Origin of the sequence: Bradyrhizobium daqingense (assembly GCF_021044685.1) — a bacterium.
In the GTDB taxonomy this organism is placed as follows: domain Bacteria; phylum Pseudomonadota; class Alphaproteobacteria; order Rhizobiales; family Xanthobacteraceae; genus Bradyrhizobium; species Bradyrhizobium daqingense.
In genome coordinates this window covers 6185416-6409011 of sequence record NZ_CP088014.1, presented here as the reverse complement: position 1 = coordinate 6409011, position 223596 = coordinate 6185416, and the positions used below count along the sequence as shown (strand labels likewise).

Below are 223596 nucleotides of genomic sequence, written 5' to 3'. Positions count from 1 at the left end.
ACCACGGGCACGCCAAAACTGGTGCGGCACACACATACCAACCAAGTCTATCAGGCCTGGGCGCTCAATCTGCTGCTGAAGGCGAAACCAGGCGGCAATCTGCTGTTCGGCATGCCGCTGTTTCACGTCGGGGGCTCGTTGACGCAAGTGCTGCTGACGCTGTCGAGCGGCGGGTCGCTGGTCGTGCTGTCGCCGAGCGGCTGGCGCAATCCGAATGCGGTGAAGAACATCTGGCAGCTCGTCGAGCGCTTCAGGCCCGAGGCGCTGTCGAGCGTGCCGACGGTGCTCGCCGCCACGCTCGCGGTGCCGCCGGGCAATGCGGACATCTCCAGCCTGAAATATGCGGCCGGCGGCGGCTCGGCGATTCCCGTCGCCGTGGGCTCGGCGATCCAGGACAAGCTGAAGCTGCCGGTGGTCGAGGTCTACGGCATGACCGAGACGTCGAGCGTGCATACGCTGGCCTATCCGTCGCGGCCGATCCGGCTCGGCTCGGTCGGCCTTCCCATGCCTTACGCGCGCGTACGCGTCGTGCAGCTCGATGCCGATGGCCGCCTGATCCGCGACTGTGCGCCCGACGAAATCGGTGTCGTCATCATGGCCGGGCCCGGCGTCTTCGGCGGTTATCTCAACGACGAGCACAATAAGGGCGCTTTCGTCGACGAGATCTGGGTCAATTCCGGCGATCTCGGCCGGCTCGACGCCGACGGCTATCTCTGGATCACCGGCCGCGCCAAGGATCTCGTGATCCGCGGCGGCCACAACATCGATCCGGCGCCGATCGAGGAGATCATGTTCGGACATCCCGCCGTCGGCTTCGCCGCGGTGGTCGGCCAGCCCGATGCCTATGCCGGCGAATTGCCGGTGGGGTATGTGCAATTGAAGCCGGGTGCGACCGTCGAGTCGGGCGAGCTCGAAGCCTGGGTGCGCGAGCGCACGCCCGAGCGCGCCGCCGTTCCGGTGCAGGTCATCCCGATCAATCCGATGCCCGTGACGGGCGTCGGCAAGGTGTTCAAGCCGCAGCTGCGCTGGGACGCGGCGGAGCGCGTGTTCACCAAGGTGCTGGCGCCGCTGGTCGAGCGCGGCATCGATTGCAAGGTCAAGGTCGGCGCGCATGGCAGCCACGGATCGATCGCGACCGTGACGCTTGCCGGCCTGCCGGCGGATCAGCGCGAGGTGATTGCGGGCGAGGTCCACGCGCTGCTTGCACCGTTCGTGATGCGCCACGAGGTGGTTTTCGCCCAACCGGCATCGTCGAGCTTGTAGGGCCGATGGGGCCGCGCACAGCGTGGCCCTATCGCTACGGAATGGGTGACGGCTGCTGCTACCCGCGGATTGCCGCATTGGCCTGCTCAGCCGCGCCCGTCATCGCATCCTTTGCCGGTTTCGCCCCGTTGACCACTTCATTGACGCCGATCATGAAGGCGTCGAGGATCAGTTTCGATTGCGGATGGAAAAGAATTGCCTTGGCCCGATGGACATCCGCATTTTGCAGATTGGTCAGCGCTGCTTCGGCGGCCTCCGCGCCGAATGCCGCCTTGAAGCCTTCGCTGGACCACGCCGACACGCGTGTGGTGGCCAGCCCCGCTGCGGCGGTCTGGAGCGATGTCGGCTTGCTTGTCGCCCAGAGCAGGAACAGGAAAGCTGCCCGCTTGTGTCGTGATTTGGAATTGATGCAGGCCTGCCAGTGTGACATGAAGGGAACGGGCGCGCGACCGGCAAGATGCGGGAAAGCTGCATACCCAGCGTGCTTCGCCACACGGCTCTTTGCTGGATTGGAGATGTCGGTCGCGAAGTTGCTGCTGTCGATTGCCATCGCGGTCCTGCCCTGCAGGAAATCATCCAGCACGTGGTACCATTCATAGCTGCCAGCGCCGAAAGGTCCGGCCTGGCTCAGCATCTGTCCGTACATCTCGACAGCCGCGATAGCCTCCGGACTGGCGAAAGCGGCCTTGTTGTCCTTGACCAGGGCTCCGCCATACGAGAACACGAAGGCCAAGGCCGGTGGACAGGAATTGAAGCTGGCCTGGGCCCGCATGGCGATCCCGGACATCTCGCCGGTCTTGGCCGCCTTGGCCGTCGCAAGCAGCTCTTCGAATGTCCGGGGTACCGGCAGGTTCCTGGCCGCCAGCGCATCCTTGTTGATGAACAAGGTCATCGCCTCCGAGGTGATCGGGACGCCGTAGCGTTCGCCATCGGACCACAGCGGGAAGCCGCGTGCTGTCTTGAGCAAGTCATCCTCGTGATACCAGGCCAGATCGGTCAGCGACCTGTTGGAATAATAGCTGCCCAATGGCTCGAGCCATCCTGCCGAGATGCCTTGACCATAGGTCGTGAACATGAAGACGTCGGGCGTGCTGCTGCCACGCGCGAGTCTGATCGGCAGAGCGCCCATGAACGTGGTTTCCGACTGGAAATCGGCGTCTACCGTGATGCCTGTGAGCCTGGTGAACTCCGGCAGCAGCGGAGTGATCGCATTCGACCAGGGATGGATCGCACCCGCGAGCGTGATCGTCTGCCCTGCAAACTGCTTCCAGTCGATCGACGCATTTGCGTAAGCCGCAGCGGTATCCTGGGCAAGGCTCCAGCGCGGCAGCGCGGTCAGAGCCGGCAGGACTGCGCCGGCCGCCAGTCCCTTGACGAAACTGCGTCGGCTCGCCGGACTGCGACGGTCCGATGAGTTTTCGTCCCGCGCCATTTTGATGCTCCTTGAACAACCAAGGGCATTCAACCATAGCACGCGCGCGGGACCGTATCCCTGCGACATTGCAGCCTTGGCCACCGCCGTCGCCCGATGAATGCCGGGTTCCTGGCCTGCCTATCCGTGCTATTGTCCTATCATGCTCTGGCGTCGGCAGCAGAACAGGCGCGGTCACACGAGTATCGGAGACCACGGCCAATGTCCGCCCTCGTTCGGATATTGCCTTTGCGATGGCTTGCTCGTCCGTTGGTTCTGGCGGTCGGGGCGCTTCTGACGCTGTTTGCCGCGACTGCAATTCTCGGCCTGCAATATTGGCAAGAGCGGCAATCGACGCATCAGTTGGTCGGACATAGCCGCCAGGTCCTCGAAACACTTGATCGTCTGCGGGCAATCATCGCGAAACTGGAGGCCGAGCGGCGCGGGTATCTGATGACCCTCGACCCGACCTATCTCAAGGCCTACGGCGTTTCCGACGAAGGTGTGCGGCGAGAGGCGCAGGCGCTGCAGGCGCTGGTCGCGGACGATCCGTTGCTGAGTCTGCGCGCTCAACATCTGACGCTGATCGTCTCGGCCAAGCTGCGCGAGATCGACGAAATGGTGAAGACAGCCGGAACGTCCGGGCTGCCAGCACTGGCCATGATTCGCGGCATGGATGAGATCCGTTCGCAAATCGACCAGATGGTGGATCACGAGCGCTTTCGGCTTGCCGGCCGGGAGGCGCACGCGGAGGCGTTCGAGCAACGCTGGAGTTGGCTGATCGCCAGCGACGTCGTCCTCGTCGTCGGTCTGGCCGCTGCGGCGCTGGCGCTGGCGCGGCTCGAAACAAAACGGCGAAGAAAAACGACCGAGGAGAACATAAAGCTCCAGAGTGATCTTGCAGCGCGAGATATCAAGATCCGGCACCTGTTCGATGCCAACATCATCGGCATCATCATCTGGGAAGTCGAGGGGCGCATTTTCGAAGCCAATGATGCGTTCCTGCGTATCGTGGGATACGACCGGGAGGATCTCGTTGCCGGGCGCCTGCACCGGACGGACCTTACGCCGCCGGAATGGCGCGACCGCGACTTGCAAACCGTGGCGGAATTGAAGCGGGTCGGGACGGCCCAGGCATTCGAGAAGGAGTATGTGCGGAAGGACGGAAGCCGTGTGCCCGTGCTGATCGGCGGGACCATGTTCGGAGAAGGTGGCGACCAAGGTGTCGGCTTCGTCCTTGATCTGACTGCTCTCAAGCGGGCGGAGGCCGAGTCTCGCGAACACGAGCGGCGCTACCGTGAAGCCCTGATCGAGCTCGCGCACGCCAATCGCGTCACCACGATGGGGCAACTCACCGCTTCGATCGCGCATGAAGTCAACCAGCCGATTGCGGCGATCGTGGCGAGTGCCGAGGCCGGGGTGAACTGGCTGGAGGCTCAACCGCCCAATCTGGAGCGGGTTCGACAGACGTTCGGCTTGATCGCCGGCGACGGCATGCGGGCCGGCGCCATCATCGGCCGGATCCGGGCGCTCATCAGGAAGGCGCCCCCGCAAAAGGAGTATATGGAGATCAACCAGGCGGTGCTCGAGGTCATCGCGCTGACACGCAGCGAAGCGTTCAAGAACGGCGTCTCGGTGCGAACGCAACTTGCCGAAGACTTGCCGCCCATTCAGGCTGATCGGGTCCAGCTTCAGCAAGTAATGCTCAACCTGATCGTCAATGCGGTCGAGGCGATGGCCTCGGTCGGCGAGGGGGGACGCGAAATGCTGATCAGCACCGGCCGGGATGCATCGAACGGCGTGCACGTCACCTTGCGAGATTCCGGTCCGGGACTGGACCCGAAGAATGCAGAGCGCCTGTTCGAAGCCTTCTACACCACCAAGCCCACAGGCATGGGGATGGGCCTCGCCATTTGCCGCTCGATCATCGAGACGCATGGCGGCCGGATGTGGGCCAGCGCAAACGAGCCTCGGGGCGCCGTCTTCGAGTTCACCTTGCCTCTCGCCTCAGACGAGACCGCGGGCCTCCTGAGGGCGGGTGAGCCGCCGGCTCTACGCTCTGCAACCCGATGACTGGTCCCGCACGACAAGCGGTCTACCAGGGGGGCGTGATGCAGCACGCGGCAGTGCATGGGTCGAGCCGGATCGGCTCAACCCAATGTCGCGCTGCCGGATCTCAGCGCCAGCGAGATGCGGCGCATGTTGCGCGAGTTTGCCGGCAGGACGGGCGATGCGGAAGCGCGAGGTGGTTGCGAGCGAGGTGCACGCGCCGCTTGCACCGTTCATGATGTGCCACGAGGTGGTGCAGACGTCACGGGCCCGACAGACGGGTTTGCTTCGGCCGGAAGGCAGGTGACGCTTCGCCGCATTATCCTTACCCCCGTTAGATCGGGTTATGTGACAGGTATCACATAGGAAGAGTTAGCAATCGGCCACGCTAGCGAATAGTCTCAGGGAATTGCATCCGGGGGGACGCAAGTGATTCCGTTTCGGCTATTTGCTTTGTTGATATTGACGATGGGTCTTGTCTGCGGTCCGGCGCATGCCGACCGGCGGGTGGCGCTCGTGATCGGCAATTCCGCTTACAAGAGCGCGCCGAAGCTCAACAATCCCGTCAACGACGCCACCCTGGTCGGCGGCATGTTCAAGAAGGCCGGCTTCGATTCCGTGGATGTGAGGCTGGATCTCAGCGCCAGCGAGATGCGGCGCATGCTGCGCGAGTTCGCCGGCAGGTCGCGTGATGCGGAGATGGCGGTGATCTATTACGCCGGTCACGGCATCGAGCTCGACGGCAACAATTATCTCATCCCGACCGACGCGACGCTGGAGACCGACGGCGATGTGCTCGACGAGACCATTCCGGTTGAGCGGGCACTATTCGCGGTCGAGCCGGCCAAGCAGCTGCGGCTGATCATCCTGGACGCGTGCCGCGACAATCCGTTCGCGAAAACGATGAAGCGCACGTTGGCCTCACGCGCGATCGGGCGGGGCCTTGCCAAGGTCGAGCCGACCAGCCCCAACACCATGATCGCCTTCGCGGCAAAAGCCGGATCGACCGCGTCCGACGGGGACTCTCGAAACAGCCCGTTTGCCGCCGCGCTGGTCGAGCACCTGCCAAAGCCGGGCCTCGACCTGCGCAAGGCCTTCGGCTTCGTGCGCGACGACGTGCTCAAGACGACCGGCTATAAGCAGGAACCTTATGTCTATGGTTCGCTCGGCGGCAACGACGTGCCCCTGGTCGCCATCAAGCCGGCTGCGACCGGTCCGCAGGCGAACCCGCAGGAAGCCGTTCGCAGGGACTACGAGCTTGCGCTGCAGCTCGCCACGCGCGACGGCTGGGAAGCCTTTCTGGCGGCCTATCCGGACGGCTTCTATGCCAACCTTGCCAAGGGGCAGCTGAACAAGATCGGCGCCGAAGAGATCCGCGCTGCGGCCGAGCAGAAGTCCAAGGCAGCCGAGCAGGAGAAGGCAAGGCTGATGGCCGAGCGCGCCCAGAAGGCCGAGCAGGAGAAGGCGGCCGCGGCGGCCAAGGCCGCTGAGGAGGCGCGGATCGTCGCGGAGAAACAGAAGCAGATCGAGCAGGCGAGAGCGGAAGCGGCCGAGCAGCAGCGGAAGATTGCAGAGGCGACCGCAGCGAAGGCCTTGGCCGAGAAGCAGGCGGCGGAGAAGGCCAAGGCTGAGCTTGCCGCAAAGCAGGCAGCGGAGAAAGCAGAGCAAGCTGCGGCAAAGCCCGCCGCCGATCGGCAGATGCCCGAAGTCGAGAACCAGAAAGTGGCCGCGCTCACGCCTGGGCCGACGCCCACATTATCGGCGGCCGAGCTTTCCAAATCCGTACAGAGCGAATTGCGCCGCGTCGGTTGCTTGAGCTCGTCTGCGGAGAGCGAGTGGAGTTCGACCGCGCAGCGCTCGCTGACGCTGTTCAACAAATATGCCGGCACCAAGTTCGACGTAAAGCTCGCCAGCGTCGATGCGCTCGATGCGTTGAAGGCAAAGCCCGGCCGGGTCTGCCCGCTGGTGTGCAATTTCGGCTTCAAGGCCGACGGCGATCAATGCGTCAAGATCACCTGCCGCACCGGCTATCGCGTCGGTGACGACAATGAATGCGAGAAGATTCCGGAGAAGAAGCCGGTGGCGACGCGCGAGGATTCGCGGAGGCGCGATGCTGACCGGAGGGCAACCGAAGCGGCGCCGCCCAAGCCCGAGGCGAGTGGGCAGATCATTTGCAGTTCGACCGGCTGCCGCCCGGTGCAAAAAGGATGTCGGCTCGTCAGCGGGGTCATCCCTGGCAGGGTCAGTTCGAACACAGCCACCGGAGGCTCTTACGAGGTGTGCAACTAGCCTTCCTGACCGATGGATTCCATGCAGTGCATCAAGGCCCACAGCTCATGTGCGTGAGTATTGTTCGATCTTTCTGCGTTTTGATCGTCGCAACTTTCGTGACTTGCGCGCCGGCGCAGGCCCAGAAGCGCGTCGCGCTCGTCATCGGCAATTCCGCCTACAAGAGCGTGCCGAAGCTTGCCAATCCCGCGAACGATGCCGGCTTGATCGGCGGCATGCTGAAGAAAGCCGGCTTCGACACAGTCGATGTTCGGCAGGATCTGAGCGCCCCCGAAATGCGCAAGGCGCTGCGCGAATTCGGCACCAGGACGCGGGATGCCGATGTCGCGGTCATCTACTACGCCGGCCACGGCATGGAGGTCGACGGCACCAACTATCTGATTCCGACCGACGCCGCGCTGGAGACCGACACTGACGTCTACGACGAGGCGTTGCCGATCGATCGCGTGCTGGTGAGCATCGAGCCAGCCAAGCAGCTTCGGCTGGTTATCCTCGATGCCTGCCGCGACAATCCCTTCGCCAAGACGATGAAGCGAACGGTAGCTTCGCGCGCGATCGGACGCGGGCTTGCCAAGGTCGAGCCGACCACTCCGAACACGATGATCGCGTTCGCGGCCAAGGCCGGCTCGACGGCGTCGGACGGCGGCGACTCCCGGAACAGCCCGTTTGCGGTGGCGTTGAGCGACCATCTGCCGAAACCGGGGCTCGATCTGCGCAAGGCGTTCGGTTTCGTGCGGGACGACGTGCTTAAGAGCACGGGCAACAAGCAGGAGCCCTTCGTGTATGGTTCGCTGGGCGGCGATGACATGCCGCTCGTTCCCGCCAAGCCCGTTGCGACCGGTCCGCAAGCCAACCCGCAGTCCGAGCTCAGGCGAGATTATGAACTTGCGCTCCAGCTCGGTACGCGGGACGGTTGGGAAGCGTTCCTGGCACAGTATCCCGAGGGCTTCTATGCGAATCTCGCTAAGGGCCAGTTGAACAAGATCGCCGCTGAAGAGACGCGCGCTGCGGCCGAACAAAAGGCCAAGGCGGCCGAGCACGAGAAGGCGAGGCTGATTGCCGAGCGTGCCCAGAAGGCCGAGCAGGAGAAGGCGGCCGCGGCGGCCAAGGCGGCCGAAGAGGCACGGATCGCCGCCGAGAAGCAGAAGCAGATCGAGCAGGCGAAGGCCGAGGCGGCCGAGCAGCAGCGCAAGATTGCCGAGGCGGCCGCAGCGAAAGCATTGGCCGAGAAGCAGGCGGCGGAGAAGGCCAAGGCGGAGCTCGCTGCAAAGCAGGCGGCAGAGAAGGCGGAGCAGGTCGCAAAGCCCGCCGCTGATCGGCAACTGCCCGAAGTCGAGAACCAGAAAGTGGCCGCGCTCTCGCCTGGGCCCATATCGACATTGTCCGCGGCCGAGCTTTCCAAATCAGTACAGAGCGAATTGCGCCGCGTTGGTTGCCTGACCGCGTCTGCGGAAAGCGAATGGACGTCGGCCGCGCAGCGCTCGCTGACGCTGTTCAATAAATATGCCGGCACCCAGCTCGACGTGAGGCTCGCGAGTGTGGATGCGCTCGACGCGCTGAAGGCAAAGCCCGGGCGGGTTTGCCCGCTGGTCTGCAATTTCGGCTTCAAGGCCGACGGCGATCAATGCGTGAAGATCACGTGCCGTTCAGGCTATCGGGTCGGCGACGACAACGAATGCGAGAAGATCCCGGAGAAGAAGCCGGTGGCGACACGCGAGGATTCGCGGAGGCGGGACACGGATCGCAAAGAAGCGGAATCAGCGGCACCGAAGTCGCAGGCTTCCGGACAGATGATCTGCAACCACGCGGGATGCAGGCCGATCGCCAAGGGATGCCGGCTCGGAATGGCCAATCATCCGGCCACACCTTCGGTCAAGATACCGGCCGAGATATGCAATTGAACCGGCACGGCTGCATGCAAAGTCCGCCCATCCTTGGCGCAAGAGCGAAGCGGACAGGCGGGATGCTTGGCGCCGGTAGTCGGCGGCAGGCCATCCCGGGCCTCGCTAGGCTCCCCCACTGCACCAACCGGATGCCGTCCTAGCCCGCCGGCATCCTTGTTTCGACCAGGCGCACCCAATACGACGCGCCGTGGCCCAGAATGTTGTCGTTGAAGACGTAGGCGGGGTGGTGGCATTCGTTGCCGTCGCCCATGCCGACCAGCACCATCGCGCCGGGACGCGCCTCCAGCATGAAGGAGAAGTCCTCGGCGCCCATCATCGGGATGAACTTGTCGTTGACGCGGTCAGCGCCGACGATGTCGCGAGCGACGTCGGCGGCCAGGCCGGCCTCGCGGGCATGGTTCATCGTCACCGGATACATCCGCGTGTACTTGACCTCGGCCGAGCCGCCATAGGCGCGGGCGACGCTGTCGGCGACCTCGCCGATGCGGCGCTCGACGAGGTCGCGCACCTCGGGGTCTAGCGTACGCACGGTGCCGGCGAGCTCGGCGATCTCCGGGATGATGTTGAAGGCTGTGCCGGAGTGGAATTGCGTGATCGAGATCACCGCGGATTTCAGCGGATCGACGTTGCGCGCCACGATCGATTGCAGTGCATTGACGATCTGTGAGCCGATCAGCACGCTGTCGACCGATTTGTGCGGGCCGGCGCCGGCATGGCCGCCCTTGCCGTGGACCGTGATCTGGATGTTGTCGGAGGAGGCGAGCATCGCGCCGGGCGTGGTGGCGAAATGGCCTTCGGGCAGGTTCGGCATGTTGTGCATGCCGTAGACCTCCTGGATGTTCCAGCGCGTCATCAGCCCGTCCTCGACCATGGCCTTGCCGCCGCCACCGCCTTCCTCGGCGGGCTGGAAGATCACGACCGCGGTGCCGTCGAAATTGCGCGTCTCGGTCAGGTACTTTGCGGCGCCAAGCAACATCGCGGTGTGACCGTCGTGGCCGCAGGCGTGCATCTTGCCGGGGACTTTCGAGGCGTAGGGCACGCCCGAGGTTTCCATGATCGGCAGCGCGTCCATGTCGGCGCGGAGGCCAATGGTCTTGCCGGAGGCCGACTTGCGGCCGCGGATCACGCCGACGACGCCGGTGCGGCCGATGCCCGTCACCACCTCGTCGCAGCCGAACGCGCGAAGCTTGTCGGCAACGATGCCGGCGGTGCGGTGCACGTCGTATTGCAGCTCCGGGTTCTCATGGAAGTCATGGCGCCAGGCGGCCATTTCGTCGGAGAGGGCGGCAACGCGGTTGACGATGGGCATGATGGCTCCGTGTCTGGTGTAGTAGCCCGGATGAGCGAAGCGACATCCGGGAATTCCTGCGATTTGAGCTCCCGGGTATCGCTGCGCTCACCCGGGCTACGGACGCGCGCTCAGTTCTCGCCGAACACGCGCTTGAAGATCGTATCGACGTGCTTGAGATGATAGCCGAGGTCGAACTGCTCCTCGATCTCGGCGTCCGAGAGATACTTCTTCACCTCGGCATCGTTCTTGAGGAGCTGAAGGAAATCGCCTTCGCCGCGCCACACCGGCATGGCGTTGCGCTGCACGAGCTTATAGGAATCCTCGCGGCTGGCGCCCTTCTGAGTCAGTGCCAGCAGCACGCGCTGCGAATGCACGAGCCCGCCGAGGCGGTCGAGATTCTTCTGCATGTTGGCGGGGTACACCAGGAGCTTGTCGATCAGGCCGGCGAGGCGCACCAAGGCGAAGTCGAGCGTCACGGTCGCGTCGGGACCCATCATGCGCTCGGCCGAGGAGTGCGAGATGTCGCGCTCGTGCCAGAGCACGACGTTCTCCAGCGCCGGCGTCACATAGGCGCGGACCATGCGGGACAGGCCGGTGAGATTCTCCGACAGCACCGGGTTTCGCTTATGTGGCATCGCGGACGAGCCCTTCTGGCCCTCCGAGAAGAACTCCTCGGCCTCCAGTACCTCAGTGCGTTGCATGTGGCGGATCTCCACCGCGATACGCTCGATCGAGGAGGCGATCACGCCGAGGGTCGAGAAGTACATGGCGTGGCGGTCGCGCGGGATCACCTGCGTCGAGATCGGCTCCGGCACGAGGCCCATGGCCTTGGCGACATGCTCCTCGACGCGCGGGTCGATCTGCGCGAACGTGCCGACCGCGCCGGAGATGGCGCAGGTCGCGACTTCTTTCCGTGCCGCGATCAGGCGCTCCTTGGCGCGCGTGAACTCGGCATAGGCATAAGCGAGCTTGAGGCCGAAGGTCACCGGCTCGGCATGGATGCCGTGGCTGCGGCCGATGGTCGGCGTCATCTTGTGCTCGAAAGCGCGCTTCTTCAGCGCCGCCAGCACCTTGTCGAGGTCGGCGAGCAAGAGGTCGGCGGCGCGGGTGAGCTGGATGTTGAGGCAGGTGTCGAGCACGTCGGAGGAGGTCATGCCCTGGTGCACGAAACGCGCTTCGGGGCCAACGATCTCGGCGAGGTGGGTGAGGAAGGCGATGACGTCGTGCTTGGTCTCACGCTCGATCTCGTCGATCCGGGCGACGTCGAATGTCGCATCCTTGGCCTTGGCCCACACCGTCTTGGCGGCCTCCTTGGGGATGGTCCCGAGGTCGGCCAGGGCATCCGCCGCATGCGCCTCGATCTCGAACCAGATCTTGAACCGGGTCTGCGGCTCCCAGATCGAGGCCATTTCCGGGCGGGTATAGCGGGGGATCATCTGACGGCTCCAAAGAGGTGGGCGAACGCCCCCAAGAAGGACGCTGGGGGCGTGGGCTCCGGCCAAAATGCTTTTTACGCCGCGATTTAGCAGAGCGGGGAGGGGGAAACAAACGATCCGGCCAGCGAAAAGGGGGTGCGCGCGGCTAATCCACCGGTGGGACCCGGAGAGGGGGGGCCGGGAACAAAAACTAGCTATCAATCACGGATCATTGACTGACAGATATTGAAATCTGTCAGCGAGACATGTATATCCGTTCTCGGACGCTCCGATTGGGCGTCCCGCGACAAGCCCCGGGGAGCCTGACATCCGAACCAAGTTCGGATCGGAGGGCGAATTGAAGAGCGGGGACCGCGGACGAATGGAGACTTAGACAATGACGACCGAAATCCTCAATTTCACCGGCGTGATTGGGCATTGGCTCAATTTGCTGGTCGCGCGCCAGATCGCGGCGCAAGCTGCAAAACTGCCTCATTAAGGCATAGGCTTTCCGAAACGACCGGCCAGGGCGCTTCGGAAGCAGCCCTAGTGCCGGAGTAAGCGGGCCCTGAACGGGAACATGGTGCTGGCATGAATGAAGCCGTTGTCTTGACGCCGGAGCGGATCCTCGAAGTCACCGAGGACGTGCTCAGGCGTTTCGGGCTCGCCAAGGCCACCGTGGTTGACGTTGCTCGTGCGCTCGATGTGAGCCACGGCAGCGTCTACCGCCATTTCCCGAGCAAGGCCTCGCTGCGCGAGGCCGTTGCCAAGCGCTGGCTCGACCGCATCGACGCGCCGTTGCGCGCGATCGCGGAGGAGCACGGCCCGGCGCCTGACAGGCTCGACCGCTGGCTGCGCACGCTGTTCGCCGCCAAGCGCTCGCGCGTGCTCGACGACCCCGAGATGTTCGAGACCTATCTGACGCTGGCGCGCGAGGCCTGCGCTGCCGTCAAATGCCACAAGGACACCCTGACCGACCAGATCTCGGCGATCCTGACAGATGGAATCAAACAAGGTGCGTTCGCGGTGGATGACGTGAAGGACACCGCGCGCGCCATCTTCGATGCGACTGTCCGCTTCCATCACCCGGCCCATGCCGACGAATGGAAGGATGCCGATCTCCCTGCGCGCGTCGACGCGACGCTGGCGCTGTTGCTGCGCGGTTTGAAGGCGGGATAGTTTTCACCGCGTATCAGTTAAGTCCGCGCCTTGTGAAGGACGGCGCCATTGTGAGCCGATGCCAAGGACGTCGCGCGTCTGCGCGCATGGAAACTCGGTTCGGACGCTGGGACGACCGGGGGGCTTTCCGGATAGGCATTGACCGCGATTTCGACGGCGTCCTTTGACCGCTTGCGCAGGCGATAGAAGGTCAGCTCCTGCTCGAGCATGGGGCAGCGGAAGTGCACGACGGCGGTATCCGGCAGACGGCAGAGTTCGTCGATAAGCTCGCCTACTGTGATGATCGGGGGATGGTCGACAGCGTTGTGATGACCCTTACTCATGACCTGTGACTCCTTGACTGCCGTACTAACCGGAACCGGATGCACTCTGTTCCAATGTCCTTCAGCCGATTGAAAAGCTTCGGGCACCACCGCAGTGCGGCAGCTTTGCTGCTAGATTCTCGTGAGCCCGCACGTCGCTGCCAGCCGTACGAGTTGCGCGTCCGTGCGCGCCCCGGTCTTCGACTTGATCAGATAGTGGTAGTTCTGGACCGTTTTCACACTGAGATTGAGATGCGCTGCGATCTGCTCGGTGGTGGCGCCGCCGGCGAACTGGCGCAGGATCTCGATCTCGCGTTCGCCCAGCTGATCCAGCGCTGAACCGGTCGGCGACAGGCTGTCCTCGGCCAGAATATGCGCGATATCGTCGCTCATGGCGCGCTCGCCGCGCGCCACGCTGCGAATGGCCCGCACCACGGCGGACGGCTCGCTGCTCTTGGTGACGAAACCGGAGGCGCCGGCGCCGAAGGCGGCTTTCACCAGCACGGCTTCGTTGTGCATGGTGAAGACGAGAATGCGCGCCCGCGGATTGCGCGCACGGATGTTGCGGATCGCCTCCAGGCCGCTCGCGCCGGGCATCGAGATATCGAGCACCACGACATCGGGATCATGCGCCTTGAAGGCAGTGTAGGCGTCCGCGGCGTTGTCGGCCTCCGCCACGACGCGAAGGTCGCCCTGGCTTTCCAGCACGCGCCGGTAGCCTTGCCGCACGATCGGGTGGTCGTCGACCAGCAGCACGGAGATGCCTGTTGCCGCGACATCGTTCACGTCGGCCTCATGCAGCGAGCGGGATGGTGGCGGCGACGCTGAGGCCGCGCTTCGCGGGCAGGATCGACAGCGATCCGCCAGCGGCCGCAACGCGCTCGCGGATGCCGGTGAGGCCGAATCCGGCCGATTGCGCGACGCGCTCCGCATCGCCACCGCCGTCGTCCTCGATCCGGATCAGCAGCGCGTCATCATCGCCGGCACGCCGTTCGATCCTGAGCGAGATCTCGCGGGCCGAGCCGTGGCGGAGCGCGTTGGTCAGGCATTCCTGCGCCACGCGATAGGCGGTGGTGGCGGCCGGACCGCTGATGTCGGTGAGGTCGCCCCTGAGGTCGAGCTGGATCGTCGGCCGCGCCGCGCTCTGAGAGCGCCAGCTGTGGACGAGGTTGACGAGGCTCGCCTCGAGCCCGAGCTCCTCGGGTAGAGGATGGCGCAGTCGCTTCAGCGCATCACGCAGCGAGGCCATCAAATGATGGGTAGCTTGCGAGATCATGCGCGCATCCTGCGCGATGCCGCTATCCCTGTCCTTCGCGCTCGCGGTCTCGATGGTGTTGGCGAAGGCGAGGATGGCGGAGAGATTCTGTCCGAACTCGTCGTGCAACTCGCGGGCGAGCGCACGGCGCTCGTCCTCGCGGATTTCGATCAGGCGCCGTGTCAGTGCCGCGCGCTGCTCGGTCGCTTCTTCCAGCCGTCCGCCGAGCGCATCGACGGCGTTGCCGATCATGGCAAGCTCCATCGAACGGAAGCGCGGCAGCTGGGTGCGATACTGGCCGCGCGCCATGCGCTGCAACGCCGTGACGATGGTGCGCGCCGGCGCCAGCGCATGCGCGATCGCGAGCGACGCCAGCAAGGCAATGGCCGCCGCCATCAGCAGCGCGACGTCGATGACGTTGAGGATGTACTCCCAGGCGAGCGAGACCGCAGCTGCGGCGTCCGGTGTCGCAACCACCGTGCCGGCGGCCGCCGCACGCGGGCTGACCGGCCGCACCGCCTCGGCGTGGCTGCCGAGGAAGGTCGGCACGACAGCTGCGAACCAGCGCGGCGGCGTCGCGCCGAGCCCCTCGCTCTGGCCGCAGAGCGGCTTCTCGAATGCCGCGGCGGGTTGGAACTCGACGCAGACGCCGGGCGAGATCAGCTTCATCGTCTCCAGCGTACGCCAGTCCGGAACCGGCAAGAGATGCTCGCGGGCTCTGCTGCTGCGCAACAAGAGTTCGCGCCAGTACAATGCCTGTAGCGCCTGTGCGACCCGCTGCGCGGAGGCCGCGGTTGCCCTGTCGACGCTTCGGTAGGCGTCGATCGTGGCCCAAATCGTCGCGGCTCCCAGGCACAGGACCACGATGAGCAGCAGACGGGCGACGAGCTGAAGCACGAGGCGCATGCGATCACCCCCAACGTTTGGTAAGCTCAGCCTAACAACGCCGCCGCGCCTTGCCAATTGCAGGGTGGGGCACGATGGCAGCTCGGGCAAATTTCCCAAGCCGGATTGGGCATGGCTCTTTGGACCGGGCGCGGCGGCTTTGATCTAATCGGCCAATGATCCCTACAGGCCGATCGTCGCCAGCCAGGAGCAATGCAACATGAGTTCGATGACGATTGGACCGATCTCGAAGCAGGCTGCCGACCCGTCCGAGCGCAGCGCGCTGTTGTTCTGGATGATCTTCACCGGGCTCTCGATCTTTGCCGTCGTGCTGCTGTGGCGATTCGGTTTGATCCATCTGATGCTGAGCTCGGATCGGACCTACATTTCGGCCGTTATCGCCGTGCTCTATGTCCTTACCTGCGGCCACTGCTTTCTGCGCACGCGGGCGATCGCGCGCGAGGGCGCGGCGGCGCGGCGCTGCCGCGCGGTGCTTTCGGCCGCCGGCGGCAGCAAAGCCCTCGATGCGAGCGGGACCGCGCTGCCGCGTGGCCTCGTGCGCGATCACATCGAGAGCCTGGTGACCAAGGCCGCCGCGCAGGACTACCGGCCGGTCGACCAGACGCTGCTGCTGCGGACGCTGGCCGACCGCCTGCGCGGCTCCAACGGGTTCGGCGCCTTCGTCTCGGACACGCTGATGAAGCTCGGCCTGCTCGGCACCATCATTGGCTTCATCATCATGCTGGCACCGATCGCGGGCCTGGATGCCGCCGACAAGGTGGCGATGCGCTCCTCGATGGGGTTGATGAGCGACGGCATGGCGATCGCGATGTACACGACGCTCGCCGGCCTCGTCGGTTCGATCTTGATCCGCATTCAGTATTACATGCTGGACGCCGCGACGCAGCAGGTGTTCTCGGATGCGGTGGTGCTGACCGAGACCTATGTGACGCCGGTGCTTGAGCGCAAAGGCGCCGGGACGCCGTCATGATGGATGATTTCGGTCTCTATCCGCGCGAGGAGCCGTTCGATCCGCTTGGCGTGATGCTGTTCAAGGCGCTCCAGGTGATCGCGTTCCTATTCTTTCTGGCGCTGCTCGCGGTGTCGCCGGACGCCAAGGAGGGCAAGATCGACTCCAAGGCCGAATTCCTGATCACACTGGATTGGCCGGACAATCACCCGGACGATCTCGACCTGTTCGTGCAGGACCCCGCCGGCAACATTGCCTGGTACCGCCACCGCGAGGCCGGCTTTCTCACCCTCGACCGCGATGACCGTGGCGGCGCCAACAACTTCATCATCGTCGCCGGCAAGAAGATCGCCTCGCCCATCCGCGAGGAGATCGTCACCGTGCGTGGCATCCTCGCCGGCGAGTATGTCGTCAATGTCTCGCATTTCGTTGCGACGACCGGTGAGCCTGTCACGGCCAGTGTGAAGGTGCAGAAGCTCAATCCGACCGCGCAGGTGGTGTTCGACAACAAGTTTACGCTCGACCACACCGGCGACGAGAAGACCGCGGTGCGGTTCAAGATCGATCCCGAGGGCAAGGTCGTCAATGTGGACCAGCGGCCGAAATCGCTGCTGGAGACGTTCCGCAGCAGCTGGCGCAACGGGGGCGATCTCGATCCGAGGACCGGGGTGAGCAAGAACACTGCGAGGATCCGCCGTGACTAGCCTTCAGACGGTCATCCTCACCTTGTCGGTCGCCTATGCCGTGATTGGAGCGCTGCTGCTGGTCGTGCTCGTCTATGGCCGGCTGCACTGGTCGCTGAAGGCGACGGCCGTCGTCATCACCAGCGCCTTCTACATCGTCAGCTTCACCGAGATGCGCGGGCTTTTGGGCTGGGCGAGCGACGGCCGCATGCCGGCCGCTTTCAAGCTGCTCCAGGCCCGCATCGTCGAGCCGCATTCCCTGCAAGGCGATCCCGGCTCGATCTATCTGTGGGTCGAGGCGCTCGACGAGGACAATCGCCCGAGCGGCATTCCCCGGGCGTTCCGGGTGCCTTACGACGACAGGCTGGCGGATAAGACCCATGCGGCGCAGAACGAGATCGCTGCTGGACATCCGCAAGGCGGCCGCGCCGCCGATTTCGGTGGCGGCGACGGCAGCCTGATCGACATGGTGCGGGAATATGTGACGCCGAAGACCATCCTGGAGACCACCGGCGGCGATTCCTCGACCGGCGAATTCACCGCTCCACCGGCCGGCGCGGAAGGTGCCGTGTTCACCCCGTTGCCGCCCCCACGGATGCCGCCTAAGGACGAGCAATAGGTGCTCCTTGACGTCCCTCAATTTGGCCTTATCGCGTTCCGATAAGGTTTTGAGGGTGGAGGGTGCGTGCTCCTAGCTGTCTTCTCGGATATCCACGGCAACCGGCAGGCATTCGAGGCGTGCCTGAAGCTGGCCCGCGCGAAGGGCGCGGAGCGCTTCATCTTGCTTGGTGACTTCGTCGGCTATGGCGCCGATCCGGAATGGGTCGTGGACACCGCGATGGAACTCGTTGCCGGTGGCGCCGTGGCCGTGCGCGGCAATCACGACCAGGCCCTGAACTCCTCGGCCGAGACCATGAATGCGGAGGCACAGGTCGCGATCGAATGGACCCGCGGCCGTCTCGACACCGCGCAGCGGCGGTTCCTGGCCGAACTGCCGATGCTGGTTGAAGGGGATGGTCTTCTCTTCGTGCATTCGGAAGCTTCCAGCCCGCAGCGCTGGCACTATGTCCGCTCGACGACCGATGCCGCCAAAAGCCTGATCGCGACAAAGGCCCATGTCACCTTCTGCGGCCACATCCACCGGCCGGCGCTCTATTCGATGTCGGTGACGGCGAAGATGACGAGCTTCGTGCCGAAGACCGATGTCTCCGTGCAGCTTCTGCGCGGCCGGCAATGGCTGGCCGTGGCCGGTTCGGTCGGCCAGCCCCGCGACGGCGATCCGTCGGCGTCCTTCGTGCTGTATGACACGATCTCCTGCCAGATCACCTATTGCCGCGCGCCTTACGACGTCGCCACCGCAGCAGGCCGGATCCGCGACAACGGCCTGCCGCACTGGCTGGCTGACCGCCTGTCGCAGGGGCGCTGACGACGATGCCCAAACCTTTGGTCAAATCAGGCGCGGAGATCGACGGCTACACCATCGGCGAATGCGTTCATGCCGGCGGTATGGCGACGCTCTGGACCGTCACCCATCCCGGCATCGACGTGCCGCTGCTGATGAAGATCCCGCGGGTGTCGGAGGGCGAGGATCCCGCCGCGATCGTCTCCTTCGAGATGGAGATGATGATCCTGCCGCGGCTCGCCGGACCGCACGTGCCGGCCTGTTTCGGCACCGGCGATTTCGCCCACCAAGCCTATGTGGTGATCGAGCGCATCGTCGGCACCACGCTGTACAAGCGACTGCCGGACCTGCCGCTGCCTTACGACGAGGCGCGGCAGCTCGTGGCGAAGATCGCGACCGCGCTCGCCGACCTGCATCGGCAGAACGTGATCCATCACGACGTCAAGCCGAGCAGCATCATGTTCCGCGACAGCGGCGAGGCGGTGCTGATCGACTACGGCCTGTCGCATCACGATCATCTGCCTGATTTGTTGCAGGAGGAGTTTCGCCTGCCTTACGGCACCGCGCCCTACATGGCGCCGGAACGACTGCTGGGGGTGCGTGACGATCCGCGCAGCGATCTGTTCTCGCTCGGCGTGCTCCTGTATTTCTTCACCACGGGCGAGCGTCCCTTCGGCGAGGGTGAAACCTTGCGCGCGATGCGGCGCCGGTTGTGGCGCGATCCCTATCCACCGCGGGCCTTGCGTGCCGATTATCCGCCCTGGCTCCAGGAGGTGGTGCTGCGGTGCCTGGAGATCGAGCCGGTGTGGCGTTACCCGACCGCTGCCCAGCTGGCATTCGATCTCACCCATCCGGATCAGGTCAAGCTCACCGCGCGCGCCGAGCGGCTGAAGCGCGACTCCCTCAGCGTCGCGTGGCGGCGCCGCTTCAACCAGGGCGTCCTGGCGCCGCGCGCGAAATCGGATGTCGCCGCGCAGATCGCGTCGAGCCCAATTCTTGCGGTCGCGCTCGATACAATGGAAGGCGCACCGGAGCTGAACGAGGCGCTGCGCGTGACGACCGAGCGCATTCTCGCCACGTTGCCCTCGGCGCGGCTCGCCTGCCTCAACGTGCTCAAGCTCAACCGCATCGCGATCGACAGGACCCTCGACGAGCAGGGCTCCAACAAGCACATCGACCGCCTGGTGGCGCTCCGGCATTGGGCGACGCCGCTCAAGCTGGACGAGAGCCGGCTGTCGGTTCATGTGCTGGAGGCCGTCGATCCTGCCACCGCGCTACTGGAATTCGCCGAGATGAACTCGGTCGACCATCTCATCATCGGGGCGCGGCAAAGTTCTTTCAGGCGTACTTGGCTCGGCAGTGTCTCGGCCAAGGTGGCTGCAGAGGCGACCTGCACCGTCACCGTCGTGCGCCCGCCGCGGATGGCGGTGGATGCGGCGAGGGCAGGCTCCGGCGTGGTTTGGGGCTAGGAAAATCACGCCGCGTGGGCGGCGTGGCCGGTGCGCTTGCGGCGGATGGGCCAGGAGAATTGCGGGCCGGCCTCGCCGTGATCGGGGCTGCCGCCGAAATACTGGATGATCTCGCGGCACGGCTCGCAATTGAACAGGTTACGCGATGCGGACGCCTTGGTCATTTCCTTCAGGCAGTTCGGGCAGTGCGGCTTCATGGTGGCGGGTCCGGAAGAGGAAGTCTCAGTGTCGGCACTGCGAGAACGAATGATCGAAGTCGGCATTGTCGGGCCCGGCATCGTCGTCCGGTGCGCCGTCAGCGCGCTCGAGGCGGCCGAAGAAGAAATCCAGGTTCGGATGCGGCCGACGCGGGATCCGGCATCTGCGCTTCGGCTGGCGCTTCACGAGTGCGATCTGCATGGCGCTCAGCCCCGGCGATGACGAAGGGGGATGATGCGGGCAGGAGCCGCGGCCTTCACCGGTCGCATCGCGTAGAGGCCGCGAGCGGCGATCGCCACGTTGAAACCGAACCACAACGCTACGCCAGTCCAAACCAGGGTCGTCGTCATGATGTGCTCCCGTCAAAAGCAGGCAGGAGCCACTTGCGGTGATTTGCGCGAATCAGTGAAGTCCGGATGAGTACGGATTCGCGTTGCAATCTTAGGCATTGCGCGCCGCAACACCCGCAATAGCCGCGGGATTTTCTCCAGCTCGTCTACACGGTTTGATCCAGCTCAGATCGCTTCGCCGCGCGCGCCTGCGGCCGCGTTGCGGATCGCCGCGATGTTGGTATTGTAGGCCTCCTGCGTGCCGCCCCTGAAGACGGACGTGCCGGCGACGAAGGCGTTGGCACCGGCTGCCGCGAGTGCGCCGGCAACGTCGGGACCGACACCGCCATCGACCTCGATGTCGATCGGGCGTCCCGCAAGCATCGTGCGGATGTCGCGGATCTTGCCGATCGCGGAGGGAATGAAGGCCTGGCCGCCGAAGCCGGGATTGACCGACATCACCAGCACGAGGTCGACGAGATCGAGCACGTACTCGAGCGTACTGATCGGCGTTGCCGGATTGAGCGAGACGCCGGCCTTTTTGCCGAGCGCGCGGATGGCCTGGAGCGAACGGTGCAGATGGGGGCCCGCCTCCGCATGCACGGTGATGTGGTCGCAGCCGGCTTTCGCGAAGGCCTCGAGATAGGGGTCGCAGGGCGAGATCATCAGATGTGCGTCGAAGATCTTCTTCGTATGCGGGCGCATCGCCTTGATGACGTCGGGGCCGTAGGAGATGTTCGGAACGAAGTGCCCGTCCATCACGTCGAGATGGATCCAGTCGGCGCCCGCGGCATCCACCGCACGCACCTCCTCGCCGAGCCTGGAGAAATCCGAGGCCAGGATCGAGGGCGCGATGGCGAGGGGACGGGGAGCGAAGGCTTGGGTCATGGCGCGTTGTCCGGTGGCAGCCGAAAGAGGAATGGCCTCGCTAACATGGGCTCCTGCGGCGGGCAATGCAGGGGGAGGCGGCTTCCTGTGGGCGGAAATTTCTGCCGAGACCGGCACGAATTGCCGGTGTTTCCGGGCCGTGCCAAGCGCTGCAAAGGCGGATTTCATTGGATTTTTCACGCTGGCACGACGCTTGCTGACGTCATCTCCAGAGCATTGGCCGCGGCATGCCGCGTCGGTTGGAGTTGTGCAATGTTGTTCGCCCTTGGTGCGGTCTCGAGTGCGCTCGACGCGATCCAGTCGCTGACGAACTCGAAGTCCTCATCGGCAACGCAGAAGGCCGCCTCGGCGCAGAAGACCGAATCTTCGCAAGGCGCGACCAACGCGTTCGCGGTCGACAGTGCGGGCAGCATGACGACCTTGTTGGTCGGCTCAAGCACTCCTCCACAGATATCGCCGCAGACCATGAGTGCGCTGATCGCAGCGCAGAGCCAATCGACCGACGGCGCGAGCAGCGCGGTCAACTCGACCTCTTCGAATTCCGTGTCCGCGACCTCGAAGGGCCGCGAGGCTGCGCTGAAGGATTTGTTCTCCCAGATCGATGCGGACGGCGACGGCAAGATCACCAAGTCCGAGTTCGAGGAGGCGCTCGGTGCCGGCGGCACCAATTTGGCGCAGGCCGACGACGTGTTCTCGAAGATGGATGCGAACTCAGACGACAGCATCAGTCTCGGTGAAATGAACAAGGCGCTGACCGGCGGCCGTCATGGGCACCATACGCAGGGCGCTGACGGCTCGGGTGACGCCTCGGGCGGGGGATCGGGCTCGAAGGCGAGCGGCGGGTCGACCTCGACGACGACGACCAATGCGGACGGCTCGACCACCACCACCGTCACCTATGCCGACGGTTTCAAGATGTCGACGACAGTGCCGGGCGCGTCCAGCTCTTCAAATGCCAATGGTGGCGGCAATTCGCCTTATGACTGGTTCGGACAGATGATGCAGCGCCAGGCGCAGGCTGCGTCCGCGTCCACCGCGTCCTCGATGTCGATGAGCGTGTGAGCTGGCTCCAGGCTAGCCTGCGTATTCGTGCGTGATGTCACGATAGGCATAGCGGTCGCGGATTTCCCGGTTGAAGAACGACCCCTTGGAGAACGCGTCCCTGAATGCAGCCGCGACCTCGGCTGGAACGTCCTCGTAGACATATAGGCGCCCGCTGACGAAGGTCACCTTCAGCTCGCGCGTCTCGGGCGCATAGCGAAAGGAGCGGATCACTGACGACGGCATGACGGTGCACCTTGGCCCCGCCGGGATAACGCCTTGTCGGCCGTTTCGTTGCTATCCGAACCGGTCCTTCCACGCCGGCAGCGCACCGGGGAACGGCAGGGCGCTCGCGCCGTAAACGCCGCGGGCGATCGCGCGCGCGACCACGTTGGCTGCGACCGTGCCGAGCTCGGTCAGGCCGGCCAGCGGCTCGATCGGTTTGTCGCAGGTCGCGGCGGCGAACAGCACGTCGCCGTCGGTCGGTGCATGCACCGGATAGATCGCGCGGGCAAAGCCGGTATGCGCGATCATCGCCAGCCGCTTGGCCTGGGGCTTGGTCAGCACCGCGTCGGTGACGACGGCGCCGATGGTGGTGTTTTCGCGGGCGTTTACCGCAGGACCGCCCTTGATGCGCATGCGGAGCATGTCGTCGGTGAACTTGTCCGGCAGGCCGCGCCCGCCGAACTCGCCGTTCACTTCGAATGGCGCGGCCCAGAACCATGGTCCGTCGCCGACGGTGACGCTGCCGACCGCGTTGACGGCGACGATCGCAGCGACCTTCACGCCGCTTGGCGTCACCGCCGAGGCCGAGCCGAGGCCGCCTTTGAACGTCGCGGTGGTGGCCCCCAGGCCGGCGCCGACGCTGCCTAGCGCGAAGTCGCTGCCTGCGGCGGCTGCCGCGGCATAGCCGAGGTCGCGATAGGGCGAGAAGCGTCCCCAGGCCTTGTCGCCGCCGTTGAGGAGATCGAACAGGATCGCGCCCGGCACGATCGGAATCAGGGCCTCGCGCACCCGGTGGCCGCGGCCCTGCTCGGCGAGCCAGGCCTGCACGCCGCCGCCGGTATCGAGGCCGAAGGCAGAGCCGCCCGACAGCGCGATCGCGTCGACGCGTTCGACGGTGTTGGCGAGATCGAGCAGCGCGTCCTCGCGCGTGCCCGGTCCGCCGCCGCGGACGTCGATCGCGGCGACCGCCGGAGAATCGAAGATGATCGCGGTCGTGCCCGAGGCGACTTTCGCATCTTCGGCATGGCCGACACGGACGCCGGCGATGTCGGTGAGGAGATTCTTCAAGCTGGCCTCGCGGGCTGTAAGGGAGTTCACCTCTGCGATAGCGCAGAGGTCTGGCAGGCTCAACCCGCGAGCGCCGTCCTGAGCATCTTGGCGAGCTCGGATTTGCGATAGGGCTTGGCCAGCAGCAATACGCCGGAATCGAGCCGGCCGTGATGGACGATGGCATTCTCGGTGTAGCCCGAGGTGAACAACGTCTTGAGGTCGGGGCGGCGCCGGGCCGCTTCGTCGGCAAGCTGCCGGCCGTTCATGTTGCCCGGCATGATGATGTCGGTGAAGAGCAGGTCGATGGTCTTGTCGCTGTCGAGGATGGCGAGGGCCTCCGCGCCGTTGGCGGCCTGGAGCGCAGTATAGCCGAGGCTCTTGACCTGCGTCACAACATATTGCCGCACCAAGGCGTCGTCCTCGACGATCAGGATTTTCTCGTTGCCGCCGGTGATGGGCGCGTTCTGGAGCGCCTCGTACTCGGTCTCCTGCACCCCGGTCGAGCGCGGCAGGTAGATCTTCACGCTCGTGCCGTGGCCGACCTCGCTGTAGATCTTGACGTGGCCGCCCGACTGCTTGACGAAGCCGAACACCATGCTCAAGCCGAGGCCAGTGCCCTTGCCGACCTCCTTGGTGGTGAAGAACGGATCAAAGACCCGATCGATCAGGTCCGGTGGGATTCCGCTGCCGGTGTCGCTGACCGCGATCATCACGTAGTTGCCCGCGACCATGTCGGGATTCATGCTGGCGTAGCCGTCGTCGAGGAAGATGTTGCGGGTCTCCAGCACCAGGGTGCCACCGTCGGGCATGGCGTCGCGCGCATTCAGCGCTAGATTGAGGATGGCGGTGGAGAGCTGACCTGGGTCGACCAGTGTCGGCCAGGCATCCTCGGTGAGCTGAGGCATGATCGTGATCTGCTCGCCCAGCGTCGGATGCAACAGCTTGGCGGCTTCGAGCACCAGCGCGTTGACGTCGATCTCGCGCGGCTGGAGCGGCTGCTTGCGGGCGAAGGCGAGCAGGTGCTTGGTCAGTTGTGCGCCGCGCTCGGCGGCATCGTCGATCAGTTTGGTGATGGCGGCGAGCTCGGGCCGGTCGGCGACGGCGTCGCTGAGAATGCCGATCGTGCCCGTGATCACGGTCAGCACGTTGTTGAAGTCGTGGGCGACGCCTCCGGTCAATTGGCCGATCGAATCCATCTTCTGGACCTGACGGAGCTGCGCCTCGGCGGCCTGCTTGTCGGTGAGGTCGCGGCCGATGAAGAAATGGCGCTTCACCGGCTCCGACCAGGTGCCCATCCAGTTCAGCGTGACCTCGTGACCGTCGTAGTGGTAGTAGCGCGCCTCGAAGCTGCGCTTGACCGCGCCGCGGCGAGCAGCCCGCATCTCGGTCCGCGTATTATCGAGATCGTCGGGATGAATGAACTCGGTCGCGCTGTGCCCGACCATGTCCTCGGGACTGTAACCGAGGATGTTCTTCACGCTCGGGCTGACCTGGATGAAATTGCCGTAGCCATCGGTGACCAGGATCAGGTCCTGCGAGGTCTCGAAGATGCGCTGGCGCTCTTCGGTCTCGCGGCGCAGCTTCTCTCTCGCCTGCTTTTCTTCGGTGATATCATGGGCGATCTTGGAGGCGCCGATGACCTCGCCGTGATCCGTGCGCAGGGGCGAAATATTCAGGACGACGTCGAGTGGACGTCCGTCCTTTCGGGTGCGGATCGTCTCGTACTGGGCGATCGATTCGTTGCTGGCGATTCGGTTGAGAATGCTCCTGACCTCGCCCTTGCGATCGGGCGGTACAATGATGTCGATTGGTTTGCCGACGGCCTCCGCGGCGGAATAGCCGAACAGCTGTTCGGCGGCCTTGTTCCAGCTGGTGATGACACCGTCGAGCGTTTTCGTGATGATGGCATCGTTGGAGGACTCGACCACCGCACCATACAGGGCGAGACGCTTGCCGTAATAGTCCCGCTCCGAAGCCGATTGCTCGCGCAAACTGCCGACGAGGCGTACCGTGTGCGCCTGAAGGCGCACGTTCTCGACGAGAAGCACCGCGAGCACGAAGGTCGCCGCGGCGAGGCCGTAGAGTCGGCCGGCATAGAAGCCGAGGTCGAAGCGTGCGACGTTGATGATCGCCGACAGCGCAATGTCGAACAGCCAGGCGCACATGACCACCATGAGCCAGATGTCGATCACCGAATGCGGCTTGCGGAACCAGAGCGAAACAAGCGCAGCAAAGCTCAGCGACCACACGAAGGACACGACGCCGATCATGGTCGGGGTGTAGTGACCATCGCGCAACAGGACCGGAAGCAGATCGTGTCCGGCGGTGACGATCCAGCCGAAGACGGCAATCGCGGCGATGACGCCGAGCACGCTGGCATAGATCGCGCTGCTGGTCGCCATCCGAACCCGGGCGCCCCCGTCTTTCTCCTTCAGCCAGGCATAGCCCAGCACCAAGAGCGGAAAGCCGGCGTGCCAGATCATGTAGAGCCAGACGGTCGTCTGGCGGCCCGCGCCGAACATCCCGGTCGGTGTGAAAAGCCCGGGGAAGGTGAGGGCGTGGAGCAGGGCGGCCGCGGCGGTGAAAAGATAGCCGGTCGCGAGCCACAGCAGCGCGCGGGTCCGCAAGACCGCAAATTGTGACAACAGCAACACTGCCGTGACGACGTCGCTCACGGCGAGCGCGGATTGATAGCTCGCGACGAACGCCGGGACTGGCAGTAGCGGGATACCTGCAAAGGGCGCAGCCAACGCGAACAGGATCGAGGAAATGCCAACGACCGTCAGGGCCGCGGCGCGGTCGGTCGAGGTGGCCGGCAGGGTGGAAAGAAATGTGCTTCGGTCGATCGTTGCGGGCACGTCCACCTCTTGCAGGTCGATCTTGGGCGGGATTTTCGGCAAGGTTTTGGACAGGCTCTTGAGCATTCAGCTCGTCTCGTTCCGCCAGGTATAGGCTTATGGTAGCGGGTTCTAGGCGCGGGTTGTGAACGGAACCGGTTTCGACTCAACCGACGGTTACAGCTTACTTAATCTCGGTGGGTGCGCGGAATAGGGATCGGGTAAGGAGCGCTTTACGTGGCGGTGTCATAATGCCCCTCCGCTGTTTCGAGTTCCAGGCCTTGAATCGGAGGATTCTGATCTGGATACCGGGAGTTGTTCCCAATGCCTCGCGTTCTCATCATCGACGACCAGAAGGACGTGCGCGCGATGATCGCAATGGTACTCCGGGTCAATCGGTTCGAAGCCGTGGAGGCCGAGAGTGGTGCGGCCGGGCTGAAAACCTTTGCGGAAGGTTCCTTTGACGCGGCGATCGTCGACATCTTCCTCGGCGACACCAGCGGCGTCGATGTCATCGCGGGTCTGCGCGAACGGGCGCCGGCGCTTCCCGTCATCGCGGTCTCCGGGATGACCGCGCTCGACTTCATGGAGCAATCTCCGCACCTCGCCAACGTCGCCTGCCTGCAAAAGCCGTTTCGGCCGAACGATCTCCTGCAAGCCCTGCGGAAGGCCCAGGCAGCGGCGGGCGGCGAGCTGTCCGAAACCGTCTGATCCTGTCGCAAGACAAAACGCCCCGGGGGTAAGCCGGGGCGTGATGATGATTGAGAGGATTGAGGACAAGACCGGTGGCTAGGTGCCGCTGCCACTGATCTCGGTGTAACCGCCCTTCGCGTCCCACTTGTAGACGACGTAGTCGATCTGCTTGATGTCGCCCTTGGCGTCATACTCGATCGGGCCGATCACGGTGTCCCACTTGCCGGCCTTCACCGCCTCCATGACCTTCTTGGCGTCTGTGGTGCCGGCCTTCTTCGCGGCCTGCGACCAGACCTGCATCGCCGCGTAGGTGTAGAGCGTGTAGCCTTCGGGATCGATGCCCTTGGCCTTGAAGGCCTCGACGATCTTCTTCGCCGTCGGCTTGTTGCGCGGATCGGGACCGAAGGTAAACAGCGTGCCTTCGCCCGCCGGACCGGTGATGGAGGCGTACTCCTTGTCGGCGAGCGCGTCGCCGGCCATCAGCACGGTCTTGAGGCCCTGGTCGCGCATCTGACGCAGGATCAGGCCGCTTTCCTGATGATAGCCGCCGACATAGACGAGGTCGATGTTGTCACGCTTCAGGCGCGAGACGATCGCGTTGAAGTCCTTGTCGCCCTTGTTGTAGGACTCATACATCTTCTCGGTGATGCCGGCCTTGTTGAGCGCCTTCTTGGTCTCGTCGGCAAGACCCTTGCCGTAGGTGGTCTTGTCGTTGAGGATCGCGATGTTCTTGCCCTTGTAGTTCTTGGCAATGTACTGCGCCGCGATCAGGCCCTGCTGGTCGTCACGGCCGCAGACGCGGGCCACGTTCCAGAGCTTGCGCTCGGTGAACAGCGGATTGGTCGAGGCCGGCGTGATCTGGAGCACGTTGCCGTCGGCATAGGCTTCGGAGGCGGGGATCGACGACGACGAGCAATAGTGCCCGGCCACGAACGGGATTTTCGCGCCGGCGATCTTCTCGGCGATCGAGCGCGCCTGCTTCGGATCGCAGGCGTCGTCCTCGACGGAGAGCGCCAGCTTCTTGCCATTGACCCCGCCGGCGGCGTTGATGTCGGTCACGGCCATCTCGGCGCCGTTCTTCATCTGGCGGCCGAAGGCGGACTCGCCGCCGGTCATCGGGCCTGCGACTGCGACGGTGACATCCTGCGCGAATGCCGCGCTCGACAGCGCGAGCGATGCGCCGAATGCCAGACCGATGAGCTTCAGTGATTTCATGAGATACCTCGCGGGTGGTCGCCTGTGGAAGTTGCCGGGGCACGCCCGGTCCAAACCGGCGCCATTCTTGAATGAAATCGCCGAGAAGTCACCGGCAAAATACGGGCAGCGGCGGAGATATCTCGCCACATTCGGCCGCACGTCATTCGACTTGGTGGCCTTTGGCGGGCCTCAGCCGTGCCGGCCGCCTTCCAGGTAGGCGGCGCGAATCTCTGGGCGCTGCAACAACTCGGCCCCGGTCCCGGCCAGCGTGATCAGGCCATTGACCATGACATAACCGCGATGGGCGAGCTTGAGTGCGTGGTTGGCGTTCTGCTCCACGATCAGGACGGTCAGGCCGTCCTGCCGGTTCAGGGTGCGGATCGCATCGAAAATCTGGCGCGCGATCAGCGGTGCAAGGCCGAGCGAAGGCTCGTCGAGCAGGAGCAGCCGGGGACGGCTCATCAGCGCGCGGCCGATCGCCAGCATCTGCTGTTCGCCGCCGGACAGGGTTCCGCCGCGCTGGGCGTAGCGTTCCTTCAGCCGCGGAAACAGCGTGAACACGCGCTGCAGCGTGGCTTCGCGTTCGCTCTCCGTGCATTCGGTGGCGTCCGCCCCCATCTGCAGGTTTTCCGCCACGCTCATGCGCGGGAAGATGCGGCGGCCTTCCGGCGATTGCGCAATGCGCAAATGCGCGATCTCGTGGGTGGGGACGTCGGTGATGTCGCGGCCCTCGTAAACGATGTGGCCGGCGCGGGCGCGCGGCTTGCCGAAAATCGTCATCATCAGGGTCGATTTGCCGGCGCCATTGGCGCCGATCAGCGCGACGATCTCGCCAGCGTTGATCTCGACGTCGACGCCTTTCAGCGCCTCGATCTTGCCGTAGGCGGCGCGAAGACCGCGGATCGCGAGCAGGGGCGACGTCACGACCCGCTCTCCATCACGGCCGCGGCCTCGTCTTCGTCGGCGCCGAGATAGGCGGCTATCACCTTGGGATCGTCGCGGACCTGGCGCGGCGTGCCTTCCGCGATCTTGACGCCGTGGTCCATCACCACGATGTGGTCGGAAATTTCCATGACCACGGACATGTCGTGCTCGATCAGCAGGATCGAGGTGCCGAGTTCGTCGCGGATCGACAGCAACAGCTCGCTCAGGGCCGCGCTCTCGCGGGCATTGAGACCGGCGGCAGGCTCGTCCAGGCACAGCAGCGCGGGCTCGGTGCACATGGCGCGTGCGATTTCCAGCCGGCGCTGGTCGCCATAGGCGAAATTGCCGGCGGCATCGTCGGCGCGCTCGAGCAGATTGACCCGCTTCAACCAGTCGGTGGCGAGATCGATCGCGCGCTTTTCGGCGTCGCGGTACGCCGGTGCTCCGATGAGGCCGAGGAAGGTGAAGCCGGAGGCGCGCATAAGTGCGTTGTGCTGCGCCACCATCAGGTTTTCCAGCGCGGTCATGCCCGGAAACAGGCGGATGTTCTGGAACGTGCGCGCGACCCTGGCCTGCTTGGCGATGCGGAAGTCGTTGAGCCGATCCAGCGCGATCACCCCGCCGTCGTCGTGGGTCAGGCTGATGCTGCCGCCGCTCGGCTTGTAGAAGCCGGTGATGCAGTTGAAGACCGTGGTCTTGCCGGCGCCGTTCGGCCCGATCAGCGCAGTGATCTTCTTCCGCTCGGCCGCGAACGACAGGTCCTGCACGGCGACGATGCCGCCGAAGCGCATGGTGAGCCGGTGGACGCTGAGAATTTTGTCGCCGCTCATCCGTGCCCTTCCTTGACGAGGTCGGAGGAGATCGCCTTTGCCTTGGTCAGATACACAGTCGGCGCACGATGGCCGATCAGGCCGCGCGGCCGCCAGATCATGATCAGCACCATCGACATGCCGAACACCAGCATGCGGTAATTCTCCAGGCCGCGGAACAGCTCGAAGCCGCCGATCATGGCGAGAGCTGCGAGCGCGACGCCGAGCTGCGAGCCCATGCCGCCGAGCACGACGATGGCGAGGACCAGCGCCGATTCCTGGAAGGTGAAGGATTCCGGGCTGATGAAGCCCTGGCGCGTGGCGAAGAACGCGCCGGCGAAGCCACCGAACATGGCGCCGGTCGCGAACGCCGTGAGCTTGGTGGTCGTGGTGTTGATGCCGAGCGCGCGGCAGGCGACCTCGTCCTCGCGCAAGGCTTCCCAGGCCCGGCCGATCGGCAGGCGGCGCAGACGGATCGTCACCCAGTTGGTGAGCAGCGCGAGCGCCAGGATCAGGTAGAACAGGAAGACGATGCGGTGGGTCGCCGAATACTCGATGCCGAGCCTGAAGGCTAGCCCCTCATCGCTCCTGTCGAGCGGGATGCCGAAGAAGGACGGGCGCGGAATGCCGCTGACGCCGTTGGGCCCGCCCGTGAGCTCCTGCCAGTTGATGATGACGAGGCGGATGATCTCGCCGAAGGCCAGCGTCACGATGGCAAGGTAATCGCCGCGCAGGCGCAGCACGGGAAAGCCGAGCAGCACGCCCCAGAACGCGGCGAGGATGCCGGCGAGCGGCAGGCAAATCCAGAACGACCAGCCGAAATTGGTGGCGAGCAGGCCGTAGGAATAGGCGCCGACGGCATAGAACGCGACATAGCCGAGGTCGAGCAGGCCGGCGAGGCCGACCACGACGTTCAATCCCCAGCCCAGCATGACGTAGGTGAGCACGAGGATCGCGAGGTCGAGGATGTAGCGCTGGTTATAGAAGATCACAGGCACCAGCAGGGTGAAGATCAGCAGCGCCGGCGCGAGGTAGCGGCCGATGAAGGACACGCCGCTCTGCACCGCCGGCGGCACCAGTCTCTCGGTGCCGGTCGGGCCGATCCATTGTCTGAGCAGCTCGATCACGATCGAGCCGCCGAACACGATCGCGACGAGGGACGCAAGCTCCCCGAAGCGCGTCCAATAGGTGAGCTGGCCGGACGAGCCCGCCTCGGTGCGAACGCCGACCATTAGGGAGAACAGCACCAGCGCGATCAGCGCGTTGATGACGGCCGTCTTCAGGAGGGAGGCGATGCCCGTTGTGGATTTGACCGTCTTGGTCGAGGAAGCTGTCACGCGGCGGTCCGTCAGACTTTTTCGACTTCGGGGCGACCGAGAAGGCCGGTCGGCATGAAGATCAGCACGACGATCAGGATCGAGAACGCCGCGACGTCCTTGTACTCGACCGAGAAATAGGCCGACCAGAACGTCTCGATCAGGCCGATCGCCAGCCCGCCGAGCATGGCGCCCGGCAGCGAGCCGATGCCGCCGAGCACGGCTGCGGTGAAGGCCTTGATGCCGGCGACGAAGCCCATGAAGAAATCGACCAGGCCATAGTAGAGCAGGTACATCAGGCCGGCGACCGCGGCGAGCGCGGCCCCGATCACGAAGGTCATGGAGATGGTGCGGTCGACGTCGACGCCGAGCAGCGCCGCCATGGTCTGGTCCTGCTCGCAAGCGCGCATGTCGCGTCCGAGGCGGGTGCTCGACACCAGCCAGGTGAAGAGCGCGAGCAGCACGATAGTGGTGATGACCACCATGATCTGAATATTGGAGAGTTGAATCACGAAGCCGTCCGGGCTCTCGTGCAGGGTGTAACCGCCGGTGATGAAGGGCGGGATCGGCTTGACGCGGGCGCCCTGCGCGACCTGCGAGTAATTGGTCAGCACAAAGGACATGCCGATCGCCGACAGCATCGGGGCGAGGCGGAAGGAATGGCGCAGCGGCCGGTAGGCGATGCGCTCGATGGTCCAGCCATAGAGCGCGGTGATCGCCATCGAGACCAGGAGCACGATCAGCAGGATCAGGGGGATTGCGGTCAGGCCGAACGAGATCAGGATCAGGAAGGTGATGAGGGCGATGAAGCCGCCGATCATGAAGACGTCGCCATGAGCGAAGTTGATCATGCCGACGATGCCGTAGACCATCGTGTAGCCGATTGCGATCAGGCCGTAGATGGAGCCGAGCACGAGGCCGTTGATGAGCTGCTGGGCGAAATAATCCATGGCTGCCGTTACCACACCTGACGCGGCTCAAAGGGAGCTCTTGAGAAAGAGTTCTTGGGCCCCGGCAGCCCTTGAGCGTTCTTCCGGTTTTGTAACAGGAGGGAACTGGCGGCCGCAACTGGCCAAGCCTTGGCACAAAGGCTTGTACAGGAATCATTTCGCACTCGGGTTCCAGCAATGGAAGGAACCGGGTTCCGGCGGCAACCAATCTGGAGGCCGGCCGTTATCTTCCCTCTGACGTCCAACAAGGGAGTTTCCCCGAAATGACGAAGCAGCAGAACCAGAATCCGGGCCAGCAGAGTCAGAACCCCGGCCAGCGTAATCCGCAGCAGCAGGGTGGCGGCCAGAAACCTGGACAGCAGCAGCAGGACCCGATGCGCCAGGGCGATCGTCCCGGCCAGCAGCAGGGTGGCCAGCGCGATCAGGACTAGCGAGTTTGGGAACCCAGTGTGAGGAAAGGCCCCGCCGAAAGGCGGGGCCTTTTCCTTTATGGAAGAGTTATTCCGGGGCGGCGCGAAGAGCCGAACCCCGAATCTCGAGATTCCGGGTCTGGTGCTGGCGCACCATCCCGGAATGACGGCGCGGAAGGGGCAGTTAAGGTAAACAAAGGGTTTAAATTGCCGCCACAGTCTGATGCGAGTTAGCTCCCCGAGGCCGCTCTCGGTTGAAGGCGGTCGGCCAACAGGCGGGAAGCGGCATGTTCAGGAATTGGCGAATCGGTTCGGTCGACGGCGCGCTGCTGGCGGCCTATTTCATTCCGGTCTGGACCCTCGTCGCCTTCAACATCATCGTGGCACCGGTGCACGGCCTTTACGAGCGGCCGAGCGTCGCCGTCGCGCTGTTCATGAGCGACCATCTCGAGATGGCGGGTATGGACACGGTGCGCGCCGCTTGGCTGCTGGCGCTCGGACGGCTGACGGTGGTGGCGTTCTTCGCGATTTATCTCGTGCTGCTCTGCATCCCCCGCACGCGGAAGAATGGCGGCAGCGACGAGGCGCTTGGCATTGCGCTGGCGATCGGCAGCCTGATCTCGTTTGCCAGCATGGTGATGGCCTCGAAGGTCGGCGAGATGGCCGCGCTTCGCCTGCATGCCACCGAGCTCCTGCTGCTGCTCGGTGCCGCCATCGTGCTCGTGATCGAGAAGCCGGAGGCAGCGCCAAAGACTGTCGAGAGCGCCGCTCCCCTAGCTCTTGAGCAGGCCGAGCTCCTGCACAATCGCTGAGGCTTCCTTGACGGCGTGATTGACCGCCGGCACGCCGCAATAGATCGCCTGCTGCAGCAGGATTTCCTTGATATCGTCGGGCGTGAAGCCGCCCTCGGCGAGCGCTGCGCGTACATGCAGGCGGAATTCGTCCCATTGCCCGAGCGCGACCATGGTGCCGATCACCAGCACCCGCCGCGTGCGCTCGTCGAAATGCGGCCGCGTCCAGATCTCGCCCCAGGCGTAACGGGTGATCATGTCCTGAAAATCGGTGTTGAAGGCGTTGCGGTTGGCGATCGACTTGTCGACCCAGGCATTGCCCAGCACCTTTCGGCGCACGTTCATGCCGGCATCGCGGCGCTTCTGGTCGTCCATTGTCTTTCCTCCTCTCCGTCATTGCGAGCGCAGCGAAGCAATCCAGAGTGTCTCCGCGGAGGGATTTCTGGATTGCTTCGTCGCTACGCTCCTCGCAATGACGGCCTTGTGTGACTAGCGCTGCGTCAAGAATCCCACCACCGCGTCCGTGAACGCATGCGGCTGTTCGACGTTGGAAATGTGGGCGGCGTCGATGATGGTCATGCTGGCGCCGGGAATGCTCGAGCGGATCAGTTCGCCCGCCGAGATCGGGGTTGCCACGTCGTGGCGGCCGGCGATCACCAGCGTCGGGCTCTTGATCTTGGGCAGTAGCGCACGCTGGTCCAGCGTCGATAGCGCCTCGCAGCAGGCGAGATAACCCTCGACGGGGGAGGCGAGCAGCATCGACTTCATCTTCGCGGTGATCTCAGGCTCGCGCTCGCGGAAATCCTGCGTCAGCCAGCCTGCGATCACGGCATCGGCGACCGCCGCGATTCCGCCCTTCTTCACGGCGTCGATGCGCTCCAGCCATTTGGTCGGTTCGGCATAATAGCAGGAGGTGTTGGCGAGGATGAGCTTGCCGAAGCGCTCCGGCGCGTTGGCGCCCAGCCATTGCCCGACCATGCCGCCCATCGACAGGCCGCACCAATGCACCTTCTCGATGTTGAGATCGTCGAGGATCGCGAGCACGTCGCGGCCAAAGCGCTCCATCGTGTAGGGACCGGGCGGGACGCTCGACTTGCCGTGGCCGCGGCGGTCATAGCGGATGACGCGGAACACCTGCGTCAGCGCCTTCATCTGCGGCTCCCACATCTGAAGCGTACAGCCGAGCGAATTGGAGAGCATCAAGGTCGGTCCGCCGTCGCGGCCCTCGACGGAGACGTTGAGCAGGCATCCGTCGGCATCGATCGTGGGCATCGGTCGTTCCTCATTGTCTTGATTGGGCCGGCTAACGCCGCCCGGTCAGGAGGGCGGACAATTCGCGCCAACGCCACTCCATTTCTTCTTTCATCTGCTTATCATAGTCAGGGTCTTCCGATCGTATATCGATGTCGTCGGCAAAGTTGACCAACCTGCTCCATGATCTAGCGGCGGCTTCACCGACATTGGCGTCCTGTACGTCGAATTTAAGCGTTCGAGCGTATTCAACATCAATGGTCTCACCTGACGCGGCGCGCTGCAATGCTTGGATTAGCGGGTCGATGCCTGCTGCCATTGATCAACTCCGCGAGCGAATGCTCGATGTAAGTCGAGGTCGCATTGGTCCATCAGGCTTCGTCGAGGCTGTCCAGCAGCCGGTCGATCAGGGCCTGGGAAGCCCCTTGATAGGCCATCGGCTCGAACAATGCCGCAATTTTTTCCGGCGCCAGATGCGACGTGACGAGCGAATCGGCCGACAGGACCTCGCGCAGATGTTTCTTCTCGGCGACGGCGCGCTTGCTGGCGGCTTCGATGAGATGATGGGCATCGCTCTTGCCGATTGTCTCGGCCAGCGCAAAGGTGACCGCCTCCGCCATGATCAACCCGTGCGTCGCATCGAGATTGCTGCGCATGCGGGCGGTATCGATTTCGAGGCCCTCGGCGATATCGACGATGGCGGCCAGCGCCCCCGAGGTGACCAGCATCAATTGCGGCAGCGTCGGCCATTCAGCGTGCCACGGGCCGGCACTGCGCTCATGATCCTGCACCTGCGCGGCCAAAATCGTGGCAGCGAGCTGCGGGGCCATGGTCGCTGCCCCCAGCGCACTAGCGGCGGCAACCGGGTTGCGCTTGTGCGGCATGGTCGAGGAGCCGCCGCGGCCTTCGCCGGCGGGCTCGAACGCTTCGGCGACGTCGGTCTGCATCAGCAGCGATACGTCGCGCGCGATCTTGCCGCAGCTGCCGGCGAGGATCGCGAAGCTTGAAGCGGCCTCCGCAATGCGGTCGCGATGGGTGTGCCAGGGGGCTTCGGGCAGCGGCAGGTTTAGCTCCTGCGCCAGCCGCTCGGCGACTGTGAGCCCCTTATCTCCGAGCGCGGCGAGCGTACCGGCGGCGCCGCCGAATTGCAGCGCGAGGCCCTCGCGGGAGAGCCGCCTGAGGCGGCAGCGGGCGCGTGCAAGGCTTGCGGCGTATTCAGCGGCCTTCAGGCCGAACGGCATCGGCAGCGCGTGCTGGAGCCAGGTTCGCGCCACCATCGCGGTGGCGCGATGGGCGCGCGCCAATGCGGCAAACCCCTTGATGGCGCGGCTGAGGTCGGCATCCAGGACCCCGATGCCGGCGCGCAGCGTGAGCATGGTCGCGGTGTCGATGACGTCCTGACTGGTCGCGCCCCAATGCACGTAGCGCGCAGCCTCCGCATCGGCCTTGCCGACATTGGCGGTCAACGCTTTGACCAGGGGAATCGCGAGATTGCCCGACCGCGTTGCAGCCTCGGCCAGGGCGGCCATGTCAAAGGCATCAGCCCTGCAGGCGGACGCGATTGGCCCCACCGCGGACGAGGGGATCACACCTGTGGCGGCCTCGGCGCGGGCCAGAGCTGCCTCGAAATCGAGCATGTTCTGCAGGGTCGAACGATCGTCGCAGGCCGCGCGCATGGCCGCGCTCGACAGCATCGGGGCAAGCAGGGGGGAGAGCGATGTACTCATGTCACGCGGGACCTAACCACCATGCCCGGCCTGTGCCAATCCCAAACCATTGACGCAAGTATTTTGCAGTTGCGAATATGCATTGCACGTGACCGGGGGGCGCCCTTTCCTTTATGGCCTCCGTGCGTTACTTGAACAGCATTATAGTTATGCGATCCGGGAGGCACCCATGGCCATGACGATGAACGGCGAAGTCCAACTTGCGGCGCCGCGCGAGGCCGTGTGGGACAAGCTCAATGATCCCGAAGTTTTGAAGGCCTGCATTCCCGGCTGCGAGGAGCTGGAGAAGACCGACGACGGCGGCTTTCGCGCGACCGCGAAAATGAAGGTCGGCCCGGTGTCCGCGCGCTTCAAGGGCAAGGTCACGCTGTCCGATCTCGACCCGCCCAACGGCTACAAGATCTCTGGTGAAGGCGAGGGCGGGGTGGCCGGCTTCGCCAAGGGCGGCGCAGCCGTCAGGCTCGCGGAGAAGGACGGCGGCACGCTGCTCTCCTACGACGTCGAGGCACAGATCGGCGGCAAGTTGGCGCAGCTCGGTCAGCGCCTCATCAACGGCGCGGCCAAAAAGCTGGCCGACGAATTTTTTGCGAACTTCGCCAAGGCGGTACAGGGCTGAAGGCTATCGCCTTTCGGCATGGCGCCTTGCGCCGGGGGTGATGTTGCCCCCGGGCATATTGGCCCATATGATGGGTTGGAATAACTATAAGAACCGCTTCGACGGGACCCGTTGGGGCGCTGATAGAGAGTGCTTATGGCAAAAATCTCCCTCATCGTGAACGGCAATCCAGTCACGGCCAATGTCGATCCCCGCACCCTCCTGGTGCAGTTCCTGCGCGAGAATCTGCGGCTGACCGGCACGCATGTCGGCTGCGACACCTCGCAGTGCGGCGCCTGCGTCGTGCATCTCGACGGCAAGGCGGTGAAGTCCTGCACCACGCTCGCGGTGATGGCCGACGGCCACGAGGTCAAGACGATCGAGGGACTGGCTGCCGACGGTGCGCCGCTGCATCCGATGCAGGAAGCCTTCCGCGAGCATCATGGCCTTCAGTGCGGCTTCTGCACGCCCGGCATGATCATGACCGCGATCGACATCGTGCATCGCAAGGGTCATGAGCTCGACGACCACACCATCCGCGAAGAGCTGGAAGGCAATCTCTGCCGCTGCACCGGCTACCAGAACATCGTCACTTCGATCTCCGCCGGCGCCAAGGCGATGGCGAAATCCGATCTCGCGTAAACCGCGCACGCATTCCGCGATCAGGACACCCCCATGTACGAATTCAAATATCATCGCCCCGGCACCGTGCGGCAGGCGGCCAATCTGCTGGTGAAGAACGAGGACGCCAAGGTGATCGCCGGCGGCCACACGCTGATTCCCGTCATGAAGCAGCGCCTCGCCAGCCCGCCGCATCTCGTGGACCTCTCTCACATCGAGGGGCTCAACACGATCGAGATGAAGGGCCGCTCGCTGGTGATCGGCGCCACTGCCAGGCACGCCGAGGTCGCGACCTCCGCCGTCGTCGGTGAAGCGATCCCGGCGCTGGCAAATCTCGCGAGCCAGATCGGCGACCCCGCCGTGCGTCACAAGGGTACGATCGGCGGCTCGCTCGCCAACAACGATCCGACCGCGGATTATCCGGCCGCCGTGCTCGCCTTGGGCGCCACCATCGTCACCAACAAGCGCCGCCTCAAGGCGGAAGAATTTTTCCAGGGCCTGTTCTCGACCGCGCTCGAAGCCGACGAGATCATCACCAAGGTTATGTTCCCGCTGCCGAAGAAGGCGGCCTACATCAAATTCCGCAACCAGGCCTCGCGCTACGCCTTGGTCGGCGTGTTCGTGGCGCGGCGTCCGTCGGACGTGCGGGTCGCCGTCACCGGTGCGGGCTCCGAAGGCGTGTTCCGCGTCGAGGCGTTCGAGGAGGCCTTGAAGAAGCGCTTCGCCGCGAAAGCGATCGAAGGCATCGATGTGCCGGCGGACGGGCTCAACAGCGACATCCACGGCAGCGCTGAATACCGCGCGCATCTCATCGGGGTGCTGACGCGCCGCGCCCTCGATGCCGCCAATGCCAAGGAGTGAGTGAACCTCACGCTTCGGCCAAACTTGTCCCGGTAGGGGCGTAGCGAGACTGGCTTTTTCATGACTTCAGCGGCCACTTCTTCCGGTGCTGTGCCGGCATCGGTCGACGCGATGCTCGAACTGCTCACATCGCGTGGCTATCTCGCCGAGCGGTCGCTGGCGACGGTGACCTATCTGTCGCTGCGCATGGGCCGGCCGCTGTTCCTGGAAGGTGAAGCCGGCGTCGGCAAGACCGAGATCGCCAAGGTGCTCTCGGCGGCGCTGGGTCGGAAGCTGATCCGCCTCCAGTGCTATGAAGGCCTCGATGTCTCCTCCGCGGTCTACGAGTGGAACAGCGCCGCGCAGATGATCGCGATCCGGATGGCGGAAGCCGCCGGTGACACCGATCGTGACCAGCTCTCGAGCGACATCTTTGCCGACCGCTACATGATCAAGCGGCCGCTGCTGCAGGCGCTGGAGCCCGATGTCGCCGGTCCGCCGGTGCTCTTGATCGACGAGCTCGACCGCGCCGACGAGGCGTTCGAGGCATACCTGCTCGAAATTCTCAGCGACTTCCAGGTGACCATCCCCGAATTCGGCACGGTGAAAGCGCCGAGCCCGCCGATCGTCATCATCACCTCTAACCGCACCCGCGAGATCCACGACGCGCTGAAGCGGCGCTGTCTTTATCACTGGGTCGACTATCCCGCAGCCGAGCGCGAGCTCGCGATCGTCAAGACGCGCGTGCCCGGTATTTCCGTCAAGCTGTCGCAGCAGGTCGTGCGCTTCGTCCAGGCGTTGCGCAACCAGGACTTCTACAAATCGCCGGGTGTCGCCGAGACCATCGACTGGGCCACCGCCCTGTCGGAGCTGGACGCCCGCTCGCTCACCCCGCAAGTGGTCGGCGACACCTTGGGCGCGCTGCTCAAATACCAGGACGACATCACCCGGATGCAGGGCGACACCTTGCAGAAGGTGCTGAAGGACGCGACGAGCGACAATTAGTTTGGTCGTTCCGGGGCGATGCATAGCATCGAATCCGGAACCTCGAGATTCTCAGGTGCGCAATTGCGCACCATAGTTCACGCTTCGCGTGCCCCAGAATGACGCCAAGGGCGACACACCATGGCCATCAACCACCTTGCCCCCGAGCAGACCGAGCAATTCGCCGACAACATCGTCGGCTTCGCCCGCGCGCTGCGCGCGGCCGGCATGCCGGTCGGCCCAGGCGCCGTCATCGACGCCATGAGCGCGTTGCAGGTGATCGACATCGGCAGCCGCGCCGACGTCTTCACGACGCTGGAGGCGATCTTCGTCAAGCGGCATGAGCATGCGCTGATCTTCAAGCAGGCTTTCAACCTGTTCTTCCGCGCCTCCGAGGAGTGGAAGCATATGCTGGATTCCGTGCCGCTGCCGGAGCAGGCGAGAAAGAAGCCGCAGGCAGGCTCCCGCCGTGTTCAGGAGGCGATGTCGCAGCCGCGCATGACGGAGACTCCGCAGCACCAGGAGCAAGATCTGCGCCTGTCGGTCTCCGACAAGGAGATCCTTCAGAAGAAGGATTTCGCGCAGATGAGCGCGGCGGAGATCGCGGAGGTCTTGCGGGCCATCGAGAAGATGCACCTGCCGCAGGCCGAGCTCCTGACGCGCCGGCATCGGCCCGATCCGCACGGCCTTCGGCTCGACCTGCGCCGGACGCTGCGTGCCTCCTTGCGCACCGGCGGCGACATCATCGACATCCACCGCCTCGGGCGGATCGAGAAGCCGGCGCCTATCGTGGCGCTGCTCGATATCTCGGGCTCGATGAGCGAGTACACCCGCCTGTTCCTGCATTTCCTGCATGCCATCACCGATGCCCGCAAGCGCGTCTCGGTGTTCCTGTTCGGCACCCGCCTCACCAACGTCACGCGCGCCTTGCGCCAGCGCGACCCCGACGAAGCGCTCGCGAGCTGCTCGGCGGCGGTGGAGGACTGGGCCGGCGGCACGCGGATCTCGGCCTCGCTGCACAACTTCAACAAATTGTGGGCGCGGCGCGTGCTGAGCCAGGGCGCCATCGTGCTCCTGATCTCAGACGGGTTGGAGCGCGAGGCCGATTCCAAGCTGGCCTTCGAGATGGACCGGCTGCACCGGTCCTGCCGGCGGCTGATCTGGCTGAACCCGTTGCTCCGGTTCGGCGGTTTCGAGGCCAAGGCGCAAGGTATCAAAATGATGCTGCCGCACGTTGACGAATTCCGGCCGGTACATAATTTGAGTTCGATCCAGGAGCTGATCACAACGCTCTCCCGGCCGCTGCCGCCGCATCACCGCAGCCTGATCCGCTCCGCAGCTTGAGAGGCACCCCATGCTCGATCGCGACGAGGATATCCTGAAGGCGGCGGAAGACTGGCAGAAGGCCGGCCGTGGCGTCGCGCTGGCGACCGTGGTGGAGACCTGGGGCTCGGCCCCGCGCCCGGCGGGCTCGAGCCTCGTCATCAATGACGAGGGCACGTTCCTGGGATCCGTTTCCGGCGGCTGCGTCGAAGGCGCCGTCGTTACCGAGGCCATGGACGTGATCGAGAGCGGCAAGCCCAAGATGCTGGAATTCGGCGTCGCCGACGAGACTGCCTGGAATGTCGGCCTGTCCTGCGGCGGCACCATCCGCGTCTTCGTCGAGAAGGTCGGTTAGCCGTGAAGCTCGCGATCCTGCACGAACTCAATTCCGAGCGCGCCGCGCGCCGGCCCGTGATCCTGGTGACGGACACCGAGAGCGGCGAGCAGCGCCTGGTGAAGGCCGCAGACTTTGCCAAGGATCCGCTGCGGGCCGAGCTGGAAAAGCAGCTGCGCATGGGCAAGAGCGCCAATGTCGAGGCCGGCGGCAAGAAGCTGTTCCTCAACGTCTACGCGCCGACCGCAAAGCTCGTGATCGTCGGTGCGGTCCATATCAGCCAGGCCTTGGCGCCGCTGGCGCGCTCGCTCGGCTATGACGTTACCGTGGTCGATCCCCGCACGGCCTTTGCCAGCCCAGAGCGCTTTCCCGACATTCCGCTGATCGCGGAGTGGCCCGATACTGCGCTGCCGCCGCTCAATGTCGATGCCTACACCGCCTTCGTCGCGGTGACGCACGATCCCAAGATCGACGATCCCGCGCTGCTGCACGCCTTCGAGCGCAATTGCTTCTACATCGGCGCGCTCGGCTCGCGGAAGACTCATGCCAAGCGCGGCGACCGGCTGCGGGCGCAGGGCGCCAAGGACAGCGACATCGCGCGCATCCATGCGCCCATCGGGCTTGCGATCGGCGCAGTCTCGCCGTCCGAGATCGCGGTGGCAATCATGGCCGAGATCACCGCGGTGCTTCGGCTGCCGCCGAAGGAGAAAGAAGAAGCGGCATGAAGTTCGGACCGGCGAGCCCCAAGGATGCGATTGGCGGGGTGACCGTCCACACCCTGCGCCAGGGACCGCTGGTGCTGAAGAAGGGCACGACGATCGGTCCTGCCGAGGTCGAGGCGCTGGAGCGTGCCGGGATCAAGGACATCGTCGTGGTGCGGATGGAGGACGGCGACGTCTCCGAGGACGTTGCGGCCGCCAGCATCGCGCTCGCGATCGGCGGCGACGGCATCCATGTCGAGCGCGCCTTCACCGGCCGCGCCAATCTGTTCGCCGCGCGCGCTGGCGTGCTGGTGATCGACCGCGCGGCGGTCGACCGCATCAACAATATCGACGAGGCCATCACCTTTGCCACGCTTTCGGCCTACAAGCCGGTGGTCGAGGGCGAGATGGTCGGCACCGTCAAGATCATCCCGTTCGGCGTCGAAGGACGCTTGCGCGATGCTGCGGTGAAGGCCGCCGGCAAGGACGTGCTGAAGGTCGCCCCTTACGTCATCACGCGTGTTGGCGTGGTCTCGACACTGCTGCCGGGCCTGTCATCCAAGGTGATCGACAAGACGCTGCGGGTCACCGCCGAGCGGCTCGCGCCGGCGGGCGCCGGCATCATCGCCGAGCGGCGCGTCCCGCATGAAGAGCAGGCGCTGTCGGCCGCGATCAAGGAGTTGCTCGCGCTCGGCGCGGAGCTCGTGATCGTGTTCGGGGCATCCGCGATCGCCGACCGCCGCGACGTCATTCCGGCTGCCGTCACCGGCATCGGCGGAGAGATCGAACATTTCGGCATGCCGGTCGATCCCGGCAATCTGCTTCTGATCGCCCGGGCAGGCAATGTGCCGCTCTTGGGCGCGCCGGGCTGTGCGCGCTCGCCGGTCGAGAACGGCTTTGACTGGGTTCTGATGCGGCTGCTCGCCGGCATCCAGGTCACGCGGTCCGAGCTGATGGGCATGGGCGTCGGCGGCCTGCTGATGGAGATCGTGACGCGGCCGCAGCCGCGCGCCAAGCCGGAGACCGAAGGCAACAGCCAGGTCGCCGCCATCGTGCTGGCGGCCGGCCGCTCCACCCGAATGGGCGGGCCGAACAAGCTGCTCGCCGAGTTCGGCGGCAAGAAGCTGGTGCGGATCGCCACTGAGCAGGCCCTGGCCTCGAAGGCGTCCGAGGTGATCGTCGTCACCGGCCACCAAGGCGAGCTGGTCGAGCAGGCGCTGCAAGGCCTGAAGGTCAAATTCGTCCGCAATCCGGATTTCGCCGGAGGCATCGCGAGCTCGGTCAAGGCAGGCATCGCCGCGGTGCCGGAGACCTGCGACGGCGCCGTGGTGTGCCTCGGCGACATGCCGCTGATCGATGCCGGCCTGATCGACCGCCTCATCGATGGTTTTGCACCGGACCGCGGCAACCTCATCGTCGTGCCCGTCAGTGAAGGCCGCCGTGGCAACCCGGTGTTGTGGTCGCGCCGTTTCTTCAAGGAATTGATGGCGCTCGACGGCGACGTCGGCGCAAGGCATTTGATCGCCAAGCATGCCGAGGCGGTCGCCGAAGTGCCCGTCGACGGCGAGAGCGCCTTCCTCGACATCGACACGCCGCAGGCGCTGGAAGCGGCGAGACGCGGGTAGGCTGCGTGGGCGGATTAGCCCAAGGCGTAATCCATCGCTGTGTTTCTCCGCGGAAACGAAAGAGGTGGATTACGCTTCGCCAATCACCCGAGGATGTCGCTAGAGACCACCGATCAATTTGAACGCCAGCTTTGGCGTTGGTCCCGAAAGGTCGTGGACCAGTGTGGCCGACATGGCGTCGCTTTCGCAGATGTAAGCGTGGCTGAGCGCATAGGTCCGGCCAGACAGCGTGAAGGCCAGCTTGATCGCGCCGCAGATGCGCTCGGTGTCGCTTCGCTGCGAGGGGCGGACTTCCCTGAAGAGGTCGTGCAGATTTGTTCCGACCACCAGCGGCACTTTCCCGCAGACGTCACAGCCGTTCGGAAGTTGCTTGGTCAGTTCAGCCACGTCGTTGGGGGCACTGACAAACGTTTCGGACAGCAGAATCGTCGGTGAGAGCCTGAAAAGGCGCGTCTGCAACAGGCGGATGTCCGGTGCGAGCTTGAGCTCCCTGGCTTTCTTGATGTGCCCGCCAATTCTTTGAACGATAGCCGGATCCTGAATTTCCTCGAGTCTGAGCTCGTTGATGGCGTCCGTCGGAGCCAGGACCGCGATCATGAATGCGTCCTTCGGCGGCTTGCTTGCAACCTGCAGCCGCGTGCTCGTTGCGATGCCGTTCTGGAATTCCTGGTTCTTGTTCGAGAACGTCTCCTTCGTCTCGGCCACGCTTTTCCAGCCCTTGGCGATCAACGTCACCTGCGTTCCCTTTCGGACGGTCCCATATACGCAGACGGAAGATGGTCCCCGCGCCGGGCAGAGATAGGCGTCTCGAAACAGTCCTTGCTGGTCTGCGGAGCAAGCGGTTGTCGCCGAGAGCATGGCGAGCATGACAAGCGGCAGATGTTTGATCACGATCAGGCCTCCCCTGGTCGCGGCGGGCGTCGGGTCGAGCGCGCGCAACGACACGAGATAGATATCCCCTCGTTGCCTGCCGATTTCAACCACCCGTTCACCATCTGGAAACGACCGGGCCTTAGAGTCGACCGGACTGCCTTGGGGGGAGGGGTTTTTCCATGGCTTCGAACGTCGTCGCGCGCCGTTGCGCGATGTTTTGCTTTGCGCTGTCCATCTGTGTCACCGGCGCCCGCTATATCACCGAAGCCCACGCCGCCGGCGCCATCGCGGTCGGCAAATGCGGCGCCTATGGCCAGGCCTATGATTACGGGGCCGAGCACGAGGCGCGTGCCGCGGCACAGAAGCAATGCAAGGGCGATTGCACGACCGTGACGATGAAGCGCGCCTGCGCCGCGATGTCGGTCGATCTCACCAATCCGTGCGGCGCCTATGGCTACGCCGTCAAGCCGAAGATCTCGGCCTCGCTCAATGCCGCCACGCGCGAATGCTACAAATATGGCGGCAAGGAATGCGTGATCCGCGCCTGGGCCTGCGACGCGAAGGGCTGATTGCTCTTGCTGTCGTGATGGGGCAATGCGTAGCATCGCCTGGAAATGACAGTGGAAGAAACGAATGCAGTTCGACACCAAGATCGCCGTCGTGATCCGGACCGATCTTCAAGTCTGGCAGAAGCTCAACGTCGCCTCCTTTCTCACCAGCGGCATCGCCGCGGCCTTTCCGGAATGCATCGGCGAGGCCTATGAGGACGCCTCTGGCACGACATATCATGCGCTGATCGGCCAGCCGATCCTGATCTACGGCGCCGATGCTCCCGCATTGTCGCGCGCGCTGGATCGCGCGCTCACCCGCAACGTCAAGCCGGCGGTCTACACCGAGGACATGTTCAAGACGACGCACGACGCCGCCAACCGCGAGGCGGTGCGGGCCGTGGCGCGCACTGATCTCAATCTCGTCGGTATCGCAATGCGGGCCGAGCGGAAGATGATCGACAAGATCGTCGATGGCCTGAAGTTCCATGGCTAGCGGTCGCGCCCGACAGCTTCCACATCATCATTCCGAGCGAAACAAAGCAATCCAGAATCTTTCCGCGGAGGTGTTCTGGATTGCTTCGTGGCTTCGCCCCTCGCAATGACGGAGTGGGTGGCTACCCGGGCGGCATGCCGTCGAACTTCAGCAGGCTGGGATCGAGGCGATCCCAGTCATGGCCGCGCGCGGCGAAGGTGACGGCTTGCGGCTGGTAGCGCGTGGGTTCGTCGAGGCTTGCGGCGCGGATGGTGAAGACGTCGGGCTGCGCCGCGAAGGTCAAGTAGACGGCCACGCCGCATTGGATGCAGAAGCCGCGCGTCTTCACGTTGCCGTTGTCGGCGACCATGTCCCAATGCTTGGCGTCGCCCGTCAGGGTGACGCCGGCGCGCGCGAACGTCGCGTAGGAGCCGTGACCACTTCCGCTCTCGCGCTGGCAGTCCCGGCACTGGCAGTGATTGCTGAACAGGGGCTCGCCGGCGATCGAATAGCGGATCGCGCCGCAGGCGCAGCCGCCGGTAAAGGGCTTGTCCATCGCCAGGCCTCCTTACTTGTCTTCGCCCGAGACGGCATCGAGCCGCTGCAGCACCTTGACCCAGCCATCGCTCATGTTGCGATAGGCGGTGTCGTTCTTCGGCGTCACGAAGCCCGAATGCACCACACGCACGCGGGTGCCGGCCTCAACCGGCGTAAGCGACCAGGTGACGACGGTGTCGAGCGCCGAGCCATAGCCGGTGTTGCTCTCGTCGCCGCCCTTCCAGGCATAGGAAAAGCGCCGGTTCGGGGCGACCTCCAACACGCGGCAATGGATGGTGCCGTCCCAAGCGCCGGCCGGATTGGTCTTGAACGTGAACCTGTTGCCTTCGACGGCTTCGAAACCGGTCGGCGGCATCAGCCATCGCGCGATCAGCTGGGCGCTGGTCAACGCCTTCCAGATGACCTCGACCGCATGAGGGAAAACCTCGTCGATGACGATGTCCTTGGTCTCAACATTGGAAGCAACTGCACTCACGGGTCGATCTCCTTCAAGAGGTCACGCAGATTCTGGAAGCGCTCGCGCCAGAACACGCCGTAATGGTCCATCCAGGTGACCAGGGGCTCGAGCCCTTGCGGCGCGGCGCGGTAGTAGACGTTGCGGCCCTCGGCACGCTCGGCGACGAGGCCGGCCTGCTTGAGCGATTTCAGGTGCTGCGAGATCGCGCCCTGGGTCACGCCGCTGCCGCGCGTGAGCTCGGCGACGCTGATCTCCTTGCTCTCGAACACACGCTCGAACACGGCGCGGCGGGTCGGATCGGCAAGGGCGCGCATCACGATGGTGATGGAATTGGGGACGGCGTCGATCACGTGTTTTCATTAGCTCATACTAATTAATTAGTCAATGCTAATTTATCATTGCCTCTAGCCGCCGTCTGCAAGGTTGACATTGACTGACTAGTCAGTCATAAATTGATCATGACAAAGAAGCCGACCAAAGCCGCCAGTTCGTCCGCAGATCGCGCCAAGGGGAGGGCCGACGCGACTCAGGGCATCGACGACGCGGCGCCTGCCTCGAACCGCGCCCTGCGTGCCCAGGAGCGGCGTGCAGCGATCGTTGAGGCGGCGATGGAGGAGTTCATCGCGCGCGGCTTCGCCGCGACGCGGCTCGACGACATCGCCAAGCGGGCGGGCGTCGCCAAGGGCACGATCTACCTGCATTTCAAGGACAAGGAATCGATGTTCGAGGAGCTGGTGCGCATCGTCATCGTGCCGGTCGTGGCACGGCTGAATGCGCTACCGCCGCCGACCGGAACGGTGCGCGAGCTCGTCGAGGCCTTTGCCGGCAACTTCCTGAAAGAGGTCATCGGCACGAGGCGCGGCGATCTGGTGCGCCTGATCGTGGCGGAGGGACCGCGCTTTCCCTCCGTCGCCGATTTCTACTATCGCGAGGTCGTTTCGCGCGGGATCGCGGGCATGCGCGCGCTGATCGAACTCGGCATCGCCCGCGGCGAGATTCGTGAGAAGGACCTCGCGCGTTTTCCCCAGATCCTGGTCGCGCCGGCGATGATTGCGGTGATCTGGCAGAGCCTGTTTGCACGGCACGCGCCGCTCGACGCGCAGGAGATGCTGCGCGTCCATCTCGATTTGATCTTTGGCGAACGGAGGACGACATGACGTCGTCACAGGCATTTTTCAGTCTTGCATTGAGCATCGTGCTTGCGACTGGGCTGGCCGGCTGCAAGGAAAAGCGTGATCCCGGCTTCCAGGGCTGGGTCGAGGCCGACATGATCTTCGTCAGCCCGGACGAAGCGGGCCGGGTGACCAAGCTCAATGTCCGCGAGGGCGACGAGGTCAAGGTCGGCGATCACCTCTACTCCGTCGATGACGATCTCCAGCTGGCCGATCTCAACCAGAACAAGGCGACGCTGGCGAATGCGCAGCAGACCTACGATCGCGCGGCATCGCTGAGCAAGACCGGCTCGGGCACCCAAGCCAATCTCGATTCCGCCGTGTCCGGCTTGCGCGTCGCCGAAGCGCGGGTTGCGACGTCGGAGACGCGGATGGCGCGCCGCCGGGGCTTTGCGCCGGTCGCCGGCACCATCCAGCAGATCTATTTCCGCGAGGGCGAGATGGTCGCGGCGCAGCGGCCGGTGCTCTCGATCATGCCGCCCGGCAACATGAAGCTGCGCTTCTTCGTGCGGGAAACCGAACTTCCCAAGCTTGCGATCGGCGACACGGTGCGCGTGTCCTGCGACAATTGCGCGGCGGATCTCACTGCCAAGGTCTATTTCATGGCGACGTCGGCCGAGTACACCCCGCCGGTGATCTATAGTCTCGACGAGCGCAACAAGCTCGTCTATCTGATCCAGGCGCGGCCGTCGCGCCCCGACGCCTTGCGGGTCGGGCAGCCGATCGACATCCATCTCAATCCGAAGACACCGGTGGCGGACAAGCGATGAGTGGCGGCAACGGCATCGCGATCGACGTCAAGGGCCTGACCAAGTCGTTCGGAGGCCGCGAGGTCGTGCATGATCTGTCGATGCAGGTGAAGCGCGGCTCGATCTACGGTTTTCTCGGCCCTAACGGTTCGGGCAAGACGACGACCATTCGTATCCTCTGCGGCCTGCTCACGCCCGACAGCGGCGAAGGCACGTGCCTCGGCTACGACATCCGCCGGGATGCCGAGAAGATCAAGCGTCAGGTCGGCTACATGACCCAGCGCTTCAGCCTGTATCAGGATCTCTCGGTGCGCGAGAACCTCGAATTCGTCGCGCGGCTCTATGGCCTCGCTGACGCGCGCGGGGCGGCGCGCGACATGATCAAGCGGCTCGGGCTCTCCGGCCGCGAGGAGCAGCTCGCCGGCGAGCTCTCTGGCGGATGGAAGCAGCGCCTGGCGTTGGGTGCCTGCACGCTGCCGAGTCCGCAGCTCCTGCTGCTGGACGAGCCGACGGCCGGCGTCGATCCCAAGGCGCGGCGCGACTTCTGGAACGAGATCCATGCGCTCGCTGCCGAAGGCCTCACCGTGCTGGTCTCGACCCACTACATGGACGAGGCCGAGCGCTGTCACGAGATCGCCTACATCGCCTATGGCCATCTCCTGACGAACGGCACGGTGGAGCAGGTGATCGCGAATTCTGCGCTCACGACCTACACCGTCACAGGCGAGACCCTGAATGAGCTCGCCGCCGCACTCACGGGCAAGCCCGGCATCGACATGGTGGCGCCGTTCGGCACCTCGCTGCACGTGTCGGGGCGCGACGTCGAAGCGCTCGAAGCCGGCATCGGGCCATGGCGCGAGAAAAGCGGTCTGCACTGGCAGAAGTCGTCGCCGTCGCTCGAAGACGTGTTCATCGAGCTGATGAGCCGCTCCAAGGACAATTTCCAATGAGCGCCGTAGACCATCCCGCGCCACGACGCGAAGTCCGGGAACGTTTCGGCTTCCTGCGGCGCTGCTATGCGATGCTGGTCAAGGAGTTCATCCAGCTGAAGCGCGATCGCGTCTCGTTTGCGATGATCGTGATGTTGCCGGTGATGCAGCTCATGCTGTTCGGCTATGCCATCAACACCACGCCGCGCCATCTGCCGAGCGCGGTGCTGCTTCAGGAGGACTCCGATCTCGCCCGCTCGATCCTGAAGGCGCTGGAGAACACCGCCTATTTCCGCTTCCTCTATGAAGTGCACGACGTCGACGATTTCGATAATCTCCTGAAATCCGGCAAGGTGCTGTTCGGCGTCGAGATCCCGCGCGGCTTCGAGCGCGCGGTGCGGCGCGGTGACAAGCCGGCGCTGCTGGTCGCCGCCGATGCCACCGATCCGGTTGCGGCGAGCTCGGCGATCGGTTCGCTCGGCATGGTGGTGCAGACCGCGCTCAAGCATGATCTCTACATCGGTGATCCCCCGGAGATGCCGTTCGAGATCCGCGCCCATGCCCGCTACAACCCGGCCGCGGACTCCAGCCTCAACATCGTGCCGGGCCTCGTCGGCACCATCCTCACCATGACCATGCTGATCTTCACGGCGCTGTCCGTGACGCGCGAGGTCGAGCGCGGCACCATGGAGAGCCTGCTTTCGATGCCGATCAAGCCGATCGAGGTGATGTTCGGCAAGATCGTGCCCTACGTCCTGGTCGGCTTCCTCCAGGCTTTCCTCATCATCGGCATCGGTGTCGGCCTGTTCGGTGTGCCCCTGCTCGGCAACCTGTTTCTGCTGGCCCTGCTTTCGACGCTGTTCATCACCACCAATCTGTCGATCGGCTACACCATCTCGACCCTGGTACAGAACCAGCTCCAGGCGATGCAGATGTCCATGATGTTCTTCCTGCCGAGCATCCTGCTCTCCGGCTTCATGTTTCCGTTCGCGGGCATGCCGGCCTGGGCGCAATATCTCGGCGAAGCCCTGCCGCTGACCCATTATCTGCGCATCGTCCGCGCCATCATGCTGAAGGGCGCGACCATGGAGAACCTGCGCTTCGACACGCTGGCGCTGGCGGCCCTGATGCTGCTCGCCATGACCATCGCCGTGACGCGCTTCCGCCGCACGCTGGATTGAGGCAAACTGGTCTCGGTGTCATTCCGGGGCGATGCGTTAGCATCGAGCCCGGAATCTCGAGATTCCGGGTTCGCGACTATGTCGCGCCCCGGAATGACAAGGGGGCGGAATGGTCAGGTTTGCCAGCAGGAAGACGCGGCAGCATGCCGCGCTGTCGGACGATTTCGAGCGCGAGCTGACGCGGGAGGTGCTGCGCACCGAGCTGTTGCGTGTGCGCGCGCTGATCATGACGGGCTGCGTCATGATGTTGTTCCTCACGGCCATCTACCTGATCGATCCCGCCGTGGTGAACCGGGTCTGGCGCGGAACGGAAGGGATCATCGCGGTCTACGGCCTTCTGGCCGGCTTCATCCTGTTCGAGGTCTGGGTCCATTCCCAGATCAGGAAAAACCTCCGTCTCGATCGCGACCTGCCGGTGATCAGGCGCTATATCGGTACGCTGATCGAGACGTCGCTGCCGACGGTGATTCTCCTTCTGCAAATCCGGACCATGGGCGCGCCCCAGGCGCTCGGCTTCGCCGTACCGCTGATGTACTTCATCTTCGTCATCCTCTCGACCCTGCGGCTAGACTTCTGGCTCTCTGCCTTCACCGGTTTCGTCGCCGCAGCCGGGCTCCTGACCGTCGCCCTGTATTACAATTCGGCAGACGAGGCCGACGAACCGTTGGTCTATTTCCACGCCGTGCGCAGTATCGTCATCCTGATCTGCGGCGTGCTGGCGGGTGCCGTCGGGGCGCAACTGCGGCGGCAGTTTGCCGCCAGCATTGCGGCGGCCACCGCGCGCGACCGGGTGACCAATCTGTTCGGTCAGCACGTTTCGCCGCAAGTGGTGGAGCGGCTGATGGCGGAGGGATCCAGCACCGGGGGCGACGTCCGCCGCGTCGCCGTGATGTTCGTTGATTTCCGCGGATTCACCGCCGGTGCACAATCGCGTACGCCGCAAGAGGTGGTCGATCGGCTCGACGGCGCTTTCGCGGTGCTGGTCGACATTCTCGACCGCCACGGCGGCATCGTGAACAAGTTTCTCGGGGACGGCTTCCTCGCGTTGTTCGGCGCGCCGCTGGAAGCTGCCGACGCCGCGCACCGCGCGGTCGCCGCCGGCCGCGAGATGCTGTCCGCGATGGATCGCATCAACGCGCAGACCAGCTGGCCGCTGCGCATCGGCATCGGCATCCATTTCGGCGAGGTCGTCGCAGGCAATATCGGCTCGCCCCGGCGCAAGGAATACACGGTCATCGGCGACACCGTGAACTTCGCCTCGCGGCTGGAGGCGCTGAACAAGGAGTTCGGCTCGCAGCTCCTGATCTCCGCAACCGTGCGCGAAGTGCTGGGCGACGACGGCAGCGACGCCATCGCGCTCGGCGAAGTCGCGGTACGCGGCTATGAGCGGCCGGTCGCGGTGTTTCAGTTGGGCTAGCGCGTCACGCATATCACGCTGACGTCTGCTCTCCACTTCTCAAATCGATTGCTCCGATTGCTCCGAATTTTGGGGCATGACGAGCGATGTTGCCGGCTTGTAGAGTGCGGGCGATGCGGCCGGTCGCGGTCGCGACTTGCATGAGGAAGAGACGATGCAGCGCCGCTACGTCACCGTCGACGTGTTCACCGACCGCGCTTTCGGCGGCAACCCGCTCGCCGTGGTGCTCGATGCCGGCGGGCTCACGACCGCGCAAATGCAGTCGATCGCGACCGAGTTCAACTATTCCGAGACCACCTTCGTGCTGCCGCCGCGCAATCCCGGTGACGACGCAGAGGTCCGCATCTTCACACCCGTGAGGGAGCTTCCCTTTGCCGGCCATCCCAATGTCGGCACGGCCTTCGTGCTGGCCCGGCGCGGCAATGAGCCCTGGCCGCGATTGTTGTTCGAGGAGAAAGCGGGTGTCGTGCCGGTCGAGATATGGCGCGAGCAGGGCAAGGTCGTTGGGGCTGAGTTGACGGCACCACAGCCATTGGCGCGTCTTGCAAAGCTGTCCGCCGCCGAGCTCGCCGCATGCCTGTCGTTGACCGCGGACGATGTCAGGACGGATCGCCATGCGCCGCAGGTCGTCGGCGTCGGAACGCCGTTTGTGGTTGCGGAATTGCATTCGCGCGATGGCCTGCGGCGGGCGAAGCCCGATGCTGCCGCGTTCGGACGGATTCTGCCACGCGACGGCGCGTTCTCGGTCTATTTCTACACACGTGACATTCCGGCGGCGGAAGCGGGCTGCGATCTCATGGCGCGGATGTTCATGCGCGGCACCGGCGGGTTCACTGAGGATCCCGCCACCGGCAGCGCAACGGTCGCTGCGGCCGCACTGCTCGCCGATCTCGATCCGCTTCGCGACGGCGAGCTGAAGCTCACCGTCGGCCAGGGCTTTGACATGGGCCGGCCGAGCATCCTGCAGACGACCGTGGAGAAGGAGGGCGGTGCACTGCTGGACGCCTATGTCGGCGGAAATTGCGTGCAGATGATGGAGGGGACGTTTGAGCTAGCGGGAGAGGGGTAGGGGATCTGTCGTCATGCCCGGGCTTGTCCCGGGCATCCACGTTTTGGCCGCGGGCGAAGAAGTTCGTGAACGGCCGGGACAAGCCCGGCCATGACGGCTACACCTGCCGCCCCGCCAGATTCTTCACCGCAACGCCGTCGCGCTCCTCGATGATCTCCGCGATCATCTGGCGGTGGCAGTGGGTGTGGTCGCGCTCGTAGCAGAGCAGGCACACCGGCCCGGCCTTCTTCACCAGCGCCGAGAGCTCGTCCATCGCTTCCCGCGCCTCGGGCGTCTTCAGATGCTTGGAGAAAATCTTCTCCAGCGCATCAAATTGGCCGCTGCGTGCCGCGAGCCGGCCTTCCTTGGGCGTGCCGAGCGCGGAGAGATGGACATAGGCGATGCCGCGCTCATCGAGGCCTGCCGACAGCTGCTTCTTGGAAAAGCCGGGCCGACGCGAGGACGTCACCGCGCGCACGTCGACCACGAGCTTGACGCCGGCCTGTTCGAGCTCGTCCAGCACCGCCTTGGGCGGTGTCTGCTCATAACCGATGGTGAAGAGTTTCTTCGCCTTCGCCATGGACCACCCTCAGCTCACCCGCGCGATCAGCTCCATCGCGCCGTGCGGTGCGCGCACCTTGCCCTCATGGATGACATAAGCGAACACGTCGCGCGGCTCCTTCCTCGGCTTGGTCTTGTCAACCTTCGGTAGGTCGTCGGGCTCGCTGCCGGTAGCCCAGGCCTGAAAGCGCTCGGCCCAGGCGTCCAGCTGCTTCGGCGGGTAGCAGGTCTTGATCTCGTCATTGCCCTTCTGGAGTCTTGCATAGACGAAGTCGCCGGCGACGTCGGCGATCGCCGGGTATTTGCCGTGCTCGGCGAACACGACCGGCGTCTCGAATTCGCGGATCAGGGCCACGAAATCGGGCGTGCAGAAACTGTCATGCCGCACCTCCACGACATGGCGCAGCGCGCGCCCATCGAGCTTGCGCGGCAACAGCTCCAGAAACTTGCCGAAATCGGCACCATCGAACTTCTTCGTCGGCGCGAACTGCCAGAGCACGGGCCCGAGATGGTCACCGAGCTCCAGTACGCCGGAATCGTAGAACCGCTTGATGGAATCGCCGGCCTCGGCGAGCACGCGGCGGTTGGTGGCAAAGCGGGGGCCCTTCACCGAGAACACGAAACCCTCGGGTACTTCGCTCGCCCATTTGCGGAAGCTCTCCGGCTTCTGCGAGCCGTAATAGGTGCCGTTGATCTCGATCGACGTCAGCTTCGAGGCGGCGTAGGACAGCTCCTTCGCCTGCGTCAGCTTCTCCGGATAGAACACGCCACGCCAAGGCTCGAAGGTCCAGCCGCCGATACCGATGAAGATGTTGCCGGATTTTTTGGACGCGGTTTTTGTTTTGGGCACGGAAGGATCTCGCATCGACGGGGAGGGACCTCATCCTAATCAAACCAGTTGTGATTGGCCAGTTGGCCGGTCCCGTCTAAGCTCGCCCCCAGGACCCGCGACAAAGGAGAACAAGATGCGGATGCTGTTGGTGGGAGCGGCGCTCGTGGTGATGACATCTGCTGCCATGATGGCTTCCGCTTTGGCGGATGACGACGACACGAAGAGCGCGCAGAAGCTCGCCCAGCAAGGCCGCGACGATTACTGGCATTGCCTGGCGCGGGAATATTCGCGGGACTCCAACAAGGGCCTGTCGGAACAGGATTTCGGTCGCTCGGTTGCGGGGGCATGTCCGTCGGAGCGGCAATACTACCGGGTGGCGCTGCTTGATTATCTCACCACGCAATATCCAAGCATCGATTCCGGCGCCCATCTCGCCACTGCGAACAGGGCGGTTGAGGCGGCGCAGAAGGACATCGTGACCGCCTACGTCAAGCATCGGACGCCGGCGAAATAGGGAATGGGGAAGCGAGTAGCGAATAGAGCCAGAAAATCTGCCTTCTATTCGCTACTCACCATTCGTCATTCGCCCCCGGCCCTTCCGGCTGCGCGCTCATCCATGGTATCACTGGGCGCATCTGGAACAGGGATGGGTCGATGTCGTCTGAGTCGGTGGGGGGCATTCTGGGCGCGATCGCCGCGGCGATCGTGTTGGCGGTCGCCGTCGTGTTCGGTCCGATCGGACAGTACGGAAAGCCGCCCAAGCCGGCGAAGGTCGAGCCAGCCCCTGCGGCGGCGCCCGCCGCACCGGTCGCGCCAGCGCCGCGAGGGCCGGTGATCCGGGAAGTCCCCAACCAATAAGGCTGGAAAAATCGGGTTCTGGGTCCCCTTGCGGAGCGGATTCGTCGTTCCTATCTAGGTTCTAACGGCGACGTTGAGCGAAAACTCCGGCGCTGGGACGACCTTGGAATAGCTTGGGCTTGTGCCGGATGTACGCGCGGCCCGCCGTTCCGGGGTCGTTGGCATTTTGGGGCCTGCTTTGGCCATTCCCCACAGAAACCCCGGCTTGGCAGCGCAGGACGCGGCGGATATACGCTGCCGTCATGAATGAAGCGATCAGACCGGGCGCCGACAACCCGCAGCAGGCCCAAAATCAGGCTCAAGAGGGGCCGGAACTGTCGGTCATCGTCCCGACTTTCAACGAGCGCGACAACGTCATGGTGTTGTACCGGCGGCTGGAGGCGACGCTCGCCAACATCGCCTGGGAAGTCGTATTCGTCGACGACAATTCGCCCGACGGCACCTGGGACGTCGTGCGCACGCTGTCGCAGCGCGACAGCCGCGTGCGCTGCGTCCGCCGCATCGGCCGCCGCGGCCTTTCGGGGGCCTGCATCGAGGGCATCCTCGCCTCGAGCGCGCCCTATGTCGCCGTGATCGACGCCGACCTCCAGCACGACGAGACGCAACTGCCGAAGATGCTGTTGCTGCTCGCGAGCGACCAGGCTGACCTCGTGGTCGGCAGCCGCTATATCGAGGGCTACAAGAGCGAAGGCTTCAACAAGCAGCGCGCCGGCGCCAGCGCGCTCGCAACCGAGTTCGCAAGGAAGATGCTGCGGGTCGAGATCGCCGATCCCATGAGCGGCTTCTTCATGATCCGCCGCGATCGTTTCGAAGAGCTCGCGCCGAAGCTGTCCGTGCACGGCTTCAAGATCCTGCTCGACGTCGTCGCCTCCGCGCACGGCAGCTTGCGGGCGGTCGAGATACCCTACACGTTCGGCGCCCGCCAGCATGGCGAGAGCAAGCTCGACTCCATGGTCGCGCTCGATTTCCTCGGCCTCGTGCTGGCCAAGCTCTCCAACGACGTTGTCTCCCTGCGATTCATCCTGTTCGCGATGGTCGGCGGCATCGGCCTCGTGGTGCATCTGGCCACGCTGTTCATCGCCCTTCAGCTGTTCAAGGCGCCGTTCGCGGAAGCGCAGGCCGCCGGCGCCATCGTGGCCATGACCAGCAATTTCATCCTCAACAACTTCCTGACCTATCGCGACCAGCGGCTGAAGGGCTTCGCGCTGCTGCGTGGCCTGATCGCCTTCTACATCGTGTGCAGCGTCGGCCTGCTCGCCAATGTCGGCGTCGCCTTCTCGGTCTACGACCAGGAGCCGATCTGGTGGCTGGCCGGCATGGCCGGCGCGCTGATGGGCGTGGTTTGGAACTACGCGATGTCCGGACTGTTCGTCTGGCGCAAGAAATAGCGCGATATGGGCGGAGCTGACGCGCGGATCGTCCGCAACACCGTGCTGGTGATCCTCGCGCTGGTGCTGCTGCGGCTGGTCGCGGCCGCGTTCACGCCGATCACCTTCGACGAAGCCTATTACTGGATGTGGTCGAAGAACCTGGCGGGCGGTTACTACGATCACCCGCCGATGGTGGCTTATGTGATCCGCGCCGGCACCATGATTGCCGGCGACACAGAGCTCGGCGTTCGCCTCGTCTCGATCCTGCTGGCGCTGCCGATGACCTATGCGGTCTATCGCTCCGCCGCGATCCTGTTCGGCGGGGTGCGGATCGCTGCCACCAGCGCCATTTTGCTCAACGTGACCATGATGGCGTCGGTCGGCACGCTGATCGTGACGCCCGATGCGCCGCTGCTGGTTGCCTCCAGCTTCGTGCTGTTCTTCCTTGCGAAGGTGCTGGAGACCGGACGCGGGCTCTGGTGGCTTGCAGTCGGCGCAGCCGTCGGTGCGGCGCTGCTGTCGAAATACACTGCGATGTTCTTCGGGCTGGCGATCCTGATCTGGCTCGCGGTCGTGCCGAAGGTACGGCGCTGGTTCCTCTCGCCCTGGCCTTATCTCGGCGGTCTCGTTGCGTTGGCGCTGTTCTCGCCGGTGATCCTCTGGAATGCAGATCATCAATGGGTCTCGTTCGCAAAACAGCTCGGCCGCGCCAAGATCGAGGACTTCCGCCCCGTCTTCATCGCCGAGCTGGTTCCGACCCAAATCGCGTTTGCGACCCCGCTCGTCTTCGTCTTGGGCGCGATGGGGCTGCATGCGCTGACGTGGCACCGGGCCGGCGCGCTAGCCTCGCGCGTGCTGATCGAGACGATGTTCTGGACCATCGTCGCCTATTTCGTCTGGCATTCGCTGCATGCGCGCGTCGAGGCCAACTGGTTTGCGCCGGTCTATCCGCCTTTCGTGGTTGCCGCAGCGGCCGCCGCGAACCTCGTGCAGTGGCGGCCACGCCAGCGGCGCCTGGCCGATTTCTGCCTGCGCTGGGCAGCGCCGGTGGGCATCGTGTTGTTTGCCGCGCTGATCGTGCAGGCCAATACCGGCTGGCTGTCCGGCTATCGCCGCGATGCCACCGTGCGCAGCGTCGGCGTCGGCTGGCGCGAGCTTGCGGCTGAGATCGAAGCGGTCCGCGCGCGCAGTGGCGCGACCTGTGTGCTCGCACAGGATTACGGCACCACGGGTTGGCTCGCCTTCTATCTGCCGCGCGCCACCTGCGTCGTGCAGCAGACCCAGCGCATCCGCTGGGTCAACATGCCCGAGCCCGATCCCAAGCTGCTCGCCGGCAAGCTGCTCTATGTCGACGAGCTGCGCGCAGAGGGGCATCCCGCTCTCACCGGTCTCTTCGCGCAGGTGACGCAGGTCGCGCAATTGCAGCGCAAGCGCGGCCCGCTCGTGGTCGAGACCTACGGCATCGATCTGCTCGAAGGCGCCAAGGGCGACGTGCTCGACCGCTCGCCGCCGCCGGAGGCGAGGTAAGGCCTCAGTCGACCGCTTCTGCCTTGGTGTGATCTTGCACTGGCCCATCCCGGTCCCGCCAGAACCAGACGGTCACGACGCCGGAGCGGCCGCGGACCTGGGTGAGGAGGGGCCCCGTCAGGACGCCGTCGGGCGCGCCGTGGAAATCGGCGGCATCCAGCAGCGTATTGCTCAGTGCGAGCCGCGCGTCGTTCCGCGCGGCGACCTCCATCAGCCGGCTGGCGACATTGACGGTATCGCCCGTCGCCGTGATGTGCTGGTGGCTCTCGCCGAGGCGGGAGGCGACGATCTCGCCGCAATGTGCGCCGATCTTGAATCCGAGCTGATCGCCGATGGCCGGCGGCAGCGAGGCGATCCAGCGCTCGACGCCGCGATGCAGCTCGATCGCACATGTCAGCGCGCGCGCCGCGTCGTCGGGCATGGTGCGAGGCAGGCCGAACAGGATCATGGCGCCGTCGCCGAGGAAGCCGGTGATCATGCCGCCGCAATCGACTGCGGTCTTGTCGATCTGCGCGTGAAACGCCTTCAGGATCTCCTGGAGCGCATCCGGATCGATCCGTTCGCTCAGCGCCGTGAAGCCGGAGAGATCGATGAAGACGACGGCGGCGTTTTGGCGAACGGGCTTGGACAGAAAATGAGGATCCCGCGCCAGCCATTCCTGCACCGCCGGTGCCTGCAAGCGCGCCAGCGACCTGCTCTTCGCGGCGAGATATTGCGCGCGGCGGCCTCCCGCCCACAACTGCGCGCTGGCGAAGATCGCGACCGGCGGCACCGTCGCTGCAAGCGTCGTCGCAGCGTTCAGCCAGACGCCATGCGTGAATGCGAATCCGTTGAGCCCGGCCCAGGCGATCATCACCGCAGCCGCCGCCATTATGCCGAGCGCGCTGCGCCGCCAGGCGAGCAGGCCGACCAGCAGCATCGGCAACAGGATCGCGGCAAATGCGTCGGCGATACGGACCCTGCGATCGCGCAGGATGCCGTCGCCGGCGACGAGATGGGTGATCGCGGTCGAGATCACCTCGACGCCGGGCATCAGGGAATCGAACGGCGTCGGGTAGAAGTCGCCGCCACCGGCGACCGCGGCGCCGATCACGACAATCCGGTCCTCGATCGCGGCGCGGCTGAGCGTGCCGTCGAAGATGCTCTGCGCGCTGACGGTGCGGATGGTGCGGCGCGGGCCGTAATAGGTGATCGGCAGCGCGAAGTCGCGGTCGGTCGGCACGGTGCGGTCGCCGAGCATGAGATGATCGGGGGCCACCGTCAGCGGTTGGTCGAGCGCGCGCGCTGCGACGCGCAACGGGAATGACAGCTCGACCTTGTCACGGGTGCGGAACAGCATCGGCACCGCGAGCGGCGAGCCCGACTGTCCCGTCGCGACGTTGACGACGCCGACCTCGGCATGGTCGGCGAATGACGGCAGCGGCAGCAGGAAGCGCTCGGCCTGGGGCAGCGCGGCAAGGGGCCCGTCGCTGCTCGGCTCCACGGTCTCGCTGGCAGACGGGAAGATCGCCGCGGCGGCGAGCACCATGGGCCCGGTGGCGAGCGTGTTGGCCAGCGTCGCATCTCCGATCGCTGCGCTGCGGTCGACCAGCAGCAGATCGATCGCGACGACCTTCGGCTTGAATTGCACGATGGTGTCGACCACGCGCGCAAGATCGGCGCGCGGCAGCGGATAGCTGCCGCCGCGCTTCACCACGGTGTCGTCGATCGCGACGATGGTGACGAGATCGGGCGGATGCTGCACGCCCCGGATCTGGGTCCGCCAATCCGTCAGCGTCGCTTCGAGACGGTCGAGAAAGCGCAGATGACCGTTGGCATGCGCAGCATAGATGCCCGCGGCCCACAGCGCGGTGAGAAGGAGTGCCACCAGGAGCTGAACGCGTCGGCTACGCATATGGTCGTGTTGCAATCCTCTGTCGTCCAAATCTCGTTAGACCGGGCCTTGTTGGACACGGCCCAATTGTCCAAGCCTTATTATCCAAGCCTTATTGTCCGAGCCTCGCCATGAGCGCGTCGACGCGCGGCTGGCCCCATGTCTTGACGGTCAACGGGCCGGTTGCCTCCACGTCGACGCCTTCGCCCGGTCCGAGCACGACACCGCGTCCACGGGACCTGCGGGTCACGCCGACACGGCCGTCGGCGACGAACACGGAGGTCTTGACGTCAGCGACGTCGACCGCCCATTTCGTGCCGCGCACGGCGGCGATCGCCCGCGGGGTCAGCACCTTGAAGGGATTGCCGCCGGGCTTCTTGGGCACCTCGATGAGCAGAGCTTTGCTGCTCAACTCCACGGAGTCTATATGTCCGTCGCGGTTGGCGTCTTTAAGTTCAAACCTGGCGCCGTTTTCCGTAACAATCGTAATGCCATTGTTGCAGCGCCAGACTTGCGTGCCTGCGGCTGACGGCGAGGCGGTGCAGCCCGCATTGGCAGCGGGCTGTGCACACGCTAGTCCGATCAACAACAATGACCACGCTGCGGTCAAAAGCCCGGTGCGCGAAAAGCCTCTCATGCCAGCCTCCGTTTGCGTGCGCGGCACATTTCAAGGCGGGGCGATACGGTACCGTATCACACGCAGAGGCTGCCGAGAAGTGCCGAGGTAGGAGCTACTTTCTCGTGGCGGCGATTTCCAGACCGGCACGTTCAACTTTCGATCACGGCGCCGTGCCGCGTGCCGCTCGACGCCGGATCTGTGATGTAGGACGAACTCGGCCGCTCCACCGGCAGCAGCGCAGCGGTTGGAGAGGACAGCGCTCACACCAGCCCCGCGCAACGCTTCCCCGCTATCCTGCGGGCATCAAAGACCACGAAAACGACTTGATTGGATGGCCTTGGAGATGCGGTGGAGAGGGGTCGCAGAACGCGCCGATCCGCGCGAGAATTATAGTTAACAGATCCGACTAAGTCCGTAATTCTGCGGGCTTTTTTCTCAAAATGAGACAGCGTTAACGAGCTGCCCCATATCCGCCCGAACTTAATCTGCATTTAACTAAAAGTCGCCTTAATGACGCTCCGACCCTCTGCGAGATGCTGTTCCCGGATCGTGACCAGCGGCACTTTGAAGGGGGACCGAGTGACACCGTCCTGGACGCAAGGCGAATGAGTACGAGTATCGCTGCGCAGAGTAACGCGGCACGGAAGTCCAAGAAATTCTCCAAGAATTATTCGCGGAAATCCTCCCGAACAATGACCGCCACCAATTGGCTCGGCGCCGCGGCGATCGGCTGCGTCGTGATGGGCGCCGGCTGGACCATTTACTCCAACGTCTTCGGCGCCAGCGTCTATCCGACCGTCGGCAACAGCGGCTACGACGATCCGGTCATCAAGCGCGCGCCCAGGGTCGCGCTGCGCGAGGCGGGTGAGGCGGTCAAGGAAGCCTTCGCACTCCTGCCGGACCGGTTGCAGGTCGCCGCACCGATCTCGCGCGAGATGTTCAACGATCGCTTCGCCGCGGCTGCGACCCAAGGCGTGCCGTCGAACGCCGCCAGCGCCGCGCCCGCGACCCAGGTGGCCGCGGCCAGCGAGGCGCCGAAGCAGAGCGTGATTGCGAAGGTCGCCGAAGCGCTCAAACCGTCCGCGCCGGCCAAAATCGCTGACAAGTCGACTGACAAGGCCGCAGACAAGGCCAAGCGCGCACCGGATGCGCAGTTGCAACTGGCCTCGGCCGATCCAGCCCAGATCGTGCCCGCGCCCGAAGCGAAGCCGAAGTCGTTTGCCGATCGCGCCAAGGCCGCGGTGATGTCGATCACCGCTCCGCGCCAGTCGATGGTCGAAAAACTCTGGGGCAAGCGTGAGCCGTCCGGCGGGCTCCTGGCCTATGCCTCGGCCGATGCCAGCATCACCGCTGCCATCGCGCCCAAGGAGCAGAACCCGATGTTTGGCGGCGCGCCGCCTTATGAGCGCGACACCGCGGTCTACGACATCAGGGCCAAGATGGTGTATCTGCCCGACGGCACCAGGCTCGAGGCGCATTCCGGTCTCGGCTCCAACCGCGACGATCCGGACTCCCGCCGTCTACGCATGCGCGGCGTGACACCGCCCCACATCTACACGCTGAAGCCGCGTGAGGCGCTGTTCCACGGCGTGCCGGCGCTGCGCCTGACGCCGATCGGCGGTGAAAGCGCGATTTACGGCCGCGACGGCCTGCTCGCCCACACCTACATGCTCGGACCGAACGGGGATTCCAACGGCTGCGTGTCGTTCAAGGACTACTACGCGTTCCTCGACGCCTACCGCAACAAGGGCATCCGCAAGCTCGCGGTGCTGGAGCGGGTGGAGTGATCTCGCCCAATTCGCGATAACTAAGAGGGCCGCACGCAGCGGCCCTTTTCTTTTCGCGTTGCGCTGCGCTTCAGCCCGGCCAACACTGCCCGCCGCCGTCGATCCTCAGCACCTGGCCGGAGACGAAGGCGCCCATGGGGCCGGCAAAGAACTCGACGACCCGCGCGACCTCGTCGACGGTCGCGATACGGTCGAGCGTACCGCTTTCGACCATCCGGTTCGGGTCCACCGCGCGCGTGCCGAGGAAGCGGCCGGTGCGGGTATCGCCGGGCGCGATGCAGTTGACGGCGATGTCGTAGGGACGGAGCTGGTCGGCGAGGCATCGCGTGTAATGGGTCACGCCGGCCTTCGACACCGCATAGATCGAGCCCTGGGTGCGTCCCTTGAAGGCAGCGACCGAGCCCAGCGTAACGATGCGGCCGGATCGCCGCTCCATCATGCCCTTGGCGACCGCCTGGCAGGTCAGGATGGTCGAGAGCAGATTGCGCTCCAGCACGGCGCGCACATCGGCCTCCTTGATGTTCACCGCGTCGTTCGGATCGGGCTTGCCGCCGGCGGCTGCGATGTCGCCGCCGGCATTGTGCACGAGAATGTCGATCGGACCGAGCACGCCTTCGGTCTCGGCAATCACGCGCGCGATGTCATTGCCTCGGGTGAGATCGCCAAGCACACGCTGGCTGCGGCCGCCGAATTCCTGGGCCATCTCCGCGGCCACCGCCGTGAGCGTCGTGCCCTCGCCATATTCGGCGGGCCCGTTCTCACGCATGCCATGAATGGCGACGTCGGCGCCGAGTGCGGCGAGCTTCTCGGCAAAGGCGCGGCCGAGCCCGCGCCCCGCGCCGGTCACCAGCGCGACCTTGCCCGCAAGTATTTTTGTTCCGTCACGTGGCGCCATGGTCTTTTCCTGTTGAGGCTGTTCGGCACGATCATGGCACGATCAGCGCTCGACGAAAACAAGCCACAACTTGCGCGCCACGTCGTCCGAGTCCAGATTACGCGTTCACGCCAGCGCGTCGCCGCGCGCGATGATCGCGAAGCGGTCCGAGAGCTCGGCCAGCGCGACCTCGTGGATGGTCCGGGCGTCCAGTGCGCCGCCGCGTCCATCGGGCAGATCACGGGTGGCGCAGCTATCCGCATCGATGGTCGTGCGAAAGCCGAGATCGAGAGCAGCACGCGCGGTGGAGCTGACGCACATATGCGTCATGAAGCCGCCCAGCACGATGTTCTTGCGTCCGCTCGCGGCGAGTTGCGCCTGCAAATTGGTGCCGGCGAAGGCGTTCGGCAGCTCGTTCTCGATCACGAGCTCATTCGCGAGGGGGCTGAGCTCGGCGACGATGGCGCCGCGATCGGCGGAGCGATCGAACAGGCCGCCTTGCTTGCCGCGATGGGCGACGTGGATGATCGCAGATCCGCGCTCGCGCGCTCGGGCCAGCAGCGCGGCCGCCCGCGCAATTGCAGGCTTGGCATCGGGCAGGGCGAGGGGGCCCGCCAGATATTCGTTCTGGATGTCGATCAGCACCAGCGCGGCGTCGGCAAGAGCCGGCGGGGTGAAGTCGGCACCGGAGGCGCGATGTCTGGCTGCTCGTGCAGAACCATCTCAAACGCGATGCCGCGACCCGCGTGACGATCGACTGGGTGCGGGCAAGTTTCCAGCAGATGTCGCGTACCTGTCGTGATCTGTTATGAACGCGTTGCCGGGCCCGTGCGACAAAAATCAGAGCTAGGATTGCACGCGCGCAAGAGTTGCGTAATCTCTTGACGACACGGACTTGACCAGGGCAGCTGCATGACCATTCTTCAGGACACGATCCGGCCGGCACGGTCGTCGGCGCAATCGCGGGAATGGAAGGCGATCCTCATCCTGATCCTGCTGATCCCGGTGCTGTGGTCGCCGCCGTTCCTGTTTCGCTTCTTCCTGTACCAGCCGTTCAACATCCCCTCCGGTTCGATGTCGCCGACGCTGATGGTCGGTGACTACGTATTCGTTTCGAAAAGTGCCTATGGCTATGGCCGTTATTCCTTTCCCTTCGCGTCGTCCTGGATCTCGGGCCGCGTCTTTGCCGCCGAGCCCGAACATGGCGACATCGTCGTGTTCCGGACCGCGAAGGATGGCTCTGCCGACTACGTCAAGCGTGTGATCGGGCTGCCCGGCGACCGCATCCAGATGCGGCAGGGACAGCTTTTCCTCAATGAGAGACCGGTGACGCGCGTCGCGCTCGAATACGGGCTGGCCGGCACTGCCTGCGGTTCAGATGGCAGCATCAAGGTCAAGCGCTGGCGCGAGACGCTGCCGAGCGGCACGTCCTATGTGACCTACGACTGCATCGACAACGGCTTCCTCGACAACACCAATGTCTTCACGGTGCCGCCTGGCCACTTCTTCGTGCTCGGCGACAACCGCGACAATTCCACTGACAGCCGGATGTCGTCGTTCGGCTTCATCCCGATGGACAATCTCGTCGGCAAGGTGACGCGGATCTTCTGGTCGCTCGACGAAGACGGCGAGCCGCACATGGAGCGGCTGGGGAAGGTGGAGTGAAGTGCGGCCGTCCAAGCCCAGTCATTCCGGGCTCGCGCCCAAGAGGGGCGCGCCCCGGAATGACGAGCGGAGAGCGTTTGCCCCAAAACAAAAACCCCGGCATCGCTGCCGGGGTTTCGTAGTCCCTGAGATGGCTGGACCTTAGAAGTCCATGCCGCCCATGCCGCCGCCGGGGGGCATCGCGGGGCCGGCGCCGCCCTTCTTGGGCAGCTCGGCGACCATGGCTTCCGTGGTGATCAGCAGAGCTGCAACCGAGGCTGCGTTCTGGATCGCGGTCCGGACCACCTTGGTCGGGTCGATGATGCCCTTCTTGACGAGGTCGGCATATTCGCCGGTCTGGGAGTCGAAGCCGTAATTGTAGGCCTTGTTCTCCAGGATCTTGCCGACGATCACCGAGCCGTCTTCACCGGCGTTGATCGCGATCTGGCGAGCGGGCGCCGACAGCGCCTTGCGCACGATCTCGACGCCGGTCTTCTGGTCGTCGTTCTTGGTGCGAAGGCCCTTGAGCTGCTCGGAGGCACGGAGCAGGGCGACGCCGCCGCCCGGGACGATGCCTTCCTCGACAGCCGCGCGGGTCGCATGCATCGCGTCATCAACGCGATCCTTGCGCTCCTTCACCTCGACCTCGGTCGCGCCGCCGACGCGGATCACCGCGACGCCGCCCGCGAGCTTGGCGAGACGCTCCTGGAGCTTCTCACGGTCGTAGTCCGAGGTGGTCTCCTCGATCTGCGCCTTGATCTGGGCCACGCGCGCCTCGATGTCGGCCTTCTTGCCGGCGCCGTTGACGATCGTGGTGTTCTCCTTGTCGATCATCACCTTCTTGGCGCGACCGAGCATGTTGAGCGTGACGTTCTCGAGCTTGATGCCGAGATCTTCCGAGATCGCCTGGCCGCCGGTCAGGATCGCGATGTCCTGCAGCATGGCCTTGCGGCGATCACCGAAGCCCGGAGCCTTGACGGCCGCGACCTTCAGGCCGCCGCGGAGGCGGTTCACGACCAGGGTCGCGAGCGCTTCACCTTCGACGTCCTCGGCGACGATGACCAGCGGCTTGCCGGTCTGCACCACGGCCTCGAGCAGCGGCAGCAGCTCGTTCAGCGAGGAGAGCTTCTTCTCGTTGATGAGGATGTAGGCGTCGTCCATCTCAACGCGCATCTTGTCGGCGTTGGTGACGAAGTAGGGCGAGATGTAGCCGCGGTCGAACTGCATGCCCTCGACGACGTCGAGCTCGGTCTCGAGCGACTTGGCTTCCTCGACGGTGATGACACCCTCGTTGCCGACCTTCTTCATGGCGTCGGAGAGGAACTTGCCGATCTCCTGGTCGCCGTTGGCCGAGATGGTGCCGACCTGGGCGATCTCGTCGTTCGAGGTGACCTTCTTGGAGTTCTTCTGGAGGTCCGCAACGACGGCCTCGACCGCGAGGTCGATACCGCGCTTGAGGTCCATCGGGTTCATGCCGGCAGCGACCGACTTGGCGCCTTCCTTCACGATCGCCTGGGCAAGCACGGTGGCGGTGGTGGTGCCGTCGCCGGCCGCGTCAGCGGACTTGGAGGCGACTTCGCGCACCATCTGCGCGCCCATGTTCTCGAACTTGTCGTCGAGTTCGATCTCCTTGGCGACGGTGACGCCGTCCTTGGTGATGCGGGGAGCGCCGAACGACTTGTCGAGCACGACGTTGCGGCCCTTCGGACCGAGCGTGACCTTCACCGCGTTGGCGAGAACATCGACGCCGCGCAGCATCTTGTCGCGCGCTTCAACCGAGAATTTGACTTCTTTGGCTGCCATCTGGAATTTTCCTTGAGATGTTTGACTGGAGGGAGGAGAGGGGCTCTTAAGCCGCCTTCTTCTTGGACTCGGTGACCTCGAGAACGCCCATCACGTCGCTCTCCTTCATGATCAGCAGGTCCTGGCCGTCGATCTTGACCTCGGTGCCGGACCACTTGCCGAACAGCACGCGGTCGCCGATCTTCAGGTCGATCGGGATCAGCTTGCCAGCTTCGTCGCGGCCACCGGGACCGACGGCGACGACTTCGCCCTGGGAGGGCTTTTCCTTGGCAGTGTCGGGAATGATGATGCCGCCAGCGGTCTTCTCTTCTGCGTCGATGCGCTTGACCACGACGCGGTCGTGAAGCGGACGGAATTTCATGCAGTCCTCCTAAGCATTTGCTCGGGTTGAGATTTCAAGATTGTTAGCAATCGATGCCCGTGAGTGCTAGCACGGGCGAGCCTGAAATAGGACAGGAATTTTGCGGGGGCAAGGGCTTCTAGCAGAAAAATCAGCACCCGGAAGCACGGACTGCCAGAATCTATTTCCTAGCGTTAACCGAGACCGCGCCCGTATTAGCACGGTGCTACATCTGCTGCTAACGCGTTGAATTTCAACAGCTTGTTAAACTTTTGGGCTTGAGATGGGTTGTCAGTTTGCGTCACATTTCTCTCATGTGAGCGCATCAGGACCGGGTGGCTCTTAGGGCACACCGACCAAGCCGCCCCTCGATGCGCTCCTGCAAAGGAGGTTTGGCATGGGACTGCGGAGTGGGGGCGTTTCCGAGGACTTCCGGAAACAGATGCTGGGTTACGGGCTGACGACGGCGCAAATCCTCTATCGCATGCCGGATCATCCCTCGCTGCTCCAGACCTACGTCTGGCAGAATTACGACATGTTTCCGAAATTTCCGGCGCTGAAGGATTTCCTGGCGTTCTGGCAGGAAAAGCTCGACGGTCCGCTCCATTCAGTCACTGTGGCGCATTCCAAGCTGATCAAGCCGACCGAGCTGCGCGCTGTGGACGGCGTGTTCCGGCTGCATTGAGCGATCAGGCCCCGCGGTCGCAGTAGCGCTTCCACATCGCGCGGTATGCGGCATCCGCCCCGCGCGCATATGAGAAGGCGTTGCCGGCAGCCGAGGCGTTGATCCGTCCGGGCAAGTCGCGGCGCAATCTGTCGAGGTCGGCGATCCCGGCTGCACGGGTTGCCGCGATCTCGACATAGGCCTCCTCGCTGTCGGCGACCCAGTCCGGCAGGCCGAGTGCGGTGAGGATGGCGCCGGCGGCGCGGCTGGGCAGACTGCTTCCGAGCTTCGCCACCACTGGCACGCCCATCTGCAGGGCTTCCCATGTGCTGACGCCGCCATTCTGCGGGAACGGGTCGAGGCAGATATCGACGCGATTGAACGAAGCCAGATGCTCGCTTCGCAAAGTGGCTCCGAGCAGATCGACGCGTTCGGCCGGCAATCGGCAAGCGGCAAACCGCGCCAGCAGATTGCCGCGGACCAGCTGATCGTCAAGCGCAACATCCTTGATCAGGAGTCGTGAGCCCGGCACCCGCTCGAGAATCCTGGACCAGACGTCCACGGCCTCGTCCGAGATCTTGCTGATGCGGTTGAAGACGCCGAACGTGACGAAGCCGTTCGACATCGCCGGCGCCGGTGTCCGCGCAATCCCGTCGGGCAGAGGCGCCAGCGTCACGAAGCACGGCAGGTCGACGATGGTTTCCGCAAACAAATGCCGGACCGCGGACGGAATGGCGACGGGATCCGAGAACAGATAATCGATCGTCGGCAGCCCGGTGCCGGTGCCATGGCCCCAGCCGTGCACCTGAATCGGCGCCGGCTTGCGCGCAAACACGCCGAGGCGGTTTCCTCTGGTGTGGCCGGACAGATCGATCAGGATGTCGACGCCATCGGCGCGGATCTCGGCCGCGAGACGATCGTCGGTCCATTGCGAAGCGTCACGCCAGCGATCGGCGATTTTCTTGAACTCGCTCGTCGTCGCATCCATTTTCGACGAACAGGCGTAGCACACGATCTCGAACTGCGTCCGGTCATGGTGCTCCAGCACCGGCTTGAAGATGAACGCGGCTGAATGCGCGTTGAAATCCGACGAGACATAACCAAGCACCAGACGGCGGTCCGGCTCGCGGCTGTTGTCGTGAGGCGCCGACGATTCGGAGGCGATCTTCGAACCGACACGCTCCCACCACACCTGCCGCGCTTGCTGATGCCGTTCGACGGTGGCGTCCTCCGCAAAGTCGAGCGTGAATATCTTGTTGGAGATCGCGCTCTGCAGGTCAGGCTGGATGTCGAGCGCCCTGTCGAAACTGGCGAGGGCCTCGTCGACCCGGCCAAGTCCGGCGAGGCAAAGGCCCTGTATCATGTGAGCTTGAATCGAACTGGGATCGATCGCGAGCGCCTGCTCGCAATCGTGCGACGCCTGGGCAATTTGCTGTATCTGGAGCAGCACGCCGGCTCGTGCGAGCCAACCATTCGCGTCGTCGGGGGCCAGCGCGATCGCCCGATTGGCGTCCGCCAGGGCTTCGTCAAACCGCTGAAGTTCCCGCAAAGCGATGGCGCGGTTTGCGAGCGCCGCCGCATAATCGGGCTTGATCGACAGCGCGCGGTTCAGGCTTGCGATGGCCTCGTCATAGTTGCGCCGGCGGCAGAGCGCCCAGCCCCGGCCGTTATGGGCTTCGGCAAGATCCGGGTTGAGCGCAAGCGCCTTGTCGTAGCTGTGCAAAGCCTCCTCGTGAAGTTCAAGGGCCACGCTCGCATTACCGAGATTGGAGAAGGTTACGGCGTGGTTGGGCCGCAAGGCGAGGGCCTTTCGATAGCTCGCGCAGGCCGCGTCGTGACGCCGTAGTCCGTTGAGGGCGACGCCCAGGCTCATATGAGCATCGGCAGATCGCGGATCCACGGCAACCGCTCGGCTCAAAAGGATTTCGGCTTGCTGATAGTTCTTGGCATCGGACTCCAGAATGCCGAGCATGTGCAGTGCGATGAATTGGTTGGGCGCGAGCTGCAGGAGCTGCCGATAGGCGGTCTGAGCCTCGGGGAGAAGCCCCATCTTGTGCAGCTGCAACGCGTGCCCGAGCATTGGCAGGATCTCGGCTTTTTGCCGTTTCTCGAGCCGGGCCTTGTGAAATGCACGCTGACCGACGCTGTTGCCCATGAATCAATTCCCCCAGAATCTCGCGGCAAGACTAGTTCAGCGTGACAACCAGGACGAGACGACGGCCGTTCGCCACGACAGCTTCGGACAAGCTTCGGCCGACCGGATCGTCAGGGGGTTACAAACTCGTCCGCGACAATTGCTGCTTCCTCCAAGACTGGATAGTCTGTCTTCGGGATGGACCCATCCGGTGGACGCGGCTCAAACAGGGAGGCAGACAATGGCCAGGCAAAAGGCATCAAGACCCGCAACGAAGACCGCACTGAAGAAGCGGAGCGGCGTCAAGACCGCGGCGCGATCCCCGGCGCGCAAGGCCGTGAAGGCGAAGGCGGGCGCGGCCGCACCGAAGAAGCTCGCGCGTCCCAAGCAACGCATCGCGATCAGCCATCACCGCGAGGAAGATTTCAAGGCCGACGGCCTGCGCGCCTACGCCAAGTACCGCGACCTCGGCATTGCCGAAGCGAGCCACGGCCTCGCGCAAGCTCACGTCATCCGCCTGCAAGGTCCCTGCGATCCGGCCGCAGTGTCGAAGCTGCACTTCCACGACGTCGAATTCCAGATGGTCTATGTGCTCAAGGGCTGGGTGAAGACCTATATGGAGGGGCAGGGCGAGACCTTGATGAAGGAAGGCAGCGCCTGGACCCAGCCGCCGAAGATCAAGCACATGATTTTGGACTATTCGGACGACGTCGAACTGCTGGAAGTCATCCTGCCGGCGGAGTTCAAGACCGTGGAGCTGAAGGCGTAGGTGACGACGCCACGCCGGTCTCTCTGTCGTCATGCCCGGGCTTGTCCCGGGCATGGACGTCTTGGCCGCAGAGAAAGAACGTGGATGACGGGACAAGCCCGGGCATGACGGCGCAGGACCTACGCCAACACCCCCACCACCGCGCCCATCAGACACGTTGTCAGCGTCCCCGACACGATCGACTTCAGCCCGAGCGCGTTGATCTCCTCGCGCCGCTGCGGCGCCATCACGCCGAGGCCGCCGATCATGATGCCGAGGCTGGCGAAATTGGCGAAGCCGCACATCGCATAGAGCATGATCAGGCGCGAGCGCGGATCGAGCGCCTCGGGCGGCAGCTTGGAGAAGTCGACATAGGCGATCAGCTCGTTGAGCACGGTCTTGGTGCCCATCAGGCTGCCGGCCGTCACCGCCTGATCCCACGGCAATCCCATCAGCCAGCACACGGGCGCCATCGCGAGGCCAAGCAGGCGCTGCAACGAGATCGCGGCGCCGCCCATGTTCGGCAGCAAGCCGAGCACGGCGTTGACGAGATAGACCAGCGCCACCAGCACCAGCAGCATCGCGACGATGTTGATCAGGAGCTCGATCCCCGCGCTCGTGCCCTTCACGATCGCATCCATCGTGCCGGAGAGCTCCATCTCGGGATCCTCCAGCGAACCGCCGGTGCGCTTGTCTGAGGTCTCCGGCACCATGATCAGGCTAACCAGGATCGCAGCCGGCGCGCCCAGCACCGAGGCGATGACGAAATGCGCGGCTGCGTCGGGGATGAGGGGGGCAAGGAACGTCGCATAGAGCACCAGCACGGTGCCCGCGATGCCGGCCATGCCGCCGGTCATCACCAGGAAGAGCTCGCTGCGGGTCATCTGCGCAAGATACGGCCGCACGAACAGCGGCGCCTCGACCATGCCGAGGAAGATGTTGGCGGCGGTCGACAACCCCACCGCGCCGCCGACGCCCAGCGTGCGCTCGAGCAGCCAGGCCATGCCGCGCACGATCGGCGGCAGCACGCGCCAGTAGAACAGTAGCGTCGTCAGCACGCTCATCACCAGCACGATCGGCAGCGCCTGGAACGCCAGGATGAAATCGGCACCCGGCACTTTCAGATCGAACGGCAGGGTGCCGCCGCCGACGTAGCCGAACACGAACGAGGAGCCGGCGCGCGAGGCTGCGGAGATCGCTCCGACCGCCTCGTTGATGGCGCCGAAGGCGCGCGCGACGATCGGCAGCTTCAGGAGCACGACCGCTGTGACGAAGGTCGCGACGAGGCCGATCGCCGCCTGCCGCAGTGAGACGGCACGGCGGTTCTCCGCGAGCGCGAAGGCGACCAGCAGCAATGCGAAAATGCCGAGTGCCGATTGCAGGCGCAGCATGATGTCCCCAAAACCCCCAATGATTATGGCCGCGCCTGCGATGCAAAGGCAATGCCGGGCAATGCGGGAGACGTCCCGCTGTTGACAAGCCGTTCAGCCTCAGTCACGCGGGGGCACGAGAAGATCAGGGGGCGGTCGTCCAAGGGTGACCCAGAAGACGATCCAAGAGGCGATGCCAGAGCAGCCAATATCGGGACATCCGCCGGTCAGCGCCCGCGCGCTGCTCTCCCACCGGGCCTTCCTGTTCTTCCTCCTCTCGCGCAGCCTGTCGCGCTTCTCCAGCCAGATCGCGGCGGTCGCTATCGGCTGGCAGATCTACGATCTCACCGGCTCCGCCTTCGACCTCGGCATGGTCGGTCTCGTCCAGTTCCTCCCCACCGCGTTCCTGGTGTTCGTCGCCGGCCATGCCGCCGACCGTTACGAGCGCAAGCGCGTCGTCCAGCTGTGCCAGCTCGCGGAAGCCGCGACCGCGCTCTATCTCGCACTCATCACCTATCTCGGCGCGGCCAGCGAGGTGCAGATCTTCATCGCGACCTTCGTGCTCGGCATCGCCGGCGCCTTCGAGAGCCGGACCACGGCGGCGCTGCTGCCGCTGATCGCGCCGGAGGGCTCGCTCCAGCGCGCCACCGCGGTCTCCAGCGGCGCGGCGCAGGTCGCAACCATCACAGGTCCGGCACTCGGCGGCTTCGCCTATGCAGTGGCGCCGCCTCTTGCCTATGCGGTCATGGTCTTGTTCTGGATTCTCGGGATGATCCTGACCGGCTTCATCCATCCGCGCCCACAGGCGATCGCGAAGGAGGGAACGAGCTCGGACAATATCTTCGCGGGCGTCCGCTTCATCCGCAGCAATCCTGCGATCCTCGGCACCATCTCGCTCGATCTGTTCGCGGTGCTGTTCGGCGGCGTCACCGCGCTGTTGCCGATCTATGCCCGCGATATCCTCCAGACCGGCCCGGTCGGGCTCGGCGTCTTGCGTGCAGCGCCCGCGGTCGGCGCGCTCCTGATGACCATGGTGCTGGCGCGCCACGCCATCTCGCGGCACGTGGGCTTGCGCATGTTCCAGGCCGTGATCGTGTTCGGTCTCGCCACGATCGTGTTCGCCCTGTCGTCCTGGATGTGGCTGTCGGTGCTCGCGCTCGCAATTCTCGGCGCGGCCGACACGATCAGCGTCGTGATCCGCTTCTCGCTGGTGCAGCTCTCGACGCCGGACGAGATGCGCGGCCGGGTCGGCGCGGTGAACTTCCTGTTCATCAATGCCTCGAACCAGCTCGGTCAGTTCGAGAGTGGGGTGGCAGCCGCGCTGCTCGGCGCCATGCCGGCCGCCGTGCTCGGCGGCGTTGCCACCGTCGCCGTGGCGCTGCTCTGGATGAAGCTGTTTCCGAGCCTGCGCAAGGTGCAGACGCTGGAGTAGGGGGAAGGTCTCGTGTCCCGGACGCGGGCCGCGCGCAAGCGGTGCGCCGCCGAGCCGGGACCCATGTGACCGCGAGCGACGTCGGCGAGAGATGGGCCCCGGCTCAGCAGCGCGTCATTTCATGCCGCGCTGCGTCCGGGCACAGGACCGGCTAGCCCCGCCCCACGAACGGCATCTTGGTCGCCATCACCGTCATGGTCAGCACGTTGGCATCGAGCGGCAGGCCGGCCATGTAGGCGACGGCATCGCCGACCGCCTTGGCGTCCATGCGCGGCTCGTGCTTGGTGGTGCCGTCGGGCTGCAGCACGCCGGGGCCGTTGACCATGCGGTCCGTCATCGGCGTTGCGGCATTGCCGATGTCGACCTGGCCGACCGCGATGTCATACATGCGTCCGTCGAGATTCGAGGCCTTGGTGAGGCCCGTGATGGCGTGCTTGGTCGAGGTGTAGGCCGCCGAGAACGGCCGCGGCGCATGCGCCGAGATCGAGCCGTTGTTGATGATGCGGCCGCCGCGCGGGGTCTGGTCCTTCATGATGCGGAAGGCGTGCTGGGTGCACAGGAACGGGCCGGTGAGGTTGGTGTTCACCACCGCCTGCCACTGCTCCAGGCTGAGATCCTCGAAGTTCACGGCGGGTGCGCCCATGCCGGCATTGTTGAATAGCACGTCGAGCCGGCCGTAGGTCGCCTTCACCTTGTCGAACAGCGCGGCGATGGAATCCGGCTTGGTCATATCGGCGGTGACGCAGAGGCTCTTGCCCGCGGGGCCGAGCTTCGCGGTTTCCTCCAACATGTCGAGCCGGCGGCCTGTGAGCACCACGGTGAAGCCGGTGTTCATCAGCGCCAGGGACGCGGCACGTCCGACACCAGTGCCGGCGCCCGTCACCAATGCAATCTTCTTTGCTTCACTCATCGTTTCCTGCCTTTTCTGACGGTGTCAGGTTTTGGGTTCTTTGTCGTTCTTGTAGGGCGGCCGCGGAATGTTCTGATGCGCGGCACGCAGCGCCGCCGACCAGCGCGAGCGCAGATCGTGGTAATAGGGCTCGCCTGCCTCGATGCGGTGGTTGAGATCGGCTTCGCAGGCATCGGAACGCACCACCAGCACGTCGATCGGCAGGCCGACGCCGAGATTGGAGCGCATGGTCGAATCCATCGAGATCAGGCCGGTCTTCAGCGCCTCATAGAGCTCGACGTCATAGTGCATGGCGCGGTCGAGCACCGGCTTGCCGTATTTGTGCTCGCCGATCTGCAGATACGGCGTGTCGGTGGTGCACTCGATGAAATTGCCGGCGGTGTAGACCATGAACAGGCGCATCCGCGAGCCCTTGATCTGGCCGCCGAACAGGAAGGAGACGTCGAAGGAGACGTCCTCGGATTTCAGCGCCGGCCCTTCGGTCGCGTGCACCGCCCGGATCGCCCGGCCGATGCGCTGGGCGGCCTGGAACATGGTCGGCGCGTTCATCAGCGTCTCGAGTTCGCCTGTGTTGGGATCCTCTAGGCCCTCGGTCAGCGTCGACAGCACCGACTGGCTGATGGCGAGGTTGCCGGCACTGGCGATCGCCATGATCCGCTCGCCCGGCTTGGAGAAGATGTGCAGCTTGCGGAAGGTCGAGACGTTGTCGAGGCCGGCATTGGTGCGGGTATCGGCGATCATCACCAGACCGTCCCGAACCAGGATTCCGCAGCAATAGGTCATTTCCAGTCCCCGAACGCGTTTGCGCGGAATTACTAGCCAATTTCGCCGGCCGGTCCAACCCCCGATTCCGCTTGTCATTCCGGGGCGCGACGAAGTCGCGAACCCGGAATCCATTCATCTACGCACCTTGCCGCCCGATGGATTCCGGGTTCGTGCTGCGCGCGCCCCGGAATGACAGTCAACTCTGTCTGTCCGCCGCATCAACCAGAAACGCCTCATCCACCGGCACGCCGAGCGCCGTGACCAGCCGGTTCGTCTCGGCGGCCATGCCGACAATGGCGAGTAGCTCGCCATATTCGGCCTCGGTCATGCCCTTGGCCCGCGCGGCGGCGGTGTGCGAATGGATGCAGTAGCTGCAGCCATGCGCGATCGAGACCGCGACATAGAGCATCTCCTTGACCTTGGGATCGAGCGCGCCGGGAGCCATCACCTCCTTGATGCTCTCCCAGGTTCGCCGCAGCGTCTTCGGATCATGCGCCAGCGCGCGCCAGAAATTGTTGACGAAATCCGACTTTCGCACCTTGCGGATGTCGTCGAAAACGGCGCGCGCTTCGGTGGAGAGCTCATCGTCCGAAAGCAGCTTGACGGTTGCCATGGGGTCCTCGTGGGGCAGATCTGATCCCCGCGAGTGTAACACAGCGCGTGCGATCGGACGGCTGCGCCTAGCCCTGCCACTGCGATTGTGATTGCGACTGCCCGCCGCGGCCGGCCTGCTCGACCTTGACTGCCACCGTCAGCGTCTCCGTGCCGCCGCCATAGCGGGTGCCGCGCACTGGAGCGGCGCCGAGATAGTCGAGCCCGATCGCGACGCGGACATGGGCGTCGGTGGCGCAGATGCTGTTGGCGGGGTCGAAGCCGATCCAGCCCAGATCAGGCACGTAGGCCTCGGCCCAGGCGTGGCCGGCGTCCTGATGCACCGTGCCGTCCGACCGCAGGAAATGTCCGGAGACGAAACGCGCCGGCACCCCGCCGCTGCGGGCGCAGGCAATGAAGATGTGCGCGTAATCCTGGCAGACGCCGCGCTTGAGCGCGAACGCCTCGGCCGCGGAGGTCCCGCTGTTGGTCGGGTCCTCGTCAAAGGTCATGTGATCGCTGATCTCGGTCATCAGCGTGTGCAGGAAGCCGAGCGTGTCGCTCTCGGCCTCGCTGCGCAACTGCCGCGCGACCGCCAGCATCGCCGGATTGACCAGGGTCAGGTCGGTCTGGCGCAGAAACATGCCGGCCGGAAAGCGCTCGTCCGCGCCGCGCAGCACGCCGCCGGTGTCGTGGGTCTCAATCAAGCCCTCGGCGATGATCTGAATGTCGCCGACGGGACCGCAGGACAGCACATGGGTGACGTTGCCGAACGCATCCTCATGCGTGTCGAGCTTGGTGTCCGTGGAGACATCGATCTGCCATTCCGCCACATATTGCCCGTCATGGCTGCCGGGCGTCATGCGCAAGATCTGGATCACGCTGGTGGCCGGCGGCTCGTAGCGATAGGTGGTGGTGTGCTGGATTCGCAGGCGCATGGTGTTTCTGATCGGTCATTCCGGGATGGTCCGAAGGACCAGACCCGGAATCTCGAGATTCCGGGTTCGATGCTTCGCATCGTCCCGGAATGACGAAGGGTGAGAGTTTCGGTCCTGACTAGATCAAATACTGCTTCGTGATGATTTCGCCCAGCCTGGAATTATCTGCGATGAATTCCTGAATGAATTCATGCACGCCATGCTGGAAAATGTCGTTCATATTGCTGTGTTCCAGCCGGTTGCGGATGCCGCGGGCGTGGCGCTGGGCGGGGCCCTGGCGGCCATAGGCGACGCCGATCTGGTCGAGGTTGCGCACCAGATTGCCGTAACAGCTTGCGAGCGAGCGCGGCAGCGTGTCGTTGAGGATCAGGAGATCCGCGATCAGCCACGGCTTCAGCGTCTCGCGATAGACCCAGTGATAGGCCGTCAGTGCCGAGACCGAGCGCAGGATCGAGCTCCACTGATAGAAATCGAGCGGGCCGCCGACGTGCTCTTCCTCGGGCAGGAGCACGTGATACTTCACATCGAGAATGCGCGCGGTGTTGTCGGCGCGCTCCAGATGCACGCCCATCCGCGAGAACCAGTAGGCGTCGTTGCGCAGCATGGTCCGGTAGGCCGAGCCGTCGAAGCGCAGCGAAGTCTCCTGCACGAAACGCAGGAATTTCGCGAGATCCTCGCGCGTGGAGGTGCCCTTGCTCCAGACCGCCTGGAGCTCGATCCAGGCGGAGTTGATGGTGTCCCACATCTCGCTGGTCAGTGCGGTGCGCACCGAGCGCGAGTTCAGCCGCGCCGCCTCGATGCAGTTCCTGATCGAGGACGGATTGTTTGCCGAGAACGAGAGATAATCGACGACGTTGTTCTCGTTGGCTTCCTCGTATTGCTGATAGAAGCTGCCGGCGACGCCGGCCGTGAGCAGCGCTGAGTCCCATTCATTGGTCTTGCCGATATAGGCGGCGGGAAGCGCGGTGACGCGCAAGGTCGCATCGATGGTGCGCGCGAGGTACTCGGCACGTTCGACGTAGCGGGCGAGCCAGTAGAGGTTTTCGGCGGTACGCGACAGCATTCGCTCTACTCGTCCAGGATCCAGGTGTCTTTGGTGCCGCCGCCCTGGCTGGAATTGACCACCAGGGAGCCTTCCTTCAGCGCGACGCGGGTCAGCCCGCCCGGCACGATCGTGGTACGCTTGCTGCCCGTGAGCACGAAGGGCCTTAAGTCGACATGGCGCGGCGCAAGACCCGATGCCGTGCAGGTCGGGCAGGTCGAGAGCGCCAGCGTCGGCTGCGCGATGAAACCTTCCGGCTCGCGCTTGAGCTTCTCGCGGAAGGCTTCGATGGTCGCTTTCGTTGCGGCAGGTCCAATCAGCATGCCGTAGCCGCCGGAGCCGTGGACCTCCTTGACGACGAGCTCGCTCAAGTTGTCCAGCACGTAAGCGAGGTCCTTGGGTTCGCGGCAGCGCCAGGTCGGCACGTTCTTCAGGATCGGCTCCTCCCCGAGATAGAACTTCACGATGTCGGGCATGTAGGAGTAGATCGCCTTGTCGTCGGCAATGCCGGTGCCGACGGCATTGGCGAGCGTGATGTTGCCGGCTGCATAGGCCGACATCAGCCCGGGCACGCCGAGCACGGAATCGGGACGGAAGGTGAGGGGATCGAGGAAGTCGTCGTCGACACGGCGATAGATCACGTCGACCCGTTTCAGCCCTTCCGTCGTCCGCATGAACACTTCGTTGTTCTTGACGATGAGGTCGCGGCCCTCGACCAGCTCGATGCCGAGCTTGTCGGCCAGAAAGGAGTGCTCGTAATAAGCCGAGTTGTAGACGCCGGGCGTGAGCAGCGCGACTGTCGGCTCACTGGACGCGCTTAGTGGTGCCACCGAGCGGAGCGCAGCGAGCAGCTCGTCCGGATAGCGCTCGACCGGCGCCACCTTGTGGCGGGCGAACAGATCCGGAAACAGCCGCATCATGATCTCGCGGTTTTCCAGCATGTAGGACACGCCGGACGGCGTGCGGGCGTTGTCCTCCAGCACTATGAAATCTTCGGCGTCGACCCGGACGATGTCGATGCCGGCGATGTGCACATAGACGTCGTGCGGCACCTGCTGGCCGTTCATCTCGGGCCGGAACACCGGGTTCTGGAAGATCAGATCATCGGGCACGATCTCGGCGCGCAGGATGTCGCGGCCGTGATAGATGTCGCGCAGGAACATGTTCAGAGCGCGCACCCGCTGCTTCAGGCCCTTTTCCAGCAGCGTCCATTCCTTGCCGGACATGATCCGCGGAATCACGTCGAAGGGAATCAGGCGCTCGGTGGAGTCGGAGTCCCCGTAGACGGCGAAGGTGATGCCGATGCGTCGGAACAGGAGCTCGGCCTCCTGGCGGCGATATTCGAGCGCCTCGGGAGGCGTCTCCTTGAGCCAGCGTGCCAGCTCCTGATAGGCGGGGCGAAGGTCCCCACCCGGAATGTTCATTTCATCAAACGCGACTGCCATAGATCCCGACTTGTCTCCGCAAGGCGTTGCGTCATTGGACAGGCCGCCAAGCCCTAGTGAAGGCCGTAACGTCCCGCGTCCATGCGGCAAGAGTGCATGACTTTCATGTGGTAGCAAGGGCCGGGCCATCGCGATAAGCATGGAGGATGGGCATTTGCCGGGGACGGCTGGCGGCGTGCCTGAAAAAATGGCTGAGGACTGCTTATTTCGGCAGCAAAACCGCGTGACTTCAACGCGTTACCTCGGCAAAGTCGGCGCCACAGGTGAGGGATAGTTTTATGAGCGAGATCGTCACGGCGGGCATTCTGGTCATTGGGGACGAAATCCTGTCGGGCCGGACCAAGGACAAGAACATCGGCTTCATCGCCGAATATCTGACCAATATCGGCATCGACCTGAAGGAGGTCCGCGTCGTCGCCGACGACGAGCCCGACATCATCGCCGCACTGGATGCGCTGCGGCATCGCTACACCTACGTCTTCACCACCGGCGGCATCGGCCCGACCCATGACGACATCACCGCCGACAGCGTCGCCAAGGCGTTCGGCGTCGGCATCGATCATCATCCGGAGGTGGTCGCGCGCTTCCGCGAGCGCTGGAGCGAGCAGGACCTCAACGAGGCCCGCCTGCGCATGGCCCGCATCCCCGACGGTGCTGAGCTGATCCAGAGCGCGACCATCCTCGCGCCCGGCTTCAAGATCGGCAATGTCATCGTGATGGCCGGCGTGCCCTCGATCATGCAGGCGATGATGGACATCGTCTCGCCGAAGCTGAAATCGGGCGTGCGCATGCTGTCCGAATCGGTCCGCGCCAATGCGCGGGAAGGCGATATCGGCAGCCCGCTACGCGCGATCGCAGAAGCCCATCCCGACACCATCATCGGCAGCTATCCGTTCATGGACGAGGACTCGAGGCCCAACACCAATCTCGTGGTGCGCTCGCGCGATGCGGACAAGCTCGCGGCCGCGATGGCCGCGGTGAAGGAAATGCTGGCGGGATTGAACGTCAGCCGCTAGCACCTGACGGCCGACGGACGAAGCAGGAGACGACAATGGCGGGTGAAGCACCGGAACTCAGCGCGCAGGAGCGGGCGGGCAAGGCCTTCCCGGTCTCATGGGACCAGTTCCACCGGGATTGCCGGGCGCTGAGCTGGCGGCTCAACGAGGTCGGTCCGTTCCATGCGGTGATTGCGATCACCCGCGGCGGCCTGGTGCCGGCCGCGATCGTGGCGCGCGAGCTTGGCGTGCGCGTGATCGATACGGTCTGCATCGCGAGCTACGATCACAACAAGCAGGGCGACCTCCAGGTCCTCAAGGGAATTTCCGAGGCGGCGATGAAGCTCGGCGGCGGCACCGGCAAGGGCCTGTTGATCGTCGACGACCTCGTCGACACCGGCAAGACCGGCAAGCTGGTGCGCGAGATGCTGCCCGATGCGCATTTCGCCACCGTCTACGCCAAGCCGATGGGTCGTCCGCTGGTCGATACCTTCATCACGGAGGTGTCGCAGGACACCTGGATCTTCTTTCCCTGGGACACCGCGCTGTCTTACCACCCGCCGCTGCGCGACGGGGCGGCGTGAATTCCGCCGTCATTGCGATGGGCGGAGCGACGAAGCAATCCAGACTGCTTCCGCAGATGCATTTCTGGATTGCTTCGCTTCGCTCGCAATGACGCGCGGAGGCGCCCATGGCCCTGCAAAACCGCGTCACCCCCACCGGCGACATCATCGCCACCTCTCATCGCGGCCTGTTCACAGGCAATCGCGGCATCATCCACGATCCCGCCACGAAGACGCTGCTGAAGAAGCGCTGGTCGTCGCCGGCCTGGCTCACCTGCACCTGCGAATTCCGCGGGCGGCGCCGCGAAGTGATGGCGCAGCGGAGCTGGACCGAGCTGTTCTTCCTGGACGAGGCCACTGCGCTTGCCGCCGGCCATCGGCCCTGCTTCTACTGCCGCCGCGACGATGCCAATCGCTTCCGGGCCGCATGGGAAAAGGGCAATCGCGTACAAGGCGTCCGCATGCACGATATCGACACGGTGCTGCATCACGAGCGGCTCGAACACGGCAGGAAACGGCTGCACGAACTGCTCATGCCGTTCGAGCAGCTTCCCGAAGGAGCGATGGTTCAGCAGGGTGACGAGAGCTTTCTGGTGACGCAGGGCAGGGCGCTGTTGTGGTCACCTGGGGGCTATACCACGATCGAGCGTCAGCTTGGCGAGGCGGCGCTACTGACGCCGCCTTCGATATTGCGCACGTTAAACGCGGGCTATCTGCCGGTGCTGCATCCGACGGCGTCGCGTTAGCGTCGCGCCGACCGCCGCTACCCCAGCTTCTCGCGCGCCAGCGCCGCCCCGGCGCCGAGCGCCATCAGCTTGGCCTCGGCGATCTCGCGACGCATCGGCGCCATGCCGCAATTGGTGGTGGCGATGATGTTGCTCTTGGGGACGAATTTCGACACCGCGTCGATCACCTTCACGACGTCCTCGGCGGTCTCGACCGTGTCGCTGGCGACGTCGATCACGCCGGCTTGCACCACCTTGGTCTTGAGCAGAGCCAACAGGTCGAGCGGGACCTTCGAATTGCGGCACTCGATCGCGACCTGCTGGATCGGGCTCGCATCGATCACCGGGAAGATTTGCTCGTACTGCCGCCACTGGCTGCCGAGCGTCTCCTTCCAGTCGGTGTTGGCCTTGATGCCGTAGCCGTAGCAGATGTGAACGGCGGTGGTGCAGGTCAGGCCCTGCGCGGCGCGCTCCAGCGCCTTGATGCCCCAGTCGTTGACCTCGTCCATGTAGACGTTGAAGGCGGGCTCGTCGAACTGCACGAGGTCGACACCGTCGGCCTGCAGCGCCTTGGCCTCCTCGTTCAGGAGCTCGGCGAAAGCGAACGCCATCTTGACGCGGTCGCCATAGTAGCGGTCCGCGATGGTGTCGATGATGGTCATCGGGCCTGGCAGGGTGAACTTCAGCTTCTTCTTGGTGTGCGAACGCGCCACGCGCGCCTCGTCGGCGTGAACGCGTCCCCTGAGACGGAGCGGGGCGACCACCTGAGGCACCATCGCCTTGTAGCGGTCCTTGCGAATGCCCATCTCGACCTTGTGCGCGAAGTCGATGCCTTCGACCTTCTCCAGGAAGCCGTGCACGAAATGCTGGCGGGCCTGCTCGCCCTCGGTGACGATGTCGATACCGGCGTCCTCCTGGATCTTCAGCCAGATCAACGTCGCGTCGCGCTTGGCGCGCAAGAGCTCGTCGCCCTGCGACTTCCAGGGCGCCCACAGCATGTTGGGTTCGGCGAGCCATTCCGGCTTCGGCAAGGAGCCGGCGATCGTGGTTGGAAACAGCATGGCGGCCCTCCCGGCAGGTTGTGTTGCGCCCCTTCCTGCCATGTCCTAACGTCGAGGTACAGAACAACAAAAGTCGTCATTGGCTGGCGGCAGTGACAGGGACGGCCGAAAGGAAAGGTCCAAGGGAAAGATCATGATCGACCTCTATTACGCGCCGACGCCGAATGGCTGGAAAATCTCGATCATGCTGGAGGAACTCGGGCTTCCCTATACGGTGAAGCCCGTCAACATCCGTGCCGGCGAGCAATTCAGCCCCGAGTTTCTGGCGATCTCCCCGAACAATCGCATCCCTGCGATCATCGACCACCGCCTGCCGATGGCGGCGCCGCGTTCTCGGCATTCGAGACCGGCGCGATCCTGATCTATCTGGCGGAGAAGTCCGGCCGTCTCTTACCCACGGACCTGCGCGGCCGCTCCACCACCATCCAATGGGTGATGTGGCAGATGGCTGGCCTCGGGCCGATGCTCGGGCAACACGGCCATTTTGCGCTCTACGCGGCAGAAAAAATCCCCTATGCGATCGAGCGCTACCGCGACGAGGCGGCGCGGCTCTACGGCGTGCTCGACCGCCAGCTCGGCAGGACCGGCGCCTATGTCGCCGGCGACTACTCGATCGCCGACATCGCCTGCTTCCCCTGGACCATGACGCACAAGGCGCAAGGCTTCACGCTCGACGACTATCCGAACGTGAAGCGCTGGTATGCCGAGGTGCGCGCCCGGCCGCAGGTGCAGGCGGGCCTTGCGATCGGAAAATTCGTCAAGGAGCCGTTCGACGAGGAATCACGCAAGATCATGTTCGGCCAGCGTGCGAAGGAAATGCTGGGGAAGCGTTAGTACCCGTTCCTCATGGTGAGGAGCGCCGCAGGCGCGTCTCGAACCATGAAGGCCCGACCGTCACCCTGGCCATCCTTCGAGACGGCCGCTCCGCGGCCTCCTCAGGATGAGGTCCGTCAGTAAAGGAAACGCCATGATCGAATTCTTCTTCGACTGCTCCAGCCCCTGGACATACCTCGCCTTCCACAACATCCAGCCGCTCGCGAAGGAGCTCGGGGCGGAGATCGTCTGGCGGCCGATCCTGGTCGGCGGCATCTTCAACACGGTCAATCCGAGCGTCTATGCCCAGCGTGAGAAGCCGGTACCGCTGAAGGCGCGGTACATGAAAAAGGACCTCGATGACTGGGCGCGCTCGGCGGGACTTGCGATCAAGATGCCGCCCACCGTCTTTCCCGTGAACAGCGTGAAAGCCATGCGCGGCTGCATCTGGCTCGGTCAAGACATGGTGCCGTTCGCCACCGCCGTGTTCGAGGCCTATTGGGGCGCGGACAAGGACATCTCGCAGGACGCGGTGCTGGCCGAGATCTGCAAGAAAGTCGGCATCGACGAGCAGAAGTTTTTCGCCGGCATCGCAGAGCAGGGCATCAAGGACCAGCTCAAGGCCAATACCGAGGAGGTCGTGGCCCGCGGCGGCTTCGGCTCGCCGACGATCTTCGTCGGCAAGACCGACATGTATTTCGGCAATGACCGCATGCCGCTGATCCGCGAGGCGCTTCTGCGCCGCAAGGCGAGTGCAGCCTGATGGTGAGGGCCGTCGTCTGCCGCGAACTCGGCCCGCCCGAGACATTGCGGCTGGAGGAGTTTCCTTCGCGCGCGTTGAAGCCCGGCGAGGTGCGCGTCGCGATCCGCGCCGCCGGACTGAACTTTCCGGACGTGCTGATGGCCGCCGGCGAATACCAGCTCAAGCCGGAGCTGCCGTTCACCCCCGGCATGGAAGCCGCCGGCGACATCACCGAAGTGGGCGCGGAGGCGAGCGGCGTTGCCGTCGGCGACAAGGTCATCGTCAAGATGCGCCACGGCGCCTTCACCGACGAAGCGGTGGTGACACCGTCGCAGCTCACCCCGATGCCGTCGACGTTCGACTATGCGGAAGCTGCGACCTATCTCGCTGGGCATGGCACGGCCTATCACGCGCTGATCGATCGCGGCCGGGTCGAGCCTGGCGAGGTGCTGCTGGTGCATGGCGCCGGTGGCGGTGTCGGCCTTGCCGCCGTCGAGATCGGCAAGATGCTGGGCGCGACCGTGATCGCGACCGCGTCAAGCGACGAGAAGCTTGCGATCGCCGAATCGCGCGGCGCCGATCATCTCGTCCGCTACGACCGCGAGCCGTTTCGCGATGCCGTCAAGCGCATCACCGACGGCCGCGGCGCCGACGTCGTGTTCGATCCCGTCGGCGGCCAGGTCTTCGAGGATTCGATGCGCTGCATTGCCTGGGGCGCGCGGCTGCTCGTGATCGGCTTCACCGGCGGCATCGGCTCGGCCAGGACCAATCTGTTGCTGATAAAGGGCGCCAGCGTGCTGGGCGTGCGCGCCGGCGAAGCCGTGCGAAGGAACCCTGGGCTCGGCGAGGTGCGCTTGAAGGCGCTCTTGCAATGGGCGGAGGAGGGCAAGCTGCGCCCGAACGTCTCGCACCGCCTGCCGCTCGAGGATTATGCGAAGGCGATGCGGCTGTTGCTCGACCGCAAGGCGATCGGACGGGTGGCGCTGGTGATGGATTGACGGTGCCGTAGGGTGGGTTAGCCGAAGGCGTAACCCACCACTTCTGCTTGCGCGGTAATGAGAGTGGTGGATTACCTGCGCTTACCCACCCTACGAACCTATTTGTACTCCCGCTCCGTCCACCACGGGAAATAGTCTGGCATATCAGTCGACACCTTGTTCTTGAACTGTGCCGGACGCTTCTCCAGGAACGACACCACGCCTTCTTTGACGTCGTCCGAGCGCCCCCGTGCATAGATGCCGCGGCTGTCGACCTTGTGGGCCTCCATCGGATCGTCGGCGCCCATCATGCGCCACATCATCTGGCGGATCAGCGCCACCGACACAGGCGCGGTCTTCGCGGCGAATTCCTTGGCGAGCGCGCGGGCGGTCGGCAGCAGATCATCGGGCGCGACGACCTTGCTGACGAGGCGTCCGGCAAGCGCTTCCTGCGCCGGGAAGACGCGGCCCGAATAGCACCATTCGAGCGCCTGCGAGATGCCGACGATGCGCGGCAGGAACCAGCTCGAGGCCGCCTCGGGCACGATGCCGCGCTGGGAGAACACGAAGCCGAACCGCGCGGCCTCCGATGCGATGCGGATATCCATCGCGAGCTGCATGGTGACGCCGATGCCGACGGCCGGGCCGTTCACCGCCGCGATCACCGGCTTGAGGCACTTGAAGATGCGCAAGGTCACCTGGCCGCCGCCGTCGCGCACCTGCGGATCGCTGTAATCGACCTTGCCGTCGGCGAGGCGCTTCACCGGTCCGCGTCGCGCGTCGCGGTCGAACGTGTCGGCGCCCGAGGAGAGATCGGCGCCCGCGCAAAAGCCGCGGCCGGCGCCGGTGACGATGATGGCGCGGACATCGTCGTCCTTGTCGGCAGCGTCGAACGCGTCGATCAGCTCGCTCTGCATCTGCGCGTTGAAGGCGTTGAGCTTGTCGGGCCGGTTCAGCGTGATGGTGAGGATCTGCTCGGCGACCTCGTATTTGATCGTCTCATACGCCATGGTGTTTCCTTCCCTGTCATTCTTGAATTGATTGTGTCATTGCCGGGCTTGACCCGGCAATCCATCTTCCTAAAGAGGATGGATGCGCAGGGCGAGGCCGCGCTTGTGCTCAGACGCTACTTCGCCGGCGGGCTTGGCCAGGGCCGCTGCGCGCCGCGCAGGCCCTCGAACGCCTTGGCCATGCCGAGCACGCCGAGATCGTCGAAGCGGCGGCCGACGATCTGCACGCCGATGGGAAAACCGTTGGCATCGAAGCCGCCATTGACGGAGACCGCAGGATTCTCCGACATATTCCACGGCACGGTATAGGCGATGTGCTCGAACGGCTTCATGGGATCGTTGGTGGGCGAAGCCCATTCCGCCGGATAGTTCACGTTCGGCGCGGTCGGCGAGATCACGTAGTCGAGTTCGCAGAACAGCTTTCCCGCCGCGGCGCGGATTGCCATGGTCTGGTTGAAGCCGCGGATGACGTCGACGCCCGAAAGCTTCGCACCGGACTCGCCCCATTTGAAAATGTAGGGCAGCACCTTGGCCTGCTCAGCCGGCGTCAGCCTGGACAGATCGTCCCACATCCGCGCGCGCCAGAAATTGTCGAGGCCGTCGAGCATCTCGCGTGTGAGGATGCCGTCGACTTCGGTGACGACGCTGCCTGCGGATTCGAGCGCCTTGGCAGCCTTCACCGCGACCTCGCGCACCGACTTCTCCAGCGGCAGGCCGCAGCCGGGATCGAGCATCAGGCCGATGCGCAGCTTGCCCGGCGACTTTTCCAATCCTTTCCAGTTGAGCGGCTCGGCGGGTAGGCTCGTGCCGTCGCGCCGGTCGGGTTTGGCGATCACGCTCATCATCAGCGCGCAATCGTCGACCGTGCGGGTCATGGGACCTGCAACGCGGCCGACATAGGTCGGTTCGATCGGCACGCGGCCGAAGCTCGGCTTCAAGCCAACGAGGCCACACCAGGCGGCGGGCAGGCGCACCGAGCCGCCGATATCGGTGCCGAGATGCAGCGGTCCATAGCCGGCCGCAGCGGCGGCGCCGGCGCCCGCACTGGAGCCGCCGGGGTTCTTGGTGAGGTCCCAGGGATTGCGCGCGAGCGCGTGGTAGCTGGAGAGCCCCGAGGACAGCATGCCGTAATCGGGCATGGTGGTTTTCGCGAAGATGATCGCGCCGGCTTCGCGTAGCCGCGCCGCGGGCGGCGCGTCCTTCTCTGCCGGCACCAGCTTGACGCTGGCCGCGCCGAGCGGCACCGGCACGCCCTTGGTCGCAATGTTGTCCTTCACCGTCACAGGCACGCCGTCGAGCGCGCCGGATGGTTCGCCGCCGGTCCAGCGCGCGGTCGAAGCCTTGGCGGCCTCGCGCGCGCCGTCGGGATCGAATGCATAGAGCGCCTTCAGATGCGGTTCCCACGCCGCGACATGCGCGAGCACGTCCTCCAGCACCTCGCTCGGCGAGAATTGCTTGGCGCGATAACCCGCGATCAGATCGACCGCGGACAGATCGTGCAGCGAGGTGACCGTCTCTTCGGCCCTCGGCCTATGCATTGCCACCTACCGGCATGCGGGTCTCGATGATGCGGGCGAACATGCTGGCGCCGATCGGCAGGATCTTGTCGTCGAGCACGAAGCCGGGATTGTGCACGGGCACCGAACCGTCATGGCCGACCCAGAAATAGGCGCCGGGGATGGTCTCCAGCATGTCGGCGAAATCCTCGCTGCCCATCTTCGGCTGGGCGCGCGTGATCACGTTGGCGGGATCGACGATGGTGCGCGCGACCTCCTCAACCACCTTGGACTGTTCGACTTGGTTGACCAGCACATTGAAAGTGTCGCGGATGTCGACGTCGATCACGCATTGGTAGGCGCTGGCGATGCCGGCGCAGATGGTGCGGATGCGTTCGCTGACGAGGGTGCGCACTTCCTTCGAGAAGGTGCGGATGGTGCCGCAGAGATGTGCATCGCCAGGAATGACGTTGTAGGCTGAGCCGGCGTGGATCTGGGTGATCGACACCACCGCGGCCTGCAGCGGCTCGACGTTGCGGCTGACGATGGTCTGGATCGCCTGCGCCAGCGTGGTCGCGATGACCACCGCGTCCTTGGAGCGCTCGGGCATCGCACCGTGCGCGCCGTAGCCGGTGATGCGCAGGTCGAAAAAGTCAGCGCTCGCCATCGCCGGGCCGGGCAGGATCGCGATCTCGCCGTGGTTGAGATCGGGCGCGTTGTGCAGGCCGTAGAGCTCGTCGCAGGGAAACTTCTCGAACAGCCCGTCCTTGATCATCGCGCGGGCGCCGCCGAGGCCTTCCTCGGCCGGCTGGAAGATCAGGTGCACGGTGCCGTCGAAATTCCTGGTCTCGGCGAGATAGCGCGCGGTGCCGAGCAACATGGTGGTGTGGCCGTCATGGCCGCAGCCGTGGAAGCGGCCTGGAATCTTCGAGCTCCATTTCAGATTGGTGTTCTCTTCCATCGGCAGCGCGTCCATGTCGGCGCGCAGGCCGATGCGCTTGGTGCCCGTGCCCTTGCCCTTGATGACGCCGATCACGCCGGTGCCGCCGAGACCGCGATGCACCTCGATGCCCCAGCTCTTCAGCTTGTCGGCGACGATGCCGGAAGTGCGCACTTCCTCGAAGCCGATCTCGGGATGGGCGTGGAGGTCGCGCCTGATGGCGGTGAGCTCGTCGGCATAACCGTCGATGCGGTCGATCGTGGGCATGTGTTCTCCAGTCAGCGTGAGGGAGGTGTGAAAACGGGGCCGTTCGGCTTGGTGCGGATGCCCGGGCGCAGGCGCGTCCAGGGCAGAGTGGCGGTGTCAGCGGGCATCGCGCCGGGCGCGGCGCAGATCATCAGCTTTTCGGCGATCGGCTCGAAATCGGCGCGGAAATGCACCGAGCTCTTGTTGACCAGGATCTTCTCGCGCGTCGGCTCGATGCCGACATAGCGGTACATCGCCTGGTCAGCGAGCTGGGCCTTGTGCGAGGACACGACCACGCGGACATCGCCGATGCGCAGGCATGCGGAGGGGCCCATCTCCATCTCGCGGCCGCCATAATAGGGGCCGGGCGCGATGAAGCGGCCGTCGGAAAGCGTCTCGACGACGAAGGTTTCGGTATAGGGCTCGTCACCGGGAATGCCGGACTTGCCGCCGAGCGACAGCGTCACGGTGGCGCCGACGCCGGCCTCGTGTGCCGCCTTGGCCGAGGCCGGATCGTAGATCGCCCCCGTCGCGGCGCTCGCCTTGTTGCGCACAAGCGCGCGCAGCATGCCGGTCGTGTCGGAATCGCCGCCGGCGCCGGGATTGTCCTGGGTGTCGGCGATGATGATCGGCTTGCTTGCGTTCCTGGACAGCTCCATCGCATGACGCACACCGTCGTCGGGCGACCAGATCCTGCCGTCGAAATCGTTCTCGTGGCTTTCGATCAGCTTCACCATCGCATCGGCCGCACGATCGGCATCGGCTTGTGTCGTCCCATAGGCGAACACGCTCGGCCCGCAATCGCGGAAGTCGGCGGCGGGGAAGCCCGGCGCGAAAGAGAGTGTCGGAACCGCATCGCTCTCCAGCGCGGCGAGCTTCTCATAGATGCCTTTGGTGGGCTGATCGTTGGTGCACTGCCAGCTGATGGGGATCAGGAACGGCAATTGCCGGAACGATCTTGCCAGGCGCTGCTTCGTCTTCAGCAACAGTGCGAGATGCCGCGCGGAGGCTCGGCCCGTCTCGGCCATGTCGACATGCGGATAGGTGCGGTAGGCGATCAGCGCGTCGGCATGCGCGATCATCTCGGGCGTGACGTTGGCGTGCAGGTCAAGGCTGGCAACCAGCGGAACATCCTTGCCGATGACGCGGCGCACGCGCGCCAAAATTTCGCCTTCGCCGTCGTCGAGATGCTCGGTCACCATGGCGCCATGCAGGTCGAGATAGACCGCATCGAGCGGACCGGCGGCCGCGATGCCGCCGACCATCACCTTCACGATGCGCTCGAAGGCATCCTTGGTGACATGCGCCGACGGGCTGGCACCGCAGGCGATGGTGGGAATGAGTTCCCAGCCGCTCTCGTCGGCGCTGTCGACGAACCCAGCGAGACCGACATTGATGCGCCGCATCACCTTCAACACGTCGGCACCTTCAGTCATCGCCGGCCAGCCGCCGCCATGTTGAAAATCCGCGAACGTCGCCTTCGTCGGAGCGAAGGTGTTGGTCTCGTGCAGGAAGCCGCCGACGGCGATACGTGTCATCAATTCAAGTCCAGTCATCAAGAGTGCGCGAAATTTGCCCCGGCCTTGCTGCAAGGGCAAGGTGGGAAGCAATCGCGCCACGCATAGGGTCAGATCGTTTTGGGAATGCTGCTCCGCGGTCATTCCGGGGCGCGCCCCTCTTGGGCGCGAGCCCGGAAGCCATTGTGCGGCGAAGTCTGCAGCCTGATGGATTCCGGGCTCATCGCTTCGCGATGCCCTGGAATGACGACGGAGAGAGTTACGCGGTCGCCCCCACGCCCTCCGACACCGGCCGGAAGTTCGCAAAATCCCAGTCGCGGCCGGGAGCGGCATCCAGCAGCGCCTTGGTATAGGCCTCCTTCGGGTGCGTCAGCACCTCGGCGGCGGGACCCTGCTCGACGACGCGGCCATGCTGCATCACCACCACCTCGTCGCAGATTTGCGCGGCGACGCGAAGGTCGTGGGTGATGAACAGGATCGCAATGCCGAGCCGCTTCTGGATCTCGTCGAGCAGTTCCAGCACCTGCGCCTGCACGGAGACATCGAGTGCGGAGACGGCCTCGTCTGCGACCAGCACGTCCGGATCGAGCGCGAGCGCACGCGCGATGGCGATGCGCTGGCGCTGACCGCCGGAGAACTGGTGCGGATAGCGCGACACCGCGTCGGCCGGCAGGCCGACGAGCTCAAGCAGCTCGCGCGCCCGCTTCATCGCGTCGGCGTGGGCCACGCCGTAGTTGACCGGGCCTTCGGCGATGCTCTCGCCGACGGTGACGCGCGGGTTGAGCGAACGGTAGGGATCCTGGAACACGATCTGGATCTTCTGCCGGTGTGGCTGCAGCAGGCGGCGCGAGATGTCGGCGATCTCGCGGCCGGCGAGACGCACGCCGCCGGAGGTCGGATCGATCAGGCGCACGATGCAGCGCGCGACCGTCGACTTGCCGGAGCCGCTCTCGCCGACGATGCCGAGCGTGCGGCCCTTGCGCAGCGTCAGCGTCACCTTGTCGGCGGCCACGACCTCGCGGCCTTTGCCGAAGAAGGAGCGCTCCTTGTAGATCTTGCCGAGCTCGTTGGCTTCGAGCACGACCGGCTCGCGGCTCTGCGCGCGCGGCGGCCGCGGCACCAGGCTCGGCACCGAGGAGAGCAGATTGCGGGTGTACTCCATGGTCGGATTGCGCAGCACGGTGTCGAGGGGGCCGGTCTCGACCAGGCGGCCCTGCCGCATCACCGCGACGCGGTCGGCGATCTCGGCGACCACGCCCATGTCGTGGGTGATGAACAGCACCGCGGTGCCGTGATCGCGCTGGAGGTCGCGGATCAGCGTCAGAATCTGCTTCTGTGTGGTGACGTCGAGCGCGGTGGTCGGCTCGTCCGCAATGAGCAGCTTCGGCTCGAGCACCAGCGCCATCGCGATCATGATGCGCTGGCGCTGGCCGCCGGAGAGGCGGTGCGGATAGGAAGCGAAGATGCGCTCGACCTGGGGCAGGCGGACATGCTCCATCATGTCGAGGATGCGCTTCTTGCGTGCCCTGCCGTCGAGATCAGTATGGGCGCGCAGCACCTCATCGATCTGGCGGCCGACCGGCACCACCGGATTGAGCGCGGTCATCGGCTCCTGGAAGATCATCGCCATCTGCGTGGCACGGAGCTGGCGCAGGCGGCGGTCGGTCGCGCTCAGCAGCTCCTCACCGACCAGCTTGACGCTGCCGCTCGTCGGCACCAGCGTGCCCTTGGGCAACAGGCCCATCGTGGTGAGCGAGGTCACCGACTTGCCCGAACCGCTTTCGCCGACGAGGCACAGCGTCTCGCGCTCGCGCACCTGGATCGAGATGCCGTCGATGATCTTCGTTGCGCCCGGCTTCTTGCCGACGGAAACGACGAGGTTGTTGATGTCGAGGATGGTGTTGCTCATGCCGCCAAACTCTCGCTCGTCATTCCGGGGCGCGCGTGAGCGCGAGCCCGGAATCCATTGAGCCGCGATGCAAGTGGTGAGGTGGATTCCGGGTTCGCGACTTCGTCGCGCCCCGGAATGACGAAACTGAGGATAATCACTTCCCCTCCCGCTGCTTCATGCGCGGATCGAGGGCGTCGCGGGCGGCATCGCCAATCAGATTGATGCTGAGGATGGCAATCGAGAGCAGCAGGCCCGGGTAGAAGATCAGCGACGGCTTGATCTGGAAGTACTGCCGGCCCTCGGCCATGATGTTGCCCCAGGTCGGCGTCTCTGGCGAAATGCCGGCGCCGAGGAAGGACAGGATGGCTTCGGTCAGGATCGCGGAGGCGCAGATATAGGTGCCCTGGACGATCAGCGGCGCGACCGTGTTCGGCATCAGATGCCGCCACATGATCTTCGGCAAGGACGAGCCGACCGAGATCGCGGCTTCGACATAAGGCTCCTCTCGCGCCGACAACACCACCGAGCGCACCAGGCGCGCCACGCGCGGGATCTCGGGGATCGTGATCGCGATCAGCACGGTCCAGAGGCTGGCGCCGGACAGCGAGACCACGGCGATCGCGAGCAGGATGCTCGGCATGGCCATCAGACCGTCCATGACGCGCATCAGCACGGCATCGACCAATTTGAAGAAGCCGGAGACGAGACCGATCGCGAGCCCGATGGCGATCGACAGGATCGCCGCGCCGATGCCGATCAGCAGCGAGATGCGGCCGCCATAGATTACGCGCGACAACACGTCGCGGCCGTAGGCGTCGGTGCCGAGCAGGTACTGCGCCGAGGACGGCTTGAGCCGCTGCGACGGCGCGAGCTGGATCGGATCATACGGCGCGATCAGCGGCGCCAGGATCGAGATCAGCACGATCAGCGCGAGCAGGACCGTGGCGCTCGCGATGATCGGCGTCGAGGTGAGGAATCCGAAGCGCGGCCGCAGCGGCGACGTGATCGGAATGGACGACTGGGGAAGGCTATCGACGGACATTCTTGTTGTTACCCTTGCCTCAGTACCGGATCCGGGGATCGAGCAGCGTGTAGGCGACGTCGATCAGCAGGTTGACGATGACATAGATCAGCGACGTCAGCAGGATCATCGCCTGGATCACCGGGTAGTCGCGCGCCAGCACCGCATCCACGGTGAGGCGGCCGATGCCGGGAATGTTGAACACGCTCTCGGTGACGACCACGCCGGAGATCAGCAGCGCAAACCCGGTACCGATCACGGTGATCACGGGCACCGCTGCATTGCGTAGAGCATGCCGCATCATCACCGCGACCTCGTTGATGCCCTTGGCGCGGGCGGTGCGGACGTAATCTTCGCCGAGCACGTCGAGCATCGCCGCGCGTGTCATGCGTGCGATCAGAGCGATGTAGATGAAGGAGAGCGCGCAGGTCGGCAGGATGATGCGTTCGAAGAACGGCCCGAAGCCGTTGAAGATGCTGCGGAAGCCCTGCACCGGCACCCAGCGCAGTTCGATCGCAAAGACCTGGATCAAGAGGTAGCCGACCACGAAGACCGGAACGGAGAAGCCGAGCACCGACAGGCCCATGACGAAGCGGTCGATCCAGGTGCCGTGCTTCCAGGCCGCGATCACCCCCAGGGGGACGGCGACGATCACGGCGAGGATGATGGTGGCCAGCGCGAGCGAGATCGACGGCTCGACACGCTGGCTGATCATCTTCATGACCGGCAGGTTGGAGATCAGCGAGGTCCCGAGGTCCCCGTGCAGCAGCTTGTTCACCCAGGTGACGAACTGCACGATCAGGGGCTCGTTGAGGCCGAGTGAGGTGCGGATGCGCTCCAGCCGTTCCGGCGTCGCATTGTCGCCGGCGAGGATGGCGGCGGGATCGCCGGGGGTGAGGCGGAGCAGCAGGAAGACGAACAGCGCGACGACGCCCATCACGGGCACCGCGGCGAAGATTCGGCGAACGAGATATCCGAGCAAGTTGGATCCGTCAGATTAGAGTCAAATTGGGCAGGGTCTTCGACAAGCCTGCCATCAGCCTAACATTTCAGCAATTCCTGTGCCATCCGGGCCGGGAGCCCCAATGGTCGTCCTGCCCGGGCTTGACCCAGCATCCACGTCTTTCTTCCCGCTCGGGCAAAGGCGTGGATGGCCGGGTCAGGCCCGGCCATGACGGGGTATCGCCTTGATCACTCCAGCGTCGCCAGCAATCCCGCCATCAGTCGGCCGCGTTCGACCAGGCTTTCGACCTCGATATACTCCTCTAACGTGTGGCCATTGCCGCCACGCACGCCCAGGCCGTCGAGCGTCGGGATCCCCATGGCCCCGGTGAAATTGCCGTCGGAGCCGCCGCCGGCGCTCGCATGCGGCAATTCGGCGCCGAGCGACTTGGCAATGCTTCGGGCCTTTTCGTACAGCGCCATGGTGCCCGCGTCCGGTTCCCAGACCGGCCGCGTCACACCGCGGGTCACTTTGAAGGTGACGTCGTTGGTCGTGCCCGACAACGCCAGCATTCGCTCGACGCCGCGATCGAGATCGGCCTGGCGCTTGGCCATCGACAGCGCTTCGCCTGTGGCGGTCGTGGCAACGCAGTTGACCCATTGTCCGCCATGCACGACGCCGACCGAGAAGGTGCAGTCGTCCGTGGTCATCGCGTCGATCGCGAGGATCTGCCGGGCCATCTCGCGGATCGCCGAGCGTCCCGCCGACAGCGTTGCGCCGGCATGGCTCGGCCGTCCCGTCGCCTCGAGGTTGAACCGTGCGATGGCGTAACGTCCAGTGGTGACGCCGTTGTCGGCGCGACCGGGCTCGGGCACCAACACGTATTTGTTGCGTGCGGCCTCGGCCTCGATGATGTCGCGGGTCGAGGGCGTGCCGACTTCCTCATCCGGCGTGAACAGCACGGTGATCGGCAGCGGCGTGGTGAAGGCGGCGCGCGCCAGCTGCCGGATCGCTTCGAGCGACAGGTAATTACCGCCCTTCATGTCGTAGATGCCGGGGCCGTAGCACTTGTTGCCCTCGCGCCGCCATTTCAGCTTCTCGATGGTGCCGACCGGGTGGACGGTATCCATGTGTCCTGCGATCAGGATGCCAGGCTCGCCCTGCTTGGGATGGGGAAAGCGCGCGCGGATCACGCCGCCGAAGCCTTGGCGCCCGGCGATGCGTTCGATCGTCGCACCCATGATGGCCATATCCCGCGCTGCGATATCGAGCATGCGGTTCACGGCATCGGCGTCCCAGGTCGGGCTCTCGCATTCCACCCAGCCGCGCAGGCCCTGGAGCATCGCCTCGGAATCGAAGGGAAGATTGGCTGGATTCATCTCAATGTCTCTCAAGCTTCGCAAGGTGGAACGCGCATTGCATCGGCGCGGGCAGGACGAGCGGAGAGAGTTGTAGAGCTAAACCGATCCTTGTGGAGCCCGTGCGCACGCCGCGAGGGCTTGCAGCGAAACCGGATTGACGCGCTCGGCACTGTCTGCAAGTCTTGAAAAGATAAAGGCATTGCATGAGGTTAGTTCGCCCAAAGAACGAACCGGATGCTCAACCAATAATCTGCCTTTGAACAGTTTCACGTCAGGAGAAACTTTCCATGTTCAACTTCTTGCGCCGGGGGCCTCGCGCGTTCGCCTCCAAACTTGCGCTGTCGGTCGTCGCGCTGTCCACGGCGATGGCCTCGCCGGTGTTTGCCGCCGGCAAGACCATCACGGCGGTGTTGCATTCGGATTTGCGCATCATCGATCCGATCTTCACCACGGCCTACATCACGCGTGACCATGGTTACATGGTTTACGACACGCTGGTCGCCACCGATTCGAATTTCAAGGTCCAGCCGCAGATGGCGGACTGGAAGATCTCCGACGACAAGCTCACCTACACCTTCACGCTGCGCGACGGCCTGAAGTGGCATGACGGTGCGCCTGTGACGGCGGAAGACTGCGTCGCCTCGCTCAAGCGCTGGGCCGCGGTCGACGGCATGGGCCAGAAGCTGATGGACTTCACCGCGAGCATCGAGGCGACCGACGCCAAGACCATCACGTTGAAGCTGAAGGAGCCCTACGGCCTCGTGCTGGACTCCATCGGAAAGCCCTCGTCGCGCGTCGCCTTCATGATGCCCAAGCGTCTTGCCGAGACGCCGGCGGACAAGCAGATTCCGGAGCAGATCGGCTCGGGCCCCTTCAAGTTCGTGGCGTCAGAATTCCAGCCGGGCGTGAAGGCGGTCTACGTCAAGAACACCGATTACGTGCCGCGCAAGGAGCCTGCGAGTTGGACCTCGGGCGGCAAGGTGGTGAAGGTCGATCGCGTCGAGTGGATCACGATGCCGGACTCGCAGACTGCGGTGAACGCCTTGCAGTCGGGCGACATCGACTTCATGGAGAATCTGCCGTTCGACATGCTGCCGGTGCTGGAAGCGAACAAGGAGCTCAAGATCGAGACCCTGAACAAGTTCGGCTTTCAGACGCTCGGCCGGATGAACTTCCTGCATCCACCGTTCGACAACGTGAAGGTGCGCCGTGCCGCCTTGCTGGCGATCAACCAGAAGGACGTGCTCGACGCGCTGGTCGGCAACGCGAAGTACCAGAAGATCTGCGGTGCATTCTTCGTATGCGACACGCCGCTCGCGACCGATGTGGGCTCCGAGACCCTGGTGAAGGGCAACGGCATGGCGGAGGCCAAGAAGGCCCTTGCCGAGTCCGGCTATGACGGCACGCCGATCGTGATCATGGCGCCCGGCGACGTCACGACACTGAAGGCGCAGCCGATCGTTGCGGCCCAGCTGCTGCGCGAGGCGGGTTTCAAGGTCGACCTGCAGGCGACCGACTGGCAGACGGTGGTGAGCCGCCGCGCCAGCCAGAAACCGCCGAAGGAAGGCGGCTGGAACATGTTCTTCACCAACTGGGTCGCGGCCGACGTCTCCAACCCGATCGCCAATCTCTCGATCGGCGGCCAGGGCAAGAAGGGCTGGTTCGGCTGGGCGGAAGACGCCAAGATCGAGCAGCTCAAGGACGCCTTCGTGCGCACGTCCTCGCTCGACGAGCAGAAGAAGATCGCCGCCGACATCCAGAAGCAGGCCTATGAGCAGGTGATCTACATTCCGCTGGGGCAGTATCTGCTGCCGAGCGGCTGGCGCAAATCGCTGACCGGCGTGCTCGACGGCCCCGCGACGCCGGTGTTCTGGAACATCGACAAGACGGAGTAGGCGGAAGGGCCCCTCGCGCCCTTCATGTTCATCGTTACGCGGCGCCGCTGTCCTCAGCGGCGCCGTTTTCGTTTGTCTGTCCTCGGCCGGTCGGGATGGTGGACGCCTTTAACTCTTCCAGTTTCCAAGCATTGCCATTTGCTTCTCTGTTGAAATAGATGTGGCGTCCTTTCGCTTCTCTTTCCTTATTTGATTCCCGTGTCGATCGACTTTGCATTCCAGGCGATGGCCGAAAGGTCGGATCGCGCGCCGGCACAATGGCGGCGGCCTTTCCTGCGTTGGCTCGATGGTGTCGAGGCCGGCTGGGCGGTGCCGCTTCTCATCGGCTGCTTCGTCGCGATCTGGACACTCTATCTGGTCGTCGCCTATGCCGGCGGCGGCCTCCACCCTGATACGCTCGAGGCCTGGACGCTGGGCCGGAATTTCGAGTGGGGCTATCACAAGCATCCGCCGTTGAGCGGCTGGGTCGTCGCCGCTTGGACCGCGATCTTCCCGTCCACCGACTGGTCGCTGCAATTGATGGCAATGGCCAATGCCGGGCTTGCGCTGGTGTTCGTCGATCGTATCGCGCGGCAATTCGTGACTGGGCACAAGCGCGTGCTAGTGCTTTTGCTGCTGATGCTGACGCCGGCCTATCAATTCCATGCCCAGCGCTTCAATGCCAATGCAGTGCTGCTCGCGACCTGGCCGCTGGCAACCTGGTGCTTCCTCCGCGCCTTCGAGACGCGCGCCGCATCTTGGGCCGCCGCGGCGGGATGCACCATGGCGCTGGCAATGCTGGGCAAATATTATTCGATCTTTCTCGTGGCGAGTTTCGCATTTGCGGCGCTGGCCCACCCGGCACGGCGCGCCTACTTCACCTCGGCTTCGCCCTGGATCTCGACCGTCGTCGGGCTCGCGGCGCTGTCACCACACATCCATTGGCTCGCAACGACGGGAGCATCGACCTTCGTCTACGCACTGGTGCACGCAGGCAGCTATGCCGCGATGTCCCTCGGCGAGGCGAAGAACTTCGTGCTCGGGCTCGCGGCGGCGATGAGCGTTCCGGCCGTGCTCTGGATGTTCATCGCCGGGACGCGGCTGCAGCAGTTTCCGGCCGACTTCGCCGCCATGAGTCCGGGATTGCGGCTTTTGTTCTACGTCACGATCGGCACGATCATGCTGCCGGTCTCGACGTCGCTGGTGATGGGCACAGATCTGCCCTCGCTATGGGCGTTGCAGGGGCTGTTCCTGTTCCCCGTTCTCGTGGTCTGCGGCGCGAGCTACCCGATCGAGCGCTTCTATACGGTCAATCTCACCGTGATCACGGCAGGCGTCGCGCTCGCCGCCGTGCTGGTCGCTGCGCCGATCCACGCCGCCTACCGCAACGGTCACGGCTACGAGGAAGGGCGCGAATTTTATGCAGAGGCGGCCAGCAAATTGACACGCGAATGGCGCGAGCTGACGGACAAGCCGCTCGGCATCGTGAGCGGCGATGATCCGCTGGCCTTTGCCATGGCCTTCTATGGTTCCGACCATCCGCATCATGAACGGGCATTCGACTATCAACGCAGCCTGGGCTCGTTGCAGCGGTCGCTGGACCGGGGTTGGGCAGCACTCTGCTTCCGGGGCCAGGATTATTGCAATCGATGGATGCACTGGGTGTCGGCGCGCGCCGGATACGTCGTCAGGCGGGAGTTCACCGTGCAAGCGTCGCTGGCAGGCAGGCCCGGTGTGACCCGGCAGGTGATTGTCCTGATAGCGCCGCCGCGGCTTACCGAGGCGGTTCCCGAGAGCGTAGCCGATGATTTCAGCGCCAGCCGGCGGACGCTGGACTAACTTGTGTCAGCAATGGCTGTCGCGCAGCCGCTCGAGCCCCTCGCTCGCGAAAGGCCGCGTAAATGCCGTCTGTCCCACCGGCTCGGAATGCTCCGTCTGCTGCGGTTCCGCGTCGCGATTGTCGTTGTGGTGGTCCAGTTCCATACCGCGGCCTTTCGATTTGCTGCAGTACAACATCGAGCCGGCGCGCTGGTTCCTTAGGCGATCGGGCGATGATGCGGCCTGAACAGCCGCCCCTTCTCCACCACCAGCACGATCGCGAGCGCGGCGAGCGTGGACAGGAAGAACCCGACCGAGAACGGCAGCAGCGTGCCGTCGAAGCTCTGGCCGATCGCCATGCCGACCACGATCCCGATCAGCGTCGTGATCGAGCCGTAGAGCGAGGAGGCGGTGCCGGCGATATGGCCCTGCGGCTCCATGGCGAGCGCGGTGAAGTTGGCGACCATCATGCCGAACGAGAACATCATCAGGGCGGAGAGCACCATGAACAGGGACAGCGGCAGCACGCCGAGGATTTCGGTCAGCAGCATGACGCCGGCGACCGCGGTGTAAAGCGTCAGGGCCCCGTGCGAGATCACGCGCATGCCGAGCCGCCCGACCAGCCTCGCGTTGAGGAAGCCCGCGATGGCAACGCCTGCGGCGATCGCCGCAAAGGCCAGGGGGAAATAATGGCCAAGATGGTAGATGCCGGTGAAGACCTGCTGCGCCGAGAACACAAAGGCGAACAACGCGCCCATGACACTCCCCGCGGCAATCGCGTAACCGATGGTCTGTCGGTGGGTCACGGTCTGCCGGAAAGCCGCGAGCACGTCGCCAAGCGCCAGCGAGCGGCGCTCGGACTCGGGCAGGGTTTCCGGCAGGCGCAGCACGCTCCATGCGAGCGCGAGCAGACCGTACAGCGTCAGCACGACAAAGATGCCGCGCCATTGCGATACCAGAAGCACTGCCTGTCCGAAGGACGGGGCGACTACCGGCACTGCGATGAACACCATCATCGCGAGCGACATCACGCTCGCCATGCGGCGGCCGACATAGCAGTCGCGGACGATCGAGGTCGCGATCACCCGCGTCGCCGCGGTGCCAAAACCCTGCAGCGCCCGAGCCAACAGCAGCGTTTCGAACGTGGGGGCTGCAATCGCGAGCAGGCTCGCGACAGCATAGACCGTCATGCCGCCGAGCAAGACGGGACGGCGGCCGAACCGGTCCGACAATGGGCCCATGATGAACTGCCCCGCGCCGAAGCCGATCAGGAAGGTCGACAGCACCAGCTGGAGATGGTTGGCGACAGGAATCTTGAAGGCGGTGCCGATATTGGGCAGCGCCGGCAGCATCATGTCCATCGCAAGCGGGTTCAGCGCCATGATGGACGCGATCACGATGACGAATTCGGGAAAACCCATGGGACGGTGCCCGGAGGACACCCAATCGTCGGCATTGACGTCGGACAAGGAAGCTCACCTTTGAAATCGAGGGCTTTATCCCTTCCAATGCTGCATCGCACAACCCCCGTTTCGGGATGGCTGTCAGGCGGGGGCAGGGCGAACAAGAATTGGTGTGATATCACCGCTCCTTGCCGGCCAGCGCCCGCAACTCGGGCAATTGCCCCGGCTGGAAACGAGTGATTCACCATCCTTCCCAAAGATCGGCGGCCGGTGCGGCCTTTCCGACCGGGCAGGATGAAACCGAAACGCATCCTGTTCACAGTATGGCTGAGACGATGAGGCGCCGCACCGGCCCGGAAAACCAAGCCAAACAGGGTATTCGCCAGTGTCCGACATGACTGATGCTGCACGATGGCTGGCACCTTCGGCCGGTACGGCCGCGCGGCGGAACGTCTGGCTTGCCTGCCTGATCGCACTGACGGCGCTGCTGGTGCTCGGCAATCTCGCCAACGACGCCACGCTCGACCTGAAATATGGCTGGGACACCCGCGTCAATTGCGCAGCGGTCGAGGCGCATGCCGAGGGCCGGGATCCCTACTTCGTCAAGAACCTGAAGGGCACCAAGCTCTCTTATCCCTATCTGCCGGTGACGCTGGACGTCTTCCGCCCCCTCTGCGCCGGCGGCGCTCTGGTCGAGCATTACAGAGGCATCTTTGTCGTCCTCGCCGTGCTCTGTGGACTGATCTTGCCCGGCCTTGGCCGAGCGCCTTCGAGCGCGCGCGATGTTGCACTCCGGGTGCTCTGCGCGCTCGGCGCGTTCGTCGGTTTCGAATGGGTGGTGGCATCTGGGAATTTTGCGATCCTGAGCGGTTTGCTGACCGCGATCGCGCTGAAGCTCTTGCTTCGGCCGCCTCCATCGGACGCCTCAAAGGATCAGGGTTTCTCGTGGCGCCTCGCCGGCGCCGCGCTGCTCGGCCTCGTCACCTCGTTCAAGCTGGTGTTCTTCCCGGTGCTCGCGGCGCTCTATTTCCTGCCGCTGCCGCGCGGCCGCAAGCTGGCTTTGATCGCAGTGGCGGCCTTCAGCTTTGGCGTCCCGATCCTGTTATCGAAGCTGCTGTATCCTGACCTGTTCGCAAGCTGGCAGCTGGCGATGGCGGGGCAGATCCCCGGCCAGCATGTTGTCGATCTCCTCGAGGCCAATCCGTCGTTGCTGCTGCTGGTGCTGAGCGTCATGGACCATGCCAGGATCGGTGGCGGCAAGCCCGCGCTGTTCGCGGCCTATGCGCTCGCAGCACTCGCGCTCGTGCTGGTGCCGTTCGCCCTGTCCGTCCTGCGCGCGGTCGGCAGCCGGCCGGAGGGGGAAGGGGGATCGCTTCCGATGCGCCTCGACCGCTGGCTGATGGATCATCCCCGCGTCGCCATGCGGATCACGGTGCTGGCGATGTTCGCGCTCTACCTCAGCTCGCCGCGCCTCAAGGAATATGCCTTCTTCGAGCTCGCGCTCTATGCCGCGATCCTCGTGGTCGACCTGCCGGCCATGGCGCTCGCCGCGTTTCTCAGCGTCGGCCTCGCCTTTCCGTCTCTGATCTCGCTTCTCGGGGCGCCATTCGAAGGCAGCTTCATCCTCCTCGTCGTCGCGCTGGTCTGCTTCTGGATCGTGCTGCTCGATTTTCGCGCGGAGCCCAAGCGCCTCGAGCAGGATTAGTTGGTTCAGGCGAGGATAGCCTTCGCCTGCTAAGCTGCTTGTTCCGACAAATAAGCCGCGTAAGCCAGCTTGAGACCCTCCTTGAGCGGCGTTCGCGCCTGCCATCCCAGCTCGGCAATCCGACTCGTATCGAGCAGCTTGCGCGGCGAGCCGTCGGGACGCGACGTGTCGAAGACGATCTCGCCGCGATAGCCGACGGTGTCCGCGATCTGGCGGGCAAGTTCACCGATGGTGACCTCCTCGCCGGTGCCGATGTTGACGAGCTCGGAGCTCGAATAAGTCTTGATCAGGCGCACGCAAGCATCCGCCATGTCGTCAACGTATAGAAATTCACGCTTCGGTGCACCCGTCCCCCAGACGGCCACGCGTGCTGCGCCGGATAGCTTGGCTTCGTGAAAGCGGCGTATCAAGCCGGCCATCACATGGCTGTGCTCGGGATGGTAGTTGTCACCGGGGCCATAGAGATTGGTTGGCATGACGCTGATGAAATCAGAGCCGTATTGGCTTCGATAAGCCTCCACCATCTTGAGGCCGGCGATCTTCGCTATCGCATAGGGCTCATTCGTCGGCTCGAGCGGGCCGGTCAGTACCGAATCTTCGCGCATCGGTTGGGCGGCGAGCCTCGGATAGATGCAGGAGGAGCCCAGGAACATGAGCTTTTCCGTGGCGTTCAGATGCGCGGCATGAACGATGTTCGCGGCAATGGCGATGTTGTCGTAGATGAATTCGGCGCGCAGAGTATTGTTGGCAACGATTCCGCCGACCTTGGCCGCGGCCAGAAATATCACCTGGGGGCGCGCTTTGGAGAACCAGGCGAAGACCGCCGATTGGTCCCGCAGATCGAGCTCCTTTCGCTCGATGGTCAACAGTCGAACATCTTCCTGCTCGAGCCGGCGGACAAGCGCGCCGCCGACCATTCCCCGGTGGCCAGCGACAAAAACGCTCTTTCCCTTCAACTCAAACGGCACGTTCGCCATCGGCGTTCCCTCGCTGACGTCTAGACCACCTCGGGCGAGCGAGTCAGGATCTTTGACCAGCCCACCGGTCGATGGTCAAATATTCGCATAGATGCTGTTCTTGATCATGACGAACCCCTTCAGGAGTTCCTGGATGCCATCATCCAGCGAAACATTGGGGCGATATCCGGTCTTCTCGACCTTCGCGTTGGAGACGATGTAGTTGCGCTGGTCGGGGTCGCGGCCTACCTCGGCATCCACAAAACAAAACTCAGGGACGAATTTCTGGATGTGTTCGCAGAGTTCCTTCTTGGATACGTTCGCGTCTGAAAGGCCAACATTGAAGATCTGGCCCTTCATGTTCTCGAAGTTTTCAAGCCCGTGCTCGAAGACCCGTGCGACGTCGCGGACATGAATATAGTTGCGCTTGAAATGTCCCTCGAAGAGGACGACAAAACGGTCGTTTGCCGCGCGGTAGACGAAGTCGTTGACCAGCAGGTCGAGACGCATGCGGGGGGACATTCCGAACACGGTCGCCAGCCGGAAGCTGATGACGTTCGGATGCTCCATCAGCTCTTTTTCAACGGCCACCTTGTCGATTGCATACTGCGAGATCGGCCGGAGCGGAGAGTCTTCCGTGCAATAGTTGTTCTCGTCGCCGGAGCCATAGGCGCTGTTCGTGGTCGGCATGATGATCCGCTGATTGCGGGACACATGCTTCAACATCATCGTTATGGCGTCGTGATTGGTCGTCTTGGCTCCAATGGGATCCCGGCTGCACAGCGGAGCTCCGACCAATGCCGCGAGAGGAAAAATGACGTCGGCCTTCTTCAGGAGCGGCAGCGTGGTCTGTTCGCTGCGGATGTCACCCCGAACCACGCTGAAGCCTTCGTGATGGCAGCACTGGTTGAGACTGGACTGCTTGAACATGAAATTGTCCAGCACGGTCACTTTGTGGCCAGCGTCCAACAGTCGGGGAACCAGGGTTGATCCGATATAACCGGCGCCGCCAGTCACGAGAATGTTGTAGCTCATATTGGGGGGCTTCCCTTGTTCTGAATGGCCTGAGTTCGCGTCTACAGCGTCCGTCATGTGGATCGGAGGGGAAACATGGCATTCTCTACGCATTCACAGAGTGCGTGCGCAAAGATGATGTGTATTTCTTGGATGGTGCTGGTTATCTCGCTGGGTGCGAGCAAGCAATGGTCCGCTTCCTCGGCAGCGAGGCCGCCATTGCCACCCGAGAAGATGATCGTACGAATGTTCAGCTTGCGGCAAGTGCGCAGCGCTTCGAGAATGTTCCTCGAATTGCCGGACGTGGTTATTCCGAGAAAGATGTCCTTGGCCGTCATCTTTCCCTCGATCTGGCGGGAGAAGACCGCATCGAACCCATAGTCGTTCCCGATCGCGGTCAGGATCGACGTATCGACGGTCAGTGCCTCCGCTGCCAGGGGCGCGCGATCTCGGGCGAGCTTGCTGACGAACTCGGCAGCCAGGTGCTGGGCATCCGCCGCAGATCCGCCATTGCCGGCGATATAGAGACGGCCGCCGGACTTGTACGTAGCGACGACGACATCGGCAATTGCTTCGAATGCGGCAATCCGGTCCGGATCCGACAGGAGCGCTCGCTTCGCCTCGATCGAGGCCGTCAGCCTCGTCAGCAGGACTGCTCTCGCGGCGGTCATATCGGCACTCCGACGGGGTAGGAACCGGATCCCGATAGGCCGGCCGCGCGACACTGCTCGTGGGGCAAGTCAGAAACCCCGGCGTGGAGACGCGTATTCTTGCCGACCTTCAGGATTGCCTGCATGGCTGCTATCAATTCACCGCGTTGAGGATGGCGCAAATCTCATCGACCTCGTCAATTCTGAGATCGGGAAAATTGCCGATGTAGAAGCCGAAGAAGTGGATGTGATCGGTTTGCGGGAATTTCTTGTAATGTTCGGCCGGGACGAATGATTTCAGATACGGCTGACGAAGCTGATTGCCTCCGCCGGCGCTGCCTCTGCGAAACTCGATGCCGGCGGCGCGCATGGCCGACATCAGGCGTTCGGCGAGGTCCATATCGGGCTGACGCAGCACCAGATTGAAGGCGTAGTTGCTCGAGCCCTCTGTCTTGAAATCCGTACGGAACTTCTCGGGGTTGATGCGCGACAGGAAACGAAGGAAGTTCGCTGTCCGGAGCTCTACGTTGGCGTCGAGCCGTGGAAGTTGTCGCCGGCCGAGGATGCCCCCGATCTCCGTATTGCGCACGTTATAGGCGGCGTGAGCAAAGATGAAATCCGGATTCAGATCCGGGTGAGCCGCAACGTAGGACTCCTTGATGGCCGGGTCGTTGGCTTCTCGCACCATGCCGTGGGATCGCAGCATGCGTGCCGCTTGATAGGCCGCATGATCGTTGGTGCAGATCATGCCGCCTTCGATGGTCGTCATGTGGTGGGCATAATAAAAGGAGAAGTTCGATATCCAGCCGAAGCTGCCGAGCTTCTTGCCGCGATGCGTCGCGCCGTGAGATTCGCAAACGTCTTCGATCAGCGGAATTCCCGCTTTCTCGAGATGCTGGATCAGCTCGTCGGTCAGTCCGTCAAAGCCCTGCACATGGGTCAGAAATACGGCGCGTGTCCGTTCGGTGATGGCATCGATGATCTTCGTTGCATCCATCGCCAAGGTCGTCGGATCAATGTCGACGAACACCGGCGTGAAGCCGTTCTGGATCACCGACGCGACGTCCGAAATCCACGTGAGCGGCGGCACGATCACCTCGCCACCTTCGGGATGGCGAATCTTGAGAATGGCCATCGTCAGGAGATTGGCAGAGGCGCCGGAGTTGACGAGGACGCTGTACTTGGTGCCCAGCCACTCGTTCCATTCCTGCTCGAACGCGCGCACGTTCGGACCGTTGGTGAGGATCGGGTCGTCCTGCTTCAAGTGCTCGATGAGAGCGTCCAGATCTTCGCGCGCGATATTGTTGCGCATCAGGGGGAATTTCATTGTGGGCGACCACCGTTCAGGGGAGGGAGAGTCTTCGAAGAAGAAGCCGAAATCTGCAGCAGGCGCTTGGTCACCACGTCGGGGCCTATGCCGACTTGCTCATGCAATTCCGCTCGCGATCCGAGCTCGAAGCGATAGCCGCCTTCGACGCCGACGTTGATCAGCTTGGCGTCGAGCGCGCTATGTCCGAGGAAATTGTAGAGCAGGGCGTCGAGGCCGCCGCGGCCGGCGAATCCCTCTTCCATGCTGACGATGGTCTGGTACGGCGACAGCTCGTCGTGCAGAGCCTTCGCGGAAAAGCGAGCAAGGTCGAACAGGTCGACGAGGCCGACGTCAATTCCGGCTTCGCGTAGCCGGTCGGCGACGATGAATGCCGTGTGGACCATGTAACCCGTGGCGACGAGACAGATCTTCCGGCCGCGGCGGTGAGAGTGAAATCCCTTCGTGACGTCCGGCGGGCCGTCCGCGTACAGGACGGGCAGCACCTGCGCATCGAGGCGGAGATATTTGGGGCCGATCGTGCCGGCACATATTCCGAAGAGGTTTTCAGTGGTGATGTGATCGGATGGCGAGAGCACCTGGAAATTCGGCAGCCCGCGCATCAGCGTGATGTCTTCGTAACACTGGTGCGTCGGGCCGGACACGACATAGCTGTAGCCGGCGCCGACGCCGATCAGATTGACGTTCATCGGGCGGACCTCGGAGAGGAGAGCCAGGCTCACCCTGATCTGCTCGAAGCACCGCATCGTGATGAAGGGGGCGATCGCGTAGGCGAAGACCTTGTAGCCTTCGAGCGCAAGTCCCGCGGAGACGTTGATCAGATTTTGTTCGGCTACGCCGACATTCACGAACCTTGCGGGATGGTCGGCGCGAATACGATCCAGCACTGGGGACCCAAAGTCGGCCGAGACGAAGAAAATCTTCGGATCATGGGCCATGGCCCGATGTATCTGATCCAGCAGCGCATCGCGCATCGCTCGCGGTTTAACGCTCATCGGAGGCCTTCAGGAGTTCTTCGAGAAGTTCAGCTTTCGGCGCCATGATGTGAGAAAGAGCCTCGTTCTCCAGGCCGGGAACGCCGCGTCCTTTCAGCGTTCGTGCGACGAGCGCCTTCGGTCGTCCGTTACTGATCGCTTTCAGGCTCAACAGCTGCTCTTGCACGGCCAGCACGTCGTGACCATCGACCTCGAGGCATTGCCATCCGAACGCTTCGAGCCGCTTCACGAGTCCGGCGTGGGAAACGATGTCGTCGGTGAAGCCGAGCATCGCAATGCTGTTGTTGTCGACGATGAGGTGAAGATTGTCGAGCTCATGCTGGGATGCAAACATGATGGCTTCCCAATTGGCACCTTCATGCAGTTCGCCGTCTCCGCAGACCACGAAGACGCGCTGCTTCGAGCCGCCGCGCTTCAGCCCCAGCGCCATTCCCGCGCCGACACCGAGACCGTGGCCCAGAGATCCATTGACGGTTTCGTAACCAGGAATGATGGGATCGGGAATCCCTCCCAGGATGCCGCCGGCCTTGCAGACGCGATCGAGCTCGGCGGCCGGGAAAAAGCCGAGATCCGCCAGGATCGGGTACATGCAGATCGAGCCATGTCCCTTGCTGATCACGCAACGATCGCGGCCATCCCATCGGGGATCGGTCGGGTGGATATTCAGAACGCCCCCATAATACAGGGCGACGAAAATCTCGATGGAGGACAGTGAGGATGCGATGCGCGTCTCGGGGGCGCGACGGTGCACCGACAAGGTCTCCCTCCAGACCCACTTCGCCTTGTCGGGCAAATTGACGCTGTTGCTGATCAAGACACGGCCTCACTTGAACGATTCTGGTTGGGGGCATCGCTGCGGAGCGAACTGGACAGAGCATGGCTTTCGGGGGCGGGCCGGTGAGTCCGCGCGCATGCAAGTCCGCGAGGTTCGATGGAGGAAGCCGCTTCCGTCATGATGTTCATAAGCCGTTCGGTTGATAAAGGACCACGCGGCTGCCGGAATCTTCGAAATCGAACGGCACGTGAATCAGACCCTTCAGCTTTTCGCGGATCGCCGCGTGCCGCTCCGGCTTGGCGAAAAGGAGCATGAAGCCGCCGCCGCCCGCGCCGAGCAGCTTTCCACCGATCGCTCCGGCCTCACGCGCGGCGTCATAGATCGCGTCGATCTCGTCCGTCGTCACCTTGTCCGACAAGGTTCGCTTGGCGAGCCAGGCTTCATGCAGGAGTTCGCCGAATGCTTCGATCGGGAGCGAGCGGTTTACGAAGATCTCGAGGCCTTCGTCCACCATGGCACGCATGCGCTTCAGTCGCGCTGCACTGGCTGCCATGTTTTCGAGCTGGGATCTCGCTACATCGGAGGAAAAACGCGAAAACCCCGTGAAGCAGAGCATCAGATGGGACTTGAGCGCGGCCCTACGTTCGGGCGAAGCGATCACCGGCGACACGTCGAATGTCCCGTCTTCCCGGAATCTGACATAGTTCATGCCGCCGAAGGCGGAGATGATCTGGTCCTGGCATCCGACGTTCTCGTGAAGCAATTCCTGCTCGATATGGATCGCAGTCTTCGCCAACGCATCCTTGTTCGACATGGTGCCCCGCAGCGCTTGCAAGGCATGAAGCAAGCCTACGGTGAAGGAGGAGCTCGATCCAAGTCCTGATCGGGCGGGAAGGTCGCCGTCATGATGGATTTCAAGCCCTTCAGCCACACCTTCGTGTTGCAACGTCGCGCGTACCGCCGGATGCTTGATCTGGTCGATATTCGAGACGTTCTCGATGATCGAGTACACGATGCGATGCTTGTGCTCGAAAAATGGCGGGAGCCTTCGGCAGGTAATGTAGCAGTATTTGTCGATTGCAGTCGCGAGTACGGCCCCGCCATGTTCCTGGATCCAGGCGGGGTAGTCTGTACCCCCGCCAAAGAAGGAAACGCGGTACGGGGTCCTGGTGATGATCACTGTGGAACTCGTGCGGCTGGTCTGTGAGGCTCGACCTGACTCGAGGGAATAACATGCATGGGCACTGCTCAATCACCCAGCAATTTCCGCTTGAGCCGGATTTCCGACATCTGCTCGACGTTGCGACGTTCGGCCGTGCCGAACTTTCTTTCGACGAGTGCGAGATAGGACGGATCTCGGAAGTAGGTCTGCCACGCCTCGTCGCGAAACCTCAGGACCTCCGCGGCTGACAGATACTTCGTTCGCATCGGCACGCTCTCGTACGAAAGGAAAGCAAATTCTTCGAACTTCTGCGGCAGCTCCCATCCGTTCGTGCGCGCGGTGTAGTAGAGCGGGCTGCCCGGCAGGGCCTGGCAAGGATACATATTCGCCATTTCGGTGTTCAGCTCGAGGGCGAGAGCCAGCGTCTCTTGCATCGTTTCCTGAGTGTCTTCCGGGAAGCCGAATATGTAATTGCTGATGATGTTGATATCAGAGTCGCGGATCGTCTTGCAGACGTCTCGAATATTGACTTCCCGGAACGTTCCTTTCGAGACCTCCTGACGGACCATTTGGTTGCCTGCTTCGATGCCCAGCGCGAGCCAGTTGACCCCGGCCTGCTTGAATTTGTCGAGGACGTTCGCCCGAACGGTATCGATGCGGGAGTAGGTCCACATGTTGAATCCATAGCCTGACTGTATGCAGTCATCGAGGATCGGCGTGTAGTATTTGCGGTTCAGGAAGAACATCTCGTCGCTGATGCGCAAGGTCTTGACGCCCATATCGGCAAGCTTGCGCATTTCGCGGGCGACCCATTCCGGGCTCCAGAAGCGCATCCCGCGTGAATGCGAAGCATCCGTCCCCTCGTCATTGTTGACGCGGTTCACGATGTTGATCATGCAGAAATTGCAGGCGAACTGACATCCGAGCGACGTGTAGATCGCAGCGAACGGAGTTCGTTTGTCGTGGCTGAACCCGGCATGCCAGAAATGTGCGCGATAGAGATCGAGCGGCCTGTCGCGGGAGGGAAGCAGGTCCCAGGCATAGCCGGGAAGATCGACGTCCATGCGGTCTTGCGGAACGATCTGTTCGGGCGGATTCAAGATGAGCTCTTGCTCGGCCCCATTTGAAACCTTGTATCCTATTCCCTTGATGGTCCTAAGATCGCTCCTCAGATTGGAGCGAAGCAGGTTGTGCAGCGCGTAGACGCCCTCATTGAGCAGGACGATATCGACGCACCTGTAAGCGAGCACTTCCTTCGGGAGGGCACTGGTGTGTGAGCCGACAAAGCAGATGGGAGCCCCGACGCCGGCGGCCTTGAGCGCGTTCGACAGCTCCACGGCGCCGATCATGCTCGTGGTGCCGGAGTTCGGATTTTGCCCGTACAACACCATCACGATCAGGCGCGGCTTCGCGTCCTGAATGCGCGTCACCGTGCTTTGCAAGGACAGACGTTCCGCGTCGCCGTCGAGAATTCCGACCTCAAAACCCTTCGCTCGGCAGGACTCGGCAAGCAGGAGCGACCAGGTCGGCGGTTCGATAGCGGAAAACGTCTTTGCGAGCTCTTGATAGGCCTTTGCTGACGAGTCCGGCGTTACGAAAAGTGCGTCCATCCGCTGTCCCCAACTTCTGGGCGCCGTATATATGGAAACCAATTGGGGTGAAAGACAAGGCGATCAACCCGACGCGAATTTCGGTCAGAATGCCGCTTCAGGTCGATTCGGTGAACGGGGTCCATTCATGAAACCCATTGTTCCCACTGGTGCGTGATGGAAGTTTCGCCCTGGTCGGTGTCCTTAGCGAAAGTGTGGGCTAACTTTGGCTAAATTGGCGTCGGTTCAGGTGACATTGAAGATTCTGCTGAAATAGTATCTTGTCACTAGCCAGGCAAAAAGATACGCTCTCCACTTGATCGGTAAATCCGAATCAAGCAGGAAGCTGCGCAAGCAGAGCGAGATGATCGAAAACAGCCCCGGAGATGGGCATTCCGCTCGTCGTGGAGACGGGGCGGACGCGAGGGCCGTATTCGCGAGCAAGGCTTCCAATCGGTCGGCCTCGAGCCGGCGCGCTTCTCGAAGAGCTATGAAGGTGAGGTCGTCTCCAAATCGGGAGCGATCGGTATAGGTGGCGTCTAGCGCTTCGGGATGGTTGCGATAATGGAGGTGCTCGAAAACGAGGTCCTCCTCGTACATGATCCGTTGATGGCCACGTTTCTGCAGGCGCTTGAAGATGTCCATCAAATGCACATCGATGAAGGCGCCCTTGTACTCGATGGGATAGGCTACGGCGGGTGGGAGCCAAGCCCGGCGCGACAAGATCGGAAAAGTGCAGAGACTGGCCCCTTTGAACAGATCGTTCCCGTAGGCCAGGTAGACCCCATCCGGGTAACGAGCATCAAGTTCACGTACCTTGTCGTCCCATCCCTTGGTTCGGACGATGACGTCATCATTCACGGCAATGGTGATGTCGCCGGTAGCATGCTGGAAACAGATCGAATTGTAAGCGCCCATCGTCTGACGTGGGACGATGACGGTTTTCAGGGAAAGTTGGGTGAACGTAATCCCGTGGCTGCCGATGTCATCGTCGTCGACGCACAGGATGACCTCGATGAGTTCGGGATGGGTGCTCTCTGCCACCACGCTGCGGAGGAAACGCTCGACGAGCGTAGGCCGGCCGCGAGTCGGCAGCAGCAGAGAGATTCGCTTGTTCATCTACGTCCCAAATCCTGGTGCCTCCCGCGTGGGGATGGCGCCCTAAACGTAGCTTTGTGAGGGGAGTATAGCGATAAAGCAAGCCGTTTGCGCCCGAGTTCCGCCATGCGCTGAACATCGACCGCGCCGACTTTCGCCCAAAGTCATCTGGCTGACTGCAAGCCGATATTTCAAACGGCTCCGCCGAGCAATTGCGTCGCAGCTCGCTCCTCAGAGAACTGCAGGTCGATCATTCGACGCCGCAAGGTGTGGACAACCGGAATGTCGATGGCCGGGCTACGGCATGTATTAGTCCAATCCAAAGCGTTCACTCGAGCTTTGTGAGTGGATTTATCGATTGTTGATACGACCGGGCAACGGCCGCGATCGGTCCTTGTTCGACCAATTTGCCTTCATGCAACCAAATGCCCTCGACGCAAAGTGTTTGCAGATTCTGCAGGTCATGCGAAGCGACGATCAATGTACCTCCCCGGGCCGTATAATTAGACAGGTAATCTGCACATTTGGCCTGGAAAGCTGCATCACCGACAGCGAGAATCTCGTCGATCAACAGGACGTCCCGGTCTGCGTGTGCCAAAACCGCGAAAGCCAATCTCGCCGACATGCCGGCCGAGTAGGCCCGCATGGGCAGCTCGATCGCGGGCCCAAGCTCCGAAAACGCGACGATCGAATCGAATTTGCGTTTGATCTCATTGATCCGAAGGCCGAGAATCGAGCCGTTCAAGAAGATGTTTTCCCGGCCCGTGAGATCGGGATGGCAGCCCGATCCCAGCTCCAACATCGCGCCGATGCGTCCACTGCGCTCGATGGTGCCTCTATCCTCCTTGATCGTTCCGAGAAGTAAGCTCAGCAAAGTGCTTTTGCCGGTGCCGTTATGCCCAATGATCCCGAGCGATCGTCCTGCGTCCACCTTGAAGGTGATGTCTTGCAACGCCCAGCTTCGGGCGAAGCGCCCTTCTGGGGCCGCCACGCGCTTGCCGACCAGTCGCTCCTTGATGCCGAGCACCGAGTGATTGTGGTAGGTTTTCCAAACCCCATGTACCGCGACGACTGGCATCAGACCAACTCTGGAATCCGCATCGCAAGGCGTTGATAGACCCAGCAAGCAATCAAGGAAAACGCGACGATGGAGGCAGACACGCACGCAACGTGGTCCAAGGGGAGGATGCCGCCGGCAAACACGATCCGCCAGCTGTCGATGAGCCAGTACATCGGGTTCAGCTTGAAATAGAACTGATATTCGACCGGCACCATGTTCAACGGATAGACCATCGGCGTCGCAAAGAAGAGCGCCGAGAACGCGATGCCGATCAAATACTGAATGTCCCGGACGTAGACGTTGAGCACTGCTCCAATGACGGCTAGCGGAAACACGAAGAGCAGCTGCAAGGTCAGCATCAGAGGCATCTGCCACAGCAGTGTTAATGGGTAAATGCGCTCACCATTGATCGCCATGAAGAAGAAGATGACGGGAATGGCGAACATGAAGTGAAACATTTCCTGCATCACGTTGCTCAGAGGCAGAATTAGTTTGGGCAGCTTGACCCGCCGAACCAGCGACAGGTTGTTCGCGAAGCTGCCGGTACCCTGGATTGTCGACTGGCTCAGCCACCCCCAGGGGAACATGCCGGTCAGGATGAAGACGATGTAGTTCTCCATCTCCACGCGCATGATGAATTTGAAAGCGAGCCAATAGACCAATGCAAAGATGAACGGATTGGCGATCGCCCAGAGATAGCCGAGCACGCTGCGCTTGTAGCGTACCTTCAGTTCCTTGAGGGTCAGCAGGTAGAGGAGCTCGGCCCACTGGAGGTAGCGCTGGTCTTGCATCAGCTTGCCCGTCCTGCGGATATCAGGAGTTTGCGCACATGCTGGGCGAGCATATCGTTACGCGCGGTAACAATCTCGTTGTATCGCTTTAGCTTGGGCTCGACGAAGTTTCGGAGCCGACTTCGGTCATTGAACATCTCATACAACTCGACGAACGAAGCCGTGCCTTTGAACTCGAAACACACATCTTCAATCGGATTCTGGTGGAAATGATGGGTGAGAACCGGCAAATTGTGGTCGACCGACAAGGCACGAAAGAGTCTCGTGGGGCTGGAATAGGGCCAGGTGCGAGTTTGCGGCGGATGCAGCGAATAAGCGGCGCGGTTAGCTGGCTCGTCGGAGGCAAGGAAAGAGAACGGAAGCGCCTTGCAATAATAGAAGACATTCTGCAGCCCCAGCGTAGTCAGCTGTCGATTGATGCGTTCAATCCATTTCTGGCGATACCGTGTGACCGTGCCTGTGATTTCCATGAAGAGCTTCTTTTCCCGCATCAACTTGTCAATCACTGTCTCGGGATCCAACTCCGCATACAGGACGCCAAAATGCTCGAGAGGGCGCCTGCTTTCGCGGTTGGTGCCTTCAAAGACCTTTTCGTGGCTGGTGATTACAGCATCTGCGTGGTGTAGGGAGGCCATCAAGCCGAGGTAGCGCATGTGAAAGTAGATCGTGCGGTGGTTGCTGCGCAGAAACTCAACCCGCTGGCGCGAGAAGCGCTTGAAGAATATCCGCAGAATTAGCTGCGCGATGGCTGGCAATAGCTGTATGGCCAATAGCGGAGAATAGCACAATAGCCGTAGAACACTTCCAAAACCAATCTTGCCGAAGTCATCGCGAGCGAGCCGCAGGTAGACGTCGAACAAAGCGATTGTCGCGGCATCGAGAGGACCGCCGAAGTTGTTGAAGGACGTCACGCCCCAGTTGCGGACGGTGAACTCCGTCAACACAAAGATCATTCGGCTGTGCGGGTATGCTGTCTTGAAGTTTGCGATGCGCCGATTCTCGACGTAGTTCGTGAATTCGTCGATGATGACGTTGATCGCCTCGGGATCGAGAGTGGAGGAAACCTTCACGTCGATCCCGCGCTTCCCCATAATCGCAGCGATCAGAGTGATATAGTCCTCAATTCCGTCCAACTTGCCGTGGTTGCCGGTATATAGGCTCAGATATTTTGTGTCTGTCATACCTAACTATCTGTCCTTGGTTGACCGGGGCCGCAGAAAGACTGCATGAGCGGGCTGCTGTGTTGATATTCAGGTGTCGAGATAGTTCGCCGCATGCGATCCTGACGATAGGGGATCAGTGCTGGAGGCGGATGCCGGCGCTCCAAGAACTTGGTGGCCGGAAGTCTGCGGGGCTAACTTTCAGTGCCATGGAAAATCGGCTAATGGGCTCGGTGCGGCGCATGGACGGTGGTCCCGTTCGTCTTGTGGCTGTAATTGACGGTCATTTCAAGTAAGTCTACGCGCCGATAACGGGACAACTCTTGCCCCTAAGCTGGCGCGGTTCCTCCTTCCAGAGCTCGGCCAATGCGGCTGCGACGTGGTATCGATGGGTTCGATCTTGAGCGTTTTGACCGCACGACAGCGCTTTGAGGCCTTTCGGACATCTCGGTACTGGTTCGTTGCTGCGGATGTATTGGCCGCTTTGCTGTCGGCCACACTGCCTTGGTCGACGTCGGGCTTCTTGATTCTTCTGATCCCGCTGTTGGCGATCGTCTTGGGCAGCGCGGACGTCCCGCTTTTCACGCGCTCGTTCCGCCGGCCGGCCTCGCTCTTTCCTCTCGCGTTCCTGGCGTTGGCGGTCGTCGGCATCTCCTGGTCGGAGGCAGGGATGTCCGACGGGGTCCGCGGCCTCAGCCCGATGGTCAAGCTGCTGTTGTTTCCATTCCTCTTTTATTATTTCCAGAAATCGGAGCGGGCCCATTGGATCCTGGTCGCGTTCCTGGTGTCCTGCACCGTCCTCCTCCTGTATTCCTGGCTGGTCGTATTCCAGCCGACCCTGGCACTGAAGACCGGCCGATGTTGCGGCGAGGACTATGGCGTCCCGGTTCGAAACTACATCGATCAGAGCCAGGAATTTGCCGTTTGCCTGGTGGCATTGATCCTGGCGGCGCTGTACTCGGCTGAGCGCAAGGCCTGGAAATACGCGATGCTTGCATCCGCGCTCGGGGTGGGTTTTGCCGCTAATCTGCTATTCGTCGTGACATCGAGAACGGCGCTCGTTTGCATTCCCTTTATGCTTTTGGTGGTCGCCTGGCGACATGCTGGGAGCAAAGGCGCCTTAGCAATGACCATCGTCGGGGCGCTGGTACTCGCGATTTCATGGTTCTCGTCGCCTCATTTGCGCGCCCGCATTCTCTCCGTCGGCACTCAATTTGAAGAATACCGTAGCGCCGACATCCCGTCTTCTGTCGGAAAGCGATTGGAGTTCTGGCGAAAATCCATTGGCTTCTTCATCGAGAAGCCTTGGATCGGCCACGGCACGGGATCGGTCCGGGATTTGTTCGAGATTGCGGCAGTTGGCCATACTGGGGCTTCGGCTGAGATCATTGCCAATCCACACAATCAGACGCTGAGCGCGGCAGTCCAATGGGGGCTATTGGGCGTGCTGGTCCTCTACGGAATGTGGGGGGCTCATCTGCGGATGTTCGTCGGGTCGGGATACATCTCGGATTTGGGTCTGGTCGTCATCACACAAAACATCATCGGGTCAGTCTTCAACTCCCACCTGTCCGACTTCACCGAGGGGTGGATGTACGTGTTAGGGGTGGCAGCCTTGGCCGGCATCATCGCCAAGCGTGACAAAATGGAGCCGCACCGAGCCGATGTGGCCGCAACTGCCGGAAGCAAGTCGCTGAATTGAGTCGCTGTGGCCGTGCTTTCAGAGAGTCTGCCGACGGCACCGTCGTGTTGGTGCAGTTCGTCCGTCCGACGGGTGAGGCCGGCCGCGATGTTCATGCGCGCGTTGCGTGGAGTTCCTTGCTTCTGCAGCTGAATGGATGTGCATGTCCTGATGGCATATGAGCCGATCGTGCGGGATCACGTTGAAGCGATGACCGACAGGCCGGCAGAGCACGATTCACGATTGCTTCCAGAGCATCGTTATGTGTACTTTGTGCGCGCAAAGTGGACAAAGGCCACGCAAATTAGGGTTTTTGAGATATGCGCCCTTTGGTCGTGGGAGCGCCGCGAAGCGGTTTCGCGCTGCTGAGCAGCGTCATTTCGCAGCTGCTGCCGATGGACCCGTTGCGCTACGGCATCAAGCAGCGACTGGTCAACACGGCGGTCCGGCAGGCGCAGCACTATATCTCCACGGCCATTGAGGCCGCGTTCGCAGCGGCGGGCGTCGGCGATAGGTTGATCTACAACGGAAACTTCAAGACCGTCGCCGGTGGGCCGAAATGGTTGAAGGCGGATGATCCTTCCCGCGCGTGCTTCCGCAAATATCTTGGCGTCAAAGGCATGGGCGACTTCATCCTGGTAATTGCCCATCCGGCGGAGGTGTTGGAGACCGATGCGATCGTTCATTCTCACAGTCATCCGCGACTGTGGACTGAACTTGCGCAGTACCACGACTTTCGCAAATTCGCGTCCGTGCGCAATCCTATCGGCATCATCAACTCGTCCCTGTTCTCTCTCAATGCGTTGGCCAGCGAGTATATTCAGCGTTACGTCGATCCGCGCGATGACAACGATGAGATGCGGCAGAACCTGGCACTTTTCAAATTCACAAATCTCGACTTCTTCGCCGGTATCGTCCGTCACTATAAAGGCTACTTTGACGAGTTCTTGCCGGTCGCGGATCGTTTTCATGTGACGCGATGGGAAGATCTGATCGATCGCTCGGCAGAAACCATCCAGCGCGTGGCGCGGCAGGCAGGCCTTGTCATCGAGGCCGATCATGCCGGCCAGATTTGGCAGCGACTGGATCACATCAATCTCACCGGTCACCACGAGCACAACTACCGGCGCGGCAAGGGCTTGGTCGGCGATTGGAAGAATTGGATGACCAATGCGCATCTCGAGATCATCCGGGAGCATGGCCTCGAGGATGCCATGCAAGTATTCGGCTATGGCCGCATCGAGCCGCTCGATGAGGCACGGTACACGCCTTTCCAACGGCGCGTTGCGGAGCTGGTCTCCCGCGGAAAGGTGTTCGAGGACCACGCCGATCTCGATCTGTTCGGCTTTGCATTCAACAAGTCGAACATCGATGCCAGCGCGTTTGCCTTTCGACGATACGGATGGCGCGTCCATTCGACCGTCGAGCGTTCGGGCTTTTCGGACGAGGGCATCGTCATGGCAGTCTGGGAGGCGGCTGAAACGGCGGCCGGGGAACTAAATGCCGTACTGGATCACTTGCTGGCGGGTGACTATTCATCGGAGGCTCGCGCCACTGCCAGCGTCGAGGCGGCCATAGCCGCCTCCGCAGCTATGGCAAAGAGGATGCCGCGAGCCACGGCCGCGATGGTGAATGAACTGCAGGTCATGGTTCGACAGGCTTTCGCGGACGGTTCGGCTGAGGTGCTCGAGGTCGACCGCAGCGTGCCGCCACTGCTCATCCGCAGCTGGAACGAGTACAACATCGTTTCGCACCGCGGCCAGTTCAGCGCCATTCCGCAGGCCGTTGGTCCGATAGACCTGACGGACCGGGATCCGCACAGCATCCCCGGTTCAATCGTCCGGGATTCCTACGAATCCCTGCGCATCGCGTTGAGCGATGGCGTTGCAAACTGAATATGGAATAATCCGACACGATGCCTGAAAACGACCGCGCGCCGCAGAGAGGGCGCTCTCTCCAATTCGTTTCCGAGCCGGACCATGCGAACTCTTGGATAGGAGTCGCCCGCGGCCTGTTGGATGGCGGCTATCGAACTGTCACCGCGTACCTTCTAGACGATGCGGCCGCTGAGATTGCGTCAGCCCTTTCTTCGGAGTTCGGCGAAGCTTTCCGAGTATCGGAACGGAGGGGCCAGACGCCGACTTCGGCCGAGCCCGAAGCGTTCGATCCCTTCGACGCAATTCTCCTCATCGGTGGTGATGCAGAGACGGTCAGCGCCGCGCTGCTCGGCTATGTCGACCGCCGCGCGCCAGCTCTGGTTGCTCCGGTCACAGAACGTTACTATTCGAAGCTGCCGCTCTATTTGATATCGATCCCCAAGGCCGGCACACATCTCCTCTTTCGCTTGGCAGAAGCGCTTGGCTATGCGGCGGGGGGCGTCGCGCCGGACCGGCCGAAGGGCGGTCATTGGTACTATCTGCTTCACAGCAATGCGCATACCATGACGCGGGAGTTCTTCCGGGACGAGCTGCAGCGCGCGCCGTTCGGCAATCGGGCTCACCCCTTCATGCGGTCGCCTGCGCTCTTCAACTACCGCAATCCGTTCGACATATTGGTCTCCGAAGCGAATTATTGGCACATCGACGGCAACAGTCCTTTGTCGGTGCTGCTGGGACATCTCTCCTTCGAGGAACGCATTGCGCGGCTGATGGAGGATCGATGGCTGCTGGGCTCGGTCCGCGATCGGGTCGGCGAGTTTGCAGCCTGGCTGGACTGCGGAAACGTCGTCCCGATTTCGTTTGAAGAGATCGTTGGTGATGCCGGCGGCGGTTCGGACGAGGCATTCGAGGCGCTGGTGTGGTCGCTGCAGCTCAAATTGCACGCGCCTGGGATCACCCGGGATATCTGCGCCGCGGCATCCGGTCGTTCGAGCCCCACGTTCAGGGAGGGCCGCATCAACGGATGGCGGCAGGCCTTGTCGGCGGACGTCGTCCGTCAGCTCGAGGCACTCCCTCAGGACTTCATGGTGAAGTTCGGTTACGACGGCTCGTCGGTCCTGCCGCGTCACGTCGCGGCGTTTCGTCATCGGCCCCTGCGATTGATGTCGACCACGCACTTCTCCGTTCCGTTCCTGGTCGAGACGGATTTCCTCGACCACAACATTGTCTCATTCAACCAACGCTACTATGGAATTCCGTTCTCGGCTGGCAGCGCCGATCTCCGTCAGCTCTCCGCGGAGGAGCTCGCACGATTTGCGAACTCCGAAAGCTTGGCGTCGGTGCGTGCTCAAATCGTCGCGCGGGAGGTCGAACGACAGGTCGCGCCGATGGTCGGAGAGCTCGTCAAGTCCGAGCTGGAGAAGCTCCGCCGTCGCGGGCCGGATGATACCGGAGGGGAGCGTGCTTTCTCGAACGGTGGGATTTCAGCCGATGCGACTGAAGGCCGAACCGCCCCCGTTGTCTCACCTTCCGGCGGTGACGACAGAGTAGGCGAGATCCGACCGCTCGGAAGCTTTTTGAGGCACAACCTTTTCGAGCGTCGCGACGGCGTCATCGCCGTGCCGATGAGGATCGGTCCCGTCGATCCCAATCTCTACGATTTGAGATATGCCCCCGGCGTGATCGCCGAGCGCAGCTTGATGTCAGTCTACGCAAGCGTTCTGCGCGCCAGTTTTCGTTGGGTCTGCAGGCGAGCAAGACTGTGATGCGAGGGCTCGAGCCTTCTATCGTATCAGTCCAAGTTCGGTCAGCTTAGCAATCAGATGATGGGCCAGTTGCTCGGGCTGCTGGCCGACCGTGCGCAAATGAATCTCGGGAGTTTCGGGCGCTTCATAAGGCGCATCGAAGCCGGTGAAATTCTTGATCGCGCCGGCTTTCGCTTTTGCGTAGAGCCCCTTGGGATCGCGCCTTGCGCATTCCTCGATCGGCGTGTCGACGAAGACCTCGATGAACTCCCCATCAGCGACCAGTCGCCGTACCATTTCGCGCTCCGCCCGGTATGGCGAAATGAAAGAGCACAAGACGATCAATCCCGCATCCACCAGCAGCTTTGCCACTTCGCCGGCGCGCCGGATGTTTTCGACCCGGTCGGCCTCGGTGAAGCCGAGGTCACGGTTCAGCCCGTGCCTCACATTGTCGCCATCGAGCATCATCGTATGATGACCGGCGGCGTGAAGCTGCCGCTCGACGATGTTGGCGATGGTCGATTTACCTGCCCCTGACAGGCCGGTGAACCAGATGATGGCCGGCTTCTGTTGCTTGTGTGCGGCACGCTCGGCCTTTCCAACCAGCGTCGCCTGCCAGGGGATGTTGGTGCCGCGTCGCAGGCCGAAGGCGATCATGCCGGCGCCGAGCGTATCGTTGGTCAGCCGATCGATGATGATGAACGAGCCGGTCTTGCGGTTCTCTTCGTATGGATCGAACGCGACCGGCGTGCCGGTCGACAGGTTGCAGAAGCCGATGTCGTTCAGACCCAGTGTAGGGGCCGCGAGATGCTCGCGCGTATTGACGTCGATCTTGTATTTGATCCCGGTGACGGAGATCGGCGTGGTCTTGGTCCCGATACGGGCCAGATACGAACGGCCCGGGATGAGCGGTTGATCGCTCATCCAGATGATATGAGCAGCAAATTGATCCGAGACTTCGGGACGCGACGCCGAACTGACCAGGAGATCGCCGCGCGCGATGTCGATCTCATGCGCCAGGACCAGCGTGATGGCCTCGCCTGCGGTTGCCGACGATTGCGAGCCTTCATAAGTGAGGAGCTCCTTCACGCTTGAAGCATGGCCGGAGCCGGCCGCGATGATGGGGTCTCCGGGATGAATCGTGCCGGAGGCGACCGTTCCGGCAAAACCTCTGAAATCGGGTCCCGGACGATTGACCCATTGCACCGGAAACCGGAACGGCTTGTCGGCAGTTCCATGCGCGATGTCGACGGTTTCGAGGTATTCCAGCAGGGTCGGGCCACCATACCAGGGCGTCTTGCGCGACGGGCTCGTGACGTTGTCGCCGTCGCGGGCGGAGATCGGAATCGCTTCGATCGACGAGAAGCCCAGCTTCGATGCGAAGACGCGATAGTCCGAGACGATCCGCTCGAAAACGCTCGCCTGATACGCGACCAGGTCGATCTTGTTCACGGCGAGGACGACGTGGCGCAGACCCAGGAGTGAGCAAATCAGCGAGTGCCGACGTGTCTGGATCAGAACGCCTTTCCGGGCATCGATGAGCAGGATGGCAAGGTCGGAGTTTGATGCTCCGGTCGCCATGTTCCTCGTATACTGCTCGTGCCCGGGCGTATCCGCGACGATGAAGGATCGTTTCGACGTTCCGAAGAAGCGATATGCGACGTCGATCGTGATTCCCTGTTCACGCTCGGCTTCGAGGCCGTCGACGAGAAGGGCCAGATCGATGTCGTCGCCCGTCGTGCCATAGCGTGCCGAATCCTTAGCAAGCGCAGACAATTGATCCTGGAAGATCTGCTTGGAATCGTGAAGAAGACGCCCGATCAGCGTGGACTTGCCGTCGTCGACTGATCCGCACGTCAGGAGTTTGAGAAGGTCCTTGCTCGCGCGCTCTCCGGCAACGTCGACGCCGTCCATCAAAAGTAACCCTCTCGCTTCTTCTTTTCCATCGAGGCGGTCTCGTCGCTGTCGATGAGGCGGCCCTGACGTTCCGACAGACGCGTCGATCGCATCTCGGACAGAACATCTTCAAGGGTCGTGGCGTCGGATTCGATGGCCCCCGTCAACGGATAGCATCCGAGGGTTCGAAATCGCACACGCCGCATCTCCGGCTGCTCGCCGGGCGCGAGCGGCAGACGATCGTCGTCCACCATGATCCAGGCATCGTCGCGCCGCACCACGGGGCGTTCTTTGGCGAAGTAGAGCGGCACCACGGGAATTCTTTCCAGCATGATGTAGTGCCAGATGTCCAGTTCGGTCCAATTAGACAGTGGAAACACGCGGATGGTTTCGCCCGGCCGAATCCGCATGTTGAACAGGTTCCACAATTCGGGACGCTGATTGCGTGGATTCCACACATGCCCCTGCGAGCGGAAGGAGAAGATGCGTTCCTTGGCTCGGCTCTTCTCCTCGTCTCTCCGCGCTCCGCCAAATGCCGCGTCGAAGCCATGGAGGTCCAGCGCCTGCTTGAGCGCTTCCGTCTTCATGATCTGGGTATGCGCGGAAGATCCGGAGGCGATGGGGCTGATGCCACGCGCCAATCCGTCCTGGTTGGCATAGATGATCATATCGAGCCCGAGCCGACGCGCCGTTTCATCACGGAACGCGATCATCTCCCGAAACTTCCATGTCGTGTCGACATGAAGAAGAGGAAAAGGCGGCCTCGCCGGATGGAATGCCTTGATGGCAAGGTGCAGCATCACGCTGGAGTCTTTGCCGATCGAATACAGCATCACGGGTGACCTGAACTCGGCAATCACCTCGCGCATGATCTCGATGGATTCCGCTTCCAGGCTCCTAAGATGCTTTGGCAGCGCGCGTCGCGGAATCTCATCCTGTGATATTGAAGTATCCATCACGTATGATCGTCTGCTGCTCTTGTTGGGCTCGGAATATCCCGTGTCCGCCGGCGACTTACCCTTGAGTTCGGACCCACAGCTGTAGAGGAGGTGCTCGTCCTTGGCGAGGGAGCATCTCTTCGCCGCCTCGATGGCGCCAGCGATCGCCGGGATCTGGTGCGGGCGGCCGGACTCGAACCGGCACAGGCCTTGCGGCCCCACGGATTTTCTTACCACTTCGGCTTTCGCCGCCGCCCACCCGGCGTTCGTGGTCTGGACTATCCCTTCACCCTGGCGCTTGTCCGCTGTAGGTGCTGCCCGTCTAGTCTCTACACCTTCCCCCTGACGGGGGCTTGGCTCGGGATTGCCAGTGAAGGTTTCCCCGACTTTGAGCAGTTCTGCTCCCAGGGTTTCCCCCAGGGCACTCAATGGCTTAAGTCCGATGCGTCTACCAGTTCCGCCACGCCCGCATCGGCCCATCTATACGGCGCAAATAGTCTAAGGCAAAGAGAATACAGTTGTTTTCGCACACGCTTTGAGCGCTGGATCGGCCCGCTTGATCGAACGCTCGTTGCGATTCCCGCGTCGGCCGACCGATCCCGCCACGGAAGCCTCAATCCGGACATCTGTTGTTGCTTTAGGCATTCGCAATTTACGGGGACTATTCATCCGGCATGGCTGCTTCGTTTTCATGTTTTCTGCGCGGCTCCGTCGCGCTGCTGGCGCCGCTTGCGGCTGGCCTTGCGCTGTCCGGCTGCGCCGGCATGAGCGAGACGGTCGCGCCGGCCTTTGCCGATCCCGGCAAATACGAATTGTACGACTGCAAGCAGCTCGAGGCGGAGCGCAAGGCGCTGGCCGCCCGCACGGCCGATTTGCAGCGGCTGATGGACAAGGCAGAGACCGGCGTCGGCGGGGCCGTCGTCTCCGAGCTCGCCTATCGCAACGAGTACGTTGCGGTGCGGGGCCAGTCGCAACTGGTCGAGGACGCCTGGCGCCGCAACAGGTGCCGGGAAACGCCGCCGAATGCCGCGCCGACGGCGCCCGCTCCGCAGCCGCCGGTGATCAAACCCGCTCCGAGATCCGGCAGCGCCGCGCGCTGAGCCGCCGCAATCGCTTCACGGCCGCCAATTGTAGATCCAGTCCTGCCGCGCCAGCATCCGGTCCGGGCCGAGGGCGCGGATCGCAAGATCGCGCGCGACCGCGAGCGGCCCGGTGAAATGATAGATGCGACCCTGCTGCCGCGCCGTCCGCTGCACCCGCCGCACGCGCGCCTGGCGTGCCCGGCCGTATTGCGTCAGCGCGGCCGTGATGTCCGCAGTGCTTTCGGCGGTCTCTAGGCTCAAATGCCGGGCGAGCACGGCGGCATCCTCGATCGCCATGCCGGCGCCTTGCGCCGCGAACGGCAGCATCGCATGCACGGCATCGCCGAGCAGCCCGATCGGCCCGTTGCTCCAGGGACAGCCGTCGGGAACGCCGAACAGCGCCCATTTGCGCCAGCTGTCGACCGTGGCGAGCATCATCCGCGCCGAGGCCGGCCAATGGGGCGCGGCGAAGGCGTCCATCACCTCGCGCCGATCGCCGGGCGTGCTCCAGCCCGGCCTGTTCCATGTGCCCGGCAGCACCGCGACCACGTTGATCTGGCGTCCGCCCGCGATCGGATAGGCCACGAGATGGGCGTTGCGGCCCATCCAGAGCTGCACCCGGCGTGCGGTGTAATCCTTCGGCAGCTGCGTGGCATCGAGCGTGCCGCGCCAGGCGATCAGGCCCGAGAAGCGCGGCTGCACCTCGGGAAACAGATGCTGGCGGACCGTCGACCAGATGCCGTCGGCGCCGATCAATGCGCTCGCCAGATCGCTGCGGCGGATCGTGCCGCTGCGATGGACCACTGTCAGCCCCTTGGCGTGCGGCGCGACGTCCTCGAAGGTCGCGCCCAGCTTCAGGTCGATGTCGGGATGGTCGGAAACGGCGTCGGCGAGCATGGATTGCAGGTCGGCGCGGTGCACCACCCAATAGGGGGCGCCGGCGCGCAAGGATGCAGCTTCACCGAGCGGCATGCGGAGCAGCTCGCCGCCGGCCCGGGCGCTCATGATCGAGACCGCCTCCGGCGTCACGGCGCGCTCCTTGAGCCGTTCGGCGAGGCCGAGCTCGACCAGCACGCGGCTGGCATTGGGGGAGAGTTGCAGGCCGGCGCCGACTTCCTCGAGCCGCTCGGCCTTTTCCAGCACGACGATGCGAAAGCCGCGGGCCGCGAGCGCAAGTGCGGCCGTCAGTCCACCGATGCCGGCACCGGCGATGACAATCGTTCGGGAGAGCGCCACCCCTGACCGATGCGGGCGGTCAGGCCACCTTGTCCTTCAGCACGCATTCCGGCGGGCGGGCTTCGCCCGGCTTCAGGTCGGCCGCGAAGCGGTACAGCGTCGAGCAATAGGGGCAGATGATCTCGTTGTCGTTGCCGAGGTCGAGGAAGACGTGCGGATGATCGAACGGAGGGTTGGCGCCCACGCACATGAACTCTTGCGAGCCGATCTCGATGACGGGAACACCGGCATCGTTGTGGAAGTGCGGGACGACATGGTCGGACATCGTAACTCATCCTGGAGTGGCAATGGCGGCAGATACAATCAAAACTGACGCGGCATCATTATGGCGCCGCGGACCATACTGGCGGGTGGTGATGATTGCTAGTCCAGCGGAACCGAAAGCTCCGCAACGCCCCATGCTCATTTGCTCATGCAAATTCGACACAATCTTGCGGCCTGAGAGAAGCCCTTCTTTCGTCGGGGACGTTGTGTCGCAATTTTGGCGTACTATGTCTGTGGGACGAACGCAGTTGCGACCAAAGACGACGCGTCAGGCGTCAACGATTTCAGGACCTTCCAGGTTTTTCCGCATGAAATGGCTGCGAATCAGCACAGCGTTGGCCGGTATCGCGGCATGCAGCTTCATGCTCGCGCAGGTAGCACCATATGCCCGCGAGGCCGGCGCCATCCTCGCCGCGCAGGACGATCCGGTCGCGCTCTCCGAGCTCAAGCTCGACGTGCTGCTGCGGCAGAACGAGCGCCTGGTCCAGGACAACATCGAGGCTGCGCTCGCATCTGGCGATGCCGATCTCGCCGACAGTTTCGTCGCACTCGCGCGTGACCGCAACATCGCGCTGCCGGATGACCTCATCAGCCGCGTCAGCGATGCGGTCAAGGCGGAGAATTCCACCTCGCAATTCGCCAAGCGGTTTGCCACCGGTCTCGTCACCGGCAATGCCGAGGACGTCGCGAGCCTGTCGGGAACGGTGGCCGGCGATCTCTTCGTGTTCGGCGACATCAGGGACATCGTCCGCGAGGGCAAGCACCTCGCCATGGGCGAGGACACCGACCGCCTCGTGCTCGGGCTTGCGGCGGCGGGGCTCGCGGTGACCGCGGCAACCTATGTGTCCGTCGGCGGCGCCGCGCCGGTGCGCGCCGGGCTGACGCTGGTGAAGGACGCGCGCAAGGTGGGGCGGCTCGGCGAGGGGCTTGCCGCCTGGGCCGGCCGGTCCGCGCGCGAGGTCGTCGACACGCCGATGCTTCAGAATGCGGTGGCCAAGGGTTCGGTGCTGCGCCCGGGCGAGACCGTGCGCGCGATCAAGGCTGCGTTCCGTGCCGAGAAGGCGGGTGCGCTGGTCCGGCTCGGTAAGGACGTGACGCGTGTTGCCGGCAAGACCGGCACACGCGGGGCGATGGACACGTTGCGGATCGCCGAAGGTCCCAAGGACGTCGCGCGCGCGGCGCGGCTCGCGGAAGCCCAAGGCGGCAAGACCCGCGCCATCATCAAGCTGCTGGGCCGCGGCGCGCTGCTGCTCGTCGGCGGCATGTTCGATCTGGCGCTCTGGCTGTTCGGTGCGGCGCTGACGCTGTTCGGCCTGTTGTCCTCGATCAAGGTCACCACCGAGCGCCTCACGCAGGCCTGGTGCGATCGCAGGCGCGCGCGCCGGCTCCGCCGGGCGCAGATGGCGGCGGAGGCTGCTTTGGCGGATGCAGGCCTTCGGGCCTAAACGCGACCAGATTGCGGTCATTCGGAGCCGCGCTCCAGGCTATTGTTTGAGCACATGATCTCCACGCAAACGCGTTCCGCGTGTGCCGCGCGCAAAAACCGCTGCACAACTTTCCGGATCGTGCTCTAAGATCGGCTTGTCCCCCCTCGAGACCTCCGGAACTGATGATGCCGAGCTTCAACAACGGCGCCGTTGAAATTGCCTATCTCGACGAAGGCGAGGGCGAGCCGATCATCCTCGTGCACGGCTTTGCCTCCAGCAAGAACGTAAACTGGGTCTATCCGACCTGGGTTTCGGAGCTGCGCAAGAACGGCCGCCGCGTCATCGCGCTCGACAATCGTGGCCACGGCGAGAGCGCCAAGCTCTACGAGCCCGCGCAATATTCGATTCCCGTCATGGCCGGCGACGTGCTGGCGCTGATGGATCATCTCGCCATCCCGCAGGCCGACATCATGGGCTATTCGATGGGCGGGCGGATGACGGCGTGGCTCGCGCTCAATGAGCCGCATCGCCTGCGCTCGGCGATCCTCGGCGGCATCGGCATCGGCGGGCTGATCGAAGGCACGGGCCCCGGCGAGAATGTCGCGAAGGCGCTGGAGGCGCCCTCGCTGGACGACGTCACTGATCCTATGGGCCGCACCTTCCGCGCCTTCGCGGACCAGACCCGCTCCGACCATCGTGCGCTGGCCGCGTGCCTGCGCGGCACGCGCGATCTCATGACGAGGCAGCAGGCCGCACGCATCGAGGTGTCCGTGCTGATCGCGGTCGGCACCGCCGACGACGTCGCGGGCTCCGCGAGCGCGCTCGGCGCGATCATCCCGGGCGCGCAAGTGCTCGACATCCCGAACCGCGATCACATGCGCGCGGTCGGGGACAAGGTCTACAAGACCGGCGTGCTGGAGTTTTTGTCACGGCGGGGGTGAGGCGGCAAAGGGCCAAGAGGGGTCTTCGCCTACGCTGCCTTGTCGCTGAACGCGGCGGGAAGCGTGTTGAGGAATGACATCACGCGCTGCGTGCGCAGGGGAGGGCGGCGGCCCGAGGTGCGCACCATCCATAAGGGTTCCCCTGGGACGCGCCAAGACTCCAGAACCTCGACCAGCCGGCCGGCGCGAAGGTCTTCGGTGACGAGCCATGCTGGCCCCCAGCCAATTCCAAAGCCGCTCGTGATCAAGTCGAGCGTAGCATGCGCGTCGTCGCAAATGTGCTTGGGCTTGGGCGTGACGCGAATGGGTCCTTTGCCGCGCGGGTCGGCGAAGCGCCAAGTCAGGATCTGACCGGTCGCGGGATTGCGGAAGCCGACATGGTCGTGCGCGGCAAGCTCGTAAGGCGTGACCGGCACGCCGCGCGCCTTCAGATAGACAGGCGAGGCGCAAGCGATCCAGGAGAACGTGCAAAGCCGCCGTGCCTGATGGCCCGGCGCGCGGTCGAGTGGCCCCGAGCGGATAGCGATGTCGACGCCTTCCGCTGCGAGATCGAGGATCTCGTTGCGGAATTTAACCTCGATCTCGATTTCCGGCCGCTCCCGCAGGAACGCGGGCAGTCGCGGCAGGATGCAGGCGCGGGCGAAGGAGGCGGGGGCGGTCACGCGCACCCGACCGCCATCGTCGCGCGCGACGTCGCCGAGCGCGGATTGGACGCGGGCGAGACTTTCGACCAGCGCGCGACCCGCCGTCATGAGCCTGTCGCCCTCTTCGGTCAGCGCCAACGAATGGGTGGAGCGATGCAGGAGCCGCAACCCGTGAGCCTTTTCGAAGCGGGCGACCGCCTTGGACATCGCCGAGGTCGTCGTCCCCGCCCGCCGCGCGGCTTCTGCGAAGGAACCCGCCTCGACGACGCGGACGAAGGCGAGGAGACGTGAGAGATCGGGAGGGAAAGTTGTTGTGGACATTCAGTCCACATAATCATGGCCGCAGGGTCACTACAAGGGTCGTCCGGCAACGGCTAGCAGCGAGCGTCAGCGCGCATTCCGCAGCGCTATAAATCCGGGAAGTCCGATGACCCTGATGGAAATCACTCTGCAAGCCCTCGATGCCGCCGAGCGGGCGATTCCAGCCGGCCAGCCGATCTTTATGCTCAATCTGATACGCTACCGCGCGCAAGCGCATTACGAGGACGGATTCGATGCTGCGCCCTGCTCGGGCCGCGAAGCGTTCGATGAACGCTACAGGCCGGCATTCCGCCGTCTCGCGGCCGGGAAGCCGCTCGTGCGCGTGTTTTCCGTCCCGGTCCTGGCGAGCCTCGTCGGCTCGCCAAGCGAACGCTGGGACGAGGTGGCGCTCAACGAATACGGCGATTTCGCCACTTTCCGCTCGATCGTCGACACCGAGACCTACCGGCGCGAAGTCGCCCCGCATCGACACGCGGCGCTCGAAGATTTCCGCCTGTTCGCGGTCGCCAAGGCGACGTGAACAGTTTCGAAACTACGGTGACGATGCTGGGCTGCACCTTTAGGTGAGACACGGAGATTACGCAAAACTACGTAACAGTGCACCAATTTGCCTGACCAGAGCCGTCAGATGCGCGGAGATTTGTGCACTGTTACCGTAATTTGACATCATGGAGTTATTCGATGGGCGGACGGATGACGGCGTGGCTCGCGCTCAATGAGCCGCATCGCCTGCGCTCGGCGATCCTCGGCGGCATCGGCATCGGCGGCCTGATCGAGGGCTCCGGCCCCGGCGAGAATGTCGCGAAGGCGCTGGAGGCGCCCTCGCTGGACGACGTCACCGATCCCATGGGCCGCACCTTTCGCGCCTTCGCCGACCAGACCCGCTCCGACCATCGCGCACTCGCCGCGTGCTTCCACGGCGCGCGCGACCAGATGACGAGACAGCAGGCCGCGCGCATCGAGGTGCCGGTGCTGATCGCGGTCACGGCCGACGACGTTGCGGGAAGTGCGAGCGCATTCGGCGCGGGCATCCCGGGCGCGCAAGTGCTCGACATCCCCAACCGCGATCATATGCGCGCGTTCGGCGACAAGGTCTACAAGACCGGCGTGCTGGAGTTTTTGTCACGGCGGGGGTGAGGCGATGTTGCCGGAGACGAGGAGTTTGTTGCCGAATTGGCCCGAATGTCACGCCATAAGCGCAAGGGTCGCACCTCAGCCCCCCGGCAGCACGTCCTTGGCCAAGTCGGCCATGCCCATGGATGCTGCACTCTTCACGTCTTCGACGGTTATCGGAACGTAAGGCAACGGGACAGAAGCTGGCTTTCCTCACAGTCAACTCGTGACGTTTCACCGCGCCCACCGCACGCCATTTTGAGATAGACTGGAGTAACTACTCTGACGGCGTCTGAGGACGGCCGAGCGGGGAGATGAGCCCATGGACGTCGCGGCCTGGCTGCGTGGTTTGGGGCTGGGACAGTACGAGCAGGCGTTCCGCGAGAACGACGTTGACGCCGGGGTCCTCGCCGATCTCACCGCCGAGGATTTAATCGGGCTCGGCGTCGCCTCGATCGGCCATCGCCGCAAGCTGCTCGCCGCCATTGCTGACCTGCGTGCCGTCTCAATTTCGGCCACCACTCCTGCCACGTCCGCACCCGCCGCTATCTCCGAAAAGGCTTGGCTTGCACCCGAGGCTGAGCGCCGCCAGCTCACGGTGATGTTTGTCGACCTGGTCGACTCGACCGCCCTCGCGGCGCGCCTCGATCCGGAGGAAATGGCCGAAGTCCTGCGGATCTATCAGAGCGTAGTGACCGGCGCGATCGCGCGGTTCGAAGGGTACGTGGCAAAGTACATGGGGGATGGTGTGCTGGCCTATTTCGGTTTTCCTCGCGCCCATGAGGATGAGGCCGAACGCGCGGTACGGGCCGGCCTCGCTGCAGTCGCGGCGGTGCACAGCCTGGAATCGGCGCATGGAGAGAAACTGGCGGCCCGGGTCGGTATCGCGACCGGCCCGGTGGTTGTCGGCGAATTGATCGGCGAAGGCGCGGCGCGGGAGGAGACGGTGGTCGGCGACACGCCGAACCTCGCGGCGCGGCTGCAAGCCTTGGCCGACCCGGGCACGGTGGTGATCTCCGCTCGCACCCGGGAGCTCGTTGGCGGGCTGTTCGAACTCGCCGAGCTTGGCATGCAGATATTGAAAGGATTTCCCGTACCGGTACGCCCGTGGCGGGTGGTCGGGGAAGGCGCCGCCGAGAGCCGGTTCGAGGCCTTGCACGGGGCGGGTCTGACGCCGCTTGTCGGCCGCGAAAATGAGATCGGCCTGCTGCTCGATCACTGGGAGCGAGCCAAGGAAAGTGAAGGCCAGGTGGTGCTGCTGGCGGGCGAACCCGGCATCGGCAAGTCGCGCCTCTTGCGGGCGCTGCGCGGGCGGCTTGAGAATGAGCCGCATACGCCCCTGAGCCACTACTGCTCGCCGCACCATCAGACCAGCCCGCTTTATCCTGTGATCGGCCTGCTGGAGCGCGCGGCGGGTTTTGCCGCGGGCGATCCCGCGGCAACGCGGCTCGACAACCTCGAGGCGCTGCTTGCGCTATCGACCGATGATGTCACCGAGGTGGCGCCGCTGCTCGCGGCATTGCTGTCGCTCGAGACGGGTGCGCGCTACCCGCCGCTCGACATGAGCCCACATCGGCAGAAGGAGCGGACGCTCGAGGAACTTGTCAATCAAGTGCTGGGCCTCGCAAGGCAGCGGCCTGTCCTCGCCCTCTACGAGGACGTGCACTGGGCAGATCCGACCTTGCTCGAGCTGCTCGATCTCCTGGTCGACCGGGTGCAAGGGGCCTCCGTTCTCGTCCTCATCACCTTCCGACCCGAGTTCGAGCCGCCCTGGATGCGCTATGCCCATGTCACCGCGCTGACCCTCAGCCGGTTGAGCCGCCGGCAGGGTGCCGCCATGGTCGAGCGGGTGAGCGGCGGCAAGGCGCTGCCTCCTGCGGTGCTCGACCAGATCGTCGCCAAGACGGATGGCGTGCCCCTGTTCGTCGAGGAGCTGACGCGAACCGTGTTGGAGACCAATCTGCTCCGTGATGAGGGCGACCACTATGCGCTCGCAGGGCCGCTGCCGCCGATGGCGATCCCAACCACGCTCCAGGAGTCGCTGTTGGCCCGGCTCGACCGGCTCGCTCCGGCCCGTGAAGTGGCCCAGGTCGCGGCCGCGATTGGCCGGGAGTTCTCGCACGAGCTGCTCGCGATGACGGCCGCAGTGCCGGAGGATGACCTTCAGCCGGCGTTGGACGACCTCGTCGACTCGGGCCTGGTGTTCCGGCGCGGGACGCCGCCTCAGGCGACCTACAGCTTCAAGCACGCACTTGTGCAGGACACCGCTTATGCGACCTTGGTGCGTCCGAAGCGGCAGCGCTTGCACGCCCGGATCGCCGCCGCGATCGAGCAGCATTTTCCGGAGACGGTGCAGGCACAACCGGAGCTTCTGGCCCATCATTTCACAGAGGCCGGGCTGGCCGAACCGGCGATCGATTATTGGCTGAGGGCAGGGCAAGCAGAGATCGCGCGCTCGGCAACGGCAGAGGCAGTCACGCAACTGACCAAGGGGCTCGAGCTAATCCCTAATCTCCCCGATGACGCCGCGCGATGGCGTCGCGAACTCGAACTGCAGGTTGCCCTCGGTGTCGCCCTGATGGCTTCGAAGGGCTGGGCCGCGCCGGAGGTCGGGCGGGCCAACGCACGTGCCCGAAGCTTGTGCGAGTGCCTCGGCGACACGTCGCGGCTCTTCCCTGTGCTCTATGGGGAGTGGGTTTTTCACGTCGTGAGGGCGGAGCTCGAGGCCGGTCGAACGGCAGGCGAGGAATTACTCCATCGCGCGCAGGCACAGAACGATGTTGCCGCGGAAACCGTCGGTAACCGCATCGTCGGAACCGCTGAATTGCTTCGCGGCGACTTAGTGGCCGCGCGAGCTCATCTGGAGCGGACGCTCGCTCTTTACGATCCGGCGACCCATCGCTCGCTTGCCTTCCTCTTCGCGCAGGATCCAAAGGTGGCGGGCCTATCCGTTCTATCCTGGGCACTGTTCGCCCTCGGCCATCCCGAGCAGGCCCGGGCGAGAAGCGAAGAGGCTTCGACAGATGCGAAGGAGTTGTCTCACCGCAACACCCTTGGCTATGCCCTGCTTTACGGCTGCATTCTGTCGCAGCTCCGCCAAGACCCACACGAGGCTGGAGATCAGGCGAATTCGCTGATCGCGCTTGCAGCAGAGCAGGACTCCCCGCACTTTTTCGGGGCCGGCGCAATCATTCGCGGTTGGACGCTGGGCGAAGCTGGGGATTATAGGGCTAGTATAGCGCAAATCCGAGACGGACTTGCGATGTGGCAGGCCACCGGGGCGGGCTTCCTGGTGCCCTATTTCAGAAGTCTGCTTAGTGAGGTCCACGCTCGGTCCGGCGCAATCGACGAGGGCTTGGATCTTATTGACGAAACGCTGAACCGGGTGGAGGAAACCGGCGAGCGATGGTTCGAGGCCGAACTTAATCGGGTGAGGGGCGAGCTGATGCTTCGGCTGCCGAAGGCCGACCCGGCCGCTGCGGAAGCACGGTTCCGACAAGCGGCGTCAGTTGCGCGACAACAGAGCGCCAAGCTGTGGGAGTTGCGCGCAGCGACACGCCTTGCACGCTTGTGGAACGAACAAGGTCGGTACGACGAGGCTCACGACCTGCTCATCCCGCTCTACAGCCAATTCACCGAGGGTTTTGGGACAGCGGATCTTCAGGCTGCCAGAGCAACACTTCGCGAGATCACTGCCAGCTCCGAGCCGAAGACCCGAGATGCCGCTAGTTAATGAGGTGCATGAGCATGGCTGGCACTTTGCCGGTCGCTTGGACGGATCTGTCCGGTTTTTAGCAATGGCCACGTCTGAACGGCGGCTCAGGATCAAAGGTCAATTAGCCTTCATGCGGCGTTCGGTCTCCCGGAGAATAACCGCGTTGCGGTACACTCAGACGACACTGCGCTCTGAGCTAAGGTCCGCTACGGGCCAAGAGCGGACTCGTGCCTACTGGCCACTTTTTAACCCGGAGTGGCCTACTTTGATTTTGGCAGAGGCCTGTTCTGAACTTGAGTACAGGCGGCAGCTGTCTTCCGTTGCCACGGTCCCCACCGCTCCTCATCGACTGACGCAAGATCGCGCGCGGGCATCGGCTCTTTAAAATTGAAATCCGTTGGGTGGATCCAAATTACATACAGATACTGGCGCGTCTCGCGGGGGAGTTCAGCCACCGCGCTATCCGCCCAACAGCTGCAAAAAGACTCCATGTTGCCGGGCGTCTTTTGGCACATGGGACACTGCCCGGACTTCGCATTCGGGCCAAATCCGGACTCATGCATCGCAGCAAACTGCGCGTCATTCGATCACGTCGTCAGCACGGGCGAGCAGCGAGGGCGGCACTGTGAGACCAAGCGCCTTGGCAGTCTTCATGTTGATTACGAGCTCGAGTTTGGTTGGCTGCTCTACCGGCAGATCGGCAGGCTTGGTGCCTTTGAGGATCTTATCGAGATAGCTGCCTGCACGACGCCAGATGTCGGCCAAATCAGGACCGTAGACGACCAATCCGTCCTTGGCGAATTGCCGAAAGAGATGAATCGCGGGCAGTTGATGTTCGGCCGCAAGTGCGATAACTCGCGGAGACTCGAAAACAGTCAGATAATCGCCAAGGACAATGATTGCCATGGCGTGCTGGGCGGAGGCCGAGGCAAAGGCACTGTTGAGTTCTTCGGCCTTGGTCGCCTCGACAATCGGCAGAGCCACGCCTAGCTCTCGCGCTGTGCGGGGTATCTCCTCGGCTAATGCCAACCGGTGCATGGGGTTATCCGGATTGACCAGGATCGCAACCTTCGAGGCGCCAGGGACCAGTTCGCGGAGGATTTCTATTTGTTTTGCGACCGCCACTCCCGCGGTGGTCGCAAGGCCCGTGATGTTGCCGCCTGGATGCGACAAGCTTCGGACGAGGCCAAGCCCCACGGGATCGAACACAGCCACGAATACAATCGGAATGGTAGCAGTTGCTGATTTCAGGGCTAGGGCTGCTGCCGGCCCGGAGGCAATTAGCAGATCGGGAGCTAGAGCGATCAACTCGGCGGCTAAAGCTGGCAGTCGATCCCGGGCATAACGATATTCGACAAGCAGGTTCTTGCCCTCGATCCAGCCCTTCTCGCGCAAGCCCCTGAGCCATGCGGCGTGAGCTGGATCGCGAGCCGGCTCATCCGCCCAAGCGCCGAGGAAACCAATTCGCCGAGGCGTCCCCTGCGCCCCCGAACGCCTTGGCGAAACGAGTATTGCCGCGGTGCCCGCTATGAACTCCCGCCGCTTCATTCGTTCCTCATCAAGCTAGAGGACGATGGGCGCAGAGTATCACGTTTCGATGGTTGTACCCACAGCGTGTGCAAATGTTGCGTCGCAAATGCGGTGCGTGGTGCAGGACGGCTTTGGGTCAAACTCGGCTGTCTAAACCGCCGGAAGCCGCTTCCGGTTTACACTCGATAGCGGACGCGCGGCTAGCAACGAGCTGGGCAGCATCGGGCCACATTCGGACATGTGCGTCCTTAGGCTGACACAAGGCGAGTCCTTGCGGATCACCTCGCCCGCGCGAAAAGTGTAGAAGTCACATCCTCGGACCTCGATCTTTTTCCTTCGCCTGTAGTGCCCGTTAGCGTCCATTTTGAGAAAATGTCCGCGACGGTGATGATCGAGCCGCGGCATGTTTGCCCAAGGCAGGAACGCGCTTGGAGCGGCCGAGTTAAGCGGACAAAGCCACCTGTGAAGGAGACAAAGTCATGGCCCGCGCAACAGCCCATCCGGATCATCACTGCATCTCAAGCGAGGACATTCAGGGAACCGAAGTTTATGGAGCAGACGGAACGAATATCGGCGAGATTGATCACCTCATCATCGACAAGGTGTCAGGCCGCGTAGCTTATGCCGTCATGAGCTTCGGTGGATTTGTTGGCTTGGGTCACAGCCACTACCCCATTCCCTGGGGCGCTCTGAAATATGATACGTCGCTTGACGGTTTTCGAACCAACATCACTGAGCAACAGCTGAGAGACGCGCCTGAGTTCAGCGATGACTCTTGGCAGGATCGAGACTGGGAAACGCAGACTCACCGGTATTATGGGACGCCCACCTATTGGGAAGGGCGAGGTGGCCTATAACGCCGAGCGGCGCTAAAAACCTCCGTGATGAGTGCCAGCTGAACTGATCGGCCGGCCTCCACTGGATATTGTCGGATTTGATCCTAGCGACTGACTCTAGCAATTCTTGTCGCAAGGTTTGGTGCTGATCTGCAAAGGGGCCAGTTGAGGCGGCCCACCTTGCAGCAGGTCTCTCAACGAAGTTAGCTGCCGCCTTCGGGCGGCCGTTTTCTATTGGTATCCGCGCAAACGACCTCGGTTTGGGGTCCGAGGTCGCCAACCTTGCGGAAGGTTTGCTCCCGACGGGGGGCTTTTGGCTTGGGGACGGGTCGGGAGCTTGGATTCGACTCTGAATGGGGAAAGTCGTTCCGCTTGCCGACTAAATAAACGGTCCCGGCGTTTGTTCGCCGGGGCCGCTGCATTTCCGGATGCCGGAGAACTTGCCGCTCCTCGGATCACTCCGAGGGGCGCGCCGGTTCGCGTGGCGATCCCGCTGTTATCTCTCGGAAGCGCTTGCGCAGGAACGTTTGGCACGGCTCGGCGTCGAATGGCGACAAAACGGTTCGCACATGGACAGAGCGGTTGCTTATGCGATTTCGACGATCATCGTCCTCTTCGGCGTCTGGATCATTGTTGCCGGCCTGTCGTCCAGCTCACCTGTCCTATGGATCATCGTTGGGCTCGTTCCCATAGTCGTCGGGCTTTTAAGCGCTTTAGGTCCCACGTGATCCTTCTTTGCCGCGGCGGATAGGCCGTTGAACGCCAAGTCTGTTCGGGGTGTTCCTTTCCGATGAAAGCGATCGCTTGCTCGGACGAAACCAAGCCCGACAAGGTTCATCCCAATCTCATCGCGCCTTGACGTTGTCACCAAACCGCCGCGCCAGCGCGATCAGCACCACGAAGGTCGCGACCCACACCATCCGCGCGCCGTAGCGGTCGTGCGGGCCCGAGACCACGCCGCAGATGAAGGCGTTGCCGAGCAGCGCCAGCGTCACCGTCGCCGCCAGCAGCGTCAGATCGTCGAGCCGGCGGTTCGTCAGCGCATGCGCAAGGAGCAAAACCAGCCCCAGCATCGAAACCAGCGCAACGGGAACATGCAGCCAGTTCACGTAGTCGAAATCGACACCCCAGTGCTGCTGCCGCGCCGCGCGCATCGGGGCGGCCTGTGAGGGAATGTAGCGCTCAATGATGCCGCGGGTGTGCGGGATCCAGCCGTTGGTGCCTTCGCCGGTCGCGACATGCAGCAATTGCTGGCCCATCGCCCGTAGTGCCGCGCCGGCCTGCCAGGCCGGATAGTCCGCCAGCGAATGCACGACGATGTAGCCCATCTCCTCGTTCATGCCCTGGAAGCGGCCGAGCGTGTTGAACACGCTCTTGCCCCACAGGAACTCGTCGGCGCTCGTCGGAAGCTCGTTGCGATAGGGGCAGAGCTTGTAACTTTCACGCGGGCAGCGGTCGTTGAGGTAGCGCGCAACGATGCCGTCCTGCATCATGCGGCCGAAGGCGACGCCATAGCCGCCGGGCGTCCAGGTCCATTTGCCCGACAGCGCATAATTCGCCGACATCAGCATCAGGCCGCCCGCGACGATGGTCAGGCTCGCCTGCGCCAATCCCGCCAGCGGAAGCCGAGGTCCGAGCAGCGGCCGCGCCATCCAGCCGGCCGCGCACAGGCCGAGCAGCACGCCGAGCGTTGCGCTGTGGGTCGCGGCCGCAAAGGCGGTGAAGACGAACAGCGCGATCTTTTCGAGTGCCGAGGTGCGGTGTCCGCCGATCACCAGCAGGAACAGCGACAGCACCGATAGTCCCGCAAAGATGTCGGTGAGCAACATGCTCGCGAGCCAGGGCAGGGCTGTCGACAGGATCAGGAGCACACTGATCGCGACGAAGCGGACGGTCTGCATCATCGAGAGCACGCGCAAGGTGAGCTGCAACAGCCACAGCGTCGCCAGCGATTGGACCGCGAGATTGATCCAGAAGCCGAAGCTCTCGCCATAGTGCAGATAGATGCCGAACACGGTGGAGCGGCTCGGGACGAGATAGCCTTCGTACCAGCGCGCCAGATAGCCGCCGGTATCCCACTGCAACAACGGATAGCCGTTCCAAAATGCCGGCACGATCATCAGGAGGGGCAGGGCCATTGCAGCCACCCGCAGCCAAAAGGAAGCCGCGGCGCGCGTGCGCAATTGGTCGGTGGTGATGCTCAAATCTGCTCTGCCCCCGTTCGGATCATGCCCGCAATAACGGTTGGGGGAGAATTCACCAATAGTTTGACGCCGCCCGGCTTGAATTTGGCAAAACTCTGACCACTTTGAGCCGACCTTCCCGTCCGGGAGCGTCAGAAGAAAGTCTTGTTTATCAATGCTTTGGCTTGCCTTCCCGGGCAAGGCACTGTTCACTCTCAGGCAAGCCCGTCAGGACTTCGTCGCCTAGACTGTGCTATAGAGCCAGCAAAACCAGCCCATTCGAAAGAGCAGATCCCATGGCAGTGCATCAGGTCAATCCGGGAGGAAAGCTCGCTTCGCTCGATCCGATCTGGGACCGGATCCGCAGCGAAGCGGAGGACATCGTCCGCCGCGAGCCGGAGCTTGCGACCTTCATCTATTCGGCGGTGCTGCATCACGGCCGACTGGAAGATTCTGTGGTCCACCGCGTCGCCGACCGCCTCGATCACTCCGCGCTGTCGGGCGACCTCGTGCGCCAGGCTTATATTGAGGCGCTGCGCGACGATCCTGATCTCGGCAATGCCTTCCGTGCCGACCTCGTTGCCGTTTACGACCGCGATCCCGCGACCTCGCGCTTCATCGATCCCTTGCTCTACTTCAAGGGCTTTCATGCCATCCAGACCCATCGCCTCGCGCACTGGCTCTATCTGAAGGGTCGCAAGGATTTCGCCTACTACCTTCAGAGCCGGTCGTCGGCGGTGTTCCAGACTGACATCAATCCGGCCGCGCGCATCGGCCGCGGCATCTTCCTCGACCACGCCACCGGCTTCGTCTGCGGTGAGACGGCGGTGATCGAGGACGACGTCTCGATCCTGCACGGCGTCACGCTCGGCGGCACCGGCAAGGAGAACGAGGACCGTCACCCGAAGATCCGCCATGGCGTCCTGATCGGCGCCGGCGCGAAGATCCTTGGCAACATCGAGATCGGCCATTGCGCGCGCATCGCGGCGGGCTCTGTCGTGGTCAAGCCGGTGCCGCACAACGTCACGGTCGCTGGCGTGCCCGCCAAGATCGTCGGCGAAGCCGGCTGCGCTGAGCCGTCGCGCACCATGGATCAGATGATCAACGCGATGGGGCTTTGATCTTGCGAAAAGGGCGGATTTTCCGCCCTTTTTTCGTCCCCAAATTGTTTGGCAATTCATGCTGGCGGTTCGTCGCGTCTCGTCCTAAAACCCGCCGACCCATTTCGATCGGAGACTTGCCGTGGACGTCAAAGAAGTCAGAAAGCTGGACGCGTATCTGAAGCGCGTATTCGGCAATCCCAAGATCCGCGTCGTGCCGCGGCCGAAGAAGGACGATTCCGCCGAGGTCTATATCGGCGAGGAATTCATCGGCGTGCTCTTCGTCGACGACGAGGACGACGATCGCTCGTTCCAGTTCCAGATGGCGATCCTCGAAGACGATCTCGTTGATCAGGAGTAGCTTTTTTACGCCGTCGCTGCGGACGCTGCGCTGCGTCCGGCACGCAGCGAAGATTGAAGCGCGCTCTTTCCACATCGTCATTGTGAGCCACCGGGTCCGCGCGAACGCGCGGCCCCGGTGGCTCGCAATGACGAGGACTGCTTTATCCTGCCATCATGCCTCTGTTTTGCCCGATGCAGCAACCTGATTTCTAAAAATCAGAAGCGCTGTGGAGCGCTTTTGAAATACCAAGTCCTGCCAAGCACTTGTCTACTGTGCATGGGGTTGTTTTCGCGGTTCGTTTTGAGAGGCACCAAGCCGTCCCGACCGCTCACCCCTTCGGCCCGCGCAGCTGCGCCGTCAGCTTCTCCATCGCCTCCGCCACGTCGCGCCACTGCGACAGCCAGCTGCGCGGAAAGCGGAAGGTGAGGTCGGCGCCGCCGACGCGGCGCTCGGAGAGGCACATGCCCGGGGTCGCCGCATCGCGGGTGCAGCGCGCGGTCAGTGCGGGGCTGGCGGCGGAATAGAGGTCTTCGCTGCCATAGGGCGTGTCCGCGCGGAACATCCGCATCGTCAGGCCGTCCTCGGCTTTCGGTGCGGCCGGGTCGAGATAGCGGGGATAGATCGTGGTCGTGCGCTGCTCGGGCGCGAGCGCATCGTGATGGGCCGCGATCGACAGGAAGATGCGGTCGATCGAGTGCACCGCCGCCTCCACCGTGTCGGCGGTGACGTGCTTGGGTGCGCCGGGCGGTTCCAGCGAGGGATAGAGGAAGTCGAGATCGATCCGCTCCTGCGGTCCGGAATGGCGCTGGATCTTCATCCGGATCGCGGTCACCGGCAGGTTGAACAGCGTGCCGCCGACGCTCACCGGCAGCTTGTCCGGGGCGTTGGCGCCGCGCGTGCCCCAGGTCGGCCACAAGAGATAGGCGACGAGCCCCACCGCGGAGACCGCAGCGATGCCGCCGAGCACGATCGGGACGACGTGCGCGCGGGTGCGCATCCGGGGAAAGCGAGGGGAGGCTGCCGAAAACACCGTCATGAACTAGCGCAAGAGAGCGGGACGTCGGCCGCTAGCCGACGAATCAGCGGCGAATATGCCACGCGGCGGCGATTTGGCGGAGCGTTCCCGGCTGCGGGGCAAGGGGGAGGGCCCTGCGCAGGCTGGCGGGCGGCGTTAACCTTCCCTTAAGGATAATGTAGCGTTAACCCGCACTCTTTGTCACAGGAAGGCGGTGGCGTTGCGTAAGGGCGGACTTCCGATGACACCTGAAGCTCTCAATACCTTCTTCTCGATCTTTATCGGTTTCGCGCTCGCGGGCGCGCTCGTGAACGGATATCAGGCGTTCGCGCAGCGTCCCGCCGGCTTCAGCCTGCTGCAGGACGGCGTGGCGCCGAAGACCTTCGCGGCGGTGCCGTTCCTGGTGTTCGCGGCGCCCTTCATCATCATGCGCAACACGCTTCGCGGCCTGCGGATGGAAAGCCGCCGCGCCGAGTTCGTGATGATGGCGACCGTCATCGCCGGCTTCTGGAGCATGATGAGCGGCACCTTCTTCCTGATGACGCTGCGCGCGGCCGGCGTGCTGGGCTGACGCCCGCCATTCGGCCCTTTGCGTCCAGGCCGCCGTTTCGCTATGCCAGGATCATCCTGACAGGAGACCCCCATGGCGATCTACGAGCTCGACGGGCAGGCGCCCGACCTTCCCGCCGACGGCAATTATTTCATCGCGGAGACCGCCACCGTGATCGGCCGGGTGCGCCTGAAGCCGGGCGCGAGCGTCTGGTTCGGCGCGGTGCTGCGCGGCGACAATGAGTGGATCGAGGTCGGCGAGGGCGCCAATGTCCAGGACGGCTCGACCTGCCACACCGATCTCGGCTTTCCGCTTCACATCGGCAGGAACTGCACCGTCGGCCACAATGTCATCCTGCACGGCTGCACCATCGAGGAGGGCGCGCTCGTCGGCATGGGCTCGATCGTGATGAACGGCGCCAAAATCGGCCGCAACAGCATCGTCGGTGCCGGCTCCGTCATCACCGAGGGCAAGGAGTTCCCCGAGCGCTCACTGATCATCGGCTCGCCGGCGCGCGTAATCCGCACGCTCGACGACGCCCAGGTCCAGAAGATGGGGAGCGCGGCCAGGTTCTACGTGGCCAACGGTCCGCGGTTCAAGAAGGGCCTGAAGCGGATCGGCTGACCGGCCCGCAGGGGCTCCTTACCGTAAAAATACAGCTCGCTCGCTTAATCCTCCGCTAGTGCGATCGCGCTCATTGTTGAGCGTTTTCAACCAGGAGGAGCGGCGCCATGCGTACGACGGCGCTGGGATCCGGCTTCGGTGCCGGGACCAAATTATTGAAGAAGTTTGTAAGGTTCGCGCGCGGCGCCGACACGCTGACGGTCGCCGAGAAGGTCTACAGCATCGCCGCCTTCCTGGCGATCGTCACCACCTTCCTGCTCGTGATGTCGGTCCAGTCGGTGCGCCTGCAGACGACCTACCGCCACATGCATGCCTCCTCGGCCGCGGCGGCGATCAACGTCGGGCGCATCAATGCGCTGATCTATGCGATCGTCATGGAATCGCGCGGCATCTATATGACGGCCGATCGCGCCAGGATGAAGCAGTTCGCGGATGGCCTCTTGCGGCGCAACCGAGAGCTTGCCGAAGCCGTGAAGAACATGGAGAAGAACATCGGCAAAGAGGAGGCCGAACTGTTCTCGAGCTTCCGGCAGCGCATCCAGCAGTTCATCGACTTCCGTCAGGAGCTGGTGCGACGCGGAGTGGAGATCAGCTCGGCTGCGGCGCGCGAATGGGGCGACAACGACGCCAACCGGTCGGTGCGCAGCAAGCTCAACAGCGATATCGAGGCGCTCGAACGCATCTACCAGCAGCGTGCCCGCGAGGCGGACGATCTCGCCAACGACAACCGCTATGCGGCCGCCTATCTGTTCGCGCTCGGGCTCGCCGCCTTGATGCTGGCGGCGCTCAACGTCGTGGTCATGCGCAGCTCGATCGTCGGCGCCCTGTCCGAAATCACCCAGGCGACCGATCGGATCGCGCAAGGCGACGTCAAGAGCGAGGTGCCGCATCTCGGCCGTCACGACGAGATCGGGCATCTTGCACGCGCGGTGCAGAACTTCCGCGACGCAGTCTCGCGCATCTTCGAGCTCGAGGAGCTGGAGCTCGGCACCGCGCAGGCGCGCGACGCCGCGATGACCGAGCGCGACAAGTTCAACGATAAATACCAGGCCAAGAAGTGGCAGCTCTCGGCTGCGATCAACAGCATCCCGCAGGGCCTGATCATGCTGGACGGCAAGGCCGGCGTGGTGGCGATGAACACCAACTACCGGAAGATCTACGATCTGCCCGAGACGATCCAGCCGGGATCGGCAACCCTCGAGGACATCCTCCAACACCGGGTCGAGAGCGGGCTGTTCAGCGGCGACGTCACGAAATATGTTGCGGCGGTTCTCGACCGCATCGCCAGGCGCGAGCCGACGTCCTACGAGATCGTGTTGAACGACGACCGCATCATCAAGATCTACGAGCGGCCGATGGACGGTGGCGGCTGGGTGTCGGTCCAGGAGGACGTCACCGAGCAGCGCCAGCGCCAGCGCATCTTGGAGCGGATGGAGCGCTTCCTCGCGACCATCATCGAGAACGTGGCCGAAGGCATCATCGCCAAGGATGCGCGCAATCTGCGCTACGTCTTCGTCAACAAGGCCGCCGAGAAGATGATCGGCATGTCGCGCGGCGAGATCATCGGCAAGACCGCGCGGGAACTGTTCTCCGCGGAGGCGGCCGAGTTGATCGAACGACGCGACAAGCAACTGCTGGCACAAAAGCAGCAGCTCGAACCGATCATCGACACCATCGACAATCCTGCGCGCGGGCGCCGCGTGATCTCGGCCCGCCGGGTCCAGATCGGCGGCGCGGGCGAAGAGTCCCACATGTTCGTGACCATGGTCGAGGATCGCACCGAGAAGATGGTGGCGGCCGCGTAGCGACCGCCCGGCGCCACTCCGAGAGGAAGCGTCAGCTTCCCTCGGATTCGCGAGCCTCGATCGCGCCTGCCACCTTCTCGTGGCCGGCGGCCCAGAGCGCATGCTCGTCGCTGCCGTTCGAATATGGATTGGCCTCGGCCGGAATGTTGTCGCGCGCGGCGCGCTCGCCCTCTGCAAACGGATCGCGATCGGTCATCGTGATTGGCCTCCTCGCTTTCAAGCTGATGTGACGGCATTTGTTCCGGAACCGGTCTTCACCGCAGCGGTTGACCGCCAAAGGGAGAATTCCGATGGCCCGATCGTCCGCAACCGCTGCAATCAAGTCCATGGTCGTGATCCTCGTCCTCGCGGCGATGCCGGCCGCATCGTTCGCGCAGGCGACCGGCGGTGCCGGCGGCTCGACGGGATCGACCGGAGGTGTCGCCAACGCGCCGGCGCCGCCGCCCGGGACCAACAGCCTCGGTACGGCTCAATCGTCCGGCCCGGGCTCCGGAGTCACCACGGGCACCGGCGCAAGCGGAGCGGCTGATGCCACCGTCAACGCCGAGAACAAGCAGCTCGACAAGAAGATGAAGAGCATCTGCCGCGGCTGCTGACGCTCGCGCGGAAGTGAGACAGTGTGGCTGTCACGAACACCCAAGTGACGTTAGCTTGATCCTGCTTTGAAGCGTGGAGCGTATCCACGCGGAGGATCGAGTGATGTTACGGAAGATGATGATCGCGGTGCTGGCCGTCGCGGCTGTTGGACTATCGGTGCCGCAATCGGCTGAGGCACGGGGCTTCGGACATGGCGGCTGGGGCCACGGCGGTGGTTGGCATGGCGGCGGTTGGGGGCATGGCGGCCATTGGCGTGGCGGCGGGTTCTGGCCTGGCGTGGCCATCGGGGCGGGCATTGCCGGCGCCGGCCTCTACGGCGGCTATTATGGATATGGCTACGGCTATCCCTATTACGGTGGCCCACCTATTATGGTACCGGCTATAACGACTATGGTGGTTGCTATGTCGCCCGGAAGCGGGTGATGACGCCTGCGGGATGGCGATACCGCAGCGTCGATGTCTGCGAGTAACGGACGGATCGGCCGGACCGACCAAAAAACAAGGCCGTTGACGCAGTATACCGTCAACGACCTTGCCAGCCCCGGACATTGAAATCGGCTCACGCCATCCGGTAACCGCGAGCATCGCGCGGAATCACATGGGGGAATGTGATCCAGTTCACAAGTCGGCAAATTAAAGCGGCGTGGGAGCCGTGCTCAGCCACGTGAGCGCTTGCGCGCGCTGGCATGGACGCGGTGCCGCGCCGGTTTCCTGCGGGTAACTGAGGGCGTTTCGACCTCGGTGCCCCGTGCGCTGGCAAAGGATTGCCGCAAACCGTCGATCGACTCGTTCAATGCCGCGACCTGCTCGGACAGGCGCTTGGTATCGGCCTGCTGCGCCGCCATCAGTCGTTTCATGGTCAAAAGCTGGTCCTGCACGACCTGGATCTGGTCGATCGATTCCTGCTGGGTCGCCTCCAGCCCCTTGGTCTTCTCAACGAGCTGCTCGGATACCTGGGCCGTGCGGGCCTGGAGTTGTCGCGAGGCCACCACCCGGTCGGCTTCCGGGGCCGCGCCGGTGTAGGCGCGCCAGATCGCGATCGAGGTCACGCCTGCGATCAGCAGGAGAAGGGCAGCGGCGGTCAGCGCGATCGGCTGGGCGCCGATGCGAAGAAGGGGGGTGGACGGTCCGTCCTGGGCGAGATCGATCATCGCTGACAAAACCCAAATTGAAACTTGAGTGGCGAAGACCGGCAACCCTTCGGCGGCCGGGGCGTCCCGAAAGCGTCAGGTTTCCGCAAGGAATGGGACCAAAAAGAGGCTAAAGGCGAAAAACCAACAACCAGCAGGCTTTATCAGCCTCCGAATGCCCGTCAGGGATGGGGATCAGGGCTGAAACGGCGAAAACGGCCCGGAATAGGTCTTTGGCCGCGGCGCGGCGTAAGGGCCGAGCCGGGATGTCGTCAGCCCCAGCCGCACCACTGATTCCGCCAGCGTCACGGCGGCGGCGACGCCGTCGATCACGGGCAGGCCGTGCGCGGCGGCGAGCTCGCCGGCGAGCTCGGCCATGCCGGCGCAGCCGAGCACGATCGCCTCGGCGCGGTCGTCGCGGATCGCGGCGGTGATCTCCGCCGAGATTTTGCCGACAGCGCCAGCGTTGCGCTCCTCGAGCGCGAGCACCGGGACCTCGGCGGCGCGGACGCGGGCGCAACGCTCGGCGAGGCCGTATTTCCGCAAATTGTGCTCGATCGGAACGATGGAGACACCGAGCGTCGTCACCACGGCGAATCGTGCGGCGACCAGGCTCGCCATGTGGAAGCCGGCTTCCCCGATGCCGATCACCGGCGCTTTTGCCGCGGCGCGCGCGGCATCAAGGCCTGTGTCATCGAAGCAGGCGATGATGTGCGCGTCAGCGCCGTCGCGATCGGCTGCGCGGATGCAGCCGAGCATGCCGGGGACGGCAAAGGCCTCGTCGTAAAATCCCTCGATGGAGACCGGACCCATCGCCGGCTGGCGCGCGTCGATCACGGTGTCGGGCAGGGCGACACTGCGCGCGGCAGCGGCGATCTTCGCCGTCATCGACGCGGTGGTGTTGGGATTGACGACGTGCAGCCGCATCTCGATCAGACCAGTCCCTTAGACGAGCCCCTTGCCGGCGTCCGAACCCTTGGCCGCCTGCCGCTTGTTGAGCACGTGGATGGTGCCGAGCGCAAGCGTGATCACCGTGAACGAGACCGCCGAGATCACGGTGCCGAGCGCGTAGATATCGGGATTCGTCACGGTGGTGGTGAGACCCTGAAGATCGAGCGGCAACGTATTCACCGCCCCGATCGCCTGGCTGGAGCGGGCGAGCTCGTCCCAGGAAAGCGTGAAGCCGAATAGCCCGATGCCGATCACGGACGGCAGGATGATCGGCAGCACGACGTGACGGAACGTCTGCCACGGCGTCGCGCCGAGATCGCGCGCGGCTTCCTCGAGCCTGGGATCGAAGCGGTTGAAGATCGCGAACATGATGAGCAGGCCGAACGGCAGCGTCCAGGTCAGATGCGCGCCGAGACCCGAGGTGAGCAGGCCCATCGAGGTCTCGAAATTCTCGTTCCAATGCGCCTTGATCAGATCGTCGATGATGCGGAATTCCAGCGAGATGCCGAGCGAGGTGATGATCGAGGGCACGATGAGGCTGGCGATCGCCGAGTAGAACAGGATGCTCTGTGCCCTGAACTTCCTGCGGAACGCCATGCCTGCGGCGACCGACAGCACGACGGTGACGATCATCACGATCACGCCGAGCAGCAGCGAGCGGCGGAAGGCCGCGCCGAGATCGACGATGCCGGTGCCCTGGAACAGTTTTGCGATCCAGAAGGTCGAGACGCCGTTCATCGGGAAGGTGAGGCCGCCCTGCGGTCCCTGGAACGACAGCACGTAGATCGCGATCATCGGGCCGTAGAGGAACAGCACATAGGCCGCGAAGAAGATCGCGAGCACGTAGAAAGAGCGCGGCCGTCCTTCCGTCATGCGCTAGAGCTCCTTCTTGATGTCGACGATGCGCGACATCATGGTGATGATCAGGAAGGTGATGACGAGCAGGATCACGGCGTTGGCCGCGGCAGCCGGGAATTGCAGCGCGTTGACCCGCGTCTCGATGATCTTGCCGGCGGCCGCGATCTGCTGGCCGCCCATCACGCCGATGGTGATGAAGTCGCCCATCACGATGGTGATGACGAAGATCGAGCCGATCACGATGCCGGGTTTCGACAGCGGGATGATGACGTTGACGAGGGTCTGGAAGCCGCTCGCACCGGCGTCATAGGCGGCTTCGATCAGCGATTTGTCGATGCGTACCATGGAATTGAAGATCGGCACCACCATGAAGAAGGTGAAGAGATGGACCAGCGCCAGCACCACCGAGAATTCGGAGAACAGCAGCCATTCCACGGGATGGTTGATCAAGCCCATCTTCATCAGGCCTGAGTTCACGAGGCCATTGCGCCCGAGCAGCGGAATCCAGGCGATCATGCGGATCACGTTGGAAGTCCAGAACGGGATCGTGCAGAGCAGCGACAATCCCATCTGCCAGGTCTTGGACTTGACGTGGAAGGCGAGGAAATAGGCGACCCAGAAGCCGATGAAGAGCGTGATGGCCCAGACCAGGAAGCACAGCTTCAGCGTCTTCAAATAGGTCTTGCCGATGGTGCAGAGCTCGGGGAGCTGCGCGAGGCAGCCCTCGAAGGTGTCGGTGTAGCCGCGGCCGGAGAAGTGCGGCAGCAGCTGGTATTCGTTGTAATCCCAGAACGAGACGATGACGACGAAGGCCAGCGGAATGAGGAAGAAGGCGAGAAACACCAGCATCATCGGCCCGGCCTGGAGCCAGGAGATGAAGGACGGCGACAGGCGCGTCGGCTTTGCCGCGCGCGCTGTGCCCGACCCCGGGATCAGGCCCGGGGATGCCTGTTGCAGGACTTCTTCCGACATGTCCACTACGCCGCGATGAACTCGTTCCACTTGCGGACCATGTAGTCGTTCTCGTCCATCACCGCGTTCCAGCAGGCGACGCCGCCCATGCGGTCCTCATAGGAGCCGCCGTCGCGCACCGCGCCGGCCTTCTCCAGCAGCGAGCCGTCGGGTGCCTTGATGTCCTTCTCGGCCGGCTTGCCTTCCATCCAATAGGCCCATTCGTAGGGCTCCATATGCGCCTTCGCAGTCGAGAGCACGGCGGAGTAGTAGCCCTGGCGGTTGAGATAGGCGCCGGCATAGCCGGACAGGAACCAGTTGACGAACTCATAGGCCCATTCGAGCTTCGCACCCGAGACGCCCTTGGAGACGCAGAAGCCCGACGCCCAGGAGCGATAGCCTTCCTTGAGCGGCTGGAAGGTGCAGGCGATCCCCATCGAGCGCACCTTCGTCACCGCCGGCGACCACATCGACTGGATCACGGTCTCGCCCGAGGCCATCAGATTGACGCTCTCGTTGAAGTCCTTCCAGAACGCGCGGAACTGGCCGGCCTTCTTGGCTTCGGTCATCACCTTCATGGTGAGATCGATCTCCTCCTTCGTCATGTTACCCTTGTCGGCATATTTGTACTTGCCGGAGGCTTCCACGACCATCGCGGCGTCCATGATGCCGATCGAGGGGATGTTGAGGATCGAGGCCTTGCCTTTGAACTCGGGGTTGAGCAGCTCAGACCACGAGCTGATCGGACGCTTGATCAGGTCGGGGCGGATGCCGAGCGTGTCGGCGTTGTAGACGGTCGGGATCAGCGTGACGAACTCCGTCGCCGACGTCGCGAACTTCTTGGAGTCCTTGCCTTCGAGATAGAGCACCTTCCAGGGCGCGGTGCCCTGGCCGCCGATCTTCTTGCCGCCGGGGGTCTCGCCCTTGGTGAAGACGGGTGTGATGTTATCGAACTGTTTGATCTTCTTGGCGTCGAGCGCAAGGATGTTGCCCGACGGCACGATCTTCTTCAGCGAGAAATATTCGGTATCCAGCACGTCGAAAGAGTTCGGCTGAGTCATCACGCGCTTGGTGACGTCGTCGGTGGTCGCGGTGATGTACTCGATCTTGATGCCGGTGTCCTTCAGGCACTGCTTGGCGATGTCGTCGCCCTCGTTCACGGCGGTGCCGAGATAACGCAGCACCTTCGCATCGGCCGATTTCACGTAGGGAAAGCCGGTGATGGCGCCGGAGCCAGCGGCAAGGCCTGCCAGACCCGCGGTGCCCTTCAATAGCGTGCGGCGGCTGACGCCGGTCTTTCTGGTCGTCTCGGTCATTTCGCTCACTCCTCTGTGTTGCGCATTCTCTGGCATGACGGGCGCTATTGCAGGCGTTGCGCCTTGGCGGGATCCCAGGTGGCCAGCACGCGATCGCCCGGACGGAATGGATGGACGTCAAAGGCGGCCTCGGGAACGTGGGAGAACAGGGCGGTGCCGTCGTCGAGCGTGAGCGAGACGGCGATGTAGGAGCCCTGGTATTCGGTCTGGGTCAGCAGCGCCGGCGCGCCGAATGCGCCGTCAGTGAACGGCAGGATGCCGAGCTGATCGGCGCGCACGGCGATGAGCCTGCCGGCGTCGCTGAGCACGTTGTGCCCGCCGATGAAGCGCGCCACGAATTCCGTGCGGGGATGGTGGAAGATGTCGCGGGCCGTGCCCTGCTGTTCGATGCGGCCATGGTTCATCACCACGATGTGGTCGGCGAGCGCCATCGCCTCCTCCTGGCCGTGGGTGACCTGGATGAAGCTGATGCCGAGCTCGCGCTGCAGTCGCTTCAACTCGCCGCGCATCTTGACCCGCAGGAACGGGTCGAGCGCCGAGAGCGGCTCGTCGAGCAGGAGGATCTGCGGCTCGGTGATCAGCGCACGGGCGAGCGCCACGCGCTGCTGCTGGCCGCCGGAGAGCTGCGCCGGCAGACGGCCCGCATATTGGCTCATCGCCACCAGCTCGAGCAGTTCGCCGGCCCGCTTGTGCCGGGTCGGCTTGTCGATGCCGCGCATCTTGAGTGCGAAAGCGACGTTGTCGATCACGGATAGATGCGGAAACAGCGCGTAGGACTGGAACATCATCGCCGTGCCGCGCTCGGCGGGCGGAAGATCAGTGACGTTCTGCGCGCCGAGGATGATGTCGCCCGCGCTGACCGCCTCGTGGCCCGCGATCATGCGCAGGGTCGAGGTCTTGCCGCAGCCGGACGGGCCGAGCAGGCAGCAATAGGTGCCGGCCGGGATCTTCAGGTTGACGTTGTCGACCGCCAGCGTGGCGTCGTAGCGTTTGGTGACGGCGACCAGTTCGAGAGCGGCGGGAATGGCCATGGCGTGTCCGAGAGGAGGGCGGTGCTTCCGGGTCTCTCCGCAAGGTCCGTGCCAACAGCTCCTGTCTGCCCCGATTCCCAAAACTGTGCAGCGGAGTCAGAACGTTAGATCGAATCCGATTGATCCGGGGCACCTGTCGGCTGTCCGGACACCTGCACACAAAATGTGCGACGATTGTATAAAGTTTCACCTGTGATTGGATACAGATCGTCGACTAACATCCGCATTCGAACGTTGCCGATCAGCCCTCAAATTCGACGCCTGCACCCATGGCTGCCAGAACCCGTCCGAAATCCGACGCGCCAGACGCCAGTGATCGCGTCAGCCGCATCAGGGAGGGCGTGACTGCCGCGATCCTGGAGCATCGTCTGCTGCCGGGGACCAAGCTCGGGGAGGACGAGATCGGCGACATCTATGGCGCGAGCCGTACGCTGGTTCGCACCGCGCTGCAGCAGCTCGCGCATGAGGGCATCGTCAACATCGAGAAGAATCGCGGGGCCTTCGTCGCACGCCCGACCCCTGCCGATGCCCGCGAGGTGTTCGAGGCGCGTCGCCTGATTGAGCCGACGATCGTCGATCACGCCATCGATGCCGTGTCGCCGGACTGGGTTGATCGCCTGCAACGACATCTCGCCGACGAGCGCGAGGCCGAGCTGCGCGGCGATGCGCGCGCCTCCGTCCGCCTCTCCGGCGAGTTCCACCGGCTCGTCGCCGAGATGAGCGGCCACAGCATCTATCTCGGCTTCCTGAAGGAGCTGATCGCGCGCTCCTCGCTCATCATCCTGCTCTATCGTCGCCACGACACGCCGGCCTGCGGCACCGATCATCACGCAGGGATCGTCGCCGCGATCCGCAAGCGCGACAGGGAGGCCGCGCGCGCGCAGATGCTGTCGCATCTGACCGAGATCGAGGCCGAGCTGTTCCTGAAGGATCCGGCGGCCGATGAGCTTCGGCTCGCGGATGTGCTTGGCGTCTGACCCGAACGGATCGCAGCCGGAGCTGCGTTCCTGACTCAGTGGCCCGATTTGCTTTCTGCGGCGAACCGTCCCTCTGGGGTGATCTCGTAGTCGCCGTTTCGCTTTGTCATCAGCCCTGACCTGACCATTTCGCACGCAAGCTGTACCGAGCAGACCGGATTGCTGCCCCCGGGGTGGTACAGCCTGTCGTTTCGGACCTGCAGGTGGCCGTACAGCTGGGCCAGACGCAATGCCCTACGCATTCCAGGTGATGGATTTGCCATGCCGGTTTAAGCGCCGGTGCAGTGAAGGTTCCTAATGGGCGCGAGGGACCTGCAATGGCGTTTCTCCTCGGCAGGGCCGCTAGGAACCCCCGTTCTGCTGCATCGTTCTTTTTTCAAGGAGCAGCGTCATGAACGTACGGGACGAGTACACGCGATCGCTCTGGATGGAAGTTCCGGTCGCAGAGGCTCCGGCGCTGTCGCAGACGGGCGTAGACGTCGCCGTCATCGGATCCGGGATAGCTGGACTGTCGGTTGCATATGAACTCGCCAGCCGCGGACGTTCGGTCGCGGTACTCGATCGCGGCCGCATTGGCAGTGGGATGACGGCGCGCACCACGGCGCATCTGGCGACGGCGCTCGACGATGGCTATGACGAACTGGTCAGGGTACGCGGCCCTGATTGTGCGCGGCACTATTATCAAAGCGTCGAAGCGGCAATTGACCGCGCCGAGGCAATTCAGCGAGCCGAGGACATCCGCTGCGATTTTCGTAGGGTCGACGGCTACTGGCTGTTGGCGCGCGAAACGTCCGCATCTGAGCTGGATCAGGAATTGGATTGCTGTCGCCGGCTCGGGATCCCCGTCGAAAACTGCGTCGAGCGGACCGCATTCCATTCCGGAGGCCTGGTGCGTTCGTTGCGTTTTGCCCGCCAGGCGCGTCTGCACCCGACCAAATATCTCGCCGGGCTGGCCGGCGCACTTCAGCGCCGCGGGGCGCAGCTCTACGCCGACACCTGCGTAGCGAGCATCCGTCAAGAACGTGGCGACATGGTCGTGACGACTGCCTCGGGCCGCGAAGTCCACGCCGCCGACGTGGTCGTTGCGACGAACTCGCCGGTCCATGTGCAGGTGGCGATCCATACCAAGCAGGCGCCTTACCGCACCTATGCGCTCGCCGCCAAAATCCCGGCCGGTGCGATAGAGGATGCGCTGTACTGGGATACGCTCGACCCCTATCACTATGTCAGACTTCAGCCCTTCTCCGCGGACGAGGACTTCGTCATCATCGGCGGAGAAGATCACAAGTCCGGTGAAGCGGACGATGGCTCACTGCGCCTTGCCCTGCTCGAACGCTGGGCACGCGAGCGATTGCCGGCCCTGCGCGAGATTACTCATCGATGGTCCGGTCAGGTGCTGGAGCCGGCCGATTTCGTCGGCTTCATTGGTCGCAGCCCCGGCGAGGAGCACGTCTTTGTCGTCAGCGGAGACTCCGGACAGGGCATCACGAATGGGCTTGTAGCGGGCATGTTGATTGCAGATCTCATTATGACTGGCGCAAGCCCATGGGAGGAGGTCTACGCCCCGGCACGGAAGATTCAGAAGAACATCGGCACGTTCATCAGCGAGAACATCACGCCGCTGAAGAATCTCGCCGAGTATCTGACGGCAAGCGAGATCGCGAGCGTCGAACGTCTGCGGCCCGGGGAGGGGCGCCTTGTCCGCAGCGGCCTGAAAAAAATCGCGGCGTGCCGGGACCGGAACGGACATTTGCACCTGCATTCGGCAAGCTGCACCCATCTCGGCTGCGTCGTGCACTGGAATGCGCTGGAGCAGTGTTGGGACTGCCCGTGCCACGGGTCGCAGTTTGCACCCGACGGCACCGCGCTCAACGGCCCTGCTGTTTCGCCGCTCGGCGAGGTCGACAAGCCCGCCAATCTTGAAGCCGCGGAGTGAGCGGCGGTCTTGACGCGTAAGCGAAGCGCGTCCGTGGCCTATGGTAACGAAGATCCTTCGTTCCGTCTGACGATCTTCAGTACGAGTAGACCTGCGCCAAGCACCAGTAAGATGACGCCAAAGAAGGTCATGCTGCCGGATTCGAAGGTCACTCCGACCGCGGTCAGCAAGCATCCGACGACGATTGCGATGAGTCCGCCGAGCTTCTTGACCAGCAGGACATGTCCGTCACTCGCTTGTGCCACCATGTTGGGCCTCGTTACTTGATGCTGGCTGCCGTAGCGTCTCTTTTCGCTCCATGATCTTCGCAGCCCGTTGCATCATCGTACTCCAGTGCGGGAGCAATGCAATCTGGCGTTGATATCAATCTCTCTTGGGATCTTGTTTTAATAGAGTTCGCCGTATGCGCGACAGTTGGCCTTACATATTTGCCTAAATATCCCGGTTGATTGCCCGGTCGTGCATCTCTCATGGAGCCGTATGGCAGAGTTGCAGAATCGCCTTATGGTTGCAAATTGACTCCGTCGGGTTTGCGGAATCAACTGGCTGGAGCGTCGAGTTCTAGAACGGAGCCGACCTGCGTTGAATCCGTTCTACGGAGTAGTGCCATGGCGCGACCTCTGGCTGACGAACGAGAGGCGGCTTACGTTTCGACCGGCCATCTGCCTGGTCCGGAAACGGTGCAGGCACTGGTTGTCGAGGCGCAGCGGCGCTTTCAATCAAACCGTGATGGGACCAATTCGCAGGTGTACCCCGCGCTTGCGCGCGTGCCGAGCGAGTTGTTCGGCGTGTGTGTCGTCGGAACCAGCGGTCAGGTCTATGGCGCCGGCGAAATCGACTACGAATTTTCAATCATGAGCGTGTCAAAGCCGTTCGTGTTCGCGCTGGTCTGCGAGACCATCGGACCGGAGGAAGCGCGCACCAGGCTCGGGGCCAATGCGACCGGGCTTCCGTTCAATTCGCTTGCGGCCATCGAGCAGGGCAGCGGCCGCACCAATCCCATGGTGAATGCTGGTGCAATTGCGACCACCAGCCTCGCGCCCGGAGCCAATGCCGCGGCGCGGTGGGAGTTCATTCATGACGGACTGTCGCGCTTTGCCGGTCGTAAGCTGCCGCTCAATGAAGAGGTCTACGCATCGGCATCGGAGACCAATTTCCGCAACCGCAGCATTGCGCGGTTGCTGGAGAGCTATGACCGCATCTATTGCGACGCAAAGGAAGCGACGGACCTCTACACGAGGCAGTGCTCGCTCAACGTGACCGCCCGTGACCTCGCCGTGATGGGCGCGACTCTGGCCGATGGTGGCGTCAATCCGGTAACCAGGCAGCGCGTGGTCGATGCTTCGGTCTGCCATTATGCGCTCGCCGTCATGATCACAGCCGGGCTCTACGAGACCTCGGGCGACTGGCTCTACGACATCGGCCTGCCCGGCAAGAGCGGGATCGGCGGTGGCATCGTCGCGGTATCTCCGGGCAAGGGCGGCTTCGGCACCTTCGCACCGCCGCTCGATGCCGCCGGCAACAGCGTGCGGGGACAGCTCGCAGCAAAGTTCCTGTCGCAGCGGCTGGGAATGGATCTGTTCGTGTCGAAACCGGAAGAATGATCGATGCCGGGAGGAGTGGCGGGCTCATAGCTGGGCCGGTCGCAACGCCGATTTGAGCCGGAGGACGTCATGGCGACCACGCAGACAATGCCGATCGGCACCGTCCACCAGGAAGAGCGTGCATCCTGGCTTCCCATGATCGCAATCGCGCTCGGCCAAATGATCATGTCGTTCAACGTGGCTTCGCTGCCGGTGGCCATGGGCGGCATGGTCGCCACCTTTGGCGTCGCACCCACCACGGTCGCGACGGGTATCGTCGCCTATTCGATGCTGGTAGCCGGTTTCGTCATGCTCGGCGCCAAGCTCGCCCAGCGCTTTGGCGCGTTGCAGGTGTTCCGCGGCGCGGTCGTGCTGTTTTTCGTCTCACAGCTCATGATGACATTCAGCCCGTCGGCCGCTGTCATGATCTCGGCGCAGGCGCTGTGCGGCGCCGCAGGTTCGGTCATCGTGCCCTCGCTGGTCGCTCTGATCGCCGAAAATTATGCCGGTCGCCAGCAGGCAACGGCGCTCGGCGCGCTTGGCTCGGCCCGCGCGGCAGCCGGCGTGCTGGCCTTCGTGGTCGGCGGCGTGCTTGGAACGTATATCGGCTGGCGACCGGCATTCGGCATTCTGATCGCTGCATCCGCGATCGTGTTCCTGATGAGCTTCCGCCTGAAGCCTGATCGCGGCCGCCCCGATGTGCAGATCGATCTCGTCGGCGTTGCGCTTGCCGCGAGCGCGATCATCCTGATCAGCTTCGGCTTCAATAATCTGAACGGCTGGGGTCTCGCGGTGGCGACGCCGAGCGCGCCGTTCGATCTGCTCGGGTTCTCACCTGCACCGGTCATGATCGTGCTCGGGGTCGTCCTCGGGCAGGCGTTTCTGCTGTGGACGCACCGGCGGCAGGCCGCCGGCAAGACGCCGCTGCTGGCGCTGGAGGTGATCGATTCGCCGGAGGAGCGCTGCGCGGTCTTCGCGCTATTTGCCGTAGTCGCGCTGGAAGCCGCGTTGAACTTCACGGTGCCGCTCTACATCCAGATCGTGCAGGGGCGTTCGCCGCTTGCCACGGCAGTCGCAATGATGCCTTTCAACCTCACTGTCTTCTTCTCGGCGATGCTGATCGTCAACGTCTACGAACGGCTGACGCCACGACAGATCGGCCGCTATGGCTTTGCGCTTTGCACCATCGCGCTGGTCTGGCTCGCCTTCGTCGTGCGCAATGACTGGAGCGAGATTCCGGTTCTGTTCGGGCTCGTCCTGTTCGGCATCGGCCAGGGCTCGCTGGTGACACTGCTGTTCAATGTGCTGGTGACGGCCTCTCCAAAAGCGCTCGCCGGCGATGTCGGCTCCCTGCGTGGCACGACGCAAAACCTTGCCGCCGCAGTCGGGACCGCGGTGGCCGGTGCACTTATGGTCGGTCTCCTCAGTACCATCGCCCTCGGCAAGATCACGGCAAATCCGGTCCTCACGCCCGAGCTCCAGGCCCAGGTCGATCTCGACAACATCACCTTCGTCAGCAACGACCGCCTGCGTAGCGTGCTCGAGCGCACCAGCGGCACGCCGGAGCAAGTCACGGAGGCCGTCCGCGTCAACACCGAGGCGCGACTGCGCGCGCTGAAGATCGGGCTCCTGATCATGGCGGGTCTCTCGCTGATCGCAATCATCCCGGCGGGGCGTCTTCCAGACTATCTGCCGGGCGAAATCCCGAGCGATGAGTCCACTGCAAAAACGTGAGTTGAACTAGGGGCAGGGACTTTCCGAAGGAGAGCCCGGACATGAGATCGATGAGTGAGATGGATCGCCGCGACGCGCTGCGCACACTGTTGGGAGGCGTGATCCTCGCGGGCGCCGGCGTGAGCCTGTGGCCGCAGGACGCAGCTGCATTGCCGGAGTTGGAACGGATCGATGCCACAACTCCGTCCAGACGTGACGGCGCCGGTCGCGACTTTGCGCAAAATGCCCGTCCATTGCCGGCACCAAGCCATCGTCCGCCACATCGACCACCGCACCGGCCGCCGTCTTGGCATCGGCGACGCCGGCGCTGGGAATGCTGGTGGCATCGCGGCCGCCGCCATTGCGGCTGGCGCTGGAGATAATCGAAGGAGGACGTCATGACGATTTACGATCACAGCGCGCCGATGGGCGCTACCGGCCTGCCGCAACCATCCCGCTGGGTCTGCGTCCTGCTGGGGCTCTTCATGATGTTCGCGGGACTCATGGTGCTGGGCGACGTCGCGTTCTTCACCGTGGTCAGTGCCCTCTTCATCGGCTGGGTGGCCATCGCCACCGGCGCCTTCGAGATATTCCACGCGTTCTGGACCAAGGGCTGGGGCGGCTTCCTCTGGCAAGTGGTGCTCGGCATTCTCTACATCGCCTTCGGCATCATCCTCGTTAGCCAGCCACTGACGGGCGCGCTGCTGCTCACCTATGTGCTCGGCCTTGCGCTGCTCATCTCCGGCGTTGTGCGCATGCTGATTGGCTTCGGCCGGTGGCAGCAGGGCGGCGGGATCATGGTCGCATCCGGCCTGTTCGGCGTTCTGGCGGGTCTCGTCATCCTCACGGGCTTTCCGATGACGGGGATCTGGGTCCTTGGACTGCTGCTCGGTATCGACCTTCTGTCCCACGGCATCGGGTGGCTGACCTTCGCCTGGCTGCCCGCGGCCAGACCCGCGTAGCGCTACGGAGAATGGTCATGTCAGGATTGAAGGCGCGAGCCGGACTCGCGGTGATGCTCGCGGTGCTTCTCTGTAGCGCGCTGCCTGCGCCGGCCCAGCAGGACTCCGCCATCCTGTTCCGCAACGTCAGGATATTCGACGGGAAGAACGGCACGCTCTCGGCCGCGTCCAATGTCCTCGTCAGGGACAGGAACATCGAGAAGATCTCGTCCGGCGACCTGACCGCCTCCAATCAGATAATCGACGGCGCGGGCCGCGTGTTGATGCCGGGGCTGATCGACGCGCACTGGCATACGATGCTGGTGCGTCCGACGCCGATGGCTGCGCTTGCGGGCGATATCGGTTACAACAATCTGCTTGCGGCGGCTGAGGCCACCGCGACGCTGATGCGCGGCTTCACCACCGTGCGCGACATGGGCGGGCCGAGCTTCGGCCTCAAGCAGGCCATCGACGAGGACCTTGTCGTCGGTCCCCGCATCTATCCGTCCGGCGCCATCATCACCGTCACCAGCGGTCACGGCGACTTCCGGCAGCTCTCCGATCTGCCGCGCACCATCGGCGGCATGCTCAGCCGCATGGAGCGGATCGGCGGCAGCATGGTTGCCGACAGCCCCGACGAGGTCCGCGTGCGCGCGCGCGAGCAGCTCATGCAGGGCGCTTCGCAGGTCAAGCTCACCGCGGGCGGCGGCGTCGCGTCGCCCTTCAGTCCGCTCGATGTCTCCACCTTCACCGAGCCGGAGCTGCGCGCGGCGGTCGAGGCCGCCGACAATTGGGGCACCTATGTCGTCACGCACGCTTACACGCCGGTCGCGATCCAGCGCTCGATCGCGGCCGGCGTCAGATGCATCGAGCACGGCCATCTCATGGACGAGGCGAGCGCGAAGCTGATCGCCGAAAAGGGAATCTGGCTCAGCACGCAGCCGTTCCTGGATCTGTCCGCCGCGGCTGGGTTGGGACCAGCGGAGCAGGATAAGCTGCGGCAGGTCGTTGCCGGCACCGACCGTGTCTATGCGCTGGCGAAAAAGTACCGCATCAAGACCGCGTTCGGCACCGACGTGCTGTTCTCGAAGGAGCTGGCGGACGAGCAGGGCTCGATGCTGGCCGCGTTGACGCGCTGGTACACGCCGGCCGAAGCGCTGACCATGGCAACGTCCACAAACGCGGAACTGCTGGGCCTCTCGGGCCCGCGAAATCCATACCCCGGCCGGCTCGGCGTGGTGGAGGAAGGCGCGCTCGCGGACCTCTTGCTGGTTGACGGCAATCCGCTCGACGACATCAGGATCATCCAGGATCCCGCGAAGAATTTCGTCGTGATCATGAAGGATGGCAGGATCTACAAGAACACGCTCGCGCACTGACGCGCGATCATGTCGGTTTCGAGCTCGGCGCGACTCGCTATCGATTCGATTGCCTGACGATGGCGCCGCAGCAACTTAGCTCGTCATGTCGCGCCGCATTGTGACAACTTGTCCGATCCTGGCCCCTGGCGCGTCATGTGAATGCCGGGAAAGCTCAAGGCTACTGTTCATCGCGGACCAGTCCAGCTATATGCTGTGGCTCTGTCATTGAACTGTCATGTTATCGTAGATGCTAAAATCAGACGCAGCGCCGCTTCGCAAGACACCGAGCGCGCGGGACGCCAATCCTGCTCCCAAGGACAACAAGAGAACGCAAGTCGCTGCGGGCTTCCTGAGGCAAATTGAGGACGGCGCGGAACCCGCGAATACCGAGGGCGCTGTGATTGATCAGACGCCATCGCAAGACGCGACCCCTCCGTCAACTCGGTCGGCCGCCACCGCAAAGCCCGCCGGCGAAATCGAGCTCAAGCTCATCGTCGATGCCGATCGCATGGCGCATTTCAACGCCGCGCCAGTCATCGCGGCGCATGCGCGGAACAAGGGCTCGCGGAAGCATCTGAAGTCCGTCTATTACGACACGCCCGAGCGGACGCTTCGGCGCAACGGCCTCAGCCTGCGGGTGCGCCAGAGCGGGGCGCGCTTCGTGCAGACCGTGAAGACCGATGCCGCGGATGATCCGCTGCGTCGTGGCGAGTGGGAGGCGAGCGTGCCTTCGCTCGCGCCCGATCTTGCTTTGGCGATGCCCTTCGTCCCGGAGAAGCTTCGCGGCGTTCTCGAAGCGCAGGCGCTCGAAGCCGTCTTCACCGCCGACACCCATCGCCACGCCCGGATCGTCGATTTGCCGTCGGGAACGGTGGAGGTCGCCTTCGACCGTGGCGAGCTGGCGGCCGGCGATCGGTCGATGCCGGTGAGCGAGATCGAGCTGGAGCTCAAGGATGGCAGCGCGAGCACGATCTACGAGATCGCGTTGCGGCTGGCCGAGCACGGGGTGGTGAAGCCGTCCATCCGCAGCAAATCGGCGCGCGGCTTCGATCTCGCAGCGGGCGTGCCGCCGGCGGCCCGCCGTCCGCGCAAACTTCGCCTCGATCCTTCAGTCACGCTCGACGACGCCTTCGCAACGATCCTGCGCTCCTGCTTCCTGCATCTGCTGCAGTCGCTGCCGGCGGCCGAGGACGGCCGCAATCCGGAGGGCGTGCATCAACTCCGCGTCGCGCTGCGTCGGCTCCGGTCGGCTCTGGACCTGATGCGATCGGTCGGCACGCTCAGCAATCTCGACGCGCTGCGCTCGGAAGCCAAATGGCTGGCGCAGGATCTGTCCGCCGCGCGCGATTGGGACGTGTTCCAGCTCGAAACCCTGCCGACGATCGCGAAGGCCTGTCCTTCCGTCGCCGGCTTCGATGCGCTCGGCCGGGCTGCGGCCCAGCGGCAGTCCGGCGCCTATCGCAAGGCGCATCATGCGCTCGCCGATCGCCGCTGTGCACTATTCCTGATCGGCCTTGGCAACTGGATCGAGGCGCGGGGCTGGCGCAGCGATGTCCCTGCCGAAGATCTCGGCCGGCTCGCCGAGCCCGCGGTCAATTTTGCCCAGCGTATCCTGTCGGAGCAATATGTGAAGCTGCTCAAGCGGGGCCGCCGTTTCAAATCGCTTTCCGTGGAACAGCTGCATCGGGTGCGGCTCGCGACCAAGCGGCTGCGCTATCTCAGCGAGTTCCTGCTGCCGCTCTACGAGGATCGCAAATCCACCAAGCGCTTCTCGCGCCGGCTCGCCGCTCTGCAGGAGGAACTCGGCGCCTTCAACGACATGGCGGTCACGGCATCGCTGCTCGAGGGGCTCGATGCCGAGCCCGACAGCGCCGTCGCCGCCGCGGCCATCGCCGGCTGGCAGGCGCGCGCCTCGATCGGCGTCCAGCCATCACTGCAAGGCACGTGGCGCGATTTCACCGCCGCGCGGGTGCCGTGGGCGTCACAGGGCTGATTGCGCATCCTCGAAAAGTTGCGGCCAGCCATTGGGGGATGGCTGGCCGCGCGCGAACCGGTCTGGGACGGGGAGGGGTGGGGATGTGACCGGGTCGCGTAACCTGTTGTCTCGTTCCTAATCTCTCGCGCTGGCGGTGGAGACCGCCGGCTTGGTATCGCCGAGCGAGACCCAGACGTTGGGATCGCTCTGCGACTGGCGCTTGACGAAGCGGTAGCCGGTCTCCGTCCAGGCCAGGACGTTCTCGTTCTGATTGTCGAGAACGAACTCGCCCTTGTCGGTTTTCACCGTCAGCACGGCGTGACCTTCGCCCTTCTTGTCGCGCACGACGGTGATGAGCAGGGCCTCGCGCGGCCATCCGGCATCCATCAGCATCTTGCGCTTCAACAGCACGTAGTCTTCACAGTCGCCGTAACCGTCGGTCGGCAGCGACCACTTCTCGATCACGCCCCAGTGCTCCTGGTCGGTCAAAGGCTTCACGGTCTCGTTGACCCAGCGATTGACCTTGACGAGGTCGCGCCATGCCGCCTGCGACATCACGATGTCGCGTGCCTGCGTCGGCGCGCCCTTGCACTGAGCGGCGTTGTCCGCACAGAATTCGACCCAGCCGATCGGCGCACGCGTGGTGTCGCCGAGGCTCGCATAGAGCAGTCGGCTCTCGCCGGCCTGCGCTGCTGCGCTGATCCCGAAGAGCATGGCGGCCAGCGCCAGCACCTTCCCCTGTCCCCTGAAATCAAACATTGCGGCCCCCGTTTCTTGTTGGGACCACATTTGACATGCAGCTTTTGAGTTGCCGCTAAGTCGGTCAAGTCAAGTTGAGACGAATGCAAGTAAAAGGCGAGGCGAATTCGATCTATACTTGAATCGAATTCTCATAAAATTTGAAATGACTGCAACTGATTCAAATTTTATCTATTAACGCGCAAACGCTGGCGGAACCGTCGTTTGCGCGCAATTGCTCGCTTGCGTTAACTCGCATCGGGATGGCCGCAACGCACGAAAAAGGCGGCGTCCGCATCGCGGAGGCCGCCTTCGAGGCTTGAAATACAGGGGGGTTCCCGCTGTCGCGCTTTACCGCGCGGTAACGCTCTCTTCGAGAGTCTCGATCGGCTGCTCGTGCATGAACTCCAGCGCGAAGCCGTCTTCGAGGTTGCGGACCACGCGGCCCTGCACCCGCCCGAGGAAAACAGTCGATTTCAGAGGCGGGCGGTTTTCCGCGGCGATCGCAGCACCTGACAGCGAGAGGTCGATGATGCGGCAGGTCATCTTGGTGCCGTCCTCGAGCGTCAGCACGGCGATGGGGTTGCGGGGCACGATACGGTCGTGGCGGCGGTCCTCGGGCAGGTTGAGGATGTCGCGGTTGGCGAGCCAGGTCAGCTGGGCCGCGAGCTTGTCGCGCTTGCGCGGCGTTGCCCCGATCGTCATGGCGAAGCCATTGTCGATGATGCGGGTGATCTTGCCCTCGACCCGGCCGATATGGTCGAGATAGGCAACCACGCGGTCGCCGACATTGCCGATGCCGGGGGCGAGTAGCGCGAGCCCGCCCGGCGACATGTTGATGACCTGGCAGGGGAATTCACGTCGGTCCGGCAGCATGTAACGGCCGAGCAGGTGCACCTTCACCCGCTGGAAACGCCGACGCTCCTCGGCGGCCGGAAGAAATTTTTTGTTCGCCAACGCCATTTTCAACACCCGACCCCCCGCCCGGGCGGAGTCCGGCACGACCCTAAGGTGCATAGGGTTAATGCCGCGTTAGGATCGGGCGCGCCGCTCACGGACAGACACAATACGCTCGAAAAGCAACATCAGGGGCAGGCAGGCCAGCACCGTCAGTGCGCCGAGGTCGAACGCAGCTGCGGCCGTGCCGGCCGACTTGGCGAGCCGGCCCGCGAGAGCCGGCCCCAACATCATCGCGGCATAAAAGAGGGTGTAGAACACGCCCATCCCAAGGGCGCGCGTCTCCGGCGCAAGGACGCGGGCGGCGAGGCTCATCATCGGGCCGGCCGGAAGGCCGCCGACCAGTCCGCCCAGGATCAGGATGGTGATCACGGCGTCGGATCGGCTCATCCAGGCCAGCAGGGCGGCCACGACGAGGCTGGCCGCGATCGTCAGAACAAAGGGCTTGCCGCGATCGGCGAGGTAGCCACCGGCCGGTACCGAGATCACTGACAGCCACATCACGACGCTGATCGCCGAGCCCGCCGCCGCGATGCTCCAGCCGCGCTCCGTCAGCAGCGTCGGGCCGAACGAGAAGATCATGGCAAAGGCAATATTATAAAGGCCCCAGATCATGCCCGCGACGATCACCGCCAGCAGGGCAAGAGCATCGGGCCAGCCCGAGGCGGCAGCGCCAACCGTTACCGCCGGGGGCGGCTGGTAGAACATGATCAGCGCAATACCGATTGCGGTCAGTACACCTGCTGCCAGGAACACCGCGCCTGCGCCATAGGCGGTCCCGATCGAAGGCAGCACCAGAAGCGAGATCCCAACGCCAACCGGCCAGGAATTGACGAAGATCGCCATCGCGGTCGCGATCTCCCTGCCGGCAAACCAGTCGGTGGCCATCTTGGTGAGCTGCACCGTCAGCAGCACGCCGCCGGCGCCCGAGGCCAGGCGGCCGGCCATCTGCCAGCCCCAGATGTCGGTTGTGGCCATGACCAGGCTGCCGGCCGTCATCAGCAAGAGCGCCAGGATCGTCGTCGGCTTGTCGCCGAGAGCCCGGCCGATCGCGCCGCTTGGCAGTGCCAGCACGATGCCAGGCGTGAAATAGAGCCCGATCAGGATCCCGATATCGGCAATCCCGACGCCAAAGCTCCCTTGCAGCAGCGGCGCGACCGCGGCCACGCTCTGAAATTGAAATGCGATGGTGAGGCGCACGACGAACAGGATTGCAAGAATGCCCCAGCGATTGCGCAACGTGTCGTCTCCCCGGCCGCCGCTGCAAGCGTGCGGCGGAGACAGGCGGGAGTCAACCGGGCCCGCTTCGCTACGTCGGCTTCGCAGCGCGCAGCAGAAGCAGCAGCACCAGCAGGACGGCGGCAGACAGGCCGAGCGACCAGTGGATGCCGATCGCCGCGCCTGACAGCCCGACGGTGATGCCGCTGAAGGCCCGCATCCCGAGCCCGGCCATATTATAGAGGCCGACGACGCGGCCGCGGATGTCGTGCGGCGCGTTCAGCTGCACAAGCGCCTGCGCCATGGTGTTGAACGAGAGCTCGAAGAAGCCCGCGCAGAACAGCAGCACGATGGCGACCGGATAGATCCGGACCAGGGCGAAGCCGAGCAGCGCCATGCTCCAGAGCATCGCCAGCATGATCGCGGTGCGCGGCGTGCCCTTGAGGCGGCCCCAGGATTCCAGCGCGATAGCGGCGAGCACCGCGCCGGCCGCATCCGCCGCCAGCAGCACGCTGTAGGAGACGCCGGGGTCGCCATGGCCGAGATCACCGGCATAGCCCGGCATCTGGGCGTGATAGGCGTTGCCGATCATGAAGGAGGTGAGGCCGGCGAGCCAGGTCATCGCCGCCAGCACCGGCTGAGTGCCGATCGCGCGCATCGTCAGCACGATGTCGGCAAGGCCACGCACCGCGAAGCGCCGCACCGCCACGCTGCTGTCGCGGACCGGTGCCCAGAACAGCCAGAGCAGCATCGGCAGGTAGAACAGCGTGTTGAAGATGATGCCGTGCGAGGTGCCGAGGGTGAGCATGATGACGCCGCCCACCGCAGGCCCGACCAGGATGCCGAGATAGCGCGCCATCGCGTTCAGCCGCACCGCGCTCGGCAGGTCCGCAGGCGCCACGAGATCGTAGAGCAGGAGCTGGTTCGGCGTCTGCCAGAGCACGCCGGCGCAGCCATGGATCACCAGCAGCAGCATCGCGTGCCACATCTGGATGGTGTCGGTGATGAAGAAGAAGCCCCATCCGGCGGACGCCACGATGAACAGCAGCATGCCGCATTGGATGATGCGGCGCGGATCGAACCGGTCGGCGAGCCCGCCGACCGCGACCGAGAACAGCAGGAAGGGGAGCCAGTGCGACAGCACGGCAAAGCCCGCCAGCGCCGGCGAATGGAATTTCTGGAACACCACCCAATAGCTGATCACATGCTCGATGTTGTCGGCCATCATCGCGAGCACATAGGCCGTGAACTGGAGCCGATACGGCACGGATTTCATCGCCGCGAACGAGCCGGACGCGGCCATGGGATTTTGGGGAAGGGGATTCAAGGGAGCACCAAGGGTGAGATTTCGCCCGTGCGTACACGCTCATCAATGGGCGCTTCAAGATGCATGGGTGCGCAGCCCATATGTGCAAAGCGATGGCCGGCTCTTGATAGGCTAGCCGATCCTGCCCCGAACGTATTTCTCCACCCGCTCGAGGAGATGATCGACAGACCCATCGGCCGTATCGAGCACGAGATGCTCTCGATCCCACGGCTCATAGTGGTGGTTCACTATCTCCTCCCAGTTTGGGAGTTCGTGGCCACTGATATCGGCGACGCGGTCTTCCGCCCGTCTCCGGTGGATGGCGAGGTCACGGCAGATCAATTCGATCTCGACGATATGTATCGAATTTTCCGCCGCCGTCTTCCGCCAGCCGGCACGGCTCGGAAGCACCGGGTTTACGCAATCGGCAACCACGGTTCGGCTGAGCTTGAGGTTTTCGGCGGCGATGGCATTCGCTATGGCATACCCTGTCGTGCCGACCGCCAGGCCAGCCTGCCGCAAGGCCTGTTCGATGGTGTCGATGCGGAGGTATGTTGCCTTTAGCCGCGTTGCCAACTCGCGGGAGACCGTCGTCTTGCCGGTGGCCGGAAGGCCGCCGAATACGAGCAACACAGGGGGCGATTGCTGGTCATGTCTTGTGATCGGTTACGGTTCGTTCGTCGAGGCCGGAGCACGCTCCTAGGTTTGCTTCGCTCACGCGGGCGACGAAGTCCAGTAGGTTGGCTGGAGCGGAAGCGTAATCCGGGCTGCCCGATTGAGGCCGTCGCTCGAGCAGCGGCGGACAAGTCGCCCCGCGCGGGCCTCGAGATTATCGGCTACGATCCCCCCATGGAACCGAACAGCCTCTATGACCGCCCGGATCTCTATGACCTGATGGCTCCGCCAAACGCGATGCTCGAACGCTTCTATGTCGAGATTGCGCGCGAGCGCGGAAGGCGCGTTCTCGATCTTGCATGTGGCAGCGGTCGCCTGACCATTCCGCTGGCGCAAGCCGGGCTCGAGGTCGTCGGAGCCGATTTGTCTTCGGCGATGCTGGAGCGCGCGCGGAATCACGCCAGAGCGCAATCGGTCGAGCCCGGCTTCGCCCAGGTGGACATGCGCGATTTCGATCTCGGGGGACGGACCTTCGACACCATCATCGTCGCCATGAATTCGGTCCTGCACCTGCATAGCCTCGATGACTTCAAAGGCTTCTTCGGATCGGTCGGCAAGCACCTGTCGCCGAACGGCCGGCTCGTGTTCGATGCGTTCCTGCCCAACATCGCCATGCTCAACGCTGATCCCGACAAGCGGGAGTTGATCGGCACGGTCGTCCACGATGACCTTGGCATGATCACCATTGAGGAGACGGCACGATACGACCCGCTCGCACAGGTCAGGCATGTGGAGTGGTACTGGTCGAGCGAGACCGAAACGGATTTTTGGCGGGTGAAATTGCCGATGCGCAGTATCTTCCCGCAGGAGATGCCATTGCTGATCGCTTCGGGCGGCCTCGGCCTCATCGCACGCTTTGGTGATTTCGATCACAGTCCTCTGACTGCGGGCAGCATGCGTCAGATCTGTCTCTGCGGTCTCTAGTTCGTAGCCTGGATGAGCGAAGCGATATCCGGGGCATATCTTCCCGCATGTCGCTTCGCTCATGCGGGGCTACGAGACTGCTGCTTGGCACGACGTCCTATCTCACATACGCTTGTCGTCAGCCTGCACCCATCAATCATAACAAGCGGGCACTGAGGACACATCCATGGAAGCCATTCGCGTCTGCACCCACGCCGGTCCCGGCACCGAGCCCGTCATCCGCAGCGTGCCGTGGCCGAAGGTCGGCCGCAAGGCTGCGCTGATCAAGGTCGGCGCCTGCGGTGTCTGCGGCACCGATCTGCATATTCTCAAGGGACATTGGCCGAAGCCGCTGCCCTGGCCGTTCACGCTCGGCCACGAGATTGGCGGCGTCATCGTCGAGTGCGGCGATGAGTTCACCGAGGACTTCATGAGCAAGCCGCTCAAGGTCGGATCTAAGGTGATGATCCCGCCGCTGATGCCGTGCGGCCGTTGCTATTACTGCATCCACTATCCGCAGACCGCGAACAAATGCCTGACGCCGGTCTATTACGGCCGCTATCTCGGCTTCGACAAGGCGCCGCACATGTGGGGCGGCTGGGCCGAATATGTCTATGTCGATCTCGACATGCTGCCGGGCACGAAAATCTACAAGCTTCCCGACGACATGTCGCTGCGCCTCGGCGCGCTGTCGGAGCCGCTGACCTCCTGCATCCGCGCCTTCAATCGCGCCAGCCGCGCCGGCGGTTTCACCTGGGGCGATACGGTAGTGATACAGGGCTCGGGCCCGATCGGCATTCTCGCGGTCGCCGCGGCCAGGGAGATGGGGGCAGGGCGCATCATCTGCGTCGGCGCCCCGGAGGAGCCGCGGCTCAAGCTCGCGCGCGAATTCGGCGCGGAGGCAACCGTGAACATCGAAGAGCTGACGTCGCCGCAAGAGCGCATTGCGCGCGTCCGCGACATCGTCGGCGGCTTCGGCGCCGATCTCGTGATGGATTGCTCGGGCCACCCCACCGCCGGCCCCGAAGGCATCGAGATGCTGCGCGACGGCGGCACCTATGTCGAGATGGGCCAGTTCACCGATGCCGGCTCGATCGACACCTCCTGGCACCGCATCTGCACCAAGGACCTCAACGTGCTGGGATCCTGGGGCTTCACCGGCAATGATCTGCCGCTCGGCGTCGACATGCTCTACCGCACGGCCGGCAAATATCCGTGGCTGAAGATGCAGACGATCTATCCGTTTACGGAGAAGGGCGTCGCGCAGGCGGTCAAGGACGCGATGGCGATGAAGACGGTGAAGTCCACCATCGTGCCGTGGCCGGAGCTGGTGGAATGATGGCGACGATGACAGGCGAATCCAGCGCGCCCGCCCGCTCGCCCTTCAGCGCCATCCGCGCGATCGACTACACCGTCATCTTCGTGCGCGACATGGCGGCGATGCGGCGCTTCTACGAGGACGTGCTCGCCTTGTCCCTGCTGCGCGAGCTGTCGCCGAACTGGATCGAGTATGGCCTCGGCCCCAACACGCTGGTGCTGGCGAAGCCGGGCCGGACTGCGGCCGATGCGCCGACGCCTGAAGGCAGCGCCTCGCTGCAACTGGCTTTCAAAGTGTCTGCACCCGAGGTCGACCAATGCGCCGACGAGCTTCTGCGCCAGGGCGTGGCGCTGCTGTCGCCGCCGACGGACCAGCCCTTTGGTCATCGGACGCTGTTCTTCCGCGATCCCGACGGCAACCTGCTGGAGGTCTACGCGGAGATCTGAGGTCACGCGGATGGTACAAATGCCGGGGTCGAGAGCAGATATCCGCTGCAACCTTGGCGCGGCACTCTCCGCCAAGCCATGCATCACGGCACTGGTGATTTCCGGCCTGTTGGCGTAAAGAGCGCCAGATCAAATCCGGCGTGCGGCCGGGCCGTTGCCGCGCACGCAGCTTTAGGCGCCTCGGCTCGCTGTGCCGCGCCTGAATTAACCAAGGTTTCCCATCTCGTGTCTCTTCCGGCCCTGACCCCGCCGCTCGCCCGCGCTTTGGCTGAGCGGAACTATGATTCACTGACCCCCGTCCAGCTCGCGGTGCTCGCCCACGAAGCCACCAGCCGCGACCTCCTGGTCTCGGCCCAGACCGGCTCTGGCAAGACCGTCGCCTATGGGCTCGCGATCGCCAGGAATCTGCTCGATGACGCCGAGCGGTTCGGGCAGGCGGCCGCGCCGCTTGCCCTGATCGTGGCGCCGACCCGCGAGCTCGCGCTTCAGGTGCAGCGCGAGCTTGCCTGGCTCTATGGGCATGCGGGCGGCCGCGTCGTCTCCTGTGTCGGCGGCATGGATCCGCGCCGCGAGCAGCGCGAGCTCGCCGCCGGTGCGCACATCGTCGTCGGCACGCCCGGGCGGCTCTGCGATCATTTGCGCCGCGGCCGGCTCGACATCTCGGAATTGAAGGCGGTCGTTCTCGACGAGGCCGACGAGATGCTCAATCTCGGTTTCCGCGAGGACATGGAGTTCATTCTCGAGACCACGCCGGAGACGCGCCGCACCCTGCTGTTCTCGGCGACGTTCCCGCGCGGCATCGTCGCGCTGGCAAGGCAATATCAACGCGACGCGTTCCGGATCGAGGTCGCCGGCGACGAAGGCGGGCACGCCGACATCGAGTATCGCGCGATCCGGATCGCACCTGGCGATATCGAGCACGCCGTCGTCAACATGCTCCGCTTCTATGAGGCGCCGAGCGCGCTGGTGTTCTGCAGCACGCGCGATGCCGTCAGGCATCTGCAGGCGGCGCTGCTCGAGCGCGGCTTTTCCGTGGTCGCGCTGTCGGGCGAGCTGACGCAGAACGAGCGCACCATGGCGCTGCAGTCGCTCCGCGACGGACGTTCCCGTGTTTGCGTTGCGACCGACGTTGCCGCCCGCGGCATCGATCTGCCGAGCCTCGACCTCGTCATCCATGCCGATCTGCCCAATGACGCCGAGGTGATGCAGCATCGCTCCGGCCGTACCGGGCGCGCGGGCCGCAAGGGCACCAGCGTTCTTCTCGTGCCGCCGGCACGGCGGCGGCGCGCCGAGCTGCTGCTCAATGTTTCCGGCATCGATGCGGACTGGGGCACCGCGCCGCAGGCCGACGAAATCCGCAAGCTCGACCACGCCCGCATGAAGGACGTGTTGTTCACGGAGGAGACGACGCCGGACGATCTGGTGCTGGCGCAGGCGCTGTTGGCCGAGCGGTCGGCGGAGGACATCGCCGCCGCGCTGGCGCGGCTTTATCGGGCACGGCTGCCGTCCCCCGAAGACATCCTCGATCCCGGCGAACGCAGCGGCAAGCCGCGGGAGGATCGCGGTCGCGACAAATTTCAAGGTGCGGATGACGAGGATCGTCCTGGCAAGTCGCGATCGAAGCCCGGCAAGGGATCGTCGAAGCACAATATGGCAGAGGGCAGCGTCTGGTTCCGCGCCGCGATCGGTCGGCGCAAGAATGCGGAGGCGCGCTGGCTGCTGCCGATGATCTGCCGCCGCGGCGGCATCGACAAGCGCGACATCGGCGCCATCAAGATCATGGACACCACCACCGAGTTCGAGATTTCCGAGCGCGTGGCGGAGTCCTTCGCCGCCAAGATCAAGCGTCCGGACAAGGAAGACAGCATCCGCATCGAGCCGATGGCGGAGGCGCCGCAGCGGCAGGCGCCGTCGGAGGAGAGGTCATATACGCCCCGGCGCGAGAGCGCCGATGCCGATCGCCGCCCGCGTCGTGAAGATCGCGCACGCGACACAAAAGCATTCAAGCCGCGCGACAAGGCTCACGGCGAGCGCGGTCCGAGAGTCGACGAGGCTCCTTCCTTCGGAAGGAAGAACAAGCAGCGAAACAAGCCGGCCCACGCGGAGCCTTCAGTCACGCCATGGCCCGTCAAGGGTGCGGGAGGCAAGAAGGCGAAGAAGAAGCGTCGCGGGTGAGCCTCGTCATCCAGTCCGGACGGCAATGATGCCGCCGGATCGCACCGGCGACATCATCGGAAAAGTCCGGTGGGCTCAGCGGCCGCCGCCGCCACCACCACCGCCACCTCCGCCGCCGCCACCACCGGCGTCATGCAGCACCGAATTGTAGCGCGGGTCGGTCTGCTTCATGTAGACGGGCGAGATATCGGGAGCGGTACGAGCGCGCCGTCCGCCCTGGTTCGGCACCTCGACCAGACCGGCACAGCCCTCGAAGAAGGCGAACTCGCAGCCGTAGGCCCGGTACTGCGTGGCGTTGGCACTGGTCGCGCTGAACGCGGCCGTCGCAGCGAATGCAATCAAAGCAACTTTCGACAATGTGAGCTTCATGGAAGGTCTCCAGTCTCGGTTCGGCGAGACCGGAACGGTCCGCACGTTTCTTCGACGGAGGCCGGCCGAAGCCGGTTCGAGCGGGCGGCTTCACGCCCGCGTGAGCCGCGACCGGGAAGGGCGTCACGCCGCAGCGAGATCGCGAAGCATGTAGGTCGCGCCCTCGCCGTAGGAGGCGAGCTTCGTACGCAATTCCGCGTCTGCCGCCACGGGCCGAAAGCCGAGGCGTTGCCACAGCGGCTGCGTGGCATAGACCGAGACCAGCGCCAGCGCCGTGATGCCGGATGCGCGCGCGAGTTGCTCGATCATCGCGATATAGGCGCGTGCGACACCGCCGCGGGCGTCGGGCAGCACGGCGACATCATGCACGTAGAGGCAGTCCGCATCGTGGGGCAATCCAGTGAGGAAGCCGTCGAGCGGTGGAATCCGATGTTGCTTCCAGGGATGGGCGAGCCCGTAGCCGACGATCGCTTCGTCCGCAGCGAGCACGCGGCATCCATCGGGACAAAGCCGCATCTTCTCCGCGAGCACGTCGGTTCGCTCGAACAGACCAGGATGGATTCGCGCCGCGATCGCGCTGATCGCAGCGAGATCGGACGCGCGTGCGGGACGCCAATGCGGCTTGCTCATGTCGAACAAATCTTTACTGCCGCTATCGCGGATATTCTAGCTGCATCGCCACGAAGTCGGCCGTGCGCGATCCATAGCGCGTCTCGATCGCGCGCAGCGTCTCGTCCAGTGCCTGCGCTGGCGGCGAGGTGACGGTATCCGGCAGCGTCTGGTGTGCCGGCCAATCGTCGGCGATCCGCTCCGGCAGGATGCCGAGACCGCCGCGGCTCTTCTGAACCTGCGGCGTGGCGGCGAAGGTGAGGGCGCGCGAGCGATAGGTTCGCGACCATGCATCGGCGATCAGCGCGAGTGAGACCTCGTCGATGCCGGGCGTCAAGGCGATGCCGAGCTGCTCGCGGTTCCAGAACGCGAGCGTGTTCGCGATTGCGGTCAGCGCGAAGGGGCGCGTGAAGCTGAAGGCGTCGCTGCGGTGGCGCGCATCCCACGCCGCAAGGCCGATCTCGCGGGCGACCGCCTCGGCCTTGGCCCGGCCGGCGATCGCCTCGATCAAGGTGAGGGCCATCGGCATGGATGCGGTGATGCCGGTGGTCGTCGCGACGCCCTGGTCGACGACCAGTCTGCGATCCGGCGCATAGCGGATCGTCGTATGCTTCTGGAGGTCGCGCACGGAATACCAATGCGTCGTGGCCCGCTTGCCGTCGAGCAGCCCGGTCTTGGCAACGACGGTGGCGCCGACGCAGACGCCGATCACGATCGCGCCCTTGCCGGCCTGGCTCCTGATCCATTGCAGGACCGCTGCGTCGTCGTCGCGGCTCATCGCGGGCACGATGACGTAGTCGGCGCCGTCGGGGTGTGCTGCATCGAAGGCGGCGATGGTCGCGTGCGGCTGCACCTTGAGCGCAGGATAGAGCGTGACGGGCCCGGGCTGCGTCGCCAAGGTGAGGACGTCGGCGATGTCGGCGCGTGCGAGGATGCCGTAGGGCATGAGATAGTCGGTGGTCTCGCTCATGTCGTTGATGCCGACGATGGCGATCAAGGGGCGCTTTCGTTTCGGCGGTTTCAACGCGGCCAGCGTCGCCGCGGCTTCCTCGCTGGAGATCGCAGACGCGGTTCCCGATGATGGCGCGCCGGGCAGCAGAAGCAGCCATGTTCCGCCGATCGCGGCAAGCAGTGCCACGCCGCCGACTACGGTCCAGCCCAGAATGCGCCAGCTCATGATGATGTCACCCGCTCGTCGTCTCACGCGGCGCGGAAGCTAGCCGCTCGCGGCTACTTCAGGAATGACGCAAATCCGGCAAAAGCGGCCATGCCGCGCGACGATCGACACGGTCGCCTGCGCTTTCGAGATTAGCGCAGCCCCTCATACACCATCAGCCCGCGTGCGATCTGCAGTTTGCGGATTGCGCGCGGCAGCAGCTTCTCCGGCTGATGCAGATAGCGCCATGAGGTGAGGGTGAAGGCACCGAGCGTGCCGCATTCATCGTCGAACGGTGCCAGCACGCCGGTCACGCTGACGGGTGTGTGCGGGCGGGCGTTGAAGGGAAGCAGCAGCAGCTCGAGATGCGCCTTGCTGCCGTCCTCGCGCGCGGCGGTGAGGCCGGCGATTGCGCCCAGCGTCTCGTCGGCGACAATGGTGGTGATCTCCTCGATCTCGCCGCGGGTTTCCGGCGTGAACAGCGCCGCAAAGCTCCGGTCCTTGAGGTCGCCCCCGGCGAGCGCGCAGACCCGCGTGCCGGCCACGCGGAACGGGAAGCCGAGATTGGGCTCGCAGGACAGCACGAAGATGTCGCTGAGCAGATCGCGGACGGCAGCCGGGTCGATGTCGGCCCGATCAGGGGCCCGCGCGGTGCCACGCTTCTTGTCCCAATACGCGAAGAACGCGCGGCTCGACGGATGTTTCATGACTGAACGCTAACCCCGGGGTGCAACCCCACGGGACAACCCTGTCCCGCTTCAGTGCACCCGCGATCCCTTTGGTTGTTGTGCAGGAGGGGATTTGCAGCGTCCATGCCGCGGGCGTGTTTTAGGCCCCCTGGGAGCTTTCTTTGCACCGTTAACGTTAAATTAACTATGCGCTTCCCGCCGGCAGCCCCGCTGCTATGGTGACCGCGGACGCAAGCCCCGCCGGTTTTCCAGGTTCTCGGCGAGGCTTGTACACAGGGCGTCAAACAGTTTGGTCACGGGCCGCGGGGAGGGGTGGGGATACACCTTATTCCTTGGAGTACCGGAAGACCGACATGGACAGGCAGGGCTCCCCAGGGGCCCTGCCTTTTCCTCTTGTGCACTTGCGCAGGGGCGGCAAAGGCGACTATCTCCAAGCATGTCGCTCCGATCGCGCTGAAAGCGAAGCTGCCTTGGATTCCCCGCCAAATTCTCCGCCGCAGGAGTCTCCGGATCTGCCGGCCGTCCAGGAGAAGGCTCCGCGCGAGCCGATCCTGACACTGCCGGCGGCGCTGACCGCCTATATCGTTCTGCTCGCGGTGATCCATCTGCGGGTGCTGCTGCCGCCGGAGCTCGAGAACTGGACCATCGACGTCTTCGGCTTCATCCCGAAGCGGTACGATTCCTCGCTACTGAATCTGCAGATCCCGGGCGGGACGGGGGCGAAGGTCTGGACCTTCGTCACCTATTCGCTGTTGCACGCCAATCTGACCCATCTCGGCTTCAACCTGCTGTGGCTGTTGCCGTTCGGCAGCGCGCTGGCGCGGCGGTTCGGGGCCGTCAGGTTCTTCGTGTTCATGGCGGTGACGGCGGCGGCCGGCGCGCTCGCCCATCTCATCACCCATGAGCATGCGGTTGCGCCAATGATCGGCGCCTCGGCTTCGGTGTCCGGCGCAATGGCGGCGGCGATCCGCTTCGCCTTCGCCCGCGGCAGCTTTCTCTCGTTCAGCCGCTCGGACGCCGCTACCGCCGCGAAGGTTCCGGCGCTGCCGCTGTCGCGCGCGCTGCGCGACGGGCGCGTGGTCGGCTTCCTCGCGGTCTGGTTCGGCGTCAACATCATTTTCGGTCTCGGCGCGATCGGCGTCGATGCGGAGACAACGAGCGTGGCCTGGCAGGCGCATATCGGCGGCTTTTTCGCAGGGCTCCTGCTGTTCGCGCTGTTCGATCCCGTGCCGCGCGTGCGAAGCGATGCTGCGGATGCGTCATAACGCGACGTTTCAGACCATATTTGAAGCGGCGCTTGCAGCGCCGCCCGAATTCATCCATCATTCCCCGGAAGAATGTTCCGAAGCGGCAAGCCCATAGCGGCAGCGCTTCGCAAAGCGCACGAGCGTGAAACCGGCGCTGTAACTGTTAGTTGAAGACTCGCGAACAAGTCCGGACCGCCGAACGCGAACGGCTCCGATTCTGGGAGGCGACAATGACGGTACGTTCCATTCTCAGTACCAAGGGCCATCAGATCATGAGCGTCGAGCCCGACGCCAAGTTGTCGGCCGCGGTCAAGCTGCTGGGCGAAAAGAAGATCGGTGCGGTGCTGGTGATGAACCAGAGCCGGCTCGAAGGCATCCTGTCCGAGCGCGACATCGTGCGCGTGCTCGGCGAGCGCGGCGCCAGCGTGCTGGATGAACCGGTTGCCCAGGTCATGACTCGCAAGGTCGTCACCTGCAAGGAGACCGATACGGTCGCCGAGCTCATGGAAACGATGACCACGGGCAAGTTCCGCCATCTGCCCGTGATCGACAACGGCAAGGTGGTGGGCCTGATCTCGATCGGCGACATCGTCAAGCGCCGCGTCCAGGAATACGAGTCCGAGCAGGAAGCCCTGCGCGACTACATCAAGACCGCCTGATCGGATCTCACTCTTGTGCGGTGGGCGCTGCCCCTTCAGGCGGCGGCGCCAGCACGTGGATCGCCTCCTGGATCGAGTCCAACGCGCGCTCGGCGGCGCGCGTGCCGTGCGCGATCAGGTCCTCGGAGCGGTGGAAGTCGAACCAGCCGAACTGGCCGACGCGCGGTGTGATCAACAGGTCGGGCGGATCGCCGGCAAGGCGGGCGCGCGTGATGCGGTCCTGCATGATGTTGAAGGCATCCACCATCACCGAGGAGATGCCGGGCCGTCCGCCGCCGCCGAAGAACTCGCGCTTCATGGTCTTCTCGGGTGAGAAAAATCGCGGAAAGCGCCGCTTGGCAGTCGACACTTCGGGTACGACTGCCACTGGCGCGGGCATCGCGCCGTGCGAATAGATCGTCGTGGAATGGGTGAAGATGTCGCTGGAAAGATTTGCGGCGATGACGATTTCGGCGCCGAGCGCGCGGGCGGCCGAGACCGGCACCGGATTGACCAGCGCGCCGTCGACCAGCCAACGGTCGCCGATCAGCACGGGCGCGAAGATGCCGGGCAGCGCATAGGAGGCGCGCATCGCATCGACCACGCGGCCGCGCGTCAGCCAGATCTCGTGGCCGGTGCGGACCTCGGTCGCCACGGCGGCGAACTTGATCGGGAGGTCCTCGATCAGGGCCTGCCCGACCGCCTCCTCGAGCCGGGTTGCCAATTTCTCGCCCCCGAGCAGGCCGGAGCCGTTGAGGCGGATATCGAGATAGCCGAGGATGTTGCGCATGCCCTGCAGGCTGCGCCCCCAATCTTCGAACGTATCGAGCCGGCCGGCCGCATGGAGTCCGCCGACCACGGCGCCGATGGAGGTGCCGACCACGACGTCGGGCACGATCCCATTGGCGATCAGAGTTCTGATGATCCCGATATGGGCAAAGCCGCGCGCCGCGCCGCCGCCGAGGGCAAGGCCGATGACCGGCCGGCGGGTGGTGCCGAGCCCCACCTTCTCCCCCGCTTTTTCCCCATTGGAGCCGTTCGCGCCCCGACCCTTCAAAATATCCAGCACCGAAAAACTCTCCTGCCCGGGCCAGCCCTCACACCAGAGTAGGCGCCGGACCTCCGCTCCGCCATAACGAGGGTGAAGCATGGTTTATACCGTTCGGGAAGCAGGGGGCAGCAGTGTGGCGACGGCTGGTCGTCCTCGGCCAATCACGCAGGCGTCAATCGGGTTCCCGAGAACCGTATTTCCTGGGGGTTCCGAGGCTTGAATTTGCCGCGTTTTCGGTGAAAAGCAGGAGGCATGACACGCGGGGGTGACGGCATCATCGGATGGCGGCGCAGCGTTCGGCTGCTGCCGGCGCTGAGCCTTGCCGCCTGCCTCATGATCTTGGGCCAGAACGCCGCTCAGGCGCAGCTTTTCTCCGATCGTCCGCCGCCGGTGCCCCCTGCTTCGGTGCCCGATCCCGGCGCCGCCATCAATCTGGCCGCACCCTCCGGGCCGGGCGCCGGCCCCCCGAGCCTGCCGCCGACCCTGATGCAGCCGCTCTCGCCCAGCATGCCGCCGCCCGCGGTCACGACCGTGCCGCCGGCCGCGCCGCTGAATGCGGCCGTGCCCGGCCAGGGCGTGCTGTCGCTGACCGCAAGATACGGCAAGGATTCTCCTGCGATCACCAGCGGCCTGGTCTGGCGCGTGTTCGCCGACCGTCCCGACGAGAACGGCACCTTCAAGCTGATCCGCGAGGACCGCAATGCCGCGCCCAACATCGTGCTGCCGCCCGGCAATTACGTCGTCCACGTCGCTTTCGGCCTCGTCAGCGCGGTGCGCACCGTCAGCCTGAAGGCGGAGACCGACCGCGAATCCTTCGTCCTGCCCGCGGGCGGCCTGCGCATCGAGGGCCGCGTCGGCACCAGCCGCATTCCGCAAAACCAGATCTCGTTCTCGATCTACAAGGGCAGCCAGTTCGAATCCGGCGAGCGCGCCTCGCTGGTTCCCAACGTCGCCGCCGGCGACGTCGTGCTGATTCCGGAAGGCACCTATTACATCGTCTCCAACTACGGCGACGCCAATTCGGTGGTGCGCTCGGACATCCGCGTCCAGGCCGGCAAGCTCACCGACGTCACCATCACCCACCGCGCCGCCGTGATCACGCTCAAGCTCGTCAGCGACAGGGGCGGCGAAGCGCTTGCCAACACCGCCTGGTCGGTGATCACCCCGGGCGGCGACGTCATCAAGGAATCGATCGGCGCCTTTCCGCGCGTCGTGCTCTCCGAAGGCGAATACCGCGCCATCGCCAAGAACGAGGGCAAGGTCTACGAGCGTGGCTTCAACGTCGTGAACGGCGTCGACGGCGAAGTCGAGGTCGTCGCGCGGTAGCGGCCTTCTGTAACGCTGCAGATACGACACATCTCATCTAGCGCACGATTGATCTATCCCTTCTTACCTCTGTCGTTGCATGTCGGGTAAGCGGATGCTCACCATTCGTTATTTCTTGTGTACTGCCTTGAATACCATGACTGCTACCGGCCTGTTGCGCTGAGCTTGGACTTACACCGCGGGCGCCGTCTTATTCCGATGCGCCGTGAATTCACCACAGTGGTGGAAGAGACCAATTTCCGATCATCAATTTTATTCTCTTTCCATCCTGCTGCGTTATATGTCGGGCATCCGTCTAACGGGGGAGGCCGGAGCAGGCGCGTGCCTTGCGAGACCGGCAGGAGCAGGGGACCTAGCCCGTCGGCATGTTCGAAGTGATCCTCACCAGGCGCAAGCGGTTTGGCTGGCGATGGCAAGTGTGCGACCAGTCCGGCAAGGTCTTTGCCGACGGCTTCGAGCGCACCCGGCCGTCCGCCAAATATCAAGGCGAGCGCGCCTTGTTCTTCCTGTTGTCGCAGGCCTATCTGCACAACCGCTCCGCGGCCTCGAGCGAGGATTAGCGGCGTTCCTGCGCGTACATCCTCGTAGCCCGGGTGAGCGAAGCGACACCCGGGACGGTGCCGGCAGAATCCCGGATGTCGCTGCGCTCATCCGGGCTACTAGGCTTTGCGTTGCCCGCCGGGCAAAACACGCCAGAGCTGAGTCAACGTGCACCGTCGAAAATATTCCACTTTACCGAAATTCGGAAACGGCGTATGTATCGCCGCAACCCGGCCCAACGAAGAGGGGCGTATCGCGATCGTCACGAACGCGGGCCGGGCGGCGGTGGGACGTGGACCACACCGGCGCGAAGGGCTTCGCAGGGCGGGCAACCGTGAGCGAAAGCGTCGCGCCAACGACGGGTGCGGTTCGCGTACGGCAAAATCGTGTCGTCCTGGCGTCCGGGGTCTGTACGCCAAGTCTTGCGGTGATGAGGCGGCCCGACCGGGTTCGCAGCATCAGCCATCCGCAAGGCGACGGGGGCAATAGTGCATCGCTCCCCGGGGAGAGCACGACATACGCCGTAAACCCACTGCGCAGGGAAGGCCGGTTGCTTGGCTTCACCTGTATGCCGCTGTGCAATCTTTGTAAGCACACGCTTTCGCACAGTGGACCGTGGGTGCCCGGCCGGCACCCGGTCTTCCCTGCGCCCTTCTTCAATCGAGGGTGAGGCACCGACGCAAAACTCGGGCGCGATTTGCCGCGAGGCTGCGAAGGCGTGCCTGCAAAGATCGATGGAGCGAAGCTGTTGCCCCACACTCCGTCATTGCGAGGAGCCCTTGCGACGAAGCAATCCAGACTGCCGCGGCGGAAAGATCCTGGATTGCTTCGCTGCGCTCGCAATGACGAAAGCAGTCGTGGACCAAAATGCCAGCGCATGCCCGGACGAGCGCAGTTTGCACAACCGTCATAGTCTCTAACACCCACTAACCAACACCTGACTTAAAACTGTCATAGTCACCGAACGGAACCAGAGCTGGCCCCGGTTGTTTGGACAGCGCCCCGCTGGATTTAAGTGGATTCCTGCCGGGTTATGCTGAACGCGGGGCTTTACGATTTTGTCGTTGCGTCGGGAGGGCGTAGCCCGACCAGAGCGACGACAAAATCGTCGGCGACGGTCATGCGGCCATCACCATAGCTTGCGTGCCGAAGTAAGCCTCGTCGGGCGTGCGCCCGTCAAGGCTCGAGTGAGGGCGTCCCTGATTGTAGAAGGCCAGATACTTGGCAATTGACGCTCGCGCCTCGGACACGCTGTCGTAGGCGCGGAGATAAACTTCTTCGTATTTGACCGTGCGCCAGAGCCGCTCGACAAACACGTTGTCGCGCCAGGCGCCCTTGCCATCCATGCTGATGGCGATCTTCGCGTCCAGCAGCACATCGGTGAACTCGAGGCTGGTGAACTGGCTGCCCTGGTCCGTGTTGAAAATCGCGGGCCTGCCGTGCTTCGCCAACGCCTCCTGGACCGCTTCGACGCAGAAGGCCGCCTCCATTGTGATCGAGACGCGATGGGCCAGGACCCGTCGGCTGAACACATCGACGACCGCCGCGAGATAGACGAAGCCACGCCGCATCGGAATGTAGGTGATGTCCATTGCCCACGCATGGTCGGGCCGCTCGATCTTCAATCCGCGCAACAGGTACGGGTAGATCTTGTGACCCGGAGCCGGCTTGCTCGTGTTCGGGCGACGATAGACCGCCTCGATCCCCATGCGCTTCATCAGCGTCGCGATGTGGCGGCGACCGGCGTATACCCCCTCCCGCCGCAGCAACGATCGCAGCATACGCGCTCCCGCGAAGGGATAATCGAGATGCAGCTCATCGAGCCGACGCATCAAGGCAAGGTCCTCGGCCGAAACTGGCCGAGGTTCATAGTAGACCGTGCTGCGAGCCAGCTTCAGGACCTTCGCCTGGCGCACGATAGAAAGATCATGACCGCGGTCGATCATCGCTTTGCGCTCAGCAGGCCCGCCTTGGTGAGCGCGCCGGACAAAAAATCGTTTTCCAACGCCAGCTCGCCGATCTTGGCATGCAACGCCTTCAAATCGACCGGCGTCTCGGCCGATGTCTTGTCATGCCCAAACACGCCGGCGGCGCCTTCCAGGAGCTGGTTTTTCCAGATCGTGATCTGGTTCGGATGAACATCAAACAGTTGCGCCAGCTCCGCCAGTGTCTTGTCTCCTTTGACCGCAGCCAAAGCAACCTTCGCCTTGAATGCCGGAGAATGCGTCCGGCGGCTCTTCTTCGTCATCTTCGCTCCTGATTCGCAGCAAGAATCCTCGCCGCTGTCAGGCAGAAAATCCACTCAAGCTACTGTCCGAATTTGCGGGGCCAGCTCTACCCGCGTCTGCGTCGCCTTTACACGCCGTTAAGTGCCTCCGCATTGGATGCGCCGGGATAGTGCGTTGGGGACTGCCATGACTGCCGCGAAGAAAGTGTCGGGAAAACCGGCCGCCGAAATGTTCGATGACATCCCGGTGCTTCGGCGCAAATGGCGTGCCGCGTTGAAGCCGGGCGAACGGTTGCCGCGCTACGAGGACGTGATGCTCGGCAGCCTCGGTCGGCTCGCCGACCACATCGCGCTGCTCAGGGGTGAGGGCGCGCTCGAATTGTCGCGCAGCGGGCGTTACGTGCAGAAATGGCTCGGCGAAGAGCGCTGGGACATTCCGGTCGCGGAGCTGTCGCCCGATTGCGCCACGGCGCTGACGGAAGCCGCGTGCATCGCGCTCGCGACGGGGCAGCCGCATCACGCGAGCGCGCATTGCGTGCGCGACGGCATGGTGAGGATCTACGATCTGCTGGCGCTGCCGACCGCCTCGCGCTGGGGCGCCACGCTGGTCGGCGCCTACGTCAACGAGCGCGGCACGCAATATAATCTGCTCGATGCGATTTTCTCGGCGACGGACGACGCGGTCGTCTCGCTGGCAACGCTGCGCGATGCCGCGGGCAGGCCGTTCGATCTCCAGATCGTGCACCACAACAGGAGCGCAGGCGCGCTGCTGAAGGCCGCGGCCGGAAGCCTGTTGTGGCGGCGGGTCCGTGAGGGCGGCACGCTGTTGGCGTCGCCCGAGGTGATGGAATTCCTGCTCGAGGCCGTCTCGGGCGGCCGCGGCGAGCAGCTCGAGATCGAGAACGAAGGCCGCTACCTCAGGCTCAGCGCCACCGCCTTCGCCGACGTGGTCTCGCTGACGATCTCCGACGTCACCGCCTTGAAGCGGCGCGACGCATCATTCCGCCTGCTGTTCGACAACAACCCGATGCCGATGTGGGTGTTCGACGCCGAGACCAAGCAATTCCTCAGCGTCAACGACGCCGCGGTCCAGCATTACGGTTACAGCCGCGCCACCTTCCTGCGCATGAGGCTGCACGAGATCTGGCCCGAGGACGAGTGGGAGAGCCACGCCGAGGCGCTCGAACGTCTCGGCGATGCCTATCACTCCTCGCGTAACTGGCGGCACTTGCGCGCCGACGGCAGCGAGATCGAGGTGCTCACCTTCGGCCGCCGCGTCGCCTTCGACGATCGCGACGGCTATCTGGTCGCGGTGGTCGACATCACCGAGCGGCGCAAGGCCGAGGCGCGGATCGCCCACATGGCCCATCATGACGGGCTCACCGACCTGCCGAACCGCGAACATTTCCAGGAGCGGTTGAAGCAGGCGCTCGACCAGGCCGGGGGCAGGCGGGTCGGCGTGCTCTATATCGATCTCGACCTGTTCAAGAACATCAACGATTCCTTCGGCCATCCCGCGGGCGATCGCCTCCTCAAGCAAGTTGCCGAGCGCCTCACCACCGCGGTCCGCGGTGCCAATCTCGCGGCCCGGCTCGGCGGCGACGAGTTTGCCGTCATCCTCGCGGCCGACGTCTCGCCGAACGAAGCCAGCGCTTGCGCGACCCTGCTGATCGACATGCTGAAGGCGCCCTACGACATCGACGGCCAGGAAATGGTGATCGGCGCCAGCATCGGCATCGCGCTGTCTCCGGGTGACGGCACGACGTCCGAGGAGCTGATGCGCAATGCCGACATGGCGCTGTACCGGGCCAAGTCCGACGGCGGCGGCGTGCACCATTTCTTTGAGCGCGAGATGGACCTGCAGGCACAGAAGCGCCGCGACATGGAGCTTGATCTGCGCCGTGCCTTTGCCAATGGCGAGTTCGAGCTGCACTACCAGCCGCTGGTGTCGATCGCCTCCGACCGCATCTCCGGCTTCGAGTCGCTGCTGCGCTGGCGTCATCCGGACAAGGGCATGATCTCGCCCGCCGAGTTCATTCCGGTCGCCGAGGACATCGGTCTGATCACCCAGCTCGGCGAATGGGTGCTGCGCGAGGCCTGCGCCGAGGCCGTCAATTGGCCGGCCGACGTCAAGGTCGCGGTCAACCTGTCGCCGGCGCAATTCCGCAGCCGCAATCTGGTTCAAATCGTGATCTCGGCCCTGGCGCAGTCCGGCCTGTCGCCGCGGCGGCTCGAACTCGAGATCACGGAGTCGATCTTCCTGGCGGAGACCGAAGCCAACCTCGCCATCCTGCATCAGCTGCGCGAGCTCGGCGTCGGCATCTCCATGGATGATTTCGGCACCGGCTATTCGAGCCTGAGCTATCTGCGCAGCTTCCCCTTCGACAAGATCAAGATCGACCAATCCTTCGTCAAGGATCTGGCGCAGCGGCCCGATTGCAGCGCGATCGTACGTGCGATCTCCGGGCTCGGCCGCAGCCTCAACATCACCACGACGGCGGAAGGCGTCGAGACCGAGGATCAGCTCGACTGGCTGCGCGCCGAAGGCTGCAACGAGGTGCAGGGCTTCCTGTTCAGCGCAGCGCGGCCCGCTGCCGAGATCGCAAAGCTGCTCGCCGATTTCGGCCAGCGCGCCTCACGGGCGGCGTAAGGCTTCCGGGTAGCAGTCGTACACCAGCGCCTTGAACGCGGGTGTAATGCGGCTGCGCTCGTTCTGGGTCTGCTGCATCATGAGGTAGACCATGTCGAGCTTGGGATCTACGCCGAAATAGGTGCCGCTGCCGCTGTCCCATTTCAACTCGCCGAGCGAGCCCGGCGGCGGCGGTTTGGCGTTGCCGGGATCGGTGCGAACTGCAAGGCCGTAGCCATAGCCGAAGCCGTCGCCCGGGAAATAGAAATAGTCGCGCCCGACGCCCGAGTCGGGGCCGATGTGATCGGTCGTCATGGCCTTGAATGCGGCAGGGGTCAGATAGCGCTTGCCTTCGAACTCGCCGCCGTTGAGCAGCATCTGCGAGAAGCGCTGATAATCGGTGATGGTCGAGAGCAGCCCGCCGCCGCCGGACTGCCATTCCGGATGGTTGAGGCGCTCGCGCTCGGCGGCGAGCAGGATGAAATCGCTCGGCAACGGCCGCGCCATTCGCGCCAGCTCATTTTCCGTCGCCAACGCGAATTTGGTGCTGTTCATGCCGAGCGGATCGAAGATGCGCTGTTTCAGGAATGCATAGAGCGTCTGGCCCGAGATGATCTCGATGACGGCGCCGAGCACGTCGGTGGAATGGCCGTAGCGCCAGAGCGTTCCCGGCTGCCGCGCCAGTGGCAGCTTGGCGATGCGGTCGGCGAACTCCCTGTTGTCGAAGGGGCCCTCGAAGATGTTGGCGGCCTTGTAGGCCTGCTCGACCCATTTGCCGCCGATGTAGTCGTAGCTGATGCCCGAGGTGTGCCGCAGCAGATCCTCGATGTTGACAGGACGGACCGGCGGGACGAGATCGAGCTCCAGCTTGCCGTCCGGCTTGGTGATCTCGAGGCCCACCTTGGTGTCGGCGAAGAGGGGGACGTATTTCGACACGGGGTCGGTCAGCGCGAGCTTGCCCTCGTCGATCAGCATCATCGCACCGAGGCACGTGATCGGCTTGGTCATCGAATGGATGGCGAAGATCGTGTCCGGCGTCATGGCAAGGCCGGTCGCGACGTCGCGTACGCCGAAGGACTTGAGGTAGACCGGCTTGCCGTGCTGCTGGACCATGATCACGGCGCCCGGCAGCCGGCCGCTTCCGGTCTCGTTGTCGAAATAGGCGGTGATGCGGTCGAGCCCATCGGGCGACGGGGCGGGGATGTTGGCGGCTGCGCGGCTTCGCGCCATCGAGCCGGCGAGCAGCGCGGCCCCGACCAGAAATTCACGGCGTCTCATCCGGACTTCCTCCCTGGCCGGGAACAAAGCCGCAAGACGTCGAAGGCGTCAACCAGACTCCGATTAAAAGCGAGTCACGATTTCCGAAAGGAACGGTCGCGGACGGTCTTCGCTCGGCTTGGTCGGCGTGCCGACATGGATGAAGCCGGCGAGCTTTTCGTCCGGCTTGAGGCCGAGGCCATCGAGCACGTCGCGGTCAAAGGAGAACCAGCCGGTCAGCCAGCAGGCGCCGTAGCCGAGGGCGGTCGCGGCCGTGACGATGTTCATGGCGCTGGCCCCCGCCGACAATTCCTGCTCGAAGGCCGGCACCTTCGGATGCGGCTTGGTGAAGCTGACGATGCCGATCACGAGCGGCGCGTCCATGAGGCGCTTGCGCTCGACCTCGACATCCGCGGCGGGCGCGCCGGGATTCTTCCGGGCGAAGACCTTCGCGATCACCTCGCCGGCACGCTGGCGCGCGTCACCCTCGAAGATGATGAAGCGCCAGGGCGCCAGCTTGCCATGATCGGGCACGCGGGCGCCGATGGTGAGGATCGTTTCGAGCTCGGTTGCGGAGGGGCCGGGCCCGGTCATCTCGCGCGGCTTGACCGAGCGGCGGGTCTTCAGGAGTTCGATGGCATCGGGCACTGCGATATCCTCTTCAGCTGGTCGGCGGGCGTGCAGACACGAGATAGGCATGCACGCCCGCAACCGGAAGCGAATTTAGATAGATTTCAGGGATCAGACAGCGCCGCGCGCCCGCCGGACATCCGGCGGGGTCGCCTCGTCGAGGAGGGCAGCGATCGCCTCCTGCGTCGTCATCACCTTCTGGCCGTCGCTGCCGAGGCGGCGGACCGAGACCGACTGCGTCTCGGCCTCTTTCTTGCCGACCACGAGCAGCGCGGGGATCTTGGCCAGCGAATGCTCGCGGACCTTGTAGTTGATCTTTTCGTTGCGCAAATCGATCTCGACCCGAAGGCCCGCGCGCCGCGCCTGCTCGACGACCTGCTTGGCGTAGTCGTCGGCTTCCGAGGTGATGGTGGTGACCACAACTTGCACCGGCGACAGCCAGAGCGGGAAGTTGCCGGCATAGTGCTCGATGAGGATGCCGATATAGCGCTCCATCGAGCCGCAGATCGCGCGATGCACCATCACCGGCGGCTTCTTGCCGCCGTCATGGTCGATGTAGAACGCCCCGAACCGCTCCGGCAGGTTGAAGTCGACCTGCGTGGTGCCGCACTGCCAGTCGCGGCCAATGGCATCGCGCAGCACGTACTCGAACTTCGGCCCGTAGAAGGCGCCTTCGCCGGGATTGATCTCGGTCTTGATGTGGTTGTTTTGCGTCTGAATCTCGCGCAGCACGGTCGCCATCACCCGCTCGGCGTGGTCCCACATCGCATCGGTGCCGACGCGCTTTTCCGGACGGGTCGACAGCTTCACGATGAGATCGCCGGTGAAGCCGAAATCGGCGTAAGTCGACAGGATCAGGTCGTTGATCTTCAGGCATTCCTCGGCGAGCTGGTCCTCGGTGCAGAAGATATGGGCGTCGTCCTGGGTGAAGCCGCGCACGCGCATCAGCCCGTGCATGGCGCCGGAGGGCTCGTAGCGATGCACCACGCCGAACTCGGCGAGGCGCAGCGGCAGGTCGCGATAGCTCTTCAGGCCGTGCTTGAAGATCTGCACGTGACCGGGGCAGTTCATCGGCTTGAGCGCAAACCAGCGCTTGTCTTCGGCCTCGTCGCCGGCCGACTGAGCCGCGAACATGTTCTCGCGATACCAGCCCCAATGGCCCGAGGTTTCCCACAGCCCCTTGTCCAGGATCTGCGGCGCGTTGACCTCGCTGTAGTCGCCAGTGAGGCGACGGCGCATATAGGCGATCAGCTGCTGGAAGATGGTCCAGCCCTTCGGGTGCCAGAACACGACGCCCGGACCTTCCTCCTGGAAGTGGAAGAGGTCGAGCTCGCGCCCGAGCTTGCGATGGTCGCGCTTCTCCGCTTCCTCGATCTGCTTGAGGTAAGCGTCGAGGTCCTCCTGCTTGGCGAAGGCGGTGCCGTAGATGCGGGTCAGCATCGGGTTGTTGCTGTCGCCGCGCCAATAGGCGCCGGCCACCTTCATCAGCTTGAAGGCGTTGCCGACCTTGCCGGTCGAGGTCATGTGCGGGCCGCGGCAGAGGTCGAACCAATCGCCCTGGTAGTAGATCTTGATCGGCTCGTTGCCGGGAATGGCATCGACCAGCTCGACCTTGAAAGCCTCGCCCTTGTCGCGGAACACCTGCTTGGTCTTTTCGCGATCCCAGACTTCCTTGGTGAAGGGTTTGTCGCGCGCGATGATCTCGCGCATCTTCTTCTCGATCGCGGCAAAATCTTCCGGCGTGAACGGCTCGTTGCGGAAGAAGTCGTAATAGAAGCCGTTCTCGATCACCGGGCCGATGGTGACCTGGGTGCCGGGCCACAGCGATTGCACGGCTTCGGCCAGCACGTGGGCGCAATCGTGGCGGATCAATTCGAGCGCGCGGGGATCGTCGCGATTGATCAGCTCGATCTTGGCATCGGCTTCGATGGGATCGTCGAGGTCGGCGATGACACCGTCGAGCGCCATCGCGACCGTGCGCTTGGCCAGCGACGGCGAGATGCCCTTGGCGATCTCGAGGCCGGTGATGCTCTTGTCGTATTCGCGCCGGGCGCCGTCCGGGAAGGTGAGGGTGACTTTGGCGGCGGGGGTCACGGGCTTCAGATTGCTGAGGGAATACTGGAAGCCGGATTCGGACTTGGGCTGGTCGGTCATTGCTTTACTCCTGAGGCTCACTCCTGCGAACGAGCGCAGGTAAGCGGGAACGAGCGATATATCAGGCGATTCGGCCTGCGCAATCGGGCATTTCCAAGAAAATCCGCGCGCAATGCCGCCGCCCGCGCCAACTATTTCGCAAAGGCCCTTTCATTGGCTGAGCGCCCGCTCTACATGCATTTGCATGGAACCCCCCCGCGCCCCTCGCTTCGCGCCAACCGCCCTGATGCTCGGCAACATCGTCACCGGCTGCTCGGTGCTGGCGCCCGCGGGCATGCTGCCGGAATTGGCGAGCGGGCTCGACGTCAGCATCCATGCGGCCGGGCTGCTGATCACGTTCGGTGCGATCACGTTGTGCATCGGCTCGCCGCTGACGGCCTGGCTGACCAGCCGCATCGAACGGCGGACGCTGCTCGCGACCACGCTGGCGGTGCTTGCCGTCGGCAATCTCGCCTCGGCCTTTGTCCCCGACTATGCGAGCCTGCTCGCGATCCGGCTGGTGATGCTCGCGATCGGTGCGCTCTATACGCCGCAGGCCGCGGGCACGGCGGCGCTGATCGTGCCGGTGGAGCGGCGCGGCAGCACCATCGCCTACATCTTCCTCGGCTGGTCGCTCGCTGCGGCCGTCGGCCTGCCGCTGATCACTTTCATCGCCAGCCGCTATGGCTGGCGCGCCGCCTATGGCGGGATCGGCGCACTCGGCTGCATCAGCTTCCTGCTCTTGTTGCTGCGTCTTCCGGTGGACCTGAAGGGCACGCCAGTGGACATCAAGACCTGGGCCGCGGTCGGCCGCAGCAAGACGATCCTGCTCCTGCTTGCGATCACCATGCTGCAAATGTCCGGACAGTTCGTGGTGTTCACCTATATGGGTCCTCTGCTCAACAAGCTGACCGGAGCCGGTCCCGATGCCATCGGCATGGTGTTCGCGCTCTACGGCGTCTGCGGCTTCCTCGGCGTCGCCGTCGCGACCCGCATCGTCGACACCTCGGGCCCTTACCGCACTTCGCTGCTGTTCACCTCCCTGCTGCTCGCGGGCATCACGGGCTGGGCGCTCGGTGCCGGCACGCTCATGTTGATGGCCGGCGCGGTCGCGGTCTGGGGCCTCGGCTTCGCCTCGACCAATTCGATGCAGCAGGTGCGGCTGGTCGCGGCCGCGCCCTCGCTGGCGTCGGCGACCGTCGCCCTCAACACGTCCGTCCTCTATATTGGTCAGGCGGTCGGCTCGGCCATCGGCGGGCTGCTGTTCGCCCGCGAGCTCCTGCACACGCTCGGCTTCGTCGCGGTCGGTTTCGTCGTGACGGCGCTGATTCTGGTGGTCCTGACCCGGCCCCGGCCGGCTGCTGCCGCGCTGGCCTGAATCCCGCGCTTTCCTTTGCGCAAGGTGCTTGGCAAACCGCGCGCCGGGGCGCTAGAAGGCCGGTGATGGGGACCAAAGAGAGTGGACTGAAATGAGGATGATTCTGGCGGTTGCCGCGGTGCTCTATTCAGCCTCCGCGTTCGCGCAAGCCGACAAGCCACCGATGGTGGGGGACAAGCCGCTGGTGCAGGTCAAGCCGAAAGGGACCAAAGAGGCTGCCGCCGCCCCGAAGGGCAAGCCGCAGTCGATCGCGGTGCGGCTCCAGGCCTGCCTCGAGATCGATGACGGCACCAAGGACCGTCTCAACTGCTACGACGCGGTGATTCCGCCGGCCCCGAAGCCGAAGCCGGCGAAGGCCAAGGGCTACGCCGATTGCCGTTTCCTCAAGGAAGAGGACGAGCGACTGGCCTGCTTCAACGGCTTTGCCGAGAGCATTCCGAAGCTGCCGAAGACCTGAGGTTGAACCGGCACGGGCTCAGCCGATAGCCGAGCGATCGCGGCCGAAAGCATGACGCGGAAAGCTGCGTAGCGGTTTTCGAAGAGATCATGCTCAAACGACAGGCCACAGCGCGATGACGATTCAAAGAACTCATCGCGCTAGCGGCTCGATGCGGATGGATTGGTGGAGGCGACGCGCGTCAGCGCGAGCGAAGGCGTCGCCGACATCTTCACCAGCACGTCCTTCAGCGGATCCCGCGTCCAGGCTCGCGTGACGTAGTCGCGATGGGTGATGCCTTCGCCGGTCTCCACGAACACGACGCTGCCGGGGCGCAACGGCCCGTCCATGTCCTCGGAGACGCTGATGCCCTTCTGCCGCAGCATGCTCATCAGCTCGCGGTCGCGCCGCGCCGTGTAGCGCGTGTAGGCGCTGACGAAGAAGCCGGAGCGATGGCTTTCGATCCAGGAGGCGAACTTGTCCATCTCGCCGTAGACCGCGTCGAGCAACACGACGCCGCGGACGCGGTCGCTGATGCCGCCGACCTCCAGGCTCCAGGCGGTCGGCAGGAAGCCACCGCTATAGCCGATGATCACGATCGGCATGGTGGCGAAGGCGCGCGCGCTGTTGGGATCGCCGGTGAGCCGGGCCAGATGGGTGGCCGACTCCTCCATGAAGCGCTTGAAGCCGCCGGCCTGCCAGAATTTTCCTGCGCTGGAATCGGCGGCGTCGACCGCCATCTGCGGCGCCAGCAGGATCGCGTTGGCGCCGGAATCGGTGATCTGTTTCGGCACCATCTGCCGGTCGCGCACGTCACGCTCCAGCGTCGCGCCATTGCCGTGGAAGAACACCACGATCACGCCCGGCTTGCGGACGTCGAAATGGTCGGGGACGTGCACCAGCACGCGGCTGTCATTGTAGGTCTCGTCCTGCCAGTAGACGCGACCCGAATAGCTGCGGTGACCGCGGCGGTCGCCCTTGGAGATGTTGAGGAAGGGCGCGTCGGAGGCGGGGTTGTTGCCGAAATAGGGGAAGGCCGACGACTTCATGCTGACGAGCGTCGTCAGGTCCTCGCGCGGTGGACGCTTGTAGGGGAGCTGCGGCTCGAGCGAAGCCACCTTGTAAGGTACCTGCTCCGGCTGCGGCTGCACGGCACGCCTGGGCGAGAAGTCCGACATCTGCCGCTGCAGAAAGCTCTCGCTCGCCGAGGGGAAACGCTCCCTGAACTGCGGGGCAGGGAAGCGATCCTCGAATGTGTCTGCGCTTGCCACCTGCGTCTTCGTCTTGGAGACCACCTGGACGTTGGCCTGCGAGTTCGCCGCGAGCGCCGCCGGATCGGGCGCCTTGCCGCATTGAGCCAGCGTCAGCGACAGCGGCACCAAGGCTGGGATCAGGCTGGCCCGGAGCAAACGACCACGCGCGCCGGACGTGGTCCGGCCGGCACGCGTGTCAGTTCTCAGTTTGGGAACGGCCCCGACCATTCACCCATGACCCCGAGTCACATCAAGTCACGTCCATCGGCATTTCTAGACAATTGAGCCGACTGGCGTTTAGGCGACGTTAAGCGTCCGGAGAAACTTCCCCACATCCGGGACGCTTAGGGGACCATGCAATCGTGTCGTGATTGTGGGGAAGGAGAACGTGATTGTCCGGGTCGGTGCAGGCTTCTTGCCCGCAAAGGTGCCACGATACCCGTTGGACCTGCCTCATTTAACCCTTGTTAACCCTGCTTGAATTGACTGAGCAATTTGCACGATGCTTCGCACGAGGCGTGAGGCCTGAGGTTTGAGGACCCCGATGACGGCATCAGGTGCCGGTACCGCGCCCTGGACTGGCCGGCTGACCGGAAGCGGGTCGGGGGTATCCGTTCCCGTCGCAACGGCCATCGTCGTTGCCGACATGATCGGGGTCGGCGTCTTCACCAGCCTCGGCTTCCAGGTCAAGGACATTCCGTCCGGCTTCTCGATCCTGCTGCTCTGGACGGTCGGCGGCATTGTCGCCCTGTGCGGGGTGTTCTCCTACAGCGAATTGGGCGCGATGTTTCCGCGTTCGAGCGGCGAATACAATTTCCTCGGCCGCGCCTATCATCCCGCTTTCGGCTTCCTCGCCGGCTGGGTCTCGGCAACGGTGGGGTTTGCGGCGCCGGTCGCGCTCGCGGCGATGGCGTTCGGCGAATACGCCAAATCGGTCGCGCCCGATCTGCCGCCGATCCCGCTCGCCATCGGCGTGGTGTGGCTGGTTTCGCTCGTGCAACTGACCGGCGTCAGACACTCCGCGACGTTCCAGCTGATCTCGACGATCCTGAAGGTGGTGCTGATCGTCGCCTTCCTGGTGGCCGGCTTCGTCATCGGCATGCCGCAGCAGATCGCCTTCACGCCGCAGCCGGGCGATCTCGTCCACATCGTCAGCGCCCCCTTCGCGATCGGGCTCGTGTTCGTGATGTATTCGTTCTCGGGATGGAATGCCGCGACCTACATCATCGGCGAGATGAAGACGCCGCAGCGCAGCCTGCCGCGCGCGTTGCTCCTGGGCACTCTGATCGTACTCGTTCTCTACGTCGCTCTGAACGCGGTGTTCCTCTATTCGACACCGGTTAGCGCGCTTGCCGGCCAACTCGACGTCGCCAGCGTCGCCGGCAGCGCCATCTTCGGCGATCTCGGCGGACGGATCGTCGGCGCGATGATCTGTGTCGGCCTGATCTCCTCGATCAGCGCGATGATGTGGATCGGCCCGCGCGTGATGATGACGATGGGCGAAGACATTCCGGCGCTCCGCGTATTCTCGAAGCGATCGACGAGCGGCGCGCCGGCCTATGCCATCCTGTTGCAGCTCGCCATCGCCAACCTGCTGCTGTTCACGCGCAGCTTCGAGGCGGTCCTCGACTTCATCCAGTTCGCGCTGCTGTTCTGCTCGTTCTTCACCGTCGCCGGGGTCATCAAGCTTCGCATCACGGATCCCGATATCCCCAGGCCCTATCGCGCCTGGGGATACCCGTTCACGCCGCTGGTTTTCCTGCTCGTGACCGCGTTCATGATGTATTACCTCTTGACCGAGCGACCGTTGCAGTCGCTGTCGGGGATGCTCGTCATGCTCTCGGGCCTGTTGATTTATGCTGTTTTCCGCAGGCGGCCGGTCGCCGTTGCCGCTTCACCACATCGCGAATAGACATGGTCCGAGCCTTCAGAATTGCGGCCGTCGCTCTTGCCCTGCTGGCTGCTTCCGTCTCGTCCACGCATGCGGCGGAGGTCACCTTCGACGATACCGCGCGCTTCCTTGCGGGCATGCAGCCTTCGGCGGACTCCCCGCTGCTGCCGCTCACCAGGGATCCCGCCTGGCAGCGGCACGCAAAATTCTTCGACGGCGCGTTCGCCCAGCTCGAGCAGCGGCAACTCTCGAAGATCCGCAGCTGGGCCGACGTCAATCTGGCCGCGCCCCGACCGACCGTGTTCTACCTGTTCAGCGGTCCGGATTTCCTCTACGCCAACACCTTCTACGCCAAGGCCAGCACCTATGTGCTCGGCGCGCTCGAGCCCGTGGGGGCCGTGCCTGACCTGACGCGGCTGCCGCGCGGTTCGGTCGGCGCCGCGCTCTACAATGTGGAGCGCTCGCTCGGCTCGATCCTGAGCTTCTCGTTCTTCATCACCAAGCAGATGAAGGTCGACTTGAGCGCCAACCAGGTCAACGGCACGCTGCCGATTCTCTATGTCTTTCTCGCCCGTTCCGGCAAGACCATTCGCAACGTCGAGATGATCGCGCTCGACGACAAGGGTGGGGTGCATGTCGACAATCCGGGACGGAACGCGACGCGCGGCGTCCGCATCACTTTCGCCGGCAGCGAAGGGGAATCGCGCACGCTGTATTATTTCTCGACCGACCTTTCCAATTCCGGGGCACGCGCGACCGGTTTCCTGAAATTCTGCGAGACGCTCGGCCCCGGCAACAGCCTGATCAAGAGCGCGTCCTATCTGCTGCATTCCGGTAATTTCACCGCCGCGCGCGACTGGCTGCTCGCCAACAGCGCCACCATCATCCAGGACGATTCCGGCATTCCGCTCGCGAATTACAGCGCGCGGCAATGGCGGTTCTTCCCGTTCGGCCGCTATCTCGGTCCGATCGACGAATTCCCCGGCCGATATCAGGAACGCTACGCCGCACTGTTCACGCGCGCCCAGCCGATCGATTTCGGCGTGGGCTATCGCTGGCGGACGCACGAGTCCAACCTGCTGCTGTCGGTGAAGGTGCCGGGTAGCGAGGCGGCGCCGGCGGCGGAAGCCACCTCGTCCGCCGAGCCGCCGCCAAAGCCGCCGCGTCCGAAGCGGCTGCGTCCGCCGGAGTCGATCCCGCCGCAGTCCGGACGCTCCTTCTGGTTCCGCTAACCAGCTGAGTGGCTGCTGCCGCTAGGTTGGACTCTGGGCCACGACGACCAGAAGCTCCGCCTTCTGCCGTCCAAGACTCCTGACCTCGTGCGGCGTCTCGCCTGAAAAGTACAGGCAGTCGCCCTTGCCGAGCTCGAGTTCATCGCCGTCGAGCTTGATCGCGACCCTGCCGTTGATGACGAAGAGCAGCTCCTCGCCTGCATGCGACGCGCGTGTCGCCGCCCTGTGCGGCGGGCTGAGCAGGAAGGGCTCCATCATTTTGCGCGTACGGCCGGTGGCCAGAGGCACTACGCCAAACGTGTCCTGAAACAGCGGCACGTTGCCGTCTTCGCGGCGGAACAGCGTGTAGCGCGGTGTGGGCTCGGCGTTCGGGTCGAAGAAGGTCGCGACATTGACCTCGAGTGCTGCGGCCATCCGCAGCAGCGCCGCAAGCGAGGGAATCTTGAGATTGCGCTCGACCAGCGAGATGTAGCCGCGAGTAAGGTCGCTCTGCCGTGCAAGCTGATCCAGCGTCAGTCCCTTGGCAATCCGCGCCTGGCGGATATTGGCTCCGACTGCTGTCGCTTTGTTGACGTCAAGCACGCATGAGTCTCCCGAACTGCTGAGGCCTCTTTTGCAACACTTGCTGCTCGACTGCCAGCCTCGGCGTCAGGCTGCCCATTCCACGTGCGCCGGAGTGTATTCCGAAGGAAAACTTCACCGCAGAAATTTCGAGCAAGGCCGCGGATATTGTAGGCAAACGAGCTGGCATATCAGCTAGATCAGCTGAAAAGAGATGCAAATGACGCGCTCTGCCACGATCGTCGGCATTTGCCGCGTTCCGCGGCGTTGATTTCCAATAGTAAACATGATCGTTTTTACCGCCGTGGCTGCCAGTGGGCTCCACGCACCGAACCAACTGCTTTTCCCTGGCGCCGGTACCTTTTGGAGAGATCGATGACCGTAGCAGATGACGTAACCCTGAACGTAGCGCCGGACGAGGCGGCGAGCTTGCGGCGGATCGTGTGGTCGAGCGTGATCGGCACCGCGGTCGAATGGTACGACTTCCTCATTTACGGCACGGCGACGGCGCTTGTGTTCAACAAGGTCTTCTTCGCCGCCGGCAATCCGACGCTCGCCACCATCGCCGCGTTCGGCACCTACGCCGTGGGCTTCCTGGCACGGCCACTTGGCGCTGCGATCTTCGGCCATTATGGCGACCGGGTCGGCCGCAAGGCGATGCTCGCGATTACCATCATGGTGATGGGTATCGGGACCTTCCTGATCGGCCTGCTGCCGACCTACCAGCAAATCGGCATCGCAGCGCCGCTGCTCCTGATCGGCCTGCGCTTCCTCCAAGGAATCGGCCTCGGTGGCGAATGGGGCGGGGCCGTCCTGATGGTGGTCGAGAATTGTCCGACGCATCGCCGCGGCCTGCTCGGCAGCATGGTGCAGGTCGGCAATCCCATCGGCAATCTCGCCGCGATCGGCATGTTCGCGCTGGTGGCGAGCTTGCCGGAAAGCGACTTCATGACTTACGGCTGGCGCATTCCGTTCCTGATCTCGATCCTGCTGGTTGGCGTCGGTCTCTACATCCGATTGAACATGGAGGAGACTGCGGCGTTCCGTCAGGTCCAGGCGAAGAAGGAAGTCGCCAAGATGCCGCTGGTCGAAATCTTCAAGCACCATCGAAGGCCTTTCTTCACGGCGGTCGGACTGAAGATCTCCGAGATCGCCTATGCCAGCATCGGCGGTGTCTTCGTGATGTCCTACGCCACGACCAATCTCGGCGTGTCGCGCTCGGTGGTGCTGAATGGCGCCTTCGCTGCGTCGCTGGTTGCCTTGCTCGCCATTCCGCTGTTCGGCTGGCTGTCGGATCTCGTCGGCCGCAAGACCATGTTCTATGCAAGCTGCGTGTTTTCGGCCCTGTTTGCCTTTCCGCTGTTCTGGCTGCTCGACACCCGCGATCCCACCATCGTCATCTGCACCATCGTGGTCGCGATTACCTTCGGGCAGATGGTGATGTTCGGCATCGGAGCTCCCTGGTACTCCGAGCTGTTCACCGCGCGGCTGCGCTATAGCGGCGCCTCGCTCGGATTCCAAGTCGGCGCGGCAATCAGCGGCGGGCTGACCCCGCTGATCGCGGCCTCTTTGATGGCATGGAGCGGCGGTGCCACCTGGCCGGTCTCGCTGCTGCTGATTGCCTGCGCTGCCATCACCGCGACTGCGACCACGTTTGCGCCGGAGACGGCGAACAAGGAACTCACCTGATCCCATGGTGCGCCGCGCCGGGCGGCCCACCTCAGCTTCTCAAGGGGAATTGTCATGCTCGATACCGTCAGCGCCGGCCACGCGCCGGGCGCAGCACAAATCGGTTGGACCGGCTTGGTGCGCTTCCTTCACCTCACGCCTCGTGCGTTCCTGCCGATGCGGGCAATGCAGTCCATTTCGCTGATCGCCGCCCGGGGCATCGAAGGCGATCGCTACATGCTCGGCAACGAGGAAGGGTTCTATTCGCACAAGCCCGAAGAGGGCCGACAGGTCACCTTGTTCGAGCTCGAGACCCTCGTCGCGGTCAAACGCGACTTTGGCATCGAACTCGGCCCGGAAGAGCATCGGCGCAACGTGACGGTCGAGGGCGTGCCGCTGAACCATCTCGTCGGCCGTCGCTTCTGGCTCGGCGAGACTTTGTTGGAAGCGACCCGGCTCTCGGTACCGTGCCGGCATATCGAGGAGATCACTGGCAAGGCGATCTTCGATCCCCTGATCAACCGTTCGGGCCTCAACTGTAGAATACTCCAGGGCGGGATCGTGAAGGTCGGCGACACCGTACGGAACGCGGCATGAAAGCGCGCCCAATTACCACGGTCAAAACGGTCGTCTTCGGCATCGAGGATGCAGGCAGCGGGATCAAGCTGCTGACCCTGGTCGACCCCGACCATTGGGAATTGCCGCCGTTCAAACCGGGCGCGCATATCGATCTGCATCTGCCGAACGGGCTCGTGCGCACCTATTCGCTTTGCAACGAGCCCGCCGACAACGAGCGCTACCTCATCGCGGTGAAGCGCGAGGCGGAAGGGAGAGGCGGTTCGCGCGCACTCCACGACGAGATCGGCGTCGGCGATGTCATCGGCGTTTCGCTGCCGCGTGGGGGACTGGAGGCGGGGGCTGATATCGCGCGCCATGTGTTCGTCGCGGGCGGCATCGGCGTGACGCCGTTCCTGTCGATGGCACGGCACCTCGCTCGGATTGGCGGTGCCGAGTTTGTGCTGCATCTGATCATACGCGGCGAGGTGCCGCTCGCCACATATCTTGCGCCATTCATCGACGCGGGCCGGGTCGTTGTGCATCGCACATCGCAGGGAGGACGTCCGGATCTTGAATCTTTGGTCGGGGAAGCCGGCGAGCAGACGCTGGTCGCCTGCTGCGGACCGGAAAGCATGATCGACGAATTCGAGCGAGTGACCGCCACGTGGCCTGCGGCGAATGTTCATATCGAGCGTTTCGTCGCGCCGCCGCCCGTGCTCGATCCCGACGCGAAGCCCTTTACGCTGTCGCTGGCCCGGACAGGGACCGAGATTCAAGTTCGTGCGGGGCAGACCATGCTGGCCGCGTTGCAGGCAGGAGGCATAGATATAGCGTCGTCATGCTGCGGCGGCATTTGCGGCGCCTGCAAGGTTGGATGGATCGAAGGCAAGCCCGTGCACCGCGACCGCATCCTGTCGCCTTACGAGCGCGAGCGCTATCTCATGATTTGCGTCGCCGGGGCAGAGTCCGATCGATTGGTGCTGGACCTATAAGTCGGCTTACCAGTGCACGCTTTGGCTCGGCACGATGAATGACGTCGTGCTCGGGGCTGTCGCAAGGCTCGTCGACAGATACCAGCCGGAGCCGAGTATGAGTATCAGCAGGGCGATGATCGCGAGCAGATCGATGGTTCTGGGGTCGTGATGGCCCGCCCGACCGCGGCTGGGCCCAAAACCGAAGGGAAAATGAGGGCTGATTTTCCAGCGCATTGTTGTTTCCTCCCTATGGGAGCAGCACATCAACGCGAGAGCAAAGTTCCTGTTCCGGGAGAGGCAGCGATGCGCAAAGCTCCGCAGCAGCCTCAGGATGTGTTGACCCCGCGCCAGCGGCCGTAGCGCCAGGGCAGATACCAGCGCGCGCCCTGCGGCGGTGTGAGCGGCACGTTGTCGATGCCGGATGTGCCCAAGGGATTGCAACGCAGCAGCCGCGCCAACGTCATCCATCCGCCGCCCCAGAGTCCGAACCGCTCGATCGCTTCGTCGCCGTAGACCGAGCAGGTCGGCAGGTGCCGGCAGTTGTAGCCGACGAGGAGCGACAGCGTGTGCCGATAGAGCCAGATCAGCGCACGACCGAATCTGCGCGGGAGCCGAAGTGCGCGCGCGACGGGAGTGGAACAGTGTTCGCAGACTGAATGCTTCATGTGCGCTTTGCTGCGATCGTAGGCGACGCATTGCTCGGTTCCGATGCAGGGAACAGCAAGCTGTTGTTTTCGCGCCATATTTTCCGTGCTTTTTGGGAGCACTGCAGCAAGTCCGTGTAGACGAGCTGTATTCCCCCGGATACCATTTTTATGACACTCGTGAAAACATACGACTGTATGATGGACTCATCGAGCGCGAAGCGGGGATAATCGCGCCAAATGGGCTTGGGGAAGGGATCAGTTTGAAACTTCTGACGTCGCTCAACCTTCGCGGCTGGTTGCTGGTGGGAACCGCCGTTTGTGGAGTCGCGCTGGCTGGTGCCGTCGCGACATTCGGGTCGTCGGCCCGGGCGGGTAGCGCTCTCGAAGAGCGCAAGCTGCCGATGAAGTTCAATTGGGTTGCCTGTGAGCCGAATTGCCGTGGCTGGGTCAGCGCGGTCGGCATCATCACCGCCGATACGCCGAAGGACTTCGAGGAGTTTTCCCGCGGACGCCAGCTCGGCGGCGCCACCGTGGTGCTCGATTCCAGCGGCGGTTCGGTCAACGACGCGATCACGCTCGGTCGGCGCTTCCGCAATCTCGGCCTCCTGACGACGGTCGGCATCAGCCTCCAGAACCGCGGCGGGCAGAGCGCCCGTCCCGCGGTCGCGCCCGAGGCCTATTGCGAATCCATGTGCGTGTTCCTGCTGCTGGCCGGCAAGAAGCGCTACGTGCCGGAAGCCGCCCGTGTCCGGGTTCATCAAATTTGGATGGGCGATCGCGCCGACGATGCGAAGGCAGCGAGCTACAGCGCGCAGGACCTGATGATCGTGGAACGCGACATCGGCCGGCTCGCCAAATACACCTTCGACATGGGCGGCACCGGCGATCTCTTGTCGCTCGCGCTCAGTGTGCCGCCGTGGGAAGATCTGCACCGGCTCGACGCCGGCGAGCTCAAGCTCACCAATCTGGTGACGACAGACCTCGTGGCTGACGTCCTGCCGCACGTGGATATCTCAGCGCCGGCTGTGGCGGACCTTGCCCCGAAGACGCAGGCGAGGTTCGGCACGGAACCGGAGCAGCCCGCCAAGTCGACCCAGACCGCGGAAGCCCTGGTGCCCACGGGCGGGGTGGCGGCCCCGGCTACGCCGGCACAGCAGAAGTAGTCGTCCGTGAAGAAGGACTAAGCCACTGATCGGGAATCTCGATTTGGGCTAAGGGGCATTTCCAGATTGCAAGGTTTTGATGCTTTGGGCGTCAGAACCTTGCGATTTGGTTTTCGTGGATTCCCTCGAAGCGGGAAGCATGATTCCTTGTCTGCATCGGAGGGAACGATGCGGCCGAAGAAGCACAAGACGACGGGATCGAACGATCTGTTCCGGGCTCGGCTCGACCAGATCATCAATATGAAGCACGAGCTGGTTCTGCTCGCCGGCAAGGTCGATTGGGACTGGATCGACGGCGAGATCGCGCCGCTCTACAGCGAGAACGGCAGGCCCGGGATCGAGACGCGCTTCATGATCGGTCTGCTGTTGCTCAAGCACATTTACGGGCTGTCCGATGAGGAGGTGTGCGAGCGCTGGGTCCATGACCCATACTTCCAGTTCTTCACCGGGGAAGAGTTCTTTCAGCACACGTTCCCGCACGAGCGCTCGGACCTGAGCCATTGGCGCAAGCGGCTTGGCGACAAGCTGGAGTTGCTGCTGGCCGAGAGCTTGCGGGTAGCGCACGAGGCCGGTGCATTACGCAGCCAGGACCTCAAGCGGGTTACGGTCGACACCACGGTGCAGCCGAAGGCCATCACCTTTCCGACCGATGCCAAGCTGCTGCATGCGGCCATCAAGGGGCTCAACCGCCTGGCGATCAGGCACGGCGTCAGGCTGCGGCAATCCTATGCTCGCATCGCCAAGGCCGCCGCGATGATGGCCGGCCGCTACGCCCATGCCAAACAGTTCAGGCGGCATCAGCGGCAGTTGCGTATCCTGCGTAGCCGGCTGGGCCGGATCATCCGCGACATCCGCCGCAAGATCGAAGGCCAGCCAGCACTGGAGCAGGCGTTCGCCCTCCCGCTCGGCCGGGCCACGCAGATCCGCTCGCAGCAGCAGCGCCAGCGCGGCTGGAAGCTCTATTCCTTCCATGCCCCGGAAGTGGAGTGCATCGGCAAGGGCAAGGCCAGCGCGCCTTACGAGTTCGGCGTGAAGGCCTCCATCGTCACCAACAACCGCCGGGCTCCCGGTGGCCTGTTCGTGCTGCACGCCAGCGCACTGCCCGACAACCCCTACGACGGTCACACCTTGCGGGACGTCATTGACCGCACCGAGACACTCACCGGCTGTCCGATCGAGCGGGCCTATGTCGACAAGGGATACCGCGGCCACGACGCACAAAATCCCCGTCGCGTCTTCATCTCCGGCCAGAAGCGCGGCGTTTTCGGTGTCATCAAGCGCGAGCTGCGCCGCCGCTCCGCCATCGAGCCCATCATCGGACACCTGAAGGCGGAAGGCCACCTCGGGCGCTGCTACCTCAAAGGCCGCGCCGGCGATGCCGCCAACGTCGTCCTCTCAGCCGTCGGACACAACTTCCGCCGCATCCTCGCCTGGCTGAGATATCTCTTGTGCCTGTTCCTGGCCCAGCTATGGCGCACGCTCGCCCGGCCAGCCTCGATCAATCCGGCTTCTTAACGGACGACGAAGTAAGTTCTGAAATCTCGATCGTCGTTCCGGGGCGCGCGCAGCGCGAACCCGGAACCTCCCGCTGCAATCTCCGGATTCCGGGCTCGTCGCTTTGCGACACCCCGGAATGACGTGGGTGTTCAGCCCTGCGCTGCCGCCGGCTGCTTTGCCTTGGCTTCGATCTGACCGATGGCATCGACCACGGCGTCGAAGGTGAGCAGCGTCGAGGCATGCCGCGCCTTGTAGTCGCGGACCGGCTCGAGGAACTTGATCTCTTCCCATTTGCCTTCAGGAGGGGCGCCGTTCTCCTTCAGCATCTTGCGAACGGTTTCGCGTAACTCACGGAGTTCGCTCGCAGTCGAGCCGACCACGTGACTTGCCATGATGGATGAAGAGGCCTGTCCGAGTGCGCAGGCCTTCACGTCATGGGCGAAGTCGGTGACGGTGTCCCCGTTCATCTTGAGGTCGACCTTCACGGTCGAGCCGCACAGCTTGGAGTGGGCCGTGGCGGAGGCGTCGGGGGCCGACAGCCGCCCGAGGCGCGGAATATTCCCGGCCAGCTCGATGATCCGCTTATTGTAGATGTCGTTCAGCATGTGATGGAGTCCAACACGTCCACGCCCGCTTCCGGGCCGGATCGGCCTTGGCGGGCGCCGTTCACGGTCCTATATAGGGACGGAACTGGCGGAAAAATAGTCCAGCGGTGCGGCGGCAGTGGCCCGGATCTGTGCTGCCGGCGTTCAGGACTTTCCGCCGAGCCTTGTTCTGTTCAGGCGTCCGGCGGCTTGCCGCCCCGTCTGCCGGTGACACTCCGGCCTTTGAGGCCGTCGAACGGAGTCGATATGGACGCTGCAATCAAATCCATCCGCCCCAACAAGCCCTCTGAGCGGCAGCCCGAGAGCCGCCCGGCCGAGCTCGATCCCGCCGAATTCCTCGCGGCCGCCGTCCGCGCCGACCAGCCGCGCCCGGCCCGCGCCGAGGCGGAAGCGGCGGTGAAGACGCTGCTCGCCTATATCGGCGAGAACACCGAGCGCGAAGGCCTGCTCGATACGCCGCGCCGCGTGGTCGAGGCCTTCGACGAGCTCTATCAGGGCTATCACCAATGCCCGGCGGAGGTCCTGGACCGCACTTTCGGCGAGACCGCCGGCTATGATGATTTCGTCCTGGTGCGCGACATCGAGTTCACCTCGCAATGCGAGCATCACATGATGCCGTTCTACGGCAAGGCACATATCGCCTATACGCCGGTGGAGCGCGTCGTCGGCCTGTCCAAGCTCGCGCGCCTGACCGACATCTTCGCCCGCCGGCTCCAGACCCAGGAGCACCTGACGGCACAGATCGCGGCCGCCATCGACGAGATCCTGAAGCCGCGCGGCGTTGCCGTGCTGATCGAGGCCGAGCATACCTGCATGTCGGTGCGCGGCGTCGCCAAGCATGGTGCCTCCACCTTCACCAGCCGTTTCACCGGCATGTTCCGCGACAATCCGGCGGAGCAGGCCCGTTTCCTGTCCCTGGTGCGAGGCCTGCAGCGCTGACCTCGCGGATTGACTGGCGAGGTCGTTGTGTCCGCTCACTCCCATGAGATCGAGGAAGGGCTATCCTTCCAGCCGCGCTTCGACGCCAGCGGCCTCGTGACCTGCGTCGCGACCGACGTCGCGACCGGCGACGTGCTCATGGTCGCGCACATGAACGAGGAGGCGCTGCGCAAGACGATTGCGACCGGCGAAGCCTGGTACTTCAGCCGCTCGCGCAATGCCTTGTGGCGAAAAGGTGAGACGTCAGGTCAAACCCAGCGCGTGGTCGAGATGCGCACCGATTGCGACCAGGACGCGGTCTGGATCCGCGTCGAACAGATCGGCGCGGCCTGCCACACCGGGCGGCGGTCGTGCTTCTACCGCAAGGTCGAGGAAGCGGACGGGGGAGCAAAGCTGGTCTTCGCCGATGCCGAGCGGCTGTTCGATCCCAGCGACGTCTATAAGAAATAGCTCTCGGTCATTCCGGGCTCGCACCTACGGTGCACGCCCGGAATGACGGGGGAGCCGAATTAACCCCGCATTAACCATACCTGTCCCACGGTGAGACGACGGGGCGCCGAATTGCCGGCGCCGCTCAATGCCGCGCGGGGCGGGCACCTCATCATGTCGGTCGACCATTTCAGTGCGACGCGGATGGCCGGTCTCGATCCGACGCGCGCGCGCGTCGCCGGGGCCATCAAGCAGGCCTCGAACGTCTCCGGCGTCAGCTTCCAGTACATGCTGACCACGGCCAAGATGGAGTCGGATTTCAATCCGACGGCCACTGCCACCACCTCGTCCGCGCAGGGACTCTACCAGTTCATCGACCAGACCTGGCTCGGCACCGTGAAGGAGGCGGGCCCCCAGTTCGGCTACGGCAACTACGCCGACGCCATCACCAGGAGCTCATCGGGCACCTACACCGTCGATGATCCCGTGAAGAAGCGGTCGATCATGAAGTTGCGCGATGATCCCGATGCGGCATCGAGCATGGCCGCGGCGCTGACGCAGTCCAACAGCTTCAAGCTCACCGGCCTGCTCGGGCGCAGGCCGAGCGACAGCGAGCTCTACATGGCCCATTTCATGGGCGTGGGCGGGGCCGCGAAACTGATCGCCAATGCCGAGGACAATCCGCAGGCCGTCGGTGCGCGGCTGTTTCCCAACGCGGCCGCCGCCAACCGTTCGATCTTCTACGCCAAGGACGGTCGCGCCCGCAGCGTCTCCGAAGTCTATTCGGTGCTGGATGCGCGCTACGCCAGCGCAGCAGACGCGAAATCGACGCGCAGCGCGATGGCGATGTATGGTGATACGCCCTCGACCACGCAGGTCGCGAGCGCCAGCGGCGTGCAGCCGACCGCGCCGGTGATCGACAACGCCGCCTATCTCCAGACCTTCCCGAATACGCGCGCGGTCACGCCCGCTAGCGCGACGGCGCCGACGGGCCTTGCCGACAGCGCGCCGACCACGCCGGTGTTTCGCTCGCTCTACCAGCCCGGCGATGCCACCCAGCCGGTCTCGACCACGGTACAGAAATTGTGGGGCAACGACGCCTCGCTGACCTCAGTCGCCGCCGCGACGCCGGATGTCCGCCCGCCGCAACCGCTCGACCTCTTCAGCGATCGCAGCGGCACGTTCTCAAGCTAGTCGAGATCGCGTGTCCCGGACGCGCTGCGCTGCGCGCGCGGCACGAGCGTGAGATCTTCGCCGTCAACTGCGCCAACAGCGTCATTGCGAGCGCAGCGAAGCAATCCAGCATCTCTCCGCGGATACATTTCTGGATTGCTTCGCTGCGCTCGCAATGACGGAGTGTCGGCGAGAGTTCTGGTCCTCTCGTGTCCGGGACGCTGAAACAGCTTCTCACCTTAACAAATCATCAACGATACCAGCCGGTTATGGTGAACGCTTTGTTAAGCGTCGTGGTTTATTTTGTGTTGCAGGTGACGAGCGGTCATCGTTTTTCGTTTGTTGTGTAGCCCGAAGCAGCATGATTGTTCGGCAGTTCATCAATTGGATCAGGACGGCATCCGCCGGTGAGCGGGCCGAGGCGACGCGGGCTTTGGCCCGGGCCTGGCTGATCTCAGACCTTTCTCACGACGATCGTCTCGCCGCCGAAGGCGCGCTTCTGATGCTGCTCGACGATCCCTCGCCCCTGGTGCGGCAGGCAATGGCCGAGGCGTTTGCCCGCAGCACGGATGCGCCGGCGGCAATCGTGCGGGCGCTGTCGGCGGATCAGCCGACGGTCGCGCTGCCCGTGCTCGAACATTCTCCGCTCCTGATCGACGCCGATCTCGTCGACATCGTCGCGACCGGCAATGACGAGGTGCAATGCGCGGTCGCCCGTCGCATCGCGCTGCCCGTGTCGGTCTGCGCCGCCATCGCCGAGGTCGGCTGCGCGGCGGCGGCGCTGGAGCTCGTTGAAAATCCTCATGCCGAGCTCGCCCCATTCTCCTGGAATCGCATCGTCGAGCGTCACGGCCATCTCGCCGCGATCCGGGAGGCGATGCTGATGCTGGACGAGCTGCCGGCCGCGACGCGTGCGGCGCTGGTGGCCAAGCTGTCGGAGACGCTGGCCCAGTTCGTCGTCGCCCGCAACTGGCTGAGCGCCGACCGCGCCGAGCGTATCACGGTCGAGGCGCGCGACCGCTCCACCATGAACATCGCGGCGCGCTCGCGCGGCGAGGACATGCAGGGCCTTGTGCATCATTTGCGCGTCACCGGCCAGCTGACCGCTGGTCTCATTCTGCGCGCATTGCTGTCGAGCAATCTCGACCTGTTCGATGCGGCGCTGGCCGAGCTCGCCGATCTGCCGCCGGCGCGCGTCACCGCGCTGCTGCATGATCGCGGCGGCAATAGCCTGCATGCGCTGCTTCGCCGCGCCGGGCTACCCGAGGCGACGTTCGCGGCATTCCAGGTTGCGCTGGATGCCTGCCACGAGCAGGGCTTCGTCGACAGCGACGACGGCGCGTCGCGGTTGCGCCGGCGCATGGTCGAGCGCGTGCTCACCCATTGCGAGACCGATCGCGGCGCCACCGAGCCGCTGATGGTCCTGCTCCGCCGCTTCGCCACCGAATCCGCGCGCGAAGAGGCGCGGCTGTTCTGCGACGAGGTCATGGCGGATGATGCGATAGATCCGATGTATGACGACCTGATCGCGGCGTGACGAGACGCCGTAGGGTGGGCAAAGGCGCGAAGCGCCGTGCCCATGATCTTCCGTGCAGTTCATGTAGATTGGTGGGCACGCTTCCGCTTTGCCCACCCTACGAATTCGGTCCGTGGCGATAGAGCGGGAATCCTAACCCCGTCATTGCGAGCGCAGCGAAGCAATCCAGAAATCCCGCCGCGGGAAAAGTCTGGATTGCTTCGCTGCGCCCGCAATGACGAGAGGAGAGCGCCCTTACTCCGCCGGGGCGATGCTCGGCGCCAGGATCACCTCGAGATGCTCGGGGCGGTCGCGGTTGACGTGGGCGAGGTAGTCGTCGGCGACCTTGCGCAGGCGCCGGCTGAGCTCGGCGGAGACGCTGATGCTGTCGAGCCTGGTGTTGTCGTGCACGATGGCGAGGATCGCGTTGATGTGGTGCGTGAACAGCTCGGCCGGCACCTTCGAAAGGTCGGGTGCATGCTCGATGACGCGGCACAGGCTCTCGGCGATTCCCGCTGCCGACGGGAAGCCGAACGTCGCCGCATCGCCCTTGATGTCGTGGGCAGCGTGAAACAGCTCGTCGCGCAGCGCCTTGGTGAAGCCGTCCTGCTGCACGGCAGCCCAGGCGGCGGACAGTCGCTGGACCTCGATCGCCATCCAGTTCTTGAACTCGCCGGACAGGCCCGCCAGCGCCTGCTCGGCGCGGGCGACCGGATCGTCCATGTCCTTTTCCTCGACCCGGCGCAGAACCTTGCGCAGAGGATTGGGCTGCGTGATGACGTGATGCGTGGCGAAGGCCTTGACCTCGATGTCCTTTGCGCTGTTCTTCGCCATGATGCCTGCCTCGCCTGAAGACGTTGCGCTAGATGGAGGAGCGGGCCTTGTCGAGCAGCGAGGGCTGCTGCAGCACCTCGTGCTTTTCGCCGACGCGGCGCTCCGGCCCCATATAGGCGGAGTTGGTGTTGCGGCGCCGGTCCGGGCCGAAATAGGTCTTGGTCTTGATGAAGGGGCGGGGATTGGCGACCACGTTGAGGATGCGCTGGTAGAGCCCCTTGGCCGAGATCGGCTTGGCCAGGAATTCGGTGACGCCGGCATCGCGCGCCACGGTCACGCGGCGCTTCTCGGAATGGCCGGTCAGCATGATGATCGGCGCGTAAGGGTTACCCTTCGATTCCGGCTGCCGGATCATCTGCGCGAGCTCGAGCCCGTCGAAGATCGGCATCGCCCAGTCGGTGATGACGATGTCGGGCACGTAATGGCTGTACATTTCCAGCGCGGTGGCGCCGTCCTCGGCCTCGTAGACCTCGCGCGCGCCGAACGAGTGCAGCAGCGTCCGCAGGATGCGGCGCATGTGCGGATTGTCGTCGCAGACAAGAAAGCGCAGCTTGTTGAAGTCGATACGAAACATGACGCCCGGGCCAAAGCGGTCAACCTTCGTTAACCATATCGTGCCGGGGGTTAACGAAGGGTTGCGATCGGGCTTTGGGAGGGCCGGGCCGGCGCCTCAGTAGCCGAACTGCTCGCGCAGGATCCGCTCTTCCAGGCTGTGGCCGGGGTCGAACAACATCCGCATCGAGATGCTCTTGTCCGAGAGCACCTCGACGCGCCGGACCCTGCGCACTTCCTCGTGGTCGGCGACCGCGGCGACCGGGCGCTTGTCGTCTTCCAGCACCTCGATCACGACATAGGCGGTATTGGGCAGCAGGGCGCCGCGCCAGCGCCGCGGCCGGAAGGCGCTGATCGGTGTCAGTGCCAGCAGGGCGGCGTTGATCGGCAGGATCGGGCCTTGGGCGGAGAGGTTGTAGGCAGTCGAGCCTGCCGGCGTCGCCACGATGATGCCGTCGGCGATCAGCTCGGGCATGCGCTCGCGCTCGTCGATCAGGATCCGCAGGCGCGCCGCTTGAGAGGTCTGGCGGAACAGGTAGACCTCATTGATGGCGTGGTGCAGGTGCACGCGGTCGTTGACGTCGGTGGCGCGCATCAGGAGCGGATTGATCTCGGATTCATGCGCCGTCTCGAGCCGTTGGCGCAGATCGTGCGTCGAGTACTCGTTCATCAGGAAGCCGACCGTGCCGCGGTGCATGCCGTAGATCGGCTTTCCCGTGCGCATGTGGTGGTGCAGCGTCTGGAGCATCAGCCCGTCGCCGCCGAGCGCGACCACGACGTCGGCCTCGTCAGGATCGCAATTGCCATATTGCCCGGTGAGCTGGCCGAAAGCGGCCTGGGCCTCGCTGCTCGGGCTGGCGACGAAGGCAATCTTGTCGTATCGCGAGGACTTGGTCATGGCTTCCCAGGCAGGTGCCGCTGGCTCGAGTAAGTTCCGCCGCGCTCGTCTATACGAGGTGGGCTGCCATTGTCGAGGACGACCACCGTTCAAGGCAAATGGCGACCGCCGGATCCCAGGAGAAATCCAGGGCGTTTCGAGCCGGATCGGGCTCGATCCCCCAAACCGTCGCAATTCCGCGCTATCTTTCTGTCCACCGGCTCTCACAGCCGGCACGGAGAACGATCATGGTCACGAATCCGCCGATGCTCCGCCGCGTGGCCCTGATGCTGGCGGTGTCGGCTTTCGCGCTGGCAGGATTTGCGCACGCGGATGATCCGCAGCCGCGCGCCGAGACAGCGGCGTCGACCGGACAGAAAGGCGGACGCGGCAGCGCAGCGCAAAATCCATCCTCGACCGCCGAGCTGCACCGTCTGCCACCGGATTCCACCACGAAGCAGACGCTCGATCTGCCCGGCCGCACCCTCAATTTCGCCGCCACTGCGGGCTCGATCCGCGTGTTCGACGGCAAGGGCGAGCCGCTCGCCGACATCGCTTACACATCCTACGCGCTCGATGGGGCCGACCGCGCCACGCGGCCGGTGACGTTCCTGTTCAACGGCGGGCCGGGCGCGTCCTCGGCCTGGCTCCAGTTCGGCGCGGCCGGGCCGTGGCGGCTGCCGTTCGATGGCGAGGCGCTGTCTCCGTCGGCCTCGCCCGAGGTGAAGCCGAACGCCGAGACCTGGCTCGACTTCACCGACCTCGTCTTCATCGATCCCGTCAGCACCGGCTATAGCCGGTTCGTCGCCAGCGGCGAGGACGCGCGCAAATCGTTCTATTCCGTCGACGGCGACGCCAATGCGATCGCGCTCGTGATCCGGCGCTGGCTCGAGAAGCACGACCGGCTGGTCTCGCCCAAATACGTCGCGGGCGAGAGCTATGGCGGCATTCGCGGACCGAAGGTCGTACGCCAGTTGCAGCTCCAGCACGGTGTGGGCGTCAGGGGGCTGATCCTGGTCTCGCCGCTGTTCGACTTCCGCGAGTTCACCGGCACGAGCCTCCTGCAATATGTCGCGACGCTGCCGAGCTATGTCGCCGTGGCGCGTGAAGCCAAAGGATTGGCGGCCGGCCCGGTCAAGCGCGCCGATCTCGCCGATGTCGAGGCTTACGCGCGCGGTGAATTCCTGGCCGACCTCGTCAAGGGCCAGGCGGACAAGGAAGCGACCAATCGCCTCGCCGACAAGGTCGCCGAACTCACCGGGATCGACCAGGCCGTGAGCCGCCGGCTCGCCGGCCGCTTCGACGTCGGCGAATTCCGCCGCGAGTTCGACCGCAAGAACGGCAAGGTGACGGGACGCTACGATGGCTCGGTGCGCGGCCTGGATCCCAACCCGGATTCCAGCAGCTCACGCTTCGGGGACCCTTCGGGTGATGCGCTCCAGGCGCCGCTGACGAGTGCTGCAGTTGACGTGCTCACGCGTAAGCTCAACTGGCGGCCGGATGGCTCTTATGAGGTCCTGAACGGCGCCCTCCATGGCCAGTGGGATTTCGGCCGCGGCATCAACCCGCCTCAATCGGTGTCGGAGCTGCGCGAGATACTCGCCACCGATGCGAAGCTGAACGTGCTGGTCACGCACGGCCTGTTCGATCTCGCCACGCCCTATTTCGGATCCAAGCGGGTGCTCGATCAGTTGCCGGCCTTCGCGACCCAGCGCGTGAAATTCGTGGTCTATCCCGGCGGCCACATGTTCTATTCGCGCGACGGCTCACGGCAGGCGCTCCGGAACGAGGTGGAAACTCTCATTCGGGAATAGGCCGCCGCTTGCGCGGCGGGTACCGGCGCGCGATCTCCCGCGACACGACACGCTCCGGCTTCACATTGGCGCCGGCGATCCAGATACTCGCGATTTTGCCGCGCTTGTCGCGCACGCGGCGGACGGGCTCGCCGTGGCTGGAATAGCCGGCGGCCCAGGCGAGCTTGCCGGTGTCGCGGCCGGTGACCTCGATCTCGGCGGCATCCATGAACGGGTTGACAAATTGCGGGTTGGCGACGAGCACGCGGTTGCCCGCGGGCACGAGATCGCTGGCACCCCAGATCGTCCACCACCGGCCGCTCCAGTCGCGCACGCGGCGGTCGGCTGCACCGCGCGTCTTGAAGACGCGCAGGATCTGCATCGCGCCGTCCATCCAGAACGGTGCCGCGCCGTCGATGGAGTTGCTGAGGATGCTGATCGCAAGCTCGCAAGAAGGTATGGCGCAGGTCCGGGATATATAGCCTTGGAATCCGCCGCTATGGCCGAACCAGTCCCAGCCGTCGGTCTTGCCGGCATTGACGCCGAGCCCGTAATACCCCTCGAAGCTTTGCGGGATGCGCCAATGGTGGCGCGTCATCTCGCGGCGGCTCGCGGCCGAGAGCACGCTCTTTTTCGCATTGGGCGCGAGCTGGCCGAAGAAGCGGGCGGTGTCGCCGGCGGTCGCGACGAAGCCGGCCGCCGATGCCATGGCGTGCGCGGGATTGTCACCGGGGATCACGCATCGCTCGCCGAACGGCAGCTTTCGGGTATGACCGCGCGCGAACGGCGTGCCCTTGGCAAGCGGTGCATCGGGCTCGACCTCACGCAAGCCGGCCGGCTCGATGATCTCGCGCTTGATCCAGGCCGGATAGGGCTCCTTGGTCACGGCTTCGATCACGAGGCCGATCAGGCCAAAGCCGTGATTGGAATATTTGAAGCGCGTGCCGGGCTCGATCGCGGTCGGCAACTTCAATTCCGCGAGCAGCTCCTCCGCGTCCAGATACGGGCGATTGTCGATGAACTGGCCGGAATCGGCGCCGTCGCGCGTCAGCCCCGCGCTGTGCGAGAGCACCTGCGCGATCGTCGTCTCGGCGAGGCGCGGATGGAGGCCGCCGACATATTGGCCGACGGGATCATCGAGCCGGAGCTTGCGCTGCTCGCGCAGCTTCATGATGCCCGCGGAGGTGAAGCTCTTGGAGTGCGAGGCGATGCGGAAGCGATGACGCGGGGTGAGCTTCTCTCCCGTGTCGAGATCGGCGAGGCCGAAGGCATGCTCGGCGACGACCTCGCCGCGATGGGCGAAGGCGGCAATGACGCCAGGCTGCTGCAACGTCCTCTGTTGGTATTCGATCCAGGAGCCGATGTAGTCGATCGCGGACCGCAGCCACTTGTCCATTGCGCACCAATTTGCAGGGGAAGGTGCGCGAAGCTAGCCGAGAAAGCGGAACGGGCACAACCCAAAGGTTGTGCCCGTTCGTTTGAACGCAACGAGGCGATCGTCAGTAGACCAGCGTCGCGCCGGTCGGCTTGTCGAGCGCTTCAGCCAGCGAGCGATACTCGGAGCTGTCGGTGCCGGCGAGCGAGGCGATCTTGTTCAGGTGATATTGCGCCTGTTCGCGGTTGCCCTGCTCGAGCTGCCAGAGGCCGTAATACTGCCAGGTGCGGACGTGGTTCGGATCGCCCTTCAGCGCCAGCTCGTAATAGGTCTTCGACGACTGGTAATCGCCGAGCTTGCGATAGGAGTAGCCAATCAGATTGGCGACGTCGGCGACGTCGTCGCGCTTGAGCGACTTCAGCTGGCCGATCGCGCCCGTGTAGTCGTGCCGATCGTAGATCGCGGTGTAAGCGGTGCGATAGGCTGCGAGGAATTTGGGGTCGCTGATGGATGAGCTTTTTTTCTTGCCCTTCTTGGCCGAACTGTCCGACTTCGGCGGCGGCGAGGGTTCATCGCTGCCGGCGGCATAGGCGCTGGTCAGCATCGGCCCGGCCGCCAGGGCCATCGAGACCAGTCCCGGCACCAGAAGCATTGAGAGTCTGCGCATTGATGTTCTCCCGTATGGAACGTGGCGATCCTACACGATTGCCCGAAGACCGGAACACCTGTGGGGCAAAAACATTCCCGCTTCGCACGATCTATTCGCCCGACGGCAGATGACAAACTTGTCATCGAGATGAACGGAAGCCTGCAATGGCCTTCAGAACGGGTTCAGTGCGCGGCCCCTAGGCTCCTACCTACGATCGAAAGGGTAGGCGAGAGGGCGCCGCCTCGAGATCCTTCCAAGAGGAGACCAACCATGTTGAAGACCATCTCTGCAGCCTTGCTCGCCGCCTCCGTGATCGCAGCCCCGGCCTTCGCGGCCGAGACCGGCAAGACCACCACGACCGCGCCGGCGATCAAGGCGGACCAGAGCCAGACCAAGGCGGCGACCACGGCCGTCAAACCGGATGCGGGCGCCAAGACTGACGCCAAGACTGACACGAAGGCTGGCGACACCAAGGCCGATGCCAAGGTCGACGGCAAGTCGAGCCCGATGAACGCCAACGCCGCCGCCGCGCCCGACGAGCACAAGGCCGTGGGCAAGCATCGCCATCAGGACAAGCAGGTCTCTGAAAAGCAGTCGCAGAAGGCGCAGCCGGACGTGACCAAGCCGGCAACGACCGACAAGCGCAACTGACGACTGATCCCGCGCGGCGGCATCCCTGGCATTGCCCCGTCGCCGCGTGCGGATTCAGGCCCGGTCCGTTCGCCATGCCTCGCACGAAAGCCGAGGTATCGGCGGCGGGCCGGTGCGCTATTGAGCCGCTGCAAGCAGATTCCCTTCGCGCAGGCTTGGAGCTAGAACCTCTTCGAGTCTGATTGAGCGGAGAGCGGGGGGCTGTGGGGCGATTGGCGAGACGTGCGGTGATATTGGCATTGCCATTGGCGCTCGCGGCCTGTTTCGGCAGCGACACTGACCGGCCGTCGCTGTGGGGCGGGGGCCAGGCCGGAGGCCCGCAGCCGTTCCCGGACAATTTCCGCAGCGACACGCTCGCCCTGATGCGGACCTATCTCAACAATCCCGTCGGCGTGCGCGAGGCCAGCATGGCCGAGCCGGTGCAGCGGGAGGTTGGCGGGCGCCAGTTCTATGTGAGCTGTCTGCACTTCACCCCGCGCGAGACCGACGGCAGCTATAAGGGGATGCGCGAGCGGGCGGTGATCTTCGTCAACGGGCGGGCCGATCGGGTCGTCGATCGCACCAATGAGCTCTGTGCCGGCGCGGTTTACGTACCCTTTCCGGAACTGGAAAAGATGACGCGATAGCCCAAAGCCGGCCTTCATCGCTTGGTGCTAGAACGAGAGCTGCCGGAGCCGCTGGATCACATTTCGGCGAGCTTTGAACGAGGTGGTTCGGCCTTGCGACAAATCGTTACGGCAGGCCTCGCGCAGGCAACAAAAACAGTCGGCGCAGGGCGGCGGGACGGAACAAAATCGCGTTGTTGCCGCCCCGTCACAGTAACGAACGATCAACGTTCCGGCACCGCCGCGAAGCAACCCAATTCACGCCACGTTGTTTCCTGAGTGTCGTTTATGAAAGAACGGGGATGACTATGAAAAAGATTTTGCTCGGAGCAGTCGCTCTGCTCGCGCTGGCCGGACCGGCCGCAGCAGCCGACATGCAGCCGCGCCCTTACACCAAGGCGCCGGCCTATACGCCGCCGCAGGTGATTTACAATTGGACCGGTTTCTACATCGGCGGCCATGTCGGCGGCGCGTTCGCCGGCGACAGCAGCTTCCAGTCGAGCGACGCCCGCTTCCTCGGCGGCGTGCAGGGCGGCTTCGACTACCAATTCGCGCCCAACTGGGTGGTTGGTATCGAGGCCCAGTATTCCTGGCTGCCGACCAACAACAACGGTGTCACGTTCCCGCTGGGCACGCAGGTGACGTCCAATACCGACCAACTCGGGTCGGTGACCGGTCGCATCGGCTACACCTGGGGACCGACGCTGCTCTACGCCAAGGGCGGTTATGCTTGGCGCAATAACGGCCTTGGCGTGAACATCGCCGGGGTGCCGCAGGCCTTCACCACCACCGGCAATAGCAAGGACGGCTACACCGTTGGCGCCGGCCTCGAATACATGTTCGCGCCGAGCTGGTCGGCCAAGGCCGAGTACCAATACTATAACTTTGGCAGCACGACCTTCACCTCTGGTCCGGCTGACATCGTCGGCGTCCGCGGCCGGGAGGACGAGCACACCGTGAAGGTCGGCGTGAACTACCGCTTCGGTTGGGGCGGTCCGGCAGCCTCGCGCTACTGACCTTTTGCCAGCGTCCACGATCTGACAAAGGCCGGCTCCCGCCGGCCTTTCGTTTGCCCGCCTCTTGCCGGGCCTGCCCATTGTTTGCTTTGCGTGAACCATCTGGCGCGTCATTTGCTTGCAAACGATGCTGGCGCGCCTTCTCACGCGCGTCATGGGGCCGGGGTAAAGCAAAAATAATTTTTGCGCTTTACGGAACTCGCGCTCCGGAACGCGTTATATGAGAATTACCGGGCTGGTGGGACGACGGACATGCGTATCTTGGTGTCGGCAGTGGTGCTTTCATGCTCCCTCTGCTTGCCGTGCTCTGCACAGACAATCCTCAAATCCGAGCCGCTGATGCTGGCGCCCTATGAGGTGGCCTTCGTCAAGGACGCCTCCTGTCCCTCGGGCAAGGTGATGAAGGTCACCGGGGCGATCCGCGGGCTGCATCGCCGCAAGGCCTGCGTGCCGATGCCGGGGGAACAGGCCTCGCTCGTGGCCGCCACGCCCTGAACGCCCTTCCGTTTCGGGCCGGAATCAGGAATTCAGCTCGAGCTCCATCCGCGATTGCTGGTCCGCCTCAGCCTTGTTCTGGGCAGGGTCCTCGCCCTGGGCCGCCTGGCAGGGAGCGATCTCGTAGTCATTATCGAGCACCCGGCGGGGGCCCGGCCCTGCGCCGTCCGCGATCACGTCCACGACGAGACCGCTTCGCTGCGCGAGCTTCCAGACGTCGGATTCGCTTGGATAGGCCTTGCTGATCTGGGCGTCGTTGCAGAACAGGGCGTAGGGCATGTCTTCCCGCTCCAGGAAAGCCGTTTAACGAGTTCGCAGGGGCAGGGGTTCCGGGCTGAGGCCCGATCACGGGGCCGTGATCAATGGCCCCAGCCCGTGAGTCCTTAACGAGTCCTGAATCCCGGAAAAAAGAATCCCTGGGACTCGCCGGCCGGAATCAGCGGATGTTTTTGGCCATGACGAGCGACCTGAAAACCTCCTGCGGGCACATGCTCCTGCCCCTCACGCTGGCGCTGTTTGGCGCCTGCGCGGCCAATTTATGGCTGGTCTGGTCCTGGCTGTAAGCCCCCTGGCCGGCCTGCCTTAATCTTCGGCCGGCGGACGGGCAGAGGGGTTGCGGATCGCGGCACGCAATTTGGTCAGGGTGGCCGCGCAATATTCCTCCCGCTCGCGCTCGAATCGTTCCTGATGCTTGCGGAAATTGGCGATCCGGGCCTGCATCTCGCTGCGGAAATCGCCGATGGCCCGCGCCGGCGGAGCTTGAGGCTGCGGAGCGGGCTGGGGCGGCTCGATCTCGACCGTGACGGTCTCGAGGGTCACGGCCTCGGACGCGACAATCTCGACGCTTGCCGCCGGTGAAACCGGCGGCTTGCCCGGCTGAAGGACGTCGTCCGTCTTGCCGGTTACCGATTGGACGAAGGCCATGGTTTGCGCGATCAGCGCGTCGCGTTCTCTAATCCACTTCATGATCCACCTCAGCTGCGCCCATTCCAGCAAACCGGCTGCACCGAATCAAGATTCGTCAGCAAGGCATTGCATATTTTTCCCGATCGGCCGACAGTGATCGGATGGATGCCGAAGACGAACGGGTGGACGAAGCGGAGGGCCTGAAGCTCATCCGCGCGTTCCTGTCGCTGCCGCCCGACAAGCGGGCGGAGGTGATCGCGTTCGCTGAGGGATTGGCGCGTGTCCATGGCCGGCCCGAGAAGGGTACGGAGGCCTCGCCGACGTAAGCGCTATCGCTGCCGCGGATTGACGTTGGGCTCGAACGGCGCGCCGACGACGCGAACCGGCGTCTGGGCGGTGACGTCGATCGCCGTTCGCTCGGCGACCTGTTGTGCCGGTCCAGGTGCTGGCGCGGGTTCGAACATCGCAATCGTCCCGGTCACGGCGACACAACACAGCGTCACCGTTGCCAGCAGAAACATATTTCGGTTCTCTTCCCTGATCCGCATGGATAGGCAACGAATGACGCTCGCCTTTGGTTCCGGACTGGCCCGATCGGCCGTAGCCGCACCGGCGACCGTCTAGCTTCTCTTTGCCCGTGGTGGAACGCATCTTACGCGCATGCTACCTCATGTTGAACTCTGATCCAATCTGTGGTCAGTAGCCGCGCCGCGATTCGCGTGGCCAACAATTCATTTCCTGAAGGTCCGTCGATGAACGAGGACGTCAACGATGGCTGGGCCGCCTCCGCGGCTGCCTGGATCGTCGAGCAGGGACAAGATGGCGACTATGGTCGCCGCTTCGTGCTGGACGCGCCGATGAAGCAGCGCATCGAAGGGCGCGGCTTTCGCAATGCGCTCGATGTCGGCTGTGGAGAAGGACGCTTCTGCCGCATCATGCAGCATGCGGGCATCCGCACCACCGGCATCGATCCGACCGAGGCGTTGCTGGCCCGCGCCCGTGAGCTGGACCCGGACGGCGACTACCGGCTCGGCCGCGCCGAGACGATCGCATTCGATGCGAGCTTCGATCTGGTCGTCAGCTATCTCAGCCTGATCGACATACCCGATCTTGGCGCGGCGATCGCCGGGATGGCGGCGGCGCTGCGGCCGGGCGGTACGCTGCTGATCGCCAACATGACCAGCTTCAACACGGCGGGACCGCCCGAGGGCTGGACGCGCGATCGCGAGGGCATCCTGCGTTTCGCCATCGACCACTACATGGAGGAGCGGGCGGTCTGGGTGAGCTGGCGCGGCATCCGGATCCAGAACTGGCACCGTCCGCTCAGCACTTACATGACCCTTCTGCTCGATCATGGTCTCCAGTTGCGCTTGTTCGTCGAACCGAAACCCGTGGGCGGTGACCCCGACAGGAATGCGCTTCATCTCAGGGTCCCGTATTTCCACATCATGGAGTGGCAGAAGCCGGCCTGAGGGACGAGGCCGGCGATTTCGGAGACGCCGCCGCGTCCGTAGAGTGCAAGCGTGACGGAATCCCGATGTGAGTTTCGTCTGATGATCACCCATCGTCCTCCCGTGCTCGCCCACGAGCGTTTCCTCGCCGACCGCGAGAGTTTCGCGGGCCTCGATCTCGCCGCCCGGTTCGAGCGGATCGAGCGGACCAATCTTTGGGGTGCTTCGACGTCGGTCTCCGGCCTTGGTTCGGAAGATCCGGCGACCGCCGCGATCCGGGAGGCGCTTCCACCATTGCTGCAAGGACTCGGCGCGCGCTTGCTGCTCGATGCGCCGTGCGGCGATGCCGGCTGGATCGGTCGCATGACGCTTGATATCGATTACACCGGCATCGACATCGTGCCGTCGCTGATCGACGCGAACAACCAACGTGCGTCGCGCGGCGAACTGTCCGGCCGGTTTCTCGTTGCCGACATCACGCGAGATGCGCTGCCGCCTGCCGACGTCATTCTCTGCCGGGACTGTCTGGTGCATCTGAGCTTCGCCAATATCGCTCGCGCGCTTGCGCAATTCCGGATGAGCGGCGCGCGCTTCCTGCTGCTCACCACCTTTCCCGAATGGGAGGACAATCGGGATTGCGAGGACGGCGACTGGCGGGCGCTGAACATGGCGAAGGCGCCGTTCGATTGGCCGGCGCCGCTCGCGCTGATCAACGAGCGTTGCGAGGAGGGCGCCGGCGGCTGGCGCGACAAGAGCTTGGGGCTGTGGCGGCTGGATCAGTTGCCGGATGCGAGATGATTGCGCTCGAAATAGCGATGCGATGAAGACGCGAACTCGCGCGTCAAAAGTTGGTGCCGGCTGAGGGGATTGAACCCCCGACCTTCGGTTTACAAAACCGCTTGTCTGTAAACAGGATATCGCCTGGTGGGGTCTAAAGCGCAAAATTTGTTGACGGTATAATAGGTTATTAAGGTACCGAAAATTGGACACTTGTGGAACGGGCCTTCGGTCTCCATACTTGTGTATCCCCATGTATCCCCAAAAGGCCAGGAAATGGCAAACAAGCGATACGCGCTGACCAAGGAGTTGCTTAGCGAGGCCACCGCGAAACGCGACGCGGATGCCGAATGTCAATTCGCCATCGATAATCCTCGTGGCCTCAACATCCGCGTCAGAAGCGGAGAAGTCGCTTACTACGTTCAGGCCCGCACGCGCGTCCGAGGTCAAAAGTCCACAGTCGTAAAGCGGCGGCTTGGCGGGGTGGGAGACTTCACTTTCGCTCAGGTGAAGAAGATCGCTACCGAGGCAATATTCGCGATCAAGAACGGGCGAGATCCGGACGCTGTAATCGAAACCAGGCTGATGGGTGGCGATGAAAAGTCCGTCGCTGTCGCAGTTGACCGCGCTGAGGCCTTAAAGGGAGAACTGTGGACTTTCGAGACGCTGATTAATCAATACGCGCGACGAACGAAAAGTTCGAAAGATAGTGCTCGAAATGAAGCAGCCAAATTGCGCCTTGCGCCTTCCTCCATTACCGAGCTCGAGACCCGATTGCGAGATCGACCGGAAAACGCCGAACTCAAGAAGCGCTTTGTAAAGGAGCTCCGCCTCGAAGATCTTGAAGAGGTTCGGGACCGCATTGACGCCAGCGGTTCGGGTCCCTCGGCTGGAGCAAAATACGTCGATCTCGCAAAGCGGGTCCTCCGCTGGGGACTCAAGCAAAAGCGGCGCTTCACCGGCCTCGAGCCGACCGCCACCTGGTGGGAGGCATTGTCCCACGAATATGAGATGGAGGACCGCTCGAAGCGTTATCTGACCCCGGCGCAGATCGGGATGCTCATTGCGCTTCTGGAGGCCGTCAGGCCTTTGGGGGGCAATAACAACGATGCGGTCCTGGGTGCCCTGCAGGTTTCATGGATGATCCCCCAACGGAGCTCCGCGCTGGTGAACATGCTCGCCTTGGACTCTGATCGTTGGGTGCCTGATCCCGCGCCGGAGCGTGCTGGCTGGCGCGTCTATACCTGGAAACCCGACGAGGTGAAAAATAAGCGCGAAATCAAACTGAGCGTCCCGCCCATTGCGATCGAGATCCTCGAAAGAGTGGCGCGATACTCCAAGCAACAGTTGGGTGCGGTCTCGACCTGGGCGTTTCCGCAGGATCGCAACAAGTATCTTGTGCGCGCTCTCGCCGCCAAACAACGTAACAACAACAGCGTGCCGGCCCACCTGGATAAGGCGATTACCCCTTCCTCCCTCAATCACGCGCTCGATGCCCTGGCAGGACGCAAGCCGGGATGGCCGGATCTGCTCACTGTCGTCGGGCTGCCCAACAGGATTGGCCCTCATGACGAGCGTCGGTCCGTTACGAGCTTCTTTGAGAATTTCGGCGAAGGTGCATATGCATCCGCGCTCCTGGACCATCGCGTGAGCGGCGCCGACAAGATGTCGCGCGAGGTCGCTGCCATCACTCAGAGCGTTTACAGCGCCGCGGACCGCGTGGTGTTCAAGGCCGAAGGCATGCTGATCTGGATGGAAGCGGTCTTGCCGGCCTACGAAGCTGCAAAGAAGGACCCGCGCTTGGCGAAGGCAGTTGAAATGCGAAAGGCCGCGTTGGCGAATGGGTTGCCGGAGGAGAAGACGAGAGGGCGAGCCAAGGCGCGTTCCGCGCGGGCGCTTGCCTCGGCTTAGACTTAGAAGGTCATAATGCCGGGGCAGACAAGTCCCCGCACTGGGGGTCTCTTAATTGGACGTTTGGTCGCTCGCACCCAGCGGTGATGCAGCCAAAATCAACGACGAAGACACCTGGCGTTTAAGCTTCCTTACTATCCTGGTCAGTCTTCAGCTCGGTCAAAAGGCTACGAAAAAACAGCGCGGATAGAACTGCGGTCAATCAATCTAGAAAACCTTTGTAGTTCTGATGATCCCTTTGCCATCGTCCGGCGACGACGGTGATGCCCTGCAGATCGCCGTAGAGCCTGGCCGTCGAATCCAACACACCGCGGAGCTGCTCCTCGCGCTTGGCCCGGAGGCCGGTCATCATCTGGCGCTCGCGGTCGAGGTCCTGGTGCATGTCGGTAAAGCGCTCGACGATGGCGTCGATGCGCTGGCGGAAGAGGGGCCCGTCAGGTAGGCGTAGACCAGCTCCATCTTGGTCTGCTGACCTTCCTGCGGGGTGCGGCTGGCCGCGATCGATCTGCCGCTGCATGCCTGCGATCTGCGCCTCCTTCTCGGTGACCCTGGCCTTGAGAGCTTCTTCCGCCTCCAACCTTTTCGACGATGAGATCGAGCTCCCGCTTGGCGTCGTCCAGTTCGCGCTCCTTGCGCAAGACATCCGCTGGGCCTTCTGCGCCACGGCCAGATTCTGGGTGTTCGTCGAAAGCAATTGCTGCATGCCCGTCAGCTGCCGGTCGCGCGCGCTGATTTGTCGGCCAGCGCGTGTCGCGCCTTTCTTGATTTCGGTCACAGTGATGCTGGAGCCCTCCAGTTCCGCGACAAGGTGCTCGGGGGCGGTCTCGCGCGCCTTGATGAGTTCGCCCTGCGACTGCCGAAGCTGGCTCAGTACGGTCGAAGTCTGCTTCCTCAAATGCGAGCTGCTGCTCGAAACGGCGGACGTCCGCGATGTGCGGGTTGGGTTGCTCGGCGCCGCGAATGGCGAATACCCCGGCGCCTACTCCATTTTTACCCACCGTAGGAACGCAAAGGGCCGCATTCCGAAGATCGCCAAGAGCATCGGATCCAGCGGGCTGACAAGCGTCGTGGTATGCTGCCGCGCGGTTTGCTTGAGCTTACGTGCAATTTGATCGGACTCCCCCGTTACTCCGAAAAATTGGGCCTCGCCGCGAGCTGCAGTGGCTTGCCGCGCACTGCCGGGGACGGCCGGACGCTGCCGGGCCGGGCAGTACGCGGCTGCGCAATGCAGATTGCGCATCGCCCCCTCGGAGATGCTCGATCCGTCCTGCTTTTGGCCTGCCATGCTTTCCATGCGTCAGCCGTATCAGTGACTTCTGTGTGTGTGTTTGCTTCAGAGGACGTCTTGGCGCTCTAAGATTCGTGCGTGCCGGGAGGTAGGCTGACGGGGACCGAAGCAGCGTCGTCCTCTCATGAGGAGATGCTCAGAGATCTTAATTCTCGTTAACGCTATTTTCCGTCCAGCTGGACAAACGGGATGGCGGGTCCATATATCGAAGCTGCGCCACCGGACGCATTTGCGGCGAGGTGGCGTTCAACCCTGAGCTCGCTCAGGCTTTCCGCGATCACGCGGGTGAACCGACCTACCGCGCATTTGCGCGGGTAAGCCCGACTCCATGTCCGTGCTCTGCACGGGTCCACAACCGTCCTGGCTGACCTCCTCGAGCGCGCGCGGCGAAAGACCGTCCGGGTCTGGGCACATCGGTCGCCCTTCGAACTGAAGGATAAGCCCGAAAGTTCGGCAAGCGGAGTCACGTCGGCTGAGATTTCGGGCTCGACGAGGCGTCGCAGACGTTCGAGCGAGCGTTCGGCGCCGATCTCGTCGTTCACGGCGATCGCGAGGTGATTGATGGTCGCACGGGCGGCGATCGAGGCGTCGACGGCGACGGGCCGCGTGCCGGTGACGGCTTCTATCACCTCGGCGAGGACAGCGGCATCGATGGGCGGAACAATGACGCGATGTTCGGCGAGCCGGAGCAAGCTCTTGGGCAACTTGCCGAACGGCGTCCCTATTCCGATGGTAGCGCAGCGCAAGCGCATCGCAATTGCGAGGGCTTCATCGTCTTCCTTGGAGGAGGTCTTCGATTTCGTGGGCTCCGTGAATACGACCGCGGATCCTCCCGCTCGGGTCACATGGCTGCGATCGTCGAGGTCGTCGCCGTCTATCAGGGGCGTGTCGTTCGCAAGCAAAAGTCGCAGGAATCGACGCACCGGCTGCAGCAAACTCGGGTGGGGCACCTGGATGACGATGACGGCGTCGGGATCCAGCAATCCGGCCAGCGCGTCGCGCGAGGTCTCGAAGGCGCGGCCGAGGAGGACGGCGGCGGTGGCAAGCTCGGGGCTGCAGGACCTCGCGCGAGGAGCCTGATCGCCTCCGTCATAGGAGGCGATTTCATCGTCTTCGTCCAGAGTCGCCCGTCGCAGCCGCGAAAATCCTGTCCTGCCGCGAGCCCGGTCGATGAATACTTGCTGCAGGGGCCTGGTCGACGCGGCGATTGTACGCAAGTTCATTCCGGCCCCCCGCACGTCGGCGCCTTCGTCTCAACCGGGACCCAGCTCTTCTCGTCGATATGCTCACCAGACAGCAACTTGGCAGCGAAAGCGCCGCTACGACAGTGGAAACCGACGTTCAACGTCATCTTGTCCGGAGTCCGGCTGGCCGGACCGACCCACTTCGCGGCCTCGAGCAGATCACGGCGCCGTCGGTTGTCGTACGACAAATCGCTCCGCGTACGTCGCGCGTAGTCGGAGCCCGGCATGACGTAGAAGCGATCGTTCCAGCCGTAGCCAACAGAATCCAAATTCCGGCAGTCCAGTCGATATTGAACGCCCTTCTGAGGAACAAGCGTCATCTCTTCTTGCGTCATCGCAACCATTTCGTCGCGATCCGTAGTCACGGAAAGGCGAAGGCGCAACGTAGGTGGATTTCTGCGTGCGATCTCGATCCGCGTGAAGCCGGCCAAAAACAGCAGCGTTTCGGCGTGGGCAACCAACTGCTCAAGATCGTCTAAAATGCCAAGCCCCCGGCCCATAGGGAGATCCGAATTGGCGAGCGGAATGTTGAGGCTGGTGCAGATGCTGATCAACCTGGCTTCTACATAAGGCGCGGTGACCTTGTCGAATGTGGCGCCCTCGGCGATGACGACGTAGATTAGAGTGGTCGCGCTGATAGCTTTGCCAAGGCGTTCACCGAACCTTCGCTCGCCGTCGCCATGACCGATGTAGGTCTCCTGCTGGCTGGCCGGCGAGGGGTCGTCGATCACATACACGACGTAGTCCCAGGGCCTCACGCGCTCTTTGAGGCGTGCAAGCTCGGAGAATGACAGGACCAGAACAGACAACCTGGAAGCGAATGACTTGACCAGCCGGATCCCGCTCGCGCTGCCATCGATAAAGACGGTCGTGGCCGTGAAGCCGCGCCCGGGGGCGTTCGTCGGGGCCGCGATGAGGTCAGATTGCGTCACTTCCTAGTCTCGCATGCATATCTCATATGAGACATATCCCATATGGGACATTTATGCAAGGCGCTACTGTCGTCCGCGTCGCAATCCGGTGTATGGTTAACCGCTTTTCGATTCGGAGCCCACGGTGGCCGGCGACAAGATACCCTCAGGGCGAATGATTCGGGCTGCCCGCGCGCTTGTCGGTATGGAGCAGCTCGATCTCGCGCGCGAGATTGGTGTCGATCGGCGTACGGTGTCGCGACTGGAGGCGGATACGGAGATTCCGGTCAATCCGTTGAAGATCGCGACGTTTCGGAAGATGCGTGACGTGCTCCAGGAGCGCGGTGTCGTGTTCCTTTATCGGAGCAAATTCCACGGGGAAGGGGTCGCGCTCAAGGACTGACCTTCGGAGCGGGAGGAGTGTCGTCGCCGGCGATGAGCTTGCCGAACCAATTCAGGTCGATGATGCGCCTGATGCGGGCGACCTCCTCCGGGTCGGCGGACGGCACGATGGCCTTTAGCCCGGCGTTGGCCCTGGCGTAGTGCTGGCTTGCGGTGGCGTCGCTCCCGTGCCCCATCATGGCTGCAATGGTCGCGAGTGCCTCGAGACGCTCGGCATCGGTCTGTCCTTTGTACAGATAGTGAGCCTTCCACGCGGCGACCGCGAGGTGACGGGTCGTATAGAGGGTCGGCCACTCGGGGCCATCCGGCCATAGCTCGCGCGTGATTTTCCAGAGAAGCCGCCCGATCGTGTTCAACAGTCGCTGATAGCGACCGCTGCGCGCGATGCGTATCCACGCCAGGATTTCGTTGGCAGTTTGCGGGTCGAGCTCGGCGAAATACAGGGTGCGGTGCGACCCATGTGCGCGCCGGTTCGTCGCCTTCGCGTTGGCGACGACGAGCATCCAGGCGAAGCCGTCGCGTGTCGAGTGGCGAAGCGCGGCGCCGGGCCACTCGCAAGGCCGCAGGCCGGTGAGTATGCCGACCTTCAGATACAGTACGAGGTGTTGCTTGTATTTGGAGCGCTGCTCGAGCGCGGTCTGCTCGATGAGCGCCAGGTCGCCGTCGGCGAGCTTTTTTGCCTTCGTGCTCGAGGTCTTCGCGTCCCGGTCGTCATCAGGATCCGCCCGCTCGCGGCGCAGCCGCTCCACTTGGTCCATGATCATCTGCGCCGAGACGGGGTCGACCTGCAGAGCCATCTCTTCGAGCGACCAAACCAGGCTGGCGCGGACCAAACGCCAGGAATTCGGCGCGTAATTTCCTTTCTTCGCGATCACGAA

At 64.0% G+C, this 223596-nt stretch carries 212 protein-coding genes and 3 pseudogenes (2 of these 215 cut by a window edge); 104 read left to right on the top strand and 111 right to left on the bottom strand.

What is annotated here, in order from left to right; all coding sequences use genetic code 11:
- Nucleotides 1-1263, top strand: partial view of an acyl-CoA synthetase gene (locus tag LPJ38_RS30655; protein WP_145628536.1) — the 3' portion only. 666 nt of this gene lie to the left of the window's left edge; 1263 of the gene's 1929 nt are visible here — the last part of the coding sequence; its start codon lies beyond the left edge, outside the window; its stop codon occupies nucleotides 1261-1263.
- 58 nt (nucleotides 1264-1321) lie between these two features.
- On the opposite strand, the gene LPJ38_RS30650 is transcribed toward LPJ38_RS30655, so the two are convergent.
- Nucleotides 1322-2695, bottom strand: coding sequence for an ABC transporter substrate-binding protein (locus LPJ38_RS30650; RefSeq protein ID WP_167520228.1), 1374 nt, complete (start codon nucleotides 2693-2695; stop codon nucleotides 1322-1324).
- Nucleotides 2696-2896: 201 nt separating this feature from the next.
- Here LPJ38_RS30650 and LPJ38_RS30645 point away from each other — a divergent pair, with 201 nt between their 5' ends.
- The 3 genes from LPJ38_RS30645 to LPJ38_RS30635 all read left to right on the top strand — a co-directional run bounded on the left by LPJ38_RS30645 (nucleotide 2897) and on the right by LPJ38_RS30635 (nucleotide 8913).
- A complete protein-coding gene (locus LPJ38_RS30645; RefSeq protein WP_145628533.1) occupies nucleotides 2897-4747 on the top strand; it encodes an ATP-binding protein in 1851 nt (616 codons plus the stop codon).
- 444 nt (nucleotides 4748-5191) lie between these two features.
- Nucleotides 5192-7012: a caspase family protein gene (locus LPJ38_RS30640; RefSeq protein WP_145628530.1), complete on the top strand. Its 1821-nt coding sequence runs from the start codon at nucleotides 5192-5194 to the stop codon at nucleotides 7010-7012.
- Between the two features lie 47 nt (nucleotides 7013-7059).
- Nucleotides 7060-8913, top strand: coding sequence for a caspase family protein (locus tag LPJ38_RS30635; protein WP_145628527.1), 1854 nt, complete (start codon nucleotides 7060-7062; stop codon nucleotides 8911-8913).
- A gap of 139 nt (nucleotides 8914-9052) precedes the next feature.
- Here the strand turns inward: LPJ38_RS30635 and LPJ38_RS30630 are convergent, their stop codons facing one another.
- Both LPJ38_RS30630 and purB read right to left on the bottom strand, forming a co-directional pair.
- Nucleotides 9053-10225: a M20 aminoacylase family protein gene (locus tag LPJ38_RS30630; protein ID WP_145628525.1), complete on the bottom strand. Its 1173-nt coding sequence runs from the start codon at nucleotides 10223-10225 to the stop codon at nucleotides 9053-9055.
- Nucleotides 10226-10335: 110 nt separating this feature from the next.
- Nucleotides 10336-11643 (bottom strand): adenylosuccinate lyase, encoded by a 1308-nt coding sequence (gene purB, locus LPJ38_RS30625; protein WP_145628522.1) that lies wholly within the window; start codon nucleotides 11641-11643, stop codon nucleotides 10336-10338.
- Between the two features lie 570 nt (nucleotides 11644-12213).
- Here purB and LPJ38_RS30620 point away from each other — a divergent pair.
- Nucleotides 12214-12801, top strand: coding sequence for a TetR/AcrR family transcriptional regulator (locus LPJ38_RS30620; protein WP_145628519.1), 588 nt, complete (start codon nucleotides 12214-12216; stop codon nucleotides 12799-12801).
- A gap of 17 nt (nucleotides 12802-12818) precedes the next feature.
- Here LPJ38_RS30620 and LPJ38_RS30615 read toward each other — a convergent pair whose 3' ends face one another.
- The 3 genes from LPJ38_RS30615 to LPJ38_RS30605 form a co-directional block, all read right to left on the bottom strand.
- Nucleotides 12819-13124: a hypothetical protein gene (locus tag LPJ38_RS30615; protein ID WP_145628516.1), complete on the bottom strand. Its 306-nt coding sequence runs from the start codon at nucleotides 13122-13124 to the stop codon at nucleotides 12819-12821.
- A 111-nt stretch (nucleotides 13125-13235) separates the two neighbouring features.
- Nucleotides 13236-13889 carry a response regulator gene (locus LPJ38_RS30610; RefSeq protein ID WP_145628514.1) on the bottom strand — a complete coding sequence of 218 codons (654 nt, stop codon included), beginning with the start codon at nucleotides 13887-13889 and terminating at the stop codon, nucleotides 13236-13238.
- A gap of 7 nt (nucleotides 13890-13896) precedes the next feature.
- Entirely contained in the window at nucleotides 13897-15264 is a 1368-nt protein-coding gene (locus tag LPJ38_RS30605) for a sensor histidine kinase (protein WP_145628511.1), read from the bottom strand.
- Nucleotides 15265-15463: 199 nt separating this feature from the next.
- Here LPJ38_RS30605 and LPJ38_RS30600 point away from each other — a divergent pair, with 199 nt between their 5' ends.
- The 5 genes from LPJ38_RS30600 to LPJ38_RS30580 all read left to right on the top strand — a co-directional run bounded on the left by LPJ38_RS30600 (nucleotide 15464) and on the right by LPJ38_RS30580 (nucleotide 19767).
- On the top strand, nucleotides 15464-16234 hold the full coding sequence (locus LPJ38_RS30600) for a MotA/TolQ/ExbB proton channel family protein (RefSeq protein ID WP_145628509.1): 771 nt from the start codon (nucleotides 15464-15466) through the stop codon (nucleotides 16232-16234).
- Complete coding sequence (locus tag LPJ38_RS30595) at nucleotides 16231-16917, top strand: DUF2135 domain-containing protein (protein ID WP_145628507.1); 687 nt, start codon at nucleotides 16231-16233, stop codon at nucleotides 16915-16917. Before LPJ38_RS30600 ends, LPJ38_RS30595 begins: the two co-directional genes overlap by 4 nt.
- The gene (locus LPJ38_RS30590) at nucleotides 16910-17515 is read left to right on the top strand and encodes a hypothetical protein (RefSeq protein ID WP_145628505.1); all 606 of its coding nucleotides are present in this window, start codon (nucleotides 16910-16912) and stop codon (nucleotides 17513-17515) included. Before LPJ38_RS30595 ends, LPJ38_RS30590 begins: the two co-directional genes overlap by 8 nt.
- Nucleotides 17516-17581: 66 nt before the next feature.
- Nucleotides 17582-18322: a metallophosphoesterase family protein gene (locus tag LPJ38_RS30585; protein ID WP_145628502.1), complete on the top strand. Its 741-nt coding sequence runs from the start codon at nucleotides 17582-17584 to the stop codon at nucleotides 18320-18322.
- Between the two features lie 5 nt (nucleotides 18323-18327).
- The gene (locus tag LPJ38_RS30580) at nucleotides 18328-19767 is read left to right on the top strand and encodes a serine/threonine protein kinase (protein WP_145628500.1); all 1440 of its coding nucleotides are present in this window, start codon (nucleotides 18328-18330) and stop codon (nucleotides 19765-19767) included.
- Nucleotides 19768-19772: 5 nt separating this feature from the next.
- Here the strand turns inward: LPJ38_RS30580 and LPJ38_RS30575 are convergent, their stop codons facing one another.
- From LPJ38_RS30575 to rpe, 4 genes are all read right to left on the bottom strand, one after another.
- Nucleotides 19773-19964: a hypothetical protein gene (locus LPJ38_RS30575; RefSeq protein WP_145628497.1), complete on the bottom strand. Its 192-nt coding sequence runs from the start codon at nucleotides 19962-19964 to the stop codon at nucleotides 19773-19775.
- A 25-nt stretch (nucleotides 19965-19989) separates the two neighbouring features.
- Nucleotides 19990-20166, bottom strand: a complete 177-nt coding sequence (locus LPJ38_RS30570; RefSeq protein WP_167520227.1) for a hypothetical protein — start codon at nucleotides 20164-20166, stop codon at nucleotides 19990-19992.
- Between the two features lie 5 nt (nucleotides 20167-20171).
- On the bottom strand, nucleotides 20172-20315 hold the full coding sequence (locus LPJ38_RS30565) for a hypothetical protein (RefSeq protein WP_167520226.1): 144 nt from the start codon (nucleotides 20313-20315) through the stop codon (nucleotides 20172-20174).
- Nucleotides 20316-20480: 165 nt separating this feature from the next.
- Complete coding sequence (gene rpe / locus LPJ38_RS30560; RefSeq protein WP_145628494.1) at nucleotides 20481-21182, bottom strand: ribulose-phosphate 3-epimerase; 702 nt, start codon at nucleotides 21180-21182, stop codon at nucleotides 20481-20483.
- Nucleotides 21183-21434: 252 nt separating this feature from the next.
- Between rpe and LPJ38_RS30555 the strand changes: the two genes are divergently transcribed.
- Nucleotides 21435-22244 carry an EF-hand domain-containing protein gene (locus tag LPJ38_RS30555; RefSeq protein WP_145628491.1) on the top strand — a complete coding sequence of 270 codons (810 nt, stop codon included), beginning with the start codon at nucleotides 21435-21437 and terminating at the stop codon, nucleotides 22242-22244.
- Nucleotides 22245-22256: 12 nt separating this feature from the next.
- On the opposite strand, the gene LPJ38_RS30550 is transcribed toward LPJ38_RS30555, so the two are convergent.
- The 3 genes from LPJ38_RS30550 to LPJ38_RS30540 are packed head-to-tail and all read right to left on the bottom strand — an operon-like array spanning nucleotide 22257 to nucleotide 26422.
- Nucleotides 22257-22469 carry a KTSC domain-containing protein gene (locus tag LPJ38_RS30550; RefSeq protein WP_145628487.1) on the bottom strand — a complete coding sequence of 71 codons (213 nt, stop codon included), beginning with the start codon at nucleotides 22467-22469 and terminating at the stop codon, nucleotides 22257-22259.
- 51 nt (nucleotides 22470-22520) lie between these two features.
- Complete coding sequence (locus LPJ38_RS30545; protein ID WP_145628483.1) at nucleotides 22521-23516, bottom strand: P1 family peptidase; 996 nt, start codon at nucleotides 23514-23516, stop codon at nucleotides 22521-22523.
- Between the two features lie 59 nt (nucleotides 23517-23575).
- Entirely contained in the window at nucleotides 23576-26422 is a 2847-nt protein-coding gene (locus LPJ38_RS30540) for a PAS domain S-box protein (RefSeq protein ID WP_145628481.1), read from the bottom strand.
- 237 nt (nucleotides 26423-26659) lie between these two features.
- Here LPJ38_RS30540 and LPJ38_RS30535 point away from each other — a divergent pair, with 237 nt between their 5' ends.
- A complete protein-coding gene (locus tag LPJ38_RS30535; RefSeq protein WP_145628478.1) occupies nucleotides 26660-27046 on the top strand; it encodes a response regulator in 387 nt (128 codons plus the stop codon).
- Nucleotides 27047-27124: 78 nt separating this feature from the next.
- Here the strand turns inward: LPJ38_RS30535 and LPJ38_RS30530 are convergent, their stop codons facing one another.
- From LPJ38_RS30530 to LPJ38_RS30510, 5 genes are all read right to left on the bottom strand, one after another.
- Nucleotides 27125-28243: a branched-chain amino acid ABC transporter substrate-binding protein gene (locus LPJ38_RS30530; protein WP_145628475.1), complete on the bottom strand. Its 1119-nt coding sequence runs from the start codon at nucleotides 28241-28243 to the stop codon at nucleotides 27125-27127.
- Between the two features lie 171 nt (nucleotides 28244-28414).
- Nucleotides 28415-29149 carry an ABC transporter ATP-binding protein gene (locus tag LPJ38_RS30525; protein ID WP_145628473.1) on the bottom strand — a complete coding sequence of 245 codons (735 nt, stop codon included), beginning with the start codon at nucleotides 29147-29149 and terminating at the stop codon, nucleotides 28415-28417.
- Nucleotides 29146-29979, bottom strand: coding sequence for an ABC transporter ATP-binding protein (locus LPJ38_RS30520; protein WP_145628470.1), 834 nt, complete (start codon nucleotides 29977-29979; stop codon nucleotides 29146-29148). Before LPJ38_RS30520 ends, LPJ38_RS30525 begins: the two co-directional genes overlap by 4 nt.
- Nucleotides 29976-31295: a high-affinity branched-chain amino acid ABC transporter permease LivM gene (gene livM / locus LPJ38_RS30515; protein ID WP_145628468.1), complete on the bottom strand. Its 1320-nt coding sequence runs from the start codon at nucleotides 31293-31295 to the stop codon at nucleotides 29976-29978. The genes LPJ38_RS30520 and livM overlap by 4 nt, the downstream gene beginning before the upstream one ends.
- A gap of 11 nt (nucleotides 31296-31306) precedes the next feature.
- The gene (locus LPJ38_RS30510; RefSeq protein WP_008564687.1) at nucleotides 31307-32224 is read right to left on the bottom strand and encodes an ABC transporter permease subunit; all 918 of its coding nucleotides are present in this window, start codon (nucleotides 32222-32224) and stop codon (nucleotides 31307-31309) included.
- 263 nt (nucleotides 32225-32487) lie between these two features.
- Between LPJ38_RS30510 and LPJ38_RS30505 the strand changes: the two genes are divergently transcribed.
- Complete coding sequence (locus LPJ38_RS30505) at nucleotides 32488-32655, top strand: hypothetical protein (protein WP_167520225.1); 168 nt, start codon at nucleotides 32488-32490, stop codon at nucleotides 32653-32655.
- A gap of 266 nt (nucleotides 32656-32921) precedes the next feature.
- On the top strand, nucleotides 32922-33446 hold the full coding sequence (locus LPJ38_RS30500; RefSeq protein WP_145628465.1) for a hypothetical protein: 525 nt from the start codon (nucleotides 32922-32924) through the stop codon (nucleotides 33444-33446).
- Here LPJ38_RS30500 and LPJ38_RS30495 read toward each other — a convergent pair.
- The 4 genes from LPJ38_RS30495 to LPJ38_RS30480 all read right to left on the bottom strand — a co-directional run bounded on the left by LPJ38_RS30495 (nucleotide 33408) and on the right by LPJ38_RS30480 (nucleotide 36403).
- On the bottom strand, nucleotides 33408-33800 hold the full coding sequence (locus LPJ38_RS30495; protein ID WP_124162311.1) for a carboxymuconolactone decarboxylase family protein: 393 nt from the start codon (nucleotides 33798-33800) through the stop codon (nucleotides 33408-33410). The two genes, LPJ38_RS30500 and LPJ38_RS30495, sit on opposite strands and share 39 nt — an antisense overlap.
- Before the next feature lie 114 nt (nucleotides 33801-33914).
- Nucleotides 33915-34697: a 3-oxoadipate enol-lactonase gene (gene pcaD, locus LPJ38_RS30490; RefSeq protein WP_145628462.1), complete on the bottom strand. Its 783-nt coding sequence runs from the start codon at nucleotides 34695-34697 to the stop codon at nucleotides 33915-33917.
- 31 nt (nucleotides 34698-34728) lie between these two features.
- Entirely contained in the window at nucleotides 34729-34995 is a 267-nt protein-coding gene (locus LPJ38_RS30485) for a hypothetical protein (RefSeq protein ID WP_145628459.1), read from the bottom strand.
- 52 nt (nucleotides 34996-35047) lie between these two features.
- Nucleotides 35048-36403 carry a 3-carboxy-cis,cis-muconate cycloisomerase gene (locus LPJ38_RS30480; protein ID WP_145628456.1) on the bottom strand — a complete coding sequence of 452 codons (1356 nt, stop codon included), beginning with the start codon at nucleotides 36401-36403 and terminating at the stop codon, nucleotides 35048-35050.
- 169 nt (nucleotides 36404-36572) lie between these two features.
- Between LPJ38_RS30480 and LPJ38_RS30475 the strand changes: the two genes are divergently transcribed.
- The 8 genes from LPJ38_RS30475 (at nucleotide 36573) to LPJ38_RS30440 (ending at nucleotide 43426) form a co-directional block, all read left to right on the top strand.
- Complete coding sequence (locus tag LPJ38_RS30475) at nucleotides 36573-37019, top strand: SRPBCC family protein (protein ID WP_008564659.1); 447 nt, start codon at nucleotides 36573-36575, stop codon at nucleotides 37017-37019.
- Nucleotides 37020-37154: 135 nt separating this feature from the next.
- On the top strand, nucleotides 37155-37640 hold the full coding sequence (locus LPJ38_RS30470) for a (2Fe-2S)-binding protein (RefSeq protein WP_027576463.1): 486 nt from the start codon (nucleotides 37155-37157) through the stop codon (nucleotides 37638-37640).
- Nucleotides 37641-37673: 33 nt separating this feature from the next.
- Nucleotides 37674-38480 (top strand): FAD binding domain-containing protein, encoded by an 807-nt coding sequence (locus LPJ38_RS30465; RefSeq protein ID WP_145628454.1) that lies wholly within the window; start codon nucleotides 37674-37676, stop codon nucleotides 38478-38480.
- A 60-nt stretch (nucleotides 38481-38540) separates the two neighbouring features.
- Nucleotides 38541-39464 (top strand): AAA family ATPase, encoded by a 924-nt coding sequence (locus tag LPJ38_RS30460; protein ID WP_145628451.1) that lies wholly within the window; start codon nucleotides 38541-38543, stop codon nucleotides 39462-39464.
- A 120-nt stretch (nucleotides 39465-39584) separates the two neighbouring features.
- Nucleotides 39585-40787 (top strand): vWA domain-containing protein, encoded by a 1203-nt coding sequence (locus tag LPJ38_RS30455; protein ID WP_145628448.1) that lies wholly within the window; start codon nucleotides 39585-39587, stop codon nucleotides 40785-40787.
- 10 nt (nucleotides 40788-40797) lie between these two features.
- A complete protein-coding gene (locus LPJ38_RS30450; RefSeq protein WP_008564652.1) occupies nucleotides 40798-41121 on the top strand; it encodes an XdhC family protein in 324 nt (107 codons plus the stop codon).
- Between the two features lie 2 nt (nucleotides 41122-41123).
- Nucleotides 41124-41825 carry an XdhC family protein gene (locus LPJ38_RS30445; protein WP_145628445.1) on the top strand — a complete coding sequence of 234 codons (702 nt, stop codon included), beginning with the start codon at nucleotides 41124-41126 and terminating at the stop codon, nucleotides 41823-41825.
- The gene (locus LPJ38_RS30440; RefSeq protein WP_145628441.1) at nucleotides 41822-43426 is read left to right on the top strand and encodes an NTP transferase domain-containing protein; all 1605 of its coding nucleotides are present in this window, start codon (nucleotides 41822-41824) and stop codon (nucleotides 43424-43426) included. The genes LPJ38_RS30445 and LPJ38_RS30440 overlap by 4 nt, the downstream gene beginning before the upstream one ends.
- 99 nt (nucleotides 43427-43525) lie before the next feature.
- On the opposite strand, the gene LPJ38_RS30435 is transcribed toward LPJ38_RS30440, so the two are convergent.
- Nucleotides 43526-44371 carry a hypothetical protein gene (locus tag LPJ38_RS30435; RefSeq protein ID WP_145628439.1) on the bottom strand — a complete coding sequence of 282 codons (846 nt, stop codon included), beginning with the start codon at nucleotides 44369-44371 and terminating at the stop codon, nucleotides 43526-43528.
- Between the two features lie 107 nt (nucleotides 44372-44478).
- Between LPJ38_RS30435 and LPJ38_RS30430 the strand changes: the two genes are divergently transcribed.
- Nucleotides 44479-44868: a DUF4189 domain-containing protein gene (locus LPJ38_RS30430; protein ID WP_145628436.1), complete on the top strand. Its 390-nt coding sequence runs from the start codon at nucleotides 44479-44481 to the stop codon at nucleotides 44866-44868.
- A gap of 64 nt (nucleotides 44869-44932) precedes the next feature.
- Nucleotides 44933-45343 carry a DUF2000 family protein gene (locus tag LPJ38_RS30425; protein ID WP_145628433.1) on the top strand — a complete coding sequence of 137 codons (411 nt, stop codon included), beginning with the start codon at nucleotides 44933-44935 and terminating at the stop codon, nucleotides 45341-45343.
- 121 nt (nucleotides 45344-45464) lie between these two features.
- On the opposite strand, the gene LPJ38_RS30420 is transcribed toward LPJ38_RS30425, so the two are convergent.
- Genes LPJ38_RS30420 through LPJ38_RS30410 form a run of 3 tightly spaced genes read right to left on the bottom strand, consistent with a single transcriptional unit; the run spans nucleotide 45465 to nucleotide 46687 of the window.
- Nucleotides 45465-45878, bottom strand: coding sequence for a GFA family protein (locus tag LPJ38_RS30420; protein WP_145628430.1), 414 nt, complete (start codon nucleotides 45876-45878; stop codon nucleotides 45465-45467).
- A gap of 12 nt (nucleotides 45879-45890) precedes the next feature.
- The gene (locus tag LPJ38_RS30415; protein ID WP_145628428.1) at nucleotides 45891-46355 is read right to left on the bottom strand and encodes an SRPBCC family protein; all 465 of its coding nucleotides are present in this window, start codon (nucleotides 46353-46355) and stop codon (nucleotides 45891-45893) included.
- Nucleotides 46352-46687 (bottom strand): ArsR/SmtB family transcription factor, encoded by a 336-nt coding sequence (locus LPJ38_RS30410; RefSeq protein ID WP_145628425.1) that lies wholly within the window; start codon nucleotides 46685-46687, stop codon nucleotides 46352-46354. Before LPJ38_RS30410 ends, LPJ38_RS30415 begins: the two co-directional genes overlap by 4 nt.
- 108 nt (nucleotides 46688-46795) lie before the next feature.
- Here LPJ38_RS30410 and LPJ38_RS30405 point away from each other — a divergent pair, with 108 nt between their 5' ends.
- From LPJ38_RS30405 to LPJ38_RS30380, 6 genes are all read left to right on the top strand, one after another.
- Entirely contained in the window at nucleotides 46796-47494 is a 699-nt protein-coding gene (locus tag LPJ38_RS30405) for a TetR/AcrR family transcriptional regulator (protein ID WP_145628422.1), read from the top strand.
- Nucleotides 47491-48279 (top strand): HlyD family secretion protein, encoded by a 789-nt coding sequence (locus LPJ38_RS30400; protein WP_145628419.1) that lies wholly within the window; start codon nucleotides 47491-47493, stop codon nucleotides 48277-48279. Before LPJ38_RS30405 ends, LPJ38_RS30400 begins: the two co-directional genes overlap by 4 nt.
- Nucleotides 48276-49208 carry an ABC transporter ATP-binding protein gene (locus LPJ38_RS30395; RefSeq protein WP_145628417.1) on the top strand — a complete coding sequence of 311 codons (933 nt, stop codon included), beginning with the start codon at nucleotides 48276-48278 and terminating at the stop codon, nucleotides 49206-49208. Before LPJ38_RS30400 ends, LPJ38_RS30395 begins: the two co-directional genes overlap by 4 nt.
- A complete protein-coding gene (locus tag LPJ38_RS30390; protein WP_145628415.1) occupies nucleotides 49205-50368 on the top strand; it encodes an ABC transporter permease in 1164 nt (387 codons plus the stop codon). Before LPJ38_RS30395 ends, LPJ38_RS30390 begins: the two co-directional genes overlap by 4 nt.
- Nucleotides 50369-50477: 109 nt before the next feature.
- Nucleotides 50478-51785 (top strand): adenylate/guanylate cyclase domain-containing protein, encoded by a 1308-nt coding sequence (locus LPJ38_RS30385; protein ID WP_145628413.1) that lies wholly within the window; start codon nucleotides 50478-50480, stop codon nucleotides 51783-51785.
- Between the two features lie 154 nt (nucleotides 51786-51939).
- Nucleotides 51940-52854, top strand: a complete 915-nt coding sequence (locus LPJ38_RS30380; protein ID WP_145628411.1) for a PhzF family phenazine biosynthesis protein — start codon at nucleotides 51940-51942, stop codon at nucleotides 52852-52854.
- 97 nt (nucleotides 52855-52951) lie between these two features.
- Here LPJ38_RS30380 and LPJ38_RS30375 read toward each other — a convergent pair whose 3' ends face one another.
- Nucleotides 52952-53413: a DUF488 domain-containing protein gene (locus tag LPJ38_RS30375; protein WP_145628409.1), complete on the bottom strand. Its 462-nt coding sequence runs from the start codon at nucleotides 53411-53413 to the stop codon at nucleotides 52952-52954.
- Between the two features lie 9 nt (nucleotides 53414-53422).
- A complete protein-coding gene (locus LPJ38_RS30370; RefSeq protein WP_145628407.1) occupies nucleotides 53423-54259 on the bottom strand; it encodes a DUF72 domain-containing protein in 837 nt (278 codons plus the stop codon).
- 100 nt (nucleotides 54260-54359) lie between these two features.
- Here LPJ38_RS30370 and LPJ38_RS30365 point away from each other — a divergent pair, with 100 nt between their 5' ends.
- From LPJ38_RS30365 to LPJ38_RS30350, 4 genes are all read left to right on the top strand, one after another.
- Entirely contained in the window at nucleotides 54360-54740 is a 381-nt protein-coding gene (locus tag LPJ38_RS30365) for a hypothetical protein (RefSeq protein WP_145628405.1), read from the top strand.
- A 140-nt stretch (nucleotides 54741-54880) separates the two neighbouring features.
- A complete protein-coding gene (locus LPJ38_RS30360; RefSeq protein ID WP_145628403.1) occupies nucleotides 54881-55084 on the top strand; it encodes a hypothetical protein in 204 nt (67 codons plus the stop codon).
- A gap of 242 nt (nucleotides 55085-55326) precedes the next feature.
- A complete protein-coding gene (locus tag LPJ38_RS30355) occupies nucleotides 55327-56472 on the top strand; it encodes a glycosyltransferase family 2 protein (RefSeq protein WP_145628401.1) in 1146 nt (381 codons plus the stop codon).
- A gap of 6 nt (nucleotides 56473-56478) precedes the next feature.
- Entirely contained in the window at nucleotides 56479-57981 is a 1503-nt protein-coding gene (locus LPJ38_RS30350; RefSeq protein ID WP_145628400.1) for a glycosyltransferase family 39 protein, read from the top strand.
- Nucleotides 57982-57985: 4 nt separating this feature from the next.
- Here LPJ38_RS30350 and LPJ38_RS30345 read toward each other — a convergent pair whose 3' ends face one another.
- Entirely contained in the window at nucleotides 57986-59875 is a 1890-nt protein-coding gene (locus tag LPJ38_RS30345; RefSeq protein WP_145628398.1) for a CHASE2 domain-containing protein, read from the bottom strand.
- A 91-nt stretch (nucleotides 59876-59966) separates the two neighbouring features.
- Complete coding sequence (locus tag LPJ38_RS30340) at nucleotides 59967-60491, bottom strand: FecR domain-containing protein (protein WP_167520223.1); 525 nt, start codon at nucleotides 60489-60491, stop codon at nucleotides 59967-59969.
- A gap of 674 nt (nucleotides 60492-61165) precedes the next feature.
- Here LPJ38_RS30340 and LPJ38_RS30335 point away from each other — a divergent pair.
- Nucleotides 61166-62260 carry a DUF2778 domain-containing protein gene (locus tag LPJ38_RS30335; RefSeq protein WP_167520222.1) on the top strand — a complete coding sequence of 365 codons (1095 nt, stop codon included), beginning with the start codon at nucleotides 61166-61168 and terminating at the stop codon, nucleotides 62258-62260.
- 70 nt (nucleotides 62261-62330) lie between these two features.
- Here LPJ38_RS30335 and LPJ38_RS30330 read toward each other — a convergent pair whose 3' ends face one another.
- Both LPJ38_RS30330 and LPJ38_RS30325 read right to left on the bottom strand, forming a co-directional pair.
- Complete coding sequence (locus LPJ38_RS30330) at nucleotides 62331-63155, bottom strand: SDR family NAD(P)-dependent oxidoreductase (RefSeq protein WP_145628392.1); 825 nt, start codon at nucleotides 63153-63155, stop codon at nucleotides 62331-62333.
- Nucleotides 63156-63260: 105 nt separating this feature from the next.
- Nucleotides 63261-63779 (bottom strand): cysteine hydrolase family protein, encoded by a 519-nt coding sequence (locus LPJ38_RS30325; protein ID WP_231088451.1) that lies wholly within the window; start codon nucleotides 63777-63779, stop codon nucleotides 63261-63263.
- A gap of 267 nt (nucleotides 63780-64046) precedes the next feature.
- Here LPJ38_RS30325 and lepB point away from each other — a divergent pair, with 267 nt between their 5' ends.
- A complete protein-coding gene (lepB, locus tag LPJ38_RS30320) occupies nucleotides 64047-64799 on the top strand; it encodes a signal peptidase I (protein ID WP_145628388.1) in 753 nt (250 codons plus the stop codon).
- Between the two features lie 141 nt (nucleotides 64800-64940).
- Here lepB and groL read toward each other — a convergent pair whose 3' ends face one another.
- Together groL and LPJ38_RS30310 are read right to left on the bottom strand one after the other, a co-directional pair.
- On the bottom strand, nucleotides 64941-66581 hold the full coding sequence (groL, locus tag LPJ38_RS30315; protein ID WP_060736470.1) for a chaperonin GroEL: 1641 nt from the start codon (nucleotides 66579-66581) through the stop codon (nucleotides 64941-64943).
- A gap of 46 nt (nucleotides 66582-66627) precedes the next feature.
- On the bottom strand, nucleotides 66628-66942 hold the full coding sequence (locus LPJ38_RS30310) for a co-chaperone GroES (RefSeq protein ID WP_145640531.1): 315 nt from the start codon (nucleotides 66940-66942) through the stop codon (nucleotides 66628-66630).
- A gap of 376 nt (nucleotides 66943-67318) precedes the next feature.
- On the opposite strand from LPJ38_RS30310, the gene LPJ38_RS30305 reads away from it, so the two are divergent.
- On the top strand, nucleotides 67319-67606 hold the full coding sequence (locus tag LPJ38_RS30305; protein WP_060736469.1) for an usg protein: 288 nt from the start codon (nucleotides 67319-67321) through the stop codon (nucleotides 67604-67606).
- Nucleotides 67607-67610: 4 nt separating this feature from the next.
- On the opposite strand, the gene LPJ38_RS30300 is transcribed toward LPJ38_RS30305, so the two are convergent.
- A complete protein-coding gene (locus LPJ38_RS30300; RefSeq protein WP_145640533.1) occupies nucleotides 67611-69740 on the bottom strand; it encodes an O-linked N-acetylglucosamine transferase, SPINDLY family protein in 2130 nt (709 codons plus the stop codon).
- Between the two features lie 220 nt (nucleotides 69741-69960).
- Here LPJ38_RS30300 and LPJ38_RS30295 point away from each other — a divergent pair, with 220 nt between their 5' ends.
- Nucleotides 69961-70488, top strand: coding sequence for a cupin domain-containing protein (locus tag LPJ38_RS30295; protein WP_145640535.1), 528 nt, complete (start codon nucleotides 69961-69963; stop codon nucleotides 70486-70488).
- A gap of 119 nt (nucleotides 70489-70607) precedes the next feature.
- Here LPJ38_RS30295 and LPJ38_RS30290 read toward each other — a convergent pair whose 3' ends face one another.
- Nucleotides 70608-71858, bottom strand: a complete 1251-nt coding sequence (locus tag LPJ38_RS30290; protein WP_145640537.1) for a NupC/NupG family nucleoside CNT transporter — start codon at nucleotides 71856-71858, stop codon at nucleotides 70608-70610.
- Nucleotides 71859-72030: 172 nt separating this feature from the next.
- Here LPJ38_RS30290 and LPJ38_RS30285 point away from each other — a divergent pair, with 172 nt between their 5' ends.
- Complete coding sequence (locus tag LPJ38_RS30285) at nucleotides 72031-73269, top strand: MFS transporter (RefSeq protein WP_145640540.1); 1239 nt, start codon at nucleotides 72031-72033, stop codon at nucleotides 73267-73269.
- A gap of 151 nt (nucleotides 73270-73420) precedes the next feature.
- Here LPJ38_RS30285 and LPJ38_RS30280 read toward each other — a convergent pair whose 3' ends face one another.
- From LPJ38_RS30280 to LPJ38_RS30255, 6 genes are all read right to left on the bottom strand, one after another.
- Nucleotides 73421-74179, bottom strand: coding sequence for an SDR family oxidoreductase (locus LPJ38_RS30280; protein ID WP_008563019.1), 759 nt, complete (start codon nucleotides 74177-74179; stop codon nucleotides 73421-73423).
- 24 nt (nucleotides 74180-74203) lie between these two features.
- Nucleotides 74204-74962: a proteasome-type protease gene (locus LPJ38_RS30275; RefSeq protein WP_145640542.1), complete on the bottom strand. Its 759-nt coding sequence runs from the start codon at nucleotides 74960-74962 to the stop codon at nucleotides 74204-74206.
- 178 nt (nucleotides 74963-75140) lie between these two features.
- Nucleotides 75141-75557, bottom strand: a complete 417-nt coding sequence (locus LPJ38_RS30270) for a carboxymuconolactone decarboxylase family protein (protein WP_145640545.1) — start codon at nucleotides 75555-75557, stop codon at nucleotides 75141-75143.
- 67 nt (nucleotides 75558-75624) lie between these two features.
- Nucleotides 75625-76473: a transglutaminase family protein gene (locus LPJ38_RS30265; RefSeq protein ID WP_145640548.1), complete on the bottom strand. Its 849-nt coding sequence runs from the start codon at nucleotides 76471-76473 to the stop codon at nucleotides 75625-75627.
- A gap of 118 nt (nucleotides 76474-76591) precedes the next feature.
- Nucleotides 76592-77536, bottom strand: coding sequence for an alpha-E domain-containing protein (locus tag LPJ38_RS30260; RefSeq protein ID WP_145640551.1), 945 nt, complete (start codon nucleotides 77534-77536; stop codon nucleotides 76592-76594).
- Between the two features lie 5 nt (nucleotides 77537-77541).
- A complete protein-coding gene (locus LPJ38_RS30255) occupies nucleotides 77542-78960 on the bottom strand; it encodes a circularly permuted type 2 ATP-grasp protein (protein ID WP_145640554.1) in 1419 nt (472 codons plus the stop codon).
- 278 nt (nucleotides 78961-79238) lie between these two features.
- Here LPJ38_RS30255 and LPJ38_RS30250 point away from each other — a divergent pair, with 278 nt between their 5' ends.
- The 3 genes from LPJ38_RS30250 to LPJ38_RS30240 all read left to right on the top strand — a co-directional run bounded on the left by LPJ38_RS30250 (nucleotide 79239) and on the right by LPJ38_RS30240 (nucleotide 81264).
- A complete protein-coding gene (locus tag LPJ38_RS30250; protein ID WP_145640556.1) occupies nucleotides 79239-79976 on the top strand; it encodes a competence/damage-inducible protein A in 738 nt (245 codons plus the stop codon).
- A 35-nt stretch (nucleotides 79977-80011) separates the two neighbouring features.
- Entirely contained in the window at nucleotides 80012-80539 is a 528-nt protein-coding gene (gpt, locus tag LPJ38_RS30245; protein WP_145640559.1) for a xanthine phosphoribosyltransferase, read from the top strand.
- A gap of 107 nt (nucleotides 80540-80646) precedes the next feature.
- On the top strand, nucleotides 80647-81264 hold the full coding sequence (locus tag LPJ38_RS30240) for a hypothetical protein (protein WP_145640561.1): 618 nt from the start codon (nucleotides 80647-80649) through the stop codon (nucleotides 81262-81264).
- A gap of 17 nt (nucleotides 81265-81281) precedes the next feature.
- Here the strand turns inward: LPJ38_RS30240 and LPJ38_RS30235 are convergent, their stop codons facing one another.
- Nucleotides 81282-82304 carry a methionine synthase gene (locus LPJ38_RS30235; protein ID WP_145640564.1) on the bottom strand — a complete coding sequence of 341 codons (1023 nt, stop codon included), beginning with the start codon at nucleotides 82302-82304 and terminating at the stop codon, nucleotides 81282-81284.
- 133 nt (nucleotides 82305-82437) lie between these two features.
- Here LPJ38_RS30235 and LPJ38_RS30230 point away from each other — a divergent pair.
- From LPJ38_RS30230 to LPJ38_RS30220, 3 genes and pseudogenes are all read left to right on the top strand, one after another.
- Nucleotides 82438-83138: pseudogene (locus LPJ38_RS30230) on the top strand (glutathione S-transferase N-terminal domain-containing protein).
- A gap of 133 nt (nucleotides 83139-83271) precedes the next feature.
- Nucleotides 83272-83880, top strand: a complete 609-nt coding sequence (locus tag LPJ38_RS30225; RefSeq protein ID WP_145640566.1) for a 2-hydroxychromene-2-carboxylate isomerase — start codon at nucleotides 83272-83274, stop codon at nucleotides 83878-83880.
- The gene (locus tag LPJ38_RS30220; protein ID WP_145640569.1) at nucleotides 83880-84857 is read left to right on the top strand and encodes an NADPH:quinone oxidoreductase family protein; all 978 of its coding nucleotides are present in this window, start codon (nucleotides 83880-83882) and stop codon (nucleotides 84855-84857) included. The genes LPJ38_RS30225 and LPJ38_RS30220 overlap by 1 nt, the downstream gene beginning before the upstream one ends.
- A gap of 98 nt (nucleotides 84858-84955) precedes the next feature.
- Here the strand turns inward: LPJ38_RS30220 and LPJ38_RS30215 are convergent, their stop codons facing one another.
- From LPJ38_RS30215 to LPJ38_RS30180, 8 genes are all read right to left on the bottom strand, one after another.
- Complete coding sequence (locus LPJ38_RS30215; protein ID WP_145640573.1) at nucleotides 84956-85846, bottom strand: crotonase/enoyl-CoA hydratase family protein; 891 nt, start codon at nucleotides 85844-85846, stop codon at nucleotides 84956-84958.
- Nucleotides 85847-85962: 116 nt separating this feature from the next.
- On the bottom strand, nucleotides 85963-87384 hold the full coding sequence (locus LPJ38_RS30210; protein ID WP_145640575.1) for an amidase: 1422 nt from the start codon (nucleotides 87382-87384) through the stop codon (nucleotides 85963-85965).
- On the bottom strand, nucleotides 87377-88549 hold the full coding sequence (locus LPJ38_RS30205) for a M20 aminoacylase family protein (RefSeq protein ID WP_145640578.1): 1173 nt from the start codon (nucleotides 88547-88549) through the stop codon (nucleotides 87377-87379). Before LPJ38_RS30205 ends, LPJ38_RS30210 begins: the two co-directional genes overlap by 8 nt.
- An 11-nt stretch (nucleotides 88550-88560) precedes the next feature.
- On the bottom strand, nucleotides 88561-90066 hold the full coding sequence (locus LPJ38_RS30200) for a M81 family metallopeptidase (RefSeq protein WP_145640581.1): 1506 nt from the start codon (nucleotides 90064-90066) through the stop codon (nucleotides 88561-88563).
- Between the two features lie 238 nt (nucleotides 90067-90304).
- Nucleotides 90305-91954 carry an ABC transporter ATP-binding protein gene (locus tag LPJ38_RS30195; protein ID WP_145640584.1) on the bottom strand — a complete coding sequence of 550 codons (1650 nt, stop codon included), beginning with the start codon at nucleotides 91952-91954 and terminating at the stop codon, nucleotides 90305-90307.
- 136 nt (nucleotides 91955-92090) lie between these two features.
- The gene (locus LPJ38_RS30190) at nucleotides 92091-92978 is read right to left on the bottom strand and encodes an ABC transporter permease (protein ID WP_145640586.1); all 888 of its coding nucleotides are present in this window, start codon (nucleotides 92976-92978) and stop codon (nucleotides 92091-92093) included.
- A gap of 19 nt (nucleotides 92979-92997) precedes the next feature.
- Nucleotides 92998-93939: an ABC transporter permease gene (locus LPJ38_RS30185; RefSeq protein ID WP_167520704.1), complete on the bottom strand. Its 942-nt coding sequence runs from the start codon at nucleotides 93937-93939 to the stop codon at nucleotides 92998-93000.
- 209 nt (nucleotides 93940-94148) lie between these two features.
- A complete protein-coding gene (locus LPJ38_RS30180) occupies nucleotides 94149-95279 on the bottom strand; it encodes a M20/M25/M40 family metallo-hydrolase (RefSeq protein ID WP_145640589.1) in 1131 nt (376 codons plus the stop codon).
- Nucleotides 95280-95548: 269 nt separating this feature from the next.
- On the opposite strand from LPJ38_RS30180, the gene LPJ38_RS30175 reads away from it, so the two are divergent.
- The gene (locus tag LPJ38_RS30175) at nucleotides 95549-97156 is read left to right on the top strand and encodes an ABC transporter substrate-binding protein (RefSeq protein WP_145640592.1); all 1608 of its coding nucleotides are present in this window, start codon (nucleotides 95549-95551) and stop codon (nucleotides 97154-97156) included.
- A gap of 225 nt (nucleotides 97157-97381) precedes the next feature.
- Nucleotides 97382-98974: a glycosyltransferase family 39 protein gene (locus LPJ38_RS30170; protein ID WP_145640595.1), complete on the top strand. Its 1593-nt coding sequence runs from the start codon at nucleotides 97382-97384 to the stop codon at nucleotides 98972-98974.
- Between the two features lie 197 nt (nucleotides 98975-99171).
- On the opposite strand, the gene LPJ38_RS30165 is transcribed toward LPJ38_RS30170, so the two are convergent.
- A complete protein-coding gene (locus tag LPJ38_RS30165; protein ID WP_145640599.1) occupies nucleotides 99172-100422 on the bottom strand; it encodes a multidrug effflux MFS transporter in 1251 nt (416 codons plus the stop codon).
- Between the two features lie 328 nt (nucleotides 100423-100750).
- On the opposite strand from LPJ38_RS30165, the gene LPJ38_RS30160 reads away from it, so the two are divergent.
- Entirely contained in the window at nucleotides 100751-102061 is a 1311-nt protein-coding gene (locus LPJ38_RS30160) for a hypothetical protein (protein ID WP_231088683.1), read from the top strand.
- A 29-nt stretch (nucleotides 102062-102090) separates the two neighbouring features.
- Here LPJ38_RS30160 and LPJ38_RS30155 read toward each other — a convergent pair whose 3' ends face one another.
- From LPJ38_RS30155 to LPJ38_RS30100, 12 genes are all read right to left on the bottom strand, one after another.
- Nucleotides 102091-103038: a GDP-L-fucose synthase family protein gene (locus LPJ38_RS30155; RefSeq protein ID WP_145640604.1), complete on the bottom strand. Its 948-nt coding sequence runs from the start codon at nucleotides 103036-103038 to the stop codon at nucleotides 102091-102093.
- Nucleotides 103039-103113: 75 nt separating this feature from the next.
- Nucleotides 103114-104052: an NAD-dependent epimerase/dehydratase family protein gene (locus tag LPJ38_RS30150; protein ID WP_145640606.1), complete on the bottom strand. Its 939-nt coding sequence runs from the start codon at nucleotides 104050-104052 to the stop codon at nucleotides 103114-103116.
- Nucleotides 104053-104105: 53 nt separating this feature from the next.
- Nucleotides 104106-104702 carry a D-sedoheptulose-7-phosphate isomerase gene (locus LPJ38_RS30145; protein ID WP_145640609.1) on the bottom strand — a complete coding sequence of 199 codons (597 nt, stop codon included), beginning with the start codon at nucleotides 104700-104702 and terminating at the stop codon, nucleotides 104106-104108.
- Between the two features lie 133 nt (nucleotides 104703-104835).
- Nucleotides 104836-106008 (bottom strand): DegT/DnrJ/EryC1/StrS family aminotransferase, encoded by a 1173-nt coding sequence (locus tag LPJ38_RS30140; RefSeq protein ID WP_208750624.1) that lies wholly within the window; start codon nucleotides 106006-106008, stop codon nucleotides 104836-104838.
- Entirely contained in the window at nucleotides 106005-107003 is a 999-nt protein-coding gene (locus LPJ38_RS30135) for a transketolase family protein (protein WP_145640611.1), read from the bottom strand. Before LPJ38_RS30135 ends, LPJ38_RS30140 begins: the two co-directional genes overlap by 4 nt.
- Nucleotides 106993-107796, bottom strand: a complete 804-nt coding sequence (locus tag LPJ38_RS30130) for a transketolase (protein WP_208750626.1) — start codon at nucleotides 107794-107796, stop codon at nucleotides 106993-106995. The genes LPJ38_RS30135 and LPJ38_RS30130 overlap by 11 nt, the downstream gene beginning before the upstream one ends.
- 166 nt (nucleotides 107797-107962) lie before the next feature.
- Entirely contained in the window at nucleotides 107963-108958 is a 996-nt protein-coding gene (locus LPJ38_RS30125; protein WP_145640615.1) for a GHMP family kinase ATP-binding protein, read from the bottom strand.
- 68 nt (nucleotides 108959-109026) lie between these two features.
- Nucleotides 109027-110550: a B12-binding domain-containing radical SAM protein gene (locus LPJ38_RS30120; protein WP_145640618.1), complete on the bottom strand. Its 1524-nt coding sequence runs from the start codon at nucleotides 110548-110550 to the stop codon at nucleotides 109027-109029.
- 225 nt (nucleotides 110551-110775) lie between these two features.
- On the bottom strand, nucleotides 110776-111648 hold the full coding sequence (locus tag LPJ38_RS30115; RefSeq protein WP_145640621.1) for a glycosyltransferase family 2 protein: 873 nt from the start codon (nucleotides 111646-111648) through the stop codon (nucleotides 110776-110778).
- A gap of 307 nt (nucleotides 111649-111955) precedes the next feature.
- A complete protein-coding gene (locus LPJ38_RS30110; RefSeq protein ID WP_145640624.1) occupies nucleotides 111956-112705 on the bottom strand; it encodes an ABC transporter ATP-binding protein in 750 nt (249 codons plus the stop codon).
- The gene (locus tag LPJ38_RS30105; protein WP_145640626.1) at nucleotides 112705-113478 is read right to left on the bottom strand and encodes an ABC transporter permease; all 774 of its coding nucleotides are present in this window, start codon (nucleotides 113476-113478) and stop codon (nucleotides 112705-112707) included. Before LPJ38_RS30105 ends, LPJ38_RS30110 begins: the two co-directional genes overlap by 1 nt.
- The gene (locus LPJ38_RS30100; RefSeq protein WP_145640628.1) at nucleotides 113478-114659 is read right to left on the bottom strand and encodes a hypothetical protein; all 1182 of its coding nucleotides are present in this window, start codon (nucleotides 114657-114659) and stop codon (nucleotides 113478-113480) included. Before LPJ38_RS30100 ends, LPJ38_RS30105 begins: the two co-directional genes overlap by 1 nt.
- Nucleotides 114660-115026: 367 nt before the next feature.
- Here LPJ38_RS30100 and LPJ38_RS30095 point away from each other — a divergent pair, with 367 nt between their 5' ends.
- From LPJ38_RS30095 to LPJ38_RS30085, 3 genes are all read left to right on the top strand, one after another.
- On the top strand, nucleotides 115027-116340 hold the full coding sequence (locus LPJ38_RS30095; protein ID WP_145640630.1) for an O-antigen ligase family protein: 1314 nt from the start codon (nucleotides 115027-115029) through the stop codon (nucleotides 116338-116340).
- A gap of 299 nt (nucleotides 116341-116639) precedes the next feature.
- Nucleotides 116640-118214, top strand: coding sequence for a sulfotransferase domain-containing protein (locus tag LPJ38_RS30090; RefSeq protein WP_145640632.1), 1575 nt, complete (start codon nucleotides 116640-116642; stop codon nucleotides 118212-118214).
- Nucleotides 118215-118333: 119 nt separating this feature from the next.
- On the top strand, nucleotides 118334-119962 hold the full coding sequence (locus tag LPJ38_RS30085; RefSeq protein WP_145640634.1) for a hypothetical protein: 1629 nt from the start codon (nucleotides 118334-118336) through the stop codon (nucleotides 119960-119962).
- An 18-nt stretch (nucleotides 119963-119980) separates the two neighbouring features.
- Here LPJ38_RS30085 and cysN read toward each other — a convergent pair whose 3' ends face one another.
- Both cysN and cysD read right to left on the bottom strand, forming a co-directional pair.
- The gene (gene cysN, locus LPJ38_RS30080) at nucleotides 119981-121855 is read right to left on the bottom strand and encodes a sulfate adenylyltransferase subunit CysN (RefSeq protein ID WP_145640636.1); all 1875 of its coding nucleotides are present in this window, start codon (nucleotides 121853-121855) and stop codon (nucleotides 119981-119983) included.
- Nucleotides 121855-122793: a sulfate adenylyltransferase subunit CysD gene (cysD, locus tag LPJ38_RS30075; protein ID WP_145640742.1), complete on the bottom strand. Its 939-nt coding sequence runs from the start codon at nucleotides 122791-122793 to the stop codon at nucleotides 121855-121857. The genes cysN and cysD overlap by 1 nt, the downstream gene beginning before the upstream one ends.
- 656 nt (nucleotides 122794-123449) lie before the next feature.
- On the opposite strand from cysD, the gene LPJ38_RS30070 reads away from it, so the two are divergent.
- Nucleotides 123450-123875: a twin-arginine translocation pathway signal gene (locus LPJ38_RS30070; protein ID WP_145640638.1), complete on the top strand. Its 426-nt coding sequence runs from the start codon at nucleotides 123450-123452 to the stop codon at nucleotides 123873-123875.
- A 15-nt stretch (nucleotides 123876-123890) separates the two neighbouring features.
- On the opposite strand, the gene LPJ38_RS30065 is transcribed toward LPJ38_RS30070, so the two are convergent.
- Entirely contained in the window at nucleotides 123891-125093 is a 1203-nt protein-coding gene (locus LPJ38_RS30065; RefSeq protein ID WP_145640640.1) for an FAD-dependent monooxygenase, read from the bottom strand.
- A gap of 19 nt (nucleotides 125094-125112) precedes the next feature.
- Entirely contained in the window at nucleotides 125113-125358 is a 246-nt protein-coding gene (locus tag LPJ38_RS30060; RefSeq protein ID WP_008562814.1) for a zinc-finger domain-containing protein, read from the bottom strand.
- A gap of 307 nt (nucleotides 125359-125665) precedes the next feature.
- On the opposite strand from LPJ38_RS30060, the gene LPJ38_RS30055 reads away from it, so the two are divergent.
- Together LPJ38_RS30055 and LPJ38_RS30050 are read left to right on the top strand one after the other, a co-directional pair.
- Nucleotides 125666-126802, top strand: coding sequence for a hypothetical protein (locus LPJ38_RS30055; RefSeq protein WP_145640641.1), 1137 nt, complete (start codon nucleotides 125666-125668; stop codon nucleotides 126800-126802).
- A 167-nt stretch (nucleotides 126803-126969) separates the two neighbouring features.
- Nucleotides 126970-127725 (top strand): alpha/beta fold hydrolase, encoded by a 756-nt coding sequence (locus tag LPJ38_RS30050; RefSeq protein WP_145640643.1) that lies wholly within the window; start codon nucleotides 126970-126972, stop codon nucleotides 127723-127725.
- A 29-nt stretch (nucleotides 127726-127754) separates the two neighbouring features.
- On the opposite strand, the gene LPJ38_RS30045 is transcribed toward LPJ38_RS30050, so the two are convergent.
- Complete coding sequence (locus LPJ38_RS30045) at nucleotides 127755-128690, bottom strand: LysR family transcriptional regulator (RefSeq protein WP_145640645.1); 936 nt, start codon at nucleotides 128688-128690, stop codon at nucleotides 127755-127757.
- Nucleotides 128691-128796: 106 nt separating this feature from the next.
- Between LPJ38_RS30045 and LPJ38_RS30040 the strand changes: the two genes are divergently transcribed.
- The 3 genes and pseudogenes from LPJ38_RS30040 (at nucleotide 128797) to LPJ38_RS30030 (ending at nucleotide 133536) form a co-directional block, all read left to right on the top strand.
- A complete protein-coding gene (locus LPJ38_RS30040) occupies nucleotides 128797-129210 on the top strand; it encodes a hypothetical protein (protein WP_145640647.1) in 414 nt (137 codons plus the stop codon).
- Nucleotides 129211-129365: 155 nt separating this feature from the next.
- Nucleotides 129366-129827: pseudogene (locus LPJ38_RS30035) on the top strand (alpha/beta fold hydrolase); the annotation flags it as partial.
- 298 nt (nucleotides 129828-130125) lie between these two features.
- Nucleotides 130126-133536: an AAA family ATPase gene (locus tag LPJ38_RS30030; protein WP_145640649.1), complete on the top strand. Its 3411-nt coding sequence runs from the start codon at nucleotides 130126-130128 to the stop codon at nucleotides 133534-133536.
- Nucleotides 133537-134097: 561 nt separating this feature from the next.
- Here LPJ38_RS30030 and LPJ38_RS30025 read toward each other — a convergent pair.
- Nucleotides 134098-134913, bottom strand: coding sequence for an ABC transporter substrate-binding protein (locus LPJ38_RS30025; protein ID WP_231088450.1), 816 nt, complete (start codon nucleotides 134911-134913; stop codon nucleotides 134098-134100).
- Nucleotides 134914-135527: 614 nt separating this feature from the next.
- Between LPJ38_RS30025 and LPJ38_RS30020 the strand changes: the two genes are divergently transcribed.
- The gene (locus LPJ38_RS30020) at nucleotides 135528-135905 is read left to right on the top strand and encodes a PRC-barrel domain-containing protein (protein WP_145640653.1); all 378 of its coding nucleotides are present in this window, start codon (nucleotides 135528-135530) and stop codon (nucleotides 135903-135905) included.
- Nucleotides 135906-136729: 824 nt separating this feature from the next.
- On the opposite strand, the gene LPJ38_RS30015 is transcribed toward LPJ38_RS30020, so the two are convergent.
- Nucleotides 136730-138088, bottom strand: coding sequence for a hypothetical protein (locus tag LPJ38_RS30015; RefSeq protein WP_167520705.1), 1359 nt, complete (start codon nucleotides 138086-138088; stop codon nucleotides 136730-136732).
- Nucleotides 138089-138363: 275 nt separating this feature from the next.
- Here LPJ38_RS30015 and cysE point away from each other — a divergent pair, with 275 nt between their 5' ends.
- Nucleotides 138364-139188 carry a serine O-acetyltransferase gene (gene cysE / locus LPJ38_RS30010; RefSeq protein WP_145640657.1) on the top strand — a complete coding sequence of 275 codons (825 nt, stop codon included), beginning with the start codon at nucleotides 138364-138366 and terminating at the stop codon, nucleotides 139186-139188.
- 121 nt (nucleotides 139189-139309) lie between these two features.
- Nucleotides 139310-139528: a DUF3126 family protein gene (locus LPJ38_RS30005; protein WP_007602550.1), complete on the top strand. Its 219-nt coding sequence runs from the start codon at nucleotides 139310-139312 to the stop codon at nucleotides 139526-139528.
- A 310-nt stretch (nucleotides 139529-139838) separates the two neighbouring features.
- Here LPJ38_RS30005 and LPJ38_RS30000 read toward each other — a convergent pair whose 3' ends face one another.
- Nucleotides 139839-140546, bottom strand: a complete 708-nt coding sequence (locus LPJ38_RS30000; RefSeq protein WP_145640659.1) for a hypothetical protein — start codon at nucleotides 140544-140546, stop codon at nucleotides 139839-139841.
- A 220-nt stretch (nucleotides 140547-140766) separates the two neighbouring features.
- Between LPJ38_RS30000 and LPJ38_RS29995 the strand changes: the two genes are divergently transcribed.
- The 3 genes from LPJ38_RS29995 (at nucleotide 140767) to LPJ38_RS29985 (ending at nucleotide 143504) form a co-directional block, all read left to right on the top strand.
- A complete protein-coding gene (locus tag LPJ38_RS29995; RefSeq protein ID WP_145640661.1) occupies nucleotides 140767-141096 on the top strand; it encodes a DUF6949 family protein in 330 nt (109 codons plus the stop codon).
- 72 nt (nucleotides 141097-141168) lie between these two features.
- On the top strand, nucleotides 141169-141699 hold the full coding sequence (locus LPJ38_RS29990) for a gamma carbonic anhydrase family protein (RefSeq protein WP_145640664.1): 531 nt from the start codon (nucleotides 141169-141171) through the stop codon (nucleotides 141697-141699).
- 107 nt (nucleotides 141700-141806) lie between these two features.
- Nucleotides 141807-143504: a PAS-domain containing protein gene (locus LPJ38_RS29985; protein WP_145640667.1), complete on the top strand. Its 1698-nt coding sequence runs from the start codon at nucleotides 141807-141809 to the stop codon at nucleotides 143502-143504.
- 31 nt (nucleotides 143505-143535) lie between these two features.
- Here the strand turns inward: LPJ38_RS29985 and LPJ38_RS29980 are convergent, their stop codons facing one another.
- The gene (locus tag LPJ38_RS29980) at nucleotides 143536-143700 is read right to left on the bottom strand and encodes a hypothetical protein (RefSeq protein WP_167520706.1); all 165 of its coding nucleotides are present in this window, start codon (nucleotides 143698-143700) and stop codon (nucleotides 143536-143538) included.
- A gap of 94 nt (nucleotides 143701-143794) precedes the next feature.
- On the opposite strand from LPJ38_RS29980, the gene LPJ38_RS29975 reads away from it, so the two are divergent.
- Nucleotides 143795-144100, top strand: a complete 306-nt coding sequence (locus tag LPJ38_RS29975; RefSeq protein WP_145640670.1) for a hypothetical protein — start codon at nucleotides 143795-143797, stop codon at nucleotides 144098-144100.
- Nucleotides 144101-144203: 103 nt separating this feature from the next.
- Nucleotides 144204-144571 (top strand): annotated as a pseudogene (locus LPJ38_RS29970) (hypothetical protein).
- Nucleotides 144572-144757: 186 nt separating this feature from the next.
- Here LPJ38_RS29970 and LPJ38_RS29965 read toward each other — a convergent pair.
- The 6 genes from LPJ38_RS29965 to LPJ38_RS29940 form a co-directional block, all read right to left on the bottom strand.
- The gene (locus LPJ38_RS29965) at nucleotides 144758-145252 is read right to left on the bottom strand and encodes a hypothetical protein (protein ID WP_145640672.1); all 495 of its coding nucleotides are present in this window, start codon (nucleotides 145250-145252) and stop codon (nucleotides 144758-144760) included.
- Nucleotides 145253-145426: 174 nt separating this feature from the next.
- Nucleotides 145427-146158: an aspartate/glutamate racemase family protein gene (locus LPJ38_RS29960; RefSeq protein WP_145640674.1), complete on the bottom strand. Its 732-nt coding sequence runs from the start codon at nucleotides 146156-146158 to the stop codon at nucleotides 145427-145429.
- 18 nt (nucleotides 146159-146176) lie between these two features.
- Nucleotides 146177-147055, bottom strand: coding sequence for an ABC transporter permease (locus tag LPJ38_RS29955; RefSeq protein ID WP_145640676.1), 879 nt, complete (start codon nucleotides 147053-147055; stop codon nucleotides 146177-146179).
- 3 nt (nucleotides 147056-147058) lie between these two features.
- Nucleotides 147059-148018 carry an ABC transporter permease gene (locus tag LPJ38_RS29950; protein WP_145640678.1) on the bottom strand — a complete coding sequence of 320 codons (960 nt, stop codon included), beginning with the start codon at nucleotides 148016-148018 and terminating at the stop codon, nucleotides 147059-147061.
- Nucleotides 148018-149307, bottom strand: a complete 1290-nt coding sequence (locus LPJ38_RS29945) for an ABC transporter substrate-binding protein (protein ID WP_145640681.1) — start codon at nucleotides 149305-149307, stop codon at nucleotides 148018-148020. Before LPJ38_RS29945 ends, LPJ38_RS29950 begins: the two co-directional genes overlap by 1 nt.
- 44 nt (nucleotides 149308-149351) lie before the next feature.
- On the bottom strand, nucleotides 149352-150338 hold the full coding sequence (locus LPJ38_RS29940) for an ABC transporter ATP-binding protein (protein WP_145640684.1): 987 nt from the start codon (nucleotides 150336-150338) through the stop codon (nucleotides 149352-149354).
- Nucleotides 150339-150607: 269 nt separating this feature from the next.
- On the opposite strand from LPJ38_RS29940, the gene LPJ38_RS29935 reads away from it, so the two are divergent.
- Entirely contained in the window at nucleotides 150608-151315 is a 708-nt protein-coding gene (locus LPJ38_RS29935) for a GntR family transcriptional regulator (RefSeq protein WP_145640686.1), read from the top strand.
- Nucleotides 151316-151706: 391 nt separating this feature from the next.
- Entirely contained in the window at nucleotides 151707-153251 is a 1545-nt protein-coding gene (locus LPJ38_RS29930) for an FAD-dependent oxidoreductase (RefSeq protein WP_167520707.1), read from the top strand.
- 38 nt (nucleotides 153252-153289) lie between these two features.
- Here LPJ38_RS29930 and LPJ38_RS29925 read toward each other — a convergent pair whose 3' ends face one another.
- Nucleotides 153290-153499, bottom strand: coding sequence for a hypothetical protein (locus LPJ38_RS29925; protein ID WP_145640688.1), 210 nt, complete (start codon nucleotides 153497-153499; stop codon nucleotides 153290-153292).
- Between the two features lie 360 nt (nucleotides 153500-153859).
- On the opposite strand from LPJ38_RS29925, the gene glsA reads away from it, so the two are divergent.
- The 5 genes from glsA to LPJ38_RS29900 all read left to right on the top strand — a co-directional run bounded on the left by glsA (nucleotide 153860) and on the right by LPJ38_RS29900 (nucleotide 160842).
- Entirely contained in the window at nucleotides 153860-154855 is a 996-nt protein-coding gene (gene glsA / locus LPJ38_RS29920; protein WP_145640690.1) for a glutaminase A, read from the top strand.
- Nucleotides 154856-154924: 69 nt separating this feature from the next.
- Nucleotides 154925-156568, top strand: coding sequence for an MFS transporter (locus LPJ38_RS29915; RefSeq protein WP_231088449.1), 1644 nt, complete (start codon nucleotides 154925-154927; stop codon nucleotides 156566-156568).
- A 377-nt stretch (nucleotides 156569-156945) separates the two neighbouring features.
- Nucleotides 156946-157509, top strand: a complete 564-nt coding sequence (locus tag LPJ38_RS29910) for an HdeD family acid-resistance protein (RefSeq protein WP_145640692.1) — start codon at nucleotides 156946-156948, stop codon at nucleotides 157507-157509.
- Between the two features lie 17 nt (nucleotides 157510-157526).
- On the top strand, nucleotides 157527-158867 hold the full coding sequence (locus LPJ38_RS29905; RefSeq protein ID WP_145640694.1) for a metal-dependent hydrolase family protein: 1341 nt from the start codon (nucleotides 157527-157529) through the stop codon (nucleotides 158865-158867).
- 229 nt (nucleotides 158868-159096) lie between these two features.
- On the top strand, nucleotides 159097-160842 hold the full coding sequence (locus LPJ38_RS29900; RefSeq protein ID WP_145640696.1) for a CYTH and CHAD domain-containing protein: 1746 nt from the start codon (nucleotides 159097-159099) through the stop codon (nucleotides 160840-160842).
- Nucleotides 160843-160959: 117 nt separating this feature from the next.
- Here LPJ38_RS29900 and LPJ38_RS29895 read toward each other — a convergent pair whose 3' ends face one another.
- The 5 genes from LPJ38_RS29895 to LPJ38_RS29875 all read right to left on the bottom strand — a co-directional run bounded on the left by LPJ38_RS29895 (nucleotide 160960) and on the right by LPJ38_RS29875 (nucleotide 165676).
- Nucleotides 160960-161583: a transglutaminase-like cysteine peptidase gene (locus tag LPJ38_RS29895; RefSeq protein WP_167520708.1), complete on the bottom strand. Its 624-nt coding sequence runs from the start codon at nucleotides 161581-161583 to the stop codon at nucleotides 160960-160962.
- Between the two features lie 330 nt (nucleotides 161584-161913).
- On the bottom strand, nucleotides 161914-162525 hold the full coding sequence (locus LPJ38_RS29890; RefSeq protein ID WP_008565596.1) for a PilZ domain-containing protein: 612 nt from the start codon (nucleotides 162523-162525) through the stop codon (nucleotides 161914-161916).
- A gap of 69 nt (nucleotides 162526-162594) precedes the next feature.
- Nucleotides 162595-163758 carry an MFS transporter gene (locus LPJ38_RS29885; protein WP_145640700.1) on the bottom strand — a complete coding sequence of 388 codons (1164 nt, stop codon included), beginning with the start codon at nucleotides 163756-163758 and terminating at the stop codon, nucleotides 162595-162597.
- A 70-nt stretch (nucleotides 163759-163828) separates the two neighbouring features.
- Nucleotides 163829-165040 carry an MFS transporter gene (locus tag LPJ38_RS29880; protein ID WP_145640751.1) on the bottom strand — a complete coding sequence of 404 codons (1212 nt, stop codon included), beginning with the start codon at nucleotides 165038-165040 and terminating at the stop codon, nucleotides 163829-163831.
- Nucleotides 165041-165175: 135 nt separating this feature from the next.
- On the bottom strand, nucleotides 165176-165676 hold the full coding sequence (locus LPJ38_RS29875; RefSeq protein ID WP_145640703.1) for a P-loop nucleotide/nucleoside kinase family protein: 501 nt from the start codon (nucleotides 165674-165676) through the stop codon (nucleotides 165176-165178).
- A gap of 18 nt (nucleotides 165677-165694) precedes the next feature.
- Between LPJ38_RS29875 and LPJ38_RS29870 the strand changes: the two genes are divergently transcribed.
- From LPJ38_RS29870 to LPJ38_RS29855, 4 genes are all read left to right on the top strand, one after another.
- Nucleotides 165695-166642: a class I SAM-dependent methyltransferase gene (locus LPJ38_RS29870; RefSeq protein WP_231088682.1), complete on the top strand. Its 948-nt coding sequence runs from the start codon at nucleotides 165695-165697 to the stop codon at nucleotides 166640-166642.
- Between the two features lie 166 nt (nucleotides 166643-166808).
- Nucleotides 166809-167960 (top strand): zinc-binding dehydrogenase, encoded by a 1152-nt coding sequence (locus LPJ38_RS29865; protein ID WP_145640708.1) that lies wholly within the window; start codon nucleotides 166809-166811, stop codon nucleotides 167958-167960.
- A gap of 8 nt (nucleotides 167961-167968) precedes the next feature.
- On the top strand, nucleotides 167969-168385 hold the full coding sequence (locus LPJ38_RS29860) for a VOC family protein (RefSeq protein ID WP_145640711.1): 417 nt from the start codon (nucleotides 167969-167971) through the stop codon (nucleotides 168383-168385).
- Nucleotides 168386-168610: 225 nt separating this feature from the next.
- Complete coding sequence (locus LPJ38_RS29855; RefSeq protein ID WP_145640713.1) at nucleotides 168611-170560, top strand: DEAD/DEAH box helicase; 1950 nt, start codon at nucleotides 168611-168613, stop codon at nucleotides 170558-170560.
- 75 nt (nucleotides 170561-170635) lie between these two features.
- Here the strand turns inward: LPJ38_RS29855 and LPJ38_RS29850 are convergent, their stop codons facing one another.
- The 4 genes from LPJ38_RS29850 to LPJ38_RS29835 form a co-directional block, all read right to left on the bottom strand.
- Nucleotides 170636-170929 (bottom strand): hypothetical protein, encoded by a 294-nt coding sequence (locus LPJ38_RS29850; RefSeq protein WP_145640715.1) that lies wholly within the window; start codon nucleotides 170927-170929, stop codon nucleotides 170636-170638.
- A gap of 123 nt (nucleotides 170930-171052) precedes the next feature.
- Nucleotides 171053-171559: a GNAT family N-acetyltransferase gene (locus LPJ38_RS29845; RefSeq protein WP_145640718.1), complete on the bottom strand. Its 507-nt coding sequence runs from the start codon at nucleotides 171557-171559 to the stop codon at nucleotides 171053-171055.
- Between the two features lie 22 nt (nucleotides 171560-171581).
- Nucleotides 171582-172715, bottom strand: coding sequence for a DJ-1/PfpI family protein (locus tag LPJ38_RS29840; RefSeq protein ID WP_145640721.1), 1134 nt, complete (start codon nucleotides 172713-172715; stop codon nucleotides 171582-171584).
- 131 nt (nucleotides 172716-172846) lie between these two features.
- Nucleotides 172847-173401 (bottom strand): PAS domain-containing protein, encoded by a 555-nt coding sequence (locus LPJ38_RS29835; protein ID WP_145640723.1) that lies wholly within the window; start codon nucleotides 173399-173401, stop codon nucleotides 172847-172849.
- Between the two features lie 452 nt (nucleotides 173402-173853).
- On the opposite strand from LPJ38_RS29835, the gene LPJ38_RS29830 reads away from it, so the two are divergent.
- On the top strand, nucleotides 173854-174648 hold the full coding sequence (locus tag LPJ38_RS29830; RefSeq protein ID WP_145640725.1) for a rhomboid family intramembrane serine protease: 795 nt from the start codon (nucleotides 173854-173856) through the stop codon (nucleotides 174646-174648).
- Nucleotides 174649-174860: 212 nt separating this feature from the next.
- Nucleotides 174861-175289: a CBS domain-containing protein gene (locus LPJ38_RS29825; protein ID WP_145640729.1), complete on the top strand. Its 429-nt coding sequence runs from the start codon at nucleotides 174861-174863 to the stop codon at nucleotides 175287-175289.
- Nucleotides 175290-175296: 7 nt separating this feature from the next.
- Here the strand turns inward: LPJ38_RS29825 and LPJ38_RS29820 are convergent, their stop codons facing one another.
- On the bottom strand, nucleotides 175297-176337 hold the full coding sequence (locus LPJ38_RS29820; RefSeq protein ID WP_145640732.1) for a patatin-like phospholipase family protein: 1041 nt from the start codon (nucleotides 176335-176337) through the stop codon (nucleotides 175297-175299).
- A 234-nt stretch (nucleotides 176338-176571) separates the two neighbouring features.
- On the opposite strand from LPJ38_RS29820, the gene LPJ38_RS29815 reads away from it, so the two are divergent.
- Nucleotides 176572-177645 (top strand): hypothetical protein, encoded by a 1074-nt coding sequence (locus LPJ38_RS29815; protein WP_145640733.1) that lies wholly within the window; start codon nucleotides 176572-176574, stop codon nucleotides 177643-177645.
- Between the two features lie 365 nt (nucleotides 177646-178010).
- The gene (locus LPJ38_RS29810) at nucleotides 178011-178205 is read left to right on the top strand and encodes a hypothetical protein (RefSeq protein WP_167520709.1); all 195 of its coding nucleotides are present in this window, start codon (nucleotides 178011-178013) and stop codon (nucleotides 178203-178205) included.
- A 1098-nt stretch (nucleotides 178206-179303) separates the two neighbouring features.
- On the opposite strand, the gene LPJ38_RS29805 is transcribed toward LPJ38_RS29810, so the two are convergent.
- Nucleotides 179304-180433 (bottom strand): IS3-like element ISRj2 family transposase gene (locus LPJ38_RS29805; RefSeq protein ID WP_109866565.1). Its coding sequence is split into 2 segments (ribosomal slippage): nucleotides 179304-180181 and nucleotides 180181-180433, totalling 1131 coding nucleotides; the frame shifts between segments, so codons are not numbered across the junction.
- Nucleotides 180434-180599: 166 nt separating this feature from the next.
- Here LPJ38_RS29805 and LPJ38_RS29800 point away from each other — a divergent pair.
- Nucleotides 180600-183062, top strand: a complete 2463-nt coding sequence (locus LPJ38_RS29800; protein ID WP_167520815.1) for a putative bifunctional diguanylate cyclase/phosphodiesterase — start codon at nucleotides 180600-180602, stop codon at nucleotides 183060-183062.
- Here the strand turns inward: LPJ38_RS29800 and LPJ38_RS29795 are convergent.
- The 3 genes from LPJ38_RS29795 to thrS all read right to left on the bottom strand — a co-directional run bounded on the left by LPJ38_RS29795 (nucleotide 183048) and on the right by thrS (nucleotide 187082).
- On the bottom strand, nucleotides 183048-184319 hold the full coding sequence (locus LPJ38_RS29795; RefSeq protein WP_145643075.1) for a serine hydrolase domain-containing protein: 1272 nt from the start codon (nucleotides 184317-184319) through the stop codon (nucleotides 183048-183050). The genes LPJ38_RS29800 and LPJ38_RS29795 overlap by 15 nt on opposite strands.
- A gap of 63 nt (nucleotides 184320-184382) precedes the next feature.
- Nucleotides 184383-184946 carry a nitroreductase family protein gene (locus LPJ38_RS29790; protein WP_167520816.1) on the bottom strand — a complete coding sequence of 188 codons (564 nt, stop codon included), beginning with the start codon at nucleotides 184944-184946 and terminating at the stop codon, nucleotides 184383-184385.
- A gap of 93 nt (nucleotides 184947-185039) precedes the next feature.
- Nucleotides 185040-187082 carry a threonine--tRNA ligase gene (gene thrS / locus LPJ38_RS29785; protein WP_167520817.1) on the bottom strand — a complete coding sequence of 681 codons (2043 nt, stop codon included), beginning with the start codon at nucleotides 187080-187082 and terminating at the stop codon, nucleotides 185040-185042.
- Nucleotides 187083-187266: 184 nt separating this feature from the next.
- On the opposite strand from thrS, the gene LPJ38_RS29780 reads away from it, so the two are divergent.
- Both LPJ38_RS29780 and LPJ38_RS29775 read left to right on the top strand, forming a co-directional pair.
- Nucleotides 187267-188439, top strand: coding sequence for an MFS transporter (locus LPJ38_RS29780; RefSeq protein WP_145643079.1), 1173 nt, complete (start codon nucleotides 187267-187269; stop codon nucleotides 188437-188439).
- A gap of 91 nt (nucleotides 188440-188530) precedes the next feature.
- Nucleotides 188531-188896: a hypothetical protein gene (locus LPJ38_RS29775; RefSeq protein ID WP_145643081.1), complete on the top strand. Its 366-nt coding sequence runs from the start codon at nucleotides 188531-188533 to the stop codon at nucleotides 188894-188896.
- Between the two features lie 140 nt (nucleotides 188897-189036).
- On the opposite strand, the gene LPJ38_RS29770 is transcribed toward LPJ38_RS29775, so the two are convergent.
- Nucleotides 189037-190356 carry an alpha/beta hydrolase gene (locus LPJ38_RS29770; protein ID WP_145643082.1) on the bottom strand — a complete coding sequence of 440 codons (1320 nt, stop codon included), beginning with the start codon at nucleotides 190354-190356 and terminating at the stop codon, nucleotides 189037-189039.
- 316 nt (nucleotides 190357-190672) lie between these two features.
- Between LPJ38_RS29770 and LPJ38_RS29765 the strand changes: the two genes are divergently transcribed.
- Together LPJ38_RS29765 and LPJ38_RS29760 are read left to right on the top strand one after the other, a co-directional pair.
- Complete coding sequence (locus tag LPJ38_RS29765; protein WP_145643084.1) at nucleotides 190673-192040, top strand: APC family permease; 1368 nt, start codon at nucleotides 190673-190675, stop codon at nucleotides 192038-192040.
- Nucleotides 192041-192042: 2 nt separating this feature from the next.
- Nucleotides 192043-193251 (top strand): hypothetical protein, encoded by a 1209-nt coding sequence (locus tag LPJ38_RS29760; protein WP_145643086.1) that lies wholly within the window; start codon nucleotides 192043-192045, stop codon nucleotides 193249-193251.
- 21 nt (nucleotides 193252-193272) lie between these two features.
- Here the strand turns inward: LPJ38_RS29760 and LPJ38_RS29755 are convergent, their stop codons facing one another.
- On the bottom strand, nucleotides 193273-193833 hold the full coding sequence (locus LPJ38_RS29755) for a helix-turn-helix domain-containing protein (RefSeq protein WP_145643088.1): 561 nt from the start codon (nucleotides 193831-193833) through the stop codon (nucleotides 193273-193275).
- Between the two features lie 354 nt (nucleotides 193834-194187).
- On the opposite strand from LPJ38_RS29755, the gene LPJ38_RS29750 reads away from it, so the two are divergent.
- The 3 genes from LPJ38_RS29750 to LPJ38_RS29740 are packed head-to-tail and all read left to right on the top strand — an operon-like array spanning nucleotide 194188 to nucleotide 197030.
- On the top strand, nucleotides 194188-195501 hold the full coding sequence (locus LPJ38_RS29750) for an MFS transporter (protein WP_145643090.1): 1314 nt from the start codon (nucleotides 194188-194190) through the stop codon (nucleotides 195499-195501).
- A 54-nt stretch (nucleotides 195502-195555) separates the two neighbouring features.
- Nucleotides 195556-196077 carry an MOSC domain-containing protein gene (locus LPJ38_RS29745; RefSeq protein WP_145643092.1) on the top strand — a complete coding sequence of 174 codons (522 nt, stop codon included), beginning with the start codon at nucleotides 195556-195558 and terminating at the stop codon, nucleotides 196075-196077.
- Nucleotides 196074-197030, top strand: coding sequence for a PDR/VanB family oxidoreductase (locus tag LPJ38_RS29740; protein ID WP_145643094.1), 957 nt, complete (start codon nucleotides 196074-196076; stop codon nucleotides 197028-197030). The genes LPJ38_RS29745 and LPJ38_RS29740 overlap by 4 nt, the downstream gene beginning before the upstream one ends.
- Before the next feature lie 6 nt (nucleotides 197031-197036).
- On the opposite strand, the gene LPJ38_RS29735 is transcribed toward LPJ38_RS29740, so the two are convergent.
- Together LPJ38_RS29735 and yidD are read right to left on the bottom strand one after the other, a co-directional pair.
- Nucleotides 197037-197246: a hypothetical protein gene (locus LPJ38_RS29735; protein WP_145643096.1), complete on the bottom strand. Its 210-nt coding sequence runs from the start codon at nucleotides 197244-197246 to the stop codon at nucleotides 197037-197039.
- A gap of 92 nt (nucleotides 197247-197338) precedes the next feature.
- On the bottom strand, nucleotides 197339-197677 hold the full coding sequence (gene yidD / locus LPJ38_RS29730; RefSeq protein ID WP_145643098.1) for a membrane protein insertion efficiency factor YidD: 339 nt from the start codon (nucleotides 197675-197677) through the stop codon (nucleotides 197339-197341).
- A 242-nt stretch (nucleotides 197678-197919) separates the two neighbouring features.
- Here yidD and LPJ38_RS29725 point away from each other — a divergent pair, with 242 nt between their 5' ends.
- Both LPJ38_RS29725 and LPJ38_RS29720 read left to right on the top strand, forming a co-directional pair.
- Nucleotides 197920-198822, top strand: a complete 903-nt coding sequence (locus tag LPJ38_RS29725) for a COG3904 family protein (RefSeq protein ID WP_167520818.1) — start codon at nucleotides 197920-197922, stop codon at nucleotides 198820-198822.
- 168 nt (nucleotides 198823-198990) lie between these two features.
- Complete coding sequence (locus tag LPJ38_RS29720) at nucleotides 198991-200337, top strand: IS5-like element ISBj5_B family transposase (RefSeq protein WP_011084757.1); 1347 nt, start codon at nucleotides 198991-198993, stop codon at nucleotides 200335-200337.
- 131 nt (nucleotides 200338-200468) lie between these two features.
- Here the strand turns inward: LPJ38_RS29720 and LPJ38_RS29715 are convergent, their stop codons facing one another.
- The gene (locus tag LPJ38_RS29715) at nucleotides 200469-200924 is read right to left on the bottom strand and encodes an iron-sulfur cluster assembly scaffold protein (protein ID WP_061847586.1); all 456 of its coding nucleotides are present in this window, start codon (nucleotides 200922-200924) and stop codon (nucleotides 200469-200471) included.
- A 246-nt stretch (nucleotides 200925-201170) separates the two neighbouring features.
- Here LPJ38_RS29715 and folE point away from each other — a divergent pair, with 246 nt between their 5' ends.
- From folE to LPJ38_RS29695, 4 genes are all read left to right on the top strand, one after another.
- Nucleotides 201171-201863, top strand: coding sequence for a GTP cyclohydrolase I FolE (folE, locus tag LPJ38_RS29710; RefSeq protein WP_145642723.1), 693 nt, complete (start codon nucleotides 201171-201173; stop codon nucleotides 201861-201863).
- Nucleotides 201864-201890: 27 nt separating this feature from the next.
- Nucleotides 201891-202313, top strand: coding sequence for a phosphoribosyl-AMP cyclohydrolase (gene hisI / locus LPJ38_RS29705; RefSeq protein WP_145642720.1), 423 nt, complete (start codon nucleotides 201891-201893; stop codon nucleotides 202311-202313).
- A 111-nt stretch (nucleotides 202314-202424) separates the two neighbouring features.
- Nucleotides 202425-203486 (top strand): transglycosylase SLT domain-containing protein, encoded by a 1062-nt coding sequence (locus LPJ38_RS29700; protein ID WP_167520801.1) that lies wholly within the window; start codon nucleotides 202425-202427, stop codon nucleotides 203484-203486.
- 340 nt (nucleotides 203487-203826) lie between these two features.
- On the top strand, nucleotides 203827-205002 hold the full coding sequence (locus tag LPJ38_RS29695) for a DUF2336 domain-containing protein (RefSeq protein WP_145642716.1): 1176 nt from the start codon (nucleotides 203827-203829) through the stop codon (nucleotides 205000-205002).
- A gap of 234 nt (nucleotides 205003-205236) precedes the next feature.
- Here LPJ38_RS29695 and LPJ38_RS29690 read toward each other — a convergent pair whose 3' ends face one another.
- The 3 genes from LPJ38_RS29690 to LPJ38_RS29680 all read right to left on the bottom strand — a co-directional run bounded on the left by LPJ38_RS29690 (nucleotide 205237) and on the right by LPJ38_RS29680 (nucleotide 207265).
- Complete coding sequence (locus LPJ38_RS29690; protein WP_145642714.1) at nucleotides 205237-205815, bottom strand: Hpt domain-containing protein; 579 nt, start codon at nucleotides 205813-205815, stop codon at nucleotides 205237-205239.
- Between the two features lie 28 nt (nucleotides 205816-205843).
- Entirely contained in the window at nucleotides 205844-206389 is a 546-nt protein-coding gene (locus tag LPJ38_RS29685; protein ID WP_008549760.1) for a response regulator, read from the bottom strand.
- Between the two features lie 96 nt (nucleotides 206390-206485).
- The gene (locus LPJ38_RS29680; protein ID WP_008549758.1) at nucleotides 206486-207265 is read right to left on the bottom strand and encodes an NAD kinase; all 780 of its coding nucleotides are present in this window, start codon (nucleotides 207263-207265) and stop codon (nucleotides 206486-206488) included.
- 227 nt (nucleotides 207266-207492) lie between these two features.
- On the opposite strand from LPJ38_RS29680, the gene LPJ38_RS29675 reads away from it, so the two are divergent.
- Nucleotides 207493-209058 carry a S10 family peptidase gene (locus LPJ38_RS29675; RefSeq protein WP_145642712.1) on the top strand — a complete coding sequence of 522 codons (1566 nt, stop codon included), beginning with the start codon at nucleotides 207493-207495 and terminating at the stop codon, nucleotides 209056-209058.
- On the opposite strand, the gene LPJ38_RS29670 is transcribed toward LPJ38_RS29675, so the two are convergent.
- Together LPJ38_RS29670 and LPJ38_RS29665 are read right to left on the bottom strand one after the other, a co-directional pair.
- The gene (locus tag LPJ38_RS29670) at nucleotides 209045-210433 is read right to left on the bottom strand and encodes a serine hydrolase domain-containing protein (protein ID WP_145642710.1); all 1389 of its coding nucleotides are present in this window, start codon (nucleotides 210431-210433) and stop codon (nucleotides 209045-209047) included. The two genes, LPJ38_RS29675 and LPJ38_RS29670, sit on opposite strands and share 14 nt — an antisense overlap.
- A 103-nt stretch (nucleotides 210434-210536) precedes the next feature.
- Nucleotides 210537-211079, bottom strand: a complete 543-nt coding sequence (locus LPJ38_RS29665) for a tetratricopeptide repeat protein (RefSeq protein WP_145642708.1) — start codon at nucleotides 211077-211079, stop codon at nucleotides 210537-210539.
- 252 nt (nucleotides 211080-211331) lie between these two features.
- On the opposite strand from LPJ38_RS29665, the gene LPJ38_RS29660 reads away from it, so the two are divergent.
- From LPJ38_RS29660 to LPJ38_RS38170, 4 genes are all read left to right on the top strand, one after another.
- A complete protein-coding gene (locus LPJ38_RS29660) occupies nucleotides 211332-211712 on the top strand; it encodes a His-rich protein BRANT (RefSeq protein WP_167520800.1) in 381 nt (126 codons plus the stop codon).
- A gap of 230 nt (nucleotides 211713-211942) precedes the next feature.
- Complete coding sequence (locus tag LPJ38_RS29655) at nucleotides 211943-212338, top strand: hypothetical protein (RefSeq protein ID WP_145642729.1); 396 nt, start codon at nucleotides 211943-211945, stop codon at nucleotides 212336-212338.
- A gap of 287 nt (nucleotides 212339-212625) precedes the next feature.
- Nucleotides 212626-213333 carry an outer membrane protein gene (locus LPJ38_RS29650; protein ID WP_167520799.1) on the top strand — a complete coding sequence of 236 codons (708 nt, stop codon included), beginning with the start codon at nucleotides 212626-212628 and terminating at the stop codon, nucleotides 213331-213333.
- A 252-nt stretch (nucleotides 213334-213585) separates the two neighbouring features.
- On the top strand, nucleotides 213586-213828 hold the full coding sequence (locus LPJ38_RS38170; RefSeq protein ID WP_145642702.1) for a DUF6719 family protein: 243 nt from the start codon (nucleotides 213586-213588) through the stop codon (nucleotides 213826-213828).
- Between the two features lie 24 nt (nucleotides 213829-213852).
- Here LPJ38_RS38170 and LPJ38_RS29640 read toward each other — a convergent pair whose 3' ends face one another.
- Complete coding sequence (locus LPJ38_RS29640) at nucleotides 213853-214107, bottom strand: hypothetical protein (RefSeq protein WP_145642700.1); 255 nt, start codon at nucleotides 214105-214107, stop codon at nucleotides 213853-213855.
- 303 nt (nucleotides 214108-214410) lie between these two features.
- Entirely contained in the window at nucleotides 214411-214794 is a 384-nt protein-coding gene (locus LPJ38_RS29635; RefSeq protein ID WP_145642727.1) for a hypothetical protein, read from the bottom strand.
- 101 nt (nucleotides 214795-214895) lie between these two features.
- On the opposite strand from LPJ38_RS29635, the gene LPJ38_RS29630 reads away from it, so the two are divergent.
- On the top strand, nucleotides 214896-215060 hold the full coding sequence (locus LPJ38_RS29630; protein WP_167520798.1) for a hypothetical protein: 165 nt from the start codon (nucleotides 214896-214898) through the stop codon (nucleotides 215058-215060).
- Nucleotides 215061-215063: 3 nt separating this feature from the next.
- Here LPJ38_RS29630 and LPJ38_RS29625 read toward each other — a convergent pair whose 3' ends face one another.
- Nucleotides 215064-215255: a hypothetical protein gene (locus tag LPJ38_RS29625; RefSeq protein ID WP_231088446.1), complete on the bottom strand. Its 192-nt coding sequence runs from the start codon at nucleotides 215253-215255 to the stop codon at nucleotides 215064-215066.
- 231 nt (nucleotides 215256-215486) lie between these two features.
- On the opposite strand from LPJ38_RS29625, the gene LPJ38_RS29620 reads away from it, so the two are divergent.
- The 3 genes from LPJ38_RS29620 (at nucleotide 215487) to LPJ38_RS29610 (ending at nucleotide 218873) form a co-directional block, all read left to right on the top strand.
- Nucleotides 215487-216206 (top strand): class I SAM-dependent methyltransferase, encoded by a 720-nt coding sequence (locus LPJ38_RS29620; RefSeq protein ID WP_145642696.1) that lies wholly within the window; start codon nucleotides 215487-215489, stop codon nucleotides 216204-216206.
- 81 nt (nucleotides 216207-216287) lie between these two features.
- Entirely contained in the window at nucleotides 216288-216983 is a 696-nt protein-coding gene (locus LPJ38_RS29615) for a class I SAM-dependent methyltransferase (RefSeq protein ID WP_145642694.1), read from the top strand.
- A 255-nt stretch (nucleotides 216984-217238) separates the two neighbouring features.
- On the top strand, nucleotides 217239-218873 hold the full coding sequence (locus tag LPJ38_RS29610) for a hypothetical protein (RefSeq protein WP_145642692.1): 1635 nt from the start codon (nucleotides 217239-217241) through the stop codon (nucleotides 218871-218873).
- 202 nt (nucleotides 218874-219075) lie between these two features.
- Here LPJ38_RS29610 and LPJ38_RS29605 read toward each other — a convergent pair whose 3' ends face one another.
- The 3 genes from LPJ38_RS29605 to LPJ38_RS29595 form a co-directional block, all read right to left on the bottom strand.
- Nucleotides 219076-219768, bottom strand: coding sequence for a DUF2130 domain-containing protein (locus LPJ38_RS29605; RefSeq protein WP_145642690.1), 693 nt, complete (start codon nucleotides 219766-219768; stop codon nucleotides 219076-219078).
- A 554-nt stretch (nucleotides 219769-220322) separates the two neighbouring features.
- Nucleotides 220323-221384 carry a hypothetical protein gene (locus LPJ38_RS29600; protein WP_158644821.1) on the bottom strand — a complete coding sequence of 354 codons (1062 nt, stop codon included), beginning with the start codon at nucleotides 221382-221384 and terminating at the stop codon, nucleotides 220323-220325.
- The gene (locus tag LPJ38_RS29595; RefSeq protein WP_145642688.1) at nucleotides 221381-222337 is read right to left on the bottom strand and encodes a hypothetical protein; all 957 of its coding nucleotides are present in this window, start codon (nucleotides 222335-222337) and stop codon (nucleotides 221381-221383) included. The genes LPJ38_RS29600 and LPJ38_RS29595 overlap by 4 nt, the downstream gene beginning before the upstream one ends.
- Nucleotides 222338-222461: 124 nt before the next feature.
- On the opposite strand from LPJ38_RS29595, the gene LPJ38_RS29590 reads away from it, so the two are divergent.
- A complete protein-coding gene (locus LPJ38_RS29590; protein ID WP_145642686.1) occupies nucleotides 222462-222719 on the top strand; it encodes a helix-turn-helix transcriptional regulator in 258 nt (85 codons plus the stop codon).
- On the opposite strand, the gene LPJ38_RS29585 is transcribed toward LPJ38_RS29590, so the two are convergent.
- A protein-coding gene (locus LPJ38_RS29585; protein WP_145642684.1) for a hypothetical protein crosses the window boundary here: on the bottom strand, nucleotides 222709-223596 show its 3' portion. 159 nt of this gene lie beyond the right edge of the window; only the last 888 of its 1047 coding nucleotides appear in the window; its start codon lies beyond the right edge, outside the window; the stop codon is at nucleotides 222709-222711. The genes LPJ38_RS29590 and LPJ38_RS29585 overlap by 11 nt on opposite strands.

Excerpts from the sequence above, each read along its gene's own strand:
- LPJ38_RS30540 (WP_145628481.1), bottom strand. The coding sequence starts at position 26,422 with ATGCTCAAGAGCCTGTCCAAAACCTTGCCGAAAATCCCGCCCAAGATC.
- LPJ38_RS29840 (WP_145640721.1), bottom strand. The coding sequence starts at position 172,715 with ATGAGCTGGCGCATTCTGGGCTGGACCGTAGTCGGCGGCGTGGCACTG.
- cysN (WP_145640636.1), bottom strand. The coding sequence starts at position 121,855 with ATGGACGGCGTCGACGTTGCCGGAGAGCGCGCGAGCAAGGACCTTCTC.
- LPJ38_RS30160 (WP_231088683.1), top strand. The coding sequence starts at position 100,751 with ATGACTGATGCTGCACGATGGCTGGCACCTTCGGCCGGTACGGCCGCG.
- LPJ38_RS30465 (WP_145628454.1), top strand. The coding sequence starts at position 37,674 with ATGTACGAATTCAAATATCATCGCCCCGGCACCGTGCGGCAGGCGGCC.
- LPJ38_RS29890 (WP_008565596.1), bottom strand. The coding sequence starts at position 162,525 with ATGGCGTTGGCGAACAAAAAATTTCTTCCGGCCGCCGAGGAGCGTCGG.
- LPJ38_RS29975 (WP_145640670.1), top strand. The coding sequence starts at position 143,795 with ATGGCCCGATCGTCCGCAACCGCTGCAATCAAGTCCATGGTCGTGATC.
- LPJ38_RS30070 (WP_145640638.1), top strand. The coding sequence starts at position 123,450 with ATGGCTGCTTCGTTTTCATGTTTTCTGCGCGGCTCCGTCGCGCTGCTG.
- LPJ38_RS29980 (WP_167520706.1), bottom strand. The coding sequence starts at position 143,700 with ATGACCGATCGCGATCCGTTTGCAGAGGGCGAGCGCGCCGCGCGCGAC.
- LPJ38_RS30195 (WP_145640584.1), bottom strand. The coding sequence starts at position 91,954 with ATGAGCAACACCATCCTCGACATCAACAACCTCGTCGTTTCCGTCGGC.
- LPJ38_RS29995 (WP_145640661.1), top strand. The coding sequence starts at position 140,767 with ATGACACCTGAAGCTCTCAATACCTTCTTCTCGATCTTTATCGGTTTC.
- LPJ38_RS30575 (WP_145628497.1), bottom strand. The coding sequence starts at position 19,964 with ATGAAGCCGCACTGCCCGAACTGCCTGAAGGAAATGACCAAGGCGTCC.
- LPJ38_RS29990 (WP_145640664.1), top strand. The coding sequence starts at position 141,169 with ATGGCGATCTACGAGCTCGACGGGCAGGCGCCCGACCTTCCCGCCGAC.
- glsA (WP_145640690.1), top strand. The coding sequence starts at position 153,860 with ATGGCGCGACCTCTGGCTGACGAACGAGAGGCGGCTTACGTTTCGACC.
- LPJ38_RS30385 (WP_145628413.1), top strand. The coding sequence starts at position 50,478 with ATGGTCAGGTTTGCCAGCAGGAAGACGCGGCAGCATGCCGCGCTGTCG.
- LPJ38_RS29965 (WP_145640672.1), bottom strand. The coding sequence starts at position 145,252 with ATGATCGATCTCGCCCAGGACGGACCGTCCACCCCCCTTCTTCGCATC.
- LPJ38_RS30555 (WP_145628491.1), top strand. The coding sequence starts at position 21,435 with ATGTTGTTCGCCCTTGGTGCGGTCTCGAGTGCGCTCGACGCGATCCAG.
- LPJ38_RS30155 (WP_145640604.1), bottom strand. The coding sequence starts at position 103,038 with ATGGCGAACGTGCCGTTTGAGTTGAAGGGAAAGAGCGTTTTTGTCGCT.
- LPJ38_RS29740 (WP_145643094.1), top strand. The coding sequence starts at position 196,074 with ATGAAAGCGCGCCCAATTACCACGGTCAAAACGGTCGTCTTCGGCATC.
- LPJ38_RS29795 (WP_145643075.1), bottom strand. The coding sequence starts at position 184,319 with ATGAGACGCCGTGAATTTCTGGTCGGGGCCGCGCTGCTCGCCGGCTCG.
- LPJ38_RS29630 (WP_167520798.1), top strand. The coding sequence starts at position 214,896 with ATGGATGCCGAAGACGAACGGGTGGACGAAGCGGAGGGCCTGAAGCTC.
- folE (WP_145642723.1), top strand. The coding sequence starts at position 201,171 with ATGGACGCTGCAATCAAATCCATCCGCCCCAACAAGCCCTCTGAGCGG.
- LPJ38_RS29865 (WP_145640708.1), top strand. The coding sequence starts at position 166,809 with ATGGAAGCCATTCGCGTCTGCACCCACGCCGGTCCCGGCACCGAGCCC.
- LPJ38_RS29680 (WP_008549758.1), bottom strand. The coding sequence starts at position 207,265 with ATGACCAAGTCCTCGCGATACGACAAGATTGCCTTCGTCGCCAGCCCG.
- LPJ38_RS30285 (WP_145640540.1), top strand. The coding sequence starts at position 72,031 with ATGCCAGAGCAGCCAATATCGGGACATCCGCCGGTCAGCGCCCGCGCG.
- LPJ38_RS29770 (WP_145643082.1), bottom strand. The coding sequence starts at position 190,356 with ATGGTCGGGGCCGTTCCCAAACTGAGAACTGACACGCGTGCCGGCCGG.
- LPJ38_RS29690 (WP_145642714.1), bottom strand. The coding sequence starts at position 205,815 with ATGGCGAAGAACAGCGCAAAGGACATCGAGGTCAAGGCCTTCGCCACG.
- gpt (WP_145640559.1), top strand. The coding sequence starts at position 80,012 with ATGGCGGGTGAAGCACCGGAACTCAGCGCGCAGGAGCGGGCGGGCAAG.
- LPJ38_RS30620 (WP_145628519.1), top strand. The coding sequence starts at position 12,214 with ATGAATGAAGCCGTTGTCTTGACGCCGGAGCGGATCCTCGAAGTCACC.
- cysE (WP_145640657.1), top strand. The coding sequence starts at position 138,364 with ATGGCAGTGCATCAGGTCAATCCGGGAGGAAAGCTCGCTTCGCTCGAT.
- cysD (WP_145640742.1), bottom strand. The coding sequence starts at position 122,793 with ATGGATACTTCAATATCACAGGATGAGATTCCGCGACGCGCGCTGCCA.
- LPJ38_RS30215 (WP_145640573.1), bottom strand. The coding sequence starts at position 85,846 with ATGGCGTATGAGACGATCAAATACGAGGTCGCCGAGCAGATCCTCACC.
- LPJ38_RS30345 (WP_145628398.1), bottom strand. The coding sequence starts at position 59,875 with ATGCGTAGCCGACGCGTTCAGCTCCTGGTGGCACTCCTTCTCACCGCG.
- LPJ38_RS30000 (WP_145640659.1), bottom strand. The coding sequence starts at position 140,546 with ATGACGGTGTTTTCGGCAGCCTCCCCTCGCTTTCCCCGGATGCGCACC.
- LPJ38_RS30485 (WP_145628459.1), bottom strand. The coding sequence starts at position 34,995 with ATGGCAGCAGGCATCGACCCGCTAATCCAAGCATTGCAGCGCGCCGCG.
- LPJ38_RS29955 (WP_145640676.1), bottom strand. The coding sequence starts at position 147,055 with ATGACGGAAGGACGGCCGCGCTCTTTCTACGTGCTCGCGATCTTCTTC.
- LPJ38_RS29640 (WP_145642700.1), bottom strand. The coding sequence starts at position 214,107 with ATGCCCTACGCCCTGTTCTGCAACGACGCCCAGATCAGCAAGGCCTAT.
- LPJ38_RS30120 (WP_145640618.1), bottom strand. The coding sequence starts at position 110,550 with ATGGACGCACTTTTCGTAACGCCGGACTCGTCAGCAAAGGCCTATCAA.
- yidD (WP_145643098.1), bottom strand. The coding sequence starts at position 197,677 with ATGAAGCATTCAGTCTGCGAACACTGTTCCACTCCCGTCGCGCGCGCA.
- LPJ38_RS29860 (WP_145640711.1), top strand. The coding sequence starts at position 167,969 with ATGACAGGCGAATCCAGCGCGCCCGCCCGCTCGCCCTTCAGCGCCATC.
- pcaD (WP_145628462.1), bottom strand. The coding sequence starts at position 34,697 with ATGCCCACGATCGATGCCGACGGATGCCTGCTCAACGTCTCCGTCGAG.
- LPJ38_RS30055 (WP_145640641.1), top strand. The coding sequence starts at position 125,666 with ATGAAATGGCTGCGAATCAGCACAGCGTTGGCCGGTATCGCGGCATGC.
- LPJ38_RS29815 (WP_145640733.1), top strand. The coding sequence starts at position 176,572 with ATGACACGCGGGGGTGACGGCATCATCGGATGGCGGCGCAGCGTTCGG.
- LPJ38_RS30330 (WP_145628392.1), bottom strand. The coding sequence starts at position 63,155 with ATGGCGCCACGTGACGGAACAAAAATACTTGCGGGCAAGGTCGCGCTG.
- LPJ38_RS30340 (WP_167520223.1), bottom strand. The coding sequence starts at position 60,491 with ATGAGAGGCTTTTCGCGCACCGGGCTTTTGACCGCAGCGTGGTCATTG.
- LPJ38_RS30570 (WP_167520227.1), bottom strand. The coding sequence starts at position 20,166 with ATGCAGATCGCACTCGTGAAGCGCCAGCCGAAGCGCAGATGCCGGATC.
- LPJ38_RS29660 (WP_167520800.1), top strand. The coding sequence starts at position 211,332 with ATGTTGAAGACCATCTCTGCAGCCTTGCTCGCCGCCTCCGTGATCGCA.
- LPJ38_RS29760 (WP_145643086.1), top strand. The coding sequence starts at position 192,043 with ATGGTCCGAGCCTTCAGAATTGCGGCCGTCGCTCTTGCCCTGCTGGCT.
- LPJ38_RS30495 (WP_124162311.1), bottom strand. The coding sequence starts at position 33,800 with ATGGACGACCAGAAGCGCCGCGATGCCGGCATGAACGTGCGCCGAAAG.
- LPJ38_RS30440 (WP_145628441.1), top strand. The coding sequence starts at position 41,822 with ATGAAGTTCGGACCGGCGAGCCCCAAGGATGCGATTGGCGGGGTGACC.
- LPJ38_RS30105 (WP_145640626.1), bottom strand. The coding sequence starts at position 113,478 with ATGCAAGACCAGCGCTACCTCCAGTGGGCCGAGCTCCTCTACCTGCTG.
- LPJ38_RS29985 (WP_145640667.1), top strand. The coding sequence starts at position 141,807 with ATGCGTACGACGGCGCTGGGATCCGGCTTCGGTGCCGGGACCAAATTA.
- LPJ38_RS29895 (WP_167520708.1), bottom strand. The coding sequence starts at position 161,583 with ATGTTTGATTTCAGGGGACAGGGGAAGGTGCTGGCGCTGGCCGCCATG.
- LPJ38_RS30550 (WP_145628487.1), bottom strand. The coding sequence starts at position 22,469 with ATGCCGTCGTCAGTGATCCGCTCCTTTCGCTATGCGCCCGAGACGCGC.
- LPJ38_RS30060 (WP_008562814.1), bottom strand. The coding sequence starts at position 125,358 with ATGTCCGACCATGTCGTCCCGCACTTCCACAACGATGCCGGTGTTCCC.
- LPJ38_RS30115 (WP_145640621.1), bottom strand. The coding sequence starts at position 111,648 with ATGAACAAGCGAATCTCTCTGCTGCTGCCGACTCGCGGCCGGCCTACG.
- LPJ38_RS29905 (WP_145640694.1), top strand. The coding sequence starts at position 157,527 with ATGTCAGGATTGAAGGCGCGAGCCGGACTCGCGGTGATGCTCGCGGTG.
- LPJ38_RS30265 (WP_145640548.1), bottom strand. The coding sequence starts at position 76,473 with ATGCGCCTGCGAATCCAGCACACCACCACCTATCGCTACGAGCCGCCG.
- LPJ38_RS30090 (WP_145640632.1), top strand. The coding sequence starts at position 116,640 with ATGCGCCCTTTGGTCGTGGGAGCGCCGCGAAGCGGTTTCGCGCTGCTG.
- LPJ38_RS29825 (WP_145640729.1), top strand. The coding sequence starts at position 174,861 with ATGACGGTACGTTCCATTCTCAGTACCAAGGGCCATCAGATCATGAGC.
- LPJ38_RS30100 (WP_145640628.1), bottom strand. The coding sequence starts at position 114,659 with ATGACAGACACAAAATATCTGAGCCTATATACCGGCAACCACGGCAAG.
- LPJ38_RS30280 (WP_008563019.1), bottom strand. The coding sequence starts at position 74,179 with ATGAGTGAAGCAAAGAAGATTGCATTGGTGACGGGCGCCGGCACTGGT.
- lepB (WP_145628388.1), top strand. The coding sequence starts at position 64,047 with ATGACCATTCTTCAGGACACGATCCGGCCGGCACGGTCGTCGGCGCAA.
- LPJ38_RS30290 (WP_145640537.1), bottom strand. The coding sequence starts at position 71,858 with ATGCTGCGCCTGCAATCGGCACTCGGCATTTTCGCATTGCTGCTGGTC.
- LPJ38_RS30170 (WP_145640595.1), top strand. The coding sequence starts at position 97,382 with ATGGCCGAAAGGTCGGATCGCGCGCCGGCACAATGGCGGCGGCCTTTC.
- LPJ38_RS30135 (WP_145640611.1), bottom strand. The coding sequence starts at position 107,003 with ATGAGCGTTAAACCGCGAGCGATGCGCGATGCGCTGCTGGATCAGATA.
- LPJ38_RS30190 (WP_145640586.1), bottom strand. The coding sequence starts at position 92,978 with ATGTCCGTCGATAGCCTTCCCCAGTCGTCCATTCCGATCACGTCGCCG.
- LPJ38_RS30395 (WP_145628417.1), top strand. The coding sequence starts at position 48,276 with ATGAGTGGCGGCAACGGCATCGCGATCGACGTCAAGGGCCTGACCAAG.
- LPJ38_RS30375 (WP_145628409.1), bottom strand. The coding sequence starts at position 53,413 with ATGGCGAAGGCGAAGAAACTCTTCACCATCGGTTATGAGCAGACACCG.
- LPJ38_RS30650 (WP_167520228.1), bottom strand. The coding sequence starts at position 2,695 with ATGGCGCGGGACGAAAACTCATCGGACCGTCGCAGTCCGGCGAGCCGA.
- LPJ38_RS29880 (WP_145640751.1), bottom strand. The coding sequence starts at position 165,040 with ATGGCCGCGTCCGGCTCGTTCGCGGCGATGAAATCCGTGCCGTATCGG.
- LPJ38_RS30260 (WP_145640551.1), bottom strand. The coding sequence starts at position 77,536 with ATGCTGTCGCGTACCGCCGAAAACCTCTACTGGCTCGCCCGCTACGTC.
- LPJ38_RS29930 (WP_167520707.1), top strand. The coding sequence starts at position 151,707 with ATGAACGTACGGGACGAGTACACGCGATCGCTCTGGATGGAAGTTCCG.
- LPJ38_RS29810 (WP_167520709.1), top strand. The coding sequence starts at position 178,011 with ATGTTCGAAGTGATCCTCACCAGGCGCAAGCGGTTTGGCTGGCGATGG.
- LPJ38_RS30645 (WP_145628533.1), top strand. The coding sequence starts at position 2,897 with ATGTCCGCCCTCGTTCGGATATTGCCTTTGCGATGGCTTGCTCGTCCG.
- LPJ38_RS30400 (WP_145628419.1), top strand. The coding sequence starts at position 47,491 with ATGACGTCGTCACAGGCATTTTTCAGTCTTGCATTGAGCATCGTGCTT.
- LPJ38_RS30600 (WP_145628509.1), top strand. The coding sequence starts at position 15,464 with ATGAGTTCGATGACGATTGGACCGATCTCGAAGCAGGCTGCCGACCCG.
- LPJ38_RS29675 (WP_145642712.1), top strand. The coding sequence starts at position 207,493 with ATGGTCACGAATCCGCCGATGCTCCGCCGCGTGGCCCTGATGCTGGCG.
- LPJ38_RS30275 (WP_145640542.1), bottom strand. The coding sequence starts at position 74,962 with ATGACCTATTGCTGCGGAATCCTGGTTCGGGACGGTCTGGTGATGATC.
- LPJ38_RS29720 (WP_011084757.1), top strand. The coding sequence starts at position 198,991 with ATGCGGCCGAAGAAGCACAAGACGACGGGATCGAACGATCTGTTCCGG.
- LPJ38_RS29800 (WP_167520815.1), top strand. The coding sequence starts at position 180,600 with ATGACTGCCGCGAAGAAAGTGTCGGGAAAACCGGCCGCCGAAATGTTC.
- LPJ38_RS30530 (WP_145628475.1), bottom strand. The coding sequence starts at position 28,243 with ATGAAATCACTGAAGCTCATCGGTCTGGCATTCGGCGCATCGCTCGCG.
- LPJ38_RS29695 (WP_145642716.1), top strand. The coding sequence starts at position 203,827 with ATGATTGTTCGGCAGTTCATCAATTGGATCAGGACGGCATCCGCCGGT.
- LPJ38_RS30390 (WP_145628415.1), top strand. The coding sequence starts at position 49,205 with ATGAGCGCCGTAGACCATCCCGCGCCACGACGCGAAGTCCGGGAACGT.
- LPJ38_RS30535 (WP_145628478.1), top strand. The coding sequence starts at position 26,660 with ATGCCTCGCGTTCTCATCATCGACGACCAGAAGGACGTGCGCGCGATG.
- rpe (WP_145628494.1), bottom strand. The coding sequence starts at position 21,182 with ATGACCCAAGCCTTCGCTCCCCGTCCCCTCGCCATCGCGCCCTCGATC.
- thrS (WP_167520817.1), bottom strand. The coding sequence starts at position 187,082 with ATGACCGACCAGCCCAAGTCCGAATCCGGCTTCCAGTATTCCCTCAGC.
- LPJ38_RS29670 (WP_145642710.1), bottom strand. The coding sequence starts at position 210,433 with ATGGACAAGTGGCTGCGGTCCGCGATCGACTACATCGGCTCCTGGATC.
- LPJ38_RS30615 (WP_145628516.1), bottom strand. The coding sequence starts at position 13,124 with ATGAGTAAGGGTCATCACAACGCTGTCGACCATCCCCCGATCATCACA.
- LPJ38_RS30295 (WP_145640535.1), top strand. The coding sequence starts at position 69,961 with ATGGCCAGGCAAAAGGCATCAAGACCCGCAACGAAGACCGCACTGAAG.
- LPJ38_RS30220 (WP_145640569.1), top strand. The coding sequence starts at position 83,880 with ATGGTGAGGGCCGTCGTCTGCCGCGAACTCGGCCCGCCCGAGACATTG.
- LPJ38_RS29615 (WP_145642694.1), top strand. The coding sequence starts at position 216,288 with ATGATCACCCATCGTCCTCCCGTGCTCGCCCACGAGCGTTTCCTCGCC.
- LPJ38_RS30640 (WP_145628530.1), top strand. The coding sequence starts at position 5,192 with ATGGGTCTTGTCTGCGGTCCGGCGCATGCCGACCGGCGGGTGGCGCTC.
- LPJ38_RS29915 (WP_231088449.1), top strand. The coding sequence starts at position 154,925 with ATGGCGACCACGCAGACAATGCCGATCGGCACCGTCCACCAGGAAGAG.
- LPJ38_RS29635 (WP_145642727.1), bottom strand. The coding sequence starts at position 214,794 with ATGAAGTGGATTAGAGAACGCGACGCGCTGATCGCGCAAACCATGGCC.
- LPJ38_RS29870 (WP_231088682.1), top strand. The coding sequence starts at position 165,695 with ATGTCTTGTGATCGGTTACGGTTCGTTCGTCGAGGCCGGAGCACGCTC.
- LPJ38_RS30180 (WP_145640589.1), bottom strand. The coding sequence starts at position 95,279 with ATGAATCCAGCCAATCTTCCCTTCGATTCCGAGGCGATGCTCCAGGGC.
- LPJ38_RS29940 (WP_145640684.1), bottom strand. The coding sequence starts at position 150,338 with ATGGCCATTCCCGCCGCTCTCGAACTGGTCGCCGTCACCAAACGCTAC.
- LPJ38_RS30380 (WP_145628411.1), top strand. The coding sequence starts at position 51,940 with ATGCAGCGCCGCTACGTCACCGTCGACGTGTTCACCGACCGCGCTTTC.
- LPJ38_RS30270 (WP_145640545.1), bottom strand. The coding sequence starts at position 75,557 with ATGGCAACCGTCAAGCTGCTTTCGGACGATGAGCTCTCCACCGAAGCG.
- LPJ38_RS30425 (WP_145628433.1), top strand. The coding sequence starts at position 44,933 with ATGCAGTTCGACACCAAGATCGCCGTCGTGATCCGGACCGATCTTCAA.
- LPJ38_RS30300 (WP_145640533.1), bottom strand. The coding sequence starts at position 69,740 with ATGGGCAACAGCGTCGGTCAGCGTGCATTTCACAAGGCCCGGCTCGAG.
- LPJ38_RS30255 (WP_145640554.1), bottom strand. The coding sequence starts at position 78,960 with ATGGCAGTCGCGTTTGATGAAATGAACATTCCGGGTGGGGACCTTCGC.
- LPJ38_RS30520 (WP_145628470.1), bottom strand. The coding sequence starts at position 29,979 with ATGAGCGGCGACAAAATTCTCAGCGTCCACCGGCTCACCATGCGCTTC.
- LPJ38_RS30335 (WP_167520222.1), top strand. The coding sequence starts at position 61,166 with ATGACCGCCACCAATTGGCTCGGCGCCGCGGCGATCGGCTGCGTCGTG.
- LPJ38_RS30605 (WP_145628511.1), bottom strand. The coding sequence starts at position 15,264 with ATGCGCCTCGTGCTTCAGCTCGTCGCCCGTCTGCTGCTCATCGTGGTC.
- LPJ38_RS30460 (WP_145628451.1), top strand. The coding sequence starts at position 38,541 with ATGACTTCAGCGGCCACTTCTTCCGGTGCTGTGCCGGCATCGGTCGAC.
- LPJ38_RS29935 (WP_145640686.1), top strand. The coding sequence starts at position 150,608 with ATGGCTGCCAGAACCCGTCCGAAATCCGACGCGCCAGACGCCAGTGAT.
- LPJ38_RS30095 (WP_145640630.1), top strand. The coding sequence starts at position 115,027 with ATGGGTTCGATCTTGAGCGTTTTGACCGCACGACAGCGCTTTGAGGCC.
- LPJ38_RS30020 (WP_145640653.1), top strand. The coding sequence starts at position 135,528 with ATGGCCCGCGCAACAGCCCATCCGGATCATCACTGCATCTCAAGCGAG.
- LPJ38_RS30205 (WP_145640578.1), bottom strand. The coding sequence starts at position 88,549 with ATGCCCACGATCGACCGCATCGACGGTTATGCCGACGAGCTCACCGCC.
- LPJ38_RS29845 (WP_145640718.1), bottom strand. The coding sequence starts at position 171,559 with ATGAGCAAGCCGCATTGGCGTCCCGCACGCGCGTCCGATCTCGCTGCG.
- LPJ38_RS30370 (WP_145628407.1), bottom strand. The coding sequence starts at position 54,259 with ATGCGAGATCCTTCCGTGCCCAAAACAAAAACCGCGTCCAAAAAATCC.
- LPJ38_RS30505 (WP_167520225.1), top strand. The coding sequence starts at position 32,488 with ATGACGAAGCAGCAGAACCAGAATCCGGGCCAGCAGAGTCAGAACCCC.
- LPJ38_RS30145 (WP_145640609.1), bottom strand. The coding sequence starts at position 104,702 with ATGACCGCCGCGAGAGCAGTCCTGCTGACGAGGCTGACGGCCTCGATC.
- LPJ38_RS30635 (WP_145628527.1), top strand. The coding sequence starts at position 7,060 with ATGTGCGTGAGTATTGTTCGATCTTTCTGCGTTTTGATCGTCGCAACT.
- LPJ38_RS30430 (WP_145628436.1), top strand. The coding sequence starts at position 44,479 with ATGGCTTCGAACGTCGTCGCGCGCCGTTGCGCGATGTTTTGCTTTGCG.
- LPJ38_RS30150 (WP_145640606.1), bottom strand. The coding sequence starts at position 104,052 with ATGAGCTACAACATTCTCGTGACTGGCGGCGCCGGTTATATCGGATCA.
- LPJ38_RS29610 (WP_145642692.1), top strand. The coding sequence starts at position 217,239 with ATGGCAAACAAGCGATACGCGCTGACCAAGGAGTTGCTTAGCGAGGCC.
- LPJ38_RS30355 (WP_145628401.1), top strand. The coding sequence starts at position 55,327 with ATGAATGAAGCGATCAGACCGGGCGCCGACAACCCGCAGCAGGCCCAA.
- LPJ38_RS30040 (WP_145640647.1), top strand. The coding sequence starts at position 128,797 with ATGACCCTGATGGAAATCACTCTGCAAGCCCTCGATGCCGCCGAGCGG.
- LPJ38_RS30510 (WP_008564687.1), bottom strand. The coding sequence starts at position 32,224 with ATGGATTATTTCGCCCAGCAGCTCATCAACGGCCTCGTGCTCGGCTCC.
- LPJ38_RS30450 (WP_008564652.1), top strand. The coding sequence starts at position 40,798 with ATGCTCGATCGCGACGAGGATATCCTGAAGGCGGCGGAAGACTGGCAG.
- LPJ38_RS29910 (WP_145640692.1), top strand. The coding sequence starts at position 156,946 with ATGACGATTTACGATCACAGCGCGCCGATGGGCGCTACCGGCCTGCCG.
- LPJ38_RS30310 (WP_145640531.1), bottom strand. The coding sequence starts at position 66,942 with ATGAAATTCCGTCCGCTTCACGACCGCGTCGTGGTCAAGCGCATCGAC.
- LPJ38_RS30580 (WP_145628500.1), top strand. The coding sequence starts at position 18,328 with ATGCCCAAACCTTTGGTCAAATCAGGCGCGGAGATCGACGGCTACACC.
- LPJ38_RS30050 (WP_145640643.1), top strand. The coding sequence starts at position 126,970 with ATGCCGAGCTTCAACAACGGCGCCGTTGAAATTGCCTATCTCGACGAA.
- LPJ38_RS30175 (WP_145640592.1), top strand. The coding sequence starts at position 95,549 with ATGTTCAACTTCTTGCGCCGGGGGCCTCGCGCGTTCGCCTCCAAACTT.
- LPJ38_RS30480 (WP_145628456.1), bottom strand. The coding sequence starts at position 36,403 with ATGAGTACATCGCTCTCCCCCCTGCTTGCCCCGATGCTGTCGAGCGCG.
- purB (WP_145628522.1), bottom strand. The coding sequence starts at position 11,643 with ATGATCCCCCGCTATACCCGCCCGGAAATGGCCTCGATCTGGGAGCCG.
- LPJ38_RS29600 (WP_158644821.1), bottom strand. The coding sequence starts at position 221,384 with ATGAACTTGCGTACAATCGCCGCGTCGACCAGGCCCCTGCAGCAAGTA.
- LPJ38_RS30360 (WP_145628403.1), top strand. The coding sequence starts at position 54,881 with ATGTCGTCTGAGTCGGTGGGGGGCATTCTGGGCGCGATCGCCGCGGCG.
- LPJ38_RS30140 (WP_208750624.1), bottom strand. The coding sequence starts at position 106,008 with ATGAAATTCCCCCTGATGCGCAACAATATCGCGCGCGAAGATCTGGAC.
- LPJ38_RS29620 (WP_145642696.1), top strand. The coding sequence starts at position 215,487 with ATGAACGAGGACGTCAACGATGGCTGGGCCGCCTCCGCGGCTGCCTGG.
- LPJ38_RS29735 (WP_145643096.1), bottom strand. The coding sequence starts at position 197,246 with ATGCGCTGGAAAATCAGCCCTCATTTTCCCTTCGGTTTTGGGCCCAGC.
- LPJ38_RS30250 (WP_145640556.1), top strand. The coding sequence starts at position 79,239 with ATGAGCGAGATCGTCACGGCGGGCATTCTGGTCATTGGGGACGAAATC.
- LPJ38_RS29685 (WP_008549760.1), bottom strand. The coding sequence starts at position 206,389 with ATGTTTCGTATCGACTTCAACAAGCTGCGCTTTCTTGTCTGCGACGAC.
- LPJ38_RS29945 (WP_145640681.1), bottom strand. The coding sequence starts at position 149,307 with ATGACCGAGACGACCAGAAAGACCGGCGTCAGCCGCCGCACGCTATTG.
- LPJ38_RS30565 (WP_167520226.1), bottom strand. The coding sequence starts at position 20,315 with ATGACGACGACCCTGGTTTGGACTGGCGTAGCGTTGTGGTTCGGTTTC.
- LPJ38_RS30405 (WP_145628422.1), top strand. The coding sequence starts at position 46,796 with ATGACAAAGAAGCCGACCAAAGCCGCCAGTTCGTCCGCAGATCGCGCC.
- LPJ38_RS29900 (WP_145640696.1), top strand. The coding sequence starts at position 159,097 with ATGCTAAAATCAGACGCAGCGCCGCTTCGCAAGACACCGAGCGCGCGG.
- LPJ38_RS30500 (WP_145628465.1), top strand. The coding sequence starts at position 32,922 with ATGTTCAGGAATTGGCGAATCGGTTCGGTCGACGGCGCGCTGCTGGCG.
- groL (WP_060736470.1), bottom strand. The coding sequence starts at position 66,581 with ATGGCAGCCAAAGAAGTCAAATTCTCGGTTGAAGCGCGCGACAAGATG.
- LPJ38_RS30235 (WP_145640564.1), bottom strand. The coding sequence starts at position 82,304 with ATGCTGTTTCCAACCACGATCGCCGGCTCCTTGCCGAAGCCGGAATGG.
- LPJ38_RS29765 (WP_145643084.1), top strand. The coding sequence starts at position 190,673 with ATGACGGCATCAGGTGCCGGTACCGCGCCCTGGACTGGCCGGCTGACC.
- LPJ38_RS30350 (WP_145628400.1), top strand. The coding sequence starts at position 56,479 with ATGGGCGGAGCTGACGCGCGGATCGTCCGCAACACCGTGCTGGTGATC.
- LPJ38_RS30210 (WP_145640575.1), bottom strand. The coding sequence starts at position 87,384 with ATGCATAGGCCGAGGGCCGAAGAGACGGTCACCTCGCTGCACGATCTG.
- LPJ38_RS29775 (WP_145643081.1), top strand. The coding sequence starts at position 188,531 with ATGAGGATGATTCTGGCGGTTGCCGCGGTGCTCTATTCAGCCTCCGCG.
- LPJ38_RS29745 (WP_145643092.1), top strand. The coding sequence starts at position 195,556 with ATGCTCGATACCGTCAGCGCCGGCCACGCGCCGGGCGCAGCACAAATC.
- LPJ38_RS30420 (WP_145628430.1), bottom strand. The coding sequence starts at position 45,878 with ATGGACAAGCCCTTTACCGGCGGCTGCGCCTGCGGCGCGATCCGCTAT.
- LPJ38_RS30470 (WP_027576463.1), top strand. The coding sequence starts at position 37,155 with ATGGCAAAAATCTCCCTCATCGTGAACGGCAATCCAGTCACGGCCAAT.
- LPJ38_RS30595 (WP_145628507.1), top strand. The coding sequence starts at position 16,231 with ATGATGGATGATTTCGGTCTCTATCCGCGCGAGGAGCCGTTCGATCCG.
- LPJ38_RS29850 (WP_145640715.1), bottom strand. The coding sequence starts at position 170,929 with ATGAAGCTCACATTGTCGAAAGTTGCTTTGATTGCATTCGCTGCGACG.
- LPJ38_RS29665 (WP_145642708.1), bottom strand. The coding sequence starts at position 211,079 with ATGCGCAGACTCTCAATGCTTCTGGTGCCGGGACTGGTCTCGATGGCC.
- LPJ38_RS38170 (WP_145642702.1), top strand. The coding sequence starts at position 213,586 with ATGCGTATCTTGGTGTCGGCAGTGGTGCTTTCATGCTCCCTCTGCTTG.
- LPJ38_RS30475 (WP_008564659.1), top strand. The coding sequence starts at position 36,573 with ATGGCCATGACGATGAACGGCGAAGTCCAACTTGCGGCGCCGCGCGAG.
- LPJ38_RS30305 (WP_060736469.1), top strand. The coding sequence starts at position 67,319 with ATGGGACTGCGGAGTGGGGGCGTTTCCGAGGACTTCCGGAAACAGATG.
- LPJ38_RS30365 (WP_145628405.1), top strand. The coding sequence starts at position 54,360 with ATGCGGATGCTGTTGGTGGGAGCGGCGCTCGTGGTGATGACATCTGCT.
- LPJ38_RS30455 (WP_145628448.1), top strand. The coding sequence starts at position 39,585 with ATGGCCATCAACCACCTTGCCCCCGAGCAGACCGAGCAATTCGCCGAC.
- LPJ38_RS30225 (WP_145640566.1), top strand. The coding sequence starts at position 83,272 with ATGATCGAATTCTTCTTCGACTGCTCCAGCCCCTGGACATACCTCGCC.
- LPJ38_RS29960 (WP_145640674.1), bottom strand. The coding sequence starts at position 146,158 with ATGCGGCTGCACGTCGTCAATCCCAACACCACCGCGTCGATGACGGCG.
- LPJ38_RS29715 (WP_061847586.1), bottom strand. The coding sequence starts at position 200,924 with ATGCTGAACGACATCTACAATAAGCGGATCATCGAGCTGGCCGGGAAT.
- LPJ38_RS30045 (WP_145640645.1), bottom strand. The coding sequence starts at position 128,690 with ATGTCCACAACAACTTTCCCTCCCGATCTCTCACGTCTCCTCGCCTTC.
- LPJ38_RS30110 (WP_145640624.1), bottom strand. The coding sequence starts at position 112,705 with ATGCCAGTCGTCGCGGTACATGGGGTTTGGAAAACCTACCACAATCAC.
- LPJ38_RS29750 (WP_145643090.1), top strand. The coding sequence starts at position 194,188 with ATGACCGTAGCAGATGACGTAACCCTGAACGTAGCGCCGGACGAGGCG.
- LPJ38_RS30030 (WP_145640649.1), top strand. The coding sequence starts at position 130,126 with ATGGACGTCGCGGCCTGGCTGCGTGGTTTGGGGCTGGGACAGTACGAG.
- LPJ38_RS29835 (WP_145640723.1), bottom strand. The coding sequence starts at position 173,401 with ATGAAACATCCGTCGAGCCGCGCGTTCTTCGCGTATTGGGACAAGAAG.
- LPJ38_RS29925 (WP_145640688.1), bottom strand. The coding sequence starts at position 153,499 with ATGGTGGCACAAGCGAGTGACGGACATGTCCTGCTGGTCAAGAAGCTC.
- LPJ38_RS29625 (WP_231088446.1), bottom strand. The coding sequence starts at position 215,255 with ATGTTTCTGCTGGCAACGGTGACGCTGTGTTGTGTCGCCGTGACCGGG.
- LPJ38_RS29650 (WP_167520799.1), top strand. The coding sequence starts at position 212,626 with ATGAAAAAGATTTTGCTCGGAGCAGTCGCTCTGCTCGCGCTGGCCGGA.
- LPJ38_RS30240 (WP_145640561.1), top strand. The coding sequence starts at position 80,647 with ATGGCCCTGCAAAACCGCGTCACCCCCACCGGCGACATCATCGCCACC.
- LPJ38_RS29780 (WP_145643079.1), top strand. The coding sequence starts at position 187,267 with ATGGAACCCCCCCGCGCCCCTCGCTTCGCGCCAACCGCCCTGATGCTC.
- LPJ38_RS30630 (WP_145628525.1), bottom strand. The coding sequence starts at position 10,225 with ATGCCCATCGTCAACCGCGTTGCCGCCCTCTCCGACGAAATGGCCGCC.
- LPJ38_RS30200 (WP_145640581.1), bottom strand. The coding sequence starts at position 90,066 with ATGACACGTATCGCCGTCGGCGGCTTCCTGCACGAGACCAACACCTTC.